This window comes from Amycolatopsis sp. NPDC098790, from assembly GCF_044759945.1.
GTDB lineage: Bacteria > Actinomycetota > Actinomycetes > Mycobacteriales > Pseudonocardiaceae > Amycolatopsis.
Window position 1 is genome coordinate 110044 of sequence record NZ_JBIWAI010000009.1, and the last position, 226410, is coordinate 336453.

The 226410-nt window shown below is 72.6% G+C and carries 210 protein-coding genes and 2 pseudogenes (2 of these 212 cut by a window edge); 125 read left to right on the forward strand and 87 right to left on the reverse strand.

Annotated features, from left to right (window positions below):
• The 17 genes in view from ACIQWX_RS46355 to ACIQWX_RS46435 are tightly spaced (at most 24 nt apart) and all read left to right on the forward strand, a layout consistent with a single transcriptional unit that may run on beyond the window.
• Positions 1 to 471, forward strand: the 3' portion of a protein-coding gene (locus tag ACIQWX_RS46355) for a phage tail sheath family protein (RefSeq protein ID WP_400885593.1). It extends 1002 nt beyond the left edge of the window; only the last 471 of its 1473 coding nucleotides appear in the window; its start codon lies off the left edge, out of view; it ends in the stop codon at positions 469 to 471.
• Positions 468 to 968, forward strand: coding sequence for a phage tail protein (locus tag ACIQWX_RS46360; protein WP_208608094.1), 501 nt, complete (start codon positions 468 to 470; stop codon positions 966 to 968). The genes ACIQWX_RS46355 and ACIQWX_RS46360 overlap by 4 nt, the downstream gene beginning before the upstream one ends.
• Before the next feature lie 24 nt (positions 969 to 992).
• Positions 993 to 1181, forward strand: a complete 189-nt coding sequence (locus tag ACIQWX_RS46365; RefSeq protein WP_400885596.1) for a putative phage tail protein — start codon at positions 993 to 995, stop codon at positions 1179 to 1181.
• Positions 1178 to 1846 carry a LysM peptidoglycan-binding domain-containing protein gene (locus tag ACIQWX_RS46370; RefSeq protein ID WP_400885599.1) on the forward strand — a complete coding sequence of 223 codons (669 nt, stop codon included), beginning with the start codon at positions 1178 to 1180 and terminating at the stop codon, positions 1844 to 1846. Before ACIQWX_RS46365 ends, ACIQWX_RS46370 begins: the two co-directional genes overlap by 4 nt.
• 13 nt (positions 1847 to 1859) lie before the next feature.
• Positions 1860 to 3053, forward strand: a complete 1194-nt coding sequence (locus ACIQWX_RS46375) for a phage late control D family protein (protein ID WP_400885602.1) — start codon at positions 1860 to 1862, stop codon at positions 3051 to 3053.
• On the forward strand, positions 3050 to 3682 hold the full coding sequence (locus tag ACIQWX_RS46380) for a phage baseplate assembly protein V (protein ID WP_400885605.1): 633 nt from the start codon (positions 3050 to 3052) through the stop codon (positions 3680 to 3682). Before ACIQWX_RS46375 ends, ACIQWX_RS46380 begins: the two co-directional genes overlap by 4 nt.
• A complete protein-coding gene (locus ACIQWX_RS46385) occupies positions 3679 to 4083 on the forward strand; it encodes a GPW/gp25 family protein (protein ID WP_400885608.1) in 405 nt (134 codons plus the stop codon). The genes ACIQWX_RS46380 and ACIQWX_RS46385 overlap by 4 nt, the downstream gene beginning before the upstream one ends.
• A complete protein-coding gene (locus ACIQWX_RS46390) occupies positions 4080 to 5981 on the forward strand; it encodes a baseplate J/gp47 family protein (RefSeq protein WP_400885610.1) in 1902 nt (633 codons plus the stop codon). Before ACIQWX_RS46385 ends, ACIQWX_RS46390 begins: the two co-directional genes overlap by 4 nt.
• A complete protein-coding gene (locus ACIQWX_RS46395) occupies positions 5978 to 8017 on the forward strand; it encodes a putative baseplate assembly protein (RefSeq protein ID WP_400885613.1) in 2040 nt (679 codons plus the stop codon). The genes ACIQWX_RS46390 and ACIQWX_RS46395 overlap by 4 nt, the downstream gene beginning before the upstream one ends.
• Positions 8014 to 9930: a phage tail protein I gene (locus ACIQWX_RS46400; RefSeq protein WP_400885616.1), complete on the forward strand. Its 1917-nt coding sequence runs from the start codon at positions 8014 to 8016 to the stop codon at positions 9928 to 9930. The genes ACIQWX_RS46395 and ACIQWX_RS46400 overlap by 4 nt, the downstream gene beginning before the upstream one ends.
• Before the next feature lie 15 nt (positions 9931 to 9945).
• Entirely contained in the window at positions 9946 to 11151 is a 1206-nt protein-coding gene (locus tag ACIQWX_RS46405) for a hypothetical protein (RefSeq protein ID WP_400885619.1), read from the forward strand.
• Positions 11148 to 13145, forward strand: a complete 1998-nt coding sequence (locus ACIQWX_RS46410; protein ID WP_400885622.1) for a hypothetical protein — start codon at positions 11148 to 11150, stop codon at positions 13143 to 13145. The genes ACIQWX_RS46405 and ACIQWX_RS46410 overlap by 4 nt, the downstream gene beginning before the upstream one ends.
• On the forward strand, positions 13142 to 14278 hold the full coding sequence (locus tag ACIQWX_RS46415; RefSeq protein WP_400885624.1) for a hypothetical protein: 1137 nt from the start codon (positions 13142 to 13144) through the stop codon (positions 14276 to 14278). The genes ACIQWX_RS46410 and ACIQWX_RS46415 overlap by 4 nt, the downstream gene beginning before the upstream one ends.
• A gap of 2 nt (positions 14279 to 14280) precedes the next feature.
• A complete protein-coding gene (locus ACIQWX_RS46420; RefSeq protein ID WP_400885627.1) occupies positions 14281 to 14808 on the forward strand; it encodes a hypothetical protein in 528 nt (175 codons plus the stop codon).
• On the forward strand, positions 14805 to 16511 hold the full coding sequence (locus ACIQWX_RS46425; RefSeq protein WP_400885628.1) for a hypothetical protein: 1707 nt from the start codon (positions 14805 to 14807) through the stop codon (positions 16509 to 16511). The genes ACIQWX_RS46420 and ACIQWX_RS46425 overlap by 4 nt, the downstream gene beginning before the upstream one ends.
• Positions 16504 to 18576, forward strand: coding sequence for an ATP-binding protein (locus tag ACIQWX_RS46430; RefSeq protein ID WP_400885631.1), 2073 nt, complete (start codon positions 16504 to 16506; stop codon positions 18574 to 18576). The genes ACIQWX_RS46425 and ACIQWX_RS46430 overlap by 8 nt, the downstream gene beginning before the upstream one ends.
• Complete coding sequence (locus tag ACIQWX_RS46435) at positions 18576 to 18872, forward strand: hypothetical protein (protein WP_400885634.1); 297 nt, start codon at positions 18576 to 18578, stop codon at positions 18870 to 18872. Before ACIQWX_RS46430 ends, ACIQWX_RS46435 begins: the two co-directional genes overlap by 1 nt.
• A gap of 40 nt (positions 18873 to 18912) precedes the next feature.
• On the opposite strand, the gene ACIQWX_RS46440 is transcribed toward ACIQWX_RS46435, so the two are convergent.
• Both ACIQWX_RS46440 and ACIQWX_RS46445 read right to left on the reverse strand, forming a co-directional pair.
• Complete coding sequence (locus tag ACIQWX_RS46440; protein ID WP_400885636.1) at positions 18913 to 19428, reverse strand: hypothetical protein; 516 nt, start codon at positions 19426 to 19428, stop codon at positions 18913 to 18915.
• Positions 19425 to 23030, reverse strand: a complete 3606-nt coding sequence (locus tag ACIQWX_RS46445; RefSeq protein WP_400885638.1) for a hypothetical protein — start codon at positions 23028 to 23030, stop codon at positions 19425 to 19427. Before ACIQWX_RS46445 ends, ACIQWX_RS46440 begins: the two co-directional genes overlap by 4 nt.
• Positions 23031 to 23228: 198 nt before the next feature.
• Between ACIQWX_RS46445 and ACIQWX_RS46450 the strand changes: the two genes are divergently transcribed.
• The 10 genes from ACIQWX_RS46450 to ACIQWX_RS46495 all read left to right on the forward strand — a co-directional run bounded on the left by ACIQWX_RS46450 (position 23229) and on the right by ACIQWX_RS46495 (position 40573).
• Positions 23229 to 23600 carry an STAS domain-containing protein gene (locus tag ACIQWX_RS46450; RefSeq protein ID WP_400885640.1) on the forward strand — a complete coding sequence of 124 codons (372 nt, stop codon included), beginning with the start codon at positions 23229 to 23231 and terminating at the stop codon, positions 23598 to 23600.
• A gap of 286 nt (positions 23601 to 23886) precedes the next feature.
• Positions 23887 to 27063: a family 78 glycoside hydrolase catalytic domain gene (locus tag ACIQWX_RS46455; RefSeq protein WP_400885643.1), complete on the forward strand. Its 3177-nt coding sequence runs from the start codon at positions 23887 to 23889 to the stop codon at positions 27061 to 27063.
• Positions 27064 to 27074: 11 nt separating this feature from the next.
• Positions 27075 to 30356 carry a glycosylhydrolase-like jelly roll fold domain-containing protein gene (locus tag ACIQWX_RS46460; RefSeq protein ID WP_400885645.1) on the forward strand — a complete coding sequence of 1094 codons (3282 nt, stop codon included), beginning with the start codon at positions 27075 to 27077 and terminating at the stop codon, positions 30354 to 30356.
• Entirely contained in the window at positions 30353 to 33262 is a 2910-nt protein-coding gene (locus ACIQWX_RS46465; protein WP_400885648.1) for a glycosyl hydrolase, read from the forward strand. Before ACIQWX_RS46460 ends, ACIQWX_RS46465 begins: the two co-directional genes overlap by 4 nt.
• Positions 33259 to 35706 carry a beta-L-arabinofuranosidase domain-containing protein gene (locus ACIQWX_RS46470; protein WP_400885651.1) on the forward strand — a complete coding sequence of 816 codons (2448 nt, stop codon included), beginning with the start codon at positions 33259 to 33261 and terminating at the stop codon, positions 35704 to 35706. Before ACIQWX_RS46465 ends, ACIQWX_RS46470 begins: the two co-directional genes overlap by 4 nt.
• Positions 35707 to 35930: 224 nt before the next feature.
• Positions 35931 to 36446: a hypothetical protein gene (locus ACIQWX_RS46475; RefSeq protein ID WP_400885653.1), complete on the forward strand. Its 516-nt coding sequence runs from the start codon at positions 35931 to 35933 to the stop codon at positions 36444 to 36446.
• Positions 36447 to 36455: 9 nt separating this feature from the next.
• On the forward strand, positions 36456 to 37388 hold the full coding sequence (locus ACIQWX_RS46480; protein ID WP_400885655.1) for a GNAT family N-acetyltransferase: 933 nt from the start codon (positions 36456 to 36458) through the stop codon (positions 37386 to 37388).
• Positions 37389 to 37474: 86 nt separating this feature from the next.
• On the forward strand, positions 37475 to 38914 hold the full coding sequence (locus tag ACIQWX_RS46485) for an FAD-dependent oxidoreductase (protein WP_400885658.1): 1440 nt from the start codon (positions 37475 to 37477) through the stop codon (positions 38912 to 38914).
• Positions 38911 to 39945, forward strand: coding sequence for a hypothetical protein (locus ACIQWX_RS46490; protein WP_400885661.1), 1035 nt, complete (start codon positions 38911 to 38913; stop codon positions 39943 to 39945). The genes ACIQWX_RS46485 and ACIQWX_RS46490 overlap by 4 nt, the downstream gene beginning before the upstream one ends.
• Before the next feature lie 28 nt (positions 39946 to 39973).
• Complete coding sequence (locus ACIQWX_RS46495) at positions 39974 to 40573, forward strand: TetR/AcrR family transcriptional regulator (protein WP_400885662.1); 600 nt, start codon at positions 39974 to 39976, stop codon at positions 40571 to 40573.
• 3 nt (positions 40574 to 40576) lie between these two features.
• Here the strand turns inward: ACIQWX_RS46495 and ACIQWX_RS46500 are convergent, their stop codons facing one another.
• Positions 40577 to 41491 carry an SDR family oxidoreductase gene (locus ACIQWX_RS46500; protein ID WP_400885665.1) on the reverse strand — a complete coding sequence of 305 codons (915 nt, stop codon included), beginning with the start codon at positions 41489 to 41491 and terminating at the stop codon, positions 40577 to 40579.
• A gap of 99 nt (positions 41492 to 41590) precedes the next feature.
• On the opposite strand from ACIQWX_RS46500, the gene ACIQWX_RS46505 reads away from it, so the two are divergent.
• Positions 41591 to 42271: a TetR/AcrR family transcriptional regulator gene (locus ACIQWX_RS46505; protein WP_400885666.1), complete on the forward strand. Its 681-nt coding sequence runs from the start codon at positions 41591 to 41593 to the stop codon at positions 42269 to 42271.
• A 336-nt stretch (positions 42272 to 42607) separates the two neighbouring features.
• On the forward strand, positions 42608 to 43291 hold the full coding sequence (locus ACIQWX_RS46510; protein WP_400885669.1) for a hypothetical protein: 684 nt from the start codon (positions 42608 to 42610) through the stop codon (positions 43289 to 43291).
• On the opposite strand, the gene ACIQWX_RS46515 is transcribed toward ACIQWX_RS46510, so the two are convergent.
• Entirely contained in the window at positions 43282 to 43725 is a 444-nt protein-coding gene (locus tag ACIQWX_RS46515; protein ID WP_400885672.1) for a winged helix-turn-helix transcriptional regulator, read from the reverse strand. The genes ACIQWX_RS46510 and ACIQWX_RS46515 overlap by 10 nt on opposite strands.
• 70 nt (positions 43726 to 43795) lie before the next feature.
• Between ACIQWX_RS46515 and ACIQWX_RS46520 the strand changes: the two genes are divergently transcribed.
• Positions 43796 to 45010, forward strand: a complete 1215-nt coding sequence (locus ACIQWX_RS46520; RefSeq protein ID WP_400885674.1) for an MFS transporter — start codon at positions 43796 to 43798, stop codon at positions 45008 to 45010.
• A complete protein-coding gene (locus ACIQWX_RS46525) occupies positions 45004 to 45639 on the forward strand; it encodes a hypothetical protein (protein WP_400885677.1) in 636 nt (211 codons plus the stop codon). Before ACIQWX_RS46520 ends, ACIQWX_RS46525 begins: the two co-directional genes overlap by 7 nt.
• On the opposite strand, the gene ACIQWX_RS46530 is transcribed toward ACIQWX_RS46525, so the two are convergent.
• From ACIQWX_RS46530 to ACIQWX_RS46550, 5 genes are all read right to left on the reverse strand, one after another.
• A complete protein-coding gene (locus ACIQWX_RS46530; protein WP_400885679.1) occupies positions 45617 to 48628 on the reverse strand; it encodes a sigma factor in 3012 nt (1003 codons plus the stop codon). The two genes, ACIQWX_RS46525 and ACIQWX_RS46530, sit on opposite strands and share 23 nt — an antisense overlap.
• On the reverse strand, positions 48625 to 48903 hold the full coding sequence (locus tag ACIQWX_RS46535) for a hypothetical protein (RefSeq protein ID WP_400885682.1): 279 nt from the start codon (positions 48901 to 48903) through the stop codon (positions 48625 to 48627). The genes ACIQWX_RS46530 and ACIQWX_RS46535 overlap by 4 nt, the downstream gene beginning before the upstream one ends.
• Positions 48904 to 49077: 174 nt before the next feature.
• Entirely contained in the window at positions 49078 to 50349 is a 1272-nt protein-coding gene (locus ACIQWX_RS46540) for an LLM class flavin-dependent oxidoreductase (RefSeq protein ID WP_400885685.1), read from the reverse strand.
• The gene (locus ACIQWX_RS46545; RefSeq protein ID WP_400885687.1) at positions 50346 to 51317 is read right to left on the reverse strand and encodes an LLM class flavin-dependent oxidoreductase; all 972 of its coding nucleotides are present in this window, start codon (positions 51315 to 51317) and stop codon (positions 50346 to 50348) included. The genes ACIQWX_RS46540 and ACIQWX_RS46545 overlap by 4 nt, the downstream gene beginning before the upstream one ends.
• Before the next feature lie 43 nt (positions 51318 to 51360).
• Positions 51361 to 54264 carry a helix-turn-helix transcriptional regulator gene (locus ACIQWX_RS46550; protein WP_400885690.1) on the reverse strand — a complete coding sequence of 968 codons (2904 nt, stop codon included), beginning with the start codon at positions 54262 to 54264 and terminating at the stop codon, positions 51361 to 51363.
• A gap of 613 nt (positions 54265 to 54877) precedes the next feature.
• Here ACIQWX_RS46550 and ACIQWX_RS46555 point away from each other — a divergent pair.
• The 13 genes from ACIQWX_RS46555 to ACIQWX_RS46615 all read left to right on the forward strand — a co-directional run bounded on the left by ACIQWX_RS46555 (position 54878) and on the right by ACIQWX_RS46615 (position 71401).
• Positions 54878 to 55738: a 3-hydroxybutyryl-CoA dehydrogenase gene (locus ACIQWX_RS46555; protein WP_400885692.1), complete on the forward strand. Its 861-nt coding sequence runs from the start codon at positions 54878 to 54880 to the stop codon at positions 55736 to 55738.
• A gap of 10 nt (positions 55739 to 55748) precedes the next feature.
• Complete coding sequence (locus ACIQWX_RS46560) at positions 55749 to 56954, forward strand: aminotransferase class I/II-fold pyridoxal phosphate-dependent enzyme (protein WP_400885695.1); 1206 nt, start codon at positions 55749 to 55751, stop codon at positions 56952 to 56954.
• The gene (locus tag ACIQWX_RS46565; protein ID WP_400885698.1) at positions 56951 to 58555 is read left to right on the forward strand and encodes a carboxyl transferase domain-containing protein; all 1605 of its coding nucleotides are present in this window, start codon (positions 56951 to 56953) and stop codon (positions 58553 to 58555) included. Before ACIQWX_RS46560 ends, ACIQWX_RS46565 begins: the two co-directional genes overlap by 4 nt.
• A 6-nt stretch (positions 58556 to 58561) precedes the next feature.
• The gene (locus ACIQWX_RS46570) at positions 58562 to 60535 is read left to right on the forward strand and encodes an acetyl/propionyl/methylcrotonyl-CoA carboxylase subunit alpha (RefSeq protein ID WP_400885702.1); all 1974 of its coding nucleotides are present in this window, start codon (positions 58562 to 58564) and stop codon (positions 60533 to 60535) included.
• Positions 60525 to 61778 (forward strand): ATP-grasp domain-containing protein, encoded by a 1254-nt coding sequence (locus tag ACIQWX_RS46575; protein ID WP_400885705.1) that lies wholly within the window; start codon positions 60525 to 60527, stop codon positions 61776 to 61778. Before ACIQWX_RS46570 ends, ACIQWX_RS46575 begins: the two co-directional genes overlap by 11 nt.
• A gap of 14 nt (positions 61779 to 61792) precedes the next feature.
• On the forward strand, positions 61793 to 62830 hold the full coding sequence (locus ACIQWX_RS46580; RefSeq protein ID WP_400885708.1) for a 3-oxoacyl-ACP synthase III family protein: 1038 nt from the start codon (positions 61793 to 61795) through the stop codon (positions 62828 to 62830).
• A 12-nt stretch (positions 62831 to 62842) separates the two neighbouring features.
• Positions 62843 to 64063 carry an MFS transporter gene (locus ACIQWX_RS46585; RefSeq protein WP_400885711.1) on the forward strand — a complete coding sequence of 407 codons (1221 nt, stop codon included), beginning with the start codon at positions 62843 to 62845 and terminating at the stop codon, positions 64061 to 64063.
• A 613-nt stretch (positions 64064 to 64676) separates the two neighbouring features.
• The gene (locus tag ACIQWX_RS46590; RefSeq protein WP_400885712.1) at positions 64677 to 65600 is read left to right on the forward strand and encodes an ABC transporter permease; all 924 of its coding nucleotides are present in this window, start codon (positions 64677 to 64679) and stop codon (positions 65598 to 65600) included.
• Positions 65600 to 66595, forward strand: a complete 996-nt coding sequence (locus tag ACIQWX_RS46595) for an ABC transporter permease (protein ID WP_400885714.1) — start codon at positions 65600 to 65602, stop codon at positions 66593 to 66595. Before ACIQWX_RS46590 ends, ACIQWX_RS46595 begins: the two co-directional genes overlap by 1 nt.
• 10 nt (positions 66596 to 66605) lie before the next feature.
• Entirely contained in the window at positions 66606 to 68276 is a 1671-nt protein-coding gene (locus ACIQWX_RS46600; RefSeq protein ID WP_400885716.1) for an ABC transporter substrate-binding protein, read from the forward strand.
• On the forward strand, positions 68273 to 69982 hold the full coding sequence (locus tag ACIQWX_RS46605) for a dipeptide ABC transporter ATP-binding protein (RefSeq protein WP_400885719.1): 1710 nt from the start codon (positions 68273 to 68275) through the stop codon (positions 69980 to 69982). The genes ACIQWX_RS46600 and ACIQWX_RS46605 overlap by 4 nt, the downstream gene beginning before the upstream one ends.
• A 59-nt stretch (positions 69983 to 70041) precedes the next feature.
• The gene (locus ACIQWX_RS46610; protein ID WP_400885722.1) at positions 70042 to 70599 is read left to right on the forward strand and encodes a carboxymuconolactone decarboxylase family protein; all 558 of its coding nucleotides are present in this window, start codon (positions 70042 to 70044) and stop codon (positions 70597 to 70599) included.
• Positions 70592 to 71401 (forward strand): helix-turn-helix domain-containing protein, encoded by an 810-nt coding sequence (locus tag ACIQWX_RS46615; RefSeq protein ID WP_400885723.1) that lies wholly within the window; start codon positions 70592 to 70594, stop codon positions 71399 to 71401. Before ACIQWX_RS46610 ends, ACIQWX_RS46615 begins: the two co-directional genes overlap by 8 nt.
• Before the next feature lie 143 nt (positions 71402 to 71544).
• Here the strand turns inward: ACIQWX_RS46615 and ACIQWX_RS46620 are convergent, their stop codons facing one another.
• On the reverse strand, positions 71545 to 71703 hold the full coding sequence (locus ACIQWX_RS46620) for a hypothetical protein (RefSeq protein WP_400885724.1): 159 nt from the start codon (positions 71701 to 71703) through the stop codon (positions 71545 to 71547).
• Between the two features lie 178 nt (positions 71704 to 71881).
• Positions 71882 to 72178: pseudogene (locus tag ACIQWX_RS46625) on the reverse strand (metal-dependent phosphohydrolase); the annotation flags it as partial.
• A 71-nt stretch (positions 72179 to 72249) separates the two neighbouring features.
• Between ACIQWX_RS46625 and ACIQWX_RS46630 the strand changes: the two are divergent.
• Both ACIQWX_RS46630 and ACIQWX_RS46635 read left to right on the forward strand, forming a co-directional pair.
• A complete protein-coding gene (locus ACIQWX_RS46630; protein WP_400885726.1) occupies positions 72250 to 73194 on the forward strand; it encodes a GlxA family transcriptional regulator in 945 nt (314 codons plus the stop codon).
• 77 nt (positions 73195 to 73271) lie between these two features.
• The gene (locus tag ACIQWX_RS46635; RefSeq protein WP_400885728.1) at positions 73272 to 74048 is read left to right on the forward strand and encodes an acetoin reductase; all 777 of its coding nucleotides are present in this window, start codon (positions 73272 to 73274) and stop codon (positions 74046 to 74048) included.
• A gap of 43 nt (positions 74049 to 74091) precedes the next feature.
• Here ACIQWX_RS46635 and ACIQWX_RS46640 read toward each other — a convergent pair whose 3' ends face one another.
• The 3 genes from ACIQWX_RS46640 to ACIQWX_RS46650 form a co-directional block, all read right to left on the reverse strand.
• Positions 74092 to 74256, reverse strand: a complete 165-nt coding sequence (locus ACIQWX_RS46640) for a hypothetical protein (RefSeq protein WP_400885730.1) — start codon at positions 74254 to 74256, stop codon at positions 74092 to 74094.
• A gap of 14 nt (positions 74257 to 74270) precedes the next feature.
• A complete protein-coding gene (locus ACIQWX_RS46645; RefSeq protein WP_400885732.1) occupies positions 74271 to 74426 on the reverse strand; it encodes a hypothetical protein in 156 nt (51 codons plus the stop codon).
• 68 nt (positions 74427 to 74494) lie between these two features.
• On the reverse strand, positions 74495 to 79171 hold the full coding sequence (locus tag ACIQWX_RS46650; RefSeq protein WP_400885734.1) for a DUF6531 domain-containing protein: 4677 nt from the start codon (positions 79169 to 79171) through the stop codon (positions 74495 to 74497).
• A 179-nt stretch (positions 79172 to 79350) separates the two neighbouring features.
• Here ACIQWX_RS46650 and ACIQWX_RS46655 point away from each other — a divergent pair, with 179 nt between their 5' ends.
• The gene (locus tag ACIQWX_RS46655; RefSeq protein WP_400885735.1) at positions 79351 to 79929 is read left to right on the forward strand and encodes an ArsR/SmtB family transcription factor; all 579 of its coding nucleotides are present in this window, start codon (positions 79351 to 79353) and stop codon (positions 79927 to 79929) included.
• 156 nt (positions 79930 to 80085) lie between these two features.
• On the opposite strand, the gene ACIQWX_RS46660 is transcribed toward ACIQWX_RS46655, so the two are convergent.
• A complete protein-coding gene (locus tag ACIQWX_RS46660; protein ID WP_400885737.1) occupies positions 80086 to 81114 on the reverse strand; it encodes an epoxide hydrolase family protein in 1029 nt (342 codons plus the stop codon).
• Positions 81115 to 81151: 37 nt separating this feature from the next.
• On the opposite strand from ACIQWX_RS46660, the gene ACIQWX_RS46665 reads away from it, so the two are divergent.
• Both ACIQWX_RS46665 and ACIQWX_RS46670 read left to right on the forward strand, forming a co-directional pair.
• The gene (locus tag ACIQWX_RS46665) at positions 81152 to 81712 is read left to right on the forward strand and encodes a TetR/AcrR family transcriptional regulator (RefSeq protein ID WP_400885740.1); all 561 of its coding nucleotides are present in this window, start codon (positions 81152 to 81154) and stop codon (positions 81710 to 81712) included.
• A complete protein-coding gene (locus tag ACIQWX_RS46670) occupies positions 81709 to 82023 on the forward strand; it encodes a hypothetical protein (RefSeq protein ID WP_400885743.1) in 315 nt (104 codons plus the stop codon). Before ACIQWX_RS46665 ends, ACIQWX_RS46670 begins: the two co-directional genes overlap by 4 nt.
• Here ACIQWX_RS46670 and ACIQWX_RS46675 read toward each other — a convergent pair.
• Positions 82020 to 82832, reverse strand: coding sequence for a SigB/SigF/SigG family RNA polymerase sigma factor (locus ACIQWX_RS46675; RefSeq protein WP_400885745.1), 813 nt, complete (start codon positions 82830 to 82832; stop codon positions 82020 to 82022). The genes ACIQWX_RS46670 and ACIQWX_RS46675 overlap by 4 nt on opposite strands.
• A 76-nt stretch (positions 82833 to 82908) precedes the next feature.
• Positions 82909 to 83868 carry an esterase-like activity of phytase family protein gene (locus tag ACIQWX_RS46680; protein ID WP_400885748.1) on the reverse strand — a complete coding sequence of 320 codons (960 nt, stop codon included), beginning with the start codon at positions 83866 to 83868 and terminating at the stop codon, positions 82909 to 82911.
• 394 nt (positions 83869 to 84262) lie between these two features.
• On the opposite strand from ACIQWX_RS46680, the gene ACIQWX_RS46685 reads away from it, so the two are divergent.
• The 5 genes from ACIQWX_RS46685 (at position 84263) to ACIQWX_RS46705 (ending at position 92635) form a co-directional block, all read left to right on the forward strand.
• Positions 84263 to 86545 (forward strand): cellulase family glycosylhydrolase, encoded by a 2283-nt coding sequence (locus tag ACIQWX_RS46685; RefSeq protein ID WP_400885751.1) that lies wholly within the window; start codon positions 84263 to 84265, stop codon positions 86543 to 86545.
• A 28-nt stretch (positions 86546 to 86573) separates the two neighbouring features.
• Entirely contained in the window at positions 86574 to 88394 is a 1821-nt protein-coding gene (locus ACIQWX_RS46690) for a rhamnogalacturonan lyase (protein WP_400885753.1), read from the forward strand.
• 62 nt (positions 88395 to 88456) lie between these two features.
• On the forward strand, positions 88457 to 89668 hold the full coding sequence (locus tag ACIQWX_RS46695) for a PucR family transcriptional regulator (RefSeq protein ID WP_400885755.1): 1212 nt from the start codon (positions 88457 to 88459) through the stop codon (positions 89666 to 89668).
• A gap of 151 nt (positions 89669 to 89819) precedes the next feature.
• On the forward strand, positions 89820 to 92150 hold the full coding sequence (locus tag ACIQWX_RS46700; protein WP_400885758.1) for a molybdopterin cofactor-binding domain-containing protein: 2331 nt from the start codon (positions 89820 to 89822) through the stop codon (positions 92148 to 92150).
• Between the two features lie 8 nt (positions 92151 to 92158).
• Positions 92159 to 92635 (forward strand): (2Fe-2S)-binding protein, encoded by a 477-nt coding sequence (locus ACIQWX_RS46705; protein ID WP_400885761.1) that lies wholly within the window; start codon positions 92159 to 92161, stop codon positions 92633 to 92635.
• A 63-nt stretch (positions 92636 to 92698) separates the two neighbouring features.
• Here the strand turns inward: ACIQWX_RS46705 and ACIQWX_RS46710 are convergent, their stop codons facing one another.
• A complete protein-coding gene (locus ACIQWX_RS46710; protein WP_400885763.1) occupies positions 92699 to 93589 on the reverse strand; it encodes a LysR family transcriptional regulator in 891 nt (296 codons plus the stop codon).
• Positions 93590 to 93667: 78 nt separating this feature from the next.
• Here ACIQWX_RS46710 and ACIQWX_RS46715 point away from each other — a divergent pair, with 78 nt between their 5' ends.
• The gene (locus ACIQWX_RS46715) at positions 93668 to 94576 is read left to right on the forward strand and encodes an EamA family transporter (protein WP_400885765.1); all 909 of its coding nucleotides are present in this window, start codon (positions 93668 to 93670) and stop codon (positions 94574 to 94576) included.
• 67 nt (positions 94577 to 94643) lie between these two features.
• Positions 94644 to 95258, forward strand: coding sequence for an NAD(P)-dependent oxidoreductase (locus ACIQWX_RS46720; RefSeq protein ID WP_400885767.1), 615 nt, complete (start codon positions 94644 to 94646; stop codon positions 95256 to 95258).
• On the opposite strand, the gene ACIQWX_RS46725 is transcribed toward ACIQWX_RS46720, so the two are convergent.
• Together ACIQWX_RS46725 and ACIQWX_RS46730 are read right to left on the reverse strand one after the other, a co-directional pair.
• The gene (locus tag ACIQWX_RS46725; RefSeq protein ID WP_400885769.1) at positions 95242 to 95685 is read right to left on the reverse strand and encodes a hypothetical protein; all 444 of its coding nucleotides are present in this window, start codon (positions 95683 to 95685) and stop codon (positions 95242 to 95244) included. The two genes, ACIQWX_RS46720 and ACIQWX_RS46725, sit on opposite strands and share 17 nt — an antisense overlap.
• Before the next feature lie 352 nt (positions 95686 to 96037).
• The gene (locus ACIQWX_RS46730) at positions 96038 to 96976 is read right to left on the reverse strand and encodes an RNA polymerase subunit sigma-70 (RefSeq protein WP_400885772.1); all 939 of its coding nucleotides are present in this window, start codon (positions 96974 to 96976) and stop codon (positions 96038 to 96040) included.
• Between the two features lie 108 nt (positions 96977 to 97084).
• Here ACIQWX_RS46730 and ACIQWX_RS46735 point away from each other — a divergent pair, with 108 nt between their 5' ends.
• Positions 97085 to 98155: a DUF5134 domain-containing protein gene (locus ACIQWX_RS46735; protein ID WP_400885775.1), complete on the forward strand. Its 1071-nt coding sequence runs from the start codon at positions 97085 to 97087 to the stop codon at positions 98153 to 98155.
• Here ACIQWX_RS46735 and ACIQWX_RS46740 read toward each other — a convergent pair.
• Positions 98127 to 98885 (reverse strand): PP2C family protein-serine/threonine phosphatase, encoded by a 759-nt coding sequence (locus ACIQWX_RS46740; RefSeq protein WP_400885778.1) that lies wholly within the window; start codon positions 98883 to 98885, stop codon positions 98127 to 98129. The genes ACIQWX_RS46735 and ACIQWX_RS46740 overlap by 29 nt on opposite strands.
• A 400-nt stretch (positions 98886 to 99285) precedes the next feature.
• On the opposite strand from ACIQWX_RS46740, the gene ACIQWX_RS46745 reads away from it, so the two are divergent.
• From ACIQWX_RS46745 to ACIQWX_RS46760, 4 genes are read left to right on the forward strand one after another with little or no spacing between them, the layout of a single operon-like run.
• Positions 99286 to 99654: a roadblock/LC7 domain-containing protein gene (locus tag ACIQWX_RS46745; RefSeq protein ID WP_400885779.1), complete on the forward strand. Its 369-nt coding sequence runs from the start codon at positions 99286 to 99288 to the stop codon at positions 99652 to 99654.
• Between the two features lie 37 nt (positions 99655 to 99691).
• The gene (locus tag ACIQWX_RS46750; RefSeq protein ID WP_167379542.1) at positions 99692 to 100057 is read left to right on the forward strand and encodes a hypothetical protein; all 366 of its coding nucleotides are present in this window, start codon (positions 99692 to 99694) and stop codon (positions 100055 to 100057) included.
• A 19-nt stretch (positions 100058 to 100076) separates the two neighbouring features.
• A complete protein-coding gene (locus tag ACIQWX_RS46755) occupies positions 100077 to 100745 on the forward strand; it encodes a hypothetical protein (RefSeq protein ID WP_400885782.1) in 669 nt (222 codons plus the stop codon).
• 44 nt (positions 100746 to 100789) lie between these two features.
• Positions 100790 to 101197: a DinB family protein gene (locus tag ACIQWX_RS46760; protein WP_400885785.1), complete on the forward strand. Its 408-nt coding sequence runs from the start codon at positions 100790 to 100792 to the stop codon at positions 101195 to 101197.
• A 110-nt stretch (positions 101198 to 101307) separates the two neighbouring features.
• Here ACIQWX_RS46760 and ACIQWX_RS46765 read toward each other — a convergent pair whose 3' ends face one another.
• On the reverse strand, positions 101308 to 101895 hold the full coding sequence (locus ACIQWX_RS46765; protein WP_400885786.1) for a DUF2231 domain-containing protein: 588 nt from the start codon (positions 101893 to 101895) through the stop codon (positions 101308 to 101310).
• Between the two features lie 46 nt (positions 101896 to 101941).
• Complete coding sequence (locus ACIQWX_RS46770) at positions 101942 to 103381, reverse strand: hypothetical protein (RefSeq protein ID WP_400885789.1); 1440 nt, start codon at positions 103379 to 103381, stop codon at positions 101942 to 101944.
• A gap of 127 nt (positions 103382 to 103508) precedes the next feature.
• Between ACIQWX_RS46770 and ACIQWX_RS46775 the strand changes: the two genes are divergently transcribed.
• The 3 genes from ACIQWX_RS46775 to ACIQWX_RS46785 all read left to right on the forward strand — a co-directional run bounded on the left by ACIQWX_RS46775 (position 103509) and on the right by ACIQWX_RS46785 (position 106569).
• Positions 103509 to 104690 (forward strand): cysteine desulfurase family protein, encoded by a 1182-nt coding sequence (locus ACIQWX_RS46775; protein ID WP_400885792.1) that lies wholly within the window; start codon positions 103509 to 103511, stop codon positions 104688 to 104690.
• Between the two features lie 86 nt (positions 104691 to 104776).
• Positions 104777 to 105610 (forward strand): MEDS domain-containing protein, encoded by an 834-nt coding sequence (locus ACIQWX_RS46780; protein ID WP_400886222.1) that lies wholly within the window; start codon positions 104777 to 104779, stop codon positions 105608 to 105610.
• Complete coding sequence (locus tag ACIQWX_RS46785; RefSeq protein ID WP_400885794.1) at positions 105607 to 106569, forward strand: anti-sigma factor RsbA family regulatory protein; 963 nt, start codon at positions 105607 to 105609, stop codon at positions 106567 to 106569. The genes ACIQWX_RS46780 and ACIQWX_RS46785 overlap by 4 nt, the downstream gene beginning before the upstream one ends.
• Before the next feature lie 54 nt (positions 106570 to 106623).
• Here the strand turns inward: ACIQWX_RS46785 and ACIQWX_RS46790 are convergent, their stop codons facing one another.
• The 4 genes from ACIQWX_RS46790 to ACIQWX_RS46805 all read right to left on the reverse strand — a co-directional run bounded on the left by ACIQWX_RS46790 (position 106624) and on the right by ACIQWX_RS46805 (position 110262).
• Positions 106624 to 107718, reverse strand: coding sequence for an ANTAR domain-containing protein (locus ACIQWX_RS46790; protein WP_400885797.1), 1095 nt, complete (start codon positions 107716 to 107718; stop codon positions 106624 to 106626).
• Positions 107719 to 107782: 64 nt separating this feature from the next.
• A complete protein-coding gene (locus tag ACIQWX_RS46795) occupies positions 107783 to 108460 on the reverse strand; it encodes a signal peptidase II (protein ID WP_400885799.1) in 678 nt (225 codons plus the stop codon).
• 351 nt (positions 108461 to 108811) lie between these two features.
• Complete coding sequence (locus ACIQWX_RS46800) at positions 108812 to 109750, reverse strand: GNAT family N-acetyltransferase (RefSeq protein ID WP_400885802.1); 939 nt, start codon at positions 109748 to 109750, stop codon at positions 108812 to 108814.
• 53 nt (positions 109751 to 109803) lie between these two features.
• Positions 109804 to 110262 carry a glycogen operon protein GlgX gene (locus ACIQWX_RS46805; protein WP_400885805.1) on the reverse strand — a complete coding sequence of 153 codons (459 nt, stop codon included), beginning with the start codon at positions 110260 to 110262 and terminating at the stop codon, positions 109804 to 109806.
• 90 nt (positions 110263 to 110352) lie between these two features.
• On the opposite strand from ACIQWX_RS46805, the gene ACIQWX_RS46810 reads away from it, so the two are divergent.
• Both ACIQWX_RS46810 and ACIQWX_RS46815 read left to right on the forward strand, forming a co-directional pair.
• Complete coding sequence (locus ACIQWX_RS46810; protein ID WP_400885807.1) at positions 110353 to 111075, forward strand: TetR family transcriptional regulator; 723 nt, start codon at positions 110353 to 110355, stop codon at positions 111073 to 111075.
• Positions 111076 to 111262: 187 nt separating this feature from the next.
• Positions 111263 to 111985: a DUF3616 domain-containing protein gene (locus ACIQWX_RS46815; RefSeq protein ID WP_400885810.1), complete on the forward strand. Its 723-nt coding sequence runs from the start codon at positions 111263 to 111265 to the stop codon at positions 111983 to 111985.
• On the opposite strand, the gene ACIQWX_RS46820 is transcribed toward ACIQWX_RS46815, so the two are convergent.
• Positions 111982 to 113622 carry a CotH kinase family protein gene (locus ACIQWX_RS46820; RefSeq protein ID WP_400885812.1) on the reverse strand — a complete coding sequence of 547 codons (1641 nt, stop codon included), beginning with the start codon at positions 113620 to 113622 and terminating at the stop codon, positions 111982 to 111984. The genes ACIQWX_RS46815 and ACIQWX_RS46820 overlap by 4 nt on opposite strands.
• 88 nt (positions 113623 to 113710) lie before the next feature.
• Entirely contained in the window at positions 113711 to 114394 is a 684-nt protein-coding gene (locus ACIQWX_RS46825; protein ID WP_400885814.1) for a TetR/AcrR family transcriptional regulator, read from the reverse strand.
• A gap of 66 nt (positions 114395 to 114460) precedes the next feature.
• Here ACIQWX_RS46825 and ACIQWX_RS46830 point away from each other — a divergent pair, with 66 nt between their 5' ends.
• Positions 114461 to 115573 (forward strand): FAD-dependent oxidoreductase, encoded by a 1113-nt coding sequence (locus tag ACIQWX_RS46830; protein ID WP_400885817.1) that lies wholly within the window; start codon positions 114461 to 114463, stop codon positions 115571 to 115573.
• On the opposite strand, the gene ACIQWX_RS46835 is transcribed toward ACIQWX_RS46830, so the two are convergent.
• Positions 115554 to 115973, reverse strand: a complete 420-nt coding sequence (locus ACIQWX_RS46835; protein ID WP_400885819.1) for a DUF6069 family protein — start codon at positions 115971 to 115973, stop codon at positions 115554 to 115556. The genes ACIQWX_RS46830 and ACIQWX_RS46835 overlap by 20 nt on opposite strands.
• A gap of 62 nt (positions 115974 to 116035) precedes the next feature.
• Here ACIQWX_RS46835 and ACIQWX_RS46840 point away from each other — a divergent pair, with 62 nt between their 5' ends.
• The 3 genes from ACIQWX_RS46840 (at position 116036) to ACIQWX_RS46850 (ending at position 118424) form a co-directional block, all read left to right on the forward strand.
• Positions 116036 to 116539 (forward strand): MarR family winged helix-turn-helix transcriptional regulator, encoded by a 504-nt coding sequence (locus ACIQWX_RS46840; RefSeq protein ID WP_400885821.1) that lies wholly within the window; start codon positions 116036 to 116038, stop codon positions 116537 to 116539.
• A 42-nt stretch (positions 116540 to 116581) separates the two neighbouring features.
• Positions 116582 to 117022 (forward strand): MarR family winged helix-turn-helix transcriptional regulator, encoded by a 441-nt coding sequence (locus ACIQWX_RS46845; RefSeq protein WP_400885823.1) that lies wholly within the window; start codon positions 116582 to 116584, stop codon positions 117020 to 117022.
• Between the two features lie 94 nt (positions 117023 to 117116).
• Complete coding sequence (locus tag ACIQWX_RS46850) at positions 117117 to 118424, forward strand: alpha/beta hydrolase (protein WP_400885826.1); 1308 nt, start codon at positions 117117 to 117119, stop codon at positions 118422 to 118424.
• A gap of 2 nt (positions 118425 to 118426) precedes the next feature.
• Here the strand turns inward: ACIQWX_RS46850 and ACIQWX_RS46855 are convergent, their stop codons facing one another.
• On the reverse strand, positions 118427 to 119695 hold the full coding sequence (locus ACIQWX_RS46855) for a vanadium-dependent haloperoxidase (protein ID WP_400885828.1): 1269 nt from the start codon (positions 119693 to 119695) through the stop codon (positions 118427 to 118429).
• A 113-nt stretch (positions 119696 to 119808) separates the two neighbouring features.
• Between ACIQWX_RS46855 and ACIQWX_RS46860 the strand changes: the two genes are divergently transcribed.
• Together ACIQWX_RS46860 and ACIQWX_RS46865 are read left to right on the forward strand one after the other, a co-directional pair.
• Positions 119809 to 120384 (forward strand): RNA polymerase sigma factor, encoded by a 576-nt coding sequence (locus ACIQWX_RS46860; RefSeq protein ID WP_400885831.1) that lies wholly within the window; start codon positions 119809 to 119811, stop codon positions 120382 to 120384.
• Entirely contained in the window at positions 120381 to 121046 is a 666-nt protein-coding gene (locus tag ACIQWX_RS46865) for a ubiquinol-cytochrome c reductase iron-sulfur subunit (RefSeq protein ID WP_400885834.1), read from the forward strand. Before ACIQWX_RS46860 ends, ACIQWX_RS46865 begins: the two co-directional genes overlap by 4 nt.
• A 1-nt stretch (position 121047) precedes the next feature.
• On the opposite strand, the gene ACIQWX_RS46870 is transcribed toward ACIQWX_RS46865, so the two are convergent.
• The 4 genes from ACIQWX_RS46870 to ACIQWX_RS46885 form a co-directional block, all read right to left on the reverse strand.
• Positions 121048 to 121806: an SDR family NAD(P)-dependent oxidoreductase gene (locus ACIQWX_RS46870; protein ID WP_400885837.1), complete on the reverse strand. Its 759-nt coding sequence runs from the start codon at positions 121804 to 121806 to the stop codon at positions 121048 to 121050.
• Entirely contained in the window at positions 121803 to 122540 is a 738-nt protein-coding gene (locus ACIQWX_RS46875; RefSeq protein ID WP_400885840.1) for a cupin domain-containing protein, read from the reverse strand. Before ACIQWX_RS46875 ends, ACIQWX_RS46870 begins: the two co-directional genes overlap by 4 nt.
• Positions 122541 to 122550: 10 nt before the next feature.
• On the reverse strand, positions 122551 to 123108 hold the full coding sequence (locus tag ACIQWX_RS46880; protein WP_400885841.1) for a TetR/AcrR family transcriptional regulator: 558 nt from the start codon (positions 123106 to 123108) through the stop codon (positions 122551 to 122553).
• A gap of 68 nt (positions 123109 to 123176) precedes the next feature.
• Complete coding sequence (locus tag ACIQWX_RS46885) at positions 123177 to 123692, reverse strand: winged helix-turn-helix transcriptional regulator (RefSeq protein ID WP_400885843.1); 516 nt, start codon at positions 123690 to 123692, stop codon at positions 123177 to 123179.
• A 95-nt stretch (positions 123693 to 123787) separates the two neighbouring features.
• Between ACIQWX_RS46885 and ACIQWX_RS46890 the strand changes: the two genes are divergently transcribed.
• Complete coding sequence (locus ACIQWX_RS46890; protein ID WP_400885845.1) at positions 123788 to 125152, forward strand: MFS transporter; 1365 nt, start codon at positions 123788 to 123790, stop codon at positions 125150 to 125152.
• Here the strand turns inward: ACIQWX_RS46890 and ACIQWX_RS46895 are convergent.
• Positions 125133 to 125765 carry an NADPH-dependent F420 reductase gene (locus tag ACIQWX_RS46895; protein ID WP_400885847.1) on the reverse strand — a complete coding sequence of 211 codons (633 nt, stop codon included), beginning with the start codon at positions 125763 to 125765 and terminating at the stop codon, positions 125133 to 125135. The genes ACIQWX_RS46890 and ACIQWX_RS46895 overlap by 20 nt on opposite strands.
• Positions 125762 to 126796, reverse strand: coding sequence for an LLM class flavin-dependent oxidoreductase (locus ACIQWX_RS46900; protein ID WP_400885849.1), 1035 nt, complete (start codon positions 126794 to 126796; stop codon positions 125762 to 125764). Before ACIQWX_RS46900 ends, ACIQWX_RS46895 begins: the two co-directional genes overlap by 4 nt.
• Before the next feature lie 67 nt (positions 126797 to 126863).
• On the opposite strand from ACIQWX_RS46900, the gene ACIQWX_RS46905 reads away from it, so the two are divergent.
• Positions 126864 to 127331 carry a MarR family winged helix-turn-helix transcriptional regulator gene (locus ACIQWX_RS46905; protein WP_400885852.1) on the forward strand — a complete coding sequence of 156 codons (468 nt, stop codon included), beginning with the start codon at positions 126864 to 126866 and terminating at the stop codon, positions 127329 to 127331.
• On the opposite strand, the gene ACIQWX_RS46910 is transcribed toward ACIQWX_RS46905, so the two are convergent.
• The 4 genes from ACIQWX_RS46910 to ACIQWX_RS46925 form a co-directional block, all read right to left on the reverse strand.
• Positions 127328 to 128464, reverse strand: a complete 1137-nt coding sequence (locus ACIQWX_RS46910) for an acyl-CoA dehydrogenase family protein (protein ID WP_400885854.1) — start codon at positions 128462 to 128464, stop codon at positions 127328 to 127330. The two genes, ACIQWX_RS46905 and ACIQWX_RS46910, sit on opposite strands and share 4 nt — an antisense overlap.
• 63 nt (positions 128465 to 128527) lie before the next feature.
• Positions 128528 to 129199: a TetR/AcrR family transcriptional regulator gene (locus ACIQWX_RS46915; RefSeq protein WP_400885857.1), complete on the reverse strand. Its 672-nt coding sequence runs from the start codon at positions 129197 to 129199 to the stop codon at positions 128528 to 128530.
• A 162-nt stretch (positions 129200 to 129361) separates the two neighbouring features.
• Positions 129362 to 129748, reverse strand: a complete 387-nt coding sequence (locus ACIQWX_RS46920) for a bacteriophage spanin2 family protein (RefSeq protein WP_400885858.1) — start codon at positions 129746 to 129748, stop codon at positions 129362 to 129364.
• Positions 129749 to 129764: 16 nt separating this feature from the next.
• A complete protein-coding gene (locus ACIQWX_RS46925) occupies positions 129765 to 130688 on the reverse strand; it encodes a TerC family protein (protein WP_400885861.1) in 924 nt (307 codons plus the stop codon).
• A gap of 185 nt (positions 130689 to 130873) precedes the next feature.
• Here ACIQWX_RS46925 and ACIQWX_RS46930 point away from each other — a divergent pair, with 185 nt between their 5' ends.
• Together ACIQWX_RS46930 and ACIQWX_RS46935 are read left to right on the forward strand one after the other, a co-directional pair.
• Positions 130874 to 131167 (forward strand): helix-turn-helix transcriptional regulator, encoded by a 294-nt coding sequence (locus tag ACIQWX_RS46930; RefSeq protein WP_400885863.1) that lies wholly within the window; start codon positions 130874 to 130876, stop codon positions 131165 to 131167.
• Between the two features lie 40 nt (positions 131168 to 131207).
• Complete coding sequence (locus ACIQWX_RS46935) at positions 131208 to 131426, forward strand: DUF5808 domain-containing protein (protein WP_400885866.1); 219 nt, start codon at positions 131208 to 131210, stop codon at positions 131424 to 131426.
• Positions 131427 to 131429: 3 nt separating this feature from the next.
• Here ACIQWX_RS46935 and ACIQWX_RS46940 read toward each other — a convergent pair whose 3' ends face one another.
• The 7 genes from ACIQWX_RS46940 to ACIQWX_RS46970 all read right to left on the reverse strand — a co-directional run bounded on the left by ACIQWX_RS46940 (position 131430) and on the right by ACIQWX_RS46970 (position 138063).
• A complete protein-coding gene (locus ACIQWX_RS46940) occupies positions 131430 to 132869 on the reverse strand; it encodes an ATP-binding protein (protein WP_400885869.1) in 1440 nt (479 codons plus the stop codon).
• Entirely contained in the window at positions 132866 to 133552 is a 687-nt protein-coding gene (locus ACIQWX_RS46945) for a response regulator transcription factor (RefSeq protein WP_400885872.1), read from the reverse strand. Before ACIQWX_RS46945 ends, ACIQWX_RS46940 begins: the two co-directional genes overlap by 4 nt.
• Complete coding sequence (locus tag ACIQWX_RS46950; RefSeq protein WP_400885874.1) at positions 133540 to 134775, reverse strand: hypothetical protein; 1236 nt, start codon at positions 134773 to 134775, stop codon at positions 133540 to 133542. The genes ACIQWX_RS46945 and ACIQWX_RS46950 overlap by 13 nt, the downstream gene beginning before the upstream one ends.
• Positions 134775 to 135536, reverse strand: a complete 762-nt coding sequence (locus tag ACIQWX_RS46955) for an ABC transporter permease (protein WP_400885876.1) — start codon at positions 135534 to 135536, stop codon at positions 134775 to 134777. The genes ACIQWX_RS46950 and ACIQWX_RS46955 overlap by 1 nt, the downstream gene beginning before the upstream one ends.
• A complete protein-coding gene (locus ACIQWX_RS46960; protein ID WP_400885879.1) occupies positions 135533 to 136438 on the reverse strand; it encodes an ABC transporter ATP-binding protein in 906 nt (301 codons plus the stop codon). The genes ACIQWX_RS46955 and ACIQWX_RS46960 overlap by 4 nt, the downstream gene beginning before the upstream one ends.
• A 128-nt stretch (positions 136439 to 136566) precedes the next feature.
• Complete coding sequence (locus tag ACIQWX_RS46965; RefSeq protein ID WP_400885882.1) at positions 136567 to 137391, reverse strand: hypothetical protein; 825 nt, start codon at positions 137389 to 137391, stop codon at positions 136567 to 136569.
• A gap of 87 nt (positions 137392 to 137478) precedes the next feature.
• The gene (locus ACIQWX_RS46970; RefSeq protein WP_400885884.1) at positions 137479 to 138063 is read right to left on the reverse strand and encodes a helix-turn-helix domain-containing protein; all 585 of its coding nucleotides are present in this window, start codon (positions 138061 to 138063) and stop codon (positions 137479 to 137481) included.
• Positions 138064 to 138128: 65 nt separating this feature from the next.
• Between ACIQWX_RS46970 and ACIQWX_RS46975 the strand changes: the two genes are divergently transcribed.
• From ACIQWX_RS46975 to ACIQWX_RS46990, 4 genes are all read left to right on the forward strand, one after another.
• Positions 138129 to 138734 carry an SAM-dependent methyltransferase gene (locus tag ACIQWX_RS46975; protein ID WP_400885887.1) on the forward strand — a complete coding sequence of 202 codons (606 nt, stop codon included), beginning with the start codon at positions 138129 to 138131 and terminating at the stop codon, positions 138732 to 138734.
• Between the two features lie 20 nt (positions 138735 to 138754).
• The gene (locus ACIQWX_RS46980) at positions 138755 to 139231 is read left to right on the forward strand and encodes a DinB family protein (RefSeq protein ID WP_400885890.1); all 477 of its coding nucleotides are present in this window, start codon (positions 138755 to 138757) and stop codon (positions 139229 to 139231) included.
• 36 nt (positions 139232 to 139267) lie between these two features.
• Positions 139268 to 139552, forward strand: a complete 285-nt coding sequence (locus ACIQWX_RS46985) for a hypothetical protein (RefSeq protein ID WP_400885891.1) — start codon at positions 139268 to 139270, stop codon at positions 139550 to 139552.
• A 163-nt stretch (positions 139553 to 139715) separates the two neighbouring features.
• The gene (locus tag ACIQWX_RS46990; RefSeq protein WP_400885892.1) at positions 139716 to 140468 is read left to right on the forward strand and encodes a ZIP family metal transporter; all 753 of its coding nucleotides are present in this window, start codon (positions 139716 to 139718) and stop codon (positions 140466 to 140468) included.
• A 36-nt stretch (positions 140469 to 140504) separates the two neighbouring features.
• On the opposite strand, the gene ACIQWX_RS46995 is transcribed toward ACIQWX_RS46990, so the two are convergent.
• The 4 genes from ACIQWX_RS46995 to ACIQWX_RS47010 form a co-directional block, all read right to left on the reverse strand.
• The gene (locus tag ACIQWX_RS46995) at positions 140505 to 141008 is read right to left on the reverse strand and encodes a hypothetical protein (RefSeq protein WP_400885894.1); all 504 of its coding nucleotides are present in this window, start codon (positions 141006 to 141008) and stop codon (positions 140505 to 140507) included.
• Between the two features lie 77 nt (positions 141009 to 141085).
• Positions 141086 to 141247, reverse strand: a complete 162-nt coding sequence (locus ACIQWX_RS47000) for a hypothetical protein (RefSeq protein ID WP_400885895.1) — start codon at positions 141245 to 141247, stop codon at positions 141086 to 141088.
• A gap of 49 nt (positions 141248 to 141296) precedes the next feature.
• Positions 141297 to 141794, reverse strand: coding sequence for a hypothetical protein (locus ACIQWX_RS47005; RefSeq protein ID WP_400885898.1), 498 nt, complete (start codon positions 141792 to 141794; stop codon positions 141297 to 141299).
• Positions 141795 to 141842: 48 nt separating this feature from the next.
• Complete coding sequence (locus ACIQWX_RS47010) at positions 141843 to 142391, reverse strand: MarR family winged helix-turn-helix transcriptional regulator (protein ID WP_400885900.1); 549 nt, start codon at positions 142389 to 142391, stop codon at positions 141843 to 141845.
• 54 nt (positions 142392 to 142445) lie between these two features.
• On the opposite strand from ACIQWX_RS47010, the gene ACIQWX_RS47015 reads away from it, so the two are divergent.
• Positions 142446 to 143165, forward strand: a complete 720-nt coding sequence (locus ACIQWX_RS47015; RefSeq protein WP_400885901.1) for an SDR family NAD(P)-dependent oxidoreductase — start codon at positions 142446 to 142448, stop codon at positions 143163 to 143165.
• Between the two features lie 19 nt (positions 143166 to 143184).
• Here the strand turns inward: ACIQWX_RS47015 and ACIQWX_RS47020 are convergent, their stop codons facing one another.
• A complete protein-coding gene (locus tag ACIQWX_RS47020; protein ID WP_400885903.1) occupies positions 143185 to 143943 on the reverse strand; it encodes an IclR family transcriptional regulator in 759 nt (252 codons plus the stop codon).
• Between the two features lie 101 nt (positions 143944 to 144044).
• On the opposite strand from ACIQWX_RS47020, the gene ACIQWX_RS47025 reads away from it, so the two are divergent.
• Positions 144045 to 145154 (forward strand): mandelate racemase/muconate lactonizing enzyme family protein, encoded by a 1110-nt coding sequence (locus ACIQWX_RS47025; protein WP_400885906.1) that lies wholly within the window; start codon positions 144045 to 144047, stop codon positions 145152 to 145154.
• Positions 145142 to 146278: an iron-containing alcohol dehydrogenase family protein gene (locus tag ACIQWX_RS47030; protein ID WP_400885907.1), complete on the forward strand. Its 1137-nt coding sequence runs from the start codon at positions 145142 to 145144 to the stop codon at positions 146276 to 146278. Before ACIQWX_RS47025 ends, ACIQWX_RS47030 begins: the two co-directional genes overlap by 13 nt.
• Before the next feature lie 52 nt (positions 146279 to 146330).
• Here ACIQWX_RS47030 and ACIQWX_RS47035 read toward each other — a convergent pair whose 3' ends face one another.
• The gene (locus ACIQWX_RS47035) at positions 146331 to 146936 is read right to left on the reverse strand and encodes an SGNH/GDSL hydrolase family protein (protein ID WP_400885910.1); all 606 of its coding nucleotides are present in this window, start codon (positions 146934 to 146936) and stop codon (positions 146331 to 146333) included.
• A 48-nt stretch (positions 146937 to 146984) separates the two neighbouring features.
• Between ACIQWX_RS47035 and ACIQWX_RS47040 the strand changes: the two genes are divergently transcribed.
• Together ACIQWX_RS47040 and ACIQWX_RS47045 are read left to right on the forward strand one after the other, a co-directional pair.
• Entirely contained in the window at positions 146985 to 147800 is an 816-nt protein-coding gene (locus ACIQWX_RS47040; RefSeq protein WP_400885913.1) for an alpha/beta hydrolase, read from the forward strand.
• A 121-nt stretch (positions 147801 to 147921) separates the two neighbouring features.
• Entirely contained in the window at positions 147922 to 149124 is a 1203-nt protein-coding gene (locus ACIQWX_RS47045) for an MFS transporter (RefSeq protein ID WP_400885916.1), read from the forward strand.
• On the opposite strand, the gene ACIQWX_RS47050 is transcribed toward ACIQWX_RS47045, so the two are convergent.
• Positions 149105 to 150769 carry an alpha/beta fold hydrolase gene (locus ACIQWX_RS47050; RefSeq protein WP_400885918.1) on the reverse strand — a complete coding sequence of 555 codons (1665 nt, stop codon included), beginning with the start codon at positions 150767 to 150769 and terminating at the stop codon, positions 149105 to 149107. The genes ACIQWX_RS47045 and ACIQWX_RS47050 overlap by 20 nt on opposite strands.
• Positions 150770 to 150927: 158 nt before the next feature.
• Here ACIQWX_RS47050 and ACIQWX_RS47055 point away from each other — a divergent pair, with 158 nt between their 5' ends.
• A complete protein-coding gene (locus ACIQWX_RS47055) occupies positions 150928 to 151488 on the forward strand; it encodes an RDD family protein (RefSeq protein ID WP_400885920.1) in 561 nt (186 codons plus the stop codon).
• Here ACIQWX_RS47055 and ACIQWX_RS47060 read toward each other — a convergent pair.
• Both ACIQWX_RS47060 and ACIQWX_RS47065 read right to left on the reverse strand, forming a co-directional pair.
• Positions 151369 to 152013, reverse strand: coding sequence for a response regulator (locus tag ACIQWX_RS47060; RefSeq protein WP_400885923.1), 645 nt, complete (start codon positions 152011 to 152013; stop codon positions 151369 to 151371). The two genes, ACIQWX_RS47055 and ACIQWX_RS47060, sit on opposite strands and share 120 nt — an antisense overlap.
• A 23-nt stretch (positions 152014 to 152036) precedes the next feature.
• Positions 152037 to 153206, reverse strand: coding sequence for a sensor histidine kinase (locus tag ACIQWX_RS47065; RefSeq protein ID WP_400885926.1), 1170 nt, complete (start codon positions 153204 to 153206; stop codon positions 152037 to 152039).
• A 134-nt stretch (positions 153207 to 153340) separates the two neighbouring features.
• Between ACIQWX_RS47065 and ACIQWX_RS47070 the strand changes: the two genes are divergently transcribed.
• Positions 153341 to 153778, forward strand: coding sequence for a hypothetical protein (locus ACIQWX_RS47070; RefSeq protein WP_400885929.1), 438 nt, complete (start codon positions 153341 to 153343; stop codon positions 153776 to 153778).
• Here ACIQWX_RS47070 and ACIQWX_RS47075 read toward each other — a convergent pair.
• Complete coding sequence (locus ACIQWX_RS47075) at positions 153762 to 154763, reverse strand: LacI family DNA-binding transcriptional regulator (protein WP_400885932.1); 1002 nt, start codon at positions 154761 to 154763, stop codon at positions 153762 to 153764. The genes ACIQWX_RS47070 and ACIQWX_RS47075 overlap by 17 nt on opposite strands.
• Before the next feature lie 82 nt (positions 154764 to 154845).
• Between ACIQWX_RS47075 and ACIQWX_RS47080 the strand changes: the two genes are divergently transcribed.
• Both ACIQWX_RS47080 and ACIQWX_RS47085 read left to right on the forward strand, forming a co-directional pair.
• Entirely contained in the window at positions 154846 to 155688 is an 843-nt protein-coding gene (locus tag ACIQWX_RS47080; RefSeq protein ID WP_400885935.1) for a phytanoyl-CoA dioxygenase family protein, read from the forward strand.
• Between the two features lie 41 nt (positions 155689 to 155729).
• Positions 155730 to 155870: a hypothetical protein gene (locus tag ACIQWX_RS47085; RefSeq protein WP_167379510.1), complete on the forward strand. Its 141-nt coding sequence runs from the start codon at positions 155730 to 155732 to the stop codon at positions 155868 to 155870.
• 3 nt (positions 155871 to 155873) lie between these two features.
• Here the strand turns inward: ACIQWX_RS47085 and ACIQWX_RS47090 are convergent, their stop codons facing one another.
• The 5 genes from ACIQWX_RS47090 to ACIQWX_RS47110 form a co-directional block, all read right to left on the reverse strand.
• On the reverse strand, positions 155874 to 156266 hold the full coding sequence (locus ACIQWX_RS47090) for a hypothetical protein (RefSeq protein WP_400885937.1): 393 nt from the start codon (positions 156264 to 156266) through the stop codon (positions 155874 to 155876).
• A gap of 58 nt (positions 156267 to 156324) precedes the next feature.
• Positions 156325 to 158316: an NAD-dependent DNA ligase LigA gene (ligA, locus tag ACIQWX_RS47095; protein WP_400885939.1), complete on the reverse strand. Its 1992-nt coding sequence runs from the start codon at positions 158314 to 158316 to the stop codon at positions 156325 to 156327.
• A 36-nt stretch (positions 158317 to 158352) separates the two neighbouring features.
• Entirely contained in the window at positions 158353 to 159246 is an 894-nt protein-coding gene (locus ACIQWX_RS47100; protein WP_400885942.1) for an oxaloacetate decarboxylase, read from the reverse strand.
• Positions 159247 to 159251: 5 nt separating this feature from the next.
• Positions 159252 to 160442: an exo-alpha-sialidase gene (locus ACIQWX_RS47105; protein WP_400885944.1), complete on the reverse strand. Its 1191-nt coding sequence runs from the start codon at positions 160440 to 160442 to the stop codon at positions 159252 to 159254.
• A gap of 378 nt (positions 160443 to 160820) precedes the next feature.
• Positions 160821 to 161267: a hypothetical protein gene (locus ACIQWX_RS47110; RefSeq protein WP_400885947.1), complete on the reverse strand. Its 447-nt coding sequence runs from the start codon at positions 161265 to 161267 to the stop codon at positions 160821 to 160823.
• Positions 161268 to 161364: 97 nt separating this feature from the next.
• Between ACIQWX_RS47110 and ACIQWX_RS47115 the strand changes: the two genes are divergently transcribed.
• The 3 genes from ACIQWX_RS47115 to ACIQWX_RS47125 all read left to right on the forward strand — a co-directional run bounded on the left by ACIQWX_RS47115 (position 161365) and on the right by ACIQWX_RS47125 (position 166841).
• Positions 161365 to 162147, forward strand: a complete 783-nt coding sequence (locus tag ACIQWX_RS47115; RefSeq protein ID WP_400886225.1) for an FkbM family methyltransferase — start codon at positions 161365 to 161367, stop codon at positions 162145 to 162147.
• A 42-nt stretch (positions 162148 to 162189) separates the two neighbouring features.
• A complete protein-coding gene (locus ACIQWX_RS47120; RefSeq protein WP_400885949.1) occupies positions 162190 to 163047 on the forward strand; it encodes a TIGR03619 family F420-dependent LLM class oxidoreductase in 858 nt (285 codons plus the stop codon).
• 119 nt (positions 163048 to 163166) lie between these two features.
• The gene (locus ACIQWX_RS47125) at positions 163167 to 166841 is read left to right on the forward strand and encodes a CARDB domain-containing protein (protein WP_400885951.1); all 3675 of its coding nucleotides are present in this window, start codon (positions 163167 to 163169) and stop codon (positions 166839 to 166841) included.
• A gap of 67 nt (positions 166842 to 166908) precedes the next feature.
• Here ACIQWX_RS47125 and ACIQWX_RS47130 read toward each other — a convergent pair whose 3' ends face one another.
• Complete coding sequence (locus ACIQWX_RS47130) at positions 166909 to 167148, reverse strand: hypothetical protein (RefSeq protein WP_400885954.1); 240 nt, start codon at positions 167146 to 167148, stop codon at positions 166909 to 166911.
• Between the two features lie 219 nt (positions 167149 to 167367).
• Here ACIQWX_RS47130 and ACIQWX_RS47135 point away from each other — a divergent pair, with 219 nt between their 5' ends.
• Positions 167368 to 167748 carry an ATP-binding protein gene (locus tag ACIQWX_RS47135; protein ID WP_400885956.1) on the forward strand — a complete coding sequence of 127 codons (381 nt, stop codon included), beginning with the start codon at positions 167368 to 167370 and terminating at the stop codon, positions 167746 to 167748.
• A gap of 6 nt (positions 167749 to 167754) precedes the next feature.
• Here the strand turns inward: ACIQWX_RS47135 and ACIQWX_RS47140 are convergent, their stop codons facing one another.
• The 6 genes from ACIQWX_RS47140 to ACIQWX_RS47165 form a co-directional block, all read right to left on the reverse strand.
• Positions 167755 to 168936: a PP2C family protein-serine/threonine phosphatase gene (locus ACIQWX_RS47140; protein WP_400885958.1), complete on the reverse strand. Its 1182-nt coding sequence runs from the start codon at positions 168934 to 168936 to the stop codon at positions 167755 to 167757.
• Complete coding sequence (locus tag ACIQWX_RS47145; protein ID WP_400885960.1) at positions 168936 to 169925, reverse strand: ATP-binding protein; 990 nt, start codon at positions 169923 to 169925, stop codon at positions 168936 to 168938. The genes ACIQWX_RS47140 and ACIQWX_RS47145 overlap by 1 nt, the downstream gene beginning before the upstream one ends.
• On the reverse strand, positions 169922 to 170347 hold the full coding sequence (locus ACIQWX_RS47150) for an ATP-binding protein (protein ID WP_400885962.1): 426 nt from the start codon (positions 170345 to 170347) through the stop codon (positions 169922 to 169924). The genes ACIQWX_RS47145 and ACIQWX_RS47150 overlap by 4 nt, the downstream gene beginning before the upstream one ends.
• Complete coding sequence (locus ACIQWX_RS47155; RefSeq protein ID WP_400885964.1) at positions 170337 to 170720, reverse strand: STAS domain-containing protein; 384 nt, start codon at positions 170718 to 170720, stop codon at positions 170337 to 170339. Before ACIQWX_RS47155 ends, ACIQWX_RS47150 begins: the two co-directional genes overlap by 11 nt.
• The gene (locus ACIQWX_RS47160; protein WP_400885967.1) at positions 170717 to 171580 is read right to left on the reverse strand and encodes an STAS domain-containing protein; all 864 of its coding nucleotides are present in this window, start codon (positions 171578 to 171580) and stop codon (positions 170717 to 170719) included. The genes ACIQWX_RS47155 and ACIQWX_RS47160 overlap by 4 nt, the downstream gene beginning before the upstream one ends.
• Before the next feature lie 93 nt (positions 171581 to 171673).
• Positions 171674 to 172147 carry a MarR family transcriptional regulator gene (locus ACIQWX_RS47165; RefSeq protein ID WP_400885968.1) on the reverse strand — a complete coding sequence of 158 codons (474 nt, stop codon included), beginning with the start codon at positions 172145 to 172147 and terminating at the stop codon, positions 171674 to 171676.
• A gap of 133 nt (positions 172148 to 172280) precedes the next feature.
• Here ACIQWX_RS47165 and ACIQWX_RS47170 point away from each other — a divergent pair, with 133 nt between their 5' ends.
• The gene (locus ACIQWX_RS47170) at positions 172281 to 173483 is read left to right on the forward strand and encodes a PP2C family protein-serine/threonine phosphatase (RefSeq protein WP_400885969.1); all 1203 of its coding nucleotides are present in this window, start codon (positions 172281 to 172283) and stop codon (positions 173481 to 173483) included.
• Positions 173484 to 173732: 249 nt separating this feature from the next.
• On the opposite strand, the gene ACIQWX_RS47175 is transcribed toward ACIQWX_RS47170, so the two are convergent.
• A complete protein-coding gene (locus ACIQWX_RS47175) occupies positions 173733 to 174620 on the reverse strand; it encodes a S1 family peptidase (RefSeq protein WP_400885970.1) in 888 nt (295 codons plus the stop codon).
• A gap of 45 nt (positions 174621 to 174665) precedes the next feature.
• Positions 174666 to 175271, reverse strand: a complete 606-nt coding sequence (locus ACIQWX_RS47180; protein WP_400885972.1) for a TetR/AcrR family transcriptional regulator — start codon at positions 175269 to 175271, stop codon at positions 174666 to 174668.
• A 106-nt stretch (positions 175272 to 175377) separates the two neighbouring features.
• Between ACIQWX_RS47180 and ACIQWX_RS47185 the strand changes: the two genes are divergently transcribed.
• On the forward strand, positions 175378 to 175887 hold the full coding sequence (locus ACIQWX_RS47185) for a DUF4863 family protein (protein ID WP_400885975.1): 510 nt from the start codon (positions 175378 to 175380) through the stop codon (positions 175885 to 175887).
• On the forward strand, positions 175884 to 176564 hold the full coding sequence (locus ACIQWX_RS47190; protein ID WP_400885976.1) for a nitroreductase: 681 nt from the start codon (positions 175884 to 175886) through the stop codon (positions 176562 to 176564). Before ACIQWX_RS47185 ends, ACIQWX_RS47190 begins: the two co-directional genes overlap by 4 nt.
• Here the strand turns inward: ACIQWX_RS47190 and ACIQWX_RS47195 are convergent.
• Both ACIQWX_RS47195 and ACIQWX_RS47200 read right to left on the reverse strand, forming a co-directional pair.
• On the reverse strand, positions 176561 to 177445 hold the full coding sequence (locus tag ACIQWX_RS47195; protein WP_400885979.1) for a CU044_5270 family protein: 885 nt from the start codon (positions 177443 to 177445) through the stop codon (positions 176561 to 176563). The two genes, ACIQWX_RS47190 and ACIQWX_RS47195, sit on opposite strands and share 4 nt — an antisense overlap.
• The gene (locus tag ACIQWX_RS47200) at positions 177438 to 178028 is read right to left on the reverse strand and encodes an RNA polymerase sigma factor (RefSeq protein ID WP_400885981.1); all 591 of its coding nucleotides are present in this window, start codon (positions 178026 to 178028) and stop codon (positions 177438 to 177440) included. Before ACIQWX_RS47200 ends, ACIQWX_RS47195 begins: the two co-directional genes overlap by 8 nt.
• A 347-nt stretch (positions 178029 to 178375) precedes the next feature.
• Between ACIQWX_RS47200 and ACIQWX_RS47205 the strand changes: the two genes are divergently transcribed.
• From ACIQWX_RS47205 to ACIQWX_RS47220, 4 genes are all read left to right on the forward strand, one after another.
• On the forward strand, positions 178376 to 180286 hold the full coding sequence (locus ACIQWX_RS47205) for a hypothetical protein (RefSeq protein ID WP_400885982.1): 1911 nt from the start codon (positions 178376 to 178378) through the stop codon (positions 180284 to 180286).
• A 134-nt stretch (positions 180287 to 180420) separates the two neighbouring features.
• The gene (locus ACIQWX_RS47210; RefSeq protein ID WP_400885985.1) at positions 180421 to 181557 is read left to right on the forward strand and encodes an LLM class flavin-dependent oxidoreductase; all 1137 of its coding nucleotides are present in this window, start codon (positions 180421 to 180423) and stop codon (positions 181555 to 181557) included.
• Positions 181554 to 182843, forward strand: coding sequence for an LLM class flavin-dependent oxidoreductase (locus ACIQWX_RS47215; RefSeq protein ID WP_400885987.1), 1290 nt, complete (start codon positions 181554 to 181556; stop codon positions 182841 to 182843). Before ACIQWX_RS47210 ends, ACIQWX_RS47215 begins: the two co-directional genes overlap by 4 nt.
• Positions 182844 to 182918: 75 nt before the next feature.
• Complete coding sequence (locus ACIQWX_RS47220; protein ID WP_400885990.1) at positions 182919 to 183836, forward strand: ABC transporter substrate-binding protein; 918 nt, start codon at positions 182919 to 182921, stop codon at positions 183834 to 183836.
• Positions 183837 to 183849: 13 nt separating this feature from the next.
• On the opposite strand, the gene ACIQWX_RS47225 is transcribed toward ACIQWX_RS47220, so the two are convergent.
• Positions 183850 to 184653 carry an SDR family NAD(P)-dependent oxidoreductase gene (locus tag ACIQWX_RS47225; protein ID WP_400885993.1) on the reverse strand — a complete coding sequence of 268 codons (804 nt, stop codon included), beginning with the start codon at positions 184651 to 184653 and terminating at the stop codon, positions 183850 to 183852.
• Positions 184654 to 184778: 125 nt separating this feature from the next.
• Between ACIQWX_RS47225 and ACIQWX_RS47230 the strand changes: the two genes are divergently transcribed.
• A complete protein-coding gene (locus ACIQWX_RS47230; protein ID WP_400885995.1) occupies positions 184779 to 185375 on the forward strand; it encodes a TetR/AcrR family transcriptional regulator in 597 nt (198 codons plus the stop codon).
• On the opposite strand, the gene ACIQWX_RS47235 is transcribed toward ACIQWX_RS47230, so the two are convergent.
• Entirely contained in the window at positions 185372 to 185950 is a 579-nt protein-coding gene (locus ACIQWX_RS47235; RefSeq protein ID WP_400885997.1) for a TetR/AcrR family transcriptional regulator, read from the reverse strand. The two genes, ACIQWX_RS47230 and ACIQWX_RS47235, sit on opposite strands and share 4 nt — an antisense overlap.
• A gap of 89 nt (positions 185951 to 186039) precedes the next feature.
• On the opposite strand from ACIQWX_RS47235, the gene ACIQWX_RS47240 reads away from it, so the two are divergent.
• From ACIQWX_RS47240 to ACIQWX_RS47280, 9 genes are all read left to right on the forward strand, one after another.
• Positions 186040 to 187608, forward strand: coding sequence for an MDR family MFS transporter (locus ACIQWX_RS47240; protein WP_400886004.1), 1569 nt, complete (start codon positions 186040 to 186042; stop codon positions 187606 to 187608).
• An 11-nt stretch (positions 187609 to 187619) separates the two neighbouring features.
• A complete protein-coding gene (locus ACIQWX_RS47245) occupies positions 187620 to 188099 on the forward strand; it encodes a universal stress protein (RefSeq protein WP_400886006.1) in 480 nt (159 codons plus the stop codon).
• A gap of 45 nt (positions 188100 to 188144) precedes the next feature.
• Positions 188145 to 189302 (forward strand): FAD-dependent monooxygenase, encoded by a 1158-nt coding sequence (locus ACIQWX_RS47250; protein WP_400886009.1) that lies wholly within the window; start codon positions 188145 to 188147, stop codon positions 189300 to 189302.
• Positions 189303 to 189478: 176 nt separating this feature from the next.
• Positions 189479 to 190705: a DUF222 domain-containing protein gene (locus ACIQWX_RS47255; protein ID WP_400886011.1), complete on the forward strand. Its 1227-nt coding sequence runs from the start codon at positions 189479 to 189481 to the stop codon at positions 190703 to 190705.
• A gap of 1558 nt (positions 190706 to 192263) precedes the next feature.
• Complete coding sequence (locus tag ACIQWX_RS47260) at positions 192264 to 193064, forward strand: helix-turn-helix domain-containing protein (RefSeq protein WP_400886013.1); 801 nt, start codon at positions 192264 to 192266, stop codon at positions 193062 to 193064.
• Between the two features lie 43 nt (positions 193065 to 193107).
• Positions 193108 to 193617 (forward strand): (2Fe-2S)-binding protein, encoded by a 510-nt coding sequence (locus ACIQWX_RS47265; RefSeq protein ID WP_400886015.1) that lies wholly within the window; start codon positions 193108 to 193110, stop codon positions 193615 to 193617.
• A complete protein-coding gene (locus tag ACIQWX_RS47270; protein ID WP_400886018.1) occupies positions 193617 to 194615 on the forward strand; it encodes an FAD binding domain-containing protein in 999 nt (332 codons plus the stop codon). Before ACIQWX_RS47265 ends, ACIQWX_RS47270 begins: the two co-directional genes overlap by 1 nt.
• A complete protein-coding gene (locus ACIQWX_RS47275) occupies positions 194612 to 196783 on the forward strand; it encodes a xanthine dehydrogenase family protein molybdopterin-binding subunit (protein ID WP_400886020.1) in 2172 nt (723 codons plus the stop codon). The genes ACIQWX_RS47270 and ACIQWX_RS47275 overlap by 4 nt, the downstream gene beginning before the upstream one ends.
• Positions 196770 to 197774 (forward strand): hypothetical protein, encoded by a 1005-nt coding sequence (locus tag ACIQWX_RS47280; protein WP_400886022.1) that lies wholly within the window; start codon positions 196770 to 196772, stop codon positions 197772 to 197774. The genes ACIQWX_RS47275 and ACIQWX_RS47280 overlap by 14 nt, the downstream gene beginning before the upstream one ends.
• A 95-nt stretch (positions 197775 to 197869) precedes the next feature.
• Here ACIQWX_RS47280 and ACIQWX_RS47285 read toward each other — a convergent pair whose 3' ends face one another.
• The 3 genes from ACIQWX_RS47285 to ACIQWX_RS47295 all read right to left on the reverse strand — a co-directional run bounded on the left by ACIQWX_RS47285 (position 197870) and on the right by ACIQWX_RS47295 (position 202450).
• Positions 197870 to 198208 (reverse strand): hypothetical protein, encoded by a 339-nt coding sequence (locus ACIQWX_RS47285; RefSeq protein ID WP_364454109.1) that lies wholly within the window; start codon positions 198206 to 198208, stop codon positions 197870 to 197872.
• 118 nt (positions 198209 to 198326) lie between these two features.
• A complete protein-coding gene (locus ACIQWX_RS47290) occupies positions 198327 to 201458 on the reverse strand; it encodes a family 43 glycosylhydrolase (protein ID WP_400886025.1) in 3132 nt (1043 codons plus the stop codon).
• A 113-nt stretch (positions 201459 to 201571) separates the two neighbouring features.
• The gene (locus tag ACIQWX_RS47295) at positions 201572 to 202450 is read right to left on the reverse strand and encodes an LLM class flavin-dependent oxidoreductase (protein ID WP_400886027.1); all 879 of its coding nucleotides are present in this window, start codon (positions 202448 to 202450) and stop codon (positions 201572 to 201574) included.
• 122 nt (positions 202451 to 202572) lie between these two features.
• Between ACIQWX_RS47295 and ACIQWX_RS47300 the strand changes: the two genes are divergently transcribed.
• Positions 202573 to 203451, forward strand: coding sequence for a LysR family transcriptional regulator (locus tag ACIQWX_RS47300; protein WP_400886029.1), 879 nt, complete (start codon positions 202573 to 202575; stop codon positions 203449 to 203451).
• 406 nt (positions 203452 to 203857) lie between these two features.
• Here ACIQWX_RS47300 and ACIQWX_RS47305 read toward each other — a convergent pair whose 3' ends face one another.
• Complete coding sequence (locus ACIQWX_RS47305; protein WP_400886032.1) at positions 203858 to 204418, reverse strand: TetR family transcriptional regulator; 561 nt, start codon at positions 204416 to 204418, stop codon at positions 203858 to 203860.
• 103 nt (positions 204419 to 204521) lie between these two features.
• On the opposite strand from ACIQWX_RS47305, the gene ACIQWX_RS47310 reads away from it, so the two are divergent.
• On the forward strand, positions 204522 to 206084 hold the full coding sequence (locus ACIQWX_RS47310; protein WP_400886034.1) for a GMC oxidoreductase: 1563 nt from the start codon (positions 204522 to 204524) through the stop codon (positions 206082 to 206084).
• A gap of 18 nt (positions 206085 to 206102) precedes the next feature.
• The gene (locus tag ACIQWX_RS47315; RefSeq protein WP_400886037.1) at positions 206103 to 207266 is read left to right on the forward strand and encodes a lipase family protein; all 1164 of its coding nucleotides are present in this window, start codon (positions 206103 to 206105) and stop codon (positions 207264 to 207266) included.
• Here ACIQWX_RS47315 and ACIQWX_RS47320 read toward each other — a convergent pair.
• Positions 207218 to 208150 (reverse strand): hypothetical protein, encoded by a 933-nt coding sequence (locus tag ACIQWX_RS47320; RefSeq protein ID WP_400886040.1) that lies wholly within the window; start codon positions 208148 to 208150, stop codon positions 207218 to 207220. The two genes, ACIQWX_RS47315 and ACIQWX_RS47320, sit on opposite strands and share 49 nt — an antisense overlap.
• Before the next feature lie 13 nt (positions 208151 to 208163).
• Positions 208164 to 209237 carry an alcohol dehydrogenase catalytic domain-containing protein gene (locus ACIQWX_RS47325; RefSeq protein WP_400886041.1) on the reverse strand — a complete coding sequence of 358 codons (1074 nt, stop codon included), beginning with the start codon at positions 209235 to 209237 and terminating at the stop codon, positions 208164 to 208166.
• A 79-nt stretch (positions 209238 to 209316) separates the two neighbouring features.
• On the opposite strand from ACIQWX_RS47325, the gene ACIQWX_RS47330 reads away from it, so the two are divergent.
• Positions 209317 to 210096: a helix-turn-helix transcriptional regulator gene (locus tag ACIQWX_RS47330; RefSeq protein WP_400886044.1), complete on the forward strand. Its 780-nt coding sequence runs from the start codon at positions 209317 to 209319 to the stop codon at positions 210094 to 210096.
• Here the strand turns inward: ACIQWX_RS47330 and ACIQWX_RS47335 are convergent.
• Entirely contained in the window at positions 210072 to 210650 is a 579-nt protein-coding gene (locus tag ACIQWX_RS47335) for a TetR/AcrR family transcriptional regulator (RefSeq protein ID WP_400886046.1), read from the reverse strand. The genes ACIQWX_RS47330 and ACIQWX_RS47335 overlap by 25 nt on opposite strands.
• Before the next feature lie 61 nt (positions 210651 to 210711).
• Between ACIQWX_RS47335 and ACIQWX_RS47340 the strand changes: the two genes are divergently transcribed.
• The 8 genes from ACIQWX_RS47340 (at position 210712) to ACIQWX_RS47375 (ending at position 219294) form a co-directional block, all read left to right on the forward strand.
• Positions 210712 to 211713: a hypothetical protein gene (locus ACIQWX_RS47340; RefSeq protein WP_400886048.1), complete on the forward strand. Its 1002-nt coding sequence runs from the start codon at positions 210712 to 210714 to the stop codon at positions 211711 to 211713.
• Between the two features lie 102 nt (positions 211714 to 211815).
• The gene (locus ACIQWX_RS47345) at positions 211816 to 212586 is read left to right on the forward strand and encodes a hypothetical protein (RefSeq protein ID WP_400886050.1); all 771 of its coding nucleotides are present in this window, start codon (positions 211816 to 211818) and stop codon (positions 212584 to 212586) included.
• A 75-nt stretch (positions 212587 to 212661) separates the two neighbouring features.
• On the forward strand, positions 212662 to 213021 hold the full coding sequence (locus ACIQWX_RS47350; RefSeq protein WP_400886052.1) for a YciI family protein: 360 nt from the start codon (positions 212662 to 212664) through the stop codon (positions 213019 to 213021).
• Positions 213022 to 213061: 40 nt separating this feature from the next.
• Complete coding sequence (locus ACIQWX_RS47355) at positions 213062 to 214336, forward strand: alpha/beta hydrolase fold domain-containing protein (RefSeq protein ID WP_400886054.1); 1275 nt, start codon at positions 213062 to 213064, stop codon at positions 214334 to 214336.
• Between the two features lie 114 nt (positions 214337 to 214450).
• Positions 214451 to 215575 carry an adenosylhomocysteinase gene (locus ACIQWX_RS47360; RefSeq protein WP_400886057.1) on the forward strand — a complete coding sequence of 375 codons (1125 nt, stop codon included), beginning with the start codon at positions 214451 to 214453 and terminating at the stop codon, positions 215573 to 215575.
• A 62-nt stretch (positions 215576 to 215637) separates the two neighbouring features.
• A complete protein-coding gene (locus ACIQWX_RS47365; RefSeq protein WP_400886059.1) occupies positions 215638 to 216513 on the forward strand; it encodes an LLM class F420-dependent oxidoreductase in 876 nt (291 codons plus the stop codon).
• Positions 216514 to 216635: 122 nt separating this feature from the next.
• Positions 216636 to 218231, forward strand: a complete 1596-nt coding sequence (locus ACIQWX_RS47370) for a hypothetical protein (protein ID WP_400886061.1) — start codon at positions 216636 to 216638, stop codon at positions 218229 to 218231.
• Positions 218232 to 218646: 415 nt separating this feature from the next.
• A complete protein-coding gene (locus tag ACIQWX_RS47375; RefSeq protein WP_400886063.1) occupies positions 218647 to 219294 on the forward strand; it encodes a GTP pyrophosphokinase family protein in 648 nt (215 codons plus the stop codon).
• A 1-nt stretch (position 219295) separates the two neighbouring features.
• Here ACIQWX_RS47375 and ACIQWX_RS47380 read toward each other — a convergent pair whose 3' ends face one another.
• Together ACIQWX_RS47380 and ACIQWX_RS47385 are read right to left on the reverse strand one after the other, a co-directional pair.
• Positions 219296 to 219937, reverse strand: a complete 642-nt coding sequence (locus ACIQWX_RS47380; RefSeq protein WP_400886065.1) for a TetR/AcrR family transcriptional regulator C-terminal domain-containing protein — start codon at positions 219935 to 219937, stop codon at positions 219296 to 219298.
• The gene (locus tag ACIQWX_RS47385) at positions 219934 to 221253 is read right to left on the reverse strand and encodes a cytochrome P450 (RefSeq protein WP_400886228.1); all 1320 of its coding nucleotides are present in this window, start codon (positions 221251 to 221253) and stop codon (positions 219934 to 219936) included. The genes ACIQWX_RS47380 and ACIQWX_RS47385 overlap by 4 nt, the downstream gene beginning before the upstream one ends.
• 59 nt (positions 221254 to 221312) lie before the next feature.
• On the opposite strand from ACIQWX_RS47385, the pseudogene ACIQWX_RS47390 reads away from it, so the two are divergent.
• Positions 221313 to 221678 (forward strand): annotated as a pseudogene (locus ACIQWX_RS47390) (ester cyclase); the annotation flags it as partial.
• Positions 221679 to 221727: 49 nt separating this feature from the next.
• On the opposite strand, the gene ACIQWX_RS47395 reads toward ACIQWX_RS47390, so the two are convergent.
• A complete protein-coding gene (locus tag ACIQWX_RS47395) occupies positions 221728 to 222690 on the reverse strand; it encodes an EamA family transporter (RefSeq protein WP_400886068.1) in 963 nt (320 codons plus the stop codon).
• 68 nt (positions 222691 to 222758) lie between these two features.
• Here ACIQWX_RS47395 and ACIQWX_RS47400 point away from each other — a divergent pair, with 68 nt between their 5' ends.
• Positions 222759 to 223616 (forward strand): LysR family transcriptional regulator, encoded by an 858-nt coding sequence (locus tag ACIQWX_RS47400; protein ID WP_400886070.1) that lies wholly within the window; start codon positions 222759 to 222761, stop codon positions 223614 to 223616.
• Here the strand turns inward: ACIQWX_RS47400 and ACIQWX_RS47405 are convergent.
• Complete coding sequence (locus ACIQWX_RS47405; protein ID WP_400886072.1) at positions 223604 to 224254, reverse strand: DUF998 domain-containing protein; 651 nt, start codon at positions 224252 to 224254, stop codon at positions 223604 to 223606. The genes ACIQWX_RS47400 and ACIQWX_RS47405 overlap by 13 nt on opposite strands.
• Before the next feature lie 210 nt (positions 224255 to 224464).
• On the opposite strand from ACIQWX_RS47405, the gene ACIQWX_RS47410 reads away from it, so the two are divergent.
• Positions 224465 to 226410 carry the 5' portion of a M14 family zinc carboxypeptidase gene (locus ACIQWX_RS47410; RefSeq protein ID WP_400886074.1) on the forward strand. Its footprint extends 514 nt past the window's final position, so 1946 of the gene's 2460 nt are visible here — the first part of the coding sequence; its start codon is at positions 224465 to 224467; its stop codon lies off the right edge, out of view.

The following is a 226410-nucleotide window of genomic DNA, read 5'->3' on the forward strand; positions in this document are numbered from 1 at the left end:
GACCTCGACGTCGAGTACCCGGAAGCGCAGCAGGCCCGGCTGTTCGAAGCGGGCGTCGACCTCGTGCGGTGCGTGCGCGGCCGCGGCCTGGTCGTGTGGGGCGGGCGGACGCTGTCGGCCGACCCGCGCCGGGTGTACGTCGCCCACCGCCGGCTGCTGCACCTGCTGGTGCGGGCCGTCCGGCGCGCCGCCGCGCCGCTGGTGTTCGAGGTGAACTCGCCGGAGCTGCGGCTCTCGCTGGTCCGCGCGATCACCTCGGTGCTGCTGGAGGCGTTCCGCACCGGGGCGCTCGCCGGAACCCGGCCGGAGGACGCGTTCCGCGTGGTGTGCGACGACACGAACAACCCGCCGGAGCAGGACCCCGGCCAGGTCGTGTGCGAGATCGGCGTCGCGCCGGCCGTGCCGATGGAGTTCATCGAGCTGCGGCTGGTGCTCGGGCAGGACCGCGGGCTGGAGGTGATCGAGCGGTGACCACCCCGGTGGAGCAGCTGCTCGCGCTGAACGAGCCGCTGGGCAAGTTCCGCTTCCTCGTGACGCTCGCCCCGGCGGACGTCTACCTGCCGCCGGCGCAGGCGCTGCTGCTGCAGGTCGTGGCGGCGGGCGCCTTCCAGGAGGTGACCGGGATGGGGGCGCAGCTGGAGGTGGTGACCTACGCCGAGGGCGGCCGCAACGACTCGGTGCACCGGCTGCCGCTGCGCCACTCGTGGAACCCGATCACCCTCAAGCGCGGCGTGGTCCGCGACCGGCTCCTGTGGTCCTGGTACGAGACCGGCCTGCACGACTCGCTGGGCGCCCGCCGCGACGGCGCGGTGATCATGCTCGACGAGGCGGGCCTGCCGGCGAAGTCGTGGATCTTCCACGGCGGCCTGGCCGCCAAGTGGACCGGCCCGGACCTGCACGCCGAGCAGAACGCGGTCGCGATCGAGCAACTGGAAATCGCCCACGAGGGCCTGACGGCCGTCCTCTAGGGACAGCGTTTTAGGAGAGACAGCGTGCCCAAGAACCTGATCATCCACAACCTCGAAGTGCGGTTCCAGGTGGAAGGCGACGACGGGGCCTTGTTCACGCGGCTGTTCAACAAGCACATCCAGGCGTGGTCGCGGCTCTACGAAGAAGAGTGCGCGCGGGTGGAGCGCAGCGACCGCGACCGCAGCCTCGGGGACAACGGGGGCCGCCGGTGAGCATCACCCCGTTTTCGCTGGTGAGCCAGGGCGCCGACGCGCACCTGGAGATCGAGCAGCCCGCGAACCCCCAGGAAGTGCCGAAGCGGATCCCGCTGAAGTTCAACCCGACCGAGTACAAGCTCAGCAAGAGCAACACGTTCGCCGAGATCACCATCCCCGGTCTCGAAACACCGCCCATCCAGTACATCCGCGGCGGCAGCGAGTCGCTGACCGTGCAGGCGCTGGTGGACACCTCCGACACGCTCGACGACGTCCGCGAGTCCTATGTGGACAACATCCGGAAGCTGATGCGGCCGCAGAACACGCTGCACGCGCCGCCGATCGTCAAGTTCGTCTGGGACAAGACGGTGTTCCGGGGCGTGGTGGAGAAGCTGGACGTGAACTACGTGCTGTTCGCCAAGAACGGCGTGCCGCTGCGGGCGCAGCTCGACCTCACCCTGAAGGAGTACCGGCCGGCGAAGGAACAGGCCAACGACCCGCCGCGGTCGTCGCCGACGGTGGAGAAGAGCTACGTGGTGCGCCGCGGCGACACGTGGGACCGCATCTCCGCCGCCGTCTACCGGCGCCCCGACGCGTGGCGGGAACTGGCGCGCGCCAACGGGATCTCCGATCCCCGTGACCTGCGGCCGGGGCTGGTGCTGACCGTGCCCCGGCTGCCGTGAGCGGGGGTGTGCGATGACCGCGCCCGCGGGCACGAAGCCCGAGATCGCCGACCCGGACCGCTACGCGCCCGGGTTCGAGGTCGTGATCGACGGCCTCCAGGCCGACCCGACCACCCGCAACGACATCCTCGACATCAAGGTGCACCGCGACCTCGACGAGATGTCCGGCTTCGACCTGGAGCTGAACAACTGGGACGACGTCACCTTGAAGTTCAAGCACAGCGACTCCGAACAGCTGCGCATCGGCACCCGCGTGTCCGTCCGGCTCGGCTACGCCGACCAGCTGCTGACCGTCGGCACCGGGACGATCAGCTCGCTCGCGCCCAAGTTCCCGGACGCCGCCTCGCCGACCGTCTCGATCACCTGCGTGGACGGGATGCTCGCGCTGAAGGACCGCAAGCCCACGAAGGAAGAGGACAAGAACTTCGTCGGCAAGACCGACTGGGAGATCGCCGAGCAGATCGCCCGGCGCAACAAGCTGGCCTTCAAGACGACCCACGAAGGCCCGCGCCACGACCTCGTGGTGCAGAAGAACCAGTCCGACGCGCAGTTCCTGATGGAACGGGCGAAGCGGATCGACTTCGACTGCTACATCCTCCCGGACCCGAAGACCGGCGAGCAGACGCTGTACTTCATCAAGCCCACCGACGGCCGGGACAGCGGCGCGATCCGGGTGTTCCGCCTCGCCTACAGCCCCGGCCTGGCGACCGGGCCGAGCGGGCAGCCGGCCGGGCTGGTGCCCAACCTGCTCGACTTCACCCCGACGATGACCGTCTCCGACCAGGTCAGCAAGCTCACCGTGCACGGCTGGGACCCGGTGAAGGCCGAGCCGATCGAGTACGTCGCGACCGCGAAGGACCTGCCCGGCGGGCAGAACCAGAGCGACGGGCAGAGCGGGCCGGACGCGGCCGACAGCGCGGCGGGCGGCCGGCAGGAGGTCGTCGTCGACGCGCCGGTGCTCAGCCAGGAAGAGGCCAAGGAGCTGGCCATCGCGCTGCTGCGGGAGCGGGCGTACGAGTTCATCACCGCGACCGGCCGGGTGGCCGGGCTGCCGGAGCTGCGGCCGGGGGACAACCTCGAGATCTTCGGCCTCGGCAAGCGGTTCTCCGGCACCTACTTCGTCAAGCGCGTCGAGCACGCCCTCAACTCGAGCGGCTTCTTCACCACGTTCACCGGCCGGAAGATCTTCCAGGGGGACAAGAAATGACGGCGATGCCCCGGGCCATGGCGACCGACCGGCGCTTCTACGGCGTCGCGCCGGCGGAGGTCGTGGAGAACGACGGCGACGACGAAGGCCGGGTGAAGGTCAAGTACTACTGGCTGGACGGCGGCGCGTCGATCAGCCCCTGGATCCGCGTCAGCCAGCTCTACGCCGGCGCCGGCTACGGCTCGGTGTTCGTGCCCGAGGTCGGCGACGAGGTGCTGGTCGCGTTCTTCCAGGGCGACATGCGGCAGCCGTACGTGCTCGGCGGGCTCTACAACGGCAAGAAGAAGCCGCCGGTCGCGCACAAGGACGGCGTCGACCAGAAGATCATCCGCACCAAGGCCGGGCACCGGATCCTCTTCGACGACCAGGAGAAGGAGATCACCATCAGCACCGCGTCGGGGGCGACCGTGGTGCTGAAGGACAGCGGCGAGATCACCGTCGAAGCCAAGACCGTCACGGTCAAGGCGGACGGCATCGACCTCGGCGGCGGCTCCACCGAACCCGTCGTGCTCGGCAACGCGCTGCTGGAGGCGTTCGTCCAGCACACCCATCCCGTGGTGGGCGCCAACACCGGCCCCGCGACGCCCCTCTCGCCGTCCGTGCTCGCGAAGAAGGTGAAGGCGACGTGACCGAACCCTTCCTCGGCACCGGCTGGCGGTTCCCGATCCTGCCCGACGAGACCGGCCGGCTCGCCTACGCCGTCGGCGAAACGAGCATCGAACACTGCCTGCGCGCGCTGCTGCTCACCGCCACCGGCGAGCGCGTGATGCGGCCGGACCTCGGCACGACGGTGAGCGAGTCGGTGTTCGCGCCCGGCAGCGTGCAGAACCTGCGCGAGCTGGAGCGGTCGGTCGCCGACGCGGTGCGCGACTTCGAGCCCCGGGTCGAGCTTTCGAGCGTGCTGGCCGAGGCCGACCCGGCCGACGAGTCCCGCGTGACGATCTCGGTCGAGTACCGGATCCGGCGCACCAACACCAAGGCCAACCTGGTGTTCCCGTTCTACCTCGGGATGACGGGGGCGACGCCGTGACGCTGCCCGTGCCGAAGCTCGACGACCTCACCTGGGCCGACCTGATGGCGGCCGTCACGCGCCGCATCCCGGCGGAGTCGGACGGCACGTGGACGCTGCACGCGCCCGTCGACCCCGGCGTCACGCTCCTCGAACTGTTCGCCTACCTGCTGGAGCAGCGGCTCTACTGGCTCGACCAGGCCCCGGACGAACTGGTCGTCGCGATCCTGAAGCTGCTGGGCCTGGAGCCACCGCGGCCAGCGCAGGCGGCGGCGACGGTGCTGGCGCTGAGGCCCGAGTCCGACGTCCCCGCCGAGGTGCCCGAGGGCACCGTCTTCGCCCGCGACCCCGCCGCGGCCATCCGGTTCAGCCTCGACGACGACGTCACCGCGTTCCCGGTCGAGGGCGAGGCGGCGGTCTTCACCGACCGCGACCGCACCGCGGACCTGCGCGCCCGGCGCGGGGTCCCGCTGCTGGCGAGCGACGGCTCGGCCGCGTCGGCCCGGTTCACCCTGCCGCTGACCGGCGCGCACACCACAACCGGCTGGTTGTCGGTGTTCTTCGAGCTGGACTCGCCGGTGCCGCCGTCCTGGTCGCCGCTCGCGGCGCCCGCCGCCCCGCCCGCCGAGCTGACGTGGTCGTGGTTCCGGCCGTCCGGCGACGCCTCCGGGGCGTTCGAAGAGGTGGAGGACGGCACCGGCGGCCTGCGGCGGTCCGGCGTGGTGCGGCTGCGGCCGCCCGCCGACTGGTCCACAGTCCACAACGGACTGCTGGTGTCCACCCCGGCCGCGACCTACGCGTCGCCGCCGCGGCTGCTGCGGCTGGCGGTCAACGTCTCGGCGGCCCGCCACCTCGAACACCGCGCGGTCACCGGCTTCACCGACCAGACCGACGAGTGGCTGAAGCTGCCCGGCCAGCGGCTCGTGCTGCCGGACGCGGCCGGCCGGCTGCTCGGCGCGGAACTCCGGCTCGCCGACGAGGAGTGGGAGTCGGCCGTCGACTTCACCTTCGGCACCTCGCGTGACCGCGTCTTCCTGCTGGACCGGGACGAGGGCGCGCTCGTGTTCGGCGACGGGCTCACCGGCCGGATTCCGCGTCCGGAGGGCGAGACGGTCGTCGAGTACTCGATCGGCGGCGGCCGCGACGGCAACGGCGGCGTCACCGGCAACTGGCTGCCCGTGACCGCGGATTCCCCGGTGCGCGCGGCGAACCTCGTCCAGGCCGACGGCGGCGCGGACCCGGAAACGCCGGCCCGTGCCCGCGACCGGGCCGCGGGCGCGCTCGGCGAAGTGACCAGGGCGGTCACCGCCGAGGACTTCGTCACCTTGGCGGTCACGACGCCCGGCGTGGCGGTCGGCCGGGCGTACGCCGCGCTCGGCGAGCACCCGGGCTTCCCCTGCGCGCGGGTGCCCGGCGCGGTGACCGTCCACATCGTCCCGTCGGTGCCGCGGGACGGCGCGGACGTCGTGCCGGCTCCGGTGCCGGACCCGGGCACGGTGTGCGCGGTCGCCGCCCGGCTGGCGAAAACCCGGCTGCTGACGGCCGAGGTGTTCGTGCGCGCCCCGGCGTACCGCGACGTCCGGTTGCGCGTCGACCTGTCCGGCACGCCCGCCGACCGCGTGAAGGTGTCCACAGTGGCCGGTGACGCGCTGCGCAGGTTCCTCGACCCCTTGGTCGGCGGCGACGACGAAACGGGCTGGCCGCTCGGCGAGGCATTGCGGCCCTCGGCGTTGCTCCGGGCCGCCCAGCAGGCACTCGGCGACCTGGCCGACGTGACGGCGGTCGCGATCGGCGTCGACGGCGCGGACCCGGCGCAGACGTGCGACGACGTCGAGCTGCGCGCCGGCGAGCTGCCGGTGGTGCGGGAAGTGCGGACCCACGTGGTGCCCGCCGTCGAGCCGGGGGAGGGCTTGCTGTGACCGACGTCTGGTGGGCCCGCGACTCGGGCGAAGACGCGCGCATGGTCCCCGGCCCGGGACCGTCCGGGGTGCAGCCGCAGCTGGTGGACGCGACGCGGGAAGCGGTGCGGGCCGCCGTGCGCGATCGCATCCCCGGCTACACCCCGGACTGGACCGACCCCGACCGGCAGGACGCCGGCGTCGCGCTCGTGCGGCTCTTCGGCACCCAGGCCGAGCCCGTGCTCGCCCGGGTCAACCGGCTGCCGGAGAAGATCCTCGCCGAGCACCTGACCACGTCCGGCGTGCGCCGCCGCCCGGCCACCGCGGCCGCCGCGCTGCTGGAGTTCACCGTGACCCCGCCGGACGGTGCCTCGGTGCTCGTGCCCGCCGGGTTCCAGGCCGCCGCGTCCGGCACGGACGGCGACATCGTCTTCGAGACCGACCAGGACCTCTACGCCACCCCCGCGACCCTCGCCGTGCTCGCGGTGCAGCGGGGCGGCGCGCTCGAACCGGTCCCGCTCGGCCCGAGCGGACCCGGCCGCCCGTTCGCGCCGTTCGGCACCGAACCCCAGCCCGGCAACGCGCTCTGGCTGGGCCTCGACGGCACGGCGAGCCCGTTCCCCTCACTGTCGCTGGGCTTCGTGATCGCGGCCGCGCCGCCGACGCCCGCGGCCGCCGGCGGGCTCACGCCGCTGCCCGTCGCGCCCCAGCCGCTGCTGCGCTGGGACGTCCTCGACGGCGGCCGGTTCGTTCCCGCCGAGGTCGTCCGGGACGAGACCCAGGGTCTGCGCGCCAGTGGCACGATCGAGCTGCGGCTGCCGCGCACGTGGGCGCCCGGGCAGCCGCCGACCGCCCGGCCCGGCCCGGCGTTGCGCTGGCTGCGGCTGCAGGTGACGAACGGCCTGGTCACGGTCGCGCCACCGCTGGTGTCCGGGCTCCGGCTGAACACGGTGGCCGCCACCGCCGCCCGCACGATCTTCGACGAGGCACTGGAACCGATCCAGGACCCGGCCACGCCGTCGCAGCGGCGGCAGCTGCGGCTGAGCCAGGTCCCGATCCTGGCCGGCAGCGTCGTGATCGAGGTCGACGACGACCCGGGCACCGATCTTTTCGGGACCACCGAAGAAAACGCCTCGCGCTGGCAGGAGGTGCCGAGCCTCGCCGCGTACGGGCCGGACGACCGCGTGTTCGCCGTCGACTACGCCACCGGGATCGTCACCTTCGGCGACGGCGTCAACGGCGCGCCCGTGCCGCCGGGTTTCCGCAACGTCCGGGCCGTGCGGTACCGCGTCGGCGGCGGTGCGGCGGGCGCGGTCGCGGCCGGTGCGGTCAACGGCGTCGTCACCGCGCGGCCGTTCGTGACCGGCGTGACCAACCCGTTCCCGGCCACCGGCGGCGCGGACGCCGAGCCGGACGCCGACGTCGTGCGGCGCGGGGTGGGCGAGCTGCGGTCCCGCGGCCGCGCCGTCGCCCCCGCCGACTACGGCCTGCTGGCGCTGCGCGCGCCCGGCGCCTCGATCGCCCGCGCGCACGGCGTGCCCGGCCTGCACCCGGACTTCGCCGGCGCACCGATCCCCGGGGTCGTCGGCGTCCTCGTGGTGCCGCCGATCGAGGCGAGCACGACCGAGCCGCCCGTGCCGACGGCCGAGACGCTGCGCGCGGTGGCCGAATACCTGACCCGCGAGGTGGCGCCGGCCGGCATCACGGTGGTCACCGGCCCGGTCGCGTTCCGGCGGATCGCCGTCGAGGCCCGGGTCGTGCTCGACGCGGACCAGGACCGGGCCGCCGTCCTCGCGCGGGCGGCCGACGCCGTGACGACCTACCTCGACCCGCTGCGCGGCGGGGAGGACGGCGGCGGCTGGCCGTTCGGCGGCGCGGTGCGGCACACGCCGCTCGTGCGCCGGCTGCTCTCCGTCGACGGCGTCCTGGCGGTGTCCGGGCTTTCGCTCACGGCCGACGGGCTGCGCCTGCCGCCCTGCGCCGACCACCCGATCCCGCCGGACGACCTGGTGTGGCCGGACCGCCCGCTGCTGATCCCGGTGGAGGAGACGCCATGACGTGCACGCCCACCACCGTCACGTTCCGGCTCCTCGACGACGTCGTCGGGTGGGACCAGGACGCGGTGGCGAACGTCGTCGGGTTCGACGACGAGACCGGCGTCCGGCTCGCCTACGCCGGTTCGTCCCCGGACGGGCCGACGCGGCCGCAGCTGCTGCCGTGGTTCCCCGACCCGCGGCTCGCGCCCGGCTGCGGTCCGTGCGGCTGGTACCTGTTGTCGGGCAAGCGGTTGCTGCGCCGCGACACCTGCGCCGGCGGCTGGCGGCCCGTCTGGGCCCCGTACTGCGACCCCCGGCTGCTGCACGCACCGGCCGCGGTCGCCGCGCGCGGGCACCGCGTCGCCGTGGTCGACTCGGACCGGGTCTTCGTGTGGCGCAACGAAGGCGACCAGCTGACCGCGGTGATCCGGCTGCCGCACGCCACGGTCGTCGCGCTCGCCCAGGACGAGCAGGTGCTCGTCGCCCGCGCGGGCAGCGGCCGGCTGTGGCGGTACGGCCCCGACGGGGGCCTGTGCGAGGTCGTCCGGACGCACGTCCGCGGCGAGATCATCGGGATCCGCACCGGGCCGGGCCGCACGATCTGGCTGCTCACCGAGGAAGACGGCAAGCTCCGCATCTACCGGAACCGCCACGAGTCCACTGTGGATGAACTGGCCGCCGCGCTGCCGCCGAGCTCGCTGATCGGTGCGGACGACGACGGCTTCTGCCTGCGGGAGACGGGCCCCGACGGCGACGTGACCTCCTGCTACGACTGGGCGGGCGAGCCGCGTGACGCACCGGCGCCGGCGTCGGGGCAGTTCGTGACCGAGGGCGTGTTCACCACCGGCCGGATCGACAGCGGGATCTCGCGCTGCCGCTGGCACCGGGTGCGGGTCGAGGCCGACGTGCCGGCGGGTACGGCGGTGTCCGTCGCGGTCGTCGTGTCGGAGGACGGCAAGTTCGCCGCCAGCGACTGGCAGACCGCGCCCGCCGGCGTCACCGACTTCCTCGTCGACCAGCCACCCGGGCGCTACCTCACGGCCCGGGTGCGGCTGTCCGGCGACTCGGCGGCGACCCCGGTGCTGCACCGGATCCGGCTGGACTTCCCGCGGTCCACCAGCGCGGACCTGCTGCCCGCCGCGTTCCGGCAGGACCCGGCGGCCGACGACTTCACCGAGCGGTTCCTGTCGCTGTTCGACGCCACCACGGCCGAGATCGACCGGGTCGTCGAGCGCTACCCGGCGCTGCTCGACCCGGCGGGCGTGCCGGACGGGGCACTGCCGTGGCTGGCCGGGCTGCTCGGCCTCTCCTTCGAAGCAGGCTGGGACGCGGAAACGCGCCGGAAGCTGATCAAGGCCGCTCCCGCGCTCTACCGGCGGCGCGGCACGCCCTGCGCGCTGAAGGAGGCGATCGAAATCGTCTTCGGCGTCGAGGCGGTCGTCGAGGAACTGGCCGGCGACCGCCACTGGGCGCAGGTGCGCGCGACCGCGGGACCGCCGTCCGCGCGCGGCCTCGGCTCGGTGCGGCTGTTCGGCCGCTCGTCGGCGCGGCTGCGGCTCGGTACCTCGACGCTGGGCGGGGCGCCGCTGCGGGCGTTCGGCGACCCGGACACCGACCCCCTCACCGAGCACGCCCACCGGTTCCGCGTCCTGCTGCCGGCCGGCGCGGCCGACGAGGACGCGGTGCGGCGCCTGGTCGTCCGGCAGGCGCCCGCGCACACGAGGGGTTCGGTGCGCGCCGGCGGGACGGGGTTCGTGGTCGGCGCGCGGTCGGCGGTCGGGGTGGACACCGCGTTCGTCCCGCTGCCGCCGCCGGTGGTGGGCGCCGTGCGCCTGAACCACGACGGAGTACTGAGACCCGGGCCACGGGGTGCCCGCCACGGGGTGGGCGTCGGCGTGGTGTCCGCGGTCGGGGCCCACACGCGAGTGTCTTGAGAGGACAGAAGAGAGATGACCGAGGCAACGACGCACGACCAGCCCTTCCGCCGGCTGCGGTACTTCCACGGGCGGCTGCTCACCGCCCGCGACTTCCAGCGCGAGCAGGAGTACTTCCGCGAGAAGCTGAAGCTGCGGATGCGCTGCCTGCTCGGCTACGGCGTGGTGTGCGGGCTGTTCGTGGAACCGGCTCCGGCGGCCGACGAGAAGGAGAAGCACGAACACCAGGCGCGGGTGCGCATCACCGCCGGGCTCGGCGTGGACTGCGAAGGCAACGAGGTCGTCGTACCGGGCGCCTGCGGGGTCGACCTGTGGGACGCGCTGCACGAGGACGAGCGGACCGGTGGGACGACGGTGTGGGTCGGCGTCGAGTACACCGAGCGCGCGGTCGAGCCGACCCGGACCGTGTTCAACTCCGCCTGCGCGGACACCTCCGACTGCGACTTCGGTTACACCGAAGAGAGTTACTGCGTCAGGGTCACCACGAAGACGCCGCCCGAGGACGAGCGCTGCGAGACCTGCTGCACCCCGTGCGAGCACAAAGTCCTGTGGCTGGCCCGGATCGACGACGTCGACTTCGGAAAGCCCGTCCGCGAGGAGCAGATCCACCTGGACGTCCGCCGGTTCTTCGGCCGGTACGTGCCGACCGTGATCACCGGGATCAACTGGCGCCACGGCCACACCTACACCGTCGACCAGGCCAAGGAGCTGCTGGGCACGCAGAAGAACTCGGGCGGGCTGGTCGTCGAGTTCTCCGACGACGTCCGCGTCGACAGCCTGCGCCGCGGCGTGGTCGAGATCCAGGTGATCGAAGGCGGCGCCGGCCGCAACGCCGACACCTGGTACATGGGCGGGAAGTTCGAGGAACCCACCGAAAAGGACGGCGAGTTCACCCGGCACTTCCGCTACCGGCAGACGACCCGCGAGACGCTCCAGGACGGCGACCGCGTGCTGGTCACGGTCCGCGCGGCGTTCCTGCTCGACCGCTGCTGCCGCCCGGTGGACGGCACCAACGTCGGCGGCCGGGTTCCCTTCATCGGCGCCGCGAAGGCCGAGGCCGAAACCGAAACGGGCCACGGCCACGACCCGAAGCCCGAGCCCGACCCCGACCCGACGGGCTGCCTGGTCCCGCCGTCGGGCATCGGGCCGTGGACGTCGGGCACCGGCGCGGGCGGCGACGTCTTCGAGAGCTGGTTCTTCATCACCGAGGAGCGTTCATGAGCAAGCCTGATTGCGGGTGCGGGTGCGGCGGGACGTCGGCCTTCCCGGCCGCGTTCGTCCGGCCGCGGTTCTACGCGGGCCAGCTGCTCACCGAGGACGACCTGTCCCTGCTGACCGACTACGTGGCCGGAAAGGACCGGCTGCACAACCGGATGCTGTCCGGCCCGGGTGTCGTGTGCGGGCTCGAGGTGTCCTGCGATTCGTGCGCGGGCGGGACGGTCCTCGTGCACCCCGGCCACGCGCTCGACTGCTGCGGCAACGACATCGTGCTGTCCTGCAAGGAGAAGGTCGACGTCCAGGCGCTCGTGCGCGAGCTGCGGGTGTCCTCGCCCGGGGTCGACTGCGGCGACCCGTGCGACGACGGCTCGCGCCACTACGGGCTGTACGTGCGGTACGAGGAGAACATGGCCGACCCGGTGGCGCCGTTCGCCACCGAGGAGCCGTGCCCGACACCGGGCTGCGTGCCTTCGCGGGTCCAGGAGGGTTTCCGGTTCGTCGTCAAGTGCGACACCGCCGACGACCACCGCTACAACCCCGGCACGCGCCTGCTGGCGCGGATCGGCCCGCTGGACAAGTACGAGGCGGTCCGCCTGCGCGCCCAGCGGCTCGGGCTGTACCTGGACGCGATGTCGCTGGCCAAGTCCGCTTCGACCCGGACGATCGAGCTGGCGCCGGCCGACCGGGCCCGCTACCAGGAGTCGCTGGAATGGTTGCAGGACAACGCCGAAGTGACGCTGACCCCGCCGGTCGTCGCCGAGATGACCGAGCGGGTCCGCGCGGTGGCCGGCACGCTCGCCCGGCACGACACCTACGACGCCGACGCGCAGCCGGGGCTGGAGCTCGGTGACGTCGGCGCCGCCCGGCAGGTCCTCGGCGCGGCGTGCGAGCGGCTGGCCGGGACCGACGCGGAGAAGATGTGGCCCGAGCCGGTGCACCGCTCGATCGCCCTCGCCGTCGTGGCCGAAGCGCGGGCCCGCGTGGTCGAGCAGGACCACGACGCGCCGCTGGAGGTCCGCCTGCTGGCGCAGGGCACGCCGATCGGCAACGTGCTGCACGTCGAGTTCCGGTCCGACCTGGTCCAGCTGCGCGAATGGCTGCTGGGCCGGCTCGACCGGGTGCCGGGCGTCGCGGACTGCGGGTTGCGCGACGAGGTGCGGCAGGTGGCGGTGCCGCAGCCGCTGCCGACACCCGAACCGGACCCCGCGCAGCGCCTGGCGATCACCGACGTCGACCAGCTCGCCGACGCCGCCGGCAAGCTCACCCGGCACCTGCAGCGGTTCGTCACCGACGCCGCCTGCTCGACGCTGAACCCGCCGTGCGGCGACTGCACCGACAACGACGTGCTGCTCGCGCACCTGGAACTGGACGGCTGCGACGTGGTGCGCGTCTGCTCGGCGACGCGGGAGCAGGTGCTGCCGGGCGGCTCCGCGTACGGCGAGTGGCTGCCGAAGCTCTACCGGCTGCGCGAGCTGGCCGAGCGGGTGTGCTGCCAGCCGGCGCCGGTGTACCGCGAGCCGACGCCACCGCCGGACGGCCCGGTGCCGGCGGCCTACGTGGCGGGCCTGTTGGTCCGCTGGCCCCGCGACACCGACCTGGACCGGATGTGGAGCCTGCTGGTCCGGCCCGCGCCGGGCGAGACACCGCCGAAGCCGATCCACGAGCAGGTGTACACCGTGCCGGCCGAGGTGACCGACAGCCTGCAGGAGATGAACGCGCTGCGGGGGCAGGTGAGCGACCTCGTCGCGACCGTCGAGGCGTTGCGCGGGCAGCTGGACTCCGCGCGGGAGCAGGTTTCGCGGGTGCGCGAGGAACTGCCGGACCGGCTGTCCGACCGGCTTTCGGAGCTCGAGAACGCGCCGGAAGCGGACTCCACGGCGGCGGAGGAGGACGAGGAGGAGACGGTGAAACCGAAGCCGCCGCCTCGGCGGTCCCGGTCGACGTCGAGCCGCAGCGGCGGCACGGCCCGCAAGCCGCGGTCGGGTGAGTCGTCGTGACCGGTCCGCTGCGCCCGGAGTTCCGCGAGGGTCAGGTGCTCGCCGCCGCGGACCTCGCGGCGACCGTCGCCTACGCCCGCGCGACGGCGGTCCGGCACGCCCGCCTGGCGCACGACTGGGGTATCGCCGACGGGCTCGGCCTGACGACCGAGAACCGGACCGACCCGGCGACGGGCGCCCGGTACGTCGAGGTGAGCGTGCAGGGCGGCCTGGCGGTCGACGGGACCGGCCGCGAGATCGTGGTGCCGGCGCCGATCGTGCTGTCGGAGGCGGACTTCGCGGCCGTCAACGGCGCCGACCGGCCCACGACCGAGCCGTACCCGGTGTTCCTCACCGCCGCCGACCGGGCCCAGCCGGGCACCGGGCCGGCGTCGTGCGCCGGTTCGTCGGGGCCGACGCGGGTGGCGGAGTCCTACCAGATCCTCTTCCGGCGGCTCGGCGACGAACGGCTGGTGGCCGACCAGCAGCCGCCCGCCGTGAACGCCGCGCCGGCCGCCCCGCCCGTCCAGTGGCTGGTGCTGCTGGGCTTCGTCCAGTGGACCGCCGGGCACTTCACGGCGGTGTTCCCGGCGGCCCGGGGCGTCGGCCCGCGGTACCTCGGCGTGCGCGCGGACACCGTGTCGGCCCGGTCCGGCTCGCTCGAGCTGCGGACCCGGCCCGAGGTGCAGGAGGGGAAACCGGCGCTGGTGCTGTCCGGATCGGACGCTCCGACCCTGGTCTACGGGCTGTACAAGGGAACCGGCGTCGTCGACCCGCTGCTGACGGTGGAGTCCAACGGCAACCTCACCATCGCGGGCAGCTTCTCCGGCCGGATCTCCGCGGGCAGCGTGCTGGCGACGTCCGGCAGCGCGACGGACGGCGTGGTGCTGCCGCTGCCGTCCGGGGTGACGCCGGAGGAGGTCGCCGACGGCCGCGTGTCGCTGCACGTCCAGGTGACCCCGCGGATCCCGCCGACGGCAACGGGTTCGGCCCTGACCAGCCCGGCCGAGGCCACTGTGGACAGTGCGCGGCGCGTGCGGTGCCGGATCCGGGTCTACGACCCCACGGCGTCCCCGGCACAGGTCTTCGAACAGCCGGGCGTGGTCGACTTCCTGGTACTGGCAACGGTCGCGGCGACGGGTGGTGGTGGCTGACCATGAGCCTCTTCGTGGTGTACGTGAAGAAGACCGGCCACGTCGTCGGCGCGGTCCGGGCGGTCGGCGCGGGTTTGCCGGCCGTGGCCGAGGTGGTCGGCGACGAATTGCCGGTGCGCGTCTCCCTCCTCCCGGAGGAGGTCGCGACGCTCACCCTGGACGCCGGCGAGCTGGCCGTGCAGGAAGCCGACGACGAGCCGGACGTGTTCCTCGACCCGCTGGCGTTCGGCGTCGAGCCGGTGCCGGCGGGGCAGCCGGCGAAACCCGCGCTCGTGCCGCTGCCGGCGTCGAGCAAGCCGCTGGTGTTCCAGAACAACGGACTGCGCGTCGAGGTGGACAACCCGGTCGGCGCCGACACCGTGGTGCGGGCCTTCATCTCGGCCGGGCCGTCGACGACCGTGCTGCCCGGGCAGATCAACCAGGGCGACACGGTCACGACGCTCCCGACGGCCGTCGACGACGACCCGCACGGCGTGCTGGTCCTCGTCCCCGGCTGGGCGGGCCGGCTGGAGAAGGTCGAGAAGCCGTGAGCGCGCCCACCACCGGCGAGATCACCGTGCGCCACTGCGTGGTGCACGTGGTCCGGCGGGGTGGGTGGAGCTGGGGCCCCGATCCGCGCGGTCTCGTCCAGCGGGTGCTCGACGCGCTCCCCGAACTGCTGGCCGCGGAGTTCGACGAGTACCTCGCCGGGGACGGGCCGGACCTGGAGATCACCGCGCCTGTGCGGCTGTCGGTCCGGTTGTCCGCGGGCGGGGGAGGGCGGCTGGTGCCGGCCGGGCTGGTCGTCGAACCCGTCTCCGCTTCGCCGCGGGAGCCGGTCCCGCCGCCGGTGCCGGTGACCGTCCCGCCGTCGGCTGATTCGTCCACTGTGGATTCGAGTGGTCTCGACTTCGCCGCCGCCGCCGCTGACGACGCCGATGTCGCGGAGCCGACCGTGGCCGCGCTCTTCGAGGACCTCGCCGTCCGGGGCGAGCTGGCGGCGTTGCTCGGCCTGCTTCCCGAGGAGACCGTGCGCCGGTACCTGTCCGCGTTGGTCGGTGAACTCACTGTTCCGTCCGTTGCCGAGGCCGGTGACCGCATCGAGTCGTTCCTCGCCGGCTTCGAGGACGGGCCGGTCGCCGAACTGGCGGCGGAGCTGGTCCGACGGCGGTCGCTGCCGTGGCCGCCGGCGACCGACGCGGACCTCGCCGATGTGCTCGAGCTGCCGCGCGGTGCGGACGCGACCTCGCCCGCCGGCGGGGGAACGGCCGTCTCGCCGCGGCCGCCGGGGGAGACGAGGGTCGGCTCGGTACTGCCGTTCCTGCTGGCCGGGCCACTGGCGCGGACCGGCTACCTGGACGCGATCGGCCCCGCGCTGTCCGGAGTGGACTTGCTGCCGGAAACTCCGCTGTTCGCCGCGGCTCTGGCGTACAAAGTGCTGGGCGCGCCGCAGCGAGGCTGGCGCCGGGCGCCCGGCGACGACGTCTCGGCGGCGGCGTTCGCCGGCCTGGAGTCGGTGCCGGACCTGACCGCCTTCGCCCGCCGGGTGGCTCCCGCGCTGCCGGTGCTCGACGGCGTGCTCGCGCTGTCGCTGTGCCGCGGCCACGATCCCGCCGACCCGCTGGTGGTCGCGGGGGTGGACGACGGCCTGCTGCTCATCGACGCCCGCGGACTCTTCCCGGTGGCGTGGTCGTCCACAGTGGACGGGCTGCTGCCGCACTGGGAAGCGTGCGGCCGGCCGCCGGTGCTGGTCCGGGCCGGCCCGCTCCCGCCGGCGTGCCTGCGCGACCTCGCCGCGGCGGGCGTCCGGTTCATCACGGACGCGCGCCCGGTGCGCGACGACCCGCTGACCCGCCTGCGGTGGCGCACTCCACTGTGGACGACCGGCGGCGTGGAACCGCGGCTGGCCGCGCAGCTGGCCGCCGAGCGCGTGGACGAGTTGGTCCGCACGGTGTTCGTCGAGCACCGCGCCGTGCCCTTGGCAGCGGACCGCGCCCTGGACCGCACCGTCGCGCTGGCGGCGTCGCTGGCCATGGGCATGATCGCCGGGCAGCTGTGGGACGGCGACACCCCGGTCCTGACCTTGGCGAGGTTCGCCGACCTCGAAGCCACGGTCCGGTTCACCCGCGACGCGGTGCGGGTCAAGGTCCCGCTGGGCCGCCGCCACACGGACCTGTGGCGGGGCGGCGCCCTCACCGACGTGCCCGATGTGGTCTGGCTCGGCGGCCGGACCCTGACCTTCTCCGGTGGCTGACGTGAGCGCTTTGGCGGTCGAGCACCTGCGGGCGCGAATGGCGGAGCTGCACCAGGCGCTGCGGATCGCCGTCGCCGCGCAGGCCGAGGCGGCGGCGGCGCTGACGCGTCCGGACCTGACGCCGTTCTGCGTGACGGACGAACAGGTGGACGCGCTGCTGGACCGCGTCGACGCGTTCACCGAAGCGATGACCGAGCCGCCGTCGCCGTCCCGCGCGGACCGTGAGTCCGAACAGCAGCTGCGGCGCCTCGCCGCGTCGCGCGGGGTCACGCTGCCGCTGGACGCGCTGGCGACCCGCTACGGCCTGTCCCGGGGCGAGCAGGACGCGCTGCTGCTGGTGGCCGCGCCGGAGCTGGACCCGGGCTACGAGCGCGTCTACGCCTACGTCGTGGACAACCTCAACCGGCGCGCGCCGTGCGTGGAGCTGCTGGTCACGGTGCTCGGGGAGACGCCGGCGGACCGGCTGGCGCTGCGCCGCGCGCTGGGCGCGGCGGGCCGGCTGCGCCGCTACGGCCTGCTGCGGGCGTACGGCGAGGCACCGGCCGAGCCGGCCCGTGAGCTGGCGCTCGGCGACGGCGTGTTCGAGTACCTGATGGGCTGGGGCGGCGACGTCGGCACGCTGGGCGACGACCCGGGCGAAGTCGCGCCGGCACCGGCGCCGGGCTACCTCGAGTCGGCCCGGCTGACCCGGCTCGGGCAGGCCCTGCGCACCGGCGACGTCGACGTGGTCGGCCTGTGGGGGCTGCCCGCCGACAGCCAGCTCGACGCGGCCCAGGCACTGGCGGCCGCGGCGGGCAGGCCCCTGCGCCGCGCGGGCGCCGACCTGGCGGCCGACCTGCGCACGGCGGCGGCGCTCGAGGCGGTCCTCTGGGTCCCGACCGACGGCCGCGCGACCCACCCGGACGAGGTCCTGGTGCGTTCGGGCGTGCCGCTGTGCCTGACCGGCACGACGCCGTGGCGCCCGCCCCGGCTGCTGGCCGACCGCACGTACGCGGAGCTGACGATCCCGGCACCGAGCTTCCCGGAGCGGCGCGCGATGTGGTCGTCGGCGTTCCCGGTGCTGGATCCGGAGCTGCTGGCCGACCTGGCCGCCCGCTACCGCATGACGGGCGGCGAGCTGCGCGCGGTGGCGGCGGTGGCGGACGCGGACGCGCGCCTGTCCGGCAACGGCCGTCGCCTTTCGGAGCACGTGGAGCCGGCGATCGCGACGGTGACCCGCGGCCGCACGAGCGGCGCGGTGCAGTCGATCATCCCGCGCAGGGGATTGGCCGACCTGGTGCTGCCGGACGCCCAGATGAGCCAGATCGCGGAGATCGCGTCGGCGTTCCGCGCGTGGCCCCGCATCGCGGAGTCCTGGGGGTTCGCCCGCAAGTCGGCGACGGGCGGGGTGAAGGCGCTGTTCACCGGCGAGCCGGGCACGGGCAAGACGATGTCGGCGGAGGTCGTCACCGGGATCCTGGGGCTGGAGCTGCTGAAGGTGGACCTGTCGCAGGTGGTGTCCAAGTGGGTGGGGGAGACGGAGAAGAACATGGAGGCGGTGTTCCGCCAGGCGGAGGACAGCCACGCGGTGGTGCTGTTCGACGAGGCGGACGCGCTGTTCGGCAAGCGCGGAGAGGTCAAGCAGGGCACGGACCGCTACGCGAACCTGGAGGTCGGCTACCTGTTGCAGCGCCTGGAGGCGAGCGACGGGCTGATCATCTTGACGAGCAATTTGAAGGAGAACATCGACCCGGCGTTCACCCGGCGGTTCCACTTCGTGGTCCACTTCCCGCGGCCGTCGTCGGCTGAGCGTCGCCGGTTGTGGCAGTTGGCGTTCCCCCCGGAGGCGCCTTTGTCGTCGGACGTGGACGTGGACGTGTTGGCCCGCTTGGACATGACGGGAGCGGGGATCGCGTCGGCGGCCCGAACGGCGGCTCTCGCTGCCGCCGACGCTTCTTGTGCATCGATTTCGATGCGGCACGTGGTCCGCGGGGTGTCGCGGCAGTTCCAGCGCGAGGCTCGGTTGTTCCGTCCGGCGGAGCTGGGCCGGTATGCTGGGTTGCTGGCCGAGAACGGGAGTGCGTGATGCCGGAGTTGATGCCCCCGCAGACGAAGCCCGCGGTACCGGTGACCGCCCAGGAGTTGCGGACTGCTGCCGCTTCGGATCGGGGCAAGTCCAAGTTGGTTTTGGTGCCGGCGGTGGTGGGGAACGCGCAGGCGGCCAAGACGGCGATGGTCGGGTCGTCGAAGACGGTGCCGTCGCATTTGGCGTCGACGATGGCGGCGGGGCAGGACCGGGTGGGGAACGCCGCGGTAGCGGGGGCGGCTATGCGGGTGGTGCCGATGGCTGTCCCGAAGAAGGACGCCTGCCCGAACTGTTGAGCGTACAGGCTAGCTGGTTCACTGATGCTGGCGGCAGGTGTCAGGCGAGCGCGGCTCGAAGGTACTCGCTGATCGCTGCGGGCAGCGAAGTCCAATCGGGTCTGGTGACGTAGCAGTAGGTCTGCGGACCGAGGATTTTTCCACCAGCGGCATCGATCGATTCAGCGATATCGCGCCGCCCGACCAGTGATCGGTCGAGTTCCGTCGTTTCTTCGTGGCGCCACTTTTGCATGCCATCGGCGGTTACGCAGCCCAGCAGATCGAGTTGTGCAACCTGCAGGAAGGAGTTGCGTTCTGCCTCGAGCAACAAGGTGATACTTCGTTGAGCTAGTGATTCATCGGCGATGTAACCCATCGAGTGGTCGAGTACGGACTTGCCGGGCACTTGAGGGATGTCGTCTCGCTCGGCCAATTCCGCATGCAAACCGCCGATCCCGTTGAGTTCGGCCGCAAGCCGATCATAGGCGAAGTGGGCTACACCGTTGATCGTCTGTTCGCCGTGGCCGGCCCTGACTACGATCGAGGCGGGACGGACGATGTACACCGCCAAGGTCACCGCAGCACCTCCACGTCGGTCACGATGTCGAACAGCACGAGCACATCGGTGTCGAGGCCTACACCGTACTCGGCTCGGAGCTGGGCTTCTGCGCCGGCCTCGCCCAGTTGGGCAATCTTGTCTGTGACGAGCTTGAGGCCGGCGTCTCGGACTGCGATCATCATCCCGCCAACGACTTTCTGGCTTCCGGCGACTGGTCGATGATGAGATTGCTGCATTGCGGTCAAAGCGTATTGCCAGCTGTGCGTGTGTACGATCTCGGCGTTCGCCTTGTCGCCGTATTGTGCGCCAGTCAGCTTGGCCAACTGCAGGATCGCTCGCTCGTTGGCGATTGAACTCCACTTCTGCTTTTTTATTTCTCCGGGGCCCACTCTGAGCAACTTTTGCAGTCGCAGTGTGGCGTACGTGACCAGTGGGGTTCCGGTTCTTCCGGGGAACGGTGGTTCGGTGGGGATCCACGCGGCTACTTCGTCGAGGAATGCGGCTATGAGGTCGAATTGCTTGGTCGATGGATCCCATGCGCGCTTGACTCTGCCTTGCCTGCCTGCTGGGTCGGTTATCTCGCTGACCATCTCCATTCTTCCTGTCGTCGAGTCTATCTTGTCGACCCGATCGACGAATCGCCATCCGGGTGGCGGCCTGTTCGGGTCGATGTTTTCGAATAGATACGGTATTGGCCGTGTGACTCGGCCCTTGGGCTGCGGTTCTATCTTGTCGTTGTCGTCCTTGCTGTCCTTTTCTGGATTGATCTTCGCGTGTGCGTGGAATTTCCCTGGAGAGGTGTCGACCAGCGACAAGCTGGCGAGCTTGTGTCGCCTCTTGATTTTGGGGAGGGCCTTCTTGACCTTTTCGCGAGACGAGTCAGGGGAGTCCATCAGGCGTTCGACGTCGAGGATCGCCTGGTCGACTGCGGCCTGTTTCTCGGCTGGCGTCCTGGGATCCGAGTCATCCCGTTTCCGGCTCTGTGCCCGCTTGTCGGTCTTCTTCTTGCCGAACTTGTCCTTGATCTTCTTGCCGGCGGCCTTGACCTTGTCCTTGACCTTCTTCCCCGCAGCCTTCGCCTTGTCCTTGACCTTCTTCGCCAAAGCCTTGACCTTGGCCCAAACCTTCTTGGCCAACCCGACGATCTTCTCGACAACCCAGTCAATAGCCTTGTTGACCGGCCGAGCCAGCTTCTGGAAGATCTCCTTGACCTTCCCGGCGATCCCGCCAACCCCCAGCAAAGCCGCCAACGCCCCGATCAACACCGGGATCGACCGAGCCAGCGCCTTCTCCACCAAAGCAGGCACCCCACCGGACCCACCCTTGGCGATAGCGATCACGGCATCCAAAACCGTATTGACGAACTCGATGATCTGCCGGCCGTTCGTCACGATGAACCGGATGATGTCGATGATCATCTTGCACGCCCGGATGAACGCCGAAGCCGGGTTGAACAGTGAGACGATCCACGTGATCCCCGCGATGATGATCGTCGGCAGCAGGTACGACACCAGATTGTCGATCAACGTCTTCTTCAAGTCGCCCACACGCGACTTGAGGTCGTCCCACAACGCCCGCACCCCGCGCTTGCGGACCTCCAAAACGATGGGCAGCGCGTGCTCGCCGGCCTCGATGGCCGTCATCGCCTCCTTCGGCAGCTTTCGGGCCAACCGCGCCCGCAAGTTGGCCCACGACAACCCGATCAAGCTCGCGATCAGCAGTAGGATGCCCATCACGTCGAAGCTCGTCGGCAGCGTGATCCCCGCCGTCGCCGCCGTGCCCAGGAGCCAGGACAGCACTCCCTGCTGCAGGTGGCGGCCCGCGTTGCGCATGAACAGCTTCAACCCGCCGCCCACCGCCGAAACCAGGTTGCCGAGGAAACCGATCGGGTCGCGAAGGATTCCCATTACCGCCTGTGCCGCCTTCGCCAGCACGCCCAGCAGGAGGTCCTTCAGCTCCATGATCGTCTTGATGACGCCCTTGATGCCGTCCAGCGCCTTGTCGACCAGGCCCTTGTTCTTCTCCTTCTCCGCCGCGATCTCGTCGTCGACCGCCTTGACCGCGTCGGTGTACTTCGTCGCCAGGGTGTCGACCAGCTCGGTGCTCTTGTCGTCGACCGACTGGGTCAGCTCGTCGAACTTGTCGGCGAACCCCGCCGCCGCCTCCTTGCCCAGCGCCTGCAGCTCCTTCGGGAGCTTCTTGACCTCCGCCTGCAGCTCCTCGCGGCCCTTCGCGATGCGCTGCTTCGCGCGGTTCAGCTCGCGGCCGATCGTGTCCGCGACCGACGAAATCACCCCGCGCATCCGCTTGACGTAGTGGTCGCGCGCGACGACGAAGATCAGGTCCGCTTCCGCCGGCAGGCCGAACAGCTTGTCGTGGCCCCACTTGATCAGACCCCAGCCGCCGCCGTAGCGCCGGGCCTTGTAGTCGTCCATCTTCTGCCGGTGTTCGGCGGTGAACGCGTCGCGCGCTTCCTTCTCGCCCTTGGTGAACTGGTCGTCGACGAGCTTGTCGAGGCCGGTGAGGATGCCCTCGACCTCGGTCTTCATCGTGTCGAAGACCTTCTGCAGGACGGCCGTGACCTGCGCCCGCTTCTCCTCGTCGGTGGCCTTCGTGGCCTGCTTCCCGCCGCCGACCTGCTGGCCGGTGCGCACTCGGTGGCCGGCGATCGCACCCATCGCGGCCGCGCCCAGGCCTTTCGCCTGCGCGGTGGTCTGGCGCAGCTGCTGCGCTTCGCCCTTGCGGAGTTCGGGCGGGGCCGTCTCCGAGTGCTTCTCCGCGGTTTTCTTGTCCTTCAACGCCGAGCCGAACGCCGGCTCGTTCGACTTCCGCAGCTGCTGCTCGGTGACCTTGTTGTCGGCCATCTCCCGCTCGACGCCGGCCGGGCCCGCGGACAGGTCGGTCGCCGACGGCGGCAGCTTGTCCGGCGTCGCCTTCGCCGGGTCCGGGGTGGCCGGCGTGCCGGGCGGGCGGTCGGCCGCCATCGGCACGACCTGCTTCGTCTCCGCCGCCGACGTGTCCGGCGGCGCGGCCGTCGTGTCGGCGATCTGCTCGGCCGAGTCCGTCTTGCCCTCGCCGACCTTGCCCTGCACCTCGGCCTTGATCTCGGCGGGCTTGCCCGAGTCGGCGAACTCGTCGGCCTGCTCCAGGTTCTTCGGCGCCTTCTCGGCGATGGCCTTGTCGACCGCCTGGACGAACGCTTCCTTGTCGAACTCCTTCGGCTTGGCCTCGTTCATCTTGTCGGCGTTGGCCGTCTTGCCCTGCGCCACCTCGTCGTCCTTGGGTGGCACGGACGCGTCCTGCGCCGACGTCGCTTCCTTGCCCGCCGGGGGGTGCGACCGGGCGACGGTGCGCTTTTTGTGCGCGACGTCCTTTTTGAGCACCGCGAACTTCGGGTCCGTGGCCGGGCCGCGCGCCAGGCCCGCCGCGACCGCGCCGTTGCCGACCTTGTCCTGCGACTCCTTGCGCGACGGGTCGGCCGGCGGCTTCTTGTCGCCCGCGCGCAGCGCCGCCAGCGCCGCGGCGTTCGACGGCGGCAGCTGCGGCGGTTTCCGCGGCGAGGGGCGCTCCTTGACCGCGACCGGTGCCGCGACCGGTGCCTGGGCGACGTCCGGGGCCAAGGCCGTCGTCACCGCGGGGAGCTTCGCTCGATCCCTCGGTGGCGGTGGCATGGGGGCTGCTCTCCTTCCGCGACGGGAACCCTCGGACAGCGTCGCAGCCGGCCGTCACCAGGACGTCGCGGGAACGTCAGCGCCCGTGTTTGAGCCGGCGCGGCAGTGGGTAAGCGCGCAAGAGAGGCGACGAAACCGGAGGTGAAGGTGACCGCTGACGGAGGCCGGGTCCGGCCCCAGGACCTGCTGAGCGTGACGGTGCACCGAACCGACGGCGAGGCCGAAGTGCTCGAGGCGGCGGGCGAAGTCGACCTGCTCAGCGTCGAGGTCCTGGACGACGCGCTCGCCGCGGCCCTCGCGCGCGAGCCGGCGCTGCTCGTGATCGACCTGACCGGGGTGTCCTTCCTCGCCTCCGTCGGGATGACGGTCCTGCTGAAGGCGCACCGCGCCACCGGCGGCGCCACCCGGCTGCGGGTCGTGGCGCCCGCGCGCAGCACCGTGGGCCGGGCCCTGGAGCTGACGGGCTTGACCGAGGCGCTCGCCGTCGCCGGCACGCGGACCGACGCGCTTTCCGGCTGACCCGCCCCGGCCGGGCCTCCGGCAAAGTCGCGCCGCCCTCCGACGGCATAGTGACTGGACCGTGCCACTTCGCCGAGCCCTGCCGCCCCGGCCGGGGGTTCCGTCATTGACTTCGCCTTCGGGCGCAAGGTAGCGTCTCGTCGTCGGGCATATGAAACCTTTCAATCGCCCGGCATTGTCGTACCCCCACCTTGGTTTTGTCGCTGCCGTAACCGCTTCTCCCTGAATTGAAACGATTCACCGTCGAATCCAGGCCGCTCGCCGACGGCCGTCCCCAGGAGCTGCCGTGCGCCACAGATCCCGCCGTCTCCTCGCCCTCGCCGCGCTCGTCGTCGCGGCGACCGCCGGAACCGCCGTCCCGGCCCAGGCCGGGAATCCCTTCACCGCCACCGGTCTCCGCGCGAACCACCTCGACCGGCCGCTCGGCACGGACGACACCACGCCCGAGCTGAGCTGGCGGACCACCGCCCGGGACCAGACCGCCTACGAGGTCCAAGCCGCCACCTCGGAAGCCCGGCTGGCCCGCCCCGACCTCTGGGACACCGGCCGCGTCGCCGGTGCCGCCACCGCCCTCGACTACGCCGGCCGCGCCCTCGGCAGCCGCCAGCGCGTGTACTGGCGAGTGCGGGTCTGGTCCGGCGCGATCCCCTCCGCCTGGAGCGCCCCCACCTGGTTCGAAACCGGCCTGACGGACCAAAAGGACTGGTCCGCGGGCTGGGTCACCAACAGCCAGTGGCAGCTCGGCGCCAAGCCCGCCCAGCCCGTCGTGGTCACCCTCCCGAGCCAGATCGCGCGGTACGTCAAACTCGACGTCACCAAGCTCGGGCTCCCGCTGGCCGAACAGCCCCTGGACAGCCAGAACCGGATGGTCACCACCGGCGACACCCGCCGCTTCCCCGACCTGACCTACCGCCTGCAACTGGCCGAACTGCAGGTGCGCGACTCCGCGAACCCGGGCGTCAACTTCGCCGACGGACGCCAGAAGTACGTCACCGCGTCGGAAACCCAGACCGTGCGCAAGGAGTGGGAACCCGGCCTCGTCGCCGACGGCCTGACCACGTCCAACCCCGAAGACGCCGGCAACGCCGGGTACCAGAGCGCCGCGCACACCAGCCCGGACGCCGACGTCTCGCTCACCATCGACCTCGGCGCCGCGCGGACCTTCGACCAGGTCGTGCTGTACCCGCGCACCGACACGCTCACCGCCGACGGCAAGACGGCGAACTTCCCGGTCGACTACACGGTCCAGACGGCCGCGGACGGCCCGTTCACCGTCGCCAAGACCGTCACGGGCCAGCCCACGCCGGCGACCTGGCTGCCGCCCGCGCTCCCGGTGTTCGCCAAGGACTTCTCGGTGCCCGGCCGGGTCGCCAGTGCCCGCCTCTACGTCAGCGGCCTCGGCGTCTACGTGCCCAGCCTCAACGGCACCCGCGTCGGCGACGCCGTCCTCGAGCCGGGCGACAGCGACTACGCCGACCGCGTCACCTACGCCGCCTATGACGTCACGAAGCAGATTCAACGCGGTGCCAACACGATCGGCATCGCGGTCGGCAACGGCACCGCCGACGCGCTGCACACGTCCGGCCGCTACCGGAAGTTCGCCCGCACGGCGAGCGACCCGCAGGTCATCGCGCAGCTGGAGTTAACGCTAACAGACGGGACGACCAAGAGGATCGTCACCGACGAGAGCTGGCGCACCACGCTCGGCGCCACCACCGTGTCGCAGTGGTACGGCGGCGAGGACTACGACGCCCGCCGCGAAATCCCCGGCTGGGACCGCCCCGGCGCCGACCGCCGGACGTGGTCCGCGGTGGTGCCCGCGACGAGCACGGCCAAGCTCACCGCTCGGCAGACCGAACCCGTCCGGGTCGTGGAACAGCTGCCCGGCAAGGAGATCTCGCGCCCGGCACCCGGCGTGCGCGTCTACGACGTCGGCCGCAACATCGCGGGCCTGCCGCAGATCACCCTCACCGCGCCGAAGGGCACCTCCCTGCGGATCTACCCGGCGGAGGCCCTGCGCGACGGGCACGTGGACCAGTCCATCAGCAACGTCGGCGCGCCGATCTGGGACAACTTCACGAGCAAGGGCGGGAAACAGACCTGGCACCCCGAGTTCAGCTACCACGGCTTCCGCTACCTCGAAGTGGTCGGCGTCCCCGACGACGCCCAGCTGGCGGTCGCCGGCCTGCGCACCATGGCGGACAACGACTCCGCGGGTGACTTCGACTCCTCGGACGCCACCCTCGACGGCATCCACCGGCTCACCCGCGCCGCCGTCGAGAACAACATGCAGAGCATCCTCACCGACTGCCCGAGCCGCGAAAAGCTCGGCTGGCTGGAGCAGGACCACCTCGCGTTCGACGCGATCGCCCGCAACTACGACGTCGAGGCCTACCTCGGCAAGATCGTCGAGGACATGGCCGACGGCCAGGAGTCGAGCGGCCTGGTGCCCAGCACCGTGCCGGACCACGTGACGCTCGCGGGGTCCTACCGCGACGACCCCAACTGGGGTGGCGCGCTGGTCCAGGTGCCGCTGAAGGCGTACCAGACCTACGGCGACACGGACCTGCTGAGCCGGTTCTACCCGGCGATGCAGCGTTATCTGGCCTACCTGCAGGGACAGCCGGCGCGCTGGGTCGACGGCGTCTACGACTACGGCCTCGGCGACTGGATCACCACCGAGAAGCCGGCCATGCCGCGCGCGGTCCCCAGCAGCTTCGGCGTCTGGGCGGTCGAAGACGGGCTCGCGAAGGTGGCGACGGCCCTCGGGCAGGACGCCTCGGGCTACCGCGCCCAGGCCGACGCACTGGCGAAAGCCGTGTGGGCCAAGTACTACGACCCCGCGACCGGCCTGTTCGGCGGCGGCGGTCAGGGTGCCACGGCCCTCGCGCTCGACATGGGCGCGGTGCCCGCCGACCTGCGGGCCGGCCAGACCCAGCACCTGGTCGACACGATCGAGGCCGCCGGCTGGCACCTGGTGATGGGGGAGATCTCGTTCCCGTCCGTGCTGCGCGTGCTGTCCGACGCCGGTCGCGACGACGTCGTCTACCGGATCGCCACGCAGACCACCAGTCCCAGCCTGGGCCACCAGGTGCAGGCCGGGCTGACCGCGCTCGGCGAGACCTGGGACGGCGGCAGCGGCCAGTCGCAGGACCACTTCATGCTCGGCGCGCTGGACGGCTGGCTCACCACGCGGCTGACCGGCATCGGCCAGGCGGCGGACTCGGCCGGCTTCCGGAAGCTGGTCATCGACCCGGCGGTCGTCGGCGACTTGACGTCCGCGTCGGGCAGCTACGAAACCCCGAACGGCCGCGTCAGCACGGCGTGGACGAAGTCCGATCGTGAGTACCGGCTGACCGTGACCGTCCCGCCGGGCAGCACGGCCGAAGTGCACGTCGGAGACGCGGTCCACCACGTCGGCTCCGGCACCCACACGTTCCGGCAACCCGTTCCGCGCGGCTGAAAGGGAATCCCATGCGCAGGACACTGATGTCCCTCGTGCTCGCGGTGGTCACCGCCTTGAGCGTGAGCACCCCGGCCACCGCCGGGCACGACACGCCCGGCTTCGACCCGGCCGCCTTCGCGAACCCGCCGAAGGACAGCCTCCCGGCGATCTACTGGTACTGGAACAACACCATCACCAGCGACGTCACCGACAAGCAGATGGCCGAAATGCGCGCCAAGGGCGTGTACGAGGCCGTGATCTTCCCGCTCGGCGGCGACTCGATGAAACCGGTGTTCCTGTCCGAGGACTGGTTCACCCTCGTCGGGCACGTGCTGCGCGAGGCACAGCGCACCGGCATGAAGATGTGGCTGTTCAACGACAACAACTTCCCGAGCGGCCGCGGCGCGAACTACGTCGTCAACGGCGGCACGCTCGGCAACCGCACCATCCCCGCGCGGCCGGACCTGCGGCTCAAGGGCCTGCTGCGCTCGACGCGGATCGTCACCGGGCCGTCGACGCTGAAGCTCGCCGAGACCTCGGGACTCAGCGTGGACACCGGAAAGCTGGTCGTCGACCCGGCCACCGCGCCCGGCGCGGCCCCGCTCACGCCCGGCGCCGGCTGGACCGACTACACCGTGAGCGGCAAGGTCACGCTGACCGCCGGCGGCGTCCAGCTGGCGGTGCGCTCGGACGGCACCCACGGCTACCTCGTGGACGTCGACGCCAAGGGCGCGGCCAGCGTGTACAAAGTGGACGGTCCGAACCGGACGCGGCTGACCACCGGCGTCAACACGCCGGGCTTCACTCCGACGCACGTCCAGACGATCAACGTCACGGTTTCCGGAAACACGATCACCCCGAAGATCAACAACACCGTGCAGCCCGCGGCCACCGACGCGAGCTACCCGGCCGGCGCCGCGGCCGTGTCGGCCGAAGGCACGCAGCGCTCGCTGTGGGACGACCTGACCGTGACCGCGCCGGACGGCGCCAAGCTGTGGACCTCGACGTTCGACAACGCCACCGCGCTCGCCGACTTCTCGCAGAACCGCGTGACCCTCGCCGGCGTCACGGCGGCGGCCGCCCGCCCGGTGGGCACGACCGCCGCGGTGGAGCTGAAGGGCGACAGCTGGCAGGTGCCCGCCGGGACCTGGCAGGTCGACGTCTACGCGCAGGTCCTCCTGCGCGACGACTCCAGCGGGTACGTCCGCGGCTACCTCGACCTGCTCGACCCGAAGGCGACGGACGCCTTCCTGAGCATCGCGCCCGAAGAGTACGCGCGGCGCTTCCCGTGGGCGATGGGCACGGTCGTGCCCGGCTTCTGGGACGACGAACCGTTCCTCGCCTCCGCGCAGCCGCACCCGTTCAAGCGCCTGCCGTCCTCGCCCGGGCTCGCCGACGCCGTCCGCGCGGCCGGCGGCACCCCCGGCGTCGCCTACACGGCGGCGGCCGACGGCCTCGACGCGGTCGCCGACCGGGCCGCCGGCTCGTACTGGCGGGCCGTGAACAACCTCTTCGCCACCAGCTACTACCAGCGCGAAGCCGCCTGGATGGCCAAGCACGGCCTGAAGCTGATCACCAACCCGCTGCTCGACGAGCAGAGCCCGCAGCAACGGATGAACTCGACCGGCGACCTGGCCAAGGACAACCAGTGGGCGCAGGTCCCCGGCAGCGACATGATCACCACCGACTACACCGCCGGTGAGCAGACCACGCTGGGGCGCAACGCTTCCTCGGCCGCGCACCAGAGCGGCGCGCCGCGGACGCTGATGGAGACCTTCGGCAACGCCGGCTGGCAGGTGGCGCCGGACTACATGCACGCCACCGTCGGCGCGCTGGCCACCCGCGGCGTCAACCTCACCTTCCTGCACGCGATGTACACCGACGAGACGTCGGTGACGTTCGCGCCGCCGTTCGGCCCGCGCAGCACGTTCTGGGAGGACATGCCGGACGTCGACGCGTGGATCGGCCGCGTGATGGAGCTGGGCCGGGGCACCAGCCTCGCCCGGACCGCGCTCATCCAGCCGCAGCGCGCCGCCGAGCAGACCCGGGTCTCCGACTCGACCCACCAGCTCGACAAGGACTTCTCCGAAACGGCGTACGCGCTGGAACGCGGGCAGGTCGACTTCGACCTGCTGAGCGACTCGTCGCTGTCCGGGGACCCGGTCGCGCGGTTCCAGGCCCAGGTCCGCGGGGGATCGTTACAGGTCGGCCAGGCGAACTACCGGCTCGCGGTGCTGCCGAAGACGCCGGTGCTCGACCTCGGGACCGCACGCACCCTGGTGAAGTTCGTGCGGACCGGCGGGCACCTGGTCGCGGTCGGCCCGCTGCCGACGCGGGAGGCAGCCGGCCGCGACGCCGACCTGGCCCGAGAGCTGCGGAACCTGTCCGGCGCGGTCACGGTCGTCACCGACGTGAACGCGATCGCCGGCCTGGCGCAGAACGCCGGGTTCGGCGCGGCCCGGCTGCAGCCCGCGGCCGGCGCCGTGCGGGTGTCGCGGACCGGCCGCGGCGCGGACACCGCGTTCCTGCTCAACAACGAAAGCGACGCCGTGGTCACCACCACCGCGACCTTCCCGGCCGGCGGCACCCCGGAGATCTGGGATCCGCGCACCGGCACCACGAAGGTCGCCACGGCCTACACGGCCGGCCGGGCCACCACCGGCGTCCCGATCACGCTCCAGCCGTACGAAACGCTGGGTGTGGTGTTCCGCAAGGGTGTGCGCGACACCGCGCACCTGACCGGCGGCACCCTGCCGGCGACCTCGGTGTCCGCCGATCGGCGGGGGATGCGGGCGGCGGTGACCGCGACCGCGCCCGGGACGTACGCGCTCACCGGGCAGGCGGACGGCCGCACCTACCGCGGCAGCGTGCAGGTCACCGACACCCTGGCCCCGATCGCGCTGGACGGCCCGTGGACGGTCCGGCTGGAGCAGGACGGCGCCGTCGCCACCGAACGCCCGCTCGGCTCGTGGACCACGTTCGCGCCGACGTTCTCCGGCAGCGCCGTCTACACGACGACGGTGACGCTCACGGCGGCCGATCTCGCGCGGCGCAAGCTGGTCCTCGACCTCGGCGAGGTGCACGACCTCGCCACCGCGACGGTCAACGGCACCGAACTGCCCGCGGCGCTGTGGCATCCGTACACAGTGGACGCCACGAGCGCGCTGCACCCGGGGGTCAACACGATCAGCGTCCGCGTCACCAACACCCTGGCCAACTCGCGCAACAAGATCCTGCCGTCCGGCCTCGTCGGCCCGGTCGCGCTGCGCCCGCAGGCCGCCCTCACCGCCCGCTTGGAGCCCATCCGATGACCGTCAGCAGACGCACCGTCCTCACGATCGGCGCGGCCCTCGGGGCCGGCGCGGCCCTCTCGTGGGCCCCGCCCGCGCTCGCCGCCCCCGGCAAGCCGTTCTCGAAGCAGTTCGCCAAGCCCGACGCGGGCACGGCCGCGAAGTTCCGCTGGTGGTGGCCGCACGGCCTGGTCGACCTCGGCGAGATCGCCCGCGAGGTGGACCAGATCGCCGACGCCGGCTTCGGCGGGGTCGAGATCCAGGACGTCCACCACAGCGTGCAGACCGTCATGGACCCCGAGCACCACGGCTGGGGCACGCCCGCGTGGCTCGCGGCGGTGGAAACCGCGCTGCGGCGGGCGAAGGCCCGCGGCCTGACCGTCGACCTCGCCATGGGCCCGTGCTGGCCCACCGCGGTCCCGACCATCACCCCGGACGACGTCGCGGCGAGCAAGGAACTGGCGCACGGCGTCGTCACGGTCACCGGCGGCTACACCGGCCCACCACCGGCCGCACTGGTGCCCGCCGAATCCGCGGTGGGCAAGCAGGACCTGATCGCCGTCCAGGCCGCCCTGGTGATCGGCTCACCCACCGCGGCCACGGTCACCCTCGACCCGGCGTCGGTGCGCACAGTGGACGTCCACAACGGACAGATCGACTGGACCGCGCCCGAAGGCACGTGGATGCTGTTCGCGTACTGGGCCCGCGGCTCGGCGCAGCAGCCTGAAGCGGGCCCGCACACCACGCCGCTCGCGTACGTCGTCGACCACTTCAGCGCGGCGGGCACCCGCGTCGTGCTGGACGAGTGGAACTCGACGATCCTCACCCGCGCCATCCGCGGTCTGCTCGAGGACGTCGGCGGCGACCTGTTCGAGGACTCCCTGGAGATCGAGACCGACGCGACGATCTGGACGCCGGACTTCCTCGCGGAGTTCCGCCGCCGGGCCGGGTACGACCTGCTGCCGTACCTGCCGGTCGTCGTGCAGCGCAAGGGGAAATACCTGTTCGCGTTCGACAGCGACACGTCGAACCACGTCCGCGACGACTACAACCAGGTGCTCTCGGACCTCTACCACGAGCACCACCTGCTCCCGATCCGGGACTTCGCGCACCGCCTGGGCATGACCCTGCGCGTGCAGCCCTACGGCCTGCAGACCGACTCGATCCGCAGCGCCGCGCTGCTGGACGTGCCGGAGAGCGAGTCACTGGGGTTCAAGAACCTCGACGACTACCGCGTGCTCGCCTCCGGCCGGGACATGGGCGGCCGTCAGCTGCTTTCGTGCGAGTCGGCGGCGTACGCGAACGGCGCGTACAACACCACCTGGGACAAGGTGCTGCAGACGATGGGCAGCGTCTTCGCGGGTGGGGTCAACCAGGCCGTGCTGCACGGCTTCGCCTACGCCATGGCACCCGGCGCGGAGTGGCCCGGGTTCGCGGCTTTCTCGCCGTACAACGGCAACGGCATCGGGTACGCCGAGGCGTGGGGCCCACGCCAGCCGACGTGGGGGCACGTGCCGGACATCGCCGGCTGGTTCGCCCGCACGCAGCTGGTGCTGCGCACCGGGAAGCCGCAGGTGGACCTCGCGTTCTTCCGGCAGAAGGGCTGGACGTCCACCGGCATCGGCGCGCCGTGGGCGACCAACGACGGCATCCCGGCGGGCTGGACCCACGGCTTCCTCAGCGAAGGCGTGCTCGACCTGCCCACCGCCGTCGTCCGGCGGGGCAGGCTGGCGCCCGACGGACCCGCGTACAAGGCGATGATCCTCGGCGGCGACCAGTTCCACGGCAGCGAGCACACGCTGTCGGTGCACGCGGCCGAGCGGCTCCTCGCGTTCGCCCGCGCCGGCCTGCCGACGATCGTCATCGGCACCTGGACCGACGTCCACGCCGAAGGCATCGCGCAGCCGGGGGAGAACGACCGGCTCCGCGCTCTGGTGACTTCGTTGCTCGCGCAGCCTTCGGTGCGGGTGGTCGCGGACGCCACCGGCATCCCGGCCGCGCTCGCCTCGCTGGGTGTCGCGCGGGACGTCGAGCACGACCCGTCGACCGTGATGAGCGTGCACCGCATCGACGGCGACACCGACTACTACTACCTCTGCAACGCCCGGCACGCGGAGAACCGCAAGATCACCGCCGTCACGCAGGACGTGTGGCTGACCGCGCAGGACCGGGACGCACAGCCGGTTCTGCTCAACGCGTGGACCGGCTCGTCCGAACGTCTCGGCGTCTTTTCCCGCGACGGCGACAAGATCCGGGTGTCGGTGTCGCTGAACCCGGGGCAGTCGGTCATCGTCGCGCTCGCTCCCGGCCGCGGGTCGCACGCGGTGGCTTCCGACGCGCCGGAAGTGCTTTCCCTCGACGGCAAGCTCGTGGTGCGATCGTCGGCCGCGGGCACGTACTCGACCACGTTGTCGACCGGCCGGGTCGCGCGGACGTCGGTGGCCGCGCCACCCCCGGTGATCCCTCTGTCCACTTGGGACCTCGAAGTGGAGGACTGGCAGCCGGGTGCGACCCCGACCGCCACGATCAAGCCCAAGCGGCGGTTCTCGTTGTCCGCGCTGGCGGCCTGGCCGTCGATCCCGGGGTTGGAGGACGTCTCGGGCGTCGGGCGCTACCGCACGACCGTCGACTTGGGACGGTGGAGCCGTGAGCTGGGTGCGTACCTGGACCTGGGGGAGGTGTTCGACACCTACCGGGTGCGGGTCAACGGTGTCGTGCTGCCACCCTGCGACGTGCTCGACACCGTCGTCGACGTCGGGCCGTGGTTGCGGTCCGGGCGCAACAGCATCGAGGTGGAAGTCGCCACCACGCTGAACAACCGGCTCCGGGTGAGCCGGCCCGCCGTGTTCGCCATCGCGGCGCGGCAGGCCTACGGGCTGGTCGGGCCGGTGCGCCTGCTGCCCTACCGGCAGGAGGAGATCCGATGAACATCACCCGGCGCAGCGCGCTCGGCCTCGGTGCCGCCCTCGGCTTGGCCGCCGTCGTCCCGTGGGAAGCCTCGGCGGCGGCGCGGCCGGCCACCCCGCTGCGGCCCGTCGCGCTCGGCGGGGTCCGGCTGCTGGAAAGCCGGTACCTGGCGAACATGCGGCGGACCGTCGCGTACCTGAAGTTCGTCGACCTCGACCGGCTGCTGCACACGTTCCGGCTGACCGCCGGCCTGCCGACCACGGCCGAGCCGTGCGGTGGCTGGGAAGCGCCGGACATCCAGCTGCGCGGGCACACCACCGGCCACCTGCTGTCCGGCCTGGCCCTCGCGGCCGCGAACACCGGCGACGCCGAGCTGGCCGCGAAGAGCACCCGGCTGGTCGCCGCGCTGGCCGAGTGCCAGGCCGCGGCGCCGTCCGCCGGGTTCACCCCGGGCTACCTGTCGGCGTTCCCGGAGTCCGACTTCGTCAACCTCGAAGCCGGCAAGTCCGTGTGGGCGCCGTACTACACGATCCACAAGATCCTCGCCGGGCTGCTCGACCAGCACCGCCTGCTCGGCACCGCGGGCGCCCTGGACGTCGCCCGCGGCATCGCGCGCTGGATCGACGCCCGCACCGCGCCGCTTTCGCGTGACGCCATGCAGAAGGTGCTGCACACCGAGTTCGGCGGCATGAACGAAGCACTGGCGAACCTCTACGCCGTCACGAAGGACCCGTTGCACCTCGAGCTGGCCCGGCGCTTCGACCACGACGAGATCTTCACGCCCCTGTCCCAGCGGCAGGACACCCTCGCCGGGCGGCACGCCAACACCGACATCGCGAAGATCGTCGGCGCGGCGGCCGAGTACGACGTGACGGGTGAGCAGCGCTACCGCACGATCGCGACGTACTTCTGGGACCAGGTCGTGCACCACCACAGCTACGTCATCGGCGGCAACGCGAACGCGGAGTTCTTCGGCCCGCCGGACCAGGTCGTCAGCCAGCTCGGCGAGAACACCTGCGAGAACTGCAACAGCTACAACATGCTCAAGCTCGGCCGGCTGCTGTTCCTGCAGGACCCGGGCCGCACCGAGTACCTCGACCACTACGAGTGGACGCTGCTCAACCAGCTGCTGGGCGAGCAGGACCCGGACTCGCCGCACGGGTTCGTCACGTACTACACCGGTCTGACGCCGGGCACCCAGCGCCAGGGCAAGCAGGGGGTGACGTCCGACCCCGGCACGTACAGCAGCGACTACGGCAACTTCACCTGCGACCACGGCACCGGCCTGGAAACCCACGTCAAGTACGCGGAGAACATCTACTTCACCGCCGGCGACACGCTGTACGTCAACCTGTTCATCCCGTCCACAGTGGACTTCCGCGGCGCTTCGGTGCGGCTGGAGACCGAATACCCCTACGACGAGACCGTCCGGCTGCGCGTCGGCGGTTCGGGCGAATTCGCCCTGCGCGTCCGGATTCCTTCGTGGGTCTCCCATCCGCGCCTGACCGTGAACCGCGTGCCGGTGGGGGCGACCCCGGGGCGGTTCGCGACGATCCGGCGCCGGTGGCGCGCCGGCGACGTCGTCGAGCTGCACCTGCCGATGACCCCGCGGTGGCTGCCCGCGCCGGACAACCCCGCGGTGTCGGCCCTGACGTACGGCCCGCTGGTGCTCGCCGCCCGGCACGGGTCGTCGGTGCCGCCGGTCATCCCGACGGTGGACCCGCGCTCGCTGCGGCGTGAGCCGGGGCGGGCGGAGTTCAGCGTGCGGGCGGGCTCCGAACGCCTGCGGCTGAGCCCGTTCCTGGACGTGCAGCACGAGCACTACAGCGTCTACCTCGCCGCGAAACCGGACCGCCCGGCCCCGAAGACCGTGGCGGGGTACCCGCTCGGCGCCGATTTGTCCGAGTCGACGCGGCGCTGGCCGGCCGCGGTGCTCGCCGGCGGGGCGGCTGCGGGGGAGCGGGGCATCGAGCTGAACGGCGTCGACGGGCACGTCCGGCTGGCCCCGGGGCTGCCGGCGAACCTGACCGAACTGACGGTCTCGATGTGGGTGCGCGTGGACGCGGTCGTCAACTCGGCGCGGGTGTTCGACCTGGGCTTCAACGCGCAGTCGTACTTCTTCCTGACCCCGCGCACGGGTCTCGGGGTGGCGCGCTGCGCGATGAAGCTGGGCGGCATGGAGGCGGAGGACTACGTGGACGCGGCGGTCCCGCTCCCGGCGGGGGAGTGGACGCACGTGGCGGTGACCGCGGGCGCGGGCCTGCGGTTGTACTTCGGCGGCGAGCTGACCGGAGCGAACCCGGCACCGAAGATGAGCCCCCTCCTGCTGGGCGCGACGCAGCTGAACTACCTGGGACGTTCGCAGAACCCGAAGCACCCGTACCTGAAGGGCGCGGTCGCGGACTTCCGCTTGTACGGCCGGGCACTGAGTGACGCGGAGGTGCGGACGCTGGCCGGTTCCTGAGGCGGGAGCTGCCGTCTTCGTGCGTGCGGACCACGAACGGTGCGTCCGCGACCACGTGAGGTACGCCTTCGCGGCGAACCCGCACGTCGGTCGTGGGCGCACCTCCGCGCAACCGCGGCGGCGCAGGACTGGACCACCCCTTAGATACCCCTGGGGTAGCGCCGGGGACGCGGCGGGCGGAGGTACGATCTGCCGATTCGCAGCTACTCCGAAAGGCCTGTCCGTTGACCGAATCACTAGCGCAGCGGGTGAAAACGATCCGCATCGTCAACGGCCTGCGCCATCCGCTCCTGGCCGTCGTCGCGCGGTACCCCGCGGAGTTCCTGGTGCGGCCCGGCGGGGAGCTCGAGATCCGCGAGACGGCCCCGCGTGGCGGCTACGTCGAACTCACGCTCGACGCCGAAGAGCAGACCGGCCTGCGGATCGACACCGGCGAGACCGCGAAGATGGAGGTCCTCCTCGACGGGGAGCCGCAGCCGCTGCCGTCCGTCGTCCTGGACGGTCCGCGCGAGGCGGCCTGGCCGGACCTCGAAGCCGCTTTCGGCAGCCTGCACGTCTTCGACACCCGATCGGGGCCCCGGACGGTGCGGGTCGAGGAGAAGAACGGCACCACCACCCTGGTCGGCGCCGGCCGCGAGCCGATCCGGTTCGCCGGCGTCGGCGTGAACGACTGCCCGACCGAGCTGATCATCGAGGCGGACGGGCTGCGGATCCGCGGCTCCCACGGCTCGGCTCGCTAGCCTGGCGGGATGAGCGGACTGCCGGTGCTGGCCGGGCAAGTGGTCGTGCGGCGGTTCACGCCGGCGGACGTGGCCGATTTCGCCGCGTACCGCTCGGATCCCGAGGTCGCCCGGTACCAGGGCTGGGACACGCCGGTGCCGGACGCCGAGCGGCTCGTGTCCGAATTCGCCGCCGCCGAAGAGGGTGAACCCGGCTGGTTCCAGTACGCCGTCGAGGCCGGCGGGGAGCTGGTCGGGGACGTCGGCGTCTGCCTGGCGGACAACCGGATGCAGGCCGAAGTGGGGTTCACCATTGCCCGCGCGCACCAGCGGCGCGGCTACGCGACCGAAGCGGTGCGGTGCGTGCTGGACCGGGTGTTCGCCGCGGGCGTGCGCCGGGTGTCGGCGGAGTGCGACGCGCGCAACACCGCGTCGGCGCACCTGCTGGAACGGCTCGGGTTCAGCCCGGAAGGCCTCCGCCGCCGGCACACGTGGCTCAAGGGCGAGTGGACTGACGACCTCCTGTTCGGCCTGCTCGCCGAAGACTGGACGAGCGGCGCGTCCGGGCCGGCGATCTTCGCCTGCCGGCCCAACCTGCTGGTGGCCGACGTCGTCGCCAGCCTCGGCTTCTACGCGGACGAACTGGGCTTCGACGTCGGCTGGCGCTGGTCCGACCGCCAGGCCCGCTTCCTGCACGACGGCGAGCCGCACGAGCCGGGAACGGCGCTCGTCGCGCGCGATCGCGTCCAGCTGATGCTGACCCAGGTGCCGGGCCCGCACACCACGCGCCTGCACCTGGACGTCCACACGGCGGCGCAGGTCGACCGGCTCTTCCGCGAGTGGCGCGAGCGCGGCGTCGACATCGCGGAGCCGCCGGTCGTGCGGCCGTGGGGGATGTACGAGATGCGCCTGCACGACCCGGACGGGAACGTCCTGCGGGTCAGCTCGCCGCCGGCGTCGTAATCCAGCGAACCCTGATCGGAGCCTTGACACCCACGTCCACCCATTCATACATTCGTCGTCACTTTGTATGATGGGAGTTGGTCCACATGCGGCTCGGCAAGACCGCCGTCGTCCTCGGGGGCAGTGCCGCCGGGCTCTGCTCCGCCGGTGCGCTCGCGCCGTACTTCGACCGCGTTCTCGTGCTGGAACGCGACCGGCTCCCCGCCGGGGCCGAGCACCGCCGCGGGGTGCCGCAGAGCAAGCACCCGCACTTCCTGCTGAACTCGGGGCGCCGCGCCATCGGAGCGCTCTTCCCCGGCTTCGAAGCCGACCTCGTCGCCGCCGGCGGGCTGCACCTGATGCCGTCCATGGACGCCGCCTACCTCGACGGCGCCGGCTGGTCCGCCCGCAAGCGCAGTGCGATGACCATGGTCTACAGCTCGCGGATCCTCATCGAACGCGTCCTGCGGGACAAAGTGCGCGAACTGCCCAACGTCACGATCCGGGAAGGTGTCGCGGTCACCGGCCTGACCACCCGCGACGGCCGGATCACCGGCGTCGGCACCGACGGCGAGCACCTCGACGCCGACTTCGTCGTGGACGCCCTGGGGCGCGGATCTTCCGTCGGCGCGTGGCTGGCGTCGGCCGGCTGGCCCGAACCGGAGACCAAGACGCTCGACGCCAAGGTCACCTACACCTCGCGGTGGTACGACCTCCCCGCGCCGCGGCCGGAGTCCTGGTGGTGGCGGCACCTGGTGATCATGCCGACCCCCGACAAGGGCGAGCACCCCGACGAACACGACTACCTGGTCAACTTCTTCCCGGTCGAGGGCAACCGGGTCATCGCCTGCATGGGGTCGTGGGGCCTGCCGATGCCGCGCACCACCGATGCGTTCGCCGAGACGGCCCGCCGGGTGCGGACGCCGTTGTTCGCGGCCGCGATGGACCGGTGCGAGCCCACCTCGGAAGTCCACCTGACCCGCTCGACCGGCAACAAGTGGCGGCGCTACGACCGCTGGCGCACCCCGCCGGCGGGGCTGGCGTTCGTCGGCGACTCGATCTGCGCGTTCAACCCGTTCTACGCCCAGGGCATCAGTTCCGCCGCCGGGTCCGCGCTGCTGCTGCGCGAGCACCTGGCTCGCGCGGCGAAGACCGACGTGAGGTTCTCCGCGAACTTCCTTGCCGCGCAACGCAAACTGCTGAACGTGCCCTGGCGCCTGGCGATGGCCCGCGACCAGGGGTATGAGTGCGCGGAGGGCACCGAGAAGCCGCCTGAGTGGCGGCGCCGGATCCTCGCCGCCGTCTCGGCGCCGGCGTTCAGCCTCATCGTCGGGGCGGCCCGGGAGGACGAAGTCGTCGACGAGCACTTCGCCAAGGTGTTCAATCTCGACGAGTCGCTGGGGGACATGCTGCGCAACCCGCGCGTGCTCGCCGGGCTCGTGCGCTACCGCGTCCGCGCCGCGCTGGGCCGGCACCGCGTCCCGTTCGGGTTCGACGCCCAGGCCGAGCCGCCCGCCACGGACTATTCGACGGCGACCGCGCGATGAGCCCGGCGTGCGGGCCCGACGCCGAAGCCGTCACCCGCGATCTCGGCTTCGACTGCCACGACGTCTCGCCGGTGGTCTCGGTCCGCGCCCCGGGGGACCTGGCGCACTGGACGATGCCGCTGCTCGAACTGCTCGTCGTCGGCGGGGCAGTCTCCGCGTTGGTGCACGCGCTGCGCCGGTACCGCGCGGGCGATCCGGTCAACCTGGCGCTGTGGTGGGCCTCGCTGGTCTACCTGTTCGTCACCGAGCCGCCGCTGTACTTCCCGGAGTGGTTCGGCCTCGACCGGATCTACGGTTTCATCTTCGCCCACAACGAGTTCAGCGTGCAGTTCATGGCGGACCGGCTGCCGCTCTACATCGTCGCGTTCTACCCGGCGTTCAGCCAGCTCGCCTACGAGCTGGTGCGGGCGCTCGGGGTCTTCCGGGGCCGCGGCCCGTTCGCCGGGTCGGTGGCGGTCGCGTTCGTGTGCCAGGTGTTCTACGAGGTCTTCGACCAGCTCGGCCCGCGGCTGGGGTGGTGGGCGTGGAACCCCGGCAACCGGATCGTCAACCACCCGGCACTGGCGTCGGTGCCGATGACCAGCATGCTGCTGTTCGCGTCCGTCTCGTTCGGCGCGCTGACCTACCTGGTGGTGCGGCTGGCCGGTGGCCCGCGACGCGGGTGGTCGCTGACCTGGCGCACGGTGGTGGCCGGGGTGCTCGCCCCGCCGGCGATGGCGGTCGCCGGTATCCCGTCGAGCCTCTTCGACGGCCACCCCGCCGTCCAGGCGTGGATCCTCGGCGTCGAGCTGGCCCTGGTCTGGGGCGCGGGTGCCTGGATCATCGCGACGAGCCGGGCGGACCGGCCGCCTCCGTCCGCCTTCGCGCGGGTTTACCCCGCCGGCTACCTGGGCGCGCTGGCGGTGTTCTGGGTCGCCGCGGACGGCAGCGGTCCGAAGGGGAGCGTCCCTTACGTAGTCGCGTGCTTCGCCGCGGCCGGGCTCGTGCTGGTCGCGCTGTACCGGAACGAGCGGGCCCCTGCTCCCGGCTGACGCCGTCCGATCGGGGAAGATGGGGCGCATGGGGCACCACGGCTGGCGGGGCAACCCACCGGGCACCGAAGACGAGGCACGCCGCCGGATCGCCGACGCGGCGACGGCGTGCCTCGACCGCGTCGGCCTCGCCAAGACCAGCCTGTCCGACGTCGCCGCCGAGGCCGGCGTGACGCGGCAGACCGTCTACCGCTACTTCCCGAGCCTCAACGACATCCTGCGCGCGGTCGCGCTGGCGGGCGTCGAGGAGTTCGCCGGGCGGATGGAACGCCACCTGGCGTCGTTCGGCAGCCCCGTCGAGGTGGCGGTGGAGTCGGTGGTGTTCGCGGTCCGGACGTTGCCCGGCGAGCCGCACCTCGGGCTGCTGCTGCAGGCGGGGGAGGCCGACTTCTTCACGGAAGGTGTGCTGTCGCCGTTGGCTTTTTCTTATGGCGCAACGATTCTCCGGAACGTGCCCGTCGGCTGGACGGCCGCCGGCGTCACCACCGACGAGGACTTCGAGGGACTGGCCGAGCTCCTGATGCGCCTGTTCCTGTCCTACCTGCGCTACCCCTCGACCCCGGCGCTCACCGACGACGGGATCCGGGCGCTCGTCCGGCGGTGGATCGGCCCGGCGCTGCGCGGGTGACGCTCAGGCGTGGGCGGGCAGCGAGACGCCGGTGAGGCGCTCGGACTCGGTCCACAGCCGTTCGGCCACCGCCTTGTCCAGCGCGCGGCGCGTCGGCTTGGCCGTCTTCGCCGGGCCGACCAGTGACCAGCGGGGTCCGTAGTAGCCGCCTTGCGTCGCGTCCGGGCTCGTCGCCGCGTACAGCAGGGGTTCCGCGCCCTGTTCGACCCCTTGGGACGGCACGAGCTTGAACGCGAGGGAGGTGAGCGGGCCGGGGCCGCGGCTGTCCAGGCCCGGTCCGGAGGTCTGCAGGTTGGTGCGCGTGTAGCCGGGGTGCGCGGCGGTCGAGAGGAGCGGCCAGCCGCGCTCGGCCGCGATGTCCGCCAGCCGCAGCGTCAGCATCAGGTCGGCGAGCTTCGACTGGGCGTAGGCGCGGTTCGGGCGGTAGCCGCGGGCCGACTGCAGGTCGTCGAAGGCGATCCGGCCGGCGTTGGCCATGCCGCTGCTCATCGTGGCGACGCGCGGAGCCGGCGCGGCGAGCAGCAGCGGCAGCAGGCGCACGGTCAGCGCGAACGGGCCGAGGTAGTTGCTGCCCAGCTGCAGTTCGAAGCCGTCGGCGGTCTCGATCCGGCGAGGCGGGGTCATCACACCGGCGTTGTTGACGAGCAGGTCGAGCGGCCGGCCGCCGGCGATCAGCCCGTCGGCGAACTCGCGGACCGAGGCCAGGTCGGCGAGGTCGATCCGCCGGACTTCGAGCCGGGCTTCGGGGTGCTCGGCGAGGATGTCGTGGCGGGCCTGCTCGCCCTTCTCGGGCGTCCGGACGGCGAGGACCACGTCGGCGCCGGCCGCGGCCAGCCGCTTGGCGGCTTCCTTGCCGGTTCCGCTGTTGGCGCCGGTCACGACGGCGAGCTTTCCGTGCTGGTCAGGGACCTGGTACATGGGACACCTCTCTAAGTACCGCTGGTACGTTACGGGCTCCACGATAACGTACCGGTGGTTCGTTGACAACAACGTACCGGGGGTACGTAAGATGGCGAGGTGAACTTCAAGCGCGCCCGCACCGACGAGCAGCGAGCCGAGCGGCGGCGCGTGATCCTGGCGACGGCCGACGAGATGCTGACCGAGATGCCGGTCGCCAAGCTGAGCTTCAACGAGCTGAGCCGCCGGGTGTGCTTGGCGAAGGCGAACATCGTGCGGTACGTCGAGTCGCGCGAGGCGGTGTTGTTGGAGCTGCTGGACGGGCATATCCGGGACTGGATCGCCGAATTGGCCGGTTCGGCGGTTCTCGAGGGTGCTGTTCGGGAGCGCGGAGATCGCCTGGCTGCGCTGGTGGCCGAGTCGCTGGCGCGGCGGCCCGTGCTGTGCGATCTGATCAGTTCGCAGGCGGCGGTGCTGGAGCACAACGTGTCCACCGAGGTGGCGCTCGAGCACAAGCGGGCGCTGCTTCGGGCCGTGGAGTCGCTGGTTGCGGTGGTCCGCCGGCACGTGCCGGAGCTGGACGAGCGGGCTGCCGGCGAGGTGGTGGCCACGGCTAGTTTGGTGACGGCGGCGGCTTGGCCGCACAGTCGGCCTTCGGAGGCTTTGCAGGCTGCTTACGCGTTGGATCCGGACGTGGCGGCCTCGCGGGTTGACTTCACGGAGTTGGTGGGGCGGACGCTCGCGGTGACTATTTCGGGGTTGCTGGCTCGTGAAGGTTCTCGGCCTGCTGTCGCGGGTTGATGCCGGGTGTGTGGGTAGGCGCGCGCCTGGGGTGGGGAGGTCGGTTCCGTGCCTTCGTCGGAAGCTAAAAGATGTCCTCGCCGGACGGGCAGGCTCTGGGATGGCCCTGGGTTTTGCTGTCCTCTCGCCTTTTCGGGTGGGTTGCTGGGTGGTCATCCCGTCGCCTGATTGAGGCCTATCACTTTGAGCCAGGCCCGCAAGGTTGCGTTGTTCTCTCGCCTTCTGCTGTGGGTTGCGGGCCTGGCTCAAAGTGATTTTTGCGGCCTCAGGCGACGGGATGACCACCCAGCTTTCTTTTCTGCGCGTCAGCTGCTGCTCGCGTGCATCGACCCGTCCGTGGCCGACGAGACCGACCCGATGTCGGTCGTCCCGGACCTCGACCCGTTCTCGCCGGCCAACGGTTTCGCCGAACCGCCGGAATGTCCCCGCTACATCAAGGAATTCCTGGACCGCTACCGCGCGGCCCAACGCGACCGCGTCGCCCGCATCGACGCCGTGGCCCGCGCGCACCTGGCCGGCACCGCTGCGGCCCGCAAGGCGTTCAAGACGAGCGGCCGAGCCGAAGACCGCCGCCGTTCGCTGGCGCCGCGCGTCCTCACGGTGTTCCGCACCGACGCCGACCCGCGCACGGTCGACCTCGGTCTGGACCCCAGCGAGCGCCCGTACGGCTCGCTGTTCGGCAAGCGCCCCGACCTGATCGACTACGGCCTGGTCGGGTTCGGCAGGCTCGCGACGCCGGAAGCGTGGTTGTCGACGTGGTCGGGCCTCAGCTCGCGTGCCGACTTCGTGCGCTGCGGCCCGGGCGTCACGATCCCGACATTGTTCGTCGAGCTGACGGGCGACCAGGCGGCGTTCCCGGCGGATTCCCGCCGCATGATCGCCTCCCTCGGCGCGGCGGATCTGACGGCGACGACAGTCCGCGGCCTGCACTTCGGCGGCGCCATCGCCGAGGGCGAGCCGACGGCGAACGAACTCGCGGCCGCCGAGATCGTCGAGTGGCTGGGCAAGCGTTACGGCTGAGCCACCTTTCGGACCGAGGTCGTCTCGCTGGTCAGCGGTGCGCCGTCGGGTGCCGTGGGGACGACGGGCGGGACGACCGCGCCGTGCTCGTCCACCAGGACCGAATGCGGCTCACCCGCTTCGAACGCGTGGCGCTCACCCCACTGGCGCAGCGTCACGATCACGGCGAACAGGTCCTTGCCCGCCTCGGTGAGCGCGTACTGGCGCCGCTTGCCCGACGGCGCGTCGACCTGGACGAGCAGGCCGTGTCCGGTCAGCCTGCGCAGCCGGTCGGTGAGGATGTTGCGGGCGATGCCCGTGCGCTGCTGGAAGTCGGTGAACGAGCGGGCGCCGTCCATCGCGTCGCGGACGATCAGCAGGCTCCACCGGTCGCCGATCAGGTCCGCCGCCCGCGCGACCGGGCAAGTCGGGTCCGTCCACATCGCGTCTCCCATGAGTTGCGTAATGAAACCATTCTCGCCTACTCTCCGAAGAGTTGCAAATCGCAACCAATCGGGAGGTCTGGTGGGACGCGGGACGAGACTGCTCCTGGCCGTCGTGTGCGGGGTGGCGGTCGCCGGCGTGTACGCGGGGCAGCCGGTGCTGGGCCCGATGGGCGACGACCTCGGCGTGCCCCGGGACGCGGCCGGCTGGTTCGTGGCCGCGGGCCAGCTCGGCTACCTCGCCGGGCTGGTGCTGCTGGTGCCGCTCGGCGACCGGCTGGACCGGCGTCGCCTGATCGCCGCCCACCTCGGCCTGGTCGCGGCCGGGCTGGCGGTCACCGCGGCCGCCCCCGTCGCCTGGGTGGCGTTCGGCGGCCTCGCCGTCGCGGGGCTCTTCGCGGTGGTGGTGCAGACGACGGTCGCGTACGCGACCTCGATCTCGCCGCCGGCCGAACGCGGGCGCACCCTCGGCGTCGTCACCTCCGGCGTGGTGGCCGGCATCCTCGGCGCCCGCGTGCTCACCGGCGCACTGGCCGACCTCGGCGGCTGGCGCGGCAGCTACCTCGCGCTCGCGGTGCTCGCCGCCGTCCTCTCCGCGCTGTGCCTCGTGGCGCTGCCCGCGGACGTGCGGACCGGCGCCGAGTCTTACGGGCGGATCCTGCGGTCACTGGCCGGGCTGCTCATCCGGCCGCTGTTCCTCAGCCGGGGTCTGATCGCCTTCTTCCTCTTCGCGTCTTTCGGCACGTTGTGGAGCGGAATGGCGCTGCCCCTGGCCGCCGAACCGTGGCACCTGACCGAAACGCAGATCGGGCTGTTCGGCGTCGCCGGGCTCGCGGGCGCACTGGGCGCGGCCCGGGCCGGCCGCTGGGGCGACGCGGGACACGCCGGCCGCGTCACCGGGATCGCGCTCGTGCTGCTGCTCGGGTCGTGGCTTGCCATCAGCGGGCTGGGCTGGTCGTTGTGGCTGCTGGGGTTCGGCGTGCTGGTGCTCGACTTCGCCGTCCAGGTCGTGCACGTCGCCAACCAGCACCTGCTGACCACCGCGTTCCCCGGCCGCACCAGCATGGTGACCGGCGGGTACATGGTCTTCTACTCCCTCGGCTCGGCGGCCGGCGCCGCCGCGACCACCGCGGTCTACGCCGTGGCGGGCTGGCCGGGATCGGCGATTCTCGGCGCGACCTTCGCCGTCGGCGCCCTGCTCACCTGGGCCGCCGGAAAAATCTTGGGGGTGGGAGGGGAGAACGGCCACCGTCGCGCCACGAGCAAGCTGGACCGAGAAGGGAGCAGCCGATGCTGAGTGTGGGGTCGAGGGGGCCGGTGCACCGGTCGATCGTGGTGGTGGACATCGCGGGATCGTCCCGCTGGGACAATCTCGCCCAGCTCCGGGCGCGCGCCGCGCTGGCGAGGATGATGCGGATCGCCTTCCGGGCGGCCGGGGTCGGCTGGTGGCGGCTGTCCATTCAGGACCGCGGTGACGGGCTCCTCGTCATCGTGCCGCCGGGGGTGTCCAAAGCGGACTTGCTGGACCCGTTCGTACCGCGGCTCGTCACCGAGCTGCGCGCGTACAACGCCGTCGTCGCACCGGCGTGGCGGATGCGGCTGCGGCTGGCGGTGCACGCGGGGGAGCTGCTGCGCGCGTGGCCGCGGTGGGTGAGCGAGGACGTGAAGCTCGCGTGCCGGCTCGTCGACGGCGAACCGCTCTACGACCTGCTCGCGCGGTCGGGCACCGACCTCGCCGTCGTGGTGTCGGAACGGATCCACGACGGCGTGGTGCGGCACGGCTACAAGGGCATCGACCCGGACGGCTACGCGCCGGTGCGGGTCCGGGTCAAGGAGGTGGACGCGCTCGCGTGGCTGTGGGAGGACGCGGACCCGGCCCGGGCGAACCGGGTCCGCGTGCCGGTCAGCCGGGCGGGCGGAGGGTGAGCGTCGTGCCGTCGCGGCCGGCGAACACGCCGTCCAGTGCGGCGTCGTACGCGACGCGGCCGGCGCCGGTGACGGTGAACGGGAACCGACGGCCGCCCGGTGCCGTGACGTAGTGGGTACCCGGCAGGAACCGCGCGAGGCGGGGCTGCCGGGCGTCCCACCAGCCGACGTGGTCGACGCCGAACTGCGGGTACCCCGACCCGCCGGCGTCGACGGTGACGGGGAACCCGTGGACGGCGAGCGTGCGGGTGTCCCTTCCGGTGAGCAGGCCTTCCAAAGCCGGGTCGTAGGCGACAAAGCCTTGGTCGTCGACGGTGAACGTCGTCGTCGGGCCGCCGTTGGTGACCACCCGGTGGACGCCGGGGAAGATGCGGAGCGTGCGCGCCGGTCGCGGGGCTCCGTACGTGACTCCCTCGATCGAGGCGTTGGCGTAGCCGAGATCCGTGACGTCCAGGGTGACCGGCAGCCCGTGGGCCGCGAGGACGGTTCCGTCGGCGGTGACCAGCGGGCTGTCCGAGCGCACCGAACCTGTTGCGGTCACGGTGAAGGGCGCGGTCGACCCGTCGTGCGCGACGACGTGGTGGGCGCCCGGCAGCAGCCGCAGTTCGCGGACGGCCTGCGGGGTACGCCAGCCCGTGCCGCTGACGGTCGTCGTGTCGTAGTCGACGCCGGTGCTGTCCAGCGTGACGCGGAAGCCGTGCACCTGCAGGGTTTTGTTCTCGTTGGCGCGGGTGAACAGCTGGTCGAGGTCGTCGGCGTAAGTGACGGTGCCGTCCGCGGTGATGGTGAACGGGACTCCGTTGCCGTTGGCTGTCACCACGTTGTGCGTGCCGGGCAGTAGCCGGAAAGTGCGGGATGCTCGTGGGGTGGGCCAGCCGGCGCCGCTGATGGTCATGTTGTAGTAGTCGACGTCGGTGGTGTCGAGGGTGATGGGTGTGCCGTGGACGGCGAGGATGTGGCTGTCCCAGGTCAGTGGTCGGTGTGGGTTGGCGGGGAAGGTGATCTCGCCGGTGGGCGTCACGGTGAACGGGACCGCGTTCCCGTGGGCCGTCACCACGTTGTGCGGGCCCGGTAGCAGCCTGAGGTGCCGGACCGGTTGCGGCGCCGGGAAACCCGTGCCGGTGATCGCCATGTTGTAGTAGTCCACATCGGACACGTCGAAGGTGATGTCGTGGCCGCGCAACACCAGGGTGGTGTCGCCGTTGGTGGTCAGCGGGCCGTCCGGGCCGGTGTCGTAGGTGATCCGGTAGTCGTCGGTGACGGTGAAGTGCAGCAGCTGGCCGGCCGGGGTGGCGAGCGTGTGCGGACCGGGCGCGAGGTCCACCTCCTGTGGCTGCCGGGAATCGCGCACGCCGACGCCGGAAATGGTCACCGTCGTGTACGAGACGCCGGTGGCGTCGATCGTGATCTTCCTCGGCTGCGGGGTCGTCGTGGTGGGCGGCGGTGTGGTGGTGGGCGGCGCCGAAGTCGGCGGCGGTGTGGTGGGTGGCTCGGTGGTGGGCGGTGCCGAGGTCGGCGGTGCCGTGGTGGGTGGCGGTGTGGTCGGAGGTGGTGTGTTCGGCGGCTCGGTGGTGGGTGGCGGCTCGGTAGTAGGCGGTGCGGTCGGTGGTGCTGTGGTGGGCGGTGGCGTGGTGGGCGGCGCCGAGGTCGTCGGTGCGGCGGGCGGCGGTGCGGCGGGCGGCGGCGTGGTCGTCGGCGGCGGCGCGGGCCGGCCCGTCGACGTCTCCGGCGCGGCAGGCTGGGCCACCGCCGACGAGCCGGGCGCCGGACCCGCAGGCGGCACCCGGTTCCCCGGCGAGGCCGGCAGCGTGGTCTTCGGGACCGTCACGGCCACCGGCACCGCGGCCGGGGCGCTCACCGTGGGCATCGGCGCGGCGGACGCGGTCGTCCCGGGTGCTCGCGGGGAGTCCGCGAGCGGCGTCCCGCTCCGGCCGCCGTCGGAGCCGGCCAGTACCGCGGCCACGATGGCCGCCGCGGCCGCGAGCCCGCCCGTCGCCGACACCGCGATCCGGGTCGCCACCTCCGGGTTGTCGCGCACGAACCGCGTGACGCCGTCGACCTTGCGCAGCAGCCCGGGCCGGGACGCCAGCACCCGGCCCGCCAGGTTCGCGGGCCCGGCCAGCGGCACCGGCACGGCCAGCGCGGCCGCCGCCTGGGCCTGCGTCGACGAAACACCACCCTCGCCCACGCGGTCCAGCAGCGCGACGAGCGCGCGGCGGCGTTCCTCGTCGTCGTCGGCCAGCCGCAGCAGCCCGGGACCGAGGGCCCAGCGGCTGTAGTCGCGGGCTTCGTCGACGCGCAGCGAGCACGTCGCGCAGCCGGCGGCGTGCTTGAGCACCGCGCGCGTCTGTTCCTGATCGAGCAGCAGCCGGCGGCCCGCGCGCAGCTGCTCGGCGCTCAGCACCCGGCCCAGCTCGGCGCAGTCCGCGCGGCCGGTGCGGGCGAGGACGAGCGCCGCGATCGCGTCGAGCATCTTCAGGCGGGACCGCTGCAGCTGCCGGTTCACGATCTCGACCGGCCGGCCCAGCTCCCGCGCCAGCTCCGCGCCGACGACGTGCCGCCCGCGTTCGACGGTGAGCCGCAGGTGGGCGCGCATGATCGCGGCCAGGCCGTCGCCCAGCCCGCGGGTCGCGGCGTCGAGCGTGGCCCACAGCTGCCGCTTGCCGAGGACGACCTCGAACTCCGACGGCAGGTCCGGCAGGTCGGTCCGGGCCAGCTCCAGCTGCGGCTCGCCCGGTTCCTGCGGCACTTCGCCCGGCAGCTCGAGGTCGCGCTCCTTGGCCCGGTACCGCTCCTTGAGCACATTGGCGGCGATGCCGGTCAGCCACGCGCCGAGCACCTGCGGCTCGGCGCCCTTGCGCAGGCCCTCCAGCGCGCGGACGACGACCTCGCTGACGCAGTCGTCGAGGTCGGAGCGGTTCGGCACCCGCGACCGCAGGTAGGCCCGCACGCTGGTCCGGCAGTGTTCGAAGATCTCCGCCTCGGTCATCGCGCGGCCCTCCGGGTGGCGAGGCGGGTGCCGGTCTCCAGCAGCCATTCGCGCGCCGGGCGCCCGCACGGACACGGCAGGTGCCCGACGAACTGCGCGAACGTGTCGTGGGTGGTTTCCCACGACGCCGTCCGTTCGCGCAGGATCCGCCAGCAGCGCTGGAAGACCGGCCGGGCGTACCGGCCGTAGAGCACGTCGAGCGCGCTCCAGTCGCCGTCGTGCAGCCGCGCCACCAGCGCGCGGTCTTCTTCCTGCTCGGTGCGCAGGACGTCCATGACATCTCCCGAGGTCGGCAACGTGGTCGCCTGGCTCGTGGCGCACCGGGCCGGTTTCTCCCCGCGTGACGCGGAAATTCCGCGGCTATTTTCGCGAGCGGAACCGGTACCGGGAAGGTGCCCGGCCCGGTTGTCCGGTTTTTGTCCGGCCTCGGGGGAAGGGAACGCCGCCCGTCAGGGCAGTTCGAGGTGTTCGCGCAGGGTCGTGCCCTCGTACTCCGTCCGGTAGACCCCGCGGTCCTGCAGCTCCGGGACGAGCCGGTCGACGACGTCGTCGAGCGCGGCGGGCACCAGGTGCGGGCTGATGTTGAACCCGTCGACCGCCCGGGTCCGCACGTACCGCGCCCACTCGTCGGCGACCTGGCCCGGCGTGCCGACGAAACCGTGCTGGCGGGGCTGGACCTCGAGGACCAGCTGGTGGATCGACAGCTTCTTCGCCTCGGCCAGCTCGCGCCACCGGCGGATCCGGTCGAGCTTGCCGGTGCGCTCCTCGATCGAGATCGTCCCGCGCGACGGGTCCAGCTCGCCTTCGGCCGGCTCGATGTCCGGCAGCGGGCCGTGCGGGTCGTAGGCCGAGAGGTCCCGGCCCCAGTACTGATCGAGGAACGCCAGCGCGCGCTGCGGGGTGATCTGCCGGCGCCGGACGTCTTCGGCGCGTTCGGCGGCGTCGGCCGGGGTGTCGCCCAGGACGACGGTCGCCCCGGGCAGGATCCGCACCGCGTCGGCGGGACGGCCGTGGCGCGCCAGCCGCGCGCGCAGGTCCTCGGCGTATGCGACGGCCTTGTCGTGGGCGGTGTTCGCGGAGAACACGACGTCCGCGTACTTGGCCGCCAGTTCGCGCCCGCCCGGGGAGTCCCCGGCCTGGAACAGCACCGGACGGCCCTGCGGGCTCGGCGGCACCGACGGCGTCGCGCGCAGGCTCACCAGGTCGGTGTGCCGGGCCACCAGCCCGGTCCCGGACCACAGCGCCAGCGCGGCTTCGACGAACTGCTCGGCCCGTTCGTAGCGGCGCTCGTGGGCGAGCCAGCCGCCGCGGCGGAAGTTGGCGCCGGTCCAGGCGTTGTCGGTGGTGACGATGTTCCAGCCGGCCCGGCCGCCGGACAGGAAGTCCAAAGAGGACAGCCGGCGCGCGAGGTCGGCGGGGAAGTTGTACGTCGTGTTCTGCGTGGCGACCAGCCCGATCCGCGTCGTGGCCGCGGCGAGCGCGCTCAGCTGGGTGATCGCGTCGGGGCGGCCGGCGACGTCGAGGGCGTGGACCCGGCCGAGGTTTTCCCGCACCCGCAGGCCTTCGCCGAGGAAGAAGGCGTCGAACAGGCCGCGTTCGAGGGTGCGCGCGACCGAAACGTAGGTCTCGATCTCCGTGTGCGGCGCGTTCGCCGGGTCGTCCCACAGGTAGTGCGGGCCGACGCCGGTGTAGAACACGCCCAGGTGCAGCCGCGCGGTCATGCGGCACCCCCGGCGGCGAAGAGGCTCGCCGGGCGCGCGAGACCGAGCGACTCGCGCAGGGTGGCGCCCGGTGCCGGGGAGGTGAGCAGGCCTTCGGCGCGCAGCGCGGGGAGTACTTCCCCGAGCAGGACCGGCAGGTCGGCGGAGTGCAGCCGCACGCCGTCGACGCTCGTCGCCAGCCAGCCCAGCAGTTCGGTGAGGCCGGGCGCGGATCCCGTGTAGCGCAACCGGTCGCCCGGTGGCCGTCGGCCGCCCGCCCCGAACTGGACCTCGACCTCGGCGAAGACCAGCGGGGCGCCGGTGTCGCGGGCGCGCCGGGCGCGGCCGCGGACGTCGTCGAGACCGGCGCCGCCGACGAGCACGACGTCCGGGCGGGCCGCTTCGGCGAGTGCGTCCGGCGCCAGGATGACCGGCCTCCCCTGGGGCGGCCGCGGCGTGATCAGCGGGCCCTTGATCGAGAACCGCGCGCCGGAGAAGTCGACGTGGTGCACCTTGTCCGGGTCGAGGTAGCGCCCGGTCGCGACGTCCTTGATGACGGCGTCGTCGTCCCAGGAGTCCCAGAGCCGCCGGACGACCTCGGCGACGTCGGCGACTTCGTGGTGCAGCGCGTCCGGGTCGAGCCGGGACGCGCCGACGGTCGCCAGCGCCTCGGGCGAGCTGTCCGCGCCGACGATCCAGGCGGCGCGGCCGTGCGAGGCGTGGTCGAGGCTCGCCAGCTGCGCGGCCAGGTGGAACGGCTCGACGGTGGTGACGTGCGCGGTCGGGGCGAGCCCGACGCGATCGGTGAGCGTCGCGACGTAGGCGGCGCGCGTGGTCGCGTCGAGCCGGTGGCCGCCGACGGGGGAGTCGTCGAAGGTGACGAACGTGAAGCCGCCGCGTTCGGCCGCGGTGACGGCGCCGGCGAGCGCGCAGGGCGTGTCGCCGCCGTCGCCGATCTCCACCGCGACGTGCAGGCTGCGAGAAGTCATGGCTCCACAGCTATCCGGACCGAGGGCGGGCGCGCACCTGCTTTCAGGATGTGGACGCGCTCGGGCGGGCGTTCGGGCTGAGCGCCGAGGCGTAGTCGAAGAGCGTGACGCGGTCGGGGAGTTTCGTCTTCGTCATCAGGCTGGAGACGTGCTTTTCCACGGTCTTCGGGGAAATCAGCAGCCGCCGGGCGATGTCGGTGTTGCCGAGGCGGTGGGCCAGCAGCCGGAAGACGTCGTACTCGCGGACGGTGACCCCGGCGTCGCGCAGCTCGCGCGGGAGCCGGTGGAGGCCGGGCCGCCGTTGCCGCACGGGTTCCCCGGCCCGGCGCAGCAGGGTGCGGCAGGCCCCGGCGACGGCGGGAACGGCGGCGTCGTGGAAGTACTCCTCGGCGGCCCGCAGCCAGAGGACGGGTTCGCCCCAGCCGTCGGCGAGCGCGGCTTCGGCGACGAGCCGCGCCCCGAGGTGCCCGGCCATCCGGTAGGGGTGAGCGGCTTCCCGCGCTTCCTTGGCGGCGGCTTCGGCGCCGGCGGTGTCCCCGTGCCGTCCGTGCGAGACGGCTTGGGCGAGGGCGGCGAACTGCCGGTTCCAGCGCAGCCGGCTCGCGGGAATGCTCGCGGCGGTTTCGAGGTCTTCGGGGGTCAGGTCCCCGGCGAGGACGTCGAGGAGGAGCGCGACGCCGTGGTGGCCGTCGAGGGGCGAGCCGGCGTCGACGCGGTCGAGGTCCCGCCGCGCGCGGTCCCGGTCTTCTTCGAGGAGGGCGCAGAAGGGGTGGGCGAGGCCGAGGAGCGAGTCCGGGTGGTGACCGGCTCGGAGATCGGCGATGGCTTCGGTCATGGCGGCCCGGTCGGCTTGGTGGGCGGCGGAGATGGCCCGGAGAACGGTGAGGCCGCGGAAATCGGCTGAGGTCGCGGGGGTGGGGATGCTTTGGCCGGAACCGGCAGGGCGAACGCCGGCCGAGTCCTCGCACGTGGGTCCAGCCAACTCGGCCAACCGCTGCTCACCAGCGCCGTACTCGCCGCCGAGCACCAGCCCGTGCAACACGATCGCCAGCTCGGCCGACCGGACCGCCGCCACCGAGCCGGCTCGCGACGCGTGCTGCCGTGCCAAGACCAACCCGCCCGTGTCGCCCTCCGTCAGCGCGAAGTGCTCACCCAACCGCACCAGAACATGCGTGCGCCACAACGGCATCCGGTGGGACTCCGTCAGCAGATGCGCCCGCTCCAGCAAGCGCCGTGCCTCCTCCGGGTCGCGCCACCGGACCAGCACTCCCAGCGCGAGCAGCGCCTGGCACGTCACCACCGGGTCGTCCGCCTGCTCGAGCGCCGCCCGGGCGAGGCGCTCGGCTTCTGTCGCCCGGTCCGGTTCCTCCAGCAGCAGCAACGCCTGGACCGCGTCGACCGCCGCGCGCCGGCGGTCCGAGCGGGTGCGGGTGCGGGCCGCCGTCAGATGAGCGAGCGCGTCCGCCGGCCGGCCTGCCGAGTGCGCCGCCCACGCCAGCCGCGCGTGCAGGACCGCGGCCCGGTCGAACAGCCCCACCTCGGAAAACCGGTCCGCCAACGCGCACGCCCGGTCGATCTGCCCGGTCTCGCCGAGCGCGAACACCAGCTGCTCCAAGACCGCGCCGCGCAGGTCGGGCCGGTCGGTCAGCAACCCGTCCGCGCGGACGAGCAGGTCCACGGCGGCGCCGGTCTCCGCCGTTTCCAGGGCCCGGCGGCCCGCGTCGGCGAACAGGCGCCCCGCCGCCGCGCGGTCGCCCGCGAGCCGGCGCAGCTCCGCGACCCGCGCGCACCAGTCACCCGGCAGGCCGGGGTGCAGCAGCTCGACGGCGTCCGCGGCCAGCCGGGCCAGCTCCGCCCGCCGCGTCGGGCCCAGCTGCGCCAGCACCGCTTCGGCCGTCAGCGGGTGCCCGAACGCGTACCAGCCGAGCGCCGCCGGGTCCGGCTCGACGAGCCGCGCGTCGACGGCCGCGTCGAGGAACGCCGCAACCGTCCGGTCGTCGGCGCCGGCGGCGCGCTGCACCACCGGCGCGGCGAACCGCGGGCCGAGGACCGCCGCCGCGGCCAGCAGGCCCGCTCCTTCCGGCCCGAGCCGCGCCATCCGCGTGGCGACGCTCCCCGCCAGCGCCGCGGGCACGGTGCCGGTGTCGGCCAGGTGCCAGCCGGCGGGCCCGTCGGTCAGCAGCCCGTCGGCGACCAGCTCGTGCAGCAGCTCTTCGACCAGGAACGGGATCCCGGTGCTGAGCCGCCACAGGTGGGCGGCCGTCGCGGCGGGCACCCGCGCGCGGTCCGTCCCGAGGCACGCCGCGACGACGTCGTGCACGGCGTCCGGCCCGAGCCGCGGGAGTGTGCGCAGGACGCAGGCACCGCGGCGGGCGGCGGACCGGGCGATGTCGCGGGCGGGGGACGGGTCGTCCCGGATCGTGCCGGTCAGCAGCACCCGCGCCGACTCCAGGTTGCCGACCAGGTACTCCAGCACGAACAGCGTCTCCGCGTCGGCGTCGTGCAGGTCGTCGAGGACGAGCACGCAGCCACCGGCCCGGCCGACCACCGCCAGCAGCCGCAGCACCGCCTCGGCGACGACCAGCAGCGGCGGGTCCGCTTCCGGGCCCCGCCGCCAGTCGGGCACGAGGACACCCAACGCCGGCAAGTACGGGCCCAGCTCGGCGACGTCGATCGGCTCGGCGTCGCGCGTCAGCGAGAACAGCGCCTCGGCCAGCGGCCGGAACGGCACCACCGGGCCGACCGAGCTGCCCTGCCCGCGCAGCACCCGTGCCCCGCGGCCGGCCGCCCGCGCCGCCGCCTCGCGCGCGAGGCGGGACTTGCCGATCCCGCTCTCGCCGGCGAGGAAGACCGCGCCGCCCCGCCCGGCCAGTGCGTCGTCGAACGCCGTGGCCAGCTCACGCAGCTCCCCGTCCCGGCCGGCGAGCTCCGGCGACCGGATCAGCATGCCCGGTCGGCGACCGCGAAAAAGGAATAATCGCATTCACACATCGAATTGAGCCCCCAGCTCCGGCGCCCCTCCGGACGCCACTTCTTGGATACACGACGAGTGCCACAACGCCAACCGGGACCGAATGCTGGAATTCACCGCGCCGATACCGGATGGCCTTTACCGGACACCCTGGGGCGGGTTCCCCCAGGTTTCCCCGACGGGCGGCAGGCGGGGCGGAACGCTCGAATCGTCCGTTCGGTGGTTGACACACCCGTGACGGCCGCGCGTCCCACTGCGACACCGTGACCCAGGCCGCACGAGTGGTCCAGGCCACTGCGGATCCGCCCTGCTCGCGGGGAAAACGCGGGGCCGGCGGAAAAGTTGGGGGAGCCGCCCCCATGGCGCCGCGGCACCCGGCATGGGCAGACTGGCGAACGCCACGGCTGGGGTGAAGTGAACCGGGGCACTGGGGTACCACCGCGAAATCCGGGTGCGGAGCGATCCGCGCCGGGCTTCGGCGTGAACGCGTTCCGGCGGTGCGCCCCTCAGGTCGAACGATCGGGCAATTCGGTCTCCAACTCGAGGCGCCGCCGCTAATGCGGTGGCCCGGCAGAATGCGGGGAAACAAGTGGGTGCGAACGGAATCACCCGGGTCGGCGTCGTCGGCTCGGGCACGATGGGCGCGGGGATCGCCGAGCTCTGCGCGACCCGCGGGCTCGACGTCCGGCTGGCGGTGTCCCGGGAGTCGTCGCTGACCTCGGCGCCGCGGAAGATCGCGGCGTCGCTCGGCCGCCGCGTCGACAAGGGCAAGCTGACGCCGGACGAACGCGACGCGGCCCTGACCCGGATCAGCGTCGGCACGGACCTCGCCGAGCTCGGCGACCGGCAGCTCGTCGTCGAGGCGATCCCCGAGGACGAACAGCTCAAGCTCGGCCTCTTCGCCACGCTCGACAAGATCGCCGGCGACGACACGGTCCTCGCCAGCACCACCTCGGCGATCGCGATCACCCGGCTCGCCGCGGTGACCACCAGGCCCGAACGCGTGCTCGGCCTGCACTTCTTCAACCCCGTCACGGCCATGCGGCTCGTCGAGGTCGTCCCCGCGCTGCCGACGGACCCCGAGGTGACCGAGCGCGTCACCGCCTTCGCCGAGCACACCTTGGACCGGCAGCCGATCACCGTCGCCGACCAGAGCGGCTTCGTCGTCAACGCCCTGCTGATCCCGTACTTGCTCGCGGCGATCCGCATGGTCGACACCGGCTACTGCCCGCCCGCAGACGTCGACCGCGCCATGGAACTCGGCTGCGCGCACCCGATGGGGCCGCTGCGGCTGGCCGACCTGATCGGCCTCGACGTCGTCGCCGCCATCGCCGCCGCGCTGCACGACGAGTTCAAGCAGCCCCTCTACGCCGCCCCGCCCTCGCTGTCCCGGCTGGTCGAAGCCGGCCACCTCGGCCGCAAGACCGGTCGCGGCTTCCACACGTACTGAAGGAGAACCCGTGCACTCGTTCCTGAACACCAAGAAGTCCGCCCGGATCAGCGACGACTTCTGGGACGTCACCGACAAGGCCGGCCTCTTCGACGTCGTCGTCGCCGGCCTCGGCGACGGCCGCCACCGCGCCCTCGACGACGGCCACGAGTTCGTCAACATGTCCTCCTACTCCTACCTCGGCCTCGACACCCACCCGAAGCTCGTGAAAGCCGCGGCCGACGCCGTCCTCGCCGAAGGCGCGCTCAACACCTCGACGTCCCGGATGCGCGTCCGCTTCGGGGCGCTCAGGGACGCCGAAGCGGCGCTGTCGGAACTGTTCGACGTCGAGGCCGTGACGCTCAACTCGTGCGCCGCCGCCGCGTGGGCCGCCCTGCCGCTGGTCGCGTCCGGGATCTTCACCGAGGGCGAGCCGCCGCTGATGGTGTTCGACAAGAACGCCCACTTCTGCCTCAACGCGATGAAGCCGAGCGTCGCCGACGAGACCGAGGTCGCCGTGGTGCCGCACAACGACGTCGAAGCGCTCGAAGCGTTGTGCAAGCAGCACAAGCGGGTCGCCTACGTCGCCGATGGCGTCTACAGCACCGGCGGGCAGGCACCGGTGAAGGAACTCCTGGCCCTGCAGGAGAAGTACGGCCTGTTCCTCGTCTTCGACGAAGCCCACGGCATCTCGACGGTCGGTCACCGCGGCCGCGGCGTCGTGCTGGAAGAGCTGGGCCAGATCAACGACCGCACGATCATCATCACGTCGCTCAACAAGGGCTTCGGCGCGTCCGGTGGCGCGATCTTCCTCGGCAAGCGGGGTTCCCAGTGGCGGCTGGACACCGCGCAGCGCAACGGCGGCCCGCTGATGTGGTCGCAGCGGATCAACACCGCGGGCCTCGGCGGCCTGCTCGCCTCCGCGGAACTGCACCGCACCGACGAGCTGACCGCGTTGCAGCAGCGGCTTCAGGAGAACATCACCCTCTTCGACAGCCTCGTGGAAACCGGTGAACGCGGCGACGGGCTGCCGATCCGGTTCGTGCGGGTCGGCTCGGAGGACGCGACCGTCCGGCTCGCGCAGGACCTGTTCCGCAACGGCTTCTACGTCTCGCCGATCTTCTTCCCGATCATCGGCCGCGGCAAGGCAGGCTTGCGAATCATGCTGCGCGCCAGCATGACCACGGCCGAGATCGAGCGGTTCGCCGGCCTGCTGGGCACGCTGGGGGACGCGTGACGGCGCTGCGTTCCCACCTCGACGTCGCCTCGGCCGGGTTCCGCCGCAACGTCGAGGACTTCGAAGTCAACCGCGAAGTCATCGCCCGGGCCCGGGCCGCGGCGCTGGCCGGCGGCAGCGAGAAAGCGCACCGCAAGCACGCCGGCCGCGGCAAGCTGACCGCCCGGCAGCGCATCGCGCGGCTGCTGGACCCCGGGACGCCGCTGCTGGAGGTCGGGCAGCTCGCCGCGCACGACGTCTACGACGAGCCGGTCCCGTCGGCCGCGCTGGTGACCGGGATCGGGATCGTCGCCGGACGGCCGTTCATGGTCTTCGCCAACGACGCCACCGTGAAGGGCGGGACGTACTTCCCGCTCGGCGTCCGGAAACACCTGCGCGGGCAGAAGATCGCGCGCGAGAACGGCCTGGGGTGTCTCTACCTCGTCGACTCGGGCGGGGTTTTCCTGCCACTGCAGGAGGACCTCTTCCCCGACGAGGACCACCTCGGCCGGATCTTCCGCAACATCGCCGAGATGTCGGCCGAGGGGCTGCCGCAACTGGCCGCCGTGATGGGCTCGTGCACCGCGGGCGGGGCGTACATCCCGGCGATGTGCGACGAGACGGTGATGGTCCGCGGCACCGGCACGGTGTTCCTCGGCGGCCCGCAGCTGGTGCGCGCGGCCACCGGCGAGATCGTCGACGCCGAGACGCTCGGCGGCGCCGATCTGCACACCCGCGTCACCGGGGTCGCCGACCACCTCGCCGAGAACGACGACCACGCGCTGACCATCCTGCGCGACCTCGCCGCGCGCAGCACCCGGCCGCCGCTGTCCCCGCCGCCGCAGCCACCCCGGCCGCCGAAGTACGACCCCGCCGAACTGCCCGGGGTCGTGAGCGCCGGGCTCAAGGAGCACATCCCGGCGCGCGAGATCCTGGCGAGATTGCTCGACGACAGCGAGTTCACCGAGTACCGCGCCCGTTTCGGCCCGACGATCGTTTGCGGCACCGGGCACGTCGGCGGCTACCCGGTCGGCGTTCTGATCAACGACGGCGTCCTGTTCTCCGAGAGCGCGCAGAAGGCCGCGAACTTCATCGAGGTGTGCGCGCAGCGGGACATCCCGCTGCTGTTCCTGCACAACATCAACGGGTTCATGGTCGGCGCCGAGTACGAGGCCGGCGGGATCACCAAGCACGGCGCCAAGCTCGTCAACGCCGTGTCGTGCGCGAAGGTGCCGAAGTTCAGCCTGGTGGTCGGCGGCAGCTACGGCGCGGGCAACTTCGCCATGTGCGGCCGGTCCATGGGCTCGCAGCTGATGGCGATGTGGCCGAGCGCGCGGTCCACTGTGGTCGGTGCCGAGCAGACGGCCAAGGTGATGACGCTGATCCGCGGCGACCAGCTCGCCAAGGAGGGCCGCGAGCTGACGCCCGAGGAGGAGGCGGAGATCCGCGAGCCGATCCTCGCCGCCTACGAACGGCAGGCGCAGCCGCTCTACTACGCGGCCCGGCTGTGGGTCGACGCCGTCGTCGACCCGGTCGAGACGCGGGACTGGCTCGCGCTGTGCCTGGCCATGGCCGCCGACGCGCCGAAGCGGGAGACCCGCTTCGGGGTCTTCAGGATGTGAGGGACGATGCCGAAACGCGTGCTCATCGCCAACCGCGGGGAGATCGCCCGCCGGATCGCGCGCACCTGCCGCCGGCTGGACGTCGGCTACGTGGCCGTGCACTCCGCCGCGGACGCCGGCGCGGCGCACCTCGAAGGCGCCGTCGAAACCGTCCACATCGGACCGTCGGCGGCACGGGAAAGCTACCTCGACATCGACGCCGTCGTCGACGCGGCCCTGCGCGCCGACTGCGACGCAGTCCACCCCGGGTACGGCTTCCTGTCGGAGAACCCGGAATTCGCCGCGCGGGTCGTCGAGGCCGGATTGGTCTACATCGGACCGGACGCGGCGACCATCGAGGCGATGGGGGACAAGGCCCGGGCCCGCGAGCTGATGGCCGCGGCCGGGGTCCCGGTGCTGCCGGGCTCCGAGCACGCGACCGAGTCGGCCGACGTCCTGCTCGCCGACGCGCGCCGGATCGGGTACCCGGTGATCCTCAAGCCGGTCGCCGGGGGCGGCGGCAAGGGCATGCGCGTGGTGCACGCCGAGGCCGAGCTGCCCGACGCCGTGGCCGAAGCCGTCCGCCTGGGCCGGGCCGGGTTCGGCGACGGCCGGCTGCTGGCCGAACGGTACGTCGCCGCGCCGCGGCACATCGAGGTGCAGGTCTTCGGCGACCGGCACGGCACCGTCGTCCACCTCTTCGAACGCGAGTGCTCGCTGCAGCGGCGGCACCAGAAGATCGTCGAGGAGGCCCCGGCGCCGCACCTGCCGCCGACGACCCGCCGCGAGCTGCTCGACGCGGCGGTGCGCGGCGCCACCGCGCTCGGCTACGTCGGCGCGGGCACGTTCGAGTTCATCCTCGACGGCGACGGCCGGTTCTTCTTCCTGGAGGTCAACACCCGGCTGCAGGTCGAGCACCCGGTCACCGAGGAGATCACCGGCCTCGACCTCGTCGAATGGCAGCTGCGGATCGCCGACGGCGAGCCGATCCCGCTGCCGCAGTGGCAGATCCGCGCGACCGGCCACGCGATCGAATGCCGTGTCTACGCCGAGGACCCCGCGCACGGCTTCCGGCCCGCGCCCGGACACGCCGAGGTCGTCCGGTGGCCGTCGGACGTCCGCGTCGAAGCCGCGTTCGACGACTCGGGCGCGGTGCCGGGCTTCTACGACCCGATGGTCGCGAAGCTGGTCGCGGCCGGATCCGACCGGCCGGCGGCGCTCGCCCGCCTGCGCGCGGCGATCGAGGAGACCACCCTCGTCGGCCTGACCACGAACCTCGGCTTCCTCGGCGAGCTGCTGGCCGAGCCGCGGGTGGTCGACGGCCGGGTCGATACCCACCTCGTCGACGGCTTCACCGCCCGCCCGGCGACCCACGACCGCGACGCCGAGGCGCTGGCCTGCGCGGCCGCGATGGCGGTACCCGAGCGGACGGCCGCGGCCTCGCCGTGGACCGGGACGATCGGCGCCTTCGACCGCGCCGCGCTCGACCCGGACGCCCCGCTCGGCCGGCTCGTCCTGCGCCTCGACGGCCGTGACCGCGAGGCCCGGCTGCTCGCCCGCGACCGGGCCGGCTTGCACGTCGAAGCCGAGGGCCGTCGCCTCACCGTGCTGGCCGAACCCACGGCGGACGGCCTGGTCCGCGGCGCGCTGGGATCCACCCGCTGGACGGGTTTGCCCACCTCGGACGGCTACGAGATCGTCATCGGCGGCCACCGCGCCGCGCTGTCCCGGCCGACGTTCGCCGAAGGCGGCGGGGAGAACTCGGACAGCGCGGTGCGCACGCCGATGCCCGGCGCGGTCGTCGGCGTGACCTGCGAGCCGGGCGGGCGGGTCGAAGCGGGGGAGCTGCTGGTGGTCGTCGAGGCGATGAAGATGGAGAACCGCATCGTCGCGCCCTTCGACGGCACCGTCGAGAAGCTTTCCTGCGCCCCCGGCGAACTCGTCGCCGCCGACCAGGTCCTCGTCACCCTCACCCCCGAAGGAGAAAACCGTGTCCGATGAACCCACCCTGCTGTTCGTCGGCGGCGCCCGGCCGCTGAGCTTCAGCCTCGACATGGCGACCGAAGCACTGGCCCAGGCCGCGGCTCGCGGCATCCGCGTGCACGTCACCAACACCGCGGAAGTACTGGCCGCGACCGAGGACGTCGTCGCCAAGGCCGCCGAAGTGTCCACTGTGGACGTTCTGAAGCCCGGCGAGTCCGCGGCCTGGGCCCGTGACCGGGACTTCGACGCCGTGTACGCGCTCCAGGAACTGGCCCAGGTGGCCGTCGCCGAGACGGCCGAAGCGGTCGGTGCCCCGGGCAACCCGCCTGAGGCCGTGCACCGCGTCCGCACCAAGGACGCCTGCCGCGAAGCCCTGGCCGCGGCCGGGTTCCCGCAGCCGGTCGTCCGGCTGTGCACCGGCGAAGCCGAAGCCGAGGCGTTCCTGCGCGAGCACGCCGGGCCGTGGATCGTCAAACCCCGCGACGCCATGGGCAGCACCGGCGTCAGCCTGGTGACCGAGGCCGGGCAGCTGCCCGCGGCGATCGCGCTGCTGCCGGACGCGAAGCCGTTCCTGGTCGAGCAGTTCGTCGAGGGGCCGGAGTTCAGCGTCGAAGGCGTCTTCCTCGGGGGCGTGCCGAAGATCCTCGCCGTCACCGCCAAGGAAAAGGTGCCGCCGCCGTTCTTCGTCGAGACCGGGCACGTGCTGCCCGCGCCCCTGCCGGAAGCCCGGCGCCGCGAGATCGAAGAGCAGGTGTCGAGCGCACTCCGGACGCTCGGGCTGCGCGTCGGCGGCTTCCACGTCGAGCTGTGGCTCACGACGGCCGGCGTCGTGCTCGGCGAGGTGCACGGCCGCTTCGGCGGCGACTGGATCCACCGCATGCTCGCCCACGCCATCCCCGGCCTCGAGCTGTACGGCCTGGTGTTCGACGACATGCTCGGCCGCCCGCTCCCGGACGTGCCCCTGGAACCGAGCCGCGGCGCGGCCGTCCGGTACTTCACGCCGCCGCCGGGCCGGCTCGCCGCCGTCGAAGGCTGGGACGAAGTGCTCGCGCACCCCGCCGTCCTGTACGCGGAACTCGGCGTGAAACCCGGCGACGAAATCAAGCCCCTGCACCGGTCCGGCGACCGGGTCGGCCTGGTCGTCGTCGGCGCCGAAACGCCGGAAGCGGCGAGCGCGCTGGCCGCCGACCTCGTGGGCTCGGTGAAGTTCGTGCCCGCCTCCGAACCCGATCGCCTGCCGGGCCTGTGGGCCCTGCGTTGAACCACGAGGAAGACATGACCGACATCGGCATTCTCGGCACCGGCTCCTACCTGCCCGACCGCGTCGTCACCAACGCCGAGATCGCCCCGGCGGCCGGCGTCGACGCGGCGTGGATCGAACGCAAGACCGGCATCCGCGAACGGCGGCACGCCGAACCCGGGCAGGCCACCTCCAACCTCGCGGCGATCGCGGCCGACCGGGCGCTGCTCGCGGCCGGCCTGAGCCCGGACGACGTCGACCACGTCGTCGTCGCCACCTCCACCCCGGACCACCCGCAGCCGGCCACGGCCAGTCTCGTCCAGCACCTGATCGGCGCCCGGTCGGCCAGCGCCGTCGACGTCAACGCCGTGTGCAGCGGGTTCGTCTACGCCCTCGCCATGGCCCGCGGTCTCGTGCGGGACGGCGGCCACGCGCTGGTGATCGGCGCCGACGTCTACTCCCGCATCCTGGACGTGCGTGACCGCAAGACCGCGATCCTGTTCGGTGACGGGGCGGGGGCGGTCGTGCTCGGCCCCGTACCGGCGGGAGGGGGCGTCATCGGCACGCGGCTGCGCGGACACGGTGACGGGCACCGGCTCATCGGTGTGCGCGCGGGCGGCAGCCGGGTCCCCGCGTCGGTGCGCTCGGTGCTGGACGGCGAGCACTTCTTCCGGATGGACGGCCGGGGCGTGCGCGACTTCGTCAACGGGCACGTGCCGGACGCGATTGCGTTGGCGTTGCGGGAAAGCGGCGTGCCGGCCGCCGCCGTCGACCACCTCGTGCCGCACCAGGCCAACGGCGTCATGCTGCGCGAGCTGGGGGAGACCCTGGACCTGCCCAACGCGGCGCTGCACCTGACCGTCGACCGGTACGCCAACACGGGCGCGGCATCCGTGCCGATCACGCTCGACGCCGCCCACCGCGCCGGCGCCCTCGACGTCGGCGACGTCGTGCTGCTGGCCGCGTTCGGCGGCGGCATGAACCTCGGCGTCACCCTCTGCCGCTGGACGGCGACCCCGCCGCGCGGCGACCTCGACGTCCGGCACCAGGCCGGCGCCCTGTCCCACCGCTGAGAAAGGTCTTCCATGCCCGCGCTCCTTCCCTGCGGCGGACCGCCCCGGCTGCTCGCGGTGGCGACCCTGGTCACCATGACCGGCTACGGCGTCTACCTGACCGCCGGCGTCCTGTACTTCACCCGCGTCGTCCAGTTGCCCGCCGGGCAGGTCGGCCTCGGGCTGACCGTTGCCGGAGCGGTGTCGCTGTCGGCCGGGATCCCGTTCGGGCACCTGGCCGACCGCCACGGCGCCCGCACGGTGTACGCGCTGACGCTCGTCCTCGGCGCCGTCTCGATGGCGGGATTGTGCCTGGCGCAAGGGTTCTGGTCGTTCGTGGTGTTCGCGAGCCTGGGCGCGGCGGCCCAGACGGCCGGGCCCGCGGCGCGCAGCCCGCTGGTCCAGGAGTACGGCGGCGACCGGCCGGCGGAGTTCCGCGGCTACCTGAGGTCGGTGACGAACCTGGGCATCGCGCTCGGCGCCCTGCTGGCCGGCTGGGGCGTCGCGGCGGACACGCGGTACGCGTACCTGCTGCTGATCGCGGGCAGCGCGGTGTCCTACGCGGCGAGCACAGCGATCGTGTTGTTTCTGCCGGCGGTCCCGCCCAAACCTGCTGGTGCGGGCCCGCGCTGGGTGGCCCTGCGCGACCGGCCGTACCTGGTGCTGACCCTGCTGGACGGGGTGATGGCGATCCAGTACCGCGTGCTGACGGCGGCGGTCCCGCTGTGGCTGGTCGCCCGCACGACGGCGCCGAACTGGACGGTGTCCGGCGTGATGGTGGTCAACACGGTGATCGTGGTGTTCTTCCAGGTCCGCGCGAGCCGCCGCATCGACACGACGAAGGCGGGCGCGCTGGCGTTCAGACGCGCCGGGTTCGCGTTCTTCGCGGCGTGCGTGGCGATCGCGGCGATGGCGGGCGCCCCGACGTGGCTGGCGCTGTTGTTGCTGCTGGCGGCGGTGGTGGTCCACACGGTGGGCGAGATCTGGCAGGCGGCGGGCGGGTTCGAGTTGTCGTTCACCCTCGCCCCGCCGCACGCGGTCGGGCAGTACCAGGGGTTGTTCGGCATGGGGCTCGGACTGGGCGTGACGCTCGGGCCGGCGGTTCTGATCGCGCTGTGCATCACGTGGGGGACACCGGGCTGGTGGGTGGTCGGCGGGATCTTCGCGGCGACGGGGTTGGCGGTGCCGGCGGTGGTGCGGTGGGCGGAGCGGGAGCGGGGTTCGGTGCGGGAGGCGGAGTTTTCGAACGGGTAGCCGGGTGGTCGGGTGCGAGGGTGCCCGCCCCGGCTGTTTCCGGCGGGATCTTCGCGGCGATGGGGCTGGCGGTCCCGGCGGTGGTGCAGTGAGCGGGAGCGGGGTCCGGCGGCAGGCGGAGTTTCGAACCGGTAGCCGAGCGGGTCGGGCGCGAGGGTGCCCGCCCCGGCTGTTTCCGGCGGCCTCTTCGCGGCGACGGGCCTGGCGGTGCCGGCGGTGGTGCGGTGGGCGGAGCGGGAGCGGGGTCCGGTGCGGGAGGCGGAGTTTTCGAACGGGTAGCCGAGCGGGTCGGGCGTGAGGGTGCCCGCCCCGGCTGTTTCCGGCGGCCTCTTCGCGGTGACGGGGTTGGCGGTGCCGGCGGTGGTGCGGTGGGCGGAGCGGGAGCGGGGTCCGGTGCGGGAGGCGGAGTTTTCGAACGGGTAGCCGAGTGGGTCGGGCGTGAGGGTGCCCGACCCGCCCGGCGTCCGCATCGTGCGAACAAACCGGGACAACCCGGACCAAAACCCCACAAGCGCGTTACTTCCCGTCCACATCCTGAGACGGTTGAATGATCACCGACGCACCTCCCTAAAGTCCCGATCGTCACTCGATCGGCTGAACCTCGGAAGGTGCCGTGTCCGCCCCCTCCCTCCCGCCGCTCGCGGCGCGCTCCTTGCCCGCCGCGGTGTGGCGTGCCGTCCGGACCGGGCGGTGGACGCCCCTCTGCGCGGTGCTGATCGTCGTCATCCTGCTGCTCGCCGCCGGGGCCGATCTGTTCGTCCTCGTCGAAGGACAGAGCCTGGCCCCGGACATCGCCACCCTCGGGCCGACCGGCCTGCCCGCCGGCTCGCTCGGCGGCGTGAGCGGCGCCCACTGGTTCGGCGTCGAACCGTTGACCGGCGTGGACATGTTCGCGCTCGTCGCCCACGGTGCCCGGACCTCGCTGCTCGTCGGGCTCGGCGCCACCGTGCTGGGGACCGTGCTCGGCGTCGTGATCGGGGTCAGCGCCGGCTACCTCGGCGGCTGGTGGGACCGGCTGGTCACCTGGACCGCCGACGTCATCCTCGGCTTCCCCTACCTCATCTTCATGATCGCGCTCGGCGCCGTCCTGCCGGTGGACTTCCCGCGCCAGCTCACGCTCATCGTCGTCCTCGGGCTCTTCGGCTGGCCGCGCATCGCGCGCATCGTGCGGGCCCAGACCCTGACCCTCGCGAAGCGGGACTTCGTGGCCGCGGCCCGGGTCGTCGGCGGGGGCCCCTGGCACGTCTTCACCAAGGAGCTGCTGCCGAACCTCTGGGCGCCGATCATCGTCGTCGCCAGCCTGTCCATCCCGTCGATGATCGGCAACGAAGCCGCGCTGTCGTTCCTCGGCGTCGGCGTCCTGCCGCCGACCCCCAGCTGGGGCCGCACCATCAGCGCGGCCGTCGACTTCTTCGAGACGGACCCCATGTACCTCGTCTTCCCCGGCGCGATGCTCTTCCTGATCACGCTGGCGTTCAACGTCGTCGGCGACGCGATCCGCGACGCGCTCGACCCGCGCTCCGGGGGTGCCGCCTGATGCGCACCGCCCGCTTCGTGGCCACCCGCTTCGCCGGGATGCTGCTGGTCCTGTTCGTCGTCGCCTTCGTGACGTTCGTGGTGTTCTACGTCCTGCCCGCCGATCCGGCGCGGATGGCCTGCGGCCGCCCGTGCTCCCCGGAAGGTCTCCAGCTGGCGCGGGAGTTCATGGGCTACGACGTCCCGTGGTACGAGCAGTTCTTCGACTTCCTCGGCGGCATCTTCGGCGGCCGCACGTTCGGCACCGGCGTCGCGGCGGTCCACTGCACCGCGCCGTGCTTCGGCTGGGACTTCCAGAACAACGTCGACGTGCTGAGCGAGATCGGCGGCCGGATCGAGGTCAGCTTCTCGGTCGCACTGGGCGCGGCGGCGATCTGGATCGTCCTCGGTGTCGGCCTCGGCGTGCTTTCCGCGCTGCGGCGCGGAACCGCGGCCGACCGGATCACGATGGCCGCCGCGATGACCGGCGTCTCGATGCCCGCCTACCTCGCCGGGATGATCGGCATCACGATCTTCGCGTTCGCGCTCGACGTCGTCCCGAAGTCCGGGTACGTGCCGCTGGCCGAGAACCCGGCGCAGTGGGCGTGGCACCTCGTGCTGCCGTGGTTCGTCCTGGCGTTCCTGCACGCCGCGATCTACGCGCGGCTCACCCGCGGCCAGATGCTCGAAACCCTCGGCGAGGACTACATCCGCACCGCGCGGGCGAAGGGCCTCACCGAGCGGAAGGTCGTGGGACGGCACGCGCTGCGCAACGTCCTGCTGCCGGTCATCACCGTCTTCGGCGTCGACCTCGGCGGGCTGCTGGCCGGGACGGTGATCACCGAGCGGATCTTCGGCATGGCCGGCGTCGGGCGGCTGCTCGTCGACGCGATCGCGTCGCTCAACCTGCCGGTGCTGCTGGGCGTGACGCTGTTCTCGGCTCTGCTGGTCACGGTCCTGAACTTCCTGGTCGATCTCTGCTACGGCGCGCTCGATCCGCGGGCACGCCTTGTTTGAAGGGGAAACGATGAAAAAGCTGAGGTTCGCCGCGGGGGTGCTGGCCGCCGTCACGCTGCTGACGGCGTGCGGCGCCAACGACACACCGGCCGGGCAGGGCGGCACCGTCAAGCCGGGCGGGAACCTCGTCCTGCTCAACGACGCGCCGTCGATCACCTGGGACCCGGCGAAGAGCTCGAACCTCGTCGTCACGACGCTCGGGCTGATCCACCGGCGGCTGACGTCGTGGGACGTCGCGCCGGGCAAGGACACCACTATCGTGCCCGACCTGGCCACCGACACCGGGAAGGCCACCGACGGCGGCAAGACGTGGACGTTCACCCTCAAGGACGGCCTGAAGTACGCCGACGGCACGCCGATCAAGAGCGAGGACGTCAAGTGGGGCCTGGAGCGCTCGTTCGCGCCCGCGTTCTCCGGCGGCCTGGCTTACCACAAGGACCTGCTCTCGCCGGGCTTGGCGTACAAGGGCCCGTTCGACGGCAAGGAGCTCGACACCATCCAGACGCCGGACGAGAAGACGATCGTCTTCCACCTCGCGCGCGCCTACGGCGACTTCAACTGGGTCGCCAGCACACCGGCGTTCTCGCCGGTGCCGAAGGGCAAGGGCGCCGAGGCGAACTACGGTGACCACCCGGTCGCGTCCGGACCGTACCAGCTGGCGAGCTACGAGCGTGGCAAGGCGGCGAAGCTGACGCGCAACCCGAACTGGAACCGCGACGAGGACACCACGCGCAAGGCGTACGCGGACACCATCGACTTCGAGCTCGGCCAGGACACCAGCGTCATCTCCAAGCGGCTGATCGACGACACCGGCAAGGACCGCAACGCGTTCGGCATGTCCTTCGCCTCGCCGGCGCAGCTGGCGCAGATCCAGGGCAACGCGTCGGCGAAGTCCCGGCTCGTGACGTCGGAATCCGGCGCGCTGGCCTACCTTTCGCTGAACACCCAGCGCGGCACCCTCACCAACCCCAAGGTGCGCCAGGCGTTCCAGTACGCCGTCGACAAGGCCGCCTACCAGGTCGCCAGCGCGGGCAGCGCCCAGCTGGCCGGGGACGTCGCCACCACGCTGATCACGCCGGGCCTGCAGGGCCGCGAGCAGTACGACCTGTACCCGGCGCCGCCGTCCGGCGACCCGGCGAAGGCCAAGCAGCTGCTGGCCGAGGCGGGCCTCCCGAACGGGCTCGACGGGCTCGTCCTGGCCACGCACAACGAAAACGGCTACCCGGAGAAGGCCGCGGCGATCCAGGCCGCGCTCGCGCGGGCGAACATCAAGGTCACCATCAAGCCGCTCGACGAGGACACCTACACGTCCGAAGTGGACACCAAGGGCCTGTCGGACTACGACCTGACGCTCACCTCGTGGCAGCCGGACATCCCGTCGGCCAACGCGAACATCCAGCCGCTGTTCCAGTCCACCGAGATCGGCAACGGCGGGTACAACGAGTCGCGGTACAGCAACCCCGAGGTCGACAAGCTGATCGGCGAGGCACAGGCCACCGTGGACCCGGCCGAGGCCGGCAAGAAGTGGGCGGCGCTGGACAAGAAGATCCTCGCCGACTCGCCGGTCGTGCCGCTGATCTACACCCGCAACTCGTTCCTGCACGGGTCGCAGGTCGGTGACGTCCAGATCGGACGGTTCCCGGCGTACGTCGACTACCGCAAGTTCGGGATCCTCCAGTGACCGGAGCCGGGCTCCTGCGGCTGGACGACGTGGCGGTCTCGTTCGGGGACGTCGAAGCCGTCCGCGGGGTCGGCTACGAGGTCGGCGCGGGCGAGGTCGTCGCGGTGGTCGGGGAGTCCGGCTCCGGCAAGACGGTCACCGCGATGTCCCTGCTCGGCCTGCTCCCGCCCACGGCCCGCGTGACGGGCCGCGCGGAGCTGGCCGGGCGGGACCTCTACGCGATGACGCCCGCCGAGCTGCGCGCGGTGCGCGGCGGCGAGGTCGGCATGGTGTTCCAGGAGCCGATGAGCGCGCTCAACCCGGTGTTCACCGTCGGCGACCAGCTCGTCGAGGCGATCCGGACGCACCGGGACCTGCCCGCCGCGGCGGCGCGGGACCGCGCGGTCGAGCTGCTCGACCTGGTCGGGCTGCCGGAGCCGCGCGAGCGGTTCCGGTCCTACCCGCACGAGCTGTCCGGCGGGCAGCTGCAGCGCGTCGTCATCGCGATGGCGGTGGCGAACGAGCCGAAGCTGCTGATCGCCGACGAGCCGACCACGGCACTGGACGTCACCGTCCAGGCGGAGATCCTGGAGCTGCTGCGGGACCTGCGCTCGCGGCTGGGGACGGCGATCCTGCTGATCACCCACGACATGGGCGTGGTCGCCGACCTGGCCGACCGCGTGGTGGTGATGCACGACGGCCGGGTCGTCGAGCAGGGGACCGCGGCCGGGATCTTCACCGCGCCCGCCGAGGAGTACACGCGGCAGCTGCTGGGCTCGGTCGTCTCGCTGTCGGCGACGGCCACGACCGGGCTCGAACGCGCGCTGACGGCGGACCTCGCGGTCGGCCCCGGTCACCTCGCCGCGGCGGAACACCCGGCGACGGCGTCGGTCCCGGACGTGCCCGCCGAGGCACCGCTGCTGCGGGTGGCGGACCTGTCGGTGACCTACCGCGGCCGGTTCCGCGCGATCGCCGTCCGCGCCGCGTCGGGGGTGAACCTGCACGTGGAGCCGGGGGAAGTGCTCGGCCTGGTCGGCGAGTCCGGCTCGGGCAAGAGCACCGTCGCGCGCGCCGTCACGGGGTTGCTCGCGCCCACCGGCGGGTCCGTCCACATCGGAGACACCGACATCACCCGCGTGCGCGGCCGGGCGGCGAAGGCGTTGCGGCGCCGGATCGGCGTGGTGTTCCAGGACCCGTTGTCCTCGTTGAACCCCCGCACGACGGTCGGGGAGAGCGTGGCGACGCCGTTGCGGCTGCACCGCGCGGTCCGGTCGTCCGAAGTGGACTCGCGGGTGGCGGCGCTGCTGGACTCGGTCCAGCTCTCGCCGTCGCTGGCCGGGCGCTACCCGCACGAGCTGTCGGGCGGCCAGCGCCAGCGGGCGTGCATCGCCCGCGCACTGGCGCTGAAGCCGGACCTGCTGGTGGCCGACGAGCCGACGAGCGCGCTCGACGTCACGATCCAGGCGCGGGTCCTGGACCTGCTGCGCGACCTGCGCCACGAGTTCGGGTTCGCGTGCCTGTTCATCAGCCACGACCTGGCGGTGATCGAGCAGCTGGCCGACCGGGTGGCGGTGATGCACCGCGGCCACGTGGTCGAGCAGGGCCCGACGAAGGAGGTGCTGACGGCCCCGGCGCACCCGTACACTCAGCGCCTGCTGTCGGGGGCCCCGGTGGCGGACCCGGAGGCGCAGCGCCGGCGGCGGGAGGCGTGGCGGCAGCTGCGCTGAGCCGGGTGCTTACCTCGGAGGGAATTGTTTCCGTGCCCCGGCCGGGCCAAGCTTGCGCCATGACCAGTTACCCGATGCACACGCTCGACACCGCGCCGGCCGAGGCGAAGGGGCCGCTGACCGTTCTGTGGGAGACGTTCGGGTTCGTGCCCGGTGCGGCTGCCGTGATGGCGAACTCGCCGGCGCTGCTCAACTCGTTCTTCTCGGCCTTCGGCCACTTCCGCGGCGGCGGCACGTTCACCCCGGCGGAGCGGCAGGTGCTGCTGCTCTCCAACGCCGTCGCGAACGGCAGCGAGTGGGCGGCCGCCTTCCACACGCTGGAGGCGCTGGCCGACGGCGTCCCGCCCGAGGCGGTCGACGCGATCCGTCGCGGCGAGGCGCCCGGCGATCCGCGGCTGGCCGCGTTGTCCGCGCTGACCACCGCCTACATCGAGAAGCGCGGGCACCTCGGCGAACCGGAGGTCAAGGCGTTCACCGCGGCCGGGTTCGGCGAGGAGCAGCTCTTCGAGGTCGTCACCGGGGTGGCCATCTCGGCGATGACGAACTACGCCGCGAACGTCGCCCGCCCGCCGCTCGAGCCGGTGGTCGCACCGCACGCGTGGACCGCGGGTGGCTGACGTCGGCCCGCTGCTGAAGCACTGGCGTGCGGCCCGGCGGCTGAGCCAGGTGGCGCTGGCCGCCGAGGCGGCCGTCTCGTTGCGGCACCTGAGTTTCCTCGAGACCGGGCGTGCGAAACCGAGCCGCGCGATGGTGCTGAAGCTCGCCGACGTGCTCGACGTGCCGCTGCGCGACCGCAACACCCTGCTGCTCAGTGCCGGGTTCGCGCCCGAGTACGCGGAGTCCGCTTTGGACGCTCCGGCCCTGGCGGCCGTCCGAGAAGCGCTGGAAGCCATTCTCCGGCAGCAGGAACCGTACCCGGCGCTGGTGATGGACCGCGGCTGGGACATCCGCCGGACCAACGGCGCCGCGCGGCGGTTCTTCGCCTTCCTCCACAGTGGACGCACCGGGGAGCCGCCCGGGCCGCCGAACGTGCTCCGGCGGATGTTCCACCCGGACGGCGTCCGGCCACACGTGACGAACTGGCCGGAGGTGGCCGAAGCCCTGGTCGGGCGCGTGCGCCGGGAAGCGCTCGGTGGCGTGACCGACGAACGCGCCCAGGGCATCCTCGACGAGGTGCTGCACTACCCAGGGGTGCCGGCGACGCTGCGGACCCTGGACGTGACCGGCCCGCAGCTGCCGATCGTCCCGATCCGCTACGCCCGCGACGGCCTGCGGTTCGCGTTCTTCTCGACGGTGACGACGCTGGGCACGCCCCAGGACGTGACGCTCCAGGAACTGCGCATCGAGTGCTTCCACCCGATGGACGGCGAAACCCGGGAGAACGTCCGGCGTCACGTGAGCGAGACGACCGCCCGGTAACGCGGCCCGGCCAACCTGCCGGTTTCGGTGGTGTGCAAGGACGACCGGTACCTGTACGAGTACTTGACCGAGAAGGTCGGGGCGCTGCCTCGGATCGGCGAGGTCCAGACGGCGCCGGTGATCCGGGTGCTGAAGCGGGCCGGTCACGCCCAGGGGGTGCCGGCCGTCGCGCGTTCCAGCCCCGTGACTCCGGCCTCTCGCCGTTCGCGCAGGAGTTCGCCCGCGATCGAATAACGCGGCGCCGCAGCCTCTTCCGCCCGGGCCGCGTGCTCGACGATCGCGTCGACCAGCGAGGGGACCATCGACAGCCGCGGGTGCTCCTCGTGGATCCGCTCGTGGCGGCCGGTGACCCACGTGGGCGTTGCGGCCGAAGTCGATGCCCACGCCCTCGCGGGTCAGGTACGCCAGCAAACCGCGGCGCTCGGCGATGCCCGGTGACGTGTGCAGCGCGATCGCCTCCCACACGAGGTCGACCTGCGGCGCCGCGACGCCGTTCGCCGTCAGCAGCTCGGCGGCGAGGTCGGCGCCCTCGACCTCGAAGCGCGTCCGGCCCGGTGCGAGCGTGCCCACTCCCAAGTCGTGCAGGACCGTGGCCGCGAACAGCAGCTCGGCGTCGTAAGCCGCGTCGGTCAGGCAGCCTTCGTGCTCGGCGAACAGGCGGCCGAACAGGAAGCTCCGGATGCTGTGGTTGGCCACCGCGGGGCTTTCGGTGTCCCGCACGACCGCGAGGATCGTGTCGGCGAGCAGCCCGGCGGGCAAGGCGAGGAAGTCGGTCACGGCGTCGACGCTAGAAGCCCGCGACGCCCGGCGACAGTGGCCCGCAGGCCCACCATCGCTAGGATCGTGCCATGAAGCACAGCGTCACGGTGCTGGCGCTCCCGGGCGTGCTCGCCCTGGACGTCGGGATCCCGGTGCAGATCTTCACCGCCGACCCGCACTACGAGCTGACCGTGTGCGCGGACCGGCGCCCGGTCCCGGTGGCCGGCAGCGGCCTGACGATCGCCGTGGACGCCGGGCTCGAGGCCCTCGAAGGCGCCGGCACCGTGATCGTCCCGGGCTACGCCGACGTCGGCACCCCACCGGCCACCGAGGTCCTCGACGCGCTGCGGGCCGCGCACGCACGGGGCGCGCGGATCGTCTCGATCTGCACCGGGGCCTTCGCACTCGCCGAGGCCGGCCTGCTCGACGGGCGGCCCGCGACCACGCACTGGCAGTTCACCGCCGGCTTCCGCAGCCGCTTCCCCCGCGTGCGGGTGCTGCCCAACCAGCTCTACGTCGACGACGGCGACATCCTGACCTCGGCCGGCGTGACCGCGGGGATCGACCTCTGCCTGCACCTGATCCGCACCGACGAAGGCGCCGCGGCGGCCAACGCCAAGGCCCGGCTGCTCGTCGCCCCGCCGCACCGCACGGGCGGCCAGGCGCAGTACATCGAGCGCCTGCGCCCGGAGGCGACCGGCGACCGGCTCGGCCCGCTGCGCGAGTGGCTGCTCGCCGACCTCACGCGCGAAGTGGACGTCGACGCGCTCGCCGCCCGCGTCCACCTCTCGCGGCGCACGTTCCTGCGGCGGTTCCGCGAGGAGACGGGCACGTCCCCGATGGCCTGGCTCACCGGCGCCCGCCTGGACCTGGCGAGGGAACTGCTCGAGACGACGGACCTCCCGGTCGAGCACCTGGGCCGGCACACCGGCCTGGGCAGCACGGCGACCGTGCGGGCGGCGTTCCACCGGCACCTGGGCACGTCACCGCGGGAGTACCGGGCGCTGTTCCGCCACCGGCGCGTCTCAAACTGAGACAGCGCAACCCTTCTGGCTCCGGCCGGGCTCGCCTACGTTCCGTGGAAGCCCTGCGACACAAAAGGAGTCACCGCATGAGCAAGAACGTCCTCGTCACCGGCGCCGCCCGCGGAATCGGCAAGGCGATCGCGCTGCGGCTCGCCGCGGACGGGCACGACGTCGCCGTCAACGACATCGCCGCCCAGGAGACCGAACTGGAGACGGTGGTCAAGGAGATCCGGGAGCTGGGGCGGCGGTCGGCCGCGGTCACCGCGGACGTCTCGGACCCGGCGGCGGTCACGGCCATGGTCGCCGAGACCGTGGACGCGCTGGGGTCATTGGACGTCATGGTCGCGAACGCGGGCATCGCGCAGGTCCTGCCGCTGCTGGAGGTGACGGCGGAGGACTGGGACCGGATGCTGGCGATCAACGCGCGTGGCATCTTCCTCTGCTACCAGGCCGCGGCGAAGCAGATGATCGCCCAGGGCGGCGGTGGCAAGATCATCGGCGCGGCGTCGATCGTGGCGCACCGGCCGTTCGCGCTGCTCGGCCACTACTCGGCGTCGAAGTGGGCGGTGCGCGGGCTCACCCAGGCCGCGGCGATGGAGTGGGCTGAGCACGGCATCACGGTGAACGCCTACTGCCCGGGCATCGTGGGGACCGCGATGTGGGACTTGATCGACGAGAAGCTGGCCGAGTCCGAGGGACTCCGGAAGGGGCAGGCGATCGAGAAGTACTCGAACCTGATCCACCTGGGCCGGGTTTCGGTGCCGGAGGACGTGGCGAGCTACGTGTCGTACCTGGCCTCGCCGGACTCCGACTACATGACGGGGCAGTCGGTGATGATCGACGGCGGGATCCAGTTCGCTTGAGGGTTGCGGCCCGCCACCGGCCGGGCCGGTGGCGGGCGGCGGGTCAGCTCTCGACGGCTTGGCCGATGGTCGTCCAGGCGCTGAGCGCGCCGAGGCCGTCCGCGCGGGCGTGGTGGCCGGTCAACGCCTGGTTGCGAGCGGTGACCGGCGCGGCCTGGCCGAGCACCGGCGGCCCGAGCGGGTCTTCGGACAAGGTGTTCTGGTCCACGGGCTTCCTCCGGGTCAGCTGTCTTCGGGGTGCAGGCTGATGGTGGTGGTTTGGATGAAGATGTCCCGGCGCGGGTCGCGGCCGGCCAGTGCCTGGTTGCGGGCGGTGACGAGGGGGGCCGCTTGGCCGAGCACCGGCGGGCCGATCGGGTCTTCGGGCAAGGTGTCCATGGGAGTCCTCTCCGGTGGGGTATGTGCGGACCTCCCTTCCACGCCCGAACACCGCCACCGGTTGAGGGTCAGCGCTTGGTCTTGTCCCAGATGACCACCGGCGGCGCGTCCGGGTAGTCCGTGTCGTGGGCGATGACCTTGTCCACCTTCGGGTTGTGGCGCAGGATCGGGAACTCGTCCATGTCGAACACGTTGTTCGGCCGGCGGGAACCCAGCTCGTCGCCCTGGTGGGGCCAGCCGCTCGACTTGCCCGGCGTGTTGGGCAGCGCGATGTGGACGTCGCCCTCCGCGTTGTGCGCCAGCGCCTTCGACGCGTCCTTCCACACCTTCTCGCCGTTCGGGTGGTTGTCCGAGAACTTCGGCATCTCGACGCCGTTGTCCTTGAGGATGCCCTCCAGGGTGTTGCCGCCGTTCTTCTTCGCCAGGTCGATCGCCGGGTTCTCGATCGAGCCGTGGTACTGCGACTCCGTGATGTTCTTGCCGGTGGCGGGGTCGTAGAGGTGCGAGTTCGGCTTCGACGGGTCCGCGTTCTTGCCCCACACCGGAGTCGGGGAGAACTCCGAGTCCTTGATGTGGCCGCCCGACCAGAACCACGACTTGTCCTTGCCCGGCGCCATCATTTCGTCCCACTTCTTCGAGAACTTGGCGTACTGCTCGTCGGTCATGTTGTGCGGGCGGATCTTGCCGTCCGGGTCGCGGAACTCGCCGAGCCCGTCCGGTTTCTTCGACCCCGGCGGCAGCTTCGCCGCGTCCCCGCCGCCCGCCGGGTTGTCCGGCGCCTTCGGGCCGCCCGTCTTGCCGCACGGGCTTTGCACCAGGCCGAGCGGGTCGCCGTGCAGGTGCGGCTGCTCGACGTAACCCACCGGGTCGGGCGCCGCGGCCAGGCCGAGCGGGTCCTGGCTCAGGTACCGGCCCGTCGCCGGGTCGTAGTAGCGGTAGACGTTGTAGTGCAGCCCGGTCTCGGCGTCGCGGTACTGGCCCGGGAAGGCCAGCGGCATCGGCGCGGTGCCGGACGCCGACGGCAGCAGCTCGCCCCAGAAGCTCGTGCGCGCCTGCCACTCGACCATCCCGTCCGCGGCGACGAGCTCGGTCGGCGTGCCGGCCGGGGACGTGACCACCGTGTGGAACCGCACCTCGGCACCCCGCTGCTCGACCTGGACCACGGGCCGGCCGTCATCGGGGTGGCGCTCCCAGGTCAGCACGCGCGAGTGCCCGTCGTCGGTCAGCTCGATCTCCTCGACGAGCTCGGCGCCGCTCCAGGCGAACCACGTCTCGGCGGTCTGCCGCGGGGCGCCGTCGTCGCCGATTTCCCAGCGCCGCTTGGCGAAGCGCCGGCCGAGCGGGTCGTAGAGGTAGGTCCAGAACGACTCGTCCGGGGCGATGACGGCGACCAGCCGGTCCAGCTCGTCCCAGACGAAGCGCCACTCGGCGGCCGCGTCCACCCGGCTGGTCACCCGGCCCTGCGGGTCGTGGCCGTACCGCGTCCCGGACGGCGCCGTGAGCCGGCCAGCCGCGTCGTAGGCGAAGCGTTCGACGCCGTCGGGCGCGTGCACCTCGGCGACCCGGCCCGCCGGGTCGAACCCGAACCGGACCGGCCGCGCGTCGTCGATCGCGGCGAGCCTGCCATCCGGCGTGTACGTGTAAGCACGCCGGCCCAGGCCGGTGACGACCTGCTCGCCGAGCCGGTCCGCGGCGTCGAAACTCTGGCGCAGCACCTCCGAGCCGTCGACCGACCGGCGAACCTCGCGGCCGGCTTCGTCGTACTCGAAAGCGATTTCGTAACCACCGATCCGCAGCGACACCGGCAGCTCGCCGTCGTAGCGCCACTCACTGTCCACACCGGACAGTGTGGTGCGATGGACGCCCGCGGCGTCGTAGGTCCAGCGCACGCCGACGCCGTTGACGGTCTCTTCCCGCACGCGCCCGCGTTCGTCGCGCACGATCTGCAGGACCGATTCGTTGTTGGCGGCGTACTCGAGCCGGCCGAGCGCGTCGTAGGCGTACCCGGTGACGCCGGTGGCCGTGCGGCGTTCGACGACGTTGCCGAGCTGGTCGTAGGCGTACTCGGTGACGTCGCCGAGGCCGTTGGTCATCCGCCGCAGCTGTCCGGCCTCGTCGTAGGCGTAGGTCAGCCGGCGGCCGTCGAAGTCGGTCTCCTCGACGAGCCGCCCGGCGGGATCGTAGGTGTAGCGCCAGGTCTGGCCGCGTGGGTTGGTCACGGAGATCAGGTGCAGCTCGGCGTCGTAGCCGTACGCCGTGCGCGCACCGGCGGCGTCGAACTCCTCGATCGGCAGGCCGAACGGGCCGTACGTGCGCCGCGTCGTCCGCCCGGCGGCGTCGCGGTGTTCGACGACGCGCCCTTCACCGTCGTGACGCCAGCTTTCCCGCTCGCCGAGGGGGCCGATCCGCCAGGAGCGTTGCCCTTCGGCCGTCCAGCCCAGCCGGGCCGCGCCGCCGGACGCGGTGTGCACCAGCCGTGGCCGGCCGAACGGGTCGCGGTCACCCGGCCGCACCGCCGCGGTGAGCACGGGTTCGTCGCCGAGGGCGTCCGCCGGGCCGTCGACGCGCAACCGCGTGGAGACGCCGGGGAGCGCGGCGTAGGGATCGGCTGCGGCGGCCACGGTCCGCGTGTCGCCGGCCCGCAGCTCGACCTCTCCCGTGGCGGTCGGGGCCAGGCGCACGACGGAACCGTCCGGCCGCGTCACGGTCGTCAGGACGCCGTTTTCGTATCCGTAGAACGTGATCCGGCCCAGTTCGTCCACTTGCGACAGCGGGTCGTCGTACCGGGTCCACGAGTACCGGCGCGAGTGCCCGAGCGGGTCGGTCCGCTCGACGAGCTGCCCGGCCTCGTTCATCCGGTAGACCCAGGTGTGCCCCAGCGCGTCGGTGTGCCGGGTGGTCCGGGTTTCCGTGTCGTAGGCGAACGTGCCGTTGAGGTAGCGCTCGGCGCCGACGCTGCGGACACAGCGGCCCGCGGCGTCGTAGACGTACCGGTACCAGGTGCCCGTACGGTCCTGCCAGCCGACGATCCGGTCGTCGACGTCGTAGTCGAGGTTCACCGGGCGGCCGGCGAAACCCGCGATCTGGGTCAGCTGGCCGAGCCGGTTGTAGCCGTACCGGACGACCGGCGCGCCACCGGGCACGCCGAGCGCGGTGATCCGGCCGGCGCCGGACTCGACGCTGATCTCGGTGCCGTCGTCGCGGCGCAGCAGCCGCGGGGCGCCGCTGCCGTCGTGGTCGATCGTCGTGCGCGAGCCGCCCTGCTCGATCAGCGTCAGCGGCCGCACCGGGCCCGACCCGTCCGCGAACCCGAGGTCGCGGGTGCCGGTCGTCAACCGGTAGCCCTCGGCGGTCCGCCGCAACGGGTGGCGCGGTCCGTCGATCGGCAGCACGGGCCGGTCGCCTTCGGGCAGCGGGTACACGAGCACCATGCCGTCCTCGGCGTAGAACCGGACCCGGTCGCGCCCGACCTCCAGCCGCTGGTCCAAAGTGGACGCCCAGGAGCGGCCGAACCACCGGCCCGCGCGGTAGGCCGACAGGTGCGTGCGCGACAGCACGAGGTCGCCCGCGTCGCCCGGCAGGGTCAGGTCGACCTGCGTCAGCACCACCTCGCCGGTGGCGACGTCCACCGGGTCGGAGACGCAGACCTTCTTGTCGTCCGGCACCGCGCGGTCACGCGGGCCGTCGCCTTTGGCATCACCCTTCGGTTTGCCACCGCCGTCCGCGCTGCCTTTCGGCGTCCCTCCGGGCGGGTCGGCCTTGGGTGGCGGGCCGTCGGCGGGCGGGTCGCTCTTCGGCGGGGGATCGGTCTTGGGCGGCGGGTCGGACTTCGGTGGCGGGTCGCCCTTCGCGCCCGACGTGCTGGTGCTGTCGTCGCCCTTCGGATCGTTCTTGGGCGGCGGCGCGTCGGGGTCGCCCTTGCCCTTCGGACCGTCCAGACCCTTGGGGTTGCCGTTGATGTCGGCGTGCTTCGGCGGCGGCGCGGCCTTGCCGGGCTTGATGTTCTTCAACGCCTTCGCCGCGTCGCCGAACAGGTCACCGGCCCGCTTGAGCAGCGGAACGAGCGCTTGCAACGCTTTGACGAGCCGTTTGGTGAGATCGGCGATCTTCGACGCCGTCTTCGCGACCGCGGTGATCACCTGCGGCACCACCCAGGTGAGCCCGATGCCCAGGGTGAACACGACCTGAAGCGCCCAGCTGATCAAGTGGCCGACGAGTTCGGCGATGATGTCCCGCACCAGCGCGCGCACCGCCGCGACGACCTCGCCGGCGGTCTTGACGCCGCTGGAGGCGCCTTCGCAGCCCTTCTGCGCCGTCTCCAGCAACGTCACCGTGTCCTGGGCGCGCTGCCGGTAGGTGTCGCCGGCGGTGCCGGTCCACGACGCGATGTCCGTCTTGACCATGCCGGTCAGGTCTTCGCCGATCTTCCCCAGCTCGGTGGCGACGTTCTTCCAGGTCTCGGATTGGGCGGCGATTTCGTCGGCGTTGCCGGTGAGGGCGTTGAGGGCTTCTTTGAGCGGGCCGACGTGTTCGATGAGCCAGCCGACGCCGGCGGCGAGGATGGCACCGAAGGGATCCATCGCCATCGACAACGCGTCCAGCGCGGTCCCGACGGCGCCGAGTGCGACCGAGGCCCAGTCGCCGCTTTCGATCGCGGACTTCAGGTCGTTCGCCGACTCCAGCAGCGAAATGCCCGAATACGCCTTGGTGGAGTCTTTGGTCTCCGCGACCAGCGGGTTGCCCACTACGCGACCTTCCTGACGTCACGGCGAACATTCGTCAAACTTTCAAAGAGCTTCCGGCGAACGTAGCAGCGCCACCACGGCGGATGCCCCGGTTGCCCGAAAATCCGGCGATCACTGGCTCGGCGAGGCAACCGCAGAGAACTCTTTGCAAAGAACTCTCTGTGGTCTACGGTGGGGCCATGACCAAGGACGAGCCGTCACGGCCACTGGACGCGCGCATGCTGCGCGCGCTCGCCCACCCGCTGCGGATGCGCATGCTCGAGCTGCTGCAGGCGGACGGCCCGGCGACCGCGACCGGGCTCGGCAAGCGGGTCGGGGAGAGCTCCGGCACCACCAGCTGGCACCTGCGGCAGCTGGCCGAGGCGGGCCTGGTCGAAGAGGATGGCGACCGCGGCACCAAGCGCGAACGGTGGTGGCGCTCGGTCCAGAAGGCGACGCGGATGCGGGCCGCCGACTTCATCGGCGACCCGGATCTCGCGGCCCCGCTGGACATGTACCTGCGCTCGGTGATCGAGCACCGCTACGAAGCCGAGTCGCGGTTCCTCAGCGAGCTTCCACAATGGATGGACGAGTGGTACGACAAAGCCACGTTCAGCGACGTCCGGCTGACGCTGACGCCCGAGGAAGCGGCGGCGATGAGCGCGGAGGTCGACGCGGTGATCCACCGCTACCGCCGGGACGCGCGACCGGGCGACCACCACGTGATCGCGCACTGGTCGGCGTTCCCGCGGCAGGCGCAGCCCGAAGAATCCGACTGAGGGGGAAAAGATGGTGCACTTCTTGCTGGCGGAAGACCTGGTCCGCGAACGGGAGACGGAGCTGAGACGGGCGGCGACCCGCGTCCGGCGCGACGGAACGCGACGGCAGCGTCTCGGGTGGGTCCTCGTGGAAACCGGCCTGCGACTGGTGGCCGCTCAGCCGCCCAGCTTGACCGCCAGGCGGACGTCGCCCACGTAGGCCTCCGGTTGTTCCCAGGCCGCGAAGTGGCCGCCCGCCGGGTGTTCCACGTATTCGCGGATGTTCAGGAACGCCTCGGCGTAGCTTCGCGGTTCGGGCTTGATGTCGTGCGGGAAGATCGACAGCACGGTCGGCGTGCCGATCCGGCCGGGGAGGGTGGCGGGTTCGGCGTAGGTGGTGAAGGACGTGCCGATCGTGCCGGTGACCCAGTACGCGGTGATCCAGGTGAGGAGCTCGTCCGGCGTGAAAGCCGAGGCGTCGGACCAGGATTCGAGCTTCTCGGCGATCCAGGCCGCGAGCCCGGCGGGCGAGTCGCCGAGGGCGACGGCGAGCGTGCTGGGCCGCGTCGACTGCTCGGCGATGTACCCGCCCTCGGCGCGGAACCACCGCGCGGCCCGGTCGAGGTAGGCCGCCGCGTCCGGGGCGAGCGTCGCGGGGTCGGCGGTGAGTGCGCGCTGCGGCGCGACGTTCGTCAGGTGCAGCGCCGTCACGCGATCGGGGTGTCCGGCCGCGAGGATCTCCGCGACGGTCCCGCCGATGTCGCCCCCGGACACCGTGTAGCGCGGGTGGCCGAGTTCGGCGAGGGCGTCGGCGACGAGGCCGGCGATCCGGCCGGCCGACATGCCGGGCTCGGTCAGCGGAGCCGCGAACGGGAAGCCCGGCAGGGCGGGGACCACGACGTGCACGTCCGTGAGCAGGGGCAGGACGCGTTCGAACCGCAGCACCGAGTCCGGCCAGCCGTGCAGCAGCACGACGACGGGGGCATCGGGGTCGGCCGCTCGCTGATGGATCAGCCGCAGGCCGCCAGCGGTCGTCCAAGGAAGCGCGCGGATGCGGCGTTCGTGGGAGTCCCAGTCGTAGCCGTTCGCCCAGCGGTCCAGGAGTTCGTCGAGGCGGGTGCCGCCGAAGCCGCGGTCCGGGTCGTCGCGCCACGGGGTGGTGACCCGCCGGGTGCGCCGGAGTCTGTCACGGAGGTCGTCGCTCATGTGTATCACCGTACACATGATGTGTATGCTCGTACACATGACTTCGCGCAACGCCGCGGCCACCCGGCAGCGGATCCTGGAGCACGCGAAACGCCAGTTCGCCCGGCACGGCTACACGGCGATCACGGTCAAAGGGGTGGCCGACGCGGCCGGCGTGTCACCCAACCTCATCACGCGCTACTTCGGCGGCAAGGAAGGCCTGTTCCTCGCGGCGACCCGGGTGGAGATCCCGGTGGTGGACTCGTTCGACGGCGACCGCGCGACGCTGGGGCCGCGCCTGGCGGCGAGCATCGTCCGCCGCTGGTTCGGCGAGCCGGGCGAGGACCCGCTGCTGGTGCTGCAACGCGCGTCCGGCGAACGCCCCGAGGCGGCGGAGGCGCTCGCGGCGTTCCTGGACACCCATTCGCTGGAGCCGTTGCACCGCTACCTGCGCGACAGCGGTCTGGACGACGCGGAGGCCCGCGGCCGAGCGGCGGCGATCGACGCGTTCGTGCTCGGCGTCTCGACCCGCCGCCGGGTCCTGCGCGCCGAACTCGGCGACCCGGCGGAACTCGAAGCGTGGTTGAGCGTGACGATCCAGCGATTGGCGGACGGGTGAAGGAAGAGTGGTACGCGGTGCGGTGCGTCTTCAGGTGGACGGAAGCCGGCGGGCAGCCGTACGAAGAGCGAATCACGTTGTGGCGCGCGGACTCCCTCGACGGGGCTATCGCTTTCGCCGAGGCGGAAGCGCGGGAGTACGCGGCGAACACCGGAGTCGACTACCTCGGGCTCGCCCAGGGGTACGAGACCGGGCAAGAGGAACTCGCGCCGGGCAGCGAGGTGTTCTCGCTGCTGCGGCGGAGTCCGTTGCCGCCGGAGGAGTACCTGGACCGGCACTTCGACACCGGCGGTGAGCACCAAGCCGGCTAGCCGGCGACCACCCGGTGCCGCAGCTGTTCGAGGGTCTTCGCCAGCAAGCGGGACACCTGCATCTGGGACACGCCCACCCGCTCCGCGATCTGGCTCTGCGTCAGCTCCTCCACGAACCGCATCTCGATGATCGCGCGCTCGCGGGGTGGGAGGTCGGCCATCGCCGCCTCGAGCGTCAGGTGGTCGTCCGCCTTCGAATACGGGGATTCGCGGTCGGCCAGCTGGTCGCCGATCGTGCCGGTGTCGCCGCCGCCGCGGGCCGGAGCGTCCAGGGAGGCCGGCTTGTACGCCTCGGCCGCCAGGAGGCCCTCGCGGACCGTCTCGACGTCGATGTCCAGGTGCGCCGCGATTTCGCTCGGGGTGGGGGAGCGGCCCAGGTCGTGGGCCAGCTCGCCGGTCGCCCGGACGAGGTTCTGCTGCAGCTCCTTCAGCGCCCGCGGTACGCGCATCGACCACGCGCTGTCGCGGAAGTGCCGCCGGACCTCGCCCATGATCGTCGGCACCGCGAACGACAGGAAGTCCCGGCCGCGGCCCGGGTCGTAGCGGTCGACCGCGTGGATCAGGCCGGTCCGCGCGACCTGCACGAGGTCGTCGAACGACTCGCCGCGCCCGGCGAAGCGCTTGGCGATGTTCTCGGCCAGTGCGAGGTGCTCGGTGATCAGGCGGGCGCGCAGCTCGGCGTGCCGCGGGTCTCCGGGCACCAGCTCGCTGCGCTCGTCGAACAGCGGAGCGCAGTGGGCGAACTGGTTGGCCCGCCGAGGCGCGGGGGTGAGCGTCGCGGCGGGTCGCTCAGGGGCTCTGACAACCATGGTGACCACTTACCCAAAGCCGTCACGATCCACACGAACCGGTGACGCGTTGGTACATCCGGAGCAACGCACCGGATCAGCAGGACAGCGTGCCCGCGCGCAGGGCGTGGCCGCCGTCGTCCGCGTCGTCGGCCCACACGACGGCCTTGCGCCCCGACGAGCACGTCGGTGCGATCGCGAAGCCTTCGTTGTTGTAGTTCGGCATCTTCGACGGCCGCGCGTAGGTCGCCGACACCGCGAACTTCCCGTTGACGATCTTCAAGGTCGCCGTCTTGCCGCCGCACGTGTCGTCGCAGACCGTCCAGAGGCGGCCGGTAGCCGGCTCGAACTCCAGCTCCATCACGCTCGGGAAACCGGCCGGAAACGCCGCGACGCGGGTGAAGCCGCCGCCCGACTGGCTGAGGGCGTAGGCGTAGACCATGCCTTCGTCTTCGAGGCCGACGAAGTACAGGCCGCTGCCGTGGCCGGGGTAGGCGGCCGGGTCGTACGCGGCCTTCGCGTGGTCGTCGCGGAAGCCGTTCGCGGTCAGGAACGAGTCCGGGATCCACGTGATGCCCTCGAAGCCGCCGTTGTCGTCGACGTCGGGCAGGTCGCCGGTGAGGTCCCACTCGGCCACCGCGCCGAGCGACCCGGCCGGGGAGGCGGTGTCGAACCGCAGCACCTTCAGCAGGCTGCCGTCGCCGTCGTTGTCGCGCTCGGTCGCGGCGAAGACGCCGTCGGGTGTGGCCACGACCCCTTCGGCGTCCGGGTCGCCGCTGCCGTCGCGGTAGTGCAGCGCCTTCCCGGACGGCCAGCCGGCCGCCGGGGTCCACTTCCCGCCGTCGCGGACGAGCCGGTAGAGGGTGCCGGGACCGTTCTTGACCGCCCACAGCACGTCGGGGCCGTCGAAGGCGAGCCCGCTCAGGTTCTCGCCGAAGACGCCGGCGGCGTCGGCGACCGTGATGGCGGGATCGCCCGGCCACGTCGCCGTCGCGGCGTCGGCGACGCCGGTGGGAAGGGCCAGCAACGCGGTGAAGAGGACTACGGAGAACCGCACGTCGTGCTCCTGGGGCCGGTGGGCGGGACGGGGGCAACGCGGCGTGGGGAAGAACGATCTTGACTGTACCGAGGCCGCCGTCCGCGGGCAATGGACCGGCGTTGCGCCATTCCGGCACGTCGTGGTCGCGGACCGTCCACATCGGACTGAGTCCGCGCGGTCACCTGAACCGGCTGCGGACGGCCGACGCGACCTGCGAGGCCCGGGTCCGCCCGGCCGGTGCCGGCCAGGCCGGGGCCGAGCGCGCTAACCGTAATCCCGCGCCTCGACCGGTTTTCGACGACGTGGTCGAATCCGCCGATACTTTCGCTCCGGGTGTCCGAGCCGTTACACTCCCCGGCTGGGAGCGCTCCCAGCACGACTGTCCCCATCGGTTTCCCACCAGGAGGTCGGCATGTCCCGGCGTTTTCTCCGGGCGGTCGTGGTCGGCGTGCTCGCGGCCGCCTGCGTCCTCGCCCCGTCACCAGCCACAGCCAGCCCAGCCACTCCCGCCAGCGCGGTAGCCGCGCCCACGCGGGTCATGGCGCTGGGCGACTCCATCACCGGCTCGCCCGGGTGCTGGCGCGCCCTGCTGTGGAAACACCTGCAGGACACCGGCCACACCGACGTCGACTTCGTCGGCACGCTGCCCGCTCAGGGCTGCGGGTTCACCTACGACGGCGAAAACGAAGGTCACGGCGGTTTCCTCGCCACCGGCATCGTGCGCGACAACCAGCTGCCGGGCTGGCTTTCGGCCACCCGGCCGGACGTCGTCCTCATGCACCTGGGCACCAACGACGTCTGGAACGGCATCGCGGCGAGCACGATCCTCGACGCCTTCACCACGCTGCTCGGCCAGATGCGGGCGAGCAACCCGGCGACCAAGCTCGTCGTCGCCAAGATCATCCCGATGAACCCGGCCAACTGCGCCGCCTGCGCGCAGCGCGTGGTCGACCTGAACAACGCCGTCCCCGGCTGGGCGCAGGCACACTCCACGGCGGCGTCGCCGATCACCGTCGTCGACCAGTGGACCGGGTTCGACACCGCCGCCGACACCACCGACGGCGTGCACCCGAACGGCACCACCGGCATCCAGAAGATGGAAAGCCGCTGGTACCCGGCCCTGGTCGCGGCGCTGCCCGGCGCGACGGCGGCGGCCGGGCTGCACGTGAGCGGCACGCAGGTCGTCGAAGCGAACGGCACGGCGTTCGTGATGCGCGGCGTCAACCACCCGTACGCCTGGTACCCGGCCCAGACGCGGGCCTTCGCGGACATCAAGTCCTTCGGGGCCAACACCGTCCGCGTCGTGCTCGGCAGCGGCCAGCGGTGGGGACCGACGTCGGCGGCCGAAGTCACGAGCGTCGTCGCGCTGTGCAAGCAGAACCGGCTCATCTGCGTGCTCGAAGTCCACGACACCACCGGTTACGGCGAGGAGAGCGCGGCGGCCAGCCTGGACCAGGCCGCGAGCTACTGGATCAGCGTCGCCAATGCGCTCAAGGGTCAGGAGAACTACGTCGTGATCAACCTGGGCAACGAGCCGTTCGGCAACAACCAGCAGGTGAGCGCGACGTGGGCGAGCGCGACGAGCGCCGCGGTCACCCGGTTGCGCGGCGCCGGGCTGCAGCACCTGCTGATGGCCGACGCGCCGATGTGGGGCCAGGACTGGCAGAACATCATGCGCGACAACGCCGCTTCGGTGCTCAGCGCCGACCCGCAGCACAACACGGTGTTCTCCATCCACATGTACGGCGTCTACGACACCGCCGCCGAGATCACCGGGTACTTCGACGCCTTCCGCACCGCCGGCCTCCCGCTGGTGGTGGGGGAGTTCGGGAACATGCACACCGACGGCAACCCCGACGAGGACACGATCATGGCCCAGGCGCAGGCCCGCGGCCTCGGCTACCTCGGCTGGTCGTGGAGCGGCAACGGCAGCGACGTCGCTTACCTGGACATGGTCAACTCCTTCGACCCGGCCAGTTTGACGGCATGGGGAGAGCGCTTTCTCACGGGCGCGAACGGCGTCCGGCAGACGTCGAAGGAAGCCACGATCTACGGCGGGGGAACCACCGACACGCAGGCCCCGACCACGCCGGGTACCCCGACCGCGTCGGCGGTGACGGCCACGGGCGCCACCCTGGCGTGGACCGCTTCGACCGACAACGTCGGCGTCACCGGCTACGACGTCCTCCGCGCGACCGGCAGCGGCGCGTTCACCCAGGTCGGCACCACCGGCACGACCACGTTCACCGACTCCGGCCTGACGGCGTCGACGACCTACCGGTACCAGGTGCGCGCCCGCGACGCCGCGGGGAACACCTCGGCGAACTCGGCGGCCGCGAGCGTGACGACCACCGCGGGCGGTGGCACCGGGGCCTGCAAGGTCGGCTATTCCGCGCCCCCGTGGGGTGGCGGCAACGGGTTCACCGCGAACGTGACCATCACCAACACGGGTTCGAGCACGCTCACCGGCTGGACCCTCGCCTTCAGCTACACCGCGGGCCAGCGGGTGACCCTGCCCGGCTGGGGCGCCACCTTCACCCAGACCGGCGGCGACGTTTCCGCGACGAACCTGAGCTGGAACGGCACCCTGGCCCCGAACGCGTCGACCGGCATCGGCTTCAACGGCACGTTCACCGGATCCAACCCGGCGCCGGCGTCGTTCACCCTCAACGGCAGCACCTGCACGGCCGGCTGAACCGTCCACTTCAGACAAGGAGAGAAGCATGCACGCGCTGAGTCGCCGGCTGGTCGTGGCCGCCGCGGGTGTCCTCGTGCTGGGGCTGACCCCGGCCGCCGTCGCGGCGGAAACCACGCCGCCGCCGCAATTCGACAAGCTCAACCGCGGGGTCGTCAGTGTCCACACCCCGCAAGGGAACCGGGTCGGCTGGCGGCTCCTCGCCGACGACCCCACGGGTGTCACGTTCGCCGTCTACCGCGACGGCACCCGCGTGACGCAGACGCCGGCCGGCGGGCCGACCGGCTTCCTCGACGCCGGTGCGCCCGCGGGCGCCAAGTACACCGTCCGCGCGGTTGTCGGCGGTGTCGAACGGATGTCGGCGTTCGCCGCCGAGGAGTCGCTGACGCTCGACAGCACGGCCGCGGCGAGCACGCGGGACGTCCCGATCCAAATCCCGCCCGGTGGCACCACGCCGTCCGGGGAGAGCTACACCTACGCCGCCAACGACGCGAGCGTCGGCGACCTCGACGGCGACGGCCAGTACGAGATCGTGCTCAAGTGGGATCCGAGCAACGCCAAGGACAATTCGCAGTCCGGCTACACCGGGAACGTCTTCGTCGACGCCTACCGGCTCGACGGCACCCGGCTGTGGCGGATCGACCTCGGCCGCAACATCCGCGCCGGCGCGCACTACACGCAGTTCCAGGTCTTCGACTACGACGGCGACGGCCGGGCCGAAGTCGCGATGAAGACCGCCGACGGCACGCGCTCCGGCACCGGCCAGGTCATCGGCAGCTCCAGCGCGGACTACCGCAACTCCAGCGGGTACATCCTGTCCGGCCCGGAGTACCTGACGATGTTCAACGGCCAGACCGGCGCGGCGATGTCCACGGTGAACTACGACCCGCCGCGCGGCACGGTGTCGTCGTGGGGTGACAGCTACGGCAACCGCGTCGACCGGTTCCTCGCCGGGACGGCCTACCTGGACGGCTCGCACCCGAGCCTGATCATGTCCCGCGGCTACTACACCCGCACGGTCATCGCCGCGTGGGACTTCCGCGGCGGCGCGCTGACCGAGCGGTGGAAGTTCGACTCGAACTCGGCAGGCTCGCAGTACGCCGGCCAGGGCGACCACCAGCTGGCCACCGCGGACGCCGACGGCGACGGCCGAGACGAGATCGTCTTCGGCGCCATGGCGATCGACGACAACGGCGCTCCACTGTGGAACACCCGGCTCGGCCACGGCGACGCCATGCACGTCGGCGACCTGATCCCGAGCCGGGCCGGGCTCGAAGAGTTCAAAGTGGACGAAGACACGTCGAAGCCGGCCGCCTGGATGGCCGACGCGAAGACCGGGCAGATCATCTGGCAGAACGCGTCCTGCGGCTGCGACAACGGCCGCGGCGTCTCGGACGACGTCTACGCCGGCAGCCCCGGCGCCGAGTCCTGGTCGTCGGCGGTGTCCGGGTTGCTGAACACCAGCGGGCAGAACATCGGGCGCAAGCCGTCGTCGACCAACTTCGTCATCTGGTGGGACGGCGACGCCCAGCGCGAGCTGCTCGACGGCACCCACATCGACAAGTACGGCACCAGCGCCGACACCCGGCTGCTCACCGCGTCCGGCGTGCACGCCAACAACGGCACGAAGAACACGCCGTCGCTGCAGGCGGACCTGTTCGGCGACTGGCGCGAGGAGGTCGTCTGGCCGACGTCGGACAACCGCGCTTTGCGGATCTACTCGACCACGGACACGACGAGCATCTCCCACGTCTCGCTGATGCAGGACCGGCAGTACCGGGAAGCCGTCGCGTGGCAGAACACCGCGTACAACCAGCCGCCGCACCCCAGCTTCGCGCTCGCGAGGTGAGCGGGAACGCAGGTCGCGACGTAGGCTGACGCGCCGGGGAGAGCGCGACAGTGGTGGTGCGGATGGGTGAGACGCGGGCGGCGGCCCGGGACACCGCGTGGTCACTGGCGGCCAGGGTGCTGGACGAGCTGGACGAGCTCACCGGCGCCCTGGTCGCCGTCATCGTCGAGCAGAACCCGGGCTACCGCGTGGACGACGTCGTGCCCGACGACGACCTCTGGCGGTCCTGCCACGACAACCTCCGCCGGGTCCTCCAGCTGATCGGGCGCCCTGCCGGGACCGGCGAAGACCTCTACGACGCGGCGAGGGCGACCGGACGGCGCCGCGCCGAGCAGCAGCTCCCGCTCGACGACGTGCTGCGCTCGTTCCGGATCGGCGGCCGGCTGGTCTGGCAGGCCCTCACCGAGCAGGCCCGGGCCACCGGGTCGGTGAACAACGAAGCCATGCTGGACCTCGCGACCCGCGTGTGGGAGGTCGTCGACGCCACCTCGGCCCAGGTGGCGCTGGCCTACCACGCGGCGGAGCGCAGCTTCGTCCGCGCCGACGAGCAGCGGCGCGCGTCGTTGTGGGAGGGGCTGCTGCAGGGCCGGGCCGCCGACGCGGGGTTCGCCTACGAGGCCGGCCGGGCGCTGCGCCTGCCGATTTCGGGGCCGTACGTCGCCGTGGTGGCCGCGGGTCCCGGCGACGCCGCCTTCGCCGAGCCGCTCGGCGCCGCGCTGGAGGACCTCGGGTCGGCGTCCGCCTGGCAGTCGCGCGCGGACGTCCTCGTCGGGCTCGTCTCCCTGCCGGGCCGGGAGGTGACCGACGTCGTCGGCGCGATCGGGTCCGTGCTCACGGTGCCGGCCGGGGTGTCGCTGGTCGTCGCCGGGCTGGCGGCCGTGCACACGGCCTACCGGCAGGCGGTGCTGGCGATGCGGACCGTCCCGCCGGGCCGGGTCGAGGTCGTCTGCCTGGCCGAACGGCTGCCCGAGGCCCTGCTGCTCTCTTCGCCCGAACTGACCGAGTCGCTGCAGCGGGACTGGCTCGGCGACCTGCTGGACCTGCGGGCGGTGGAGCGCGGCCCGCTGCTGGAGACGCTGGCGACGTGGGTGCGCACCGGCGGCTCGGCGACCCGCTCGGCGCAGGCGCTGCACTGCCACCGCAACACCGTGCTCAACCGGATCCACCGGCTCGAGGAGCTGACCGGCCGGTCGCTGACCGGCGGCGAACTGGCCTTGGAGCTCGCCCTGGTCGTTCGCGCGCTGCCGTTCCTCCCGCCACCGCGCGTGCCCTGACCGGTACCCGCTGTGCACAGTGCACAACGACACTAGGCCAAATGTAGGCAGCCAGGTCCTTCATTCGGCGGCGTGATCTGTGTAACACTCCGCCCGGCGGTGCTCCGGCCCGCGCTCTCCCACACCGTCGTTCGAGAGGTCCCAGCCGCTCATGCCCGAACACGACCCCGCCGTCCCACCACCCGGGTCCGAGCCGCGATCGATGGCCCGCCGCCGGTTCCTCGGTTTCGTGCTGGCCGCGCCCACGCTCGCCGTCGCCGCCCAGATCGGCGGCTCCGAACTGGCCCCGCGCGAAGCCGGCGCGGCGATCCCGTCCCTGCCCCAGCCCGAGGACATCTTCGACCTCGGCGACCTGCAGAACCTCGCCGCGCTGCCGACGTCCGGCCTGATCGGCGTCCAGGTCGGCGCCGACGGCCGGGCTTCGTTCGCCGTGCCGCGCGCCGAGGTCGGGCAGGGGATGACCACCGCGGTGGCGATGATGATCGCCGAGGAGCTGGACCTCCCGCTGGACAAGATCGACGTCACCCTCGCCGACGCCCGGCCCGAGCTGCTGATGAACCAGCTGACCGGCGGCTCCAACTCGATGCGCAGCATCTACACGCCGGTCCGCACGGCGTCGGCGATCGCCCGGCAGCGGCTGCTGGCCGCGGCCGCCGCGAAGTGGGCCGTGCCGGTGTCGCAGCTGACGACGTCCGCCGGCGTCGTGCGCGGTGCCGGCGGCCGCACCGCGAGCTACGGCTCGCTCGCGAAGGCCGCCGCGTCCGCGACGACGATCAGCGTGACCGCGACGCTCAAGCCGCGGTCGGGCTTCAAGGTCCTCGGCACCCCGCAGAACCGGCTCGACGCGCACGCGGCGGTCACCGGCACCAAGGAGTTCACCCTTGACCTGGACGTCCCGGGCGCGCTGCCGACGATGGTCGCGCGGCCGCCGACGATCAACGGCACCCCGCGCTCGATCCTCAACGCCGCCGAGGTCAAGGCGATGCCGGGGATCACCGACGTCGCCGCGATCTCGCACGGCGTCGCGGTGCGCGGCCGCACGTTCGGCCAGTGCATCGACGCGATCCGCGCGTTGAAGGTGACCTGGGGCCCCGGCACGGTCGACGGCGAGTCCGACGCGACGGTGCTCAAGAAGCTCAAGGCCGCGCAGCTGCCGATGACCGTGCCCGGGTTGCTCGACCAGTACATCGACGCCGAGTTCACCTTCGCCGCGGCCAGCAACAGCCCGCTCGAAACGGGCGCGGCGATCGCCGATGTCCGCGCCGACCGCGCGGAGATCTGGTCCTGCCTGAAGGTGCCGATCGTCGCCCAGGAAGAAATCGCGAAGCTGCTGGGGATCCCGCAGGACGCGGTCACCGTGCACGTCACCCAGGGCGGCGGCTCGTTCGGGCGTCACCTGTTCCACGACGCGGCCGCCGAAGCGGCGGAGGCGTCGCAGAAGATGGGCAAGCCGGTCAAGCTGATGTGGTCGCGCACCGACGACTTCCGGCAGGGCCGCATCCACCCGATGTGCGTGTCGCGCGTCCGGGCGACCTACCTGCTCGGCAACGTCGTCAGCTTCGAGCAGCGGCACACGAGCGTGCAGACCGAGTTCAGCCACGGGCTGGGCGAGATGATCACCTCGACCGCCGCGAAGCTGCCGATCGCCGGCAACCTCAGCTTCGCCGAGTCGATCTTCCTGCTGAGCCAGTCGTCGCCGTACAACTTCGGTGTCACGACCCAGCTGCTCAACGAGATCCCGCTGAAGTTCAACACCGGCAGCATGCGCAACATCTATTCGCCCAACGTCGTCACGGCCGAGGAGCTCGTGGTCGACCAGCTGGCGAAGAAGTTCGGCAAGGACCCGGTCGCGTTCCGCCGCGAGTTCCTCAAGGACGACCGGCTGCGGGCGGTGCTCGACAAGGCCGTCCAGGTCGGGAACTGGGGCCGTTCGCTGCCCGCCGGGGTGGCGCAGGGGATCGCGCTGCACTCGGAATACCGGGGCGCGGTCGCGGTGCTGGTGGAGATCGACTGCCGGCCGGAGACGGTCAACCGGCCCATCCGCGAAGGCGTCACCGGCCCGCGCGTGACGAAGGCACTGGTCGTCGTCGACCCCGGCTTCGCGATCAACCCGCGCGGCCTGGAAGCCCAGATGATCGGCGGGCTCAACGACGGCATCGCGATGTGCCTGACCTCCAGCATCCACATCAAGGACGGGCTCCCGCTGGAAGGCAGCTGGGACAACTACTTCTACACGCGCGAGTGGAACACCCCGCCCGAGACGCGGGTCGTGGTGATGCCGAACACGTCGGACAGCCCCAGCGGCGCGGGCGAGCTGGCGGTGGCGCCGTCGTTCGCCGCGGTGGCCTGCGCGTACGCGCGTGCGGTCGGCAAGATGCCGACCTCGTTCCCGATCAACCACGGCACGCTCTCGTTCGAGCCGCTGCCGGTGCAGCCGTCCACGCCGCCGTCGCCGACCGACGGCCTCGACCACGCCTACTAGGAGCCCTTGTGCCGCAACACACCCTGAAGATCAACGGCAAGGTGGTCACGGTCGACGCCGACGACGACCTCCGGCTGCTGTGGGTCCTGCGCGACCTGCTGGGCATCAAGGGCCCGAAGTACGGCTGCGGGCTCGACGTCTGCAAGGCGTGCACCAGCCACATCAACGGCAAGGCGTTCAACCCGTGCTCGGTCCGCGTGGCCGACATCGAGGAGTCGGACGAGATCACGACGATCGAAGGCCTCCCGGCGACGGTCGGCAAGGACCTGCACCCGATGCAGGAGGCGTGGCTGGAACTGGACGTCGCCCAGTGCGGGTACTGCCAGCCGGGCCAGATCATGGCGGCGGTGGCGAAGGTCCGCCAGGCGACCGCGGCCGGCCGCGAGATCACCGACGCGGACCTGGACGAGATCCGGAACATCTGCCGCTGCGGGACCTACGCGCGGATCCGCGAGGCGGTGAAGGCGGGCGCGGCGAAGATGTGACGCGGGGTTGCCCGAACGTCATGAACGACTCTTTCATGTCATCCGGCGACATGAAAGGGTCGTTCATGACGTCGCCGCGCCGCCGGTGTCGAGACTCAGCAGGTCCACGAACGCCAGCGCCGCCGGGGTCGGGTTCGCCTCGGCCCAGATCAGGTACTCCACGCGGGCCGGGGCGTCGGTGATCTCGATCGTCGCCACCCCGGTCAGCTGCGGCGCGAACCCCGACGGCAGCATCGCCACCCCCAGCCCCGGGCCGACCAGGCGCGGGACGTAGTCCGCGCTCGTCACCTCGTACGCCACCTCGCGGTCGAGCCCCGCCGCCGCGAACGCCTGGTCGGACTGCGCTCGCCCGGCCGTGCCCGGCGGCAGGTCGACGAACACCTCCGCGGCCAGGCGCTTCAAGCTCACCGTCGGCTCGCCGGAGAGGGGGTGGTCCGGGGCCACCACCGCGATCAGGTGCCCGCGGGCCAGCTCCCGGACCGCGACGCCGCGCGGGGTCGCCGTCGTGGGCAGGCCGAGGAACGCCGCGTCGAGGCTGCCGTCGCGGACCTGCTCGATCAGGTCGTCGCTCGCCCCGACCCGCAGGCTGATGCGCACCTGCGGGTACCGGTCGTGGAACTCGCGGATCGCGGCCGGGACGTCGGCCGCGGTGACCGTCGGGATCAGGCCGACCGCCAGCCGCCCGCGCACCTCGCCCACCGCCGCCGCGACCTCGGCCGCCGCCCGTTCCGCCGCGGCCAGGCACTGGCGCGCCGACGGCAGGAACGCCTCGCCCGCCGGCGTCAGCCGCACCCGGCGGCTCGTCCGGTCGAACAGCCGCGCGCCGAGCTCGCGCTCGAGCCGCGCGACCTGGTGGCTCAGCGCCGACTGGACGACCAGGCACCGCTCGGCGGCCCGGGTGAAGCTGGACGTTTCGGCGATCGCGACGACGTACCGCAGCTGCTGGAGTTCCACGCATCCATCTTGAACCACGATCGCTGCGGTGACGAACATGTGTTGGACTCATCGATCGGGCTCCGGTGGAATTTCGGTATGACCAGTCAGCTCGTGCGGACGGACGCTCCTCACGTGGACGTCCCGCGCATCGCCCTCACCGCGGCCGCGCCGATGGTGTGGGGCACCACCTACCTCGTCACGACCGAGTTCCTCCCCGCCGGCCACCCGCTCTTCGCCGGCCTGCTGCGCGCGCTGCCCGCCGGGCTCATCGCGCTCGCCTTCACCCGGACGCTGCCGCGCGGCGCCTGGTGGGGCAAGGCGGCCGCGCTCGGCGTGCTCAACATCGGCCTCTTCCTGCCGCTGCTGTTCGTCGCCGCGCAACGCCTGCCCGGCGGCGTCGCCGCGACGCTGGGTGCCGCGCAGCCGCTCGTCGTCGCCGTCCTGGCGGTGCCCTTCCTGCGCGAACGCCTGTCGGGGTGGCGGCTCGGCTGGGGTGTCGCGGGCATGATCGGCGTCGGCCTGGTCGTGCTCGGCCCGGCGGCGGCGTTCGACGGCGTCGGCGTCGCGGCCGGTCTCGGCGGCGCGGCCACGATGGCGCTCGGGGTGACACTGACCAAGCGCTGGGGACGTCCCGCCGGCGTGGGCCCGGCCGCGTTCGCCGGCTGGCAGCTCACCGCGGGCGGCCTCTTCCTGCTGCCGCTGACGTTCCTCTTCGAGGGCGCGCCGCCGTCGATCGACGGCCGGGCCGCGCTCGGCTACCTGTGGCTCGGCTTGATCGGCGGGCTGCTGACCTACGCACTGTGGTTCCGCGGCGTCACGACGCTGCCGGTCGCGTCGGTGGCCGTGCTGGGGCTGCTGTCCCCGCTGGTCGCGGCCGTCCTCGGCGCGGTCGTGCTGGGCCAGACGCTCGGCGTGGTCCAGCTCGCCGGGTTCGCGCTCGCGCTGGCCGCGCTCGTCGCCGGCCAGCTGCCGGCGCCGTCCGTCCGGAAAGGACAGTTCTCGTGAAGGGCGGCGGGTTCGCGCTCGTCGCCGGCCGGCTCCCGCTTCTCTCCGTCCGGAAAGGACAGTGCTCGTGAAGATCGCCGTCGTCGGCGCCGCCGGCATGGTCGGCTCCCGCGTCCTCGCCGAAGCCGCCCGGCGCGGCCACGACCTCCTCGCGATCGTGCGGACGCGGCGCCCCGGCCTGCCGGACGTACCCGTGGTCGAGGCCCGTCCGGACCGGCTGGCCGCGTTCTTCGCGGGCACCGACGCGGTCGTGGCGGCGGCCCGGCCCGCGCCGGGGCAGGAGCACACCGTCGCCCCCACGACGACCGCGCTGCTCGACGCGGCCGCGACGGCGGGCACCCGCGTCCTCGTCGTCGGCGGCGCGGCCCCGCTGCGCGCGCCCGGCGGCGGGCTGGTCCTCGACGACCCGCGGTACGTTCCGCCCGAGTACCGCGCCATCGCCGGCGCCAGTGCCGCGCAGCTGGCCGTCTGCCGGGCGCACCCGGCCGCCGACTGGGTCTACCTGAGCCCACCCGCGATCCTGGCGCCCGGCGCCCGGACCGGCGGCTACCGCCGCGGCACGACGACGCTGCTGACCCGGCCGGACGGCACGTCCGAAATCTCGGCCGAAGACCTCGCCGCGGCCGTCGTCGACGAACTCGAGAACGCCGGCGCGGACCGGCACTTCACGGTCGGCTACTGACCTTGGTCTCGCACCGCACCTGCGGCGCCGCCTCGGTCCCGGACGCGACGCAGTCGACGCCGAGGCCCGGCCCGGGAACGGGGTAGGCGAAGACGGTCGGCGCGTCGCTGTCGCGGCCGGCGGAGAACTTGAGGACCGTCGGCTGCCAGGACCCGGTGCCGTGCAACACCTTCGAGTAGTACGCGGTGTGCGGGCCGATGGTCGTGCCCATGCCTTCGCCTTCGTCGTTCAGCTCGTGCACGGTCAGCACGTAGTCCCCGGCGGTGTACTTGCCCTGGCCCTCGTGCCCGGCTTCGGCCGGGGTCGCGCTGACGACCTCGGGCGCGACGGGGTCGGCGGCGGTGGCGATGACCGTGGCCCCGATCGCCACCACCGCCGCCCCGGCGGCGACCGCGACGACCCCGGCCCTCCTGGCTGTGAAGTCCATGACGATCAAGCTAGGCCGCCGGCGCCCGCCACCACCTCGGCCGAAGGGACACCGGCCCTCGTCCTTTCGGCCGAGGTCGAGGTCAGGGACGGACGAGCGCGTAGGTCAGCAGGGCCGGTGCCGTCCCGACCGGGCGCGCCGAGCGGCGCGGGCCGCCGGTTCGACCTGGTCCCGACGGACGCCGACGGCCGGCCGGCGTTCGGCGCGTACCTGGGTGGTCCCTCCGGCATCCGGAACGGGCCGGTACGTGCCGACGCCGGCGGGCGACCGGATCGGCGCGCTGACCCGGTTCGGGAACAGCGTGCTCCCGGCGTTCGGCCCGCCGCGGTCGCGGCCTGGCTGAGCCGGTGGGTCACCCCGGCACCGTCTCCGGCAGCCCGAACGCCGGGAAGAGCCGCTCGTCCAGGAACACCACGATCCGGCCGATGAACCCGCCGTCGGGCTCCAGGACGTGGATGCCGTGGCCCGCGAACGAGCCGTCCGGCCGCCGCGTGTAGCTGCCCATCGCCGGGTACCCGTTCGCGCTCGTCGGCAGCACCCGGCGGGGCGAGGCGAAGATCCGGCGCGTGTGGTGGTCCAGGACCGCCTCACGGCCGTGGAACCACACCGCGATCGGCGGCATCTGGTACTCGACGTCCGAGCGCAACAGCGCCGCCAGGCTCGCGGTGTCCGCGTCCTCGAACGCCTTCAGGTAGCGCCGCAGGACCTCGTCGTCCAACGCCGGGTCCGGGCGCACCTCGTCCTCGACCGGCTGGTCGGCCGCCAGCGTCGCCCGGGCGCGCTGCAACGCGCTGCGTGCCGCCGTGGTCGTCATCCCCAGCGTCGCGGCCGCTTCCGACACCGGGAACCCGGCCACCTCCACGAGCATCAGCACCGCCCGCTGCCGGGCCGGCAGCCGCTGGAACGCCGCCACCACCGCGAGGCGCGTGCTGTCGCGCAGCGCGGCCAGGTCGGCGGGGTCGTCCCCGGCGGTCGGCAGCGGCTCCAGCCACGACACCGCCTCGATCCTCGGCAGCGCCCCGGCGGTCTCCGTCGCCGCGCCGAGCCCGGACGGCAGCACCCGCCGCCGCGCGCTCTTCAGCACGTTGAGGCACGCGTTCGTGGCGATCCGGTACAGCCAGGTGCGCACCGACGAGCGCCCTTCGAAGCCGTCGAAGGCCTGCCACGCGCGCAGCATCGTGTCCTGCACCAGGTCTTCGGCGTCCTGGAACGAGCCCAGCAGCCGGTAGCAGTGGGCGAGCAGCTCACGGCGGTACGGGTCCGCCAGCCGCCAGAAGTCCTCGTCAGACATCGGGTCCTCTCCTGTCCATGCCTGTGCGGACAACCGAGCGGCCCCGGATGCACCGGTGCGTTCGCCGGCCGTGCCCGGTCCACCCGTCATGACACCCGGAACCGCGAAGTGATTCCCGAACGGGCCCGCACCCTCGCCGGCGGCGTGCTGGAGGCGGCCCTCGGCGCGGGCATGGTCGCGATGGCCTGGCCGGCGGCGCTCCCGCAGCTCGTGCTCTACGGCGTCGCCGGGCTGTGGTTCGCGGCCCGTTCCCTGGCCGGCCGGCGCGGCCACGACGTCCACCACGCCCTGATGGCGGCCGCGATGGCGTGGATGGTGGCGCCCGGCGGCGCCTCGAAGCCTGTGGCCGCCGGCCTGACAGCGCTCTTCGCGACGGCCGCCGCGTTCTGGCTGGCGCGCGCCGCCGATGCATTCCGGCGGCGCGCCTTGTCGGACCGGAAGACCCAGAACCCGGACGAGGGAGAACGACCGATGGTGGACCTGCCCCGAATCGTTTCGCGGGAAGAGTGGCTGACCGCCCGCAAGGAACTCCTCGAGGAGGAGAAGGAGGTGACCCTGCGGCGGGACGCGCTCGCCGCCCGGCGTCGCGAGCTGCCGATGGTGAAGGTGGAGGAGGACTACGTCTTCGAAGGGGCGGACGGCAAAGCGCGGCTGCTGGACCTGTTCGAAGGCCGCCGCCAGCTCGTCGTCTACCACTTCATGTTCGGCCCGGACGACACCGAAGGCCACAACAGCTGCGCGCTGCTGGTGGACAACATCGCGCACGAGGAGCACCTGCACGCCCTCGACACGACGGTCGCGCTCGTGTCCCGCGCGCCGATCGCGAGGCTGACGGCGTTCCGGGAGCGCATGGGCTGGACGATCCCGTGGTACTCGTCGCTCGGCAGCAGTTTCAACTTCGACTACCACGTCGCGAACGACGAGTCGGTGGCGCCGGTCGAGTACAACTACAAGGACAAGGCGACGCTGCTGGCGAAGGGCACGCCGTGGTACGCCGAGGGGGAGTGGCAGGGGCTGAGCGTCTTCTTCCGCGACGGCGACGACGTCCACCACACGTATTCGACGTACGAACGCGGTCTCGACCAGTTGGTGACGACCTACACCTACCTCGACCTGACGCCGCTGGGGCGCCAGGAGCACATCACGAAGTTCAGCCTGCACGACCAGTACGCGTCGTAGCCGCCCGGGCCGGGACGACGTGCACGACCACCGCGGTCGCGTTGTCCCGGCCGCCGGCGTCTTCGGTGTCGGCCAGCAGCCGGGCGACCTGGTCGGCGGGTGACCCCGGCCCGGCCAGGACCTCCCGCACCCGCCGGTAGGGCACCTGGTCGGTGACGCCGTCGGTGCACAGCAGCAGGACGTCGCCCGGGCGTGGCGCGACGTTGAGCACGTCCGGCTCCGGGCGCGCGGGGTGACCGACGTACCGCGTCAGCTGGTAGCGGGCCGCTTGCGTCTCGGGCGAGTCGAACGCGTACCAGCCGTTGACCGCGCCCAGCCACGCCATGGTGTGGTCGGTCGTCAGCTGTTCCAGCAGCCCGTCGCGCAGGCGGTAGCCACGGGAGTCGCCGATCTGCGTGAGCCACAGGCCGGCGCCGGACGCCACCAGCGCCGTGAGCGTGCAGCCCGTCAGGTCGCCGATCCGCGCACCGGCCGCGCCGACCCGCGCCTGCGCTTCGGCGACCGCTTCGCGCAGCCGCGCGGGGTCGACGGCCTCGCCGACCGGGCGGATCCGGTCCACGAACACCTCGACGGCCGTCCGGCCCGCGACGCGGCTGCCTTCGCCGTCGCCCATCCCGTCGGCCAGCACCGCGAGCAAGGGGTCCTCGTCGAGGTGCACGACGTCGAAGTTGGCCGGGTAGCGCTCGCCGGTGACGCTCCCGGCGGCCGCGCGCAGGACGTGTTCGGTCATGCCCGCATGATGCTCGGCCGGGGTTCGCCGCCGAAAACCGGGCGGCCCGTATCCGGTGAACGGGTGAATGGCAACTGCCGATTACGCAGGGATACGTCCGCTTTCGATGCTCGGAAAATGGTAAAACCGCATTTCAACCACCCTCGCTGTGAATTCCGGACAATCGACGGCCACACCGTCGTGATCAATAGACAACCGTCCGCCGGTGAATTAATTTCGGTTACACCAACCACTCTGCTTCACCCGATCGTGTAAATGCATGGCGTGACCATCCGTCGCGGATAGGCGTGCAGTGATGATGGCGGTAGGGTCGCCGGCGACAGGGCAACTCGAACGGCTGATCGCCGGGCAGCCCGCCGATTCGGTGATCGGCCGCTGCCGAAAGAAAGCAAAGAGGGAATTGGACTTCGACGCACTGGCCGCCGAGCTGCGCAATCTCCGGGACAGCGTCGCCGGGGTGACCGGTACGGTGCTCGCCGCGGTCGACGGGATACCGATCATCGCCGACGCGGACGACTACATCGATCCGGCGAAGATCTCCGCGCTCGCCGCCGCCGATCTCGGAATCGCGCGCCAAGCCGCCGAAATGACCGGGAAGGGCACGTTGAGCCAGACCGTGGTGTTCGGCAGCGAAGGCTACGTGGCCGTCTACGCCGTCGGCCGGCTGGCGCTGATGGTCGTCCTAGGGGACAAGGGCCTGAACGTCGGGCGCCTGCTCTTCGAGTCCCGGCCGGTCATCGACCGGATCGGCACGATCCTGGCCGCGTAGCGGACAAGCCTGTTCAACGGAAAGGTTGCAGATGATGATGAACATCGACACCGCGCTGAAGGAAGCCATGTCGATCACCGGCGCCGTCGGCGTCGCGCTCGTCGACTACGAAAGCGGGATGTCGCTCGGCACCAGCGGTGGCGGTGACTGGCTCGACCTGGAGGTCGCCGCCGCGGGCAACACCGAGGTCGTGCGGTCGAAGCTGCGGGTGATGTCGTCGCTCGCGCTCAACGACAGCATCGAGGACATCCTGATCACGTTGCACCGCCAGTACCACCTGATCCGGTTGATGAACTCGTCGCGGAACTCGCTGTTCCTGTACCTGGTGCTGGACCGGGAACGCGCGAACCTGGCCCTGGCCCGCCACTACCTGAAGCGCATCGAAGCCGACCTGCAGGTGTAGCTCGGGGGAGGAGGGGACGATGACCGGAGGCGGCTCCCGCGCCGCACTCGTCATCGGCTCGGCGTTGATGCACGACCTCGGTTCGCTGTTCCCGGTGGCGATGACCCTCGCCGGCGAGGAACTGGCCTTCACCTTCGTGTCGTCCTGCCCCTCGCCCGACGCGGTCGAGGAGTGGGTCCGGTTGCGGTCGGGTGCCGTCGTGGCCGACCGCGTGCTGCGCTTCCACGTCGACGAGGACCGCCGGCGGATCCGCGTCGAACTGGCCGGATCGCCGGTCCGGGCCCTGGTCGTGCTCGCGGACGAGGTCACCGCGGCGTCGGTGAACGCCCCGCGGCTCGGCCGCTGGCAGGACCAGATGCCCTGCACGCTGCAGGTCGCGATGGACGAGCTCGCGCGGGTGCTGTCGCGCTGCCACCACCGCGCCGGCGGCGCCGAGCCGCTGATCGACCTCGACCTCGGCTACCGGCCGGACCGCGAGTACGAGATCCGGCTGGCGGGCGCGCACGAACGGGTGCGGCCCTTCATCGCCCCGGTCCGCCCGGTGCTGGCGATGCGCTGGCGTTCGACGACCTCGGCGCAGCGCAAGGCGTTCCTCGACGAACTGCCGGACGGCGCGCCCGCCCGCGGCTGGCTCCGCCGGCGGCGTACCGTCCGGGTCATGGGCCTGGAGATGGAGGTTTCCCCCTGAGCGACGACGACTACCTGTGGTTCGCCGGCCGCGCCCTCGACGGGATGACGGCGATCCTCGCGGAACTCGGCGACGAGCGGGCCAACCGCCGTCCCCCGTTGCCGGGAGCGAACACGCCCTACGCGATCGTCACGCATTGCCTGGGCGTGCTGGAGTTCTGGGCCGGCGCACTGGTGGCGGGCCGCGCGGTGGAGCGCGACCTCGAGGCCGAGTTCACGGCGTCGGGGCCGGTGGCCGGGCTGATTTCCCGCGTCGCGGCGGCGAAGGAGCAGTTGCGAGCGGACCTCGCGGCGGCCGAGCCGGCCGCGCCTTTGCGGGCTCCTTCGCCGCCGAAGTACGCGGACACACCGGCGGGCCGGACGCAGGGCGGGGCGCTGCAACACGTGTACGAAGAGCTGGCCCAGCACCACGGCCAGCTCGAGCTGACCCGCGACTTCCTGCGCGAGCACTGATCGGCTGGAGCATCGAGGACACCTGGTGCCGCCGATGCATCCGCCGGCCGGCGGATCCGGTTGAGGCGATCGTCGCCGCCGCCTCCCGCCGGGGGCGGCGCCCGTTCGGGTTACGCCGGGTTCCGCGGTGCCGCCGGGTCGCTCCCCGCCACCTCCGCGGGGTCGAAGTCGAGCGGCTGCCACCGGAACACCCCGGCTCCCTGGGCGTACGCCAAATGCCCCCCGAGCGCGCCGCCCGCACCCGCCGCCGTCAACCCGAGCGTGCTCAGGACCCGGCCGCGCACCACCCGGCCGCGGCGGCGGGCCGCGTACGACGCCCCGAACAACGCGATCGCCACCGCGTTGCTCGCCGCGTGGACCAAACCCACCCGGCGTTGCCGCACGTCGAGGTCCGAGTAGTCGGCCAAGCCGAGCACGATCGCCGGCGGGGCCGCCAGCAAACCGGCCGCCACCAGCCGGCGGGCCTCCTCCTGGCGGCCCGGTAGCAGGTCGAACGCCGCCGCGCAGAGCCACGCGCCGATCGGGACCGTCACCGCGATCGGGTGCAGCGGGTGGCCGAGCCAGCGCCCGCGCAGCAGCTTGCCGACGGTGCTCTCCGCCGGGCCGCGCAGGCGCCGGGTCAGCTCGGCCGCCGGCTTGTCGAGGCCCGAGGCGTGCTCGACCGCGTGCAGGGCCCGGTGAGGTGCGGGGGAGTTCATGCCTCGCGGCTACCCCCGCCGCCGCGCCTCAACCCACCGCGCCGGGTCAGGCCCGCATCAGGATGAAGTCGCCGTGGCCGCCGTACCCGAGGACGTCCTCCGCGTACTGCGTGCCGTCGAACGTGGGGAGCCACCAGCGGTTCCCGATCCGCACCAGCATCGGGTGCGGGATGTTCGTGCCGTACGGAGCGTTGAGCGTGCCCAGCTTGCGCAGCCGCAGGTCGTACACCGGGTACTCGCGGGCGTCGCCGTCGCTGGCGAACAGGTACCACCGCCCGCCCACCCGCTGCAGGATCGTGCCCTCCGTCTGGCCGACCGACGTGTCGGCACCCAGCAGCGTCAGGCCGTGGTCGTAGTCGGCACCGCGCGGCGCCGCCGCGAGCGCGGGGTGGAACACGAAGGACGGCTGCTGCGCGGGGCTTTCGACGAACGCGATGTGCCAGCGCCCCTCGATCCGCGTGAGCGCCGGGTCCCACGAGCTGACCGACGTCGGCAGCGGGAGCTGTCGCGTCGGCAGGACGTGCACCCCGGACAGCACGTTTTCGCGGGTGACGGTGTGCCGCACGTGGACGCCGTTGAAGGAGAAGTCGCCCCACGAGCTCATCAGCAGGATGAACCGGTCGTCGTCGACCACGATCTGCCCCGCGTGGTCGCCGAGCACGACGCCGTCGCGCGCGAAGAACAGCGTCGCGACCTGCTCCAGCTTCGTCGGATCGGCGAGGTCGAGCGTCCACACCGCCCAGTGCGCCTGCTGGAAGAAGCCGAGCCCGGCGTTGGTCATGGTCAGGTAGAGCTTGCCGTCGCGGATGAAGGGCCGGCCGTCGGCGTACTGCACGACGTGCGGGTCGCGCACCCCCGCCTGGCCGTAGTAGCCGGCCCGCACCCGGCCCAGGCGCGCCGGGCCGCGGCTGCCGTACGCGTAGCCGAGCTTGCCCAGCACCGCCGGGTCGCGCAGGTCGATCCGCGCCCGCACCTGGTCGCGCTCGGTCAGCAGCGGCCGCCAGCCGTCGCCCGTATCGGCCAGTACCGTCACGGCGTTTTCGTTGACCACCACGGCGAAGCCGAACGCTCTCGGCAGGCTCGCCGCGGCGGTCTTGACGACGGCGGTGCCGCCCGCGGTGGTGATTTCGATGCCGGCCTGTCCGGCGGCGGGGTCGTAGGTGCCGAGCACCGAGACGCCGTTCCCGGCCAGCCCGGCGACCACGGGAGCGCCGGCGTCGCGCACGTCGACGGTCACCGTCCCGTAGGGCGCTTTCGGCCGGACCCCGGTCTTGACGAGGGCGCCGGGCCGGGCCGCGGTGTCGACCTGGACGAACTTCGGGGCGATCAGGGCGAAGGGCCGGAACTGTTCCGTGACGGAGAACTTCAGGGAGAGGGGGTCGGCGCCGGCGGCTTCGGCGGTCCCGCCGAGCAGGCTCGCGGTCACCCCGGTCACCCCCAGCGCGGTGAGGGCACGCAGCACGTCGCGTCGATCGAAGTCGGTCACCTTTGACCTCCGGGTGGGGACGGATCGGGCGTCCCAGTTTGCGACGTGGCATGCCACGTTGCAACCGGCGCTGCGGCGCGGTGCGGGGCATGCTGGACGCGGCGTTCCGGCAAAGGGAGGGATCCGGGTGAGCGGACGGACGAGCGAAGTGGCGTGCCCGCGGCCGCCGAGCCTGGCGACCGGGCCGGTCTACCTCGACTACAACGCCACCACGCCGGTCGACCCGCGGGTCACCGAAGCCGCGTTGCCGCACTGGACGGACTTCTTCGGGAACCCGTCGAGCGAACACGCCTACGGCGCCGAACCGCGCCGGGCGCTGGCCGCCGCGCGGGCGCAGGTGGCCGGCCTGATCGGCGCGCGGCCGGAGGAGATCGTGTTCACCGCGTCCGGCTCGGAGGCGAACCTGCTCGCCCTGCGGGGCGCGGTGCTCGCCGCGTGCACGCACCTCGTCGTCCAGGCGACCGAGCACCCCGCCGTGCTGGAGACCGCCCGCGCGCTCGGCCGCCTCCACGGCACCCGGGTCACCGTGCTGCCCGTCGACCACCACGGGCTGGTCTCCCTCGACGCGCTGGAGGCCGCCCTGCGGACCGGCGCGGACCGCACGGTCGTGTCGGTCATGGCGGCGAACAACGAGACCGGCGCGATCCAGCCGGTCGCGGAACTGGCCGCGCTCGCGCACTCCCGCGGCGCGCTCGTGCACTGCGACGCCGCGCAGGCGTGCGGGAAGATCCCGGTCGACGTCGGCGCGCTCGGCGTCGACCTGCTGACGGTGGTCGGCCACAAGATGTACGCCCCCCGCGGCGCGGCGGCGCTGTTCGTGCGCGAAGGCGTGGCGCTGGAGCCGGTCGTCTACGGCGGCGGGCAGGAAGGCGGCCTGCGGGCGGGCACCGAGAACGTCGCACTGGCGGTGGCGCTCGGAACCGCCGCCCGGCTCGCGGCCGCCGACCTCGCGGCCGGACGCGTCGCCGCGCTGCGCGACGACTTGCACCGGCGGCTGGCCGAGGTGCTGCCGGGCCGCGTCCGGCTCAACGGCCCCGACGCGCCCGGGCAGCGGTTGCCAAACACGCTCAACGTCAGCATCGACGGCACCCGCGGCCACGACGTGCTGGCCCGCGCGCCGGAGATCGCGGCCTCGACCGGCTCGGCGTGCCACAGCGGGGTCCACGCGCCGTCCCCGGTGCTGACCGCGATGGGGTTCGATGCCGCCCGGGCGCTGGCGGCGATCCGGCTGTCGCTGGGACGGTGGAGCACGCCGGCCGACGTGGACACCGCCGTGCAGGCCCTCGAAGCGGCGGTCGTGGACTGCTGAGCCGGAGACAGGATCGGGAATTGACCCGCTCCGCCCGGTGAGCGCGTCGCCGGTTCGGCGCCGCGGCGTATTGTCGGATCGTGCAGATGCCGACACAGCGGGGAAACGGCCCGGCCCGTGGCCACCTGTGCTGGGGATACCGGCGGCGGGCGGAGTTCGTCGCCCGCGCCCGGGACTTCCTGGCCGCGGGACTGGCAGCGGGGGAGCAGGTGCTCTACGTCGCCCCCGGTGACGAGGCGTCCCTGATCGCCCAGCTGCGGGAAACCGGGCAGTTCGACGCGGGACTGCGGCGCGGCGCCGTGCGGGTCTCGTCGGTCGACTCCACCTACACCACCGGGACCGTCGTCGACCCCGCCGGCCAGGTCCGGCTCTACGCGGCCGCGACCGAAGCGGCGCTGGCCGCCGGGTTCACCGGGCTGCGCGTCGCCGCGGACGCGACTTCGCTCGTGCGCACCCCCGCGCAGCTCGACGCGTTCGCCCGCTACGAGCACCTGGTGGACCGCTACATGGCCGGGCACCCGATGTCGGCGATGTGCGGCTACGACCTGGCCGAACTGGGTGAGGACACCGTCGCGCAGCTGGCGTGCATGCACCCGGTCGCCCACGAGGGCGCGACACCGTTCCACCTGCACGGCCACGCGGGCGCCGGGAACGTCGCCGCGCTCGCGGGCGAACTGGACGCGGCGGTCCGCCGGCTGTGGCCGCTGGCCCTGGAACGCGCCGACCTGCGGGCGACGCCGGGCCCGATCGCCATCGACGCCGACGACCTCGGCTTCATCGACCACCGCAGCCTGTTCGACGTCGCCGACTACGCCGAGCGCCACGACAAGACGGTCGTCCTGCGAACGCGGCTGACCACGCCGGCGCGCCTGCTCGAGCTGTTCGACCTGACCGGCATCCGCGTGGAGGGCGTGTCATGACCGCCGAACCGGGGACCGCGCCGCGGGGTTACGACCACGCCGCCGTCCACTACCGCTCCGACGCCGAACTGCTCGCCGTCGCCGTCCCGTTCCTCGAGGGCGGGCTGACCGCGGGCGAACCGACCATGGTGTCCCTCGAACCGGAACGGGCCGAGCTGGTGCGCGAAGCCCTCCCGTCGGCGGATGTGCAGTACCTGACCACGGACGAGCTGTACGTGCGCCCGGCCGCGGCGATCAAGTCCTACCGGACGATGATGGCCGGCCTCGTCGCCGGCGGCGCCACCGGGATCCGCATCTTCGGCGAGATCCCGCGCGCGGCGATCGACACGTCGTGGGACTGGTGGGCGCGCTACGAAGCCGCGGTCAACCACGCCTACGACGAGTTCCCGCTGCGCAGCATGTGCGCCTACGACAGCCGGACCACGCCGCGCCACGTCCTCGACGACGTCGCCCGCACACATCCCTTCGTCGCGACGCCCGGCGGGCGCCACGGAAACGACGGCTACGTCGACCCGCCTGCCTTCCTGGGCAGCCCGCGGCCGGTGACGCCGCTGCCGATCCAGCACAGCGCCCCGCTCGTCGTGCTCACCGACCCGCAGCCCGCCGCGGCCCGCCGGGCCGTGCTCGAGCTCGGCAAGACCGACCTGCCCGCGGCCGAGATCGACGACCTCGTGCTGGCCGTCAGCGAGATCGTCGACAACGCGCTGCGCCACGGCCGCCCGCCGGTCGAGATGCGGATCTGGGCGGACCCGGACCACCTGGTCGTGACGGTGCGCGACACCGGCGCAGGCCCGGGCGACCCGTTCGCCGGCCTGCTCCCGGCCGACCGTCGGATCGGCGGCCGCGGCCTGTGGATCGCGCACCAGATCTGCAGCCAGGTGGCCCTGTACCGCGACGAGACGGGCTTCACCGCCCGTCTCACGGCGGGCAACCCGTGGCTGCACCGCCCAGCGGGCTGAAGGGCACCTTCGTCGCGTCCTGTGCGCTGAGGGTGCCCTTCAGCCCACCCCGCTCTAGTCGTCGTCGGCCGGGGCGAGCGCGCCGCGGTTTTCGACCAGCGCGGCGGCGATGTCGGCCAGCTTGACGTTCAGCTCCTGCGAAGTGCGCCGGAGCAAAGCGAAAGCGGCATCCGCGGTCAGCCCCTGACGGGCCATCAAGATGCCCTTCGCCTGACCGATCACGTCGCGGGACTCGACCGCGCGGCGCAGGTGCATCCGCTCCAGCTCGGCGAGCTCGGCTCCGCGGGTGTGCTCCAGGGCGAGCGACGCGTGCGTGGCCAGCAGCAGCGCGCGGTGGCGGTCGGTCGGCGTGATGCCGTCGCGGTGGGCGTAGATGTTGAGCGCGCCGGTGAGCCCCGCCGGGCGGGACGTCGGCAGCAGGGCCGTCGACAGCACCGCGCCGAGCCCGTGCGCCGTCGCGGCGGCGGCGAACCGCGGCCACGCCGGGGACCGGGCGAGGTCCTGGTCGAGCGCGTAGGCGGGGCCGCCGGGGGCGGCGGCGTCGAGGCAGGGCCCGGAGCCGCTGCGGTACTGGACGTCGTCGAGGTCGGCGGCGATGTCCGGGATCTCGACCGGTGTGAAGAAGCGGCCGGCGGGGTCCCGCAGCGTGATGCTGACCAGCCGCGCGTGCGGCACGACGACGGTGGTCGCCGCGACCACGTGGTTCAGGGCCTGGGTGACGGTGGTGGCGTCCAGCAGGACCCGGGTGAGCGCCGTCAGCTGCTCCCCGAGCCGCTCCTCGGACGTCTGCTCGGCGCCGTGGCTTTCGATCGCCTCGTCCACGCTCGCGTGGACGGGCAACGTGTCGCCGGGCAGCACGCCGCGCAGGATCCGCGCGTTCAGCGTTCCCGGGTCGAGCAGGACCGCCGACCGGATCCCCGAGCGGGCGCGGTCCACGGCGAACTCGCCCAGCACCCGCACCCCGGCCGCGGACAGCGTGCCGACGTTCCGCAGGTCGAGGATCACCAGGTGCGGCGGCGGCAGGGTGACGGTCGCGGCGCGCAGCTTGGCGAGCGCGGCCGGCGCGGTCGCGGCGTACAGCGGCCCGCTGAGCTGGAGCACGAGGGCCTGCTCGGCGTCCATCGGCAGGACCTCGACGTCCCCGGTCACGTCCCCACCTCCTCGTCCGGTACCCGAACGGTTCGGGTACCCGGGCCGGCGGTTCCCAACCCGCTCACCGGTTCGCGGACGTCCGGTGGGTGCGCGGCGGGTGCGTCGCCCCGCCGTAGTGGGTGGCTCCGAGCGTCACGGCGGCGACGAGCGCGACGGCGCCGGTGACCGTCACGATCCGCGCCGGCGTGCGCAGCCGCGGTCGGGGGCGGGGGACGTCGGCGGCGACGTCGGACAGCCTCGCGGTCGCCCACCGGTAGCCGTGGGCGAGCGAGAACGCCAGCGTGGCCCCGATGATGAAGAAGTCCGCGACGTTGAAGGAGTACTTGCCGAGCGGGACGAAGTCGATGGCGCCGCGGACGCTGCCGGGCGCGGTGACGTGGTGCAGCCCGAGGCGGTCCAGCAGGTTGCTGGTCCAGCCCCCGATCGCCAGTGCGGCCGGGGCCCGCAGGAGCACCGGGTGCCGCCGGCGCAGCAGCAGGAGCACCGCGGCCGTCAGCAGGGCGGCGCCGGCGAGGTCGAGCACCGCGCCCGTCACCGGACCGGCGTACCAGGCGCCGACGACCGGCCCGACCAGCGGGTTCCCGCCGAAGTTGATGCGCGTCTTCGGCACTTCGCGCCAGGCCCACGCCTTGGTCACCTGGTCCGCGACGACGACCAGGAGCAGGGCGTAGGCCGTCCACGGCGGGCGGAGGACCGGAACTTCGAGCCGGGACGTCCCGGCGGTGCCGTCAGGGGTCATCGGTACCTCACAGCCCAGGCCGGGCGACCACGGCCGTCGCCCGGACGGGTGGCGACGGGGCTGCGTGGATTCGCGGGGGTGGTTAATACCCCACCGGCTGGCCGGTCAAACATCTGTCCTTTGTGGATGGACGGGAGGGATTACCTGGCGCGCTTGATCATCGGCGCGTCCCGGCACAGTTCCCGGAAGCCGACGCTGTAGTACAGCCCGCGCGCGGCGCAGCCCGTGCAGGAGCATCGGGCGGCCAGTCCGAGCCGCCGGTCTTGACGACCGTCGTGTGGGTGACAGCGGCGCCCCGGGCGCGGCGAAGTCCATGGAGGGGCGTGGCGCGGCCAGGCCGAGCCGCCGGTCTCAGTCCGCGGGCTTGATCATCGGCGCGTCCCGGCACAGCGCGCGGAAGCCGACGCTGTAGTACAGCCCGCGCGCGGCGGGGTGCTCGGGCGCGCCCAAGCAGGCGACCGTGGCGTGCGTAGCCCCGGCGTCCCGGGCCCGCCGCAGCCCGTGCAGGAGCATCGCGCGGCCCAGGCCGAGCCGCCGGTAGTCCGGGTGCGTTCCGACCGGTTCGAACTCGGCCGTCTTGTTCGGCTCGTCGAGCCACAGGATCGCCGACGCCGCCATCGTCCCGTCCGGGGCCTCGACGAGGATGTGCAGGTCACCGCGGTACGCCGGGGTCCGCCGGACGCCGTCGTAGGCCTGCTCGTCGAACGACGTCGGGGCCCAGGCGGCGGCGTGTGCCCGGACCGCGGCCGCCGGTCCGGCCTCGGCGGCCGTGCGGAACCGGAAGCCCGCCGGCAGCGCCGGCTCTTCGAGTTCGGTCAGGTCGCGCTCGTTGAGCTGCGTCCAGGAGTCCGCCGCGGCCGGGTCGGGGCGGTAGCCGTGCGCTGCCCAGCGCGCCAAGGCGAACTCGTCGGCCGCGCCCGGCAGCACCGTGCGTTCGACCGCGCCCGCGGTCGCGTCGAACCAGGCGATCACCTCGTCGACCAGCCCGGCGTGCCCGGGGTGGACCTGGTAGGCCAGGTACGCGCCGGTGACGTCCTTGACCGAGCCGTCCGTGCGCCGCACCCGGCGCGGCAGCTGGGCCCAGCCCCACGCGACGAGTTCACCGTCGGCGAACCACAGCCGGCGTGGCCAGTGCGCGCCGTCGGCGGCGTGGCCGCGGCCCCAGTTCCAGGCCAGCTCGCCGTAGGAGGCGTCGCTGTTCACCAGCTCCGGGCGCACCGCGGTGATCCGCTGGGCCAGGCCCTGCATCAGCTCGACGTCTTCGGCGGTCAGCAAGTCGGCGTTCCCCATGGTCGGCCACTGTCGCAGGGGCCGACACGGTCGTCGAATCGTTTTCCGCGGGGCTAGAACCGGTCGGGGATCCCCGCCAGCACCGCGCTCAGGCTCGGCAGCCACCGCTGCCGCGGGTCCGGCGCCGACAGCCACTCCGTCGCCACGTCCACCCGGCGCGGGCCGACCGGCAGCGGCAGCAACGTCCCCCAGGCCAGCACGTCGACGTTCCTCGGCAACGCGTCGCGCGGCGGGATCAGCCCGTCGGTTTCCGCGAGGAGGGCCACGCGCGGGCCCTGCTGGGTGGGCAGGTGCATCGCCGGGCCCTGGCAGCCCGTCGCCACCAGCCTGGCCAGCACCGGGCCGGCGCTCAGCTTGGGCAGCGTCACCGCGCAGATCCCGTTCTCCAGCGCCAGGAACGGGTGGACCCCCCGCCACTTCACCGGCCAGCCGAAGAGGCGGCCGTAGAAGGCGTCGACCCGGTCACCCGCCGGGTCACGGGGCGCGACAGGCACCTGCTGGTCGAGCGACATCGTCGACGCCTTTCCACTCGCGGGGCGGGGCAGCGCTCAGCGTAACGGCACTCAGTGCCGTTAGCAAGCCCGGCTGTTACCGTTCCGGCCATGACCGATTCGCCGCGCCGCGCGCCGGCCACCCGGGTCGGGGCGACCCCCGCGGGCCGGCGGCAGCTGCGCCGCGCCCTCGCCTCGGCGGCCGTGGACCTGTTCGCCGCCAACGGCTACGAGGCCACCACGGTGGACGACATCGCGGCCGCCGCCGGCGTCGGCCGCCGCACGTTCTTCCGGTACTTCGACGCCAAGGACGACGTCCTCTTCGCCAACCACGACGAAATCGTGGCCGAGATGGAAGACGCCTTCGCCGCCGCCGACCCGGCGCGCGACCCGATCGAGGTGGCCTGCGACGCGGTCGGCCTCGTGCTCGACTCCTACGCGGGCGAGCTCGACGTGTCGCTCAAGCGCTTCGCCCTGACCCGCACGGTGCCCTCGTTGCGGGACAAGGAGGTCGCGACCGTCGACCGCTACCAGCGCGTGCTCGCGCGCTACCTGCAGGCGCGCTACGAACAGCGGGGCGACCCGGCGGGCAGCCTGCGCGCGGCCGTCGCCGCCGCGGCCATCGCGGCCGCCAACAACCACGTCCTGCGGCGCTGGCTGCGCACCGGCGGCGAGGACGACATCAAGGTCCGCGCGGCCGAGGCGTTCGCGCTGGTCGTCGCGGCTTTCCGGGCGCCGCGCGCGGAACCGGCCACGGTCGTCGCCGTGATGACCACGGCGACGCCGCTGCACGAGGTCGTCGCCCAGGTGGGCGAGCTGCTCGACCGCCCGTAGTGGCACTGAGTGCCAACACGGCGGAACCCGGGTTTACACTCGATCCGTGGCGAGGCGGAAAGACGTGAAGCCGACGCCGTTCCGCGAAAGAAACGGCGAAAACCCGTTCAACGCTTCGGGCGTGGTGCGGACGGGCGCACGGCGTTTCACCTTCGTCGACAACAAAGACCCCACCGCATTGTTCGAAATGACGTTCGACGATGACCGCGAGAAAGTCGAGCGCATCCACCGGCGCCGGCTGCGCGGTGCGGACGACCTGAGCGATCCCGAAGGGCTCACCCGGGCCGACCACGACGGCGAGACCTTCCTCGTCGTCTCCTCGTCCCTGTCGCTCGAGCGGAACCGGGTCAACGACGGCCTGGTCCGCGTCCGGTACCGCCCGGACGGCGACTTGCCCGCCGAACCGATGGCCGGGTTCCGGGCCTGGCTGCTCGACCACGTGCCGGCGCTCGCCGCGCCCGGCAGGCGAAAACCGGACGACGACGGCCTGAACGTCGAGGGCCTCGCCTGGGACCCGGAGACCAGCGCTCTCTTGTTCGGCCTACGAGGACCGGCCGTCCCCGGCCGCGTCGCCTTGGTCCACGTTCCCGTCGACCTCGGTCCCAAGTGGACGACGGAGTCGCTCGGCGAGCCCGTCCTGCGCACGGCCCGGCTCCCGCGACCCGCCGCGTCGCAAGGCATCCGCGACCTGTGCTGCGACGGCGACCTCCTGGTCCTGCTCGGCCGGTCGGCCAGCCACGACGACGCGTCGTTCCGGCTCGGCACGTGGCCCCGCGGTGGCGACGCGATCCGGTTGCTCGACGTCACCTTCCACCGGAGCGCGAAACCCGAAGGCGTCACGACGTTCTCCGACGGCGGCGAGCGGAAGATCCTCGTCGTCGACGACAACGGCGGTTATGCGGTCCTCTAAGAGAAGTACAGCTTCGACGCCGCCGGGTCCTGGACGACCCGGGGCCGCCCGGACGGCGCCGGATCGGCGGCGAACGCCGCGCCCGCCCCGGTCCGGACGCTCGTCAACGTGAAGTAACCGCTGTAGGCGAAGGGATCGGCCGGCGGGTCCACCGGGGTGACCGCGAACTCTTCGGCGTGGTCGGTGTTGTCGGCCGCGCGCGTGCACAGCAGCTTGTGGCCCTGGGCCGACGTCGTCGTGCTCGCGTGCAGGAACCGGCCGGACGCCTTGACGGCGACCGACTTCCCGGTGCCGAGCGTGTCGAAGCACCACAGGTCCGCTTCGTCGACGCCGGCCGGCCGCAGCCGGTGCACGACCTCGAAGCTGCCGGGCTCGATGGTCTCGGTTCCGCTGGCGTGCATGCACTCGCCGGTGACGTCTTCGCGGACGAACGCCCCGTCGGCGCCGGGCAGGCTGCCGCAGAGGTAGCCGGCGGACGTCGCGAGCCGGAGCTGCTTGCGGACGACGGTGAGCTGCGCGGGCACGTCGGGCACGCCGAGCCCGGTCAGCAGCGCCGCCATCCGGTCGAGCAACGGCTTGAACACCTTTTCCTGGGTCTCGTGACCGAACACGCTTTCGCGGTACGTGCGGATCTGGCCGATCAGCTGCGCGCGACGGCCCGGGTCGTCGCGCACGAGCTTGGCGAGCAGCCCGGCCGTGTCGATCCGGAAGTGCCGGCCCGGCTGCAGCGTCTGGTCGAGACCCCACGGGATCAGCTTGAACCTGATGTCGCCGGCGCCGGGCGCGGCGACGGCGGTCTTGTCGTTGTAGACGTAGGTGTTGTTGGTGTTGCGGGAATAGCCGTCCCAGTGCTTGAGGAAGAACTCCATCGCGTACAGCTTGACGAACTGGTCGAGGTCGAAGACCTCGGCGGCGCCGGCCAGTCCGTGCGCGGCGAGGTGGTCGATCGCGAACTTCAGGTCGGCCTTGTCCTCGAACTTCGACAGCGATTCCACGCCGATGAAACCGAACCGGGCGCCGACGAAGTCGTCCTTGTGCTCCAGCTCGTAGAGATTCCCGTCGGTGTGCTCGAAATTGCGTTCGATGTACCGCGGCATGATCGGTTCGACGTTCACGTAGACGCCGGGGCTGTTGACGCCGGTGATCCCTTGTCCGATCGGGGTGCCGTTCACGAGCACCTTCGCGAAGTTGCCGCGGGAATGGGGGAGGCCCGCGAGGGCGAACAGCCGGTAGCCCAGCAGCTGCCGGAGGTAGGAAAGGTCCTGGACCGAGTTGTTGAGCGTCAGGTAGCGCGACCCGATCAGCTCGCGGATCGGTGCTTTGTTGGCGTCGGTGAACTTCCCGAAGTCGACGTGCAGGCACGGTTTTCCGCTGCTGATCGAGCCGCAGAAGGACTTCTTCTTGATCCCGACTTCGGTGAACGTCTTCTTCGCCGGGAACCGCGTCCCGGAAATCGTGACCGACGCCTTCCGCCAGGTGTAACGGCTGCCGCCGGTCCAGTCGAAGTTGCACACGCCGCCGGCCGGCTGCTCGGTGCGCACGGCGTCCCAGTCGGCCGGCGGCAGCGTGATTTCGATCGTCAGCACATTGTCGATCTCGTAGAGGGAATCGAGTGCTTGCTGCTCCTGGGCGCTCATCCCGTCATGGTACGACCGATTTTCCGCAGCCGGACCGGCGAAAAATTCAGCAACGAATTTCGCGTTTCCCCCTTTTCCCGTTGCTGTATCACCCGGCCGGGGGGAGGTGGACGGCGGCGATGCCCGCGAGGACGAGGTCCAGCCCGGCGAGGAACTGCTCGCGGTCGTCGTGCCCGCGGACCTCGGCCGCCACCGCCCGGGTGAACGGGTACTCGGCCGGGTCCAGTTCTTCCCACGCGGCCGAGACGGCGTCGAGGAATTCCGCGCGGTCGCCGCCGGGTGCGGCGCCCGCGTTGTTCGCGGCGTTCTGGCCGGCGGCGCCGAAGATGTAGCTCACGAGCGCCGAGGTCGTCGTGAAGAGGTGGCCGTCCGGCACGCCCAGCGCGCGGACCTGACGGCCGATGCCTTCGAAGATCCGGGCCGTCACCGACCCCCACGGGTTGCGCGAGAGCTGCAGGGCCAGCTGCGTGGCGAGCCACGGGTGCCGCTCGATGGCGTCGAACAGGCCGAGCGCGACCGCGCGGATCTCTTCATGGGGCGAGCCGGGGGAGCCGGTGACCAGCGCGGCGGCGATCACCCCGTCGGTCGCCGCGTCGAGCAGCTCGCCCTTGTTCGCCACGTGCCAGTAGATCGCGCCGGCCCCGGTGGCGAGGCGCTCGGTCAGCGTCCGGAAGGTCAGCCCGGCCTCGCCGGTCGTGTCGAGCAGTGCGACCGCCGCCTCGACGATGCGTTCGCGGCTGAGGGCGTCGGAGCGGCGGGCGCGGGGTGGCATGCCCCATCTTGACACATCTGGAACGACGTTCCAAACTGATGGAACATCATTCCAGAAGGAGGCATCATGAACGTCACGATCATCGGAGCCGGGCTCGGCGGTCTCGTCCTCGCCCGCGTCCTGCACGTCCACGGCATCGCGGCCACGGTCTACGAGGCCGAGCCGTCCCCGGCGGCCCGCGCGCAGGGCGGCCTGCTCGACATCCACGTCGGCACCGGCCAGGTCGCCCTCGAGGCGGCGGAACTGACCGACGAGTTCCGGGCGCTGGTCCTGGAAGGGCACGAGGCCACCCGGGTCCTCGACCGCCACGGCGCCGTCCTGCACGACGAAACCGACGACGGAACGGGAGGTCGCCCCGAAGTACCCCGCGGCGAGCTGCGGGAGCTGCTGCTCGGCTCGCTCCCGCAGGGCACCGTCCACTGGGGACACAAGGTCACCGGCGTCCGCGCGCTGGGCGACGGCCGCCACGAGATGAGTTTCGCCGACGGTGACCCGGTCACGACGGACCTGCTGGTCGGCGCGGACGGCGCCTGGTCGAAGGTCCGGCCGCTGCTCTCCGGCGCCACGCCGGAGTACATCGGCCGGTCGTACGTCGAGACCTTCCTGTACGACAGCGACAGCAGGCACCCGGCTGCCGCGAAGGCGGTCGGCTCCGGGGCGCTGCTCGCGCTCGCTCCGGGCAAGGGCATCCAGGCCCACCGCGAGAAGAACGGCACGCTGCACGCCTACATCGCGCTGACCGAGCCGGTGGCGTGGTTCGGCGACTTCACCGACGCCGCTGCCGCGATCGAGCGGACGGTGGGGGAGTTCGAGGGCTGGGCGCCCGAGCTCACGGCGTTGATCACCGACGCCGACACGCCGCCGGTCCTGCGGCCGTTGTATTCCCTGCCGGTCGAGCACCGGTGGGAGCGCGTGCCGGGCGTGACGCTCGTGGGCGACGCGGCCCACCTGGCGGCCCCGAACGGCGAAGGCGCCAACCTGGCCATGCTCGACGGCGCCGAACTCGCCAAGGCACTGGCCGAGCACGACGACGTCGAGGCGGCGCTGGCGGAGTTCGAGCAGGCGATGTTCGTCCGAGGCGCCGAAGCCGCGGCGGACGGCAACGAACTCCACGAGCTGCTGTTCGGCGCCGACTCACCGCACGGGCTGGTCACGATGTTCACGCAAGGGGATCAGTGACCGGCTGTGCGGCTGGCGCCCGGAGGGTCGGGCGGAGGGCGAGGACCACCGCGCTCGTGACCGCCAAGTGCATCAGCATCAGCCCGACCACGTTGGCGGCGGTCGCGCCCGCCGTCAGCAGGAGCGCGTCCGGGATCCACGTCAAGACGAGCACGAGGGGCACGACCACCCGCAGCACCTTCGGGTTGCGGCGCGCGATCAGGCCCCAGCCGAGAGCGCCGGCAAGCAGCCCCAGCACCGTCGCGGGGAGGTAGGCCGCGGGGTTGAGGCCCATGCCGATGCCGCCGTCGTCGAGGGCGGCCGCCGCGAGCGCGATGACCGTGTTGACGGCGGCCGCCGCCAGGACGGCGACGCCCAGGCGGAGAGCCGTGAAGGGGGTCAGGGTGGCGGTGGTCGGCATCGCTCCTCCTTGGGTTGCGTGTTAAACCCAAAGGTAGGTTGAGTTGCGTGTTAAAGTCAAGCGTGGACGAACGGGAACCGGTCGAGCCGTTCGCGCGGCTCGGCGACGACGAGCGGCGCGCGTGGGTCAACCTGGCGAAGGTGCTGCTCACGCTGCCGGGAGCACTGGAAGGCCAGCTGCTGCGGGACGCCGACCTGACGCTGCTGGGCTACATGATCCTCGCGCGGCTTTCGGTCGTGCCGGAGGAAAGCCTGCGGATGAGCGAGATCGCGGAGATGGCCAACGGGTCGCTCCCGCGGATCTCCCACGCGGTGGCCCGGCTGGAGGATCGCGGCTGGGTGACGCGCAAGGTGTGCACCGGCCAGGGGCGCCGCTTCACGATCGCGACCCTGACCGACGCCGGGCGCGCGCACCTGGCGGCCGCGTCCCCCACGCACGTGGCGAACATCCGGCGCCTGGTGATCGAGCCGCTCGGCGCCGACTTCGTGCGGCTCGGGGACGCCGTCGGGCAGATCGTCGAGACCCTGGGCCTGCCCACCGAGGTGCTCAAGCGACCGAAACTCTGACCGTCGCGGGCGCCGGAGCCCGCCGTCGGCCACGATGGGACCGTGTCCCAGCCCGAAGGCCCCGGCCTGCTGTACCTCGTCAAGCAGCTCGAGCTCGCCGTGCGGGCCCGGCTGGACGAGGTGCTGCGCCCGGTCGCGCTCACCCCGTTGCAGTACACCGCGCTCACCGTGCTGGAGCGGCGGTCCGGGCTCGCCACCGCCGAACTGGCGCGCAACTCCTTCGTCACCGACCAGGCGATGGCCGACATGGTCGTCGCGCTCGAACGGCGGGGTCTCATCGCGCGGGAAGGCGATCCGCGGGACCGCCGCCGGCGCGTGATCGGCCTGACCGGCCCCGGTCAAGGACTCCTCGACCGCGTCCGCGACGACGTCACCGCGCTCGAAGAACGGATGCTCGCGCAGCTGAACCCCCGCGACGCGGCCCGGTTCCGCGCGTACGTCGTGGCGTGCCACGCGGCGCTCTCCGACCGGCCGTCCCACTGAAAAAAGACAGGAAACCTGTACATCTCCGGCTCGGCGTGGGACTCTCGGTGCCACATCGAGCCGGGCGTGACGGCCCGGGGTGAGGGGCACCTCCATGCGCGTCCTCGCAGTGCTCGGCGCGATCCTGCTGGCGGCCGGGCTGGCCCCGGCGGCCGCCGCCGCGGCCACGAACGAACACCACACGGGTCAGCTGCCGGACGGGGCCACCTGGGTGGCGGACGTGCCGGCCGCCTGGAACGGCACGACCATCCTGTACAGCCACGGGTTCGGCCCGCTCACCGCGCAGGACGCGCCCAACGAGGAGACCCGGCAGGCCCTGCTCGGCAGCGGGTACGCGCTCGTCGGTTCGTCCTACAGCGGCCCGTCGTGGTGGGCGCTCGCCTCCGCCGTCGACGACCAGTTCGGCGCGCTCGCGGCGGTCGAACGGCTGACCGGCCACCCGCGCCGCACGATCGCGTGGGGTACCTCGATGGGCGGCCTCGTCTCCGCCTTCGAAGGCGAGCGCGGCGGACTCGACGGCGTGCTCAGCACGTGCGGGCTGGTCGCCGGCGGTCTGAACCTGAACAACTACCAGCTGGACGGCGAATACGCGCTGGCCCGCCTCCTCGCGCCCGCCCAGGACGTCAAGCTCGTCCGGTTCGCGAGCCCGGCGGAGGCGAGCGCGTCGGCCGCCGCGCTGACGAAGATCGCCACCGACGCGCAGGCCACGCCCGCCGGGCAGGCCCGCATCGCGCTCGCCGCCGCCCTGATGAACGAGCCCGGCTGGTTCACCGGCGCGACGCCGCCGGCCGACTACGCAGGCCAGGAAAACCAGCAGCAGCAGGAACTTTCGCAGCTCGTGCTCGGGTTCGTCGTCTCCGGCCGGTACCAGATCGAGCTGGCCGCCGGCGGCAACAGCGCGTTCACCGCCGGCGTCGACTACCGCGCGCTGCTGGCCGGCAGCAGCCACGCCCGCCAGGTCCGGGCCCTCTACCGCGCGGCCGGTCTCGACCTGGACGCCGACCTCGCGACCCTCACCCGGGACGCCGACATCCGGCCGGACCCGCAGGCCGTGCGCACCCTCGCGCGCACCTCGGTGGTGACCGGCCGGCTGCGCGTCCCGACGCTGGACATCCACACGGTCGCCGACCAGCTCGTGCCGGTGGAGCAGGAAGACTGGTACGGCAAGCAGGTGCACCGGGCGGGCGCCGGAGCGCTGCTGCGCCAGGCCTACGTCGGCGCGACCGGGCACTGCGCCTTCCGGATTTCGGAAACGATCGCGGCCCTGCACGCGCTCGAGTCGCGGATCGAGACCGGGCGCTGGGGTGACGTCGCCGAGCCGCGGCGGTTCAACGAAGCCGCCGGCGGCACCGGCCGGTACGTGCGGTTCGACCCGCCGTCGCTGACCGGTGCCCGCCGGTAGGGCTACGACCGGAGGACGAACGCGGCGACGTCGAGGCCGAGCCGCCGCCCGGCTTCGTGGTCGAGCCGGGTGTGGACGCCGGCGACGATCCGGCTGAGCCCGGCCTCGTCGGCGGCGTCCTGGAACGTGGCGAACCGGCGGACCACCCCGGGCAGCGCTTCGGACGTGACGGTCAGCGGCCACCGCGGCCCGTATTCCTGGCGCAGCACCGAAGCACCGGCTTGCGAGACGACGCTGTGCGCGCCGGGGTACGCCGGGTCGGCCGGGGTGGTGGCGAGGCTCGACCAGTCCGGGACGCCGTTCGTCGCCGGGTTCCCGTCGGCTCCGGCGAGGCGGATCGCGGTGATCGGCCGCCAGATCCGGTAGTGGTACTTGGCTTCGTAGAACGCGATGACGGCGTCGGCGAACGCGAGGTTCAGCCGCGCGAACACCCGCGCCGCGACGACCAGGCCGCTACGGGAACCGCCGACGACGGACTGCGCGATCTCGTTCCAGTAGTTCCAGATCGGCGCCGCCCAGAACCGCGCCTGCACGGTTTCGTCCGCGGTGCGGGTGGTGCTGGTGTCCCGGCCGGCCGCGGCCACTTCGTTGAGCGCTCGCGCGTACCGGGTGCCGGTGAGCGCGGGGTAGGCGCCGGGCCGGAAGCGGCCGGCGCGGTCGAGCACGAACGGCGTCACGGCGGCCCAGTGCGTGAACGCGGCGGGCGCGAACGCGGGCGGCGCCGGCCGGTACTGCCCCGGCGCGGTGCCTGGGGGAATCGCCGGTGGGACCGCGGCCGAGCCGTCGTTCGCGCGCAGGCCCAGCAGCAGCCGGGCGACGAGCCCGCCGGCCCGCACGCCGGCGGCCCGGCCCGCCGGGGCCACCCGGGCCAGCTGGCCGGACAGGAGGTTCGCGAACTCGCCGGCGCGAGCGGGGTAGAGCGCGGCCAGCACGTCGTGGGCGGCTTGTGCGGCCGCCGCTTCCGGATCCGCCGCGGCCGGGACCTCGACGGTGAACAGGTAGGGCCGCCCGGTCCCGGTCGTCGCGACGACGGCGTCGTGCACCGCCGCGTGCAGCAAGGCGAAGCTGCGGGTCGGGTGCACGGTCGCGGGCTGGAGACCGGCGGTGCGCACGGTGGCCAGCAGCTCCCGGTTCCAGGCGAGGACGACGTCCGCACCGCCCCGCCGGACCGGGGTCGCGGCGGCGGGCGAGGGCAGGCCGGTGGTGGCGAGCACGGCGGCGGCCGCCCCGCCGGTGACGAGCAGCTGCCGTCGTGACATCGATGTGGTCATTTCTCTCCCCGGTTCGGCGGATGGTCCGAACCTCGATACGGTCACCGGTTACGGCGTAACCCCGGCTCGTATCCCTCAGGTGGCGGGAGAAATCGGCGGGGAGAAGGCAGGCGGTGCCGGTGGCACAGCGGTTCCGGCGCAAAAGCGCCGAACAGGACGAAGCGGCGCCGAGACGGCGGCTGCACGCGGTCGGCGCGGACGTCTACCCGGACTGGGAGGCGGTCTACCGCGACAACGTGGATCGCTTGTATAGGTTGATGTTCTCGAAGGTGGGCAACCGGCCCGACGCGGAAGACCTCACCACGGAGGTGTTCCTGACGGCGTTGCGGCCGCTGCGCGTCTCGGCGAGCGTCGGCGAGGTCCGGGCGTACCTGCTCGCCACCGCGCGGACGGTCCTGGCCGGGCACTGGCGGCGCACGCTCGGCCGGGAGATCACCACGCTCGACGAGGAGCGGGACATCGCGGTGCTTGAGGAGAACACGATCGACCCGCGCACGCCGGCCCGCGCCGAGGCGATCCTCGCACGGCTGCCCGAGCGGTACGGCCGGATCCTGCGGCTGCGGTTCCTGCAGGCGTGCTCGCTCAAGGAGGCGGCGGCCGAGCTGGACATCACCGTCGGCAACGCGAAGGTGTTGCAGCACCGCGCGTTGCGGCAGGCGGCCCAGGTGGCGGAAGGGATGGAACCGTGACGACTCGAGGTGTCCGCCGGTTCGTCAAGGACCTCCTGCGCCGCCGCCGGCCGCGCCCGTTCGCGGCCGGCCCCGGCGACGAGGCCGAGCTGCGGACGGCGGTGCTGCTGCGCGCCGCCCGGCCGGGTGCGGGGGCGGCGAGCGAGGAGTTCGTCGCCGGGTTGCACCGCAAGCTCGCCCAGGAGCTCGGCGGGCCGGCGCCGGCCGGCAACCGGCGCCGGTTTCTCCAGGTGTCGTCGGCCGCGGCGGTGGCGGCCGCGGGGGGCGCGGGCGTCGAGTACCTGGTGACGTCCGGGGCGGATCCGGCGGCCGAGGAGGAGACCCTGCGTCCGGAGAACGGGGAATGGCGGACGGTCGTGGCGGCCCGCGAGCTGCCCGAAGGGGGCGTGCTGCCGTTCGACTTCGGCGCAGTGGCGGGATTCGTGCAGCGGACGGAAGGCGAGGTGCGCGCGGTCTCGGCGACCTGCACGCACCTCGGCTGCCGGCTGAACCTCGACGCCCCGGCCCGGCGGCTGAACTGCCCGTGCCACCGGACGTCGTTCGCCGTGGACGGCGCGGTCCTCGTGCACCAGCTGCCGGTGACGCCACCGCCGTTGCCGCACCTGGTGGTGCGCGAGGCCGGGGGAGTGGTCGAGGTGCTGGTCCCGCCCGCGGGGGCGTGACTCAGCGCAGGTACGAGGCCCCGTTGACGTCGAGGATCGCGCCCGAGCTCCACGCCGCTTCCGGCGATGCCAAGTGGACGATCGCCGCGGCGACGTCCTCGGCCGTGCCCACCCGGCCGAACGGGCTCTGCTCGCGCAGTTCGTCGCCACCCGGGCCGGCGAGCTTGGTCTCCTGGCGTTCGGTCGCGACGAACCCCGGCGCCACCGACGTCACCGAAATCCCGTGCGGCGCCAGGGCGATCGCCATCGACTGGCCGAACGCCTGCAGTGCCGCCTTGCTCGCGCCGTAGGCCGGGTGCTCGGGTTCGCCCCGGAACGCGCCGCGCGAGCCGACGTTGACGACCGCGCCCGGGCGGCCCTGCTCGATCAGGTGCCGGGCCACCGCCCAGGTGACGTTCGCCGCGCCGAGCAGGTTGACCTCGACCGTGCGCCGCCACACCTCGACCCACTGGTCGTAGCCGACTTCGGCGACGGCGTGGCGGGTGCGCTCGGTGGGGGCCTGCGCGGCGTTGTTGACCAGGACGTCGACCCGGCCGAGCGCCGCGACCGCGTCGTCGGCGACCTGCCGCGCCGCCGCCGGGTCGCCCAGGTCGCCGGTCAGGCACACGTGCCCGGATCCTTCGAGTTCGCCCAGCGTCGTCTCGGCGTCGTCGCGCCGCGTTCCGTAGTGGACGGCGACGCGGAAACCTCTGGCAGCAAAAGCTTTCGCGGTGGCGCGGCCGATGCCGCGGGACCCGCCGGTCACGAGCACGCCCTTCACCGGGCGTCCTCCGCGACCAGGTCGAGGCGCGGGGTTTCGCCGGGGCCGACCGGGAACTGGGCGAGGAACGTGACGCCGTCCTCCTGCGCGTCGAACCGGGCGATCCGGGTCGCTTCCGGTTCGTAGAAGACGTCCCCGGGACGCAGCAGCGACTCGGGCTCGCCTTCGATCTGGTAGACGGCGGACCCGGTTTCGATGCTGCCGAAGACCGGTCCATTGTGGACGTGCAGGCCGGCGCCGTAGCCGGGCGCGATGGTGATCCGGCGGACCTCGACGAGGTCGACCAGCCGCGGCGCCGGGAGCCGCTGCTCCAGCACGAGCGTCCGGATGACGGGCTCGGCGGGCACGGCCGCTGGTTCGCCGCCGTCCACCGGGTCGCCGATCTCGGTCTCGTCGGCGGACATCTCCTCGATGGCCAGGTGGGTCATCGAGGACGTGTCGGTGGCGCCGTGCCAGTGCCACTCGCCGGCGGCGACGCGGACCGTGTCGCCGGGCCGGATCAGCTGGGCCGGCCCGCCGCGCAGCTGCACGTACCCGGTGCCCTCGGTGACGACGAGGACCTGGCCGAGCGGGTGCCGGTGCCAGCGGGTGCGAGCCCCGGGCGCGAACTGCACGCGATCGACGCGGGTGCGTGACGGGCCTTCGGGAACGGCGAGCGACGTGACCCACGCGCTGCCGCTGATCGCGTCGGCGGGCGCGGGGGCGCTGGTCTGCGGGACGGGACGGACGTGCACGAAAGACTCCTCAGTGGACGGTGAGCAGGGCGAGGACACCGGAAACGGCCTGGTCGAAGGGTTCGGGCGAAGCGGCGGCGCGGGCGAGCACGTAGCCGCCCTGCAGGACGGCGACGACGGTGGCGGCCAACGCGGTGGCGTCCAGGTCGGCGGGCAGCTCGCCCGCGGCCTGGCCTTCGCGCAGGACGTCGGCCAGCCGCGCGCGCAAGTGGGTGAGCGTCGCGTCGACGGGGGCGCGCAGCTCCGGATCGGCGACGATCTCGGGGTCCTGGGTGAGCCGGCCGACGGGGCAGCCCCGGAGCACTTCGCGCTCCCGGCGCAGGTACGCGGTGATCCGCTCGACGGCGGTCCCGGGCCCGCGCAGCTGCCCATCCGCCGCGGCCAGCAGCTCGTCCGCGCTGCGTCGCACGGCTTCGAGCGCGAGTTCGCGCTTGCCGGAGAAGTGGTGGTACATGCTGCCCTGCCCGGCGCCCGCGTGCTGCTGAATGGCCTTCGGGCTCGTGCCGACGTACCCGCGCTCCCACAGCAGCTCACGGGTGCTGTCGATGAGCTGGTCCCTGGTGTCCACGTCCGGCACTGTACATACTAGTAGGTACAGAAGCCAGCGTCGTTCACTGTTGTTGTGTACGCGGGGGCTCAGTGGATGGGCTCCAGAAGTGGCCGTGGCCGGGCGAGGATCGCGCTGACCTGGCCGTCTTCCGGCGACGGCGTCAGGCCCGGACCGGGGGTCATCACGGTCTCGGTGAGCGTGACGTCCTCGCCGCAGCGCAGGCAGGTCCCCGTCTGCGGGACTTCGCCCTCGCAGCCGGCGTGGACGAACACGCGACGCCGGCCGGCGGGCGCGTAGTGCTCGTCGCCCCACGCCGACAGGGCGCGGACGACCGGCCAGAGCCCCCGGCCCTTCGCCGTCAGCTCGTACTCGCTGCGCTTGCCGGGGCCCGGCACGCGCGCCAGCACGCCTTCGCCGATGAGGAACTCCAGCCGCTCGGTCAGCACCGCGCGCGGGATGCCGAGGTGCTCGACGAAGTCGCTGAACCGGCGGACGCCGAACACCGCGTCACGCACGATCAGCAACGTCCAGCGCTCGCCGACGATCTCCAGTGCGCGGACCATCGAACAGGCCTGGTTCGTGTACTCGCGGGGCAGCGCCATGCGTCCAGTCTGCCACAGAAGAGTTCGTTCATCGAACCAACCGTGCTAGTCTCCCGGCGAAAGAGTTCGGTGACCGAATCAAAGTGGGAGTCCGCATGGCCAGCCGCCCCGGAGCCGTCCTCGTCGCCTCCGGCGGCGCCACGCTGCTCGCGCTGTTCGTCTTCACCGCGCCGCTGTCGATCGTCCCGGCGGTGGCGGGCGGGCTCGGGGCCGGCGCGGTCGCGACGTCGTGGATCCTCAGCTCGATGAGCCTCGGGCTCGCGGTGGCGCTGCTGCCGGCCGGCGCGATCGGCGACGACTTCGGCAGGCGGCGCGTCTTCGTGGCCGGTGCCGTCGTGACGGCCGTCGGGTCGGTGTTGTGCGCGGTCGCGCCCGGGCCGCTGACGTTCATCGGCGGTCGCGTGGTCGAAGGCATCGGCTCCGCCGCGCTGATCGCGTGCGGGCTCGCCGTGCTCGGCCCGGCGTTCCCGGACGCCGCCGGCCGCGCCCGCGCGACCGGCCTGTGGGGCGCCTGCCTGGGCGCGGGCATCGCGATCGGCCCGCTGGCCGGCGCGGCCCTCGACCACCACTGGCGCGTGCTGTACGTCGTGATCGCGGGACTGTCGCTCGGCGTCGCCGTGCTCGGGCGGGTCCTGCTGGCGGAGTCGGAGTCCGACCGCCCGCGCACGGTCGACGTACCCGGCGCGCTGCTGCTCGGCGGCGGCCTCGCGGCGCTGCTGGCCGCACTCACCGAAGGCCGGCAGGGCTGGACGAGCCCCCTCGAACTGGCCCTGATCGCGGCGGCCGTCGTCCTGCTCACGGCGTTCTTCGCCCACCAGAACCGCTCCGGCGGCGGCATGCTCGACCTGACGCTCTTCCGCCGCCCGGCCCTGGTCTCGGCGACGGCCGGCGCGTTCGTGGCGGGTGCCGGCGTGACCGCGCTGATGGCGTTCCTCTGCACGATGCTCGAAAACGGCCTGGCGCTGAGCCCCCTGGGAGCGGCGCTGGTGGTGCTCGCCTGGTCGGCGACGAGCGTGGTCTCGGCGGTGCTGACGCGCCGACTGCCGGTGACGTTTTCCGGCGGCGCGCGGCTGAGCGCCGGCCTGCTCGTGGTGGCGGCGGGACTCGTGCCGTTGGCGTTCGTCACCCCGGCGTCCGGACCGCTGTCCCTGCTGCCGGGGCTGGTGGTGGCCGGGTTCGGGACGGGCGTGGTGAACGCGTCCCTGGGACGCGAAGCGGTGGCGAGCGTGCCGCCGCACCGGACCGGGATGGGCAGCGGCATCAACAACACGAGCCGCTACGTCGGCGCGGCGCTCGGCGTGACGGTGGTCAGCGTGCTGGCCGTCCACCCGTCCCCGGCGGCGCTGAAGGCGGGGTGGAACACCGCGGTCGTGGTGGGCACCGCGGTGTCGCTGGTGGGAGCGGCGGCGATCGCGGCGCTGACCGTCAGCGCGAAGCGCGTCACGTCGGTGGTGGTGTGAACCGGTCGAGCATGGCGCGCAGCTCGGCCGCGCCGACGTTCGCCCCGAAGGCTTCGGCGCCGGGCTCGAGGCGGACGCCTTCGGCCAGCGGACCGGCGACGACGGGGTCGAACCCGAAGGCGTCGACGAGTTCGGCCACGCGCGTGACGTCGGCCGGGTCGTCGCCCGCGAGCGCGATCGCCTTGCGGCCGGGGGTGCTCGCGGGGCGGGCCTCGTCTTCGAGGTCGTGGTAGCCCATGTGGTTGAACGCCTTCACGACGTGCGCGCCCACCAGGTGGGCCTGGACCGTCTCGCTGGTCGAGGTCCGCAGGTCGGCGCGGATGCCGTCGACCTCCCACCAGTAGTTCATCGCGTCGACGACGAGCTTGCCGGCCAGCGCCGCCGCCGGGATCGTGCGGTACTTGCCCAGCGGCAGCGCGAGGAGCACGACGTCCGCCTTCTCCGCCGCCTCCTCGGCGGTCACCGCGACCGCGCCCGGGGTGAGGACGTCGACGGTGAGCGCGATCTTCTCCGGCGCCCCCGAACCGGCGACGAGCACGTCGTACCCCGCGGCGAGGGCGAGGCGCGCCAGGACCGTGCCGACCTTGCCCGCGCCGAGGATCCCGATGATCATTCCGCCGCCAGGAGGTCGCGCACCATGGGGATCACCTTGGTGCCGTACAGCTCGACGGCCCGGAGGCGAGCGCTCACCGGCTGGGCTCCCGCGGTGTAGATCAGGTCGAACCGGCCGACGCCCAGCTCCGCGACCGCGCGGGCGATCTTGCGGGCGACCGTCTCCGGCGACCCGATGTAGAGCGAACCGTGCTCGATTTCGTGGTCGTACTCTTCGCGCCGGATCGGGGCCCAGCCGCGCAGCGCGCCGATCCGGTCGCGGATCACGCGGTAGTGCGGCCAGAACACCTCGCGCGCCTGCTCGTCGGTGTCGGCGACGAACCCGGGGGAGTGCATGCCGACCGGGTGGGCGGTCGTCCCGAACTGCGCGGCCGCCTTGCGGTACAGCTCGACGTAGGGCGCGAACCGCCCCGGCGGCCCGCCGATGATCGCCAGCATGAGGGGGAGGCCGTGGCGGGCGGTGCGCAGGACCGACTGGGGCGAGCCGCCGACGCCGACCCACGTGGGCAGCCGCCCGCTTTCGGTCTTCGGGTGGACGTCGGCGTCTTCCAACGCCGGTCGCAGGGTTCCCTGCCAGGTCACCGGCTTCTCGTCGAGCAGCCGGACGAACAAGTCGAGCTTCTCCTCGAACAGCGCGTCGTAGTCGCTGAGGTCGTACCCGAAGAGCGGGAACGACTCGGTGAACGAGCCCCGGCCGAGGATGACCTCGGCGCGGCCGTGCGAAAGGGCGTCGACGGTGGCGAAGCGCTGGAACACGCGGACCGGGTCGTCCGAGCTCAGCACCGTGACGCCGGAGGACAGCCGGATCCGTGACGTGCGGGTGGCTATTTCGGCCAGCACGGTCTCCGGGGTGGAGATCGCGTACTCGGGCCGGTGGTGCTCGCCGAGCGCGAGCACGTCGACGCCGAGTTCGTCGGCGAGCACGGCTTCGTCGAGCACCTGCCGGATGGCGGCGGCGGGGGAGAGCGGGCGGCCGGCGTCGTCCTCCGGGACGTCGCCGAAGGTGTCGAGCCCGAAGAGCAGGTCGGTCACGATGACTCCTTTGATTGACACGTCAATCATGCGCTAGCTATGATTGACGTGTCAATTAGGAGGCGTGGTGACCCAGCCGACACGACGGCGGCGCGTGCTGCCGACCACCGAGGAGCTGCGCGTCTGGCGCGGGTTCATCGAGACCGCCGAGGCCCTGCGCGCCGAGCTCGGCGCGCGCCTGCAGGCCGAGTCCGGCCTGTCGCCGGGGGACTACGCGGTCCTGCTCGCTCTCAGTGAGGCGGAAGAGCGGCGGCTGCGGTCGTCGCAGCTCGCGGACGACATCGGCTGGGAACGCAGCCGGCTGTCGCACCACCTCGGCCGGATGGAGAAGCGCGGCCTGATCCGGCGCGAGGAGTGCCGGACGGACAACCGGGGCGCCGAAGTGGTGCTGACGTCCGAAGGTGACGCGGCGTTCCGCGCGTCGACGGTCCCGCACCTGACCGCGGTGCGCGAGCTGTTCGTCGACGCGCTGACCCCGGCGCAGCTCGCCGCGGCCGGCGAGGTCGCGGCGGCGCTACGGGCCAACCTCGGCTAGAGCCCGTAGGTCTTGCCGATGATGTCGCGCTGGATCTCGCTCGTGCCGCCGTACACAGTGGACACCACCGTCGACCGCAGCAGGCGTTCCATGCCGTACTCGGTCGCGTACCCGTAGCCGCCCAGCATCTGCATGCCGTCGAGGGCCATCGCCTTCGCGAACTCCGTCGCCTTGAGCTTCGCCATGGACGCCTCGCGCGGCAGCGGTTTCCCGGCGGCCGCGTCGATCTTGCGGGCGACGTCGTGCACCAGCAGGCGGGTGCACTCCAGCTCGGTGGCGTGGTCGGCGATCCGGTGCCGCAGCGCCTGGAACGACCCGACCGGACGGCCGAACTGCCGGCGCTCCTTGACGTAGGAGACCGTGTCGTCGAACGCGCGGCGCGCGGTGCCGAGCATCAGCGCCGCCAGGATCATCCGCTCGAGGTTGAGCCCCGCCATCAGCTGCCGCCAGCCCTGCCCGACCTCGCCGACCACCGCGTCCCCGGGCAGCGTGCAGCCGGTGAAGTAGAGGTCGTTCACCTCGCGCCCGCCCATCGTGTCGATGCCGTGCACCGCGAGGCCGTCGACGCCCGCGGGCACCGAGAACATCGTCAGGCCGTCGTGCTTGCCGCCGTCGGCGGACGTGCGCGCGACCAGCAGGATGTGCTGGGCGATGTGGGCGTTCGAGCACCACGTCTTCTGGCCGTCGACGACCCAGCCGCCGTCCTGCCGGACCGCCTTGCACGCGAGCGCCCCGACGTCGGAGCCGGCGCCCGGCTCGGACATCGACACGGCGAGGACGTCCCCGCGCAGGAAGGCGCCGAGAACCTCGTGCTTGCGCTCCTCGGCGGCGAACTTCTCGTACGACGCCGCGGTGATCACCGAGGTGGCGAAGCCGCCGATCGGGGCCTGGTGGTAGGCGGTGGTCTCCAGGAACAGGACCAGGTCGAGCATGCCCTGGCCGGCGCCGCCGTACTCCGCCGGGACGGCGACGCCGAGCCAGCCCAGGTCGGCCATCTTGCGGTACAGCGCGTCGTTGTGCGGGTTCCGGCCGTCGTCGGTGAGCGCCAGCCACTTCTCGCGGGTGCCCACCTCCCGGCGGCAGAAGTCGTCGACGGCGGCGACGAAGTCGCGCTGTTCGGTGGTCAGGCTCACGGACGCTCCCGGTGGGTGGAGATACAAGGCGACTTGCTTTGTATCTTCATATCCGCACGCGGCTCAGGTGTCCAGCATCGGGACGAGGTAGCGGCGGGCGACGTCGGCGAGCTGCGCGTCGTCGTCGAGGTCGACGACGTGGCTGGGGATGGCCAGGAAGGACGCGGACACCCGGACCATCAGCTCGGCCACGACCTCGACGTCCAGTTCGGCGGACACGGTCCCGGCGTGCTGCTCCCGCCGGAGCTGACCGGCCACGAACCGCTGCACGGTGGCCAGCGTCCGGCCGCCGTCGGTGATCATGGACGAGGCGAGCAGCCCCGGTTCGGCGGCGATCAGGCCGCCGATCAGCGGGTTGCCGCGGATGGCGCGCAGCGAGCTGACGAAGCCGAGCACGACCCGGTCGGCGACGGTCTCGGCCCGCGTGATCTCGGCGAGGAACCGGTCGAAGTAGCGGCGGTACTCCCGGCGCACGACGTGCTCGACCAGCGTGTCCTTCGTGGCGAAGCGCCGGTAGACGGTGATGCGCGACAGCCCGGCCCGCTTGGCGACGTCCTCCATGGTGGAGCGCTGGATGCCCAGCCGGCAGAACTGCTCGTAGGCCGCGTCGAGCACGCGGACACGGATCTCGTCGGCGTCGCCGACCTGCTCGAGCGCGTCGGTGTAGGCGCGCTCGAGGAGCGACTCCGCGCCCGGCGCGGAGGTGAACGGCGACAACCCGGGTTCCACGGCCACCTCCTGATCCTCCCAGCCTAGGTCTTGTGGCTCGCGGCGCGACATGCGGCGCTGTGGACGGGGAAGAAGAACGGAGTCCGGGGCGTACCTGCACTCGTGGCAGCTGACCGGCCACATGCCGGACGTTCGACGAGTTCCTCCGTCCGTCCTGACGGGTTCCGCTCAAAGACCGCAGGCTTTCGTGAGCGCGGAGACCTGGTCGGTCTTCTGCCGCACCCAGTCGGCCGGACCCGTGACGAGATCGTCGACCGTGGTGCGGCGGAGGGTTTCCGCCAGGGAGCCGATCGCGTCGCCGACCGTGGTGTTCGCCGCGCGCTCCGCCAGGCCGGCCAGTTCGTCGCCGGCCGCGTGCGCGCGGTTCGCCGCGGCCTGCGGGTCGGTGAGGTCCGGGGTGGCCGTGGCGATCCGCACGGCGTCGGTGCACACGCCGACCGTCGAGGCGGCGTCGCCGACGCGGCCCGCCGTTTCGGCAGCCGCGCCGCACGCGGTGAGTGCCAGCACGAGGCCGGTGCCGATGGCGGCCGCCGTCAGTCGTTTCGTCGAACGCATTCCGGGATTCCTTTCGTCAGGACGAGCGGACCGCGGTGCGGGTCCGGACCAAACTCGCGATGACCGCTGTCGCGAGGATCAAACCCACGACCGACAAAGACAAACCCGTCGGGATCTTCCACACCTCCAGCAGCAGCATCTTCACTCCCACCCAGACCAGCACCAGCGCCAAGCCCAGCTTCAAATACACGAACCGGTGCATCAGATCCGCCAGCAGGAAGTACAACGCCCGCAACCCCAAGATCGCGAACGCGTTGGACGTGAAGACCAGGAACGGCTCCTGCGTCACCGCGAAGATCGCCGGGATCGAGTCGACCGCGAAGACCACGTCCGTCACCTCGATCAGGACCAGCACCGCCAGCAGCGGCGTCGCCACCCAGCGGCCGGCTTCGCGGACCAGGAACCTGCCGCCGTGATGGACTTCCGTCGTCGGGACGAGGCGGCGGAACGCGCGCAGGACCACGTTCCGCTCGTAGTCCACCTTCGCCTCGCGGTGCAGGGCCATCCGGATACCGGTCAACACCAGGAAAGCGCCGAACACGTACAGGATCCACGCGAAACTGGCCAGCAGCGCCGAGCCCGCCGCGATGAACACCGCGCGGAACACCAGTGCGCCGAGCACGCCGTAGAACAGGATGCGGTGCTGGTGTTCGCGCGGCACCGCGAAGTAGCCGAAGATGATCGCGAACACGAAGACGTTGTCGACCGCCAGGGACTTCTCGATCACGTACCCGGCGAAGTACTGGCCCGCGAACTCCGCGCCCCAGACCCACCAGACGACGGCTCCGAACGCGACGCCCAGCGTCACCCACACGGCCGACCACGTCAGCGCCTCGCGGACGCCGACGACGTGCGCTTTGCGGTGGGCGAACAAGTCGACCGCGAGCATCAGCAGGATGACGCCCAACACGGCGGCCCAGGCCCAGAAGGGGACGGTCACGGCACACTCCTCCGGTTCGGTGCGAACCGGAGGTCTTCCCGGCCACCGCGAGGTGGCGCCGGCACCGGGTCTGCGCCGGGGCAGCCGGATTGACGATGCCGGACCGGGGCGGGTACTCCCCTCCGTCCACTCCAGAATGGCGAACTGTGCTTCGTCTGTCAAGTGTGGACGGCTAAGCTGCCCGCATGGCTTCGTGGACGTTCTTGAGCAACCACGCGCACGTCCTGCTGTGCCTGGCCGAGGACCCGGACCACCGGCTGCACGACATCGCCGAGCGCGTCGGCATCACCGAGCGGGGCGTGCAGCTGATCCTCGCCGACCTGATCGACGGCGGCTACGTCGAACGCGAGCGCGTCGGCCGCCGCAACCACTACACGATCCACCCGGAAGGCCGGCTGCGGCACCCGCTCGAAGCCCACCACCGCGTGGCCGAGCTGGTCGCGGCGCTGGGCCACCCGGCCCCGGCGGTTGACCGCTGATCACCGCGGGTCCACGCTGGTCGGCGGGAAGGTGATGCCGATGCCGGAAACCGACGACGAGCGGCCGGCCGAACCCCAGGGCCGCGCGGCCGGCCTCCCGTACGACTGGCGGCGCCCGACCGCCGCGCGGGTCCGCGCCCGCCTCTGGAACCCCGGCGACCGGCGGCTCTGGACGCCGAAGACGTTCGGGTGGGGCTACGACCTGAACTTCTACTGGGTCGTGCACCCGCGGCGCTACCTGCGAGCCCGCCGGCGCTGAACCTCAGTCGAGCAACGGCAGCGTCAGCCGGAAACACGCGCCTTCGCCGACCGCCGTCTCCAGTTCGACGTCGCCGCCGTGGGCGCGGGCCAGCGACCGCGCGATCGACAGCCCCAGGCCCGCGTCCGCGCCGCCGGAGCGGGTGCGGGACCGGTCGGCGCGGTAGAAGCGGTTGAACGCCTTCTCCGCCTGCCCGGCCGTCATCCCCGGGCCGTCGTCGGCCACCTCCAGGACCGCGCGGCCGGCCGCCGTGCCGACGCCGATGCGGACGCCCGTGCCCGGCGGGGTGTGCGCGGCCGCGTTGCCCGCCAGGTTCGTGACCACCTGCCGGAGCCGGGCTTCGTCCGCGTCGACCGGGGCCGGGCCCGGCGGTCCGTCCCCGCCCGGGCCGGTGAGGGTGACCGTGCGGGACGGGTCGAGCGCGCGCAGGTCGTGGCGGGCGTCGCCGGCGAGGGTGCGCAGGTCCATCGGTGCCCGGTCGAGCTGGTCCTCGGGTGCCTCGTCGAGCTGGGCGAGCAGCAGCAGGTCCTCGGTCAGCGCGGTGAGCCGGGTGGCTTCCCGGTCGATGCGCCGCATCGCTTCGTCCACATCGGACGGTCCGGGCAGGGCGCCCATCCGGTACAGCTCGGTGGAACCCTTGATGCCGAACAACGGGGTGCGCAGCTCGTGGCTGACGTCCGCGACGAACGCGCGCATCCGCGACTCCGAGGCCGCCCGGGCGGCGAACGCGTCCTCCAGCTGGCCGAGCATGGTGTTGAGCGACGCCGCGAGGTGCCCGATTTCGGTGCCGGGCGGCGCGAGGACCGGGACGCGCCGGGTGAGGTCGCCGCCGGCGATCGCGGCCGCCGTGTGCTCGATGCGGCGCAGCGGGCGCAGGCCCCGGCCGAGGGCGAACCAGCCGGCCGCGGTCAGCACGACGAGCAGGACCGCGCCGCTGACCAGGCTGCTCACCCGCAGCTGGGCGATCGTGGCGTCGGCTTCGGCGAGCGGCGCGGCCGAAACCACCGTCCCGCCCCAGCGGACGGCCCGGTGCGCGACGGCCCGCCAGCGTTCCGAGCCGTCGGCCGCCCGCAGGTCGACCGCGGTCCCGTCGGCAGGGACCGTGCGCAGCTCGTCGAGCGGCGGCAGCGTCGAGCCCGGTACCCGCGACGAGTGCAGGCCGCCCACGACCGCGCCGCCGGCGTCGAGGTAGACGACGTAGGGGCTGCCGAACAGGTCGAGCGCGGGGTCGAGGAGGTCCGGCCGGACGGCAGGATTCCCAGCCGGGGCCGGGTTCGCCGCGAGGGAGACGAGCTCGGTCATCGAGCGCAGCTGGCCGTCGAGGCGGCCGAGCTGGAAGCGTTCCAGCCGGTCGGCGACGAGCGCGCTGATCAGGGTCAGGCCGGCCAGCAGGAGACCCGCGGTGAGCAGCAGCAGCCGCGCCCGCAGCGACAGCCGCCTCACCGCCGGGGCTCGCGCAGCACGTAGCCCACGCCGTGCACGGTGTGGATCAGCTTGGGCTCCTCGGTGTCGACCTTGCGGCGCAGGTAGGAGATGTAGGTGTCGACGATGCTGGCGTCGCCGCCGAAGTCCTCGCGCCACACGCGGTCGAGGATCTGCGCCTTGGACACGACCCGGCCGGCGTTCTCCATCAGGTAGCGCAGCAGCCGGAACTCGGTGTCGGACACGCGGACGGGGCGGCCCGCGCGCGTCACCTGCCTGCCGTCCGCGTCGAGGGCGAGGGTGCCCACGCTCAGCACGGCGGCCGGGTGCCCCGCGGTCCGGCGGAGGATCGCCCGGATCCGCGCGATCAGCTCCGCCAGGTCGAAGGGTTTCGTGACGTAGTCGTCGGCGCCGAGGGACAGGCCGGCGACCTTGTCGGCCTGGCCGTCGCGCGCGGTGAGGAAGAGGACGGGCACCGGGAGGTGCCGCTCGCGCAGCCGCCGGACCACTTCGAAGCCGTCCGTGTCCGGCAGCATGACGTCCAGCAGCACCAGGTCGGGCGGTTCTTCGGTGGCCGCGGCGACGGCTTCGCCCGCCGTCGCCGCGGAGGTCACCCGGAACCCGGCGAACCGGAGCGCGGCGGAGAGCAGCTCGCGGACGGTGGGTTCGTCGTCCACGACCAGCAGCCGGGTCATCTCGTCCATGCCCGCGAGGATACGGAGAACGCGCGGACGAGCAGGGTGCCGGCGAGTCCCGCGACGGCTCCGCCCGCGGCCCCGGCGACGAGGGCCAGGAGCGGGTTCGCGGCCAGATCCGCGCCGAGGACGGGGACCGAGAAGCGGAACACGGTCACCGAGAGGTCGACGGAGAACCGGGACAGCAGGGCCGTGACGGCCAGGACACCGCCGACGACCGCACCGAGTTCCGCGGCTTGGCGCAGGGGCGGGAGGCGCCGACGGAGGGCGACCGCGACGCCGAGGCCGAGGAGGACGGCGGCGGCGATCCAGTGGGTGGCCGGGAAGCCGGTGTCCGGGGTGCAGGAGAGCAGGCCGGTGGAGGTGAGGTGCCACGGGACGCCGAGACCGGTCAGGACGGCGGCGGGCAGCAGCTGGGGGAGGACGAGCAGGACGGCGCCCGCTGCTTTGGCGCCGCCGAGTACGCCGGCGACGGTGAGGCAGAGGACGGCGAACCCGGCCAGTGGCCAGCGCAGGGTGCGCAGGGTTGTTGTGGTGGAAGGGAAACGCGCGATCAGCCAGCAGGCTGCGACGACCACGAGCGCGAAGGCCGAGGCGCCGGCGACGGTGGGCCCGGCAGCCACGGAGAACGCGGCGTCCAGGTGGGCGGGGGAGGGTAGGCCGGTTCCCGTGGGGAATCCGGCGCCGAGTCCACCCGGCAGGGCCTGGCCGGCTCCGGCGGAGGGTCCGGTGCCGAGCGCGCTTGGCCATGCCGCGCTCACGCCGGCGGAGGGGCCGGCGCCGAGCCCGCCCGGCCACGCCGCACCCACCCCCGCGGGCGATCCGGCGCCGGGAACCGGCAACCGCGCCGAAACGCAACCCCGTGGCGCACCAACTCCACCCGGCAGGCCCACCTTTCCCCCGGCCCACAACGCAATCCCGCCCAACGCCCCCGCGAAGGCCACCACCGCCACCGCCCCGCGCACGAGCAACCCCTCGCGACCCCGCAGCAGCAGCCACCCCAGAACCACCGCCCCCGCAAGGGAAACCCCGAGCGGCACACCACGGAAAACGCCATGAACACCGACCGGCAGCCCCACGAGCGAAACGTCCACCGACCCACCCACGGCCAACGCGACCACCGGCGCCGTCAACCCGCCGGCACCGAGCGGCAGCAACCCAGCCGCCGCCACCACCGTCATCGCCAGCAGCGCCGCGGCCGCAGACAGCAGACCGCGGACCACCTCGCGCATCACACGTCCCGTCGCCGGAACACCACGAACGCCGCCGCCAGCACCGCCGCCACCCCCACGCACATCCCGCCCAGGTTGAGCCACGGGTGCGGGAAGTCCGGGTCGGGCAGCGTCTTCAGGACCGCGGACCCGCCGAGCGTCGGCCAGTAGAGGAACAGCCCGCGCACCCACGCCGGGAAGAGGCCGGCGAGCCCGGGGACCAGGAACACGATCGCGACCAGCGTCGCGAGCGCGCCCGCCGTCGCGCGCATGAGGGTGCCGAGCCCGATCGCCAGGAGGGCGATCGCCGCCAGGTAGAGGCCGCCGCCCGTCACCGCGGACAGCACGCCGGGATCGCCGAGCGACGCCCGTGGCAGGTCCTGCGTGCCCAACACGGCCTGGCCGAGGACGAACGCGGCGAACATCAGCGCCTGTCCCGCCAGCACCGCGACACCCACGGCCACCACGACCTTGGCCGCCAGCAGCCGGTGGCGGCGGGGTGTGGCGATCAGCGACGTCCCGATCAGCCCGGTCGTGTGCTCGCCGGTGACGACCAGGATGCCGAGCACCCCGATGATCAGCTGCGCGACGATGTACGTCGTCAGGCTGCGGTTGGTCGGGTCCCACGCCTGCGGGTCCTCGGCGTACGCCTTCCCGGCGGCGTTCATGCCGAGGGCGGTGATGCCGAGCCCGGCCGCGAACAGGCACGCCAGGGTGTACCACGTCGAACGCAGGCTGCGGAGCTTGATCCACTCGGCGTGGACGGTCCGGGCGAAGCTCACGCGCTCGCTCCCTCGTACTCGACGCTGTCGCGGGTCAGTTCCATGAAGGCGTCTTCGAGCGAGACGCGCTGCGGGGTCAGTTCGGCGAGCGAAACGCCGTGGTACGCCGCCAGCTTGCCGATCTCCCCGCTGGTCAGGCCGGACACCACTAGCGAAGCTTCGACGCCTTCCCGGACGGTGGCGCCCGCGGTGGCCAGCAGCCGCGCGAAGCCGGCGTCGGGCGTGCGGACGAGCACGGTTCCTTCGCCGCGCACGAGCTCGCTCACGGCGGTGTCGGCGACGAGCCGGCCGCGGCCGATCACGACCAGGTGGTCGGCGGTCTGCGCCATCTCGCTCATCAGGTGGCTGGAGACCAGCACGGCGCGGCCCTCGCGGGCCAGGGCGCGCATGAAGTCGCGGATCCAGCGGATGCCTTCGGGGTCGAGCCCGTTCACCGGCTCGTCGAAGATCAGCACGCGCGGGTCGCCGAGCAGCGCCGCCGCGATGCCGAGCCGCTGCCGCATGCCGAGCGAGAACCCGCCCGCGCGCTTGCCCGCGACGCTCTCCAGCCCGGTGCGGGCCAGCACCTCGCCGACCCGGCGCCGCGGGAGCCCGTTGCTCACGGCAAGGGTCAGCAGGTGGTCGCGGGCCTTCCGGCCGCCGTGGACGGCGCCCGCGTCGAGCAGCGCGCCGACTTCGGTCAGCGGGACGGGGAGGTCCTGGTAGCGGCGCCCGCCGATGGTGGCGGACCCGCGCGTCGGCGCCGCGAGTCCCAGGATCAGCTTCATGGTCGTGGACTTGCCCGCGCCGTTCGGCCCGAGGAACCCGGTGACCTGCCCGGGTTCGACGGTGAACGACAGGTCGTCGACGACGGTGTCGGGACCGTACCGCTTGGTCAGCCCGCGCACTTCGATGGTGGTCATGCGGCGAGCCTGGCCCGCCCGCCTGGCCGGTTCCTGGGAGGTTCTGGGAGAACCCTGGGAGTTCGCGCGGCCGGGAGCGGGTTCGCCCGCCGCTTCCCCGGAAATCGATCCCCGGCCGCGCGAAGCCGTCAGGCGGGGTGGACGACGATGTCGTCCCGACGCGTGCGGGCGTGGATCTCGACCCGGTCCGCCGCCTCGCCGGCGGGCTCGGGCAGCGAGTTGCGCACGGTGCCCTTGGTGCTGTCCGCGTCCACCGACGCGGCGACACCTTCGCCGACGCCGACCTCGATGCCACCGGACGCGTTCGTCAACTCCGCCCGGCCGCCGGTCAGGAGGCCGATCCGGATCGGGCAGTTCGCCGCCTCGGCGGAGACGCTCCCGTCGGCCCGGCCGACCTCGAAGCGGCCGCTGGAGCCGGTGAAGCCGACGTCGGAGCGGGCGCGCCCGATCCACACCTTGCCGGTCGAGCCCAGGCACCGCAGCGTGCCCTCGACCTCGCCGAGCCGGACGTCCGCCGTGCCGCCGTCGAGCTCGGTGGTCCCGGCGACGTGGCCGACCGCGACGTCGCCCGCCGAGAGACGGCCGCGCAGCGCGGCGATCCGGTCGAGCTCCACCCGGCCGGACGCCACGTCCAGTTCGCAGGCGCCGAGGCTGCCGTCGGCGTGCACGTCCGTCCACGTCGTCTGCAGCACCAGCCGGGACGCGGCGGGCAGCTCGAGCGTGATGGCGACCGACCCGTTCTTGGCGCCGGGCTTGTTCGTCTTGATGGTGAGTTCGCCGCCGGTGAAGGCGATTTCGGTCTGTTCGGCGACCTTCACGTCCGACTTGCTGTCGCGGTTCACCGGCTCGACCCGCACGACGGTGTCCGCGCGGTCGCTCGCGGCGATCCGCACGTGGGCGCCGGCGGTGGTCAGCGTGGCGGTGATCGGTTCCGGCGTGGTGAAGACGGTCATGGCGTTTTCCCCTTGTGTGCGCTGTGGTTGTGCCGACCACGTTCGCGGGACCGCCTGACACCGGCCTGACACCGCACGGACACCCGTTCAGTCCCGGGTGGCGCGGGCGCGCAGGTGCGCGCGTTCGCCGTGCTGCCCGAAGAGGATGAGCAGCTCGACGGCCTTCCCGTCGGCGCTGCCGAGCCAGTGGGGGAGCGTCGTGTCGAACTCCGCTGCCTCGCCCGCCGGCAGCACCAGGTCGTGCTCGCCGAGGACGAGCCGCAGCTGCCCGTGGAGCACGTAGAGCCACTCGTGGCCGTCGTGGGTCTGGTGGACCGGCTCCGGTGGGTGGTCGCTGCCCGGGATCAGCATCTTGTACGCCTGCATGCCGCCCGGCCGCCGGGACAGCGGCACGAACGTCATGCCGTAGCGGTGGATCGGCGCGAGGTGGACGCGCGGGTCGCCGGTGCGGGGCGCGCCGACGAGGTCGTCGAGCGGGACGCGGTAGGCGCGCGCCAGCGGCAGCAGCAGTTCCAGGCTGGCCCGCCGCTGCCCGCTCTCCAGCCGCGACAGCGTGCTTTCCGACACCCCGGTGGTGCCGGCGACCTCGGCCAGCGTCAGCCCGCGGGTGCGGCGCAGCGCCCGCAGCCGGGGGCCGACCGCGTGCAGGACGTCGTCGATGTCGTCGCTCACCCGGCCATCTTGCCGAAACCGCAAGAAAGCGTGCCACTCCGGCACGGCCGAGCCACGGTGGAGCCATGACTGCCACGGAATTCTGGGACGCCTGCTACGCGGGCCGGCGGGGCGAACCCCGCCCGAACGTCCGGCTCACCGAAGCCGTCGCCGACCTGCCGCCCGGCACGGCGCTCGACCTGGGCAGCGGCGCCGGCGGCGACACGCTGTGGCTCGCCCGCCGAGGCTGGCGCGTGACCGCGGCCGACATCTCCGGCGTCGCGACCGCGGGCCTGGCCGAGCGCGCGCACGCCCTCGGGCTCGGCGACCGCGTCACCGCCGAACGCCACGACCTGGCCGAGACGTTCCCCGCGGGCCGCTTCGACCTCGTCTCGGCGCACTACCTGCACACGTCCTTCGCGTTCCCGCGCACCGGCGTGCTGCGCCGGGCCGCGCACGCGCTGGAGCCGGGCGGACGGCTGCTGGTCGTCGACCACGGTTCGGTCGCGCCGTGGTCGTGGGACCAGGAAGCCCGGTTCACCGCGCCCCGGGAAGTGGCCCGATCGCTCGAGCTCGACGCCGGCGAGTGGACCGTCTCGCGCGCCGAAGCCCTGTCCCGCCGGGCCACCGGACCCGGCGGCCAGGTCGCCGAGGTCGTCGACCACATCCTGCTGATCCGCCGAGCCCGATGACCGTCCGAGGAGGACCGACCATGCCCCGCCGTCGCGACACGCCGCCCCCGCGGACCGGCCCCGCCGAGAAGGACGTGCTGCGCGGGTTCCTCGACCAGCTGCGCGCCGCGGTGGCGGCCAAGGCCGAGGGCGTGCCGGAACCGCAGGTCCGCACGCCCGGCGTGCCGTCGGGCACGTCCCTGCTGGGCTTGGTCCGGCACTTGACCCACGTCGAGCGCTTCACGTTCCTCGGCGAGCCGACCGCCGACTGGCAGGCGACTTTCCGGCCGCTGCCCGGGGAATCGGCCGCCGCGCTCTTGGCGGGCTACCGCGCGGCGGTCGCCGAGGCAAACGCGGTGATCGACGCGTGCGCCGACCTGAGCGAACCGGTCGTCCGTCCCGGCCGGACGCCACCGTCGATGCGCTGGGCCTTGGTGCACATGATCGAGGAGACCGGCCGGCACGCGGGCCACGCCGACATCCTGCGCGAGCTGATCGACGGGTCGACGGGCCGGTGACCGGGTTCCGGCCGCCCGATGTGCGACAGTGGCGGGATGAACGACCAGCGCCCGGCATCGGTCCGGGAGCTCGCACGGAGTCCGGCGTGGACGGTGACGGGGTCCCGCGGCCGCTGGAGCACGGCCGAACGCGTCTTGGCGCTCGGCGGCCACCATTGGGTGGTCGGGCTGACCCCGACGGCGGACGGAGCGACGGCGCTGATGCTGTGGTGCGACGACGAAGTGATCGCCCACCGGCGCGGCGCGGAAGCGGCGCTGTGCGAGACGGCGGTGCGGTGGGAGGCCAACTTGCTGGCGGGCCGCCCGTGGGACGGCCGCTGAGCCGGCACACCCCGGCCTGGTGACCCGCGTCCGGCTCCGGCAGCCGGGCGAATGGTCCGGTTCGCCGCGTGGTCCGCGGCACCGGCGGTGCTTCCCGCGTGTCCCCGTCGCCGTCACCGGGTAGCCCCCTCGCGAACCCGCTGTCGGACGGAAGGTGGCCTGCATGCCGGAATGGGTGGAGGCGGGGCTGTGGGGCCTCGTCGGCGGGGTCGCGCTCGTGCTCGGCGCCGCCGTCGCGTGGTGGCTTCGCGTGTCGCGGCGGGTCGTCGCCGGGATCATGGCCTTCGGGGCCGGGGTGCTCATCTCCGCGCTGGCCTTCGACCTCGTCGACGAGGCGCAGCGGGCCGGCGGGCTCGGGCCGACCGCGGGCGGCTTTCTCGGCGGTGCCGTCGTGTACGTCGCGATCAACGTCGTCCTCGCGCGGCGCGGGGCCCGGCACCGCAAGCGCTCCGGTGGTCAGCAACCGTCCGAACAGGACAGTTCCGGCAGTGGTGCCGCGATCGCCGTCGGTGCCCTGCTCGACGGGATCCCGGAGTCCGTCGTGCTCGGCGTTTCCCTGCTCGGCGGCGGGGGAGTCGGGCTCACGGTGCTGGCGGCGGTGTTCATCTCGAACGTCCCGGAAGGACTGTCCAGCGCGGCGGGGATGAAGACGGCCGGCCGCGGTGCCGGCTACGTCTTCGGGGTCTGGAGCGGGATCGCGCTCGCCAGCGGGGCCGCCGCGCTGCTGGGGAACGTCCTCCTGCGCTCGGCCTCGCCCGCGGCGATCGCCGCGATCACGGCGGTGGCCGCCGGGGCGATCCTGGCCATGATCGCCGACACCATGATCCCGGAAGCCTTCGAACGCACCGAGCTCTACACGGGCCTGCTCGCCACGCTCGGCTTCCTGACGGCGTTCGTGATCGAGCACGCCGGCTGAGCCGGGCCCGCCGCACCGGCGGGCCCGGCGGAAGGCCTAGCGGATGGGCTTGTTCGCGGCGAAGTAGGCGTTCGACGGCGTCAGGAACGACAACACCACGCCGACGACGGCGGCGACCACGCTGATGTAGCCGAGCACGGTGGATTGCCCGACCAGCACCGAAAGCAGCTGCAGGGCGGTGATGACCGTGAGCACGATCCGCGCCCAGTTCCGGCCGGCGCGCAGTTTGAACGCGAACAGCAGGTACAGCGCGGCGATGACCACCGCGATCACGAGCGCGATGACCATCGTGATCGTGACGGCCTGGTCGATCTGCGCGTCGGTCAGGGAACCGCCGCTTTGTCTGTTCGAATTCCGCAGTGTGTCGGCGATCGCGTCACGGCTTGCGAAGATCAGGAAACCGCCGACGAGGCTGAGGACAGTCGAAGCGATGAACGCCCAGAAAGCGCCCTCGACCGTGCTGGGCCGCGCCGGCGCGGCGGCGGGCTGCCCCGCCGCCGCGGATTCGGGATAGTTCGGGTAGTTCGGTGATTCGGTCATAGAGATCGAATAGCACGCGTACGACCCGACTGCTGAATGAACGGCCATTTCCGGCGCGAAACCGTGATGTCGGGCAGTCAGTGCCGCCGGCTGAGCGCCTCCCGCTTGACGAACCCGATCACCGCGGTCGCGACGAACAGCACCGCGCCGACGATGATCAGCCAGAACAGCCCCTTGATGACGATGCCGAGGACGGCCAGGACCGCCCAGATCACCAGCAGCCCGATGAGAAGACCCATGTCAGCTCCCTTTCCGAAGTACCGGCGGGATACCCGGGCGCCCGGCTCGCTACACGCGGCAGCGCCGTCGCCAATACGCCCACGTGACGGCGGCCAGCAGCGGTGCCCAGAGCAGCAGCGGCAGGTAGCAGGCGACCAGCAGGGCGTGCCAGCCCGGACCCGCGAACGTCACGGCCCCGAACCCCGGGAAGTCCCGGAACGCGTACGCCCAGATCACCGCGAGCGCCAGCGCACCGGCGGCCGCCGGGACGATCGCCGCGTACGGCGCGACCCGCCGGCCGCCGAGCAGCGGGATCCACCGGGGGACGCGCTCGCCCCACGGCCGGACCAGCCCGAGTGTGAGCAGGGCCAGTGCTTCGGAGACGACGCTCAGCCCGACGATGTACGCGGCTTCGCCGAATCCGATGGCGTACCAGGGGCGCAGCCCGAGGTCGGCGCCGCCGGCGAGGAAGAGCCGCCAGATCCCGGACGGCAGGGTGACGAGCGGGACGGCGTGCGCGGCCAGGACGGCCCATCGCGGCGGGTGGACGACGGTCGGTGCGGTCATGGTCCCGAGTCTGTCCACGCCGGGGCGCCGCGACCTCCCGCCGAGGTATCAGCCGTCCCCTCGCTCGGGGGAGACGCGCGGGTGCAGCGTCGCCTCCAGTTTGGCGAGCAGGCCGGTGAGCGTCGTGCGCTCGTCCCGCGTCAGCCCGCCGAGCAGGTCCGCTTCGTGCTCGAGCAGCCGGCGCACGGTCGCCTCGATCAGGGCGTGGCCGGCATCGGTGAGCTTGACCGCGACCGCGCGGCGCGACACCGGGGACGGCGCCCGTTCCACCAGCCCGGCCTGCTCGGCGCGGGTGATCCGCTGGGAGATCGCGCCCGCGGTGACCAGCGTGCGGCGCGTGATCTCGCGCGTCGTCAGCTCGTACGGCGGTCCCGCGCGCCGGATCACGCTCAGCAGGTCCAGCGTGGACGGATCGATCCCGAGCTCGGCCAGCGTCCGGCGCCGGTCGTCGGCGAGGAGCTTGGCGATGCGCCACGCGGGCGTGATGACCTCGATGGACTCCGTCCGCACGCCGGGCAGCTCGCGCTGCCACGCCGCCGCGATGTCGGCCGCGGGCCAGCGCAGGATCGCTTCCATCGGGTAGCCGTCGTTGGACACCGTCGCCTCCGCGTTGCTACGTTTAGAGCTAAACATAGCAGAGGAGGAGTTGCCGTGAGTCGAATAGTGCTGGTCACCGGCGGCGGGAGCGGGCTCGGCAAGGCGGTCGCCGCCCGCTTCCGCGCGGCCGGCGACACCGTGGTCGTCACCGGCCGGGACGCCGGGCGCCTCGAGCGCGTGGCGGAGGAGCTGGACGTCCGGCCGATCCCGTGCGACGCCACTGATCCCGGGCAGGTGACCCGGCTGGCGGACGAGCTGGGCCCGGACCTCGACGTCGTCGTGAACATGGCGGGCGGCAACACCGACTTCGGCGGCGAGCGGGGCCCGGGCCTGGCGGGCGTGCTGTCGGCGTGGCGGGCGAACCTGGACGCCAACCTGCTCAGCGCCGTGCTGACGACGACCGCGGTGCTCGGCAAGCTGCGGCCGGGCGGCACCATCGTCACCGTCGGGTCGATCGGCGCCGAATACGCGTCGGGTTCCTACGGGGCGGCGAAAGCGGCGCTGGCGGCGTGGACCGCCGGGCTCTCGTCGGAGGTCGGCCCGAAAGGCTTGACCGCCAACCTGGTCTCACCCGGCTACATCGCCGAAACCGAGTTCTTCCAAGGCCGATTGTCCGATCAGCGGCGGGAGGCGCTGATCGCGGCAACCCACAATGGCCGCGCCGGCCACCCCCGGGACATCGCGGAGACGACGTACTTCCTGGCCTCCGAAGGAGCCCGCCACATCACCGGCCAGACGCTGCACGTCAACGGCGGCGCGTTCACCACCCGCTGACGTCCACTGTGGACGTCGGTCATCCGCGCTCCCAGCCCAGTTGTGCGGAAACCTTCGCGGCGGCCCGGGCGGTGACCCGGCCGGCGTCGTCGAGCCGGTCGCCGAGCCGTCCGGCGGGCGCGGAGACGTTGAGCGCGGCGACGACCCGGCCGCGGAAGTCCCGCACCGGCGCCGAAACACCGACCAGGCCCGCCTCGAACTCTTCCTGGACGCGCGCGTAGCCGTCCCGGCGGGCGTCCTGGATCTTCGTCCACAGTGTCGGCAATGTGTCCACTTCGGATGGTTGAGGGAACCGGACGTAGAGGTCGTCGGGCGAGGCGTCGAGCAGCAGCACGCGCCCGGCGGACGTGCGCTGCGCCGGGACCCCGCGGCCTTCCCAGCCGGGCGCTCGAAAGGAGTGCCCGGACACCGAAAGCACGGTGAGCACCTCCTGGCCGCGCAGGACGCAGAGGTGGGCGGTCTCCTCGAGGTCGGCCGACAGCTCCCGCAGGACCGGTTCGGCGGCGCGGACGAGCCGGTCGTCGACGGTCCGGGCGACGAGCGAGAACAACCGGTGGCCGAGCCGGTACCCGAGCGTGTCGGGATCCCGTTCGACGACGCCTTCTTCGGCGAGCGCCTTGAGCGCCCGCGAGACCTGGCTCTTCTCCCGCCCGGTGAGCCGGGCGAGCCGGACGACGCCCAGCCCGCCGGCGCGCTGGGCCTCGGGGGAGGCGAGCGCTTCGAGGAGGTCGAGGTCGCGGCGGAGGCCGTGTCCCGGGTGGCGCGGGTCGTCGGGCATGCCGCGAACGTAGCAAGCGGCGGTTGGCGTGAGCGCAACGCGCGTTGCGATCTCCCGCCGCCGCTTGCCCGGCGTTTCCGGCGGCTCCTACCGTCGACCGCGTGCGGATCACGGCCATCACCCTCGACCGGCTGCGGCGGGAGCTGGACCCGCCGCTGCACGCGGCCTGGGACCCGGACCCGCGCCGGCACTTCGACGCCACGATCGTGCGCGTGCACACCGACGACGGCGTCACCGGCATCGGCTCCGGCGACACCATGGCCGGCTTCGAGGCCGTCGAGCACCTGTTCCTCGGCCAGGATCCCCTCGACATCGTGCGACACGTCGAGGCCATCGAAACGGCGAACTTCCACGGCGGCCGCTTCTGGCCCCTCGAAGCCGCCCTCTGGGACGTCATCGGCCAGGTCGCCGGCCTGCCGGTGGCGACACTGTTCGGGAACGCCGCGCGCTCGCTGCCCGCGTACGCCTCTTCCGCGGAGCTGAAGCCGCCGGAGGAGCGCGTCGAAACGGCCCTGCGCGCGCGGGAAGCCGGGTTCCGGGCGATGAAGATCCGCATCGCCCGCGACCGCGTGGAAGTCGGCGTCGCCGCGGTGGCGGCCGTCCGCGACGCGCTCGGCCCGGGCTTCGCGATCATGGTGGACCTCAACCAGTCCTGGCGGATGGCGGGCGACACGAGCGCCGCGACCGACCTGGCGGACACCCGCCGGCTGGTGTGGCGGCTGGCCGAACTGGACGTCCTCTGGGTCGAGGAACCGTTGCCCTACCACGATCTCGCCGGCTTCCGGACGCTGCGGGCGGAGAACCCGGGCGTCCGGATCGCGGCGGGGGAGATGCAGCACTCGGTGCCGGAACTGCTGCGGTACCTCGAAGAAGACGTCCTCGACGTCTACCAGCCGGACGTCGTGCTCGCGGTCGGCCTGCACCGCGCCCGGACGCTGGCCGAGCTCGCGCGGCTCAAGCACCGCGCGTTCACCCCGCACAGCTGGACCAACGGCATCGGGGTGCTGGCCAACCTGCACGTCTCGGCCGGGGTCGGCGGCGGCCCGTACTTCGAGGTCCCGTGGGACCCGCCCGGCTGGACGCCCGAACGCCGCGACTTCATGCTGGCGGAACCGCTGACGATCACGCCTTCCGGCGAGCTGGAGGTTCCGCCGCGGCCCGGTCTGGGCGTCGAACTCGACGAGGAAGCGGTGGCGCGGTGGCGGATCTGACGCGGTTGTCCGTGGCGCCGGGCCGGACCGAATACGGTCCCGGCGTCCTGGCCGAGCTGCCCGCCTTCGTCGAGTCCCTGGGCCACGCGCGGGTGTTCGTGGTCACCGACCGCGGCCTGCGGGCGACCGGGATCGTCGGGCGCGTGGAGAAGATCCTGGCGGCGGCCGGGATCGAGCACGCCGTGCACGAGGACGTCGGCCCGAACCCGTCGACGGCGGAGCTGGACCGCGGGGCCGCACGGCTGCGCGGATTCGGCGTCGCGACGGTGCTCGCGCTCGGCGGCGGCTCGGCGCTGGACGCGGCCAAGGGCATCTCCCTGCTGGCCGGCAACCCGGGCGCGGCCGCGGCGGACGCGGACCGGCTGTGGGACGCGGCCGACGGCCTGCCGCTGATCGCGGTGCCCACCACCGCGGGCACCGGCGCGGAGACCAACGGCTTCGGCGTCACCGAGGACCGGTGCACCCGCCGGAAGGTCTACATCGGACACTCGTCGGTGCGGCCGCGGATCGCCGTCCTGGACCCGGAATTGACGCTCGGCCTGCCCGCCGCGGTGACCGCGGCGTCCGGATTGGACGCTTTGGTCCACGGCATCGAGTCGCTGGCGTCACGCGGGTCGACGCCGTTCTCCGCGGCGTACGCGACGCAGGCGGTTTCGTTGGTCGGCCGCTGGCTCCCGGTGGCCTGCCGCGACGGCAGCGACCTGGAGGCCCGGTCCGGCCTGATGCTCGGCGCGCACCTGGCCGGGCACGCGCTGACGTTGTCCGGGCTCGGGCTGGTCCACGGAATCGGCCACGCGCTGACCGCGCACACGGGCACGCCGCACGGCGTCGCGCTGGCGGCGGTGCTGGAGGAGGTGATGGCTTTCAGCGCACCGGCGGCCGCGGAGGCGTACGAAGCGACGGGGCGGGCGTTGCGCCTGCCGCCCGGGCCGGACGTGGCGATCGAGGCGGTGCGCGGGATTTCCGGTGCGATCGGGATCAAGCGCCGGCTGCGCGAACTCGGCGTGAGCCGTGGGGAGATCCCGGCGATCGCGGCGGACGCGGTGGCCGATGCTGTCACGAAGAACGCGCCTCGGCTGCCGTCGGTGGCGGAGGTGGTCGAGTTGTTGCACGGGGTCTACTGAGCCGTTGGGCGGCGAGGTCGGCCGCGACCAGGTGGGGCGCCAGCGGACGCGATCAGGCGGCGAGGTCTGCCGCCACCGCCACCAGATGGGGCGCCAGGGCGTCCGCGATCACCGCGTAGCCGGCCGACGACGGGTGGAACCGGTCCGCCGAAAACAGCGTCGCGTCGGCCGCGAACCGTGCCGTGAGCTGCGGGCCCGCGGTGGCCACCGCGCCGCCGGCGCGGATCGCGGCGGCTGCCTGCTCGCTCGCGTAGTGGCCGCTCGCCGCGGAGACCAGCTGCCGGTACGGCCCCGGCACCCGCGACACGATGCCCAGGTCGGGCGCGGGCACGACCAGCACGCGGGCGCCCGCTCGGACGAGCCGGGCCACGGCGTCGTGCAGCTGGCGGGCACCGACGGCCGGCGCGACGAACCCGGCCAGGTCGTTCGCGCCGATCACGACCAGCGCCAGGTCGACGCCGTCGCGCAGGGCGGCGCCGGCCTGGCGGTCCAGGTCGGCCGAACGGGCGCCGGGCACGCCGTAGCCCTGGAGCCGCACCACGTGGCCCTCGGCCCGAAGCCGCCGCGCGAGCCGCTGCCCGAGGGTGTCCTCGGGGCGCGTGCTGCCGACTCCGGCGGCGAGCGAGTCGCCGAGGACGGAGAATCGGAGAATGGTCATCGTCTCCTACAACGTCCGCGCGGCCTGGTTGTTTCCCGGGCGGTTCGCTTGACCAGAGCCGTGGTCGTGCGGGTGCTGCTCGGGCTGGTGCTGGTCGTCGTGCTGGTGCTGGCGCTCGTGTGGGTCTTCCAGCGCCGCCTGATCTACCTGCCGGACACCACGCCGGTGTCCGCGGCCGGCACCGTGCTGCCCGGTGCCGAGGACGTCCGGCTCCGCACCGCCGACGGCCTCGACCTGGGCGCGTGGTTCATCCGGCCCGCTCGAGGGGAACCGATCGCGACCGTGCTCGTGGCAAACGGCAACGGCGGCAACCGCGCCGACCGGGCGCCGCTGGCGGCGAGCCTGGCGCGGGCGGGGCTGGCGGTGCTGGTGTTCGACTACCGCGGCTACGGCGGCAACCCCGGCGACCCGAGCGAGGACGGCCTGGCGCTCGACGCCCGCGCGGCCTGGCGCTTCCTCACCGAGGACCGCCGGGTGCCGCCCGGCCGGATCCTCTTCTACGGCGAAAGCCTCGGCTGCGCGGTGGTGGCCGAACTCGCCCTCGAGCACCCGCCGGCCGGGCTCCTGCTGCGGTCGCCGTTCACCGAGCTGGCGGACGTCGGCGCCGAGGTCTACCCGTACCTGCCGGTGCGGCTCCTGCTGCGCGACCGGTTCCCGGTGCGGGACGAGGTCGCCCGCCTGCGCGTCCCGACCGTGGTGGTCCTCGGCGGCCGGGATTCGATCGTCCCGCCGGCCCAGAGCCGCGAGGTGGCCGCGGCGGCCTCGGCGCGGCTGGTGGAGATCCCGGACGCCGACCACAACGACCCGGTCCTGCTCGACGGCCCGGCACTCGTCGACGCGGTGGTGTCGCTGGTGCCGCGCTAGGCGTTGGCGGTCACCCACGCGGCGATCCGGGCGCGGTTGGAGCGCGAAGTTCTGCCGCGGCGCATCGACAGCAGTACGGAGATTTGACCTCCAGCATGGTCGAGGTCCTAGCGTCGCAACCATGACCGAGACGACGCTCGCCGACGTGCGGCGGCCCCCGAGAGCGCTGCCGGCGACGCTGCTCGGCGTCAGCACCATGACCATCATGGCCAGTGCCACGATCACCCCGGCGCTGCCCGGGATGGAAAAGCACTTCGCCGCCGAGCCGCACGCCGAACTGCTCGTGCGGCTCGTGCTGACCCTGCCGGGGCTGGCGATCATGGTGTCCGCGCCGCTGCTGGCCCGGCTCAGCGGCCGGACCGGCCGCGTCCCCGTGCTCGCCGCCTGCCTGGTGCTCTACACCGTCGGCGGCGGCTCCGGCCTCTTCCTCGACTCCCTGCCCGCGCTGCTCGCCGGGCGGGCCCTGCTCGGCGTCGGGATCGCGGGTGTCATGACGACGGCGACCGCGCTGCTCGCCGACCACCACCCGCCCGCCGAGCACGGCCGCGTGCTGGGCCTGCAGGGCGCGGCGATGGGCTTCGGCGGCGTCGTCGCGCTGCTGCTGGGCGGGCTGCTGGCCGCGGTGAGCTGGCGGGGGCCGTTCGCGGTCTACCTGCTCGCGGTGCCGCTGCTGGTCCTCGTGCTCCGGTACGTTCCCGAAGCACCCGCCCAGACCGGCGCCGACGAGGATTCCGGCTCCTCGCCGTGGCAGCCGCGGCTGCTCGGGCTCTACGCGGTGATGTTCCTCGGCATCGTCGTCTTCTACACCGTGCCGACGCAGGCGCCGTTCTGGCTGGCCCAGGTCGGCGGCGCGGGCCCGGCGGTCGCGGGTGCGCTCATCGCCGCGGTCAACCTGGTGATGACGGTGGTGGGGCTGAACTTCCGCCGCCTGCGTGCCCGCTGGAGCTTCCCGTTGCTGGCGACGGCGATGTTCGTCGCGTTCGCCGTGGGCCTCGTCGTGATCGGCACCGCCGGCTCGCTCTGGACGGCCGCGCTCGGCATGGTCGTGGTCGGCGTCGGCATCGGCCTGCAGAACCCGACGGTCAACGGCTGGGTGGTGGCCTCGGTCGCGCCGGGCGCGCGGACGAAGGCGCTGGGCCTGCTGACCTCGGCGTTGTTCCTCGGCCAGTTCACCTCGCCGCTGGTGGCCCAGCCGCTGATCGACGCCGCCGGGCTCGGCCGGACGTTCGTCGTCGCCGGTGCGCTCGCCGCGGTGATCGCGGGGGTGCTGGCCGCGGCGCACCTGGTGCGCCGCGGCCGGGCCGTCAGCGGTTCACCGCACTGACTTCGTCCTGCACCCTGTTCCGCAGACTATCCTCAGTAGACAGTCGCGTTTGGACGGATGCCGCCCCGCGCACCGGCCCGGCGACCGGGTACACCCGGTCCTCGCCGGGCAGCGGGACGCCCGGGCACGTCGTGGTGCCGGGCCGGGAGTTCTTGGTGAGGAACACGTTCACCAGCCCGTCGACGCACGGGTTGCCGGACAGCGCGTACTGCCCGTGGAACGGCGAGTCGTCGACCGACACCAGCGGCACCCGTGCCGAGCGCACCGCCGCGGTCGCCTGCTCGTAGCCGGTCTGCGGGTCGAATTCTCCCTGCACGACAAGGATGTTCGACGCCACCGAAGCGGGCACGTCCGGGAGTTCGTGCCGCGGCGCGTCCGACCAGAAGCCGCACGTCTCGCCGAGGCCGTAGGCCCACCCGAACAGCGGGTACCGCGGCCCCTGCCGGTCGCTGAGCCCCTTGTACCAGGCTGCGGACCGGGTCGGCTGGTCACCGCACGCGACGGCGTACCGGGTGCCGGGCGCCTGGGTGTAGTCCGGCGCCGCCGCGGCGACGACGGCCGGGGTCACGGCGGTGGCCGGGACGCCGAACGCCTTGCGGGACACGGCGTCCAGCGCGTCGGCCAGCGCGGGCGGGGGAGTGGCCGCGGTGCCGTCGAGCGCGGCCGCGCCGCCGAGGAAGACCACCGCACCGAGCAGCCACTGCAGCTCGCTGCCGTTGCCGACGAAGATGCCGTCGAAGGTGTCGGGCGCGACGCCTTGACCGGCGTAGTAAGCCCGGACGCGCTCCCACTTCGCCTTGACTTCCGCGGCCGTCCCGCCCAGTTGCGCGGCGAAGTTCCGCGCGAGCCACGGCACGTAGACGTCGTCGAACTGCCGCTGGTCGATCACCGGGAACGCCTCGAAGTCCGCCTGCAGCCTGCCTTCGAAGTCCACACTGGAGTCGAGCACGGTCTTGCCGGTGTGCTCCGGGAACAGCGACGCGTACTTGGCGCCGAGCCAGGTGCCGTAGGAATAGCCGAGGTAGTTCAGCTTCTCGTCGCCCAGCAGCGCGCGGATCAGGTCCATGTCGTGCGCGGTCTGCCACGTCGTGACGTACGGCGCGAGCGCGTCGCTCTGGCACGCTTCGGCGACGGCACGCGGCACCTTCCGGTGCTCGGCGATGCTCGCGGCCGACCGGTCGCGGGCGTCGAGCGGACCTTGCGGCAGCCGCCCGGTCGGCACCCGGCACTGGAAGCCCTTGTCGTCGGTGCCCGCGTGGCCGGTGCCGCGCGGGTCCATGCCGACGAAGTCGTAGAGCTGGTGCACCGACGGCTCCAGCGTGGCGAGCGGGCCGGCGAGCGTGCTGCCCTGGCCGCCCGGCCCGCCGGGGTTGAGCAGGAGCGCGCCCTCCCGTTCGCCGGTGGCCGCGGCGCGGCTGATCTGCACCGTCAAGTCCGTGCCCGCGGCGGGGTTCGCCCAGTCGCGCGGCACGGTGACGAGCGCGCACTGCGTCGGCGCGTCGTCCGCGCCCGGCTTGAACGGGCAGGCGCCCCACTCGAGCTGCTGGGTCGTGTACGGAGTGAGCGGGTCCGCGGCCGCGGCGGGCACCGCCGCCGCGAAGAGGGCGGCCGTCGCGGCCGCCAGTCCGGTCCGGGAGATGCGCACCGGGAGTCCTTTCGTCGCCGGGTGGGGTGCGCCCGAGCCTGGCCCGGCGACGGCCGCCGGTGATCAGCCCGCAGGACGAACTCGCCGCCGCGGCCTCGGCCCTGGGTATGAGAGGCGCTCAGCGCGCGCCCGGCCGCCGGGCCCGAGATCATGGGTGCATGACCCGTCCGGGAATCGGCGTCGTCGGGCGCCGCCTGGTGCAGTTCCTGCTCGACGAGCTGCTCGTCTTCCTGCCGATGCTGCTGCTCGCGGTCGCCGTCGTCTGGCTGTTCCACCCGCACGGCCCGGGCCTGCTGACGTTCCTGAAGGTCGTCCTCTACACGATGATGGTGCTGGACTTCCTCGGTCTCGTGTTCGTCAACGTGTGGTGGCCCTACCGGCACGGCGGCCAGACCCCGGCGATGCGCTGGCTGCGCCTGCGGATCCGGACCCTCGACGGCGGCCACCCGACGCTGGGCGCGTTCTTCGTCCGCGACCTGCTGATGGTCGTCGACGGCTTCGCGTGGGGGCTCGCGGGCATCGCGGTGATGCTGGTTTCGCGACGGCGGCAGCGGTTCGGCGACATCGTCGCGCGCACGGTCGTCGAGCGCGTCCCGAAGCTAGCGGACGAGTCCGCTTTCCCACGCCCAGATGGCGATTTCGGTGCGGTTGCGCGCCCCCAGCTTGCGTTTGACGGCGCCGATGTGGGTCTTGACCGTGGGCAGCGAAACCACGAGTGAGCGGCAGATCTCGTCGTTGGTCGCGCCGCGCGCCACGGCCTGCACGACGTCCAGTTCCCGGGGCGTGAGCGGGGTTTCGGGCGCGGGCCGGGACGCGCCGCGCGTGAAGTGCGCGAGCAGCCGGGTCGTGATCGCGGGGGAGACGAGCGCTTCGCCGTGGGCCGCCGCGTGCACGGCTTCGATCAGCAGGTTCGGCCCCGCGTCCTTGAGCAGGAACCCGCAGGCCCCGGCGCGCAGGGCCGCGTGCACGTTCTCGTCGAGCCCGAACGTCGTCACCATCACGACGTGCAGCGGGTCCGGGACGTCCGGGCCGGCCAGCAGTTCGGTCGCGCGCAGGCCGTCCACGCCGGGCATCCGGATGTCCATCAGCGTGACGTCGGGGCGCAGCTCGCGGGCCAGCCGCACCGCCTGGTCGCCGTCGGCGGCCTCGCCGACGACCTCGATGTCCGGTTCGCCTTCGAGGATCAGCCGGAACCCCGCGCGGACCATCGCCTGGTCGTCGGCGATCAGCACTCGCGTCGGCAACCCGCTCTCCCCTCCCGCGGCGGTCAGCCCGGCCGCAGCGGCAGCCGCGCGACCACGCGCCAGCGCCGGCCCTCCGCCGGTCCCGCGTGCACCGTACCGCCCACCGCCGCGACCCGCTCCGCCATCCCGAGCAGGCCGTAGCCGCCTCGGCGGGCGGGGCGCGCGGCGCCGTCGTTGACGACCTCGACGCGCAGCTCGCCGGGTGGTTCGTGGTGGACGAGCACCCGGACCTCGGCGGCGTCGGGCGCGTGCCGCCGGACGTTGGTGAGCGACTCGGTGAGCAGCCGGTGCGCGGTGGTCACGACCTCCGGCGCGACGGCCAGTTCGCCGAGGTCCGGGCTGACGTCGAGGTGGATGCGGTCGTCGTCGGGCACCGCGCGGTCCACGGCGGTGGCGAGGTCGGCGGGCGGCACGAAGAGGTCTTCGTCGCCGGTCCGCAGCGCGCCGACGAGCCGGCGCATCGCCGAAAGTGCCGTGGCACCCGCGGTTTCCAGCTCGGCGAACGTGGCGGTGTCGCCGCCGGTGCGTTCGGCGACCCGGTGCGCGGCCTGGACGCGCACGACGATGCCGGTGATCTGGTGCGCCACCAGGTCGTGCAGTTCACGGGCGAGCCGGAGCCGTTCGGCGGAGCGGAGTTCGAGGACGTCGACGCGGTGGCGGACGTCGGCGTCGCGCAGCACCAGGCCGCCGGCCAGCGCGCCGCCCCAGACCACCGCGGCGCCGGCGGCGTAGAGCGCGGCGGGGGAGCCGGTGCCGTAGCGCAGGATCGGGGCGAGCGTCGCCGCGCAGCCGCCGAGCACGGCCTGGACGGCGGCCGCCCGTGGCGAGAGCCGGTGGCAGGAGGCCCCGACCAGCAGCGCGATCGCCAGCGTCTCGGCCGCCCCGGGCTGCAGCGGGAGCCTGGTGCCCGCGACCGCCAGTCCCGCCGCGATTCCCGAGCCCAGCAGCGAAAGCCCGGAGACGGCGGTGGCCAGCCCGGCGATGTGGCCGGGGAACCGGCGGCGCAGCACGGCGAGCACCGCGACGACCGGGCCGGCGCCCGGCGCGAACTCGATCGCGATGGTCGTCCACTGTCCCTGTCCCGGCACGGCGCGGGCCGCGAAGACCGTGTCGAGCACGACGAGGACGCCGAGCACGACCGCCTCGGCCACCAGCGGGCCGCGGCGGCCGGTCCACGGAATCCGGTCGGTCACCTGCCCGATGGTGCCGCACCCGGCGGCCCGGCGCTCCGCTCGCGCCCGGAGTTCGTACCTGGGTACGAGACGGCGGCGGAATCTCGTACCGCCGGTTGATCGAACTCGCCGGTCGTCCCGGAAGGCTCGGGAGCATGAACCGATTCCAGATGCCGGAAGCCGAAACCCGGACCGGGAAGATCGAAGGGCTGCCGGGCTGGTACTTCGTGCTCGTCGGGCTGCTGGTGGCGAGCAACGACCTCAGCCTGCAGTTCAGCGACCGCTACCACTGGGTCGTCTTCCTGCCGATCGCGCTCGTCGCGGTGCACCTGACGCTGTGGTTCACGCTGCTGTCCCGCCGCCGCAAGTACCTGCGCGCGATCTGGCGCAGCAAGCAGGCCCTGGTCCTCGTCGCCGTCCTGTTCGCGCTGCGGCTGGGACTCCAGTTCGGACTGACGAAGCTCACCGACAGCGCCGCGCCGCTGCACAGCTACACCCACCTGATCCTCGGCCTCGTGATGCTCGTCGTGACGACGGCCGGGGCCTGGTTCGACCAGTGGCTCATCCTGCGGGTGGTCAACCGGGAGGCGTGACGCTCGTTCCGCGCACCAGGAGCCGGTGCGGGGCGACGATCGAACGCGGCGGCCCGGGTTCGGCGGCCAGGCGGTCCAGGGCGAGTTCCGCGATCCGGTCCTTGTCCGGCGACACCGTCGTCAGGGCCGGGACGCTGAACCGGCCGTCCTCGATGTCGTCGAACCCCACCAGCGCCAGGTCTTCCGGCACGGCCACCCCGCGGTCGGCGGCCGCGCGCAGCGCACCCAGGGCGAGCTCGTCGGTGAAGCAGAAGACGGCGTCGGGTCGCTCGGCCCGGTCGAGCAGCTCCAGCATCGCGCGGTGGCCGTCGGCGCGGTGCAAGCGCCGGACGGGCACTTCCAGGTCCGGTTCGGCGGCCACGCCGGCTTCGGCGAGCGCCCGGCGGTACCCGGCGAGCCGCTGGCGGGCCGTCGCGTTGAGCGACCGCGGCTGGATGCCCAGCGCGGCGATGCGTCGCCGGCCGGTGGCAAGCAGGTGCCCGGTGGCCTCGCGCGCGGCGGCGACGTTGTCGATCGCGACGTGGTCGACGCCGGCCGCGCCGTCGTGCTCGCCGAGCAGCACCAGCGGGACGGTGTCGGTGCGGGCGGCCAGCTCGGCGGGCGGCACCGCCCACGGGCTGAACAGGACGCCGTCGACGAGCTGGCTGCGCCGGCCGTGCAGCAGGTGCTTCTCGCGCTCGGCGTCGCCGTCGGTCTGGTCGATGAGGACGGTCAGGCCGCGGCGTTCGGCGATCCGGACGGTCCGCGCGGCCAGCTCGGCGAAGTACGGCGAGTCGATTTCCGGGACGACCAGGGCCACCAGCCCGGTCCGGCCGCGCCGCAGCGTCCGGGCGGCCATGTTCGGCCGGTAGCCCAGCGCGTCGATGCTCGCCTGCACGCGTTCCCGGGTCGCCGGGGCCACGTAGCGGAAGCCGTTGACCACGTTGGACACGGTTCGCACCGACACGCCGGCGTGTTCGGCCACGTCCCGCAGTTTCGGGTTCACGTTCGCAGCGTACCTCTTGCAACGTGGCATGCCACGTTGCAAACTGAAGTCGCCACGCCGTCGTGACGCCTTGGAGGTCCCCATGACCACGAACCTGACCTCGCCGTTGACCGCCGCCGACGTCGAGTCCCTGACCGGCCGCCTGTACGAGGACGGCATCATCGGCCTGCCCCAGGCCTTCACCCGGGAGTGGGTGACCCGGCTCGGCGAAGACATCGACACCGCGTTCGCCGAGGCCCGCGCCCGGCCGGACGGCGCCGTCGGCCGCGGCCCGAACCGCTTCTACGTCGAGATCCACCCCGAACAGCTGCGCGGCTTCGCCGACCTGGCCGCGCACCCGTGGATCACCGCGGTCGCCGAGTCCGTGCTGGGTCCGGACTACCGGATCGTCGAGGTCGGGTTCGACGTCCCGCTCGCCGGCGCCGTCGACCAGCCGTGGCACCGCGACTTCCCGATGCCGGAGGAGACGGCCCGCCACCGCAGGCTGAACTCGCTCGCCGTCAACGTGACCGCCGTGGACACCGAGCCCGACATGGGCCCCTTCGAGATCGCGCCCGGCACGCACTGGGACGACGGGACCGCGTTCGACCACGGCATGTTCCCGCCGCGCGAGGCGTACCCGCGCTACCGCGACCTGGCCGTCCGCAAGTTCCCGCGGATGGGCGACATCTCGATCCGCTCGGCGCTGACCGTGCACCGCGGCACCGCGAACCACTCGGCGAAGTCCCGCCCGGTCCTGGTGCTCGGCCTCGACGCGCCGGGCGCGGGCAACGACGAGCGCCACGACACCGCCGTGACGCACGAGTTCTGGGCGTCCCTGCCGGCCTCCGTGCGCGCGCACCTGGACTGCCCGGTCGTCGACACCCTCACTCCGATCACCCAGAAGCACACGATCGAGGGCCTGGTGATGGGCGAAGATTCCTGAACCGGATGTTTGCCGTCCCCGGCCCGGGGCACCAGAAAGCCATGACTGAAGCAGGGATCACCGAAGTGTCGGGCCGGGCCGGCGTCGTCGCGGGGTTGCGCCGCGTGCTGCTGGCGTTCGGAGTCGGGGGTGCGCTCGCGTGCCTCGCCTGGATGGCGCTCTGGCTCGCGATGCACGTGTAGGGACTAGAACTCGTCCGACGCGGTCAGCTCGTGCTCCAGCGAGTCCGCCCGGGCCACCACGGACTTGAGCGGCCGCTCGAACTCGTGCTCGATGCTGAGGTCCTCCAGCGGCACGGTGTGCTTGAGCAGGGCCACGCCGTCGACGACCGCCGCGCCACCGACGGCCGAGTTGCCGGCCAGTTCAAGCAGGCGGCGCAGGTCGATCTTGTCGGCCCAGCCGACCGGTGAGGAGATTTCGACCCACGCGCCGCCGTGCAGTTCTTCCACGTGGTGCGCGGTCACCTGCTGCGTGCGGCCGTCCGGGCCCTCCAGCTGGAACCGGAGCCAGCCGTCGGTGTCCTCCAGGACCTCGTACCGCGTCCGGACATAGTTGATCACATCGGTCCAGGTGGTCACCCGTGCCGCCTCTCCCTCGGGCCTGCTGCGCGGTCGCAGCATCTCACGAGCCCCTGCTTCAGATGATCCCGGCTTCGATGAGCTGCAGCCAGATTTCACTCTGGTCGGCGACGGTCACGCCGTGCTTCTCCGCCTTCGTGAGCTTCGCGGCGCCGACGTCGGCACCGGTGATGAGCAGGTCGGTGCTCGCCGACACCGACGACGCGATGGTCGCGCCCGCCTTTTCGCACAGCCGCTGGAACGTCGGCCGGGGCACCTTCTCGCCGGACCGCGGGTCGCTGATCGAGCCGGTGACGACCACCGTCTTGCCCGCCAGGGGAGCGCCGGCCGCGACGACCGGCGGCAGGTCCTCCTCGCGGACGTCCAGCGAAACGCCGCGTTCGCGCAGCCGCTCGAGCTCGGGCCGCAGCCGCGTGAGGTGCTCGATCAGCGACGCGGCGACCTTCGGCCCGATGTCCTCGACGGCCACCAGCCCGTCGACGCCGGCCTCGAGGACGTCTTCCAGGGAGCCGAACCCGGCCCGGCAGAGGCGGGCGGCGGTCCCCTCGGACGCCATCGGGATGGCGAGCCCGATCAGCGCCCGGCGCAGCCCGACCGACCGGCTGCCGTCGATCGACTCGATCATGCGCGTGGCCGAGACCTCGCCGATGCGCTCGAACTCCAGCAGCCGATCCTTGGTCAGCCGGTAGAAGTCCGACGGGTGTTCGAGGTCGCCGGACTCGGCCAGCCGCTCGATCCACACGCCGCCGATCGCCTCGATGTCCGCCGCGGCCCGGGACGCCCAGTGGATCAGCCGCCGCACGGTCTGCGCCGGGCAGGCGACGTTGGTGCAGAACAGTTCCCGGCTGTTGCCCTGCTCGGTGAGCGGCTGCCCGCACGACGGGCACGTGGACGGCGGCACGATCTCCCGCTCGGCGCCGGTGCGCTTCGACGCGTCGAGCACGCCGGCCACGAACGGGATGACGTCGCCGGCGCGGCGCACGAGCACGGTGTCGCCGATCTTGATCCCGCGGGCCTTGATGACCTCCTGGTTGGCCAGCGTCGCCCGGGTGACCGTGGTGCCGCCGACGAACACCGGCTCCAGCCACGCGACCGGGGCGATCTTGCCGGTCTTGCCGACGTCCCAGACGACGTCGGCCAGCACGGTCGTCTTCTCCTCGGCGGCGAACTTGAAGGCGAGCGCGCCGCGTGGCGAGCTCGACCGGGTGCCGGCGGCGGCGTACGCGTCCCGGTCGGCCAGGCGCAGGACCGCGCCGTCGAGGTCGTAGTCGAGGTCGTTGCGCCGCCGCTCGATCTCGCCGATCACCTCCTGCGCGGCCGCCGCGCCGGTGCAGCGGCGCATGTCGGCCGCGGTGAAGCCGAGGGTGTGCAGCGCGCCGCCGAGGTCGGTGTCCGCGCTGTCGGGGTCGGTGTAGAGGTCGAAGGCGAAGAACTGCAGCCTTCGTTCGGCGACGGTGGCCGGATCCTTGGCCCGCAGCGTGCCGGCGGCGGCGTTGCGCGGGTTGATCAGCGGCTTGTCCGGGTGGGCCTCGTTGTAGGCGGCGAAGGTGGAGCGCAGCATGACGGCCTCGCCCCGCACCTCGACCCGGCCGGGGGCGTCGAGCCGCTCCGGGATGCCGTCGGTCAGCGCCCGGACCAGCACGGTGACGTCGTCACCCGTGGTGCCGTCCCCGCGGGTGACGGCCCGCTGCAGCCGGCCCTCCTCGTAGACGACGGCGAGCGACAGGCCGTCGAGCTTCGGCATGACGACGACCGGCTGGCCGGGGAAGCGGTCGAAGAAGGCCTCGACCTGCTCGGGTTTGGTGGCTTTTTCCAGGGACAGCATGGGCCGCGAGTGCCGGATCGGTGCGTGCAGCACCGCGGGCGCGCCCACCTGTTCGAGCGGGTTCGGGTCCGGGGTCAGCTCCGGGTTCGCTTCGACGAGCGCGCGCAGCTCGTCTTCGACCGCGTCGTACTCCGCGTCCGCCACGACGGGCGAGCCCCGGTAGTAGGCGTCGCGGAGGACCACGATGCGATCGGCGAGTTCCTGAATGCGTTCCCGTGCTTCCACGGACAGGACATTACCGGGCAGCACCGACAAAAATGGTCAGCCGTCGCCGAAGCGGCCGGCGATCTCCTCGATCTCCGGCAGGCCGGCCAGGTCCGCGAAGTCCGTCAGCCCGGGCAGGTCGCGGACGACGCCGGCGGGGGTGCCGTCGGCGGCGATCCGGCCGAGGACCGCGCGCATCGCCTCGGTGGCCGCGAGCAGTGTCGAGATCGGACAGATGACCAGCCGGAACCCGAGCTCCCGCAGGCGGTCCCGGCCCAGCGGCGGCGTCTTCCCGCCTTCGGCCCAGTTGAACAGCAAGGGGACGTCGCGGAAGACGTCCGCCACCCGTTCGATCTCCGCCTCGGACTGCAGTGCCTCCACGAACAGCATGTCGGCGCCGGCGTCGCGGTAGCGGCGGGCCCGGTCGATCGCCGCGTCCAGGCCCTCCACCGCGCGGGCGTCGGTGCGGGCGATCAGGAGGAAGTCGGGGTCGTGCCGGGCGGCGACGGCGGCGCGGACCCGGTCGGCCATCGTCTCCGCCGGGACTACGCGCTTGCCTTCGAGGTGGCCGCAGCGCTTCGGCGCGACCTGGTCCTCGAGGTGGATCGCCGCGACCCCGGCGGCTTCGTACTCGCGGACGGTGCGGATGACGTTCAGCGCGTTGCCGTAGCCGGTGTCCGCGTCGGCGATCACCGGCACCTCCACGGCCTGCCGGAGCCGGCCCGCCGCCTGCACCATCTCCGTCATGGTGAGCAGGCCGACGTCGGGCCGGCCGAGCAGCGACGCCGTCGTGCCGAAGCCGGTCAGGTACACGGCCGGGAACCCGGCGGCCTCGACCAGCCGGGCGCTGAGCGCGTCGAACGCACCCGGCGCCACGACCGGCTCGTCGCCGGCCAGCAGCTCCCGCAGCCGCGCCGGTCCCGGAACGCGCGGACCCAGCAGACCGGCCACGGCGATCACCTCCTGGCGGAGGCGTTCCCGAGCTGTCCCGGGGTCAAACGCACCCGCTCGAAGACGATCTTCTCGTACGGGCCCGCCGTGCCCGTCTCGTAGAGGACGCCGAGCGTGGCGGGGCCGGCCTGGACCAGGTCGGAGTAGGCGGCCGGGCCGCTGGTGAGCGTGGGGCCCGCGCGCCAGGTGTGGCCGCGGTCGGTGCTCAGCCGCAGCTGCATGACCGAGCGGGTGGCGGGGTCGGCCGGGCCCGAGTAGACGAGCAGCCACGGGAGGGTCGTCTGCAGGACGCTGCCCTCGACTTTCGTCCCGGAGAGCGTCGGCTGGGGTCGGTAGGGCTTCGCCAGCGTCTTCCCGCCGTCGAAGCTGTAGCCGTCGACGCGGTGTTCGGCGGCGGAGCCCTGGTTGCGGCTGGAGAAGTAGAGGGTGCCGTCGGGCAGTTCGGTCGCGGTGGTTTCGTTCGCGGCGACGACGCCGTCGGTCCGGTCGTCGGTGAAGCCGATGTGCCAGGTGCGGCCGTCGTCGTCGCTGTAGAGGTCGTGACCGCCGTAGTACTTCGCTTCGGTCCCGACGTCGGCCGAGCCGGCGGGAGGCGAGCTGGAGTGGTTGGCGGGCACGACGATCCGGCCGGCGTGCGGACCGTGGCGCAGCAGGGTGGCGTGCCCGGGGCCGGTGGCGTACCACCGCCAGCCGGGCAGCTTGGTGTCGGCGGTGATGTCCCGGGCCGCGCTCCACGTGCGGCCGTCGTCCCGGCTGCGCACGACGAACACGCGGCGGGTGTCCTGCGCGGACGCCTGCCCGGACATGATCTGCTTTTCCGAGACGAGTCCGTTGTGGACGGTCAGCAGGACGAGGTCGCCGTTGCTCGCGCGCACGGGAGTCGGGTTGCCGGCGGTGGCATCGCCGTTGCTGTCGACGACGGAGAGGGAGCCCCAGGTGCAGCCGCCGTCGCGCGAGGTGCGCGAGACGGTCTGGATGGCCCCGGAGTCCCCGGCCGAGTCGCGCCGCCCTTCGGCGAAGGCGATGAGGGCGCCGTTCGCGGCCTGGACGACGGCGGGGATGCGGAACGTGTCGTAGCCCTCGGTGCCGGAGGTGAAGGGCACGGAGGAGGCGCAGCCTGGAGCTGCGGTGGCGGCGGGGGTGCAGGGCAGGCCCAGGGTGGCGGCGGCCAGCAGGATAGTGCCGAGTCTGCGCATCGGGGACACCGGGTTCGACCTCCTCGTCGAGGTAGGACATGGGATGTCTGACGTCCTATGTCCGGCAAACCTAGGGAGGTCGCGCACGCTCGTCAAGGTTTACGTTGCGCGCCGACGCGGCTACCGCGGGCGCGCGGGTGACGAGCCGTCGGGCACGGCCGGCCGCGGGTGCGCAGGTCGCGAAAGTCGCTTTCGGGACCTCCGACGCCCCGAATGCGACATTCGCCGCACGCGGACCGGGTGAGGGAGGCTGTCAGCACTCAGCAGGCTCGGTCACTCGAGCCGAGGCGCCGCCGGCACTCTCCAGGCTCAGCCGAGCGGATCGCGGGCAGCCGGCTACCAGCGCCCACCCGGCGCGGCCGACCGGACCCCGCCCGACTACCGCCGTCGGGCTCCGCACGGCCCGAAGTACCGGCACTCGACCAGCGCCCGCACGTCGTGCGCCCGCGCCAACGGCTCCAGTTCCTCCACCATCGCCGTCAACGTCACCAAATCCACGTGGCCCGTCCCGGTCAGCGGGAACAGCCGCTCGCTCGTGTCGTGCTTCGCGCACCCGCTGCCGCGCAGATTGCCCGCCGGCAGGACCCCGAACACCACTTCGCCCTCGTCGCCGAACGTGAAGTAGCACTGCAGGACCATCGGTGTCGTGTCGCCGACCTCGTTGGTCCTCTCGCCGCCGAAGCTGGGCGGGTACGACCAGCCCGCCGTCGCGTCGTCGAGGAACCGCACGTCGGCCGGGCCCGTGTCGCCGTCGAGCCGCCAGCCACGGTCCACCATGTGGTCGTGCACCTCGAGCTGGCGGGCGATGAGCAGCGTCGCGGTCATGCCCTCCAGTGTGGCCCACGCGGCCGTCCACGATCGGGTGACCTACCGATGGGGCTGGCCCACCGGGCGCGGGACTGATAAGCCTCTGCGCGTGACGATGGACCTGCACAGCATCAACCCGTGGGAAGTCTCGTTCCTGCGCGAAGAGGTCGGCGGTTACTTCGCCAACGGCGTCGAGCTCGCACCCGGCGCGACCGTCCTGGACGTCGGGGCCAACGTCGGCGTCTTCTCCGCCGCCGTCTACGAGCGGCTGGGCGGCGACGTGCGCATCTACGCCTTCGAGCCGCTCCCGCCGCTGTTCGAAAAGCTGGCGCGCAACGGTGACGACTTCTTCGCGGGCCGCCTGAAAGCGCTGCCCTTCGGGCTCGCGGCCGGTGAGGACGAGCTCGACTTCAGCTACTTCCCGGGCGCGACGATCTTCTCGTCCTCGTGGCGCGACGAGGGCAACGTCGAGGCCGAGCGCCGCCGGGTCACCGCCAGCGTCGTCGAGATGATCCGCCGGGGCGGCCTGGGCCCGGCGGCCCGCCGCGTGCCGGCGCCCGTCCTGCGCGGGCTCGTCGGCCGCAAGCTGCGGGTGATGCGGGAGCTGGAGACGCACCGCGTCCGCGTCCGGCCGCTTTCGCAGGTGCTCGACGAGGAGGGCATCGACCGCGTCGACCTGCTCAAAGTCGACGTCGAAGGCGCCGAGCTGGAAGTCCTGCGCGGCATCGAAGACCGGCACTGGCCGCTCGTCCGCCAGGCTGTCGTCGAAGTGGAGCGGTGGTCGGCCAACCGGGACCGCGTCCGCGAAGTGTTCGCCACGCGCGGCTTCGCGGTCGAGGCCGTGCAGGACCCGGTCCAGCAGGCCGCCGACATCGGGATGGTGTTCGCGCTGCGGTAAGCGTTGCCTTGACGCGGACGTCAATCCCTAGCGTCGCGTTCCGTGAAGTTCGGAATCAGCTACAGCACCCCGCACCTCGGCGTCGACCCCGGCGCGCTCATGCGCGTCGCGAAAGACGCCGAAGAACTCGGCTTCGAGTCGTTCTACCTCCCCGAGCACATCGCCCTGCAGCCCGGCGCGAAGATCGGGGCGATGGCGCTGGACCCGTCGCTGCCCTACGGCGATCCGCTCGAGTGCCTGGCCTTCGTCGCCGCCGGGACGCGGCGGATCCTGCTCGGCACCGGCGTCCTGCTGCTGCCGTACCACCACCCGGTCGTGCTCGCCAAGCGGCTGGCGACCCTCGACCTGCTGGCCGGCGGGCGCCTGCGGCTGCTCACCGTCGGCGTCGGCGCGCTGCCCGGCGAGGCCGCCGCGGCCGGCGTCGACTTCGCCACCCGGGGCCGCCGGGCCGACGAAGCGCTCGACGTCCTGCGGCTGCTCTGGGAGGGCGACGAGACCGGCGTCAGCCACGACGGCGAGTTCTTCCGCTTCGCCGACGTCTGCAGCTTCCCGAAGCCGACCGGCCGGCTGCCGATCCACGTCGGCGGCTCGAGCCCGGCCGCCGCGCGCCGGGCCGGGCGCCGGGGTGACGGCTACTTCGCGGGCGGACGGCTCACCCCGGACGAGCGCCGCCGCCAGCTCGACCTCGCCCGGGCGGCCGCGGCCGAAGCCGGCCGGGACCCGGAAGCCTTGCAGTACACCCGATGGGGCTCGCTCGGAATGTCCGAAGTGGACGTCGAACAGCTCGCGGAGGAAGGCGTGACCCGGCTCGTGGTGAGCCCTTCGACCGCCGATCCGGCTGCCCAGCGCGAGGAGCTCGAGGCGTTCGCCGAGCGGTTCGCGCTTGGGCCATTCGAGTGAAACGTCCGAAGTCGAAAAATTTCCGGACAGTGTCAAGTTCTTGCGTGACGGCGCTCACTTGTTGCATGCTCGGGTGGCTCTGAGTCCCCTCCCCGCCGTCTCGAAGAAGAGAAGACGCCATGACTCGAACGCGCCTGTCCCGGCTCGTCGCCGGATTCCTCGCCGTTGGCCTCTCCGCCGCCGGGCTGTCCCTCGCCTCCGCGGCGAGCGCTCCACCGGGAACGGCGGCGCAGCTCGCCGACGTCCCCCTGACCAGGACGGTGTCGGCGAGCAGCGCGCTGCCCGGCTACCCCGTCGCCAACGCCGTCGACGGGAACCAGGCCACCTACTGGGAGTCCGCGAACAACGCGTTCCCGCAGTGGATCCAGGCCGACCTCGGCTCCACCAAGGCGCTCTCGCGGATCGTGCTGAAGCTGCCCGCGACCTGGGAGTCCCGCACCGAGACCCTCGCCGTGCGCGGCAGCACCGACGGCACGGCGTTCACCGACCTCGCCGCCTCGGCCGGATACGCCTTCGCTCCCGGCACCGGCACCGTCACCATCCCGGTGACCGCGTCGACCCGGTACGTCCGGCTGAACGTCACCGCGAACACCCAGTGGCCCGCCGCCCAGCTCTCGGAGTTCGAGCTGTACGGGCCCGACTCCGGCGACACGCAGGCGCCGACCGCGCCGGCGAACCTCGCGTTCACCGAACCCGGCTCCGGCCAGATCAAGCTCACCTGGTCGGCCTCGACGGACGACGTCGGCGTCACCGGCTACACCGTCTACCGGGACGGCACGCCCGTCACCACGGTCACCGGCACCGGCTTCACCGAGACGCGGCCCGCCGGCACGCGCGTCGAGTACTTCGTGCGCGCCAAGGACGCCGCCGGGCACGAGTCCGCCGACAGCAACCACGTGGTGCGCCAAGGCACCCAGGCCGGCCGGAACCTCGCCGCGGGCAAGCCGATCGAAGCGTCCTCGAGCGTCTTCTCCTTCGTCGCCGCCAACGCGAACGACGGCACCACCGGCACGTACTGGGAAGCGTCCGGTCAACCGAGCACGCTGACCGTCAAGCTCGGCGCGAACGCCGACCTCGACCAGGTCGTCGTCAAGCTCAACCCGGACCCGGTCTGGGGCACGCGGACGCAGACCTTCGAGGTCCTCGGCCGCGACCAGGGCGCCACGGCGTTCACCACGCTCAAGGCCGGCGCCGGCTACCGCTTCGACCCGGCGGCCAACCAGAACACCGTGACCATCCCGGTCGGCGGCCGGGCGGCCGACGTCCGGCTGCAGTTCACCGCCAACTCCGGCGCGCCCGGCGGGCAGGTCGCCGAGTTCCAGGTGTTCGGCACGCCGGCGCCGAACCCGGACCTCGTCGTCACCGGCACGACGTGGACTCCGGTGAACCCGACCGAGACCAGCCAGGTCGCGGTCTCGGCGACCGTCAAGAACGCGGGCACCGCGGCTTCGGCCGCGACGACCGCCACCGTCAGCCTGGGCGGAACCGTCGTCGGCACCGGGGCCGTCGGCGCCCTCGCCGCCGGCGCGTCCACGACCGTGACGGTGACCGCGGGCACCCGCCCGCAGGGCACCTACAGCGTGTCCGCCACGGTCGACCCCACGAACGCGGTCGTCGAGCAGGACGACACCAACAACACGTTCACCTCGCCGACCCCGCTGGTGATCGCCCAGGCGCCGGGCCCGGACCTCGAGGTCACCGGTATCACGTCCAACCCGGCCAACCCGGCGGCGGGCGCGGCGGTGTCGTTCACCGTCGCGGTGCACAACCGCGGCACCAGCGCCTCCGGCACCTCGGTGACCCGGCTGACCGCCGGCGCCACCACCCTGACCGGCGCCACGGGCGCGATCGCGGCCGGCGCCACGGCCACCGTCGCGATCTCCGGCACGTGGACCGCGACCAACGGCGGCGCCACGCTCACCGCGACCGCCGACGCGGCGAACACGGTCGCGGAGACCAACGAGTCCAACAACGAGCTGTCCCGGGCCATCGTGGTCGGCCGCGGCGCGGCCGTGCCGTACACCGAGTACGAGGCGGAATCCGCGCAGTACCAAGGACAACTGCTGCAGGCCGACGCGCTGCGCACGTTCGGGCACACGAACTTCGCGACCGAGTCCTCGGGCCGCCAGTCCGTCCGGCTGGCGAGCCAGGGCCAGTACGTGGAGGTCACGTCGGCGAACCAGGCGAACTCGATCGTCGTGCGCAACTCCGTTCCCGACGCCGCGGGTGGCGGCGGCCAGGACTACACGCTCAGCCTGTACGTCAACGGCACCTTCGCGCAGAAGCTGACGCTGTCGTCGAAGCACAGCTGGCTCTACGGCACCACCGACGACCCCGAAGGCCTGACGAACACGCCGCAGGGCGACGCGCGGCGGCTGTTCGACGAGTCGCACGCGCTGCTGGCCCAGTCCTACCCGCCGGGCACGAAGTTCAAGCTGCAGAGGGACAACGGCGACAACGCGGCGTTCTACGTGATCGACCTGGTCGACCTGGAGCAGGTGGCCCCGGCCCTTCCGAAGCCGGCCGAATGCACGTCGATCACCGAGTACGGCGCCGTTTCCGGCGACGGCGTCGACGACGCCCCGGCCATCCAGCGCGCGGTCACCGACGACCAGAACGACCGGATCGCCTGCGTCTGGATCCCGGAAGGACAGTGGCGCCAGGAAGCGAAGATCCTGACCGACGACCCGACCGTCCCCAACGGCGGCGGCCAGTACAACCAGGTCGGCATCTCCAACGTGACGATCCGCGGCGCCGGCATGTGGCGGTCCCAGCTGTACTCGCTGATCCAGCCGCAGGACGCCGGCACGATCAACCACCCGCACGAAGGCAACTTCGGGTTCGACGTCGACAAGAACGTGCAGATCTCCGACATCGCCGTCTTCGGTTCCGGCCGGATCCGTGGCGGTGACGGCAACGCCGAGGGCGGCGTCGGGCTCAACGGCCGCTTCGGCACCGGGACGAAGATTTCGAACGTCTGGATCGAGCACGCGAACGTCGGGGTGTGGGTCGGCCGCGACTACAGCAACAAGCCCGAGCTGTGGGGCCCGGCCGACGGCCTGGAGTTCAGCGGCATGCGGATCCGCGACACCTACGCCGACGGCATCAACTTCACCAACGGCACGCGCAACTCGAAGGTGTTCAACTCGTCCTTCCGCACCACCGGGGACGACTCGATGGCGGTGTGGGCCAACCAGTACGTGAAGGACCCGTCGGTGGACATCGCGCACGACAACGCGTTCACCAACAACACGGTCCAGCTTCCCTGGCGCGCCAACGGTCTCGCGATCTACGGCGGGTACGGGAACCGGATCGAGAACAACCTGGTGTCCGACACCATGAACTACCCGGGCATCATGCTGGCGACCGACCACGACCCGCTGCCGTTCTCCGGGCAGACGACGATCGCGAACAACGCCCTCTACCGCTGCGGCGGCGTCTTCTGGGGCGAGCAGCAGAAGTTCGGCGCGATCACGTTCTTCGCGCAGGGCAAGGACATCCCGGGCGTGACGCTGCGGGACACGGAGGTCCACGACTCGACCTACGACGGCATCCAGTTCAAGACCGGCGGCGGCGTGGTGACGGCGGCGATCACGAACGTGACGGTCGACAAGTCGAACAACGGGGCCGGGATCCTCGCGATGAGCGGCGCCCGCGGCAGCGCGACGCTGACGAACGTGCGGATCACCGGTTCGGCGAAGGGTGACGTCGTCGTCGAACCGGGGTCGCAGTTCGTAATCAACGGTGCTCCTGTCCCGGCGGTGGTCGCTGCGGGCCGGCGCGGGGCCAGGTAAGGGGACCGGGTGCCGGGGCCGCGTGCCCCGGCACCCGGCCTGTCAGGCGGGAACTGGCCGCGCGGGCTCACGCGTCGGTCGGGGAGCGGCTCCACACCAGCGCCGCGTGCCAGGCGGCGATCAACGCCTCGTCGTCGGCGTAGCTCGGGCACGTTCCCACCGGGACCCACGCCTGCTCGACCGCTTCGCCGTCCTCGACCCGTACCACGGTCACCCCGGCGTACTCCACGACTTCGCGGCCGTGCCCGGTGGGGACCGAGACCGCGCGGGTGCCCAGCCGCAGCCGTACCCGCCGTTCGCCCGTCATCGAATCCGCTTTCCCCTTCATGCTCCACGGTGGTGTCGCGCACCGGCCGGGATCTGTAACAGCCCGGCGGCCCCGGCTGCGGTGAACGGCCGGAATCGCCCGCCCAGTGGCGTCCACGCGACGAGCGGATGCGTCCGTTCGTGCTAATCCACGTGTGAGGACGCGCCGGACCGGTCACTCCGTTCCGGGAAGATTCCTTCTGGGGGAGGTGCCGAAGACGTGACGCCCGAAAGTTTCGAGTTCGCGCCGGAGCCGGCGCAGGTCAGGCTGGTGCGGTCCTGGGTGCGTGAGCGTCTGGCCGCGGGGAGTGTGCCGGACGCCGTCGCGGCCGACGTCGTCCTGATCACCGGTGAGCTGGCGACCAACGCGGTCCGGCACGCCGCCGGGCCCTTGCGCGTGCTGCTGGTCCGCGCCGACGCCGCGGTGTGGATCGGGGTGGAGGACGCCGGCGGGTCCGCCTGGTTCGACCCGGTCGTGCCCGAAGCCGCTCCGGCGGGGACCGGGCTCACCCTGGTCGCCGCGTGCTCCGACCGGCGCGGCTACTTCCACCGCCCGGACGGCGGGAAGACGGTCTGGGCGGAGATCCCGCTCGCTTCGTGAGCGGCCTCAGCTCCGGCGCACGGCGATCGCCACCGTGTCGTCGGCGTAGGTGACGACCTCGTGCATCCGGGTCACCAGCTCGCGGGGCAGGACCGCGGCCGGCCGGGCGCGCAGGTCGCGGGCCAGCGGCAGCAGCCGGGCCTGGCCTTCGTCGATGTCCTTGCGGCTCTCCACCAGGCCGTCGGTGTACAGCAGCAGCGTGTCGCCCGGCGCCAGGCCGGCCTCGACCAGCCGCGGGCTGCCGGGGTCGGGGAAGCCGATCCCGCGGCCGACGACGGGTGGGGGCAGCAGCCGCGCGTCGCCCGCCGCCGTGACCAGCAGCGGCTCCGGGTGGCTGCCGTTCGCCAGCAGCGTGCGGCCCGTGCCCGGGTCGACGCGGGCGAGCAGGACCGTGGCCATCAACCCCGGCTCGACCGCGGCGAGCGTGCGGGCGGCGTGCGCGATCAGGTCCGGGAACGGGTGCCCTTCCAGGGCGAGCGTCCGGATCGCGTGGGTGACGGTCAGGGCGTGCCGGGTCGAGGTGACGCCGTGGCCGACCGCGTCGACGAGCGTCACGTGCAGGTCGCCGCCGGGCAGGACGAACCAGTCGTAGAGGTCGCCGCCGGTCGGGGAGTCCTGGTCGGTCGGGGAGTAGTGGACGGCCAGCTCCAGGCCCGGCACCACCGGCGGTGGCGGGCGGAGGGCGTCCTCGAGCTCGCGGAAGATGCGCGCGTGCGCGTGGCGCAGCTCCTCGTCGCGTTGTTCGAGGTCGACGTACATCGCGAGCACGCCGCTGTTGGTCTCGGCCAGCTCGTGCTTGAGGTCCCGCTGCTCCTGGGTGAGCGTGTCGGCGCGGGCGATCAGCGCCAGCATCTCCGCGCGGGTCGCCGGTTCGTCGTCCAGGTCGTCCGCACCGGCGGGCCTGCCACCGATGAGGTGCCAGGTCAGGGTGCCGTCGGCCCCGGCTTCGGGCAGCAGCGGCAGCTCGTTGCGCCGGCGCTGGCCGACGGCGTGGGCGAGCCGGACGGTGACGGCGAGCCGGTGCCCGTCGGCCGTCGTCGTCACGTCGACGGCTTCTCCCGCGGCGAACGCGGGTTCGGCGAGCAGCGTCACGGCCAGCACCAGGCGCGCGCGGTCGTCGGCGGGCACACCGGCCGCACCGCAGGCGGTGCGCAGCCGCCGCCGGAGCCGGGCCAGGTCGTGGTGCATCAGGCCGGGCGCTCCGGGTACAGGGCGAGCAGGGCCGCGTCGTCGCGCGGGTTCCGGTACCGGTGGGCGACGTCCGCGGCGAACAGCAGCACGTCCGCGGGACGGCCGGGACCGCGCCAGCCGCTGCCGACGCCGTCGGTGTGCAGCACGACGGCCTCGTCCCCGGCCAGCGCGAGCTGCCGGACCGGCGCGGCGGGCAGCGAGAACCCGACGATGCCGGGCGTGCTGAGCAGCACCCGCGACGAGCCGCCGACGGTCGCGCCGCCGACGTTGCCGACGCCGCAGAACTCGAGCCGGTGCGGCGCGACCCGTACCAGCGCGACGGCCGCGCCGCGGGTGGTGCGGAGCGCGCGGTGCATGTTCGTCAGCTGGTGGGGCAGCGGCCGGTCCGGGTTCTCGGTGAACACGCGCATCGCGGCGTCCGCGGCCTCGGCGGCGTCCGGGCCGTGGCCGAGCCCGTCGGCGACGCAGGCCGTGCGGCTGCCGGTCACCTCGGCCAGCGCGATGGCGTCACCGCAGAACTCCTCGCCCTCGCGGGGCAGCCGGAAGTGCCCGGCCGAGCCGGAAAAGGCGGGTCCCGCCGGGTCGAGGACGCGCGCGGCGGCGAGCGTCCCGGCCGTCGGCGAAGACGTGATGCGGAACCCGGTCGCCATCCGCCTCACCGCGCCCAGGCCGGTGCCCAGCGTGGCGGTGGTCGTGTTGCCGTCGACCAGCCAGTGGTCGAGGTCGGCCATGCCGGGGCCGTCGTCGGCGGCCAGCACGTCGATGCCGCGCCCGGTCAGCGATCGTTGCACGAACACCGACCCGCCACGGGTGTGCTTGTCGATGTTGCCGGCCAGCTCGGCGGCCACGACGGCGGCGCGTTCGGCCAGGACGTCGGGCAGCCCGGCGTCGTGCGCCGCTTCCCGCGCGACGCGGGCGGCGGCGTACGCGGCGCTCGGGTGGTCGACGCGGATCCGGTGGGTCGGCGCGGCGACGGTCGCGGTCACGGTTTCCAGCGCACGACGGTGACCGTGGTGCCGCGGCCCGGCGCGGTGTCGATGCGGAAGTCGTCGACCAGGCGGCGGGTGCCGCCGAGGCCGTGGCCGAGCCCCGCGCCGGTGCTGAACCCGTCGGTGAGCGCCTGCTCGACGTCGGCGATGCCCGGACCCTCGTCGCGCACCTCCAGCCGCAGCCCGACGCGCCCGCGCGCGTCGCGGACGACGCCGACGGTCATGGTGCCGCCACCCCCGTGGATGTAGGCGTTGCGGACGAGCTCGCTGGCCGCGGTGACGATCTTCGTCTGGTCGACGATGGAAAAGCCCGCGGCGACCGCGCCGGCCCGCACGGCGTGGCGGGCGGCGAGCAGGTCTTCCTCCACCCGCACCGGGTGGACCTCGTGCTCCTCGCCGATCCGCTCGTCAGGGCGCATGGGGTGCCTCTTCGGCGGGACGGCGCCAGCCGAGCAGCTCCATCGCCTGCTCGGCGTTGAGCGCGGTCGTGACGCCGGTGAGCTGCAGCCCGAGCTCGGTCAGCGTCAGCGCGACGGCCGGGCGCATCCCCGCCACGACCATCCGCGCGCCGAGCAGCCGTCCGGTGCTCGCCAGCTGCATGAGCACGCGCGCGACGAACGAGTCGATGATCTCCAGCCGCGAGATGTCGATGATGACGCCGCGGATGCCCTCGTCCGCGATGCGCTCGGTCAGCTCGTCGGTGAAGGCCAGCGCGGTCTTGTCGTCGAGGTCGCTCAGCAGCCCGCTGAGCAGGATGTCGCCGAGCCGCAGGATCGGCAGGCCCGCGTTCACCCGGTCACCCCGCCGGGGCCCGCGCCGTCGTCGATGAGCCGCATGGCGGTCGCCAGCGCGTCGGCCAGCGAGCCGCGGGTGACGATGTGCGACAGGTCGATGCCCAGCTGCGTGATGGTCTGCGCGATCGACGGGCGGATGCCGCTGACGACGCACTCCGCGCCCATCAGCCGGACGGCGCTGACGGTCTGCAGCAGGTGCTGCGCGACCGCGGTGTCGACGGTCGGGACGCCGGTGATGTCGATGATCGCCACCCGCGCTTCGGTGGCCTGGATCGCCTCCAGCAGGCTGTTCATCACGACCTGCGTGCGGGCGCTGTCGAGCGTGCCGATCAGGGGCACCGCGAGGACGTGGCGCCACAGCCGCAGGACCGGCGTCGACAGCTCGAGCACCTGACTGTGCTGCTCGCGGATGATCCGTTCACGGCCGCTCGCGTACACGGCGAACGTCAGCACGCCCGCGCTGTCGAGCAGCTCGTTGACCAGCAGCGCCGCCCGGTAGCGCAGCGCGGAGTCCTCCGTGTGGCGCTCGATCGCGCTCAGCATCGTCCGCTTCAGCGCGAGCATCGCCATCGCCGTGGCCGACGGCTCGGAGCCCACGCGGGCCCGGCGTTCCGACCACGACGTGAGCGCGTCGCGCACCGCCGGGTCCTGCTCGACGATCCGCGCCACCGGCAGCGTGCCGGCCACGGCACCGCGCAAGGCGTCCAGCAAGCCGGTCGCCTCGCGCTGCAGCTCGCGGCCGCTCTCGGGACCGGCGCCCGCCTGCTGCCCGGCCCAGTCGCGCACCAGGGTGGCCTGGTCCTCGGCCAGCATGCGCGCCAGTACTTCGCGGACCCGACCCTCGTCCGTGCCCAGCACCGAACCCCTCCTCGACTCCTGGGGCGCGCGCTGCTGTACGCCGGCTGACTGTTGTCATAGGACAACAATTACGCCGACTATACAACGCGGGGTTCAGGGCATCCCGGCGGACTCGCCGTCGGCGAGGGCGCGGTACTCCCGCAGCCCGGTGGCCAGCGCGGCCCGGCCCGCGGGACTCATCTTCGCCAGCAGCGCCTCGACGTTCTCGCGGCGCCGGCTCCGCAGGTCCCGCAGGTAGGCGCGGCCGCGGTCGGACAACCGCAGCGTCAGCTCCCGCCGGCTGCGCGCGCTGGGCAGCCGTTCGAGGAAGCCCACCGCCTCGAGCCGGTCGCAGAGCCGGCTGACCAGCGGCGGTGTCGAATGCAGCTGTTCGGCCAGATCCCGCAGGTTGACGCCGTCGTGGCGGTCCAGCGCGACGACCGCGCGCAGCTGCGACACCGAAAGCGGCCGCGGCGAGACGTCCCGCCCGCGCTCGAACACCGCCTCGAACAGCTCCGCCAGGCTCGCGAGCTGCGCCTCCCCGTCCGGGGCGGTGACCTGCTCGCGGGATGGATCCACGGCCCCCATCGTGGCATCTCTATGCTGAACCGGCAGCACGGCTCACGCGACTCGCCGTGGACCGGCACGCCGGGACGGCGCAGACTCGTCTGACCGACCGGCGCCGGCGTGCGCACGGTGATGGGTGAGCAGGAGGCGGGCGTTGGACAGATCCCTGGCGGTGGAACGGCTCCTGCGTGACGTCCCACCGCACGACCTGCCGGGCGCGCTGCGCTCGGCCCTCGGCGAGCACTTCGGCGCGCTGGCGGTCGAACTGCTGGTGGCCGACTACGCGCTGACCGAGCTGTGCCGCGTCGGCCGGGAGCCCTACACCACCGAGCCGACCCCGGTCGAGGGCACGACGCCGGGGGCCGCGTTCGTCGCGCAGGCGGCGACGTTCGACTCCGGCGGCGGCGACGTCACGGGGTACCTGCCGGTGAGCGTCCGCGGCGACCGGCTCGGCGTCCTGGCGGTGACCCTGCCCGAGGAGCCCGAGCCGCCGGTGTGGGCCGAGCTCGAGCGGTTCGCCGAGGCGGTGGCGCACGAGCTGTTCGTCGCCGACCGCGACACCGACCTCTACATCCAGGCCCGCCGGTCGTCCCGGCTGACGCTGGCCGCGGAGATGCAGTGGCAGCTGCTGCCGGGCCGCGCGTGCACCCGCGCCGAGTTCGCGCTGGGCGGCCAGCTCGAACCGGCGTACGCGATCTACGGCGACTGCTTCGACTGGTCGGCGTCCGCGCGCAAGCTCGCCGTCACGCTGATCAACGGCATGGGGGAGGGCAGCGAAGCCGCGCTGCTGACCAACCTGGCGATCAACGCGCTGCGCAACGCCCGCCGCGCGGGGATCCCGCTCGACGCGCAGGCCGAGCTGGCCGACCAGGCGGTCTACGCGCACTACCGCGGCGCCGAGCACGTGGCGGCGCTGCTGCTGGAGTTCGACCTCGCGACCGGCGCGGTGTCGGTGGTCGACGCCGGTTCGCCGCGGCTGTGGCGGCTGCGCGACGGCAAGGTCGAGCGCGTGTTCTTCGACGAGCAGCTCCCGCTGGGCACGTTCGACGGCACGATCTACGAGTCCGAGGGCTTCCAGGCGACCGAAGGCGACCGGTACGTCTTCGTCAGCGACGGCGTGTACAACGCGGTCGGCCCGCACGGCGAGCACTACGGCGACCGCGAGCTGGCCGAAGCGGTGACGGCGACGGCCGACCTCCCGGCGGCGCACGTCCCGGGCGCGGTGCTGCGCGAGCTGTCCCGCCGCCGCCGGGGAGACCAGGCCGAGGACGACGCGATGGTGGTGTGCCTCGACTGGTTCGGCCCGGTCCCGTCGCTCGGCGCGGCCCCGGCGGTGACGGTCCGCCGCGCGGACTGACGTCAGGCCACGCCGGTCAGCCCGGACCGCGACCCCCGGCCCCGAGCCGCACGGCTCGAGGCGGAGGTCGACGCCGTTGTTGCCGCGATCTTCGGCCCGCCACCACGGCCGTCCCCGGGACCGCGCGTTTCGGGCTTGCTTCACCCGGCCGCCGGCCACGGCCGGCGAGCGAGCACCGCCCGGCCCCGCTGCCGGACACAGCCCCGGCGGTGACGGTCCGCCGCGCGGACTGACGTCAGGCCACGCCGGTCAGCCCGTCTGCTCGCGGATCCAGTCCGCCACCACGTCGACCCGCGCGATCGTCTCCGCGCCCGGCCCCGGACACGGTGGCCCGGTGTTGACGATCGCCACCAGGGTTCCGCTGCGGTCGTTGTCGTCCGACACGAAGAACGGGCCGCCCGAATCCTCCGGGCAGGGGCCGTTCTCCACCGTGCGCGTGCCGATCGGCAACGCCTCCAAAGTGGACTGCGCGATTCCGGAAACCCGGAACCGGCCCCGTTTGAGGTGGTCGGACGGGCCGAGCACGGTCGCCGAGTGCGAGCCCCAGCCCGCGAACTGCAGTTCCTCGCCCACCTTCGGGCGCGTCGAAGCCAGTGTCACCGGCGCGATGCCGTCCACCGGGGCGGACAGTTTCGCCACCGCCAGGTCGTTGACCGGTGACTGGCGGACGTCGACGACCACCGCCGTGTGGCCGCCGGGGTCGCTGTCCTTGAGCCGCCCGATCGTCACGGTCATCGTGTACGGCGGCCGGCCGCCGATCCGGGCGTCCTTCAGGTCGTGGAAGCAGTGCCCGGCCGTCACGACCCACTGCGGCGCGACCAGCGAGCCGCTGCAGGCGCCGTCGCGCACGCCGCCGCCGGGGACCGGGATGTCCGCGGACGTCAATTTCGCGTTGAACGGCAGAATCGGCGAAGGAGGCGAAGGAGACGGGGGAGGCGGAGGCGTGGCGGGAGCCGGGCTCCGGCCCAGCGGGGCGGTGTCCGGCAGGCTGTGCCCGCCGAGGGCGGCGGCCAGGGCAGGTCCGGCGGCCGGCTTGCCGACGGCGGCGCCCGCGAACGCGATACCGGCCCCCACCAGCACCGCGAGGGTCACGGCCCGCGCGCGGAAGCGGCGCCGTCGATCCGAAGTCGTCCTCACACCTTTAATGCACGGATGGGAGCCCCGAATGGTTGTGCGCCGAGGTCAGTTCCGCGCGGAGATCACGGGCCACAGCACCGAAACGACCGCTTCGGGAATCTCGTCCCGGCTCTCGCCCCGGTAGAAGGCGGCGAAGTAGCTGCCGAAGCACAGCGTCGCGATGGTGTGCTTGTCGATGCCGTCCCGCACGGCGCCGCCTTCCTGGAGCTGCGTCAGCACGTTCTCGACGAGCGTGACCCGCGGTTCGACGGCGTGCTCGCGGAGGATCCCGAGCAGCTCCGGCGTGCGGATGGCCTCGCCGGCGAAGTTGCCCATGAGGACCATGGCGTCGGGGTTGAAGTACGCGGGGTCGAGCCGCCGGACGGCTTCGGTGAACGCCTCGCGTGGCGCCATGCCGGCCAGGTCGACGGCGTAGCTGTCGCGCTGCTTGCGGAAGCCGTAGTCCAGCGCGTCGACGACGAGCTCGAACTTCGTGCTCCACCGCCGGTACAGCGTCGGACGGCTGACCTTGGCGTCCGTGGCGATGTCGCCGATGGTCATGAGCGAGTAGCCGTCCCGGACGAGCCGCTCCCGGGTGGCGAGGATGATCGCCTCGTCGAGCGCGGCGTCGCGGGGACGCCCTCCGGCGCGTGGCGCGTCAGCTGCTGCCATGCCGGGAGCGTAGCGGATACGTTACGACCTCTGGTTGTTAAGTTACGATACTTGACTGTAACGAAATAGCGGCTTACCTTCGGAGCACCACCGGAAGGAGCCCTCGATGACCACCGCCCAGCAGCTGATCGACCGCAGCGTCCCGTTCCTCGACGCCGTCAAGAACCGGACGGCCGGCGGGGAGCTGGAGACCTGGCTCAACGAGAACCACGGCCCCGGCAGCCCGCTCTACGACGACCTCGCCCGGATGATCACCGACGGCGTCCGCGACGGCTGGGCGGCGAACGTCGAGGTGGACGGCCCGAAGTACCGGCGCAGCCGGATCGCCGACCCGCAGGACGCGCTGAACTACTTCAGCGTCACCGCCGTCTACATGGACAGCGTCGAGCCCTACCGCGGCCAGTACCACCAGCACCCCTACGGCGAGCTCAACCTCGTCGTGCCGCTCGACCCGGACGCGAAGCTGATGGGCCCGCGCGGGTGGAGCGGCCCGGGCTGGACCGCGCCGGGGCCGGGCAGCCACCACTACCCGGAAGTCAAGGGCGGGGCGCTGATCGCCCTGTTCTACCTGCCCGCGGGCCGGATCTCCTACGACATCACCCCGCCCGCCGAGTGAGCACCACCGTCGAGGGCGCGCTGCTGACCCGCCGCAGCTGCCGCGCGTTCCGGCCGGATCCCGTGCCCCGCGCGGAGATCGAGCGGCTGCTGGCGCTGGCGGCCCGCTCGGCCAGCAACTCCAACAGCCAGCCGTGGCGGGTGCACGTGCTGACCGGCGCCGCCAAGCAGGCGTTGACCGCGGACCTGCTGCGCGCGCACGACGACGGCCACCGCGCCGCGAGCGAGTTCGGCTACCAGCCCGCCGCCGACGAGTGGCCGGAGCCGTTCCGCTCCCGCCGTCGCCGCTTCGGCGAGGGGCTCTACCGGGACGCGCTCGGCGTCGAACCCGGCGACACCGCCGGCCGCCTCGCCCACCACCGGCGCAACTACGGCTTCTTCGGCGCGCCGGTCGGCATGGTGCTCACCGTCAGCAGGTTGCCCCTGCACGGCGCGCTCGTCGACGCCGGCCTGTTCCTGCAGGGGCTCATGCTCGCCGCGCGCGGCGCCGGGCTGCACACGTGCGCGCAGGCGTCGCTCATCGACTACCACCCGGTCCTGCGCCGGCACCTGGGCGTGCCGGCCGACCACGTCCTCGTCTGCGGGATCGCGCTCGGGTACGCCGACGAGGACCACCGGCTCGGCGCCCACCGCACGACCCGCGAGCCGGTGTCGGCGTTCGCCACCTTCCACGACTAGGGCCGCTGCCCGGCCTCGTCGACGAACGTCTTCACGGTCACGGCGCTGTCCTCGGTCCCGAGGAACTGGTGGGTTCCGGCGTCGAAGACCATGACGATCCCCTTGAACCCGGGCGGGTCGGTGGGGCCGGGAGGGTCGGTCCACGTGATGCCCACGCCCGGGCGGCCCGCGCCGTCGGTGACGTGGTCCAGTGCCTTCAGCCCGGGCGCCTTCGCCGCCGCCTGGTAAAGGGCCGCGTAGGACGCGGGGGTGAGGGCCTGCTCGTCGGCGAGGCTCAGCACGTTCTTGCCCATCGTGCTGACGCTGTCCTTGCCGCCGGGGATGGTGCGCAGGTAGGCGAGCATCGCGTCGGCGGTCGTCGGCAGGTCGGCGTGGTAGGCGGGGGTGGGCCGGCAGTCCTCCAGGGCGCCTTTCTTCTTCGGGTCGTAGGGGCCGGAGTAGGGGGCCTTGCCGTCGTGACAACCGGGCAGTGCGATGTCCTTGGCCAGGAGACCGTCGCGGGTGCCGTCCACCGACAGCCAGATCTCGCGGACGCGGTGGTCGGCGTACTCCGTCTTCACGTAGAGGAACTGGTCGGGCCGCGGCGGCTTGGCCGGTTCCCGCAACGCCGCGTTCGCCGCTTCGGTCAGCACCTTGACGGGGTCCGCGTGCGCGACGCCGGCGCCGATGCCGACCTGGTCGGCCGGGGCCAGGGCGACGACCGCGGTGATCGCCGCGGCCAGGCCGATGGTGGCGCCGGCGGCCCAGAACCAGCGGCGGGACCGGTGGGGTCGTTCGCCGCGCGCCGCGGCCAGCAGCCGCTCCCGCGCGGGGGTGAGCTGCTCCGCCGGCGCGAAGCCGACAGCCTGCGCGCGCTCGCGGATCAGGTCGAGGTCATCCATGGCTGGCGGTCTCCTTCACGAGGTCCAGGGCGCCGAGCTCGGCGCGGACGCGGCCGCGGGCCCGGTTGAGCCGCGACTTGACGGTGCCGACGGGGATGGCGAGGGCTTCGGCGACCTCCTGGTAGCCCAGCCCCTCCGCGGCGACGAGCAGCAGGACGTCCCGCTCGCGCGGGCGCAGCTTGGCCAGCGCCCGGTCGAGGTCGGCGCCGAGGGCCTGGGCGCTGACCCGCTCGGCGACGCGGTCGGCGTGCCCGGCGTCGACGTCGGGCGGCCCGACGGCTTGGCGGAGCTTCAGTTCGCGCACCTCGGACCGCCACTGCCGCGAAACGAGGTTCGTGGCGATGCCGTAGAGCCACGGCCGCGCGTCCGGCCGCGAGAGGTCGAACTTCGCCCGTTTGCCGAAGGCGATGAGGAAGGTGTCCGCGAGGACGTCGTCCGCCGCGGTGGGCCCGAGCCGCCGGACGAGGTAGCGGTGGATGTGCCGCGAATGGCGGTCGAAGATGACCGCGAACAGGCTCGGTTCCGCCCGCGACCGCCCGATCACGCTCGCGTCGTCGTCGGCTTCGGTGTCTTCCGGGGTCATCGCCCGCCTTTCGCTGCGCCCAGTGTCATCTGCTGTTCCCGCCGGCCGGGCCACGGGTTCCAGGAGCGGCGGTCGAAGTGACGCAGGTCACGTACGGCCGGTATTTGGAAGGTTACTTTACTAATGGCGGCTCGGGTTGGTATGTTCGTCGCACCGCCGCCTTCAAGCAGTCCTGGTGCAGACCAGCCGGCTACGGAGGAGCTTTTGACGCACGGCATCCCGGCCGCTCGGCCGTAATCCCTTCCTGGACGGGCCACTCGCCGCACCCGCCACGGACGAGTCACGCACGCCGGATCCCGGCGTGCCCCCCACGCGAGCCCGCGGGCTCGCCAATCCCGGAGGTTTCCTTGTCACGCAGGAAAACGATCGCGGTCGTCGCCGTGTGCGTCGCGGCCGGCTTCGGCGGCACGAGCCCGTCGGCCGCGGCACCCGGCCCCGGCGCACTGACCACTTTGGACACTTCGGCCGGCAACCGCGCGGCGCCCGTGCCCGGTCTCTACGACTGGAGCAAGGCCGGCTTCCGCGGTGGGCAGAACCTGCCCGGCGCCGACGCCGTCAACCCCAGCGCGAACTGCCGGATCACCCCGGCGCAGCTCGCGTCGACCTACAAGGTGAAACCCGACGACGGCGTCGACGACACGGCCGGCATCCAAGCGGCCATCGACAGGATCCACTCGTCGTGCTCGCCCTCGGCGAGCTACACCAAGCTGAGCCTGATCACGTTCCCGGCCGGCACGCTTGACGTCACGCACGAGATCCACGTCGACGCGAACTACCTGATCCTGCGCGGCGCCGGCATGGACCGGACGAAGTTCGTCTACCAGCCCGACAAGAACACCGAATACGACGTCGTCACCCCGGACGGCGACCAGTGGGACCAGCACGAGATGACCTACGAGGACGGCTCCGGCGGCTGGCTGTGGCCGGGCCGCGGCCTGTTCCGCGTCCAGTCGCGCGGCGTGGACCCGAGCTACGCCGGCCAGTACGAGTCCGCTCCGGCCAACCGCAAGGACATCTTCGAGGGCACGATCAACGTGCACTGGAAGGCGGGCGCGAAACTGCGCGAAAAGCCGGGCGACAAGGGCTTCGCCGCCCGCGCCGGCGACAAGACCGTCTACCTGGCCACCAGCGCCAAGACGACGAACATGAAGGTCGGCGGCTTCGTCAACATCCGCGCGGCCAACACGATGAAGTTCTACCAGTCGATGAACGCCGTGCCGACGTCGTGGCCGCTGCAGAACCTGCACATGCGCCAGCAGTGGTTCACCATCACCGCGGTCGACACCAAGAACCACACGGTGTCCATCGACAAACCGCTCGAGTACGACGTCCCGGTCGACTCCACTTCGGACGGTTCGGCGCCGATCGACGGGACGACCTACGCGTCGAAGGCGTCGCCGATCGTGGACCCGGTCGTCGGCGTCGGTTTCGAAGACCTCTCCTACAGCCAGGCCGCCCCGCCCGGCGTGACCCAGGAGCAGGCCAAGGACAACTACGGCAACCTCGCGCCGAGCCTGGCCATGCAGGGTATCGTCTTCAAGTGGGCGGCCAACTCCTGGGTGCGCAACACGCACGCGATCATGACCGGCTCGCACCCGATCGTCACCGAGGAGGCCAAGAACCTGCAGTTCGTGAACAACGAGCTGGACGGCTCGTGGAACAAGGGCAAGGGCGGCAACGGCTACTTCCGCGGCTCCCGCGTGTGGGACTCGCTCTACGCCGGCAACACGACCCGCGACCTGCGGCACTTCACGTTCCAGTGGTCGGCGTCGGGCAACGTCGTGCTCGGCAACGACATCGACTCCGACTTCAACATCCACGGCGGGTACGAACGCAACAACCTGTTCGAGCTCAACACGAACCGGGTGTCGTTCGCCCACCGCTCGGGCAGCTGCACGGCCCACTGCGGCGATGAAGGCGGCGACGCCCCGGATGATTCGACGTGGTTCCCGATCTACTGGTCGACCGGCCAGAAGGCGGTCAAGTGGTCCGGTTCGTCCGGTCCCCGCAACGTCTTCTTCGACAACACGATGACGAAGCAGGTCACGGCGGGGGCGGCCTACACGCCGTACTACCCGGACCACACGAAGATCTACCAGTTCGGCTGGGACGGCTCGGCGTTCCACCACCTCGACGCGGGCGGCAAGCCGATCACGGACTGGGCCCGCAACGAGCAGCGCGACTACACCGGCGGCCACGGCGTCGACGACTCCGGGACCAGCACGGCGAAGTCGTTGTTCCTGAAGAACGTGGGCTGAGCGCGCACCTCGCCGTCCTCCGCACGCGGGGGACGGCGGGGTGTTCACCATGTGGAACTCCGGTGCGTCCGGGAATAGCTCCGCGAAGATCCGGTTGACCCCTACGGACCAGCGCGAGCCACGGAGCCCACCCCATGAGATTCCAGGTTCTGGACATCCTGCCCCACCTGACCAACCCGGTGACCGGCCGCCGGGTCCGCACCGACGAGCGCTTCGCCCAGGCCCTGACGTCGGCGCGGTACGCGGAGGAGTTCGGCTTCGACGCCGTCGCGCTCGGGGAACGCCACGCCGGGCACTTCCTGAGCAGCGGCGTGACCGTGCTGCTGGGCGCGATCGCCGCGACGACGAGCCGGGTCCGGATCCAGACCGGCGTCTCGGTCCTGTCGGTGCACGACCCGCTGCGGGTCGCCGAGGACTACGCCACCGTCGACCAGCTCTCCCGCGGCCGCCTCGAGCTGGTCATCGGCAAGGGCAACGAGCTGCGCCAGCTGCCCATGTTCGGCATCGCCGACGGCGACCAGTGGGACGCGCTCGCCGAGAAGTACGAGCTGCTGCGCCGGCTCTGGCGCGAAGAGGACGTCACCTGGGAAGGCCGCTTCCGCGGTCCGCTGTCCGAAGTGACCAGCCTGCCGCGCCCGTTCGCCGGCGCGCCGCGTGTCTGGCACGGCTCGGCGACCACGCTGACCTCGGCCGAACTCGCGGCCAAATGGGGTGACCCGCTCTTCTCGGCCAACGCGATCCAGCCGCGCGACAACTACACCGTGCTGATCGAGCACTACCGCAAGCAGTACGCCGGGCACGGCCACGACCCGCGGTTCGCCTTCGTCGGCGCCGGTGCGGGCTTCCTCTACCTCGCCGACACCACCCAGGAGGCGCGGGAGGCGTTCGGCCCGACCTACGAAAAGATCGTCGAGTTCTTCAACCAGCCGGGCAACCACACGCCGGGCAACGCGATGGAGTTCCCGACCATCGACGACGCGATCGCGCGGGGGCCGGTGCTCGTCGGCAGCCCGCGGCAGATCGCCGAGAAGATCCTCTGGTGGCACGAGGCGTTCGGGCACGACCTGCAGTCCTTCAGCCTGCCCACCATGATCCCGCACGAGCAGCAGCTGGCCATGCTCGAGCGCTTCGCCGCCGAGGTCGTGCCGGTGGTGCGCGCGGCCGCGCCGACGGCACTGTGGACCGACCAGGACCCCTACGGCGGCCGCCCGGCCGTCCACGGGCGCACGACCGCCGACGCGGCGGGAAGCATCGAAGGAGCATCACTGTGACCGGGAAGTCCCTGCACTTCAACGCGTTCATCTGGCCGAACGGCTACCACGAGTCCGCGTGGCGGGTCGTCGGGGACGACGTCCGCGGCGTGCTCGGCCTGCCGTACTACGCGGACATCGCGCGGACCGCCGAGCGCGGCCTGATGGACTCGATCTTCCTCGCCGACAACATCGCGATCGCCGAGTACCGCGTCACGCACCTGCCGCAGACGCAGTTCGACCCGATCTCGGTGCTCTCGGCGCTGGCCGCGGTCACCGAGCGGATCGGCCTGATCGGCACGGGCTCGACGACCTACAACAAGCCGTGGGAGCTCGCCCGCCGGTTCGCCACCCTGGACCACCTCAGCGGCGGCCGCGCCGGCTGGAACATCGTCACCACCATCACCTCGCTGGCCGCGGCGAACTTCGGCGAGAAAGCCCACCCCGACCACGCCGACCGGTACGAACGCGCGCACGAGTTCGTCGACGTCGTCACGCGGGCGTGGGACAGCTGGGACGACGACGCCATCGTCGGCGACCGCGAGAACGGGGTCTGGGCCGACCGCTCGAAGCTGCACGCGCCGCGCTTCCACGGCAAGTTCTACGACGTCGAAGGCGTGCTGCCGTTCCCGCGGTCGCCGCAGGGGCGCCCGGTGCTCGTCCAGGCGGGCCAGTCGGCCGCCGGGATCGGGCTCGCCGCCCGGTACGCCGAGCTGGTGTTCTCCGGGCCGCCGTCCCTGGAGGCGGCGGTGAAGTTCCGCGCCGAGCTGGACGCCCAGGTCGGCGCGGCGGGCCGCGATCCCTCGAGCGTCCGCGTCCTGCCCGCGTTGATGGTGACCCTCGGCGGCACCGAGGCCGAGGCGAAGGCCCGGGCCGAGCGGCTCGAAGAGCTGGCCAGCCCGGAGTTCCGCTGGCAGAACGCGCTCTACACCGCCGGCCTCGACCCGGACGCGTTCGACCCGGACGCGCCGCTGCCCGCCGAGCTGCGGGCCGAGGGCGGCTCTTCGCGGCTGCAGCAACTCGCCGCGGCGGCCCGGGAGCGTCCCGAGGCGTCCCTGCGCGAGATCGCGCAGAAGGTGACCGGGGGAGCGGGGCAGGTCCACTTCGTGGGCACGCCGGAACAGCTCGCCGACCACGTGCTCACCTGGCAGGACGCCGGCGCGGTCGACGGGTTCACCATCATGGGCTCGACACTGCCGTACGAACTGGCCGCGTTCGTCGACCACGTCGTGCCGATCCTGCAGGCCAAGGGCCGGTACCGGACCGAATACGCCGGCTCGACGCTGCGTGAGCACCTCGCCGGGTGATTCCCAGCATGTGGTTTCTGTCGGTGGGGCTGGTTAGGGTCTTGACCGTCCGATTTTGACTGAGGAGTGTGGGACGTGGGCTGGACCCGGAACATCCGAGTGGCCGCGCTGGTGGCGGTGGCCGCTCTGGGCCTGACGGCGTGCGGCGGCGGGGACGACAAGCCCGCCGCGGCGGGCAAGGGCGGGGCGCCGATCGTCGTCGCGTCCTTCAACTTCACCGACAGCCAGATCCTGGCGGAGATCTACGCCCAGGCCCTGGAGGCCAAGGGCTACCCGGTGACGCGCAAGCTGAACCTGGGCTCGCGGGAGCTGATCTACCCGTCGCTGAAGTCCGGTGAGCTGCAGTTCATCCCGGAGTACCAGGGCTCGGCGATCGCCGCCGGGTTCGGCAAGGACCCGGTGAAGGACGCCAAGGGCGAGCACGAGCAGCTGGCGAAGCTGCTCGAGCCCAGCGGGGTCTCGCTGCTGGACTACGCGGCGGCCGAGGACAAGAACACCTACATCGTGAAGGCCGACCTCGCGCAGTCGAAGGGCCTCACGACCATCAGCGACCTGAAGAAGCTCGACAAGGTCGTCCTGGCCGGCGGGCCGGAGTGCGAGAAGCGGCTGACCTGCTTCAAGGGCTTGACCGACGTCTACAAGCTGACGAACGCGACGTTCCAGACCGTCCAGGAGCTCGGGCCGCGGGTGCAGCAGCTCGACTCCGGCGGCGTCACGGTCATCCCGGTCGACTCGGTGAGCCCGCAGGCCGGCGACTCGAAGTACGTCGCGCTGAAGGACGACCTCTCCATGGTGCCGACCGAGAACGTGGTCCCGGCCGTCACCAAGAAGGTCCTCGACGAGCGCGGCGCGGACTTCGCGGCCGCGGTCAACGCCGTGAGCGCCAAGCTCACGACCGAGGGCATGCGTGACCTGAACAAGCGCGTCGACTCCGACGGGGAGAAGGCCGCGGACGTGGCGAAGGACTGGCTGTCGCAGCAGGGCCTGGTCTGAGCCGGGGCGGACCTCAGCCGGGTGCCTGCCGGCTGAGGTCCTCCCACTCCGCGTACTGCTCCGCGCGCAGCCGGGCCAGCTCCCGCACCATGTCGAACGACGCGCCACCGACGACGAGCCGGCGTGGCGGGTCGTCCAGTGCCGCCACGCGCAGCACGACCGGCGCGGCCGTTTCCGGTGCCGGGCCCGCGTCGTCGCCCCACATCTCCTCGAGCTCCTTGCGCAGCTCCTGGTAGGCCGGGTCGGGCGTCGTGGTCGTCGTGCCGCTCGTGAACAGCCCGGTCGCGTAGCCGCCCATCTGCAGGTTCGTCACGCGCACGCCGAAGCGCTCGACCTCCATGGCCAGTGCGTCGGTCAAGGCGTCGAGTGCCGCCTTGCCGGCGCCGTAGAACCCGACGGACGCCATCCCGCCGCCGCTGCCCATCGACGTCACCTGCAGCAGCCGTCCGCCCCCCTTGAGGTGGGGGAGCACGGCTTGGGCGACCCAGACCGCGCCGAAGAAGTTGACGTCGAAGTGTGCGCGGATCTGCTCTTCGGTGGCTTCTTCGACCATCCCGTAGAGCATCACGCCGGCGTTGTTGACGACGACGTCGAGCCCGCCGAAAACGGCCGCTGCCCGCTCCACGGCGTCGAACACGGCTTGGCGATCGGTGACGTCCAGCGGAATGTGCACGAGCCGGTCGTGGGCGAGCGTGCCTTTCGTCCGGGACGCGGCGACCACCCGGTGGCCGGCCGCGAGCGCGGCTTCGGCGATCGCCCGGCCCAGACCGCGCGAAGCTCCGGTGACGAACCAGACCTGACCTTCGGGAGCCGTCATGGCTCCACCCCCTGTCGCTCCGCGAGACGACTCGTCTCGTCTCGTCTCGTGGCGTCGAGTGTGCCCGGCTCGCGGCGACGTGTCAAGACGGAACGGTTCGTCTCGTCGTGCGCTAGGCTGCCGCCATGGCCACGAAGAAGCCCGACGCCGCCCGGCGCAGCGAACGGTCCCGGCAGGCGATCCTCGCGGCGACCCGCGAGCTGATCGTCGAGCTCGGCTACGCGAAGGTGTCGATCGACGCCATCGCCGCGCGCGCGGGCGTCGGCAAGCAGACGATCTACCGGTGGTGGCCGAACAAGGGCGCGGTCGTGTTCGACTCGGTCCTCGAGCTGAGCGCGGACCCGTCCGGCGCGGTCGCCGCGCTGCCCGACACGGGTGACCTCGAAGCGGACTTGCGCCTGGTCATGCGCGCGACTGCCGCCGAGTTCGCCGATCCGGCGTTCGAGGCGCCGATCCGCGCGCTCAACACGGAGATCGCGAACGACCCTGATCTGGCCGCGCTCTACCACGAGCGGCTCGCCGCTCCGGTCGACGAAGCCAAGAAAGACCGGTTGCGCAGCGCTCAGCGTGCGGGTCAGCTGGCGGCCGACGCGGACCTGGATCTCCTGCTGGAGGTGCTCTACGCGCCGCTGTACCAGCGGTGGCTCCTGCGGACCGGCCCGTTGACCGAAAGCTACGCGGACGCCCTGGTCGCGACGGTGGTGAAGGCGTTCCGCCCCTAGCGGAACTCGACCCGGCCGAGCAGCTCGTCGAGGACGTCGGGCAGCGGCTGGTCCGCCGAGCCCTCGAGCCACAGCACGCTCGCGGTCCGCACGGCCGCGAGGAACGTCGCCGTCATCAGGCGCGCCAGGGGTTCGTCGAGGTCGTGGCCGCGGGCGGCGAGCACCGCGGCCAGGTCTCGCTCCAGCGTGATCTGGTCGCCGGCCTGCTGCGCGAGCAGTGACGGGTGGCGCCGCAGCAGGCGCAGCTGGGCCACCCATTCGCGGTCGGGGACCGCGCGCCCGTGGTACAGCTCGCGGCTGGCCGTCCGCAGTGCCTGCCACGGCGGTTCGGCCGCCGGCCGGTGCTCGACCAGGGACACGAGCACGCCGGTCCGTTCCCGGTCGGCGTGCAGGATCGCGTCTTCCTTGTTCGTGAAGTAGTTGGAGAACGTCCGGCGCGAGACGCCCACCGCGTCGGCGATGTCCTCGACCGTCACGCCGTCCAGCCCGCGCTCCATCGCCAGGTGCAGCGCGGCTTCGTGCAACGACTGCCGCGTCGCCGCCTTCTTGCGGGTGCGGAGGTCGAGGGTGTCCATGCGCTCAGCGTAGCGACCCGGGAATAGTTTGCCCATTGTGCAAGTTTGCCCAATGCGCAATGATGGTCCGGAACGTGCGAAGGGATGCCATGAAGTCCGATAGAACCGACTCGTCCGGGTCGATGCGGCACCGCGAGGTGCTGGAGTCGCTGTCCGGGCTGCTGCTCGCGCTGTTCGTGGCCATGATCAGCTCGACCGTCGTCTCGACGTCGCTGCCGCTGATCATCGGCTCGCTGAACGGCACGCAGACGCAGTACACCTGGGTCGTCACGGCCACGCTGCTGGCCGCCACCGCCACCACCCCGATCTGGGGCAAGCTCGCCGACCTGTTCAACAAGAAGACCCTCGTGCAGGTCGCGATCGTGATCTTCGTGGCCGGCTCGATGATCAGCGGCTTCAGCCAGGACACCGGGCAGCTGATCGCCGCGCGGGCGTTCCAGGGCATCGGCGTCGGCGGGCTGCAGGCGCTGGTCCAGGTCGTGATCGCGGCGATCATCCCGCCGCGCGAACGCGGCCGGTACAACGGTTACCTCGGCGCCGTCATGGCCGTCGCGACGGTCGGTGGCCCGCTGCTGGGCGGCCTGATCGTGGACGTGCCGTGGCTGGGCTGGCGCTGGTGCTTCTTCGTCGGCGTGCCGATCGCGGTGCTGGCGTTCATCGTGCTGCAGCGCACCCTGAAGCTGGAGACCGTGCGCCGCGAGAACGTCCAGGTCGACTACTTCGGCGCCGGCCTGATCGCCGCCGGGGTGAGCGTCCTGCTGATCTGGGTGTCGTTCGTCGGAAACTCGTTCGACTGGATCTCGTGGCAGACCGGCGTGATGGTCGCGGCCGGGCTCGTGCTGCTCGCGGCCGCCGTGCTGGTGGAGAAGAAGGTCCGCGAACCGGTCGTGCCGCTGCACATCGTCGTCCAGCGGACGCCGGCCCTCGCGATCATCGCGAGCCTCGCGGTCGGCATGGCGATGTTCGGCGGCGCGGTGTTCCTCGGCCAGTACTTCCAGATCGGCCGCGGGTACACGCCCACCGAGGCCGGGCTGCTGACCATGCCACTGATGGCCGGGGTCCTGGTGTCCTCGACGGTGTCCGGCAGGCTGATCAGCCGCACCGGCAAGATCAAGCCGTACATCGTGTCCGGCGCGATCATCCTGGTGCTCGGCTTCCTCGGGCTCGGCATGGTCGACCACGCCACGCCGCTGTGGATCGTCGGGATCGCGATGGCCGTCGTCGGCGTCGGCGTCGGCATGACGATGCAGAACCTCGTGCTGGCCGTGCAGAACGACGTCCCGCTGCGCGACCTCGGCTCGGCGAGCGCGTCGGTGACGTTCTTCCGCTCGCTGGGCGGCACGATCGGCGTTTCGGTGCTCGGCGCGGTGCTGGCCAACCGTGTGTCCGCCGACCTGGCCACGGCGCTGCACGTGCCGGAAGGCCAGGCGTCGACCGGCGGGGTCAGCGCGCTGAACCTCAAAGCGCTGCCGCCGCAGGTGCAGGCGGTGGTGCACACCGTGTACGGCGACGCGACCGCGCACATCTTCCTGATCTCCGCGGCGGTCGCCGTGGTCGGGGTGATCGCGGCGCTGCTGCTCAAGCCGATCACGCTGCGCACGACCATCGACGTCTCGGAGAAGGCCGACGAACCGGCGTCCGACGCAGTAGTGGGCTAGGGGAGAAGGCCATGGGCGAGCCCAGTGCGTTCGAGTCCACTGTGGAGCGCTTCGGCCCGCGCCGGGACACCCCGGCGCGGGCCATCCTGGCCGGCGTCGACGGCACGGACACGGCCATGCGGGCGGCGGCCTTCGCGTTCGGCATGGCCCGCCGCCAGGGCAGCAGGCTCGTCGTCGTGTTCGTGGCGTGCCCGGCCCCGCTGGCCCCGCTGCGGCCGGCGGTGGCCACGGTCCTGGAACACGACACGGCCACGCACCTGTACGCCGAGCTGCGCGACCAGATGCGCTCGGCGGCCGAGGAACTGCGCATCGCGGTGACGCTGGTGAAGACGTACGGAGACCCGTACACGGCGCTGCGCGAGACGGCGGACCGCTGCCAGGCCGACACGGTGGTGGTCGGCGCGTCCCAGAAGGCGGGTCACCGGTTCGCGGGGTCGGTCGCGACGAAGCTGATCCGGGCGGGTCATTGGCCGGTGCTGGTCGTCCCCTGAGGGAGAAAAGGCCCGCCTGGCCCTGTCACGCCGTACTCTTGCGGGATGCGCGCCGAACCGGAGATCGCCGTGATCGGGGGCGGGATCGGTGGTCTCGCGACCGCCGCCTTCCTGCACCGGGCCGGGCTCCGGTCCACTGTGTACGAACAGGCACGCGAGCTGAAGGAGGTCGGCGCCGGCCTCGTCGCCGCACCGAACCTGGCGCGTCTCCTGCGTGAGCTGGACGCGTTGCCCGCCGACGCGGTGTGCCTCGACATCGGCTGGGAGTTCCGCCGCTGGCAGGACGGGACGGTCCTTTCGAGCGAGGACCTCCGCGAGTCGTGCGAAGCGTTGTACGGCGAGCGCACGTACACGGTCCACCGCGCCGATTTGCTGGCCGCGTTGGCTTCGGCGCTTCCCGCCGACACGGTGCGGCTGGGCAAGCGCTGCGTGTCGGTCGAGGAGGGCGAGCGGACGAAGGTCCGGTTCGCCGACGGTTCGTCTGCCGCGGCCGACGTGGTGATCGGCGCGGACGGAGTCCATTCGACGGTGCGCGCGGCGCTTTTCGAGGCGGCTCCTCCGGCGTACTCGGGCCTCTGCGCGTTCCGGGCGCTGGTCCCGGCATCCGACGCGCCATCCCTGGCCCGGCGGCGCGCACAGACGTTGTGGATCGGGCCGGGGCACCATTTGGTGCACTACCCGGTTTCGGGTGGCAGGCTGGTCAACCTGGTGGCGTTCGCGCCGGCGGGGGAGTTTTCGGTGGAGTCCTGGACAGCGACGGCAACGGCCGAGGAGTTCCTGGCCGAGTTCGACGGCTGGGATCCGCGGTTGGTCGAGTTGATCCGCGCGGGTGGGACTCCGGGGCGGTGGGCGTTGCTGGATCGTCCGCCGCTTGAGCGGTGGAGCCGTGGCCGGGTGACTTTGCTCGGCGATGCCGCGCATCCGATGTTCCCGTTTTTCGGTCAAGGGGCGGCACAGTCGGTTGAGGATGCTGCGGTGTTGGCTCGTTGCTTGGCTTCGCTTTCTCCTGTGGATGCGTTGCGGAGGTACGAGGTTTTGCGGATGCCTCGGACTGCGCAGTTGCAGGTGGCCAGTCGTGGGCGTGCGGAGGTCAACCACCTTCCGGATGGTTCGGCTCAGGTTGCGCGGGATGCTGCTTTTGCTGTTGGGGATCCGTTGCGGGACAATGCATGGATCTACGGTTACGACGCCTTCGTTGCCTGACTTGTTTTTTACAGATGACGGCTTCGCCGGGGCGTGGGAAATCGGCGCTTCTTGTGGTCTCTTGTTGCTCGGTGCCGGAGCGCCGATTCCCCACGCTACGGGTGCCCCTGCCGGAGTTCTCGTGGTCTACCCGAACGAGTGATGATCGTGTGTTCGGGTTCGGCTAACCTTGTTTTATGGCAACGGAAACGGCGCGGAAGACGGATGCGATGGCCTTGGCCGATCGTATCACCGCGCTGCTCACTGTTGTGCGGTCGGCTGAGGCGGAGATTGGTGCGCTGCTGGTCGAAATCGAGTCGCGTGGGGTGATGGAGCTGTTCGGCTACCGCTCTACTGCTCGCCTTTTGGAGCACCTGGCCGACATCCCGAAGTCCGCGGCAGAGACGGTGGTCAAACGAGCCCAGTCCTTGCACCCGGGCCACCATCTCGACAGCCCGCCCGCCGTGGCTCCCTCGACGGCGGCTGCCGCTTCTTCGGGCCGCTTGAGCAACCCGATGATCGACACCATCGTCGGAGCGTTGACCGAGGTTCCCCTTGAGCACCGTGACGATGCCGAGCAGCACCTGCTGGCCTTGGCCGAGAATGCGGGTTACAAGCAGGTCGCTGCCCTCGGTGCGCGGATCGTGGCGCACCTGGACCCCGACGGCCCCGAACCCGACACCACCGAACCGCCGGTCCCCAGCCGAGAACTCTCCCTACGGCGCAAAAGAACCGGTATCTGGGAACTCCACGGCCGGTTCGACGACGAGACCGGCATCCGAGCCAGCGCCCTGCTGGACTCCCTGGCCGAACGCCGCACAGGCACCAACGAGACCGGCGACCACCGCTCCCCGCAGGAACGCTACGGCGACGCCTTCTCCGACGCGATCGACCTAGCCCTCAACTCCCCAACCCTGCCGATGCAGGCAGGCGAACGAGCCCACGTGATGGTCGCAGTGCACTTGAAGGACCTGAAGTCCGGCCTCGGCGAGGCGACATTGGGCGACACGGGCACGATGTCGGCGGCCGAGGCGCGGGTCCACGCGTGCGACAGCATGATCATCCCGGCGGTACTGGGCGAGAAAAGCGAACCACTCAACTTGGGCCGCCTCCGCCGCCTGATCTCGGCAGGCTTGCGCCGAGCGTTGTACCTGCGCGACCGAGGCTGCGCATTCCCGGGCTGCCACCGCCCACCCCGCCACTGCCAGGGCCACCACATCCGCCACTGGGCCGAGGGCGGCCCGACAGACCTGCGCAACCTGGTCCTGATGTGCGCCCACCACCACCGACTGCTACACCGCTCAGGCTGGGAAGTCCGCATCGCCGCCGACGGCCTGCCGGAGTTCCTGCCGCCAGCGTTCCTGGACAGGGAACGAAAACCCAGGCGCAACAACTTGCACCAACCACTGCCATTCGCAGCGTGAGACAACCGAAGATGGGAAAGGCCCGCAGCCAGAAGGCTCCGGGCCTACACCCACGTCCCGGTCGCCTAACCCACCTCGCCCTGCGGCTTACCCCAACAACTGATCGTGCGTGGCAAAGGGAAGCCCGATCCGCCCTCCCGCAAACACTCGCGCCCTCCACGCCTACTCGCAAACACCCGTCCCGCCAAACCACACCCGCTGGCCCCGCCCGGCCGAAGCACCATTGACCCCACAAGTGCCCGCCCGGCCGAGCCACGCTCGCTGGCCCTGCTCGGCAGGTGGCCGCCCGGCCGAACCACACCCGCTGGCATTGACCCCACAAGCACTTGCCCGGCCGAGCCACGCTCGCTGGCCCCGCTCGGCAACAGCCCGCCCGGCCGAATCACACCGGCTGGCATTGGCCCCATAAGCACCCGCCCGGTCGAGCCACGCTCGCTGGCCCGGCTCGGCAGGTGGCCGCCCGGCCGAACCACATCCGCTGGCATTGGCCCCACAAGTACCCGCCCGGCCGAACCACACCCGCTGGCATTGGCCCCACAAGCAGCCGCCCGGTCGAGCCACGCTCGCTGGCGCCGCCCGGCAGGTGGTCGCCCGGCCGAGCCGCGCTCGCTGGCCCCGCGTGGCGACAGCCCGCCCGGCCGAGCCACGGCCGCTGGCCCCGCTCGGCAGGTGGCCGCCCGGCTGAGCCGCGCTCGCTGGCCCCGCTCGGCAACAGCCCGCCCGGCCGAATCACGCTCCCCGGTACCGGCCCCGCAAGTGCCCGCCCGGCCAGCACCCGCCCTGCAAACACCCCCGCAGAACCACCGCTGGAACCCACTCCGCAAACGCCCCAGCCGAACCACGCCCGCTGGCATGCCCTGCACGGACCCGCCCGCAGGCACTCCGCCGAATCACGCCCGCCGGCGAACTCACCTCAGCCGCCAAACCCCGCAACAGGTCAACACTGCGCGCGACGGGTTAGCCTCACCCAGCGCGGCCAACTGCTCCGGCTTCAACACGCCCACCAGCACCGATCCCACGTACCCCGGCGACTCCCGCTCCAGCCGGGCCGCGCCCCCTCCGTCAACGCTGCCCACACCGTCTGGGTTTCGCTCGCCCGTTCTCAGCGCACCAGCCGGGGCGTCACCGCACCAGCCGCCCGCTTCGCCTGAGCATCGGTCTCCCGGGCCTCCAGACGGGTCGCCACCGCGCCAGCAGGCGCGCCGCCCACACCGCCTGGGCATCATTCGCCCGTTTCCGGGTCGCCAGCCCCGCCGCCACCGCAGCAGTCGGCCCACCGCCCCGGGCATCGCCCGCCCATCCTCGGATTCACCAACAGGCCGCCACCACACCAGCCGACAACGCCATCCTCAACTCCCGAGCCCGCACCCCGCTCAAACCACGCCACACACCCGCCAACTCGCTGAAAATCTCACCCTCAAACCCCCACCCATCCGCCTGTAGTGTCGACACGTCGGTACCGAACCCTTGGAGCCGCGTGTCCGAAGCCTTGACCTTCGATCCGGGAACCGCTGCCCGTGTGCGGTTGTGCAGCCGCCGGGACAACGGGTGGTCCGGGGTGCTCGTTCGGATTCTGGACAACGCCGAAACCGCCGAACTGGACCTCCCGCCCATCGATGACCAAATCCTCGTGCTCGTCAACCAAGGCTTCACCGCCATCGAATCGCGGCACGGCTCCACCTGGCGGCGGGCGGACTACGGGCCGGGGTCGATCGGGCTCACCGCTCCCGGGCACCCGACCCGGATCCGCTGGTGCGGTACCGAACGGACCGAAACCACGCATGTGCACCTCCCTGGGGCCCTCGTCGACCGCACCGCCCTCGATCTCTGGGGGCGGGACGCGACCCGGCTCGGGCGGCCCGATGCCCTCTCCGTCGAGGATCCCGTGCTGGCTTCCGTCATCGGGGCCCTCAAGGCCGCCGCTCTCGCCGGGGCCGATGAGCTGTACGCCGAGTCCGCCGCCACCTTCCTTGCCGTTCACCTGCTCACCAGGCATGCCGATGCGCCGGCTCCGCGGGAGTTCGGGCGGGATGAGCTGCGGACGCGGCGGGCCGTCCGGTTCATCCGGGACAACCACCACCTGCCACTCTCGTTGGCGGACATGGCCGCCGCCGCGGAGCTGAGCCCGTTTCACTTCCTGCGGGTCTTCAAGACCGCCACCGGGCAGACGCCGTACCGGTACCTCACCCGGCTCCGGGTCGAACGGGCCTGCCGGCACCTCGAACGCGGCGAGCTCTCCGTCACCGAAATCGCGCAGGCGTGCGGGTTCGCGACGCCCTCACGGTTCGCTTCGGCCTTTCGGGCCCAAATCGGACAGTCGCCCTCCGCCTACCGGGCCGCCGTGCGGTACCAGCAATAAACGGCCGCTCGCACCGCAACCACGGGAAAGCGCCGGGCGGCGGATGCGGGTTAGCGTCGCCGGCGTGTCCACTCCGGAAATCATCGTCAACGGCGAGGCCGTCCGGCTCGAGCTGGATCCCCGCGAATCGCTGCTCGACGTGCTGCGCGAACGGCTCGGCCTGACCGGCACCAAGAAGGGCTGCGACCAGGGCCACTGCGGTGCCTGCACCGTGCACCTCGACGGCCGCCGCGTGGTCTCCTGCCTCACCCCGGCCGTGCAGGCCGCCGGGCAGACCGTCACCACCATCGAGGGCGTCGCCGGGCCCGGCGGGGCGCTGCACCCGCTGCAGCAGGCCTTCGTCGACAACGACGCACTGCAGTGCGGCTACTGCACCCCCGGCCAGATCATGTCCGGGCTCGCCTGCATCGCCGAAGGCCACACGGCCGACGACGACCAGATCCGCGAATACCTCAGCGGCAACCTCTGCCGCTGCGGTGCCTACGTCGGCATCGTCGCCGCCGTCCGGCAGACGGCCGACGGAACACCGAAGCAGCAACAGAAGGAAGCCTGATGCGCCCCTTCGCCTACGTCGCGCCCAGTAGCCTCGCCGACGCCGTCGACGCCCTCCGCGACGCCGTCCCCGGCACGAAGGTCCTCGCCGGCGGCACGACGCTCTACGACCTCATGAAGCTCGGCATCGAGACCCCGCCCGCCGTCGTCGACGTCCACCGGCTGCCCGAGCTGACCGCCATCGACGTCGGCGACGACGAACTTTCCTTCGGCGCCGGCGCCCGGATGGCCGACGTCGCCGACCACCCGGCCGTCCGCGACGCCTACCCCGCCCTGTCCGAGTCGCTCTGGCGGGCCGCGTCCCAGCAGCTGCGCAACATGGCGACCGTCGGCGGGAACCTGCTGCAGCGCACCCGCTGCGGCTACTTCCGCGGCGGCCCGGAGTTCCCCTGCAACAAGCGCCAACCCGGCAGCGGCTGCGCGGCGCGCGAAGGCCACGACCGCACCCACGCGCTGCTCGGCACCAGCGACGCGTGCATCGCCACCTACCCCGGCGACTGGGCCGTCGCGCTGCTCGCGTTCGACGCGGTCGTCGACGTCGTCGGCCCCCGCGGCGAGCGCACGGTTCCCCTCGAGGACCTGCACGTCGAACCGGGCGACGACCCGGCGCGCGAGCACACCCTCGACGCCGACGAGCTGATCCTGCGGATCCGCGTCCCGGCGACGCCCGCCGGCCGCGGCTCCACCTACCTGAAGATCCGCGACCGCGAGTCCTACGCCTTCGCGCTCGCCTCCGCCGCGGTCGCGCTGACCGTCGACGACGGCGTGATCGGGGACTGCCGGATCGCGCTCGGCGGCGTCGCCACGCGGCCGTGGCGGGCCGAAGACGCCGAACGCGCCCTGCGCGGCGCGCCCCTGACCGCCGAAGGCGCCCGGCACGCCGGGGAGATCGCCTTCGCCGGCGCGCGGCCCGGCACCCACAACGGATTCCGAGTCGAATTGGGCATCCGCACGGTCGCCGACGCCGTGCGCATGGCCGGGGAGAGAGCCACCCGATGACCGACACGCGCCGCGTGGACGCCTACGAGAAGGTCACCGGCCAGGCCGCCTACGGCACCGACCGCGTCCCGGACGGCGTCGCCCACGCCACGCTGGCCCTCGCGAAAACCGGTCGCGGCCGCGTGTCCCATGTGGACACCACGGCGGCCGGAGCGGTGCCGGGCGTCCTGCTCGTCGTGACCCGCTTCGACCCCGAAGAGCTGGGCGGACCCGGGTTCATCATGGGCGGCGGGTTCTCCTTCCAAAGCCTGCAGCCGCTGGTGGACGACCACATCGCCTACCGTGGCCAGCCGATCGCCCTCGTCGTCGCCGAAACCCTGCTCGCCGCGACCGAGGCCGCCGAGCTCGTCACCGCCGAGTACGAGCCCGAGCCCTTCGCCGTCCACCTCGACGCCGAAGGCGCGACCACGCTGGTCCAGGAAGAGGCGATCCCGCTGCCGTTCCTGGCCGACATCAAGGTCGGCGACGCGGACGCGGCGGTCGACGCGAGCCCGGTCCGGATCGAAAGCACGTACGAGCACGCCGCGCAGCACGCGGTGCCGATGGAGCTGAACGGCGCCGTCGTCGAATGGCGCGGCGACATGCTCGTCGTGCACGAGGGCACCCAGAACGCCGCCGCGGTGCGGGCCGGGCTCGCCCAGCAGCTCGGCCTCGACCCCGCGCACATCGAAGTGCGCTCGCCGTACGTCGGCGGCGGCTTCGGCCAGAAGAACTCGCTGCAGCCGCACCTCGGCCCGCTCGCACTGGTCGCGCGGCGGCTCGGGCGGCCGGTCAAGCTCGTGCTCGCCCGCACCCAGACCTTCCACAACGGCAGCTTCCGGCCCGCGACCCGGCACCGCGTGCGCCTCGGCGCGGACGAGTCCGGCAAGATCCTCGCCGCCGTCCACGAGGTCGACCAGCAGACGTCCCGCCACGACCTGTTCCCGGCCATGCACACCGAGGTCACCTCGCGGCTCTACGGTTTCCCGGCCTTCCGCGGCCGGCACCGGCTCGTGCAGACCGACGTGCAGACGCCGGGCTACATGCGGGCGCCGTTCGAAAGCTCGGCGATGTTCGCGTTCGAGTCGGCGATCGACGAGCTGGCCTACGCCACCGGCCAGGACCCGGTCGCGCTGCGGCTGGCCAACGACACGACGACCGACCCGGTGACCGGACGGCCGTTCTCCACCCGGTTCCTCGCCGAGTGCCTCCGCCGCGGCGCCGAGGAGTTCGGCTGGGCGGACCGGAACCCGGAGCCCGGCTCGATGCGCGCGGACGACGGTTCGCTCGTCGGCTGGGGCGTCGCCGCGGGCAACTACCCGGGCAACGTCGCACCCGCCGTCGCGCACCTCACCGCGCACGCCAACGGCTGCGTGACGGTCGGTGTCGACGGTCACGAGATGGGCCAGGGCATCCGTTCGGCGATCGCGCTGCTGGTGTCCGGGGACCTCGGTATCCCGGTGGGCGACGTCGAAGTCCGCGTCGGCGACACCCGTTTCGCGCCGCAGCACCTCACGGCGGGCTCGTGGGGCACGGCGACCGCGTTGCCCGCCGTCCACGCCGGCCTGCGGGAGCTGCGCAAGCACCTCGACGCCGCGGCCACCGGCGAGGTCGACGTGGCCGCGGCCGTCGAGCGTGCCGGCCATCCGATCGAGGTCGAAGCGGCGACGGTCGGGCCGGGGCAGGGCCCGGAGATGGTCGACCAGTCGAAGTCCGGGCACCTGGCCATCGCCGGCCCGGTCTACCCGGAGTTCAGCACGTTCAGCTGGATCGCCCACTTCGTCGAGGTCCGGGTCGAGCCGACGACGTGCCGGATCCGCGTGCCGCGCGTGGTCAGCGTCGTCGACTGCGGCCGGGTGGCGAGCCCGGTCACCGCGGCGAGCCAGGTGCGCGGTGGCGTGGTGTGGGGCATCGGCGGGGCGCTGCGCGAGGAGAGCCTGGCCGACGACCGGTTCGGCGGCTTCCTCAACTCGACGCTCGAGGAGTACCCGATCATGGTGAACGCCGACGTCCACCGCATCGACGTCGCCTTCGTGGACGAGCCCGACCTGCGGTTCAACCCGGTCGGCGTGAAGGGGCTCGGCGAGGTCGCGATGGTCGGCGTCGCGGCCGCGGTGGCCAACGCCGTGCACCACGCCACCGGACGGCGGCACCACCGGCTGCCGATCCGCCTCGATGACGTCCTCTAGGCAGCGGACCGACGATCGCCCGGCGGTCTGCCGTCCGGACGCGCTGAGCCCCGAAGCGCTGGCGGACGCGCGCCGGGCGCAACCCCGGCGGGGGCTGCTCGGCCTGGCGTTCGTCCTGCCGGTGGCCGCGCTGCTGGCGGCGGGCGCCGGCGGCCCGGCGCGTTCGCTGGAAGTGCTCGGCCCGCCGGTCACGTTCGCGCTGCCGATCGTCGCGGTGATCGCGTTCTGGTGGGAGGACTGGCCGGGCAGCCTCCTGCGCGGCGGCTGGCCCGGCCTCTCCGACACGGCGCTGGTGGTGGCCGGGGGAGCGGCGCTGACGCTGCTCGCCCGGGCCGTCACCGGGACGGCGTCCGTGCCGCTGGCGGCGGGCATCTTCACGCTGGTGCTGCAGGTGACGCTGGTCGGGGAGGGATGGCCCCTGCGCGGCCGGGGCATGCGCTGGCCGGGCGTCGCCGCCTTGGCCGCGTGCTGGGTCGCCGGGTGGGCGCTGTACCAGAGCCTGGTCGGGACCGGCCTGGTGCCGGGCGAGGACTACGGCGCGTGGTTCGCGGTCCTGGGCGCCGGGCAGATGGTCTGGTACGTGGCGTTGCGCGGCTGGCCGTTCGCCCGGATCCGGCGGCGCGCGGCGCGGCTGGCGACGGCGCACGCCGCGGTCGTCGCCTGCGCGTGGGCGGGCTACCTCGCGCTACCCCGGGAGTGGACCGCACCGGTCGCGGGCGCGATCATCGCGTCGGTGCTCGTCGTGGCGATGCTGTTCGAGGCGTGGCCGGGGATCCGGCTGACGCCGGTGCCGGGCCGCGGCACGGTCCTGGTGCTGGTGGCGGTGCTGACCGCGGCGCTGCTGTGGCTCGTCCCGCTGGTGGCGCGCGGCGCCGGGGTGCCGGACCGGCTGGTCGCCGCGTGGACGACGCACACGACGTTGAACGCGGTCAGCCTGGCGGTGATCCTGCACGTGGCGGTCTGGCGCCGCTGGCCGGTCTCAGCGCCGTGACGCGGCGGTCGCCAGCTGCTCGGTGATCTGGGCGAGCAGCTCGGTCGCGGCCTGGTCCAGCGCGGCCAGGTCGGCCAGCGTCGTCTCTTCGGTCTTCACAGGTCTTCCTCGAACGCTTCGTGGCGGGCGATGACGGCTTCGGCGAACGCGGTGTGCACGCGGAGGTACTCGTCGCGGCCCACCGCCGCGTCGGCCCACTCGTGCCAGCGGATGTGCGCCTCGGCCACGTCGATCTTCGCGGCCGCCGCCACCGTGGCGGGGGCGGTGCCGGCGAGGATCGCGTGGTGCATGAGGGACGGCGAAGACCGCCGGGCGAGCTCGGCCAGCGCGGCGAGGCGGCCGAGTTCGGTGAGTGCGTCGGAGGCAACCGGACGGCGACGCGGCACCGGGACCGGGCGCGAGCTTTCGAGACCGTCGGTCAGGACGCTGGTCATCAAACGACTCCTGGGCGGAAGCGGCGAACAGACACCAACGGCGGACGTTTACCCCGCTGGTCCCGGGGTAAACGCCGCCGCTCGTGATCTCCGTCTCACCGGTTCGAGTGGCCCCGGCTCAGTTGTAGCGGACCTTTCCCCGGCACTGCGGGATCCGCTCCGGCCGCACGCTCTCCAGCGTCGGCTTCACCGGGGCAATCGTCCCGTCGGGCCGGAAAGTCAGCTTGTCGATCGTCGTCTCGCGGTGGGTGCCGTCGCCGCCCGGGATGCCGAACCGGTGGTAGGCGAGGTACCAGTCGTCGGTGCCCGGGACCTGCAGCATCGAGCTGTGCCCGGTGCCGAGGACGCCGAGGTGCGCGTCCTTGCTCAGGATCAGCCCGTGGTTGGTGAACGGCCCGGTCGGCGAAGGCGCCGTCGCGTAGCCGACGCGGTAGTCCTCGCTGCGGGTGTCGTCGATCGACCAGCTCAGGTAGTACGTCCCGTGCCGCTGCACCATGAACAAGCCTTCGCGGAAGCCGTCCAGGCCGGTGAGCCGGGTGATCCTCGCCGGGTCGAACGACACCATGTCGTCGTTCAGCGGCACGACGTAGGCGTTCCCGTTGCCCCAGTACAGGTACGGCTGCCCGCTCGCGTCGACGAACACCGCCGGGTCGATCGCCTGGCCGCCGTCGGGGTTGCTCGCGATCAGCGGCCGGCCCGAGTCGACGAACGGGCCGGTCGGCGAGTCGCTCACCGCCACGCCGATCTTCGCCTCGGCGCAGAAGTAGAAGTAGTACTTGCCGTTGCGCTGCGCGATCGTCGGGGCCCAGGCGTTCTTGTCGGCCCAGGAGACGTCCGGGCCGAGGTCCAGGACGACCCCGTCGTCCGTCCAGTTCACGAGGTCCTTCGACGACCACGCGGAGAACTTCGTGCCGCTCCAGCCGTCGAAGCCGTCGGTCGTCGGGTACAGGTAGTACGTGTCGCCGAACGCGACGATGTTCGGGTCGGCGTGGTACCCGGGCAGGACCGGGCTGCGCGTCTCGTGCGCCTCGACCGTCCACACGCGACGGTCGCCGCCCGCGCCGGTCACGGTGAACTGCCGCGGCCGGCTCAGGTCCACGGTCCGGGTGTCCGGCTTGATCGTGGCGCCCGGTGCCAGCCCGAACTTCGGCGCCAGCTTCCGCAGGTCCGTCCCGGGCCGCACCGGCAGCACGACCGTCGACGCGCCGGAGTCGATGACGGCCGGGGTCTTCAGCGAAGCCAGCTCCACCGAGCGGATCGTCGTGCTGTTGGACGGCAACGCCGACACCTGGAGTCCGGACAGAGCCCGGTTGTAGAGCCGGACGTCCTTCATCTTGCCGCGGAAGTACTTGTCGCCCGCGTACACCGACCGGCCGAGGTAGTTCGCCGCGGTGACGCCGCCGCCGAGGTCGGACGGCTTGATCGTGGCGTTCGCGTTGCGGCCCACCTCGACGCCGTCGAGGTAGAGCACCGCCACGCCGTCGCCGACGGTCAGCGTCAGGTTCTTCCAGACCCCGCGCGGCAGCCCGCCGCTCGCCGCCACCTGCTGCTCGGTCGTCCAGTTCCCGGTGGCGATCGCGCCGCGCAGGCCGCCGCTCGCGGTGCCGCCGGTGGTGAACAGGTAGCCGTCGCCCGCGCCGGAGGGCGCCGTGTTGCCGAAGCCCCACAGGAAGTACGGCGTCTGCTGGGCCGGGTCGACCAGGACGTCGGCGGACACCGTCGCGGCGGCGGCGCCGGTGAGCAGGTTGTTGGGCAGCTGGACGTGCCCGTTGGTGCCGCCGAACGTCAGCGAGCCGCCGGCCCAGGAGACGTCACCGGCGAGTGCGCCGTCGTAGCCGTGGCCGGTCGTGTCGGCCGCCACCTGTCCGGACTTCGCGTCCAGCGGCCAGTGGGCGACGAGGCCGTCGGCGTCCGCACGCACGGGTGCCGGGGGAGCGCTCAGCCGGTCCATCTCCGCCTGCGTGACCGGCAGGACGGTGCCGTGGCGCGGCGACGCGGGCAGGTGCGCCCCGGCGGACATCGTCCACCGGCCCGAGTCCAGGTCGGTGGATTCGAACGGGACGTAGCCCCGGCCGCCGAACTCGTCGATGAACAGGTACCACTTGTCCTCGGTGTTGGACTTGAACCCGGTGGGTCCTTCGCCCGCGGAGAGGCCGGGGCTCGTCGCGGTCGCCTTGCCGATGCAGTCGGCGACGAAGCCGTAGTGCGGGTCGAGCAGGTCGGTGGACTTCTCCTCGGTGATGAACTTGCTGCACGGCGTCGAGGACGTGTTGTTGCGCTCGTCCTTGGTGAAGCGGTAGTAGGTGTCCTGGTTCTTGATGACGGTCGAGTCGATCACCGAGTAGCCCGGGTCGTTCCAGACCTGCGGCGCGGTGAAGGTGACGAAGTCGCGCGTGGTCGCGTACATCATCCGGTTGTAGCTGTCGCCGGTGTGGTTCGGGTCGCTCTCGGCGTAGAGCTTGGAAGCCCAGTAGACGACGTAGGTTCCGCGCTGGGCGTCCCAGAACGCTTCCGGGGCCCAGGTGTTGCCGGCGGTCGGCGGCGAGACCTGGACGCTGCGCTGGCGCGACCAGTGCGCCAGGTCGGTGGACTCCCAGACCATGATCGACCGGCTGCCGGTGCGCTGGGCGGCGTCCCAGCCGCGGCCGGCGTAGATCCGCAGGTCGGTGGCGAGGAGGTAGAACTTGTCGCCGTCGGGGGAGCGCAGGATGAACGGGTCGCGCACGCCCAGCTCGCCGAGGCTCGACTTGAGCACCGGCTTGCCGTGGTTCAGCTCGGTCCAGTTCAGCGGGTCGTTGCCCTTGCTGAGCGCCGAGTAGATCTGCTCGCCGTCGGAGGTGCCCTCGCCGGTGAAGTAGAAGAAGCTGTAGCCCGCCAACGGTTCCTGGGCCGGCTTCGGGACGACGGTGGCGGCGAACCGCCGCGTGGTGCTTTCGCGGCCGAGGCTCACTTTCGCAGTGAGGACGACTTTCGCGGGCCGGGCGCCGGTCGGCGGCCGGGTGACCTCGCCGGTCGGGGTGATGACGGCGGGCGCGGACGACGTCCAGGCGACGCTCGTGCCGTCCGCGCCGCTCGTCGGCAGGGTGAGGTTGCCGCGGACGTCGTCGATGCCGGGCACGGACAGGGAGGCCGCCGCGTCCCGGACTTCGCCGGACGGGGGCGCGGCGCCGGCACCGGCGGTGCCCAGCGGGACGAGTGCGGCCGCGACGGCCAGCACGACGCCGAAACGGCGCGGGGAGAACAACTTCATCGTTGTCGGTTCCTTCGGGGCGCGTCGGGACCAAGATGATGTTAGCGTTAACATCAAGCGGGGCACGCTGACCTTAAAGTCCGTCGTGTCCGCTGGTCAAGGGGCCGCCCGGGTCAGCCGAGGTCCGCCAGGGCGGGCGCGAGCCGGTCCAGCACCGCGATACCGGCGCCGAAGTCGTCGGCCGGCGGCGGCATGAGCAGGACGTGGTCGGCGCCCGCGGCGAGGTGCTCGCGGACCTTGGCCGCGACGGCGTCCGGGCCGCCGTGGGCCACGACCGCGTCGGCGATGCCTTCGACGTCGTCGAGGGCGAAACCCAGGCGGCGCAACGCGTTCGCGAACGCCGGCAGGTTCAGCGTCGCCGTGACCCGCTCGACGGCCGCGGCTTTCGCGCGGGCGGGGTCGGGCTCCGGCACCACGGTGAGCCCCACGACGAGGAGCTTGCCGGGGCCGAGCGTGGCCCGGGCCTGGGCCGTGAACGCGGGCGGAAGGGAGACCGGCAGGGCTCCGTCCGCGATCCCGGCGGCCAGGTCCAGCATCTTCGGCCCGTTCGCGCCGAGGACGAGCGGGTACTTCGCGTCCGAAGCGGGCGGCGCGGTCTCGGCGGTCATCCGCTCGACGTAGCCGCGCAGCGTCGCCAGCGGACGGCCGAAGTCCCGGCCGGTGCCTTCGGCCTGCTGCGGGTAGCCGATGCCCACGCCGAGCACCAGCCGGTCCGGGTACGCGTCGGCGAGGAAGGCGGCCGCGGCGTGCAACGTCTGCGGCTCCCGGGCCCAGATGTTCGCGACGCCGGTGCCGAAGGTCAGCCGCTCGGTCGCGCCGAGCAGCACCGCCAGCTGCACCAGGGCGTCCTTGCCGCCGACGACCTCGTTCGTCCACACGGTCCGGTAGCCGGCGCGCTCGAGGCGGCGCACGGCGTCGCGCTGCTGTCCGGCCGCCGGGGTGCGGGTGAACGAGATCGGCAGGTAGGCGCCGACGGGGCCCAAGGTGACCATGGAGTTCCTTCCGGAGGGGTACCTCCACCGTGGCGGCGCCGGGCACCTCCGGTCCAATGAGCGTTTCGCGAACCGCGTTGCGATTCCGGCATCACCGCACGTCACCGGACTACGGTGGGACCATGTCCGACCTCGATCTGCGCCTGGTGCGCAGCTTCGCCGTCGTCGCCGAGCACCGGCACTTCGGCCGCGCGGCCGCCGAGCTGCACCTGACGCAGTCGTCGCTGAGCCGGCAGATCGTCCGGCTCGAACGGCAGGTCGGGGTGCGCCTGCTGGACCGGACGCCCCAGGGCACGCGGCTCACCGAGGCGGGCGAGGCGTTCCTGCCGCTCGCCGCCGACGTGCTGCGGGCGGCGGCGGACGCGGTGGCCCGCGCGCGGGCCACCGCGCACCCCAGCCGGATCACCGTGGGCTTCACCGGGAACCTGATCGTCACGCCCGCCGTGCGCGAGCTGCGCCGCCACCACCCCGGCGCCGAGGTCCGCACCCAGCACCTCCCCTGGGACGGCGCGCGGGCGGCGTTGCTGGAGCACCGCGTCGACGTGGCCGTGGTCCGCCTGCCGCTGCAGGCCGCGCAGCTGCACGTGACCGTGCTCTACGACGAACCCCGCGTGCTCCTGGTCCCGTGCGAACACCGCTTGGCGGGCAAGGAATCCGTGACGCTCGCCGACATCGCCGACGAGCCGCTGCCCCGCGCGCTCGACGCGGAGTGGGACGCGTTCTGGCGCGTCGACCCGCGCCCGGACGGCCGCGCCGCGCCCGGCGGGCCGCTCGTCGAAGCGGTGGAGGACAAGATCGAGCTCGTGGCGAGCGGGCAGGCGGTGGCGATCATCCCGGCCCTGCCGGCCGCCGTGACCGGCTACCGCGCGGACCTGACGACCGTGCCGCTGGAGGGCGTCGAGCCGAGCCGGGTCGCGGTCGTGACGCGCGCGAGCGAGCGCAACCGGCTCGTGGCGGCGTTCCGCGAGTACGCGCGGGCGCTGCTGACGCCGCCGGAATGAGCGATGCCGCGGCGCCTCGACGGGGCACCGCGGCATCCTTTGTGGACGGTCGGGTCAGCGGGGCGTGGCGGACGTCCCGGCCGGCGTTCGCGAGACCTGCCGGGCCCGCTTTCGCTGGATGGCTTCCTGTTCGCGCTGCAGTTTGGCGTGCCAGGCTCCTGAGTCGTTGGTCATGGTGCACTCCGGTGGACGAGAAGTGTGCGTGGCTGTGCCGTGCCGCGGGCGAACCCGGTCACGGGCGGAGGGGCGGCCCGGCGAAGGAGGACCTGGGATCCGAGGTGCCGTGCCGTGTCCCCGAAGTACCCAGGCTTTTGGGCGGTCAACCACGATTTTGTGGTCCGACCTGCGGATCTTCCCTGTGTGGCACCGGGTTCACACGTTCGGCCCAAGCAGTGCTCCAGGCGGGTTAAGCGTTTTCAGCACTCGGCTCACGCGTGCCGGCGAGGCCGTCGAGGAACACGCGCACCAGGCGCTCGGCCGGTTCCGCCGACACCAGCGCCGCCTCGTGCATCTCGAACAGCAGCGCCAGATCCGCCGGCTCCAGGTCCGCGCGCACGCTGCCTTCGCGTTGCGCTTCCTCGAAAGCCGGGCGCAGCAACGAAACCAGCGCCTGCGTGTAGTGGCGCCGGCTGCGCTCCGGCAGTTCGCGGAACAGCCGGACGAGCGGGCGCCGCCGGGCCTGCATCGCCAGCACCGTCCGCAGCAGCTCGCGGAACGGCTCCGGGCCGCGCGCCCGGTTCTTCAGCGCCGAGAGGTGGTGGGTCGCGACGGCGAGGGCCAGCGCCGTGCGGTCGGGGAAGTGCCGGTAGACCGTCGCCCGGCCAAGCCCGGCGCGGCGGGCGACCTCGTCCAGGACGACGTCGGCGTCCTCGCTGAACGCCTCGTCGGCGGCGCGGAGGATCGCCTCGCGGTTGCGGCGGGCGTCGACGCGCCGGGGCCCGGCCGCGGACGGTCGCACAGCGCGCATGCCCCGAAACCCTACTCGCGAGTAGTGAGACCGGCAATCCGTTCCATCTCTCGTTTCGGATTCGTAGATTCACGCAACGTCACCGTCGACGGAGGAGCCGCCCATGCCCAGCCTGAACCGCCGAACCGTCCTGCGGGGCGCGGCCGCCGTCGCGGGCGTCGCCGCGCTCGGGGCGGGCCGGGTGCCGCTCACCCGGGAAGAGCACCGGGTCGTCGTCATCGGCTCCGGGTTCGGCGGAGGCGTCACGGCGCTGCGGCTCGCGCAGGCCGGCGTGCCGGTGCTCGTGCTCGAACGCGGCCGCCGCTGGCCGACCGGGCCCGGCGCCGAGACGTTCCCGCACCCGACGTCGGCGCCCGACAAGAGGATCTTCTGGCTCGGCTCCGCCCCCGCGCTGCCCGGCCTGCCGTCGCTGCCGCCGTTCGAGCGCTACACCGGGCTGCTGGAGCAGGTCAGCGGCCAGGGCATGAGCATGATGTGCGCGGCGGGCGTCGGCGGTGGCTCGCTGGTCTACCAGGGCATGACGCTGCAGCCGACGGCCGAGCTGTTCCACGCGTGCTTCCCCGAGCAGCTCGACTACACCCGCCTGGACGCCGAGTACTACCCGCGCGTCGCGCGCATGCTGGGCATCGAGACCGCGCCCGACGCGCTCATCGAGAGCAAGCCGTACAAGGCGTCGCGGATCTTCGCCCGCAACGCGCGCAACGCCGGCTACGGGGTCGAGAAGATCCCGATGCCGATCGACTGGGACTTCGCCCTGCGCGAGCTGAACGGCGAAATGAAACCGTCCTACACCAACGGCGACTGCGCGCTCGGGGTCAACAACGGCGGCAAGCACTCGGTCGACGTCACCTACCTCGCGGCCGCCGAGGCCACCGGCCGCTGCACGGTGGCGACCCTCCACAACGTCACCGACGTCGCGCAGGCCCCGGACGGCCGCTGGGAAATCCACGTCGACCGCATCGACACCTCCGGGACCGTGCTGGAGAAGAAGGTCCTCACGGCGAAGGCGCTGGTCATGGCGGCCGGCACGGCGAACACGACCCGGCTGCTGATGCGCGCGGGCGCGAAGGGCGACATCCCCGACCTGCCCGACGCGCTCGGCGCGGGCTGGGGCAGCAACGGCGACCGCATCTACACCTGGACCGACCTCGCCGACGACTTCGGCGCCCCGCAGGGCGGCCCGGTCGTCTACGGCAGCAAGGAGTGGGCCGACCCCGCGACGGCCAACACCGTCATCCAGGCGTCCCTGCCGCCGCTGCCGGACCTGCGCACCACGATGCTCGTCGGGTACGGGATCAGCAGCGGCCGCGGCCGGTTCGTCTACGACGCAGCCAAGGACGACGCCGTCCTGCACTGGCCGTCGAACGCCGACGCGAAGCTCAGCGCGCGCATCCACGAACGCATCTCCCGCATCGCCGGCCCGCTAGGCGTGCTGCTCGACACGACCGCCCTCGCGCCCAGCACGTGGCACCCGCTAGGCGGCGCCGCGCTGGGCTCGGTCTGCGACCTCGAAGGCCGCGTGCTCGGCCACCGCGGCCTCTACGTCCTCGACGGTGCCCTGATGCCCGGCACGACGGCCGCCTGCAACCCCTCGATGACCATCGCCGCGCTCGCCGAGCGTGCGCTGGACCACCTGATCCCCGAAGACGTCGACCGCGTCTTCTGAACTCGACGAGGAGTTCCCATGCGTCGCTTGTGGACGGTCCTGCTGGCCGTCGTCCTGGTGCTCGCCACGGCGGGACCGGCGGCCGCCGATCCACCGCAAGGGCCGGCGGGCGACGCGTTCTACACGCCGCCGAGCCCGCTGCCCGCCGGTGCCGACGGCGACGTCGTCTGGTGGCGGCCGCTGCCGGACTCCGGTGCGGTCAAGGGGTACCTGGTCCTGTACCGGTCGAGGTCCGCGACGGACACGCCGATCGCGGTGTCGGGCCGGGTCCTGGTGCCGGCCAAGCCGTGGACCGGCAGCGGACCGCGTCCGATCGTCTCGGTGGCCAGCGGCACCCGCGGCATCGGCGACCGCTGCGCGCCCTCGAAGTTCCAGCCGGACTACGAGAAACCGCTGTTCATCGACGCGATGCTGAGCCGCGGCTGGGCCGTCGCGATCACCGACTACGAGGGCCTCGGCACGCCGGGCCTGCACACCTACATCGTCGGCCGCTCGGAGGGGCACACGGTGATCGACGCGGTCCGCGCGGCCACCCGGCTGCCGGCCGCGGGGCTAGCGGCGGGCGGCCCGGTCGCGTTCTCCGGCTACTCCCAGGGCGGCGGGGGAGCGGCGTGGGCGGGTGAGCTGGCGCCGTCGTACGCGCCTGAGCTGAACGTCGTGGGCATCGCCGCCGGGGGCACGCCGGCGGACTTGAACGTCGTGGCGAAGGGCCTCGAAGGCGGGATCGGGTTCGGGTTCCTGCTGCTGTCGGCGCTGGGCCTCGACGCGGCGTACCCGGAGCTGGACCTGCCGGACTACCTCAACGACCGCGGCCGCACGCTGTACGAGACGCAGCAGGACGCCTGCGTCGACGCGGTGTTCGGCTACGCCTTCGGGCACATCGCCGACTACACGACGTCGAACCCGCTCACGACGGCGAAGTGGCAGGCCCGGCTGGCGGAGAACGAGCTGGGCGCCCGGCCGCCGCACGCGCCGGTCTTCCTGTTCCACGGCAGCCTCGACGAGATCATCCCGCTGTCGCAGGCGCAGACGCTGCGGCGCGAGTACTGCGCGGCCGGGGTGGACGTCACGTGGGGCACGTACCTCGGCGAGCACGTGACGACGTTGGCGTTCTCCGCCGGCGACGTCGTGAACTACCTCGGCGACCGGTTCGCGGGCAAGCCGGCGCGCTCCAACTGCTGAGCGATTTCGTCGCGGGGGTAGGGCGTCTTGCGGCTTTCGGTGTGGAGCGCGAAGTAGAAGGCGTTGACGACCTCGGCGAGTCCGGCGTAGTGACCGACGCCGGCGTCGCCGAGGTCGTGCCGGACGGCCCAGTTGTGCAGGCGGGTCAGCACGTAGGCCCGGTCGTGCGCGGAGTGGTCGGCGAGGAACTCCGCCTCGGCCGCCGAGAGCGTGAACTCCGGGAACACCGCGAGCCCGAAGTCGGTGAGGTAGAGCCGGTCCCCGTCGGTCACGATGTTGGCGAAGTGCGCGTCGAAGTGCTGGACACCCCGGCCGGCCAGGAAGTCGGTGATCGCCCGGAGGTCGCGGTGGGCGAGGGCCAGGTCGTCGGGGTCTTCGGTGAGCCGGTGCGCGAGGTCCTGCGGCACGTACTCGAGGAACAGCACGAGGTCGGTGGTGGCGCCGGCGAGGGCTTCGAGCCGGCGCCGGACGCCCGCGTCGCCGTGCCAGAACGCGACGTCCGGCTCGATGTCCGCGGCAGGCCGCGGCAGGCCGGGCAGGATCCGCCAGTGGTGCAGGAGCGGGAAGTTCCCGCACGCGCCGGTGCGGACCCAGCCGGTCGCCGCCAGGTGCGCGTGCAGCTCGCGCCACGCCCCGCCGCCCGCCGAACCGACGCCGTAGTGCGACCACGGCGGCAGGCCGTAGAGGTCGGCCGTCGAGCCTTCGTGCCTCAACTCGACGTCGGTGAGCGCGACCCGCTTCACGAAGACGGGCTCGCCCGCCACGGTCAGCAGCCAGGTCGACCCGCCGATCCCGGTGCCGAGCGGGCGCGCGTCGGCGAGGACGTCGTCGGGTGCGCCGGCCAGCGCGGCGGCGATCTCGTCGTGGCGGGCGAGTCGGGTCATCCTTCGAAGCTACTCACGGACGGACCACCGTGAGGGCGAACCGCGCTGCGGTGCCGGCCGCGTGGTCGAGGGCGGCGGCGATGTCATCGAGCTCGAACTCGGTGACGGCGAACCGGCCCAGGTCGAGCAGCCCGGCGCGGGCGAGCGCGATCAGGCTCGCGGTCGCCGTCCGCGGGGCCAGCCACTGGCCGCGCACTGTGATGTTGTTGCGCATGAGCCACGGGTAGGGCAGGGCGAGGTCGCCGCCGCCGAGCATGCCGACCCCGCCCATCAGCACCACCCGGCCGGACTCGCGCACGGTCATCGCCGCCGCGCGCACGGCGTCGGTGCCCGCCGACGGCGGCAGCAGGTCGAGGACGACGTCGATCGGGCCGGGCGCCGCCTTGCGCAGCCGGGCCGTGTCGTCGTCGCCGGTGAGCCGGACCGTCCGGACGCGCTCGCCGAAGCGCCGGTCCAGATCGGCGAGGGCGGCCTCGTTGCGGCCCGGCGCGACCACGCACGCCGCGCCCATCGCGAGCGCGACGGCGACGGCCGCGCTCCCGAAGTTGCCGGTGGCGCCGCTGACCAGGACGGTCTCGCCGGGCCGCAGATCCGCCGCGAGGAAGCCGCCGTAGGGCACGAGGCAGACGGTGAGCGCGATCCACCGGCCGGCGTCGGCGGGGTCGACCGGGCCGAGCGGGATCGCGTTCTCGGTCGGCACGAGCAGCTGCTCGGCGTACGCCCCGTGGCCGAAGTGCCGCTGCAGGAACAAGCCGCCTTCGCCGCGTGCGCTCAGCCCTTGGAGCGTGATGTCCGGGGTCAGCGCGTCGTCGCGGGAGCGGATGGTGGGGTCGCACAGCACCCAGTCGCCGGGCTTCAGCCGGGTCGCGTCCGGCCCGGTCGCGCGCACCCGGCCGACCGCGCCGGCGCCGGGCACGACCGGCAGCGTCAGCTGGTAGTTCCGCTCGCCGCGGAACACCTCCGCCGCGTAGGGCAGCACGCCCGCCGCGACGACGTCCACCAGCACTTCGCCCGTGCCGAGCACCGGTGCCGGGACGTCGCACACCGACAGGGGTTTTCCGAATTCTTCGAGGACAGCGGCTTTCATGCCTCGATCGTCCGGCGATCCGGCGTGGGTAGCCAGACCTGGTATTGTCCTGGGACTGCCCAATGCCACGGAGGTCGTCATGCCGGACGCGGCGCGAGCGGGGCTGGGGGAGTTCCTGCGGTCCCGGCGCGAGCGGCTGAGCCCGGCGGCGCTCGGGTTGCCGGACCGCCGCCGGCGCCGGACGCCGGGGCTGCGTCGCGAAGAGGTCGCCGAACTCGCCGGCATCGGCGTCGACTGGTACATCCGGCTCGAGCAGGGCCGCACGGTCAGCCCGTCGGCCGCGACGGTCGAAGCCCTCGCCGGTGCCCTGCGGCTGGACGACGCCGAACGCGCCCACCTGCGTGCCCTCGCCCGGAACCCGGCCCGGACCCCGTTCGCGCGCGAGCAGGTGCCGGAGGCCACCCGCCGGCTCGTCGAAGGCTTGCGCGAGCCCGCCTACGTGACGGGCCGCCGCTGGGACGTGCTGGCCTGGAACCACGCGGCGGCCGGGCTGTTCGCCGACTTCGCCGCGTTGCCGGAGGCGGACCGGAACGTCCTGGTCTTCCTGCTGCTCGACGAGCGCGGCCGGCGGCTGTTCGGCGCGGGCTGGGCGGCCCAGGCCGAGCACGCGGTGGCGCAGTTCCGGTCGGCGCACGACCTGTGGGCGGGCGACCCGGCGTTCACCGGGCTGGCGGCGCGGCTGCGCGCGGGCTGCCGCGAGTTCGCGACGTGGTGGGACCGTCACGACGTCGGCCGCAGCGGGCCCGGCCGCAAGACGTTGCACAGCCCCGAACCCGCCGAGTACGACTACGCGACCTTCCAAGTCGCCGAAGACCCGGCACTGCGGCTGACGATCTACGCGCCGACCAAGGGCAAGTAGACCTCGTCGACGATCTCGACGAGCACGTCGTCGTCCACTGTGGTCAGTCCGCGCGTGAGGAATTCGTTGCGCAGCAACACCAGCGCCACGGTGGCCACCCGCGGGGTTCGGGCTCCCGGACGCGCTTGGCCGCGCGCGACGGCCCGGTCGAGGATGGTGAGCCACGGCTTCGGTCCCCCTTCGGCGGCCTGGTCGTGCAGCTGCTGCCGCAGTTCGGGCTCGTCGCCGACGCCGGTCAGCAGGCCGCGCAGGATCCGCGCGGCGGGGGAGGACTGGCCGCAGTTGATCGTGCGCAGCAGGGTGAGCGCGTCGTCGCGCAGGTTGCCGGTGTCGGGCGGGGTCAGCCGGTCCGCGGCGACGTGCCGGTAGGCGGCGACGCCGAGCGCGGCGCGGTTCGGCCAGCGGCGGTAGATCGCGTTCTTGTTGGTGCCGGCCCGCTGCGCTACGCGTTCCATCGTGAGGCCGGGGTAGCCGGTCTCGGCGAGTTCGTCGGCGGCGGCGCGCAGGATCGCGTCTTCCAGTTCCGCCCCGCGGCGGCGGGTCTTCTCGGCCATGTGCGGCAGTGTACCGCTTTAGGGTACGGTACGGACCGTACCCTAAATTCCGGAGGAACTGATGAGAGCCAAGGGCATCGGCTACGACACGGGCCTGGCGCGCGACGGCCGGTTCAACCGCCCGTTCGACCCGGACCTGGTCCGCCGCGAGCTGACGATCATCCGCGACGAGCTGCACTGCACGGCGGTGCGGCTGATCGGCACCGACCTGGACCGCATCGAGCACGCCGCACGCGAGGCGGCCGCGCTCGGGCTGGAGGTGTGGTTTTCGCCGTTCCCCTGGGACCGGCACCCGGAGGAGATCCTCGCGCTGCTCGCCGACGGCGCGTCGCGAGCCGAACGCCTCCGCGCGGCGGGCGCCGAGGTCGTGTTCGTCACCGGCGCCGAGCTGAGCCTGTTCAACCACGGCTTCCTGCCCGGTGCCGACGTCCCCGCCCGCGTGGCGGGGCTGATGGCGTCGCGGGAGCTGATCGCCGGACTTCCGGCGCGGGTCAACGAGTTCCTGGCCCGCGCGGTCGCGGCGGTCCGGGCGCGGTTCGGCGGCCGCGTCACGTACGCGTCGGTGCCGCTGGAACGGGTGGACTGGACGCCGTTCGACATCGTTTCGGTGGACGCGCACCGGTCGAAGGAGGTCGAGCACGTGTACCGCGAGGGCGTCCGCACGCTGGTCGCCGCGGGCAAACCGGTGGCGATCACGGAGTTCGGCGTGACGCCCTACCGCGGCGCGGCCGACCTCGGCGCCCGCTGCGGCGAGATCGTCGAGTACGAAGGCGGCGAACCGGTCCGGCTGAACGGCGCGTACGTGCGGGACGAAGAGGAGCAGGCGCGGTACTTCCGCGAGCTTCTGGAGGTGTTCGAGACCGAGGGCGTCGACGCGGCCTTCGCGTGCACGTTCGCCTGCTACGGGCTGGTGCACCGGGCCGATCCCCTGGCGGATCTGGACATGGCGAGCTGGGGAGTGGTGAAGGTGCTGGAGGAGGGAACGGGGGAGACGTACGACGGCGTGCCGTGGGAACCGAAGGCGGCATTCGGCGCCTTGGCCGAGTGCTACGGAAAGCGCTAACCTCGTGGCGCCAGACATCGGATGTCCAGCCCGGTTCCCCGGGTCCGTCCGCCGACCGATGTGCACCCCTGCCGAACACTCGTCAGGAAGGACACACCGATGATGCGCCAATTCTCTCGCGTGATCACCCTCGCCCTCGCGATCCCCATCCTGTTCAGTCCCGTCGCACAAGCCGCCCCGCTGTGGCACCCCAACCCCGCCACCGACGGGCTCAAGGCCTTCGAAGGCATCGAAGCCGACCGCGGCAACCACCACCCGGACCGCAAGTACGTCGTCGTCGAAGGCGACCACTACCGCTTCTCCATCTGGAAGGACGACCGCGACACCACCGGCGGCGGCGACCGCCAGCGCACCGAGTCCAAAGGCATGGTCCAGAGCGGGACGACGCTCAAGATGCACGACGGCGAGACCTGGACACTCTCCTACGAGATGTACATCCCGGGCACCCTGCACGGCACCAGCAAGTTCACCCACATCTTCCAGACGAAGACGCCCTCCACCAACGGCGGCCCGTGGGTGACGCTCGACCTGACCCGCAGCGGCAGCAAGGAGGTGCTCAACGCCCGCGCGTACGCCAACTCGGGTTCGCCGAGCATCGCGGCCACCGACCTGTCGCCGCTGCGGAACAAGTGGATCACCATCGAGTGGACGTTCACGCCGGGGTCCAAGGGCAAGGCGTCGTGCGTCATCCGCAACGGGACGGGCTCCGGCGCGCCGGTCGCGGCGCAGGGCAGCATGACCGGCGTCAACATTCCCGACCAGGGTGACTACGTGCGGCCCAAGTGGGGGATCTACCGCTCGGTGGAAAGCGCCTCGTCCGACATCCTGGACACCTACCTGCTGTTCCGGAACTACACGGCTTCGCGCAAGTAGCCTTGTCGATCCGCGGCGGGCCCGTTCGTACGAGCGGTGAGCGGCGGGACGGGCCCGCCCGCGAGGAGGAGCGTCATGGCGCACTACCTGCTGTCCGTGCACAGCGTCGAAGGCGAAGTCCGCGAGCCGCCGTCCGAGGAGGCGATGCGGGAGGTGCAGCAGCGGCTCGGCGACGTCGAGAACGACCTCAAGGCGACCGGGGCCTGGGTGTTCAGCGCCCGGCTGGCCGAGCCCGCGGCCGCACGGGTGGTCCGCGAAGCCGACGCCGGCCTGCTGACCACCGACGGGCCCTTCGCCGAGTCGAAGGAGCACATCGGCGGCTTCTACCTCATCGAAGCCGACGACCTCGACGCCGCGCTGGGGTGGGCCGCCCGGGTCGCCGCCGCGATCCACGCGCCGATCGAGGTGCGCGCGCTCGCCGGGTTCGCCGCCTGATCCGTGGCGGCGGACCCCGGACCGGGGTGACACTGGCGCCATGAGGGTCGTCGACGGGTATCCCGGCACACGCCGCCCGTCGACGGCCGCGCGCTACGCCACCCCGCCGCCGCTCAGGCGGGGTCCGGTGCTGGTCACGGCCGCTTTCGCCGCCCTCGGCGGGGCTCTCGTCCCGGCCGCCTCGGTACCCGCGCTCTGGCGGATCTGGCAGTTCTACGCCATGTTGTTCGCCCTGGTCGCCACCATCCAGTTCATTTCCTTCGTCGCGGTCCTCGGTTGGCCGACCCGCAAGACCGCCCACGCGGGCGCGTTCGTCGCCGCCGGCGGCCTCGCGCTGTGGGTGGCGAGCCGGCCGCTGGGGCTGCTGACGCGGTTCGACCCGTGGCAGCCCGCGGACACCGTCGTCGGCTTCACCGACTACGTCGCGGCCGCACTGCAGGCCATCGCCGTCTTCGGCTTCCTGGTCGTGGCCCGGCGGCGCGCGCACCCGCGGCCGTCGATGCCCCGGCGCGTGGCGGCGTGGATCCTGCTGTTCCCGGTGCTGCTGGTGGTGCTCGCGGCCGGTGCCGGCGGCGCGATCGCGGCCGGCGACCGCATCAGCGGGACGGCCGCCTCGGCGCTCCTGGACGGCAGCACCGTCGAGTACTGCCGCCCCGACGGGATCCCCCTCGCCATGGACCTCACGCGCCCAGCCGGCCGCGCCGCCGCCCCGGTGGCACTGGTCCTCCACGGCGGCGGACTCGTCTTCGGCAACCGCCGTCCCTCGGGGCCGGGCGCGCTGCTGGCCGGCTCACGGCTGGTTCCCCTGCGCGACGCGCTGACGGCCCGCGGGTTCGCCGTCGCTTCGATCGACTACCGCCTCGCGCCCGCCGCCCGCTGGCCGGCACCGCTGGAAGACGCCCGTTGCGCGGTCCGGTTCCTCAAGGACAACGCGACGGCGCTGAACCTCGACCCGGCGCGGATCACGGCCGTGGGCACGGGAACCGGCGGCACCCTGGCGGCACTGCTCGGCGTGGCGGGGAAGCCCGAGGTCCGCGCGGTAGCCGCGGTGGACGCTCCGGCGGACTTCGACCTGGCGGGCCTGGACCCGCTCACCCGCGCGTCGGTGCTGCTGGCGTTGGGCCGGTCGCCGGCGACACTGCGCGAGGCGAGCCCGCTGACGTACGCGGGCGCGGGCGCACCACCGTTCCTGATCGCGGGAGGCCGGAAATCGGCCGAGTTCGCGGACCAGCTGCGTACGGCGGCCGTCCCGGTGACGACGGGCACCGGCGACCCGGCCGAGGTGGCGCAGTTCCTGGCGACAGCCGTGCGGTAGCTTGGAGGCGTGGACGGACGGGCGATCTTCGGCGATCACTCGTACCGCTGCGACTTCTACGGTTGACGGATTCCGGTTTTTCGGGTCCCCGTTCTTCCAACCGTGAGGAAAACCATGTCTTCGTCCGTGAACTGGGCGCTCAAGCACATGCCGCTGACCGCGGCCGCCGTCGAAGAGCACGCGGCGGTGCTCGCCGGGCGCCGGCTGGCGATGTGCCTGCACGTCGAACCCAAGACCGGGGCGCTGGTCACGCTGCTGGCCCGCGCCGGCGTCGAGGTCACGCTGACCGGCTCACCCGACACCACCCACGACGACGTCGCCGCCGAACTGCGGAACCTCGGCGTGGCCGTGCACACGCGCCGGGCCGACGACGAGGGCGACCACGCCCGGAACGTCGCCGCGGTGCTCGGGTGCGAACCCGATCTCACGCTCGACAACGGCGCCGACCTGACGCTTTCGCTGCTGGCGTCCGGGACGCCGGCCGGTTACCTCGGCGGTACCGAGGAAACCACGACCGGCGGGGTGCGGCTGCGCGAGGCTTCGGTGCGCCACCCCGTCGTCGTGATCAACGACTCGCGGCTGAAGCTGCTGGTGGAAAACGAGTTCGGTGTCGGCCAGAGCGTCGTGCAGGGTTTTCTCAACGCCACCAACCTGATGGTGCCGGGGATGCGCGCGGCGGTGCTCGGCTACGGGCCGTGCGGCAAGGGCGTCGCGGACACCCTGGCGCGGCTCGGCGCGCGGGTCGCGGTGTGCGACACCGACCCGATGCGGGCACTGCAGGCCATTATGGACGGTCACCGCGTCGGCTCATCCGTCGAGGCGGTGTCCGACGCGCAAGCGGTCTTCACGGCGACGGGCGCTCCCGGCGTCGTCGGCGCGGCCGAGCTGGCGGCCCTGCCCGACGGCGCCCTGCTCGCCGGCGTCGGCCACTTCGCGTGGGAGATCGACGCGGAAGCGCTGCGGGCGGCGACGGTCCGCACGGTCGAGTACGGCTCGCCGGGCCGCCGGACCGGGCACGTGCTGGCCGACGGCCGGCAGGTCGTCGTCCTCGACCGCGGCCGGATGCTGAACCTGACCGCGGCGAACGGGAACTCCATCCAGGCGATGGACCTCGGGCTCACCCTGCAGGTCCGCAGCCTGGCGGCGGTGGCCGCGGGCGGGCTCGCGGCCGGCGTCCAGCCGGTGCCGGCGCCGGTCGAGCACCGGATCGCCACGGACCTGGTGGCCGCGCTGGCTTGACCTGGAGCGCGCTCCAGCCTCTAGCGTGAGGTCACGCCGACCACACGCTAGGAGCACGTTCCATGGAACTCGGTTTCCACCTCCCCATCTTCGACATCGACGGCGGGACCACCGCCATCGCCGGCGAGCTCGCCCGGGCGGGCGCCGCGGCGGAGGAGGCCGGGGCGACCTGGCTGTCCTTCATGGACCACTACTTCCAGATCGAGCCCACCGGCCTCCCCGCCGAGTCGAACATGCTGGAGGGCTACACGACGCTGGGCTTCCTCGCCGCGCACACGTCCCGGATCGAGCTCGGCCTGCTCGTCACCGGCGTCACCTACCGGCACCCGGGCTTGCTCGCGAAGATCGTCACCACCCTCGACGTCCTCTCGGGCGGCCGGGCCGCGCTCGGCATCGGCGCGGCCTGGTTCGAGCGCGAGCACCGGGGGATGGGCGTGCCGTTCCCGCCGGTCGCCGAGCGGTTCGAGCGGCTGGAGGAGACGCTGCGGATCTGCGGGCAGATGTGGGACCCGGCGGACAACGGCCCGTTCGAGGGCAAGCACTACCAGCTCGCCGAGACGCTCTGCTCGCCCCAGCCGATCAGCCGGCCGAGGGTGCTCATCGGCGGCAGCGGCGAACGCAAGACGCTGCGGCTGGTCGCCCAGTACGGCGACGCGTGCAACCTGTTCGCTTCGTCGCCCGCGGACGTGGAGCACAAGCTGGACGTGCTGCGCCGCCACTGCGACGACGTCGGCCGCGACTACGCCGAAATCCGCAAGACGGTCCTGGCCAACAACCCGCGTCCGACGCCCGAGACCCGCGACGACTTCGTCCGCTCGATGGCGGACTACGCGAAGCTCGGCATCCAGCAGGCGATCATCACCCCGACGACCGGCTCGCCGGCGGCGTGGATCGAGGGCATGGCGCCGGCCGTGCCGCAGTTGGCGGGAATGAGCTGAGGCTTCACCTCGTTCATATGTCCATAATGGACGCTCTCTGGTCGCCTTTCCGTTTTCGGTGAACCGTTCCGGGGCCGGGCCCGTGTGCCGTGGTGAGGTGGCGACCAGAGAGGAGGGGCTCGATGCCCCACGCACGCAGTACCGGACGACACCGCAAACCGGCGACGATCGGGCTGGTCGCACTGCTGGGAGTCGCGGGGGCGACCGCGACGGCGATCGCGCTCACCAGCCCGGCGAGCAACGCGGCCACCGAAAACTGCGGCGGCTTGGACACGGCGCTGCAGAACAACCTGACGTTCATCGCGGGCCAGCAGTCCGCCCCGGACGCCCAATCGCCGGCCCGCATAGCCAACCGCCAGGCGGTGGTGGACCAGATCCAGCAACGCAGGGCAGCGGCAGGTTGCGACGGCGACGTGGCGGCGAACGCGGTGGCGGCCCAGTGCGCGGCAGTTGCGCAGGCGGGTGAGGAGGTGGCGGCTGAAGCGAAGGGTGCGGGTAAGGCCGGAAAGGCCAAGGCAGCACAGCAGGGCGCGGCCGCGGGGAACGGCGCGGCGGACGAGAACGGCATGGCCGCGAATAACGGCGCGGCGGATGAGAACGGTATGGCCGCGGAGAACGGCGCGGCAGATCAGAACGGCGCGGCCGCGAAGAACGGCATGGCCGCCGGGAAGGGCACGGCGGACCAGAACGGCGCGGCTGCCGAGAACGGTATGGCTGCGGAGAACGGTGCGGCTGCCGAGAGCGGTATGGCCGACCAGAGCGGCATGGCCGCCGAGAAGGGCGCGGCCGACCAGAACGGTATGGCCGAAGCCAACGGCGCGGCGGACCAGCAGGAAGCCGCCGACCAGGGCGAAGCCGCCGCCAACGGCAAGGCCAAGCAGAAGAACAAGGCGGCGGGCAAGAACGCCGAGGCCGACCAGCAGGCCGCCGCCGAGGACGAAGCAGCCGCCCAGGCCTGCGAGGTGGTCGAGCAGTGCGTGGCCCAAGCCGCGGGAGCCGCCGACGCCAACGGCATGGCTGCCGAGAACGGCATGGCCAACGAGAACGGCGCCGCCAAGCAGAACGGCATGGCCAACCAGCAGGACGCGGCCGGCGAGAATGGCATGGCCAAGCAGCAGGGCGCGGCTGACCAGAACGGCATGGCCAAGCAGCAGGGCATGGCCGACCAGAATGGCGCGGCCCAGCAGAACGGCATGGCAGCCGAGAATGGCATGGCCAACGAGAACGGCAAGGCCGACCGGCAGGGTATGGCCAACGGGAACGGCGCGGCTGAGCAGAACGGCATGGCCGACCAGCAGGGTATGGCCGACGGGAACGGCGCGGCCGACCAGAATGGCGCGGCCAACGAGAACGGCATGGCCAACCAGCAGGACGAGGCCGCCCAGAACGCGGTCGCCAACGTGGACTGCGCCGCCGTCCTCGACTGTGTCGCCCAGGCTGCGGCCGATCCGGCCGCCGCGGCGGAGCAGCAGGGCACGGCCGCCGCCCAGAACGGCAACGGCAACGGCAACGGTCAGCACAAGGCCAAAGGCAAGAACAAGGCGGCCGAGCAGGCAGCGGCGGTGGCCGTCGCGGAGAAGTGCGTCGCGGCCGGCAACCAAGCCGGAACCGCGACCGGCAGCGAGACCGCGGCCGGCGACCAAAGCGGAACCGCCGACGGCACCGGCACCGCGGCCGGCAGCGAGACCGCGACCGAATCCGCCACCGCCGGCAAGTGAGACCAGCGGCCGGCAACTGAGCCGGAACCGCGACTAGCAGCGAGACCGCGGCCGGCGACCGAAGCGGAACCGCCGACGGCAAATGCACCGCGGCCGGCAACCAAGGCGGATTCGCTACGGGCGGCGAGACCGCGGCCCGCAGCGAGACCGCGACCGACAGCAAGTGAGACCAGCAGCCGGCCAGCGAGACCGGCCAGCAAAACAGATCAGCCGGCAAGTGAGACCAGCCGGCCAGTGAGACCAGGCGGGGGTGCACCGGCGGCGGGCCGGTGCACCCCCGCCGTCGCCTGTCAGTCACCCGACCGTCACCCGATCCGGTGACCGGCGGGAACTCCGCCCCACCGCCGTTCGTTCACCCACCGAAGCGCAGTAACCTGCAAGCGCCCAGATGAACCGACGACAGCACGAGGCTTCAGTGACCACCGATCCGGCGGCCGACGACCTGCGGGAGGCGGCCGACGAGCTCGCCGTCGCCGGGCAGCTCCCGCGGTTCCTGCTGATGTACAAGTTCGCCATCGAAGAGCTGATGACGAAACTGCGGATCCTCAGCGAGGAGTTCGACTTCGTCCACCAGCACGACCCGATCGAGCACATCACCAGCCGGGTCAAGCGGCCGGAAGCCATCAAGGAAAAGGTCCGCCGCCGGGGGCTGGGTGACGACTGGGTCGCCGCCGCGCACGTTCTCGACGACATCGCCGGCATCCGGGTCGTCTGCCCGTTCGTCTCCGACGTCCACCAGGTCGCCCGGATGCTCACCGCGCAGGACGACGTCGAACTGCTGCGCACCAAGGACTACATCGCCCGGCCGAAGGCCAACGGCTACCGCAGCCTGCACCTGATCGTCCGGATCCCCGTCTTCCTGTCCGACCGCGTCGAGAAGGTCAAGGTCGAGGTCCAGCTGCGCACCATCGCGATGGACTTCTGGGCGGCCGTCGAGCACAAGCTGTCCTACAAGTACGCCGACCGCGTCCCGGACGACTTCGCCGGCGAACTCGCCGCCGCGGCCCGCACGGCCGCCGACCTCGACGCGCGGATGGCCGCCCTGCACGAACGCATCCGCTGACTCACGGCGCCAGCGCGTCCAGCAGGATCCCCAGCCCGAACTCGAACTCCGCCTCGTGGTCGCACACCGCCAGGTACGGCGCCGCCGCCGACACGGCGGGTAGCCCCGATCCCGTCAACGAGGCGAGCCGGTCCGGGGAACCGGTCGCGCTGAACGTCGGGGCCGCGTCGACCTCCCGCATCAACGTCCCGATCAGGAACGCCAGCACCGCGCGCAGCCCGTGCACCGCCCGCTCCGGCGGGTAGCCCGCCGCGAGCAGCGGGCCGAGCACGGCCTCCACCGGCGCGAGCGCGGTCATCGACGCCAGCTGCCGCGTCAGCACGAGCGGCGCCGCGCGCGGGTGGCCGAGCATCGCGTCCCGGAAGCCATGCGCCAGCGCCGACATCGTCGCCCGCAAGTCCCCACCCGGAGCAGGCGCCGGGATCGCCGCCAGCAGCACCTCGGCGACGCCGTCGAGCAGGGCGTCCTTGCCGTCGACGTGGTTGTACAGGCTCATCGGGTCGACGCCGAGCCGCCGCGCGAGCTTCCGCATGCTCACGGCCCCGAGACCCTCTTCGTCGACGAGCGCGAGCGCCTCCCGCAGGATCCGCTCCCGCGACAGGCCGCCGGCCTCCTTGGGCGGCCGCCCGCGCCGGCCCGTCACGGCGTGAGCACCGCGGGCAGCACCTCGTACCCGCGCAGGATCCGCGTGTCGCGGCGACGCCCCCCGGGCAGCACGCGCAGGCCGGGGAACCGGTCGAAGATCGAGCGCAGCCCGATCTCGCCCTCCATCCGCGCCAGCGACGCCCCCAGGCAGTGGTGGCGGCCGGAGCCGAACGACACGTGGTCGCGCGCGCCGTCGCGGGTGACGTCGAACGTGCCCGGATCGGCGAACACCAGGGGGTCGCGGTTCGCGCCGGCCAGGACGGTCGTCACGAGCGCCCCGCGTGGTAGCGGAACACCCGCGACCTCGGTGGCGCGCGTCGCCAGGCGCCCGGTCAGCAGGACCGGCGGGTCGTACCGCAGGACCTCCTCGACGGCGTTGCCCCACAGCTCCGGCCGCTCGCGCAGCACGGCGAGCTGACCGGGCTCGCCCGCCAGCAGGGCGATGCCGCTGCCGAGCAGGTTGACCGTCGTCTCGAAGCCGGCCGCCAGCACCAGGCCCGCGGTGGACTTGAGCTCGGTCTCGGTCAGCCCGACACCGCCGTCGCGCGCCGCGACGAGCTTGCTGAACAGGTCCTGGCCCGGGTGCCGGCGCAGGTGGTCGAGGTGCTCGCCGAGCCACGCGTCGAACTCCGCCAGCGCGGTCTCGACGTCGCGGAACGTCCGCCAGCCCAGGCCGAGGTCGAGGCTGGGCGCCGCGGCCGCGCCCAGCGACAGCACCTTGCCCAGCTCCGACGGCGGCACGCCGAGGATCTCGCTGATCACCGTCACCGGGAGCAGCCCGCAGTAGGACTCGACGAGATCGAGCGGGCGGCTCGGGTCGAGCGCGTCGAGCAGGCCGTCGGCGATCTCCTGGACGCGGCCGCGCAGCTGCTCGACGGCGCGCACGGTGAACACGCCGGTGACGAGCTTGCGGTACCGCGTGTGCTCGGGCGGGTTGACGGCGAGCAGCGACGGCGGCCGCACCGGGTGCAGGTGCTCGCCCGCCGACCACTCGACCAGTCGCCCGAGCGGGGAGCCGTCGGACCCGATGACGCCGACGCGGAAGTCGTCGCTGGAAAGCACTTCGCGGACGGCGGCGTGCGTGGTGGTCATCCAGCCGAAGCGGGTGCGGGCGAGCGGGCCGGCCGCGCGGATCTCCTCGAACAGGCCGGTCAGGTCGTGGCCTTCGGCCGCGGCGACCACCATCCGCCCCTGCAGGTCCCCGCGCCGGGCTTCGCGGCGCAGCACGGTCCGGGGGAGTGCGTGGCCGAGGCCCCACCTGATCACCGGCTTGGCGCGGGCGAGGGTTCCTTCGAGCACGGCGTCCCCTTCCATCGGCGTGCCTACAGTGTAGGTTATCGTCATTTACCTACGTCGTAGATTTAAGGAGCGCGATGAGCGAGTTCGACATCCCCGCACCCGAAGTCCTGGCCGCGCGGCAGAAGCTGGTGCTCGACCACTTCCGCGACGAGGTCGCCCAGGACTGGGACGCGACGCTCTCGACGTTCCCGCACCCGCACTACGAGGTCGTCGCGACGATGACCGTCCACGACGGCGACGGCGCGGTCCGCGGCTACTACCACGACACGCGCACCGCGTTCCCCGACCAGCACCACGAGCTGATCGCGTTGCGCCACAGCGCCGACGCCGTCGTCGTCGAGTTCTGGCTGCTGGGCACGCACCTCGGCCCGTTCGGCGCGATCCCGGCGACCGGGTCCCGCTTCCGCGTCCGCATGACCGCGTACTTCGTGTTCGACGCCGACGAGAACCTCGTCTGCGAGCGCATCTACTTCGACACGCTCTCGATGCTCAAGCAGCTGATCGGCGGGGTGGACAAGAAGAACCCGAAGAACTGGCCGCTGCTGCTGCGGGTGGCCCGGGGCTTCCTGGCGATGTCGGGTGCGCAGCCGGACCCGCGGCTGACGGAGACGACGGAGCCGGACCTGCGAGCACTACCGCCGCGTTGACCGTCACGATCACCGCGATCGCCGCCCAGGACAGCGCGTCGAGACGCTGACCGAGCACGACCCACCCGACGAGCGCCGCCAGCACCGGGTTCACGCTCATCACCGTGCCGAACACCGACGCCGGGACCCGCCGCAGCGTCAGCAGGTCGGCCAGCATCGGCACGGCCGACGACAGGACGCCGGCGGTGACCGCGGCGAGCACCGCGCCGAGGTCCGGCCGGTGCGTGATCATCGCGAAGACGCCGACCGGCACGTACGCGAGCCCGGACGCGCCCGCGGCGGCCGCCGAGCCCGCGACACCGGGGATGCGCGCCCCGATGGCGCGGTTGAGCAGGATGTAGGCCGCCCAGCACGCGGCCGCGAGCAGCGCCAGGCCGATCCCGAGGTAGTCCGTGCTCGGCCGGGGCCGCACCAGCACCACCACGGCGGCCGCCGCGACCAGCGCGCCCAGCAGGTCGCCCCGCCGCCGCGACCCGGCCAAGGCAACGCCGAGCGGGCCGAGGAACTCCAGCGTGACGGCCAAGCCGAGGCCGACGCGGTCGACCGCGCTGTAGAGCGAGAGGTTCATCGTCCCGAACACCAGCGCCAGTGCCAGGACGAGCCGCCACTGACCGGCGGTGAACGCACGCAGGCGCGGCCGCGCGGTCGCGAGCAGCACCACGGCCGCGACCCACTGCCGGACGGCGACGACACCGGCCGGCCCGAGCTGCGGGAAGGCCAGCGCCGCGACCGACGCCCCCACCTGGTTGGACAGCGCGCTGCCCGTCATCAGTGCCGCGCCTCGCCGGCGCCCTCCGGTTGCCATGCCCCGACTATCGGCGCCGCGGACGCATACGCAAAATGCATCCGACACGTCACCTATACGCTGAACGCATGGAAGCGTCCCTCGAACTTCGCCACCTGCGGCACTTCGTCGCGGTCGTGGACAGCGGGAGCTTCACCGACGCCGCGATCGAACTCGGCGTCTCCCAGGCGACGGTGTCGCGGACGCTGCTCGCCTTGGAGGGCGTCCTCGGCGTCCGGCTGCTGCACCGGACCAGCCGGACAGTCGAGCCGACCACGGCGGGCGTCACGGTCCTGGCCCGCGCCCGGGCTCTGCTGGCCGACGCCGAAGCGCTGGTGCACGAGGTCACGACCGGGCACACGCGGCTGCGGCTGGGGCACGCCTGGTCGGCGCTGGGCAAGCACACCGCGGAGTTCCAGCGGCGCTGGCACGACCGGTACCCCGACGTCGAGCTCCAGCTCGTCCGGACCAACACGGCGACCGGCGGGCTGGCCGAGGGACGCTGCGACCTGGCCGTCGTGCGCACCACCGTCGACACGCGCCGGTACAGCCACGCGCTCGTCGGCCGCGAACGCCGGTGCGTCGCGCTCGCTTCGGACGACCCGTGGGCGCGGCGCCGCGCGATCCGGTTCGCCGAACTGGGGGAGCGGACCCTCGTCGTCGACCGGCGCACCGGCACCACGACGCCGGACCTGTGGCCCGAAGAAGCACGGCCCGCGGTGGAGTACACGCACGACATCGACGACTGGCTGGCGGCGATCGCGACCGGGCGCTGCGTCGGCGTCACCCCGGAGGCGACCGCGGCGCAGTACCGGCGTGACGGCATCCGCTACCGGCCGCTGCGCGACGCGGAGCCCGTGCCCGTCCGGTTGATCTGGCGCCACCACGACGCGCACCCGGCGACGCACCTGGCCGCCGCCCTGCTGACGGAGCTCTACCGCGCTTGACCGCGCGCCGGCGCCAGCAGCACACCCAGGGCGACCAGCTCGGTCAGCGCCATCCCGCGTTCGACCAGGCCGAGCGGGATGAGGGTCCACCAGCGGCCGCCGTCGGCCGCGGCCACCACGACCGCGCCCAGGATGACCGCGAACCAGCCCAGCGACGCGATCGCGAGCACCCGGGCCAGCCAGCGCCGGCCGGGGGAGTCCGGGAACGCCGTGCGCGCGGCGACCAGCACCGCGAGCGGGAGCGCGACGAACGCCACCACGCTGGCGATCCGGTGTAGCGTGCCGCCGAAGTCCGCGCGCGAGACGGTGGCCCAGTCCGGCTTGGGGAACGCCACGATGACCAGCAGCCCGACCGTCCACAGTGTCCCCAGCAGGGCCGCGGGCACGGGCAGCCGCCGCTGGCTGTGCAGCACGGCGAGCCCCGCCGCCGAGCCCAGTGCCACCAGGATCACCGCGAGGTCGAACACCCACTTGTGGTCGGAGAGGCCGTATTCGCTGATCGTGCGGCGGGTCGCGCTGATCTGGTCGGTCGGCGGGATGACCTGGAGCAGCAGCACCAGCGCGGCCCCGACCGCCAGGGCGGCGATCCCGCTCAGCGAAACCGCGAGCGACGTCCGTCGCGCAGGGACCGTGACCATGAACCGACAGTAGCCGACCCCGGGTTGAGGTCCCGGTGAAATGCCCGTTCGGGCGGCCGAAGGTGTGAAAGGGGGGTGAAGGCTGTACGACTTACGGCGGTTACCGCAGCCCGTTTTCGTCCATTACGGTCACTCGCTACCGGTACGTCCGTGCTGTGCCGGCCTCGGTCAAGGAGGTCTTTGCCTGTGGGGAATTCACCAAGAAGACTGGTGCTGGCGGCTTCGGTCGTGGCGCTGGCGGCGGCGTTCGTCGCGCTACCGGCCGGTACTGCCGGCGCGGCCCAGAACATCCTGCGTGCCGACAAGTCGGTACCCCGCTCGTGCTTCGCGAAAGTGCAGCCCAAGGGCACCTCGGGCGTCGATCGCCGCGAGCTGACGTCCACTGTGGACGGATTGGTCCAGGCCCGGCTGAAGCCGGTCCCGGGCACCGAAGGCGACTGGGACGTCGCCGTGTTCGACAAGGCGACGGGCGCGGTGGTCGCCGCCTCGACGGCGTTGCGCACCCACGAACTCGCCGAAAGCTTCGTGAAGAAGGGCCAGCAGCTCGTCGTCCAGGGCTGCCGCTACGGCGGCCCGGCCGGCCAGGCCCAGCTCGGCGTCGACTTCCTCGCGCTCACGCCGCAGGGCACGCCGACGACCGTGCAGAAGGCGCAGCTGGTCCGCGTGGAGACGCCGACGCGCGCCGACAAGAACAAGCTGACCGCGCTCGGCCTCGACGTCACGGAGAAGGGTGACGCGACCGGGGTCGAGGTCGTCCTCGCCGACGACGCGGACCGCCAGACGCTGAAGAACAGCGGGTTCAAGTCGAAGGTGATCGACGCCGACCTCTCGGCCAAGTCCGTGCAGGACGCGAAGACCGACCGGCAGTACGCCGCGACGACGGCCGCTTCGGCGCTGCCGTCCGGGCGCACGAGCTACCGGCACCTCTACGACTACAACTACGAGCTGAAGGAGCTGGCCCGCAAGAACCCGGGCCTGGTCTCGGCGTTCACCATGCCCGAGTCGACGTGGGAAGGCCGCGACGTCGTCGGCGTCGAGATCGCCACCGACGTCAAGAACGTCACCGACGGCAAGCCGGTCAACTTCACCATGGGCGTGCACCACGCGCGCGAGTGGCCGGCCGGCGAGCACGTCATGGAGTGGGCGTACGAGCTGATCAACGGCTACGCCCACGACAACGCGATCCGGAGCCTGGTCGGCAAGACCCGCAACATCGTCGTGCCGATCATCAACCCGGACGGCTTCGAGATCTCCCGCGAAGCCGAGCCGAAGGGCGACTTCAGCCGGTTCGACTACGAGATGAAGCGCAAGAACTGCAACGTCAACGACTCGCCGGCGCAGTACTCCACCGGCGTGTGCAAGGCCAACCCGGCCGGCCGCCTGCGCGGCACCGACCCGAACCGCAACTACGCCGGGTTCTGGGGCGGCAACGGCGCCGAGATCGCCTGGAGCGGCGACACCTTCCGCGGGTCCGCGCCGTTCAGCGAGCCCGAGGTCCGCAACGTGCGGTCGATCGTGTCCTCGCGCCAGGTGACCAACCTGATGACGATGCACACCGTCGCGGCGCTCGTGCTGCGCCCGCCGGGCGTGGCGGACGTCCGCCCGCCGCTGGAGGAGCCGGCCTACAAGGCCCTCGGCGACAAGCTGGCGTCGCGCAACGGCTACGTCAGCGAGCCGAGCTGGGCGCTGTACGACACCACGGGCACCACCGAGGACTGGTCGTACTGGGCCACCGGCGGCTGGGGCTTCACCATCGAGGTCGGCGGCAACGGCTTCCACGGGCCGTACGCCGACAGCGTCGTGGCCGAGTACGAGGGCCTGGCCCCCGCGGCCGGGGCGGGCAAGGGCGGCAACCGGCAGGCGTTCCTGGACATGCTGGGCAACGCGGCCGACCCGCAGCAGCACTCGACGCTGATCGGCTCGGCGCCGAAGGGCTACCAGCTCAAGCTGCACAAGACGTTCCAGACGCCGACGTCGCCGGTGATCCAGCCCGACGGCTCCACCACGCCGCCGATCTACGTCACCGACGACCTGAACTCGAAGCTCACCACCACCGGCGGGCGCTTCGCCTGGTCGGTCAACCCGTCGACCCGGCCGTACGTGGCCGGCCGCTACGGGCGTGACCCCCAGGGCCCGGCGCAGCAGGGCTTCGCGGT

Excerpts from the sequence above, each read along its gene's own strand:
- ACIQWX_RS46375 (WP_400885602.1), top strand. The coding sequence starts at position 1,860 with ATGACCGCGCCCGCGGGCACGAAGCCCGAGATCGCCGACCCGGACCGC.
- ACIQWX_RS46380 (WP_400885605.1), top strand. The coding sequence starts at position 3,050 with ATGACGGCGATGCCCCGGGCCATGGCGACCGACCGGCGCTTCTACGGC.
- ACIQWX_RS46400 (WP_400885616.1), top strand. The coding sequence starts at position 8,014 with ATGACGTGCACGCCCACCACCGTCACGTTCCGGCTCCTCGACGACGTC.
- ACIQWX_RS46405 (WP_400885619.1), top strand. The coding sequence starts at position 9,946 with ATGACCGAGGCAACGACGCACGACCAGCCCTTCCGCCGGCTGCGGTAC.
- ACIQWX_RS46410 (WP_400885622.1), top strand. The coding sequence starts at position 11,148 with ATGAGCAAGCCTGATTGCGGGTGCGGGTGCGGCGGGACGTCGGCCTTC.
- ACIQWX_RS46420 (WP_400885627.1), top strand. The coding sequence starts at position 14,281 with ATGAGCCTCTTCGTGGTGTACGTGAAGAAGACCGGCCACGTCGTCGGC.
- ACIQWX_RS46435 (WP_400885634.1), top strand. The coding sequence starts at position 18,576 with ATGCCGGAGTTGATGCCCCCGCAGACGAAGCCCGCGGTACCGGTGACC.
- ACIQWX_RS46460 (WP_400885645.1), top strand. The coding sequence starts at position 27,075 with ATGCGCAGGACACTGATGTCCCTCGTGCTCGCGGTGGTCACCGCCTTG.
- ACIQWX_RS46465 (WP_400885648.1), top strand. The coding sequence starts at position 30,353 with ATGACCGTCAGCAGACGCACCGTCCTCACGATCGGCGCGGCCCTCGGG.
- ACIQWX_RS46470 (WP_400885651.1), top strand. The coding sequence starts at position 33,259 with ATGAACATCACCCGGCGCAGCGCGCTCGGCCTCGGTGCCGCCCTCGGC.
- ACIQWX_RS46480 (WP_400885655.1), top strand. The coding sequence starts at position 36,456 with ATGAGCGGACTGCCGGTGCTGGCCGGGCAAGTGGTCGTGCGGCGGTTC.
- ACIQWX_RS46485 (WP_400885658.1), top strand. The coding sequence starts at position 37,475 with ATGCGGCTCGGCAAGACCGCCGTCGTCCTCGGGGGCAGTGCCGCCGGG.
- ACIQWX_RS46490 (WP_400885661.1), top strand. The coding sequence starts at position 38,911 with ATGAGCCCGGCGTGCGGGCCCGACGCCGAAGCCGTCACCCGCGATCTC.
- ACIQWX_RS46495 (WP_400885662.1), top strand. The coding sequence starts at position 39,974 with ATGGGGCACCACGGCTGGCGGGGCAACCCACCGGGCACCGAAGACGAG.
- ACIQWX_RS46500 (WP_400885665.1), bottom strand. The coding sequence starts at position 41,491 with ATGTACCAGGTCCCTGACCAGCACGGAAAGCTCGCCGTCGTGACCGGC.
- ACIQWX_RS46515 (WP_400885672.1), bottom strand. The coding sequence starts at position 43,725 with ATGGGAGACGCGATGTGGACGGACCCGACTTGCCCGGTCGCGCGGGCG.
- ACIQWX_RS46525 (WP_400885677.1), top strand. The coding sequence starts at position 45,004 with ATGCTGAGTGTGGGGTCGAGGGGGCCGGTGCACCGGTCGATCGTGGTG.
- ACIQWX_RS46530 (WP_400885679.1), bottom strand. The coding sequence starts at position 48,628 with ATGACCGAGGCGGAGATCTTCGAACACTGCCGGACCAGCGTGCGGGCC.
- ACIQWX_RS46535 (WP_400885682.1), bottom strand. The coding sequence starts at position 48,903 with ATGGACGTCCTGCGCACCGAGCAGGAAGAAGACCGCGCGCTGGTGGCG.
- ACIQWX_RS46540 (WP_400885685.1), bottom strand. The coding sequence starts at position 50,349 with ATGACCGCGCGGCTGCACCTGGGCGTGTTCTACACCGGCGTCGGCCCG.
- ACIQWX_RS46545 (WP_400885687.1), bottom strand. The coding sequence starts at position 51,317 with ATGACTTCTCGCAGCCTGCACGTCGCGGTGGAGATCGGCGACGGCGGC.
- ACIQWX_RS46550 (WP_400885690.1), bottom strand. The coding sequence starts at position 54,264 with ATGCTGATCCGGTCGCCGGAGCTCGCCGGCCGGGACGGGGAGCTGCGT.
- ACIQWX_RS46570 (WP_400885702.1), top strand. The coding sequence starts at position 58,562 with ATGCCGAAACGCGTGCTCATCGCCAACCGCGGGGAGATCGCCCGCCGG.
- ACIQWX_RS46580 (WP_400885708.1), top strand. The coding sequence starts at position 61,793 with ATGACCGACATCGGCATTCTCGGCACCGGCTCCTACCTGCCCGACCGC.
- ACIQWX_RS46585 (WP_400885711.1), top strand. The coding sequence starts at position 62,843 with ATGCCCGCGCTCCTTCCCTGCGGCGGACCGCCCCGGCTGCTCGCGGTG.
- ACIQWX_RS46595 (WP_400885714.1), top strand. The coding sequence starts at position 65,600 with ATGCGCACCGCCCGCTTCGTGGCCACCCGCTTCGCCGGGATGCTGCTG.
- ACIQWX_RS46600 (WP_400885716.1), top strand. The coding sequence starts at position 66,606 with ATGAAAAAGCTGAGGTTCGCCGCGGGGGTGCTGGCCGCCGTCACGCTG.
- ACIQWX_RS46610 (WP_400885722.1), top strand. The coding sequence starts at position 70,042 with ATGACCAGTTACCCGATGCACACGCTCGACACCGCGCCGGCCGAGGCG.
- ACIQWX_RS46620 (WP_400885724.1), bottom strand. The coding sequence starts at position 71,703 with ATGGTCCCCTCGCTGGTCGACGCGATCGTCGAGCACGCGGCCCGGGCG.
- ACIQWX_RS46630 (WP_400885726.1), top strand. The coding sequence starts at position 72,250 with ATGAAGCACAGCGTCACGGTGCTGGCGCTCCCGGGCGTGCTCGCCCTG.
- ACIQWX_RS46635 (WP_400885728.1), top strand. The coding sequence starts at position 73,272 with ATGAGCAAGAACGTCCTCGTCACCGGCGCCGCCCGCGGAATCGGCAAG.
- ACIQWX_RS46645 (WP_400885732.1), bottom strand. The coding sequence starts at position 74,426 with ATGGACACCTTGCCCGAAGACCCGATCGGCCCGCCGGTGCTCGGCCAA.
- ACIQWX_RS46655 (WP_400885735.1), top strand. The coding sequence starts at position 79,351 with ATGACCAAGGACGAGCCGTCACGGCCACTGGACGCGCGCATGCTGCGC.
- ACIQWX_RS46660 (WP_400885737.1), bottom strand. The coding sequence starts at position 81,114 with ATGAGCGACGACCTCCGTGACAGACTCCGGCGCACCCGGCGGGTCACC.
- ACIQWX_RS46665 (WP_400885740.1), top strand. The coding sequence starts at position 81,152 with ATGACTTCGCGCAACGCCGCGGCCACCCGGCAGCGGATCCTGGAGCAC.
- ACIQWX_RS46675 (WP_400885745.1), bottom strand. The coding sequence starts at position 82,832 with ATGGTTGTCAGAGCCCCTGAGCGACCCGCCGCGACGCTCACCCCCGCG.
- ACIQWX_RS46685 (WP_400885751.1), top strand. The coding sequence starts at position 84,263 with ATGTCCCGGCGTTTTCTCCGGGCGGTCGTGGTCGGCGTGCTCGCGGCC.
- ACIQWX_RS46690 (WP_400885753.1), top strand. The coding sequence starts at position 86,574 with ATGCACGCGCTGAGTCGCCGGCTGGTCGTGGCCGCCGCGGGTGTCCTC.
- ACIQWX_RS46695 (WP_400885755.1), top strand. The coding sequence starts at position 88,457 with ATGGGTGAGACGCGGGCGGCGGCCCGGGACACCGCGTGGTCACTGGCG.
- ACIQWX_RS46700 (WP_400885758.1), top strand. The coding sequence starts at position 89,820 with ATGCCCGAACACGACCCCGCCGTCCCACCACCCGGGTCCGAGCCGCGA.
- ACIQWX_RS46715 (WP_400885765.1), top strand. The coding sequence starts at position 93,668 with ATGACCAGTCAGCTCGTGCGGACGGACGCTCCTCACGTGGACGTCCCG.
- ACIQWX_RS46725 (WP_400885769.1), bottom strand. The coding sequence starts at position 95,685 with ATGGACTTCACAGCCAGGAGGGCCGGGGTCGTCGCGGTCGCCGCCGGG.
- ACIQWX_RS46730 (WP_400885772.1), bottom strand. The coding sequence starts at position 96,976 with ATGTCTGACGAGGACTTCTGGCGGCTGGCGGACCCGTACCGCCGTGAG.
- ACIQWX_RS46740 (WP_400885778.1), bottom strand. The coding sequence starts at position 98,885 with ATGACCGAACACGTCCTGCGCGCGGCCGCCGGGAGCGTCACCGGCGAG.
- ACIQWX_RS46750 (WP_167379542.1), top strand. The coding sequence starts at position 99,692 with ATGAACATCGACACCGCGCTGAAGGAAGCCATGTCGATCACCGGCGCC.
- ACIQWX_RS46755 (WP_400885782.1), top strand. The coding sequence starts at position 100,077 with ATGACCGGAGGCGGCTCCCGCGCCGCACTCGTCATCGGCTCGGCGTTG.
- ACIQWX_RS46760 (WP_400885785.1), top strand. The coding sequence starts at position 100,790 with ATGACGGCGATCCTCGCGGAACTCGGCGACGAGCGGGCCAACCGCCGT.
- ACIQWX_RS46765 (WP_400885786.1), bottom strand. The coding sequence starts at position 101,895 with ATGAACTCCCCCGCACCTCACCGGGCCCTGCACGCGGTCGAGCACGCC.
- ACIQWX_RS46780 (WP_400886222.1), top strand. The coding sequence starts at position 104,777 with ATGCCGACACAGCGGGGAAACGGCCCGGCCCGTGGCCACCTGTGCTGG.
- ACIQWX_RS46785 (WP_400885794.1), top strand. The coding sequence starts at position 105,607 with ATGACCGCCGAACCGGGGACCGCGCCGCGGGGTTACGACCACGCCGCC.
- ACIQWX_RS46795 (WP_400885799.1), bottom strand. The coding sequence starts at position 108,460 with ATGACCCCTGACGGCACCGCCGGGACGTCCCGGCTCGAAGTTCCGGTC.
- ACIQWX_RS46800 (WP_400885802.1), bottom strand. The coding sequence starts at position 109,750 with ATGGGGAACGCCGACTTGCTGACCGCCGAAGACGTCGAGCTGATGCAG.
- ACIQWX_RS46805 (WP_400885805.1), bottom strand. The coding sequence starts at position 110,262 with ATGTCGCTCGACCAGCAGGTGCCTGTCGCGCCCCGTGACCCGGCGGGT.
- ACIQWX_RS46810 (WP_400885807.1), top strand. The coding sequence starts at position 110,353 with ATGACCGATTCGCCGCGCCGCGCGCCGGCCACCCGGGTCGGGGCGACC.
- ACIQWX_RS46815 (WP_400885810.1), top strand. The coding sequence starts at position 111,263 with ATGACGTTCGACGATGACCGCGAGAAAGTCGAGCGCATCCACCGGCGC.
- ACIQWX_RS46820 (WP_400885812.1), bottom strand. The coding sequence starts at position 113,622 with ATGAGCGCCCAGGAGCAGCAAGCACTCGATTCCCTCTACGAGATCGAC.
- ACIQWX_RS46825 (WP_400885814.1), bottom strand. The coding sequence starts at position 114,394 with ATGCCACCCCGCGCCCGCCGCTCCGACGCCCTCAGCCGCGAACGCATC.
- ACIQWX_RS46830 (WP_400885817.1), top strand. The coding sequence starts at position 114,461 with ATGAACGTCACGATCATCGGAGCCGGGCTCGGCGGTCTCGTCCTCGCC.
- ACIQWX_RS46835 (WP_400885819.1), bottom strand. The coding sequence starts at position 115,973 with ATGCCGACCACCGCCACCCTGACCCCCTTCACGGCTCTCCGCCTGGGC.
- ACIQWX_RS46850 (WP_400885826.1), top strand. The coding sequence starts at position 117,117 with ATGCGCGTCCTCGCAGTGCTCGGCGCGATCCTGCTGGCGGCCGGGCTG.
- ACIQWX_RS46855 (WP_400885828.1), bottom strand. The coding sequence starts at position 119,695 with ATGACCACATCGATGTCACGACGGCAGCTGCTCGTCACCGGCGGGGCG.
- ACIQWX_RS46885 (WP_400885843.1), bottom strand. The coding sequence starts at position 123,692 with ATGGCGCTGCCCCGCGAGTACACGAACCAGGCCTGTTCGATGGTCCGC.
- ACIQWX_RS46890 (WP_400885845.1), top strand. The coding sequence starts at position 123,788 with ATGGCCAGCCGCCCCGGAGCCGTCCTCGTCGCCTCCGGCGGCGCCACG.
- ACIQWX_RS46895 (WP_400885847.1), bottom strand. The coding sequence starts at position 125,765 with ATGATCATCGGGATCCTCGGCGCGGGCAAGGTCGGCACGGTCCTGGCG.
- ACIQWX_RS46920 (WP_400885858.1), bottom strand. The coding sequence starts at position 129,748 with ATGCGTTCGACGAAACGACTGACGGCGGCCGCCATCGGCACCGGCCTC.
- ACIQWX_RS46930 (WP_400885863.1), top strand. The coding sequence starts at position 130,874 with ATGGCTTCGTGGACGTTCTTGAGCAACCACGCGCACGTCCTGCTGTGC.
- ACIQWX_RS46935 (WP_400885866.1), top strand. The coding sequence starts at position 131,208 with ATGCCGGAAACCGACGACGAGCGGCCGGCCGAACCCCAGGGCCGCGCG.
- ACIQWX_RS46945 (WP_400885872.1), bottom strand. The coding sequence starts at position 133,552 with ATGGACGAGATGACCCGGCTGCTGGTCGTGGACGACGAACCCACCGTC.
- ACIQWX_RS46950 (WP_400885874.1), bottom strand. The coding sequence starts at position 134,775 with ATGCGCGAGGTGGTCCGCGGTCTGCTGTCTGCGGCCGCGGCGCTGCTG.
- ACIQWX_RS46960 (WP_400885879.1), bottom strand. The coding sequence starts at position 136,438 with ATGACCACCATCGAAGTGCGCGGGCTGACCAAGCGGTACGGTCCCGAC.
- ACIQWX_RS46965 (WP_400885882.1), bottom strand. The coding sequence starts at position 137,391 with ATGACCGTCTTCACCACGCCGGAACCGATCACCGCCACGCTGACCACC.
- ACIQWX_RS46975 (WP_400885887.1), top strand. The coding sequence starts at position 138,129 with ATGACTGCCACGGAATTCTGGGACGCCTGCTACGCGGGCCGGCGGGGC.
- ACIQWX_RS46980 (WP_400885890.1), top strand. The coding sequence starts at position 138,755 with ATGCCCCGCCGTCGCGACACGCCGCCCCCGCGGACCGGCCCCGCCGAG.
- ACIQWX_RS46985 (WP_400885891.1), top strand. The coding sequence starts at position 139,268 with ATGAACGACCAGCGCCCGGCATCGGTCCGGGAGCTCGCACGGAGTCCG.
- ACIQWX_RS46990 (WP_400885892.1), top strand. The coding sequence starts at position 139,716 with ATGCCGGAATGGGTGGAGGCGGGGCTGTGGGGCCTCGTCGGCGGGGTC.
- ACIQWX_RS46995 (WP_400885894.1), bottom strand. The coding sequence starts at position 141,008 with ATGACCGAATCACCGAACTACCCGAACTATCCCGAATCCGCGGCGGCG.
- ACIQWX_RS47000 (WP_400885895.1), bottom strand. The coding sequence starts at position 141,247 with ATGGGTCTTCTCATCGGGCTGCTGGTGATCTGGGCGGTCCTGGCCGTC.
- ACIQWX_RS47005 (WP_400885898.1), bottom strand. The coding sequence starts at position 141,794 with ATGACCGCACCGACCGTCGTCCACCCGCCGCGATGGGCCGTCCTGGCC.
- ACIQWX_RS47020 (WP_400885903.1), bottom strand. The coding sequence starts at position 143,943 with ATGCCCGACGACCCGCGCCACCCGGGACACGGCCTCCGCCGCGACCTC.
- ACIQWX_RS47035 (WP_400885910.1), bottom strand. The coding sequence starts at position 146,936 with ATGACCATTCTCCGATTCTCCGTCCTCGGCGACTCGCTCGCCGCCGGA.
- ACIQWX_RS47045 (WP_400885916.1), top strand. The coding sequence starts at position 147,922 with ATGACCGAGACGACGCTCGCCGACGTGCGGCGGCCCCCGAGAGCGCTG.
- ACIQWX_RS47055 (WP_400885920.1), top strand. The coding sequence starts at position 150,928 with ATGACCCGTCCGGGAATCGGCGTCGTCGGGCGCCGCCTGGTGCAGTTC.
- ACIQWX_RS47070 (WP_400885929.1), top strand. The coding sequence starts at position 153,341 with ATGAACCGATTCCAGATGCCGGAAGCCGAAACCCGGACCGGGAAGATC.
- ACIQWX_RS47080 (WP_400885935.1), top strand. The coding sequence starts at position 154,846 with ATGACCACGAACCTGACCTCGCCGTTGACCGCCGCCGACGTCGAGTCC.
- ACIQWX_RS47085 (WP_167379510.1), top strand. The coding sequence starts at position 155,730 with ATGACTGAAGCAGGGATCACCGAAGTGTCGGGCCGGGCCGGCGTCGTC.
- ACIQWX_RS47105 (WP_400885944.1), bottom strand. The coding sequence starts at position 160,442 with ATGCGCAGACTCGGCACTATCCTGCTGGCCGCCGCCACCCTGGGCCTG.
- ACIQWX_RS47110 (WP_400885947.1), bottom strand. The coding sequence starts at position 161,267 with ATGACCGCGACGCTGCTCATCGCCCGCCAGCTCGAGGTGCACGACCAC.
- ACIQWX_RS47115 (WP_400886225.1), top strand. The coding sequence starts at position 161,365 with ATGGACCTGCACAGCATCAACCCGTGGGAAGTCTCGTTCCTGCGCGAA.
- ACIQWX_RS47125 (WP_400885951.1), top strand. The coding sequence starts at position 163,167 with ATGACTCGAACGCGCCTGTCCCGGCTCGTCGCCGGATTCCTCGCCGTT.
- ACIQWX_RS47130 (WP_400885954.1), bottom strand. The coding sequence starts at position 167,148 with ATGACGGGCGAACGGCGGGTACGGCTGCGGCTGGGCACCCGCGCGGTC.
- ACIQWX_RS47140 (WP_400885958.1), bottom strand. The coding sequence starts at position 168,936 with ATGCACCACGACCTGGCCCGGCTCCGGCGGCGGCTGCGCACCGCCTGC.
- ACIQWX_RS47150 (WP_400885962.1), bottom strand. The coding sequence starts at position 170,347 with ATGCGCCCTGACGAGCGGATCGGCGAGGAGCACGAGGTCCACCCGGTG.
- ACIQWX_RS47165 (WP_400885968.1), bottom strand. The coding sequence starts at position 172,147 with ATGGGGGCCGTGGATCCATCCCGCGAGCAGGTCACCGCCCCGGACGGG.
- ACIQWX_RS47180 (WP_400885972.1), bottom strand. The coding sequence starts at position 175,271 with ATGGCAGCAGCTGACGCGCCACGCGCCGGAGGGCGTCCCCGCGACGCC.
- ACIQWX_RS47185 (WP_400885975.1), top strand. The coding sequence starts at position 175,378 with ATGACCACCGCCCAGCAGCTGATCGACCGCAGCGTCCCGTTCCTCGAC.
- ACIQWX_RS47195 (WP_400885979.1), bottom strand. The coding sequence starts at position 177,445 with ATGGATGACCTCGACCTGATCCGCGAGCGCGCGCAGGCTGTCGGCTTC.
- ACIQWX_RS47200 (WP_400885981.1), bottom strand. The coding sequence starts at position 178,028 with ATGACCCCGGAAGACACCGAAGCCGACGACGACGCGAGCGTGATCGGG.
- ACIQWX_RS47210 (WP_400885985.1), top strand. The coding sequence starts at position 180,421 with ATGAGATTCCAGGTTCTGGACATCCTGCCCCACCTGACCAACCCGGTG.
- ACIQWX_RS47225 (WP_400885993.1), bottom strand. The coding sequence starts at position 184,653 with ATGACGGCTCCCGAAGGTCAGGTCTGGTTCGTCACCGGAGCTTCGCGC.
- ACIQWX_RS47230 (WP_400885995.1), top strand. The coding sequence starts at position 184,779 with ATGGCCACGAAGAAGCCCGACGCCGCCCGGCGCAGCGAACGGTCCCGG.
- ACIQWX_RS47235 (WP_400885997.1), bottom strand. The coding sequence starts at position 185,950 with ATGGACACCCTCGACCTCCGCACCCGCAAGAAGGCGGCGACGCGGCAG.
- ACIQWX_RS47240 (WP_400886004.1), top strand. The coding sequence starts at position 186,040 with ATGAAGTCCGATAGAACCGACTCGTCCGGGTCGATGCGGCACCGCGAG.
- ACIQWX_RS47245 (WP_400886006.1), top strand. The coding sequence starts at position 187,620 with ATGGGCGAGCCCAGTGCGTTCGAGTCCACTGTGGAGCGCTTCGGCCCG.
- ACIQWX_RS47250 (WP_400886009.1), top strand. The coding sequence starts at position 188,145 with ATGCGCGCCGAACCGGAGATCGCCGTGATCGGGGGCGGGATCGGTGGT.
- ACIQWX_RS47255 (WP_400886011.1), top strand. The coding sequence starts at position 189,479 with ATGGCAACGGAAACGGCGCGGAAGACGGATGCGATGGCCTTGGCCGAT.
- ACIQWX_RS47265 (WP_400886015.1), top strand. The coding sequence starts at position 193,108 with ATGCGGGTTAGCGTCGCCGGCGTGTCCACTCCGGAAATCATCGTCAAC.
- ACIQWX_RS47270 (WP_400886018.1), top strand. The coding sequence starts at position 193,617 with ATGCGCCCCTTCGCCTACGTCGCGCCCAGTAGCCTCGCCGACGCCGTC.
- ACIQWX_RS47275 (WP_400886020.1), top strand. The coding sequence starts at position 194,612 with ATGACCGACACGCGCCGCGTGGACGCCTACGAGAAGGTCACCGGCCAG.
- ACIQWX_RS47280 (WP_400886022.1), top strand. The coding sequence starts at position 196,770 with ATGACGTCCTCTAGGCAGCGGACCGACGATCGCCCGGCGGTCTGCCGT.
- ACIQWX_RS47285 (WP_364454109.1), bottom strand. The coding sequence starts at position 198,208 with ATGACCAGCGTCCTGACCGACGGTCTCGAAAGCTCGCGCCCGGTCCCG.
- ACIQWX_RS47290 (WP_400886025.1), bottom strand. The coding sequence starts at position 201,458 with ATGAAGTTGTTCTCCCCGCGCCGTTTCGGCGTCGTGCTGGCCGTCGCG.
- ACIQWX_RS47295 (WP_400886027.1), bottom strand. The coding sequence starts at position 202,450 with ATGGTCACCTTGGGCCCCGTCGGCGCCTACCTGCCGATCTCGTTCACC.
- ACIQWX_RS47300 (WP_400886029.1), top strand. The coding sequence starts at position 202,573 with ATGTCCGACCTCGATCTGCGCCTGGTGCGCAGCTTCGCCGTCGTCGCC.
- ACIQWX_RS47305 (WP_400886032.1), bottom strand. The coding sequence starts at position 204,418 with ATGCGCGCTGTGCGACCGTCCGCGGCCGGGCCCCGGCGCGTCGACGCC.
- ACIQWX_RS47310 (WP_400886034.1), top strand. The coding sequence starts at position 204,522 with ATGCCCAGCCTGAACCGCCGAACCGTCCTGCGGGGCGCGGCCGCCGTC.
- ACIQWX_RS47315 (WP_400886037.1), top strand. The coding sequence starts at position 206,103 with ATGCGTCGCTTGTGGACGGTCCTGCTGGCCGTCGTCCTGGTGCTCGCC.
- ACIQWX_RS47320 (WP_400886040.1), bottom strand. The coding sequence starts at position 208,150 with ATGACCCGACTCGCCCGCCACGACGAGATCGCCGCCGCGCTGGCCGGC.
- ACIQWX_RS47325 (WP_400886041.1), bottom strand. The coding sequence starts at position 209,237 with ATGAAAGCCGCTGTCCTCGAAGAATTCGGAAAACCCCTGTCGGTGTGC.
- ACIQWX_RS47330 (WP_400886044.1), top strand. The coding sequence starts at position 209,317 with ATGCCGGACGCGGCGCGAGCGGGGCTGGGGGAGTTCCTGCGGTCCCGG.
- ACIQWX_RS47335 (WP_400886046.1), bottom strand. The coding sequence starts at position 210,650 with ATGGCCGAGAAGACCCGCCGCCGCGGGGCGGAACTGGAAGACGCGATC.
- ACIQWX_RS47340 (WP_400886048.1), top strand. The coding sequence starts at position 210,712 with ATGAGAGCCAAGGGCATCGGCTACGACACGGGCCTGGCGCGCGACGGC.
- ACIQWX_RS47345 (WP_400886050.1), top strand. The coding sequence starts at position 211,816 with ATGCGCCAATTCTCTCGCGTGATCACCCTCGCCCTCGCGATCCCCATC.
- ACIQWX_RS47350 (WP_400886052.1), top strand. The coding sequence starts at position 212,662 with ATGGCGCACTACCTGCTGTCCGTGCACAGCGTCGAAGGCGAAGTCCGC.
- ACIQWX_RS47355 (WP_400886054.1), top strand. The coding sequence starts at position 213,062 with ATGAGGGTCGTCGACGGGTATCCCGGCACACGCCGCCCGTCGACGGCC.
- ACIQWX_RS47360 (WP_400886057.1), top strand. The coding sequence starts at position 214,451 with ATGTCTTCGTCCGTGAACTGGGCGCTCAAGCACATGCCGCTGACCGCG.
- ACIQWX_RS47365 (WP_400886059.1), top strand. The coding sequence starts at position 215,638 with ATGGAACTCGGTTTCCACCTCCCCATCTTCGACATCGACGGCGGGACC.
- ACIQWX_RS47370 (WP_400886061.1), top strand. The coding sequence starts at position 216,636 with ATGCCCCACGCACGCAGTACCGGACGACACCGCAAACCGGCGACGATC.
- ACIQWX_RS47385 (WP_400886228.1), bottom strand. The coding sequence starts at position 221,253 with ATGGAAGGGGACGCCGTGCTCGAAGGAACCCTCGCCCGCGCCAAGCCG.
- ACIQWX_RS47395 (WP_400886068.1), bottom strand. The coding sequence starts at position 222,690 with ATGGCAACCGGAGGGCGCCGGCGAGGCGCGGCACTGATGACGGGCAGC.
- ACIQWX_RS47400 (WP_400886070.1), top strand. The coding sequence starts at position 222,759 with ATGGAAGCGTCCCTCGAACTTCGCCACCTGCGGCACTTCGTCGCGGTC.
- ACIQWX_RS47405 (WP_400886072.1), bottom strand. The coding sequence starts at position 224,254 with ATGGTCACGGTCCCTGCGCGACGGACGTCGCTCGCGGTTTCGCTGAGC.